Here is a 169,937-nt window from a genome sequence, read left to right on the forward strand (position 1 = left end):
CATTTCCTTGACCAGGTCGACCACTGCGGGCATGCGGGTGGAACCGCCGACCAGGACGATGTGGTCAATGTCGGAAACTTTGATGCCGGCTTCCTTGATGACGTCGTGGAACGGCTTCTTGGTCCGGTCCAGCAGGTCCTTGGTCAGTTCCTGGAACTTGGCACGGCTGAGGTGCTCGTCCAGGTGGACCGGGCCCTCCGGGGTCACCGAGAGGTACTGCAGCGAGATATTGGTGGAGGAAGCCGAGGACAGTTCCTTCTTGGCCTGCTCGGCAGCTTCCTTCAGACGCTGCAGGGCAATCTTGTCCTTGGACAGGTCCGCACCCTTGGACTTGGCCTGCTGGAGCAGGAAGTCCACAACGCGCTGGTCCCAGTCGTCGCCGCCGAGGCGGTTGTCGCCCGACGTGGAACGGACCTGGATGGTGGAGAAATCATCTTCATCCTTGCCAACTTCGAGCAGCGAGACGTCGAAGGTGCCGCCGCCGAGGTCGAAGACCAGGATGAGTTCGTCTTCCTTGCCCTTGTCGAGGCCGTAGGCCAGTGCGGCAGCAGTCGGCTCGTTGACAATACGCAGGACGTTCAGGCCGGCAATTTCGCCGGCTTCCTTGGTGGACTGGCGCTCAGCATCGTTGAAGTATGCCGGCACGGTGATCACAGCGTCGGTGACCTTCTCGCCCAGGTAAGACTCGGCGTCGTGCTTGAGCTTCTGCAGCACGCGTGCGGAGATTTCCTGCGCGGTGTAGTTCTTGCCGTCGACCTCGACCTTCCAGTCGGTGCCCATGTGGCGCTTGACCGATGCGATGGTGCGCTCGATGTTGTTGACGGCCTGGCGCTTGGCGATTTCGCCGACGAGGACCTCGCCGGACTTGGAGAATGCCACGACCGATGGGGTGGTGCGGCCACCCTCGGCGTTGGCGATGACGGTGGGCTCGCCACCTTCCAGTACGGAAACCACGGAGTTGGTGGTACCGAGGTCAATACCTACTGCACGAGACATACGCTTGTCCTTTCATGATGAACCGAAGACCGGCCCGAAATAGTGGTCCCGCCGCCGCCCGCGGCCCTTGAGGACCGGACCGGCGGAGCCCTGGCATTGCAGGGCCTGAACCATATTGAGCGTTCTGCACTCAAGTTTACTCAGACACGAAACGATGTCAATTCAACTTGAGCCAGGCCGACTCAAGTTTGGCTCGAAGGGTCAGCATCACCGTTCAGGCGGAAGACCGCCAGCGCGCGGTTTCGGGCTTGAACCTCAGGCCTTCGCCTCCACCTTGTGTGCGGCGGATTCAGCGCTCGGCGAAGTCCGCGAGAGCTTGCTTGGCCACCAGATGCGTCGGCCCAGATCGTACGACAGCGCGGGAACCAGCAGCGAGCGCACCAGCACAGTATCCAGCAGGACCCCGAAGGCCACGATGAAGGCCAGCTGCCCCAGGAACAGGATGGGGATGACACCCAGAGCCGCGAAAGTGGCCGCCAAGACGATACCGGCCGAGGTGATGACACCTCCGGTGGCCCCCAGTCCGCGCAGGATCCCCGGGCGGGTGCCGATTTTCAGGGATTCTTCCCGCACCCGGGTCATGAGGAAAATGTTGTAATCCACGCCGAGAGCCACCAGGAAGACAAAACCGTAGAGGGGCACGGAAGCATCGGCGCCGGGGAAGCCGAAGATGTGGTTGAACACCAGCGCGGAAACGCCGAGTGCCGTCAGGTATGACAGGGCAACACTCAGGATCAGCAGCACCGGCGCCACCACGGCCCGCAGGAGCAGCATCAGGATGACCAGGATGACCAGCAGCACGATGGGCGTGATCTTGAGCAGGTCGGCCTGGGCCGTCACGTTGGTATCGAGTGCGACGGCGGAGACCCCGCCTACCAGCGCGGTTTCATCCACGGCGTCCAGATCGGCTCGGAGATCGGCGACATCGTTCTCCGCGCCTTCCGAATCGGCGGCCTTCTCCAGCGTGGCCTTGATCATCACGCGCCCGTCCAGTTCAACCACTTCGCCGTCTTTGCTGAAGAAGTCGGCTGCGGCAACGCCATCATGTCCGCGTACGGCGGTGAGCACATCGTCCCGCACCGAGCCGTCGGCCACGATCACGGCCGGAGACCCTGTTCCGGCGTCGAAATGCCGGGCCAGCGCCTCCTGCCCGTCCTCCGAGTCCGTTTGCACCATCACCAGTTCGGACTGCGGAACGCCGTGCGCCTGCAGCTGCAAGACGCCAAGGGACCCCGCCACGAGGACCAGCAGCGAGACGAGCCAGGTGGCGCGCGGACGTTTGGCAATCAGTCTGGCTACCAGGCGCCAGGTACCGCGCAAGTCCTCGGCACCAGCTGGCGCCGTTCCGGTTTCCGCCCGGTGCGCGTGGTGTTCGGGACGCGGAACAATCGGCCAAAAGGCAGCGCGGCCGAAGATCAGCAGCAGGGCCGGCAGCAGGGAGAGTGCGGCAAGGACGGAGAAAACAATGCCGATGGCGGCGATGGGACCGAGGCTGCGGTTGGAGTTGAGGTCCGAGAACAACAGGCACAGCAGCGCCAGGACCACCGTGGCGCCGGAAGCCGCAATCGGCTCCAGCGATCCCCGGTAGGCCGTCTTCATCGCAGCCCACTTAAACTCCTGCTCCCCCAGCGCCTCACGGAAACGGGAAACCAGCAGGAGCGCATAATCCGTTGCGGCGCCAATCACCAAGATGAACAGGATGCCCTGGCTCTGCCCGCTCAACTGGATCCAGCCCACCAGCGCGAACCAATAAATCACCAGGATGGCGGCACAAAGGGCGAAGACTGACGTCAGCAGGACCAGGAAAGGCAGCAGCAGCGCCCGGTAGACGATCAGGAGAATGACGAAGACCGCCAGCAGCGCCACTCCGAGCAGCAGGCCGTCGATCCCGGCGAAGGCCTCAACCAGATCGGCGATGAACCCTGCCGGTCCGGTGACGTAAGCGGTGGCCTCCGCAGGCGATTCGGTCTGGAGCACCGTCCGCAGTTCCTCAACTGCATCCCCCGCGTCCCCCGCGATTGGGACGACGAACTCGATCGCTTCGAAATTTTCTGCCGGAATCGGGCCGGCAACCTGGCTCTCCGACCCCGCGGTCACGCCTGCCGCCTCGGCAAGCTTGTCAGCCAGCGGGACATAGGTCCGCAGCTCCTGAGGCTCGATCGCCTCGTCGAACTCAATAACGACGACGGCGGGCACGGCGTCAGAATCGAGGAACTTTTCCTGCCACTCGCCGGCCTCTGTGGACTCCGCGCTTTGCGGCAGGAACCCGGCCTGGTCATTGGTTGAGACGTCCGAAAGCTTGCCGAAAGTAGGCCCGCCAGCGCCCGCCGCAGCGAGCCACACGAGGACGATCAACACAGGGAACAAGGTTCTAAGCCAGCGCTTCATGCGTTCCTTTGAGGGGAGACAAAGTCCTCTCCACTATAAACTATTTCCATAATCGAGATAATTCCCTGAGATCCTACTATTCGGAGCTTTGATAGAAAGGACAGCATGGAACTCAACGACCTCCTTGAGGCACTGAATGCGGGCCAGACCATCACCGGGAATTCGCCGTTCCATCAGGTGATGCACCAGACCAGCCAGGATGCCCTGCGCATCACCGGTGAACTCAACGGCAGCTACCAGGAGCCGGAACACGTGCGGGAACTGTTGGCCCAGCTGACCGGCAAGCCAGTTCACGAGTCTGTGACGGTTTTCCCTCCCCTCTACTCCGACTTCGGGAAGAACATCACCCTCGGGGAGCGGATCTTCATCAATTCCGGGTGTAAGTTCCAGGACCAGGGCGGTGTGGTCATCGGGGACGACTGCCTGATCGGGCACAACACGGTGTTTGCCACGCTCAACCACGACCTCGCGCCGAGCCACCGCGCAGACATGCACCCGGCCCCCATTGTCATCGGCCGCAATGTTTGGATCGGCTCCAACGCCACCATTCTGCCGGGCGTCACCATCGGTGATGATGCCGTCGTAGCGGCCGCATCCGTGGTTACGAAAGACGTACCGGCAAAGTCCATTGTTGTGGGCTCGCCTGCGCGCGTGGTGCGCTCAGTTCCCGGCAGAACCGCGGGACCGGCGACACCTTGCGCAACAGAACGGGCACGTCGCTGTCTCGAGGAGGCCGATTCAGAGTAGTCTGCCCACTATGAAGGATGAGGTGTACTCCCACGGCCACCACCAGAGCGTTGTCAACGCACACGCAGTCCGCACTGCCGAGGACTGCGCAGCCTACCTGCTCCCCCATCTCAAGCCCGGCCTGAAACTGCTCGACGTCGGCTGCGGCCCGGGCAGTATCACCGCGGACCTGGCCGAGCTGGTGGCCCCGGGCGAGGTCATCGGGCTTGACCGCTCGGATGATGTACTCACGCAGGCTGCCGAGCTGGCGGCGCTGCGGGGACTGGAGAACGTCACCTTCGTCAGCGGCAACATCTACGACCTTGATTACGACGACGACACGTTCGATGTGGTCCACGCCCATCAAGTCCTCCAGCACCTGACGGATCCGGTTGCCGCGCTGTACGAGATGCGCCGCGTCACCAAACCCGGCGGCCTCGTGGCCGTGCGGGACGCGGACTTCCATGGCATGAGCTGGTTCCCGCAGCTGCCGGAGCTGGATGACTGGATGGACACCTATCAGCAGATCGCCCGCGGCAACCACGCGGAGCCGAACGCCGGCAGGCACCTGATTTCCTGGGCCATGGCCGCCGGGTTCCGCGACATCACGCCGTCCTCGTCCAACTGGCTCTACGCTACGGACGAGCAGCGCGCCTGGCAGGGCAACGTCTGGTCGGAGCGAGTGCTGCATTCGGCTTACGCGGAACAAGCGCTCGAACGCGGTATCACCGACCAGGCCGGCTTGGACCGCATTGCACAGGGCTGGCGGGAGTGGGCGATGGCCGCGGACGGTTGGTTCCTAATTCCCAACGGCGAAATCCTGGCCCGCAAACCGTAAGGGGGCTGCCACATGGCCGGAAAGTCCCTGCAACACGAGCATTTCGACGTCGTGATCGTCGGCGGCGGGCACAACGGTCTGGTCGCCGCAGCCTATCTGGCTAAGGCAGGCCGGTCTGTGCTGGTCCTTGAGCGCCAGGACCATCTGGGCGGCGCGGCCGTTTCCAAGGAGGTTTTCCCTGGCACCGGCGCCCTGCTCTCGCGCTATTCCTATCTGGTCAGCCTGTTTCCGCGGCAGATCATCCAGGATCTGGGCCTGGACCTGCAGCTGATCCGCCGCCGCTACTCCTCCTACACCCCCGTGCAGGATACGGACCGCGGACTACTGGTGGACAACCAGAACGGTCAGGCCACACGGGAGTCTTTTGAGTCCGTAGGGGCCGCTGTGGATTTTTCCGCTTTCGGCAACTTCTACCGCCGCACCGGGCAGTTGGCACGGACTTTGTGGCCCACGGTGACGCAACCGCTGCGCCGCCGGAGCGAGATACGGCGGCTTGTTGCGGACAACCAGCTCTGGTCGGATGTCTTTGAACGTCCCATCGGGGAGGTTATCGAACGCACTTTTTCTTCCGACCTGGTACGCGGCACTGTACTGACCGACGCGCTGATCAGCACCTTCGCCGGCGCGCATGACGCGAACCTGCAGCAAAACAAGTGCTTCCTCTACCACGTCATCGGCGGCGGCACCGGCGACTGGGACGTTCCGCGCGGAGGTATGGGAGCGGTCTCCGGAGCCTTGGAGCAAGCGGCGCGTGCGGCCGGCGCTCAGTTCCGCACGTCGTGCGAAGTCACGTCCGTCAGTCCCGAGGCAGTGGTGAGGTACGACGGCGGCGGGCGGACCGGCGTCGTCGTCTCCGGTAACTTTGTGCTCGCCAACGTTGCACCGGCGGTGCTGCACCGGCTGCTGGGCGAAGAGCCGGACGCTCCGGGCCCCGTACCTGAAGGTGCGCAGGCCAAGGTCAACCTGCTGCTGGCCCGGCTGCCAAAGCTGCTCGACCCGCAGCTTGCACCGGAGGCGGCGTTCGGCGGGACCTTCCACATCAATGAGCTGTATTCGCAGCTCGAGGCTGCCCGCGCGGCGGCCGCCGCAGGTAGCGTCCCCGACCCGCTGCCGGCCGAAATCTACTGCCACACGCTCTCGGATCCGTCCATCCTGCCGGAGCAGCTGCGCGCTTCCGGCGCACACACCCTGACCGTGTTCACTCTGCAGACCCCGCACCGGCTGCTTACCGCGGGGAACAGCAGAATGCGCCAGCAGTTACAGGACGCGGTGCTGGCCTCGCTCAACTCCGTCCTCGCCGAACCGATCGAGGACTGCCTGCTCCGCGACGCCGACGGCCGGCTGTGCATCGAAACCAAGACCACCATGGATCTGGAAGCCACCTTGAACATGCCCGGTGGCAACATCTTCCACGGGCCCTTATCCTGGCCTTTCGCCGAAGACGATGACCCGCTGGACACCCCTGCCCGCCGCTGGGGCGTGGGCACTGCTCATTCCCGCATTCTGCTCTGCGGTGCCGGCGCCCGCAGGGGCGGCGGCGTCAGCGGGCTCGGCGGCCACAACGCGGCCATGGCTGTACTCGACGAGCGCTAGGGTCCAGCTACTACCGCAGACACCTTCTTGAACTGGTGAGCGAGGAAAATCCGCTCAGCGGCGTGTATGCGTTGGAAGCAGCACAGCTCGAATGGCCTCATCGTGACCCCCGCGACCGGATGATCGCGGCACAGGCCATCGTGGAGGGATTCACGGTCATCACCGCGGATACGGCGTTGCACGATTTCGAGCTGCCTCAGACAGTATGGTGAAGCGGGGCCTGCGGCGCGTAATATCATCTGGTGCAGATTTCCCTGTGGCTGGCGCTGGTAGGCGCGGGCACCGTCATCAGTTTCACCCCGGGCGCGGGTGCCATCAACACCATGAGCAATGCCCTCAACGCGGGCTTCCGCCGTTCCCTGTGGGGCATCCTCGGGCAGCAGGCGGCACTGATCATCCACATCCTCATTGTGGCCCTCGGCGTTGGCCTGCTGGTGGCCAGTTCCCCAACAGCTTTCTACGTCATCAAGTATGCGGGCGCGGCCTACCTCGTCTACCTGGGCATCCGGCAGCTGCTGGCCAAACCCTCGGCCGACCAGGAACTCATCCAGGCCCAACGAAACGAGCCCGCATGGTCGATGTTCCGGCGTGGCCTGTGGGTCAATCTGCTCAATCCGAAGGCCATCGTGTTCTTTCTGGCCTTCATGCCCGGCTTCATCCGTCCCGAGCAGCCGCTGGCCCCGCAGTACGTTGTCCTGGCCGGCACCATTGTCATCATCGACATCCTGGTCATGTGGTTCTTCTTTGCCGCAGCGGCGCGCTCCTTCCACCGGTTCACCAGAACCGAACGCGGCCAGCGGATGCTCGGTTACGTTTTTGGTGTCCTGTTCATCGGTGTCGGCCTGCTGCTGGCGTTCTTCTAGTTAGACTCTTGGCTATGTACCGGATAATTACTGTCTGCACAGGCAATATCTGCCGCTCCCCTATGGCCCAGTACATCCTGACCAAGGCCTTCGAAGATGCCGGCCTGTCCGACGAGGTGTCCGTCGACTCGGCAGGCACTACCGGGTGGGAGACCGGCCGTCCCATCGATGAACGCGCCGCCGCCCGTCTCAAACAAGCCGACCTGCTCACCGCCGACCATCGTGCCCGGCAGTTCGAGCCTGCCTGGTACGCAGACCGGGACCTAATCCTGGCCCTGGACGTGGACCACTATGAACAGCTGCATGGCGACGCTCCGGACGATGGGGCCCGGAACAAGGTCCGCATGCTCCGATCCTTTGATCCCAAAGTCGCGGACCACGGTCCCGCCGAACAGGGCATCTACGACCCCTGGTACGGCGATGAGGCCGACTTCGATGTCAGCTGGAACCTGATCAGTGCAGCGGTGCCGGGCATTGTGGAACATGTCAGGGCGCAGCTTGCCACCCACTGACAAACCGGTCATCATCGCCGTGGACGGACGCTCCGGGGCGGGGAAGACCACCTTGGCGGTGGAACTGGCCGCCCTCCTGCGGGAGCACCACACCGTTTCGCTGTTCCATCTGGAAGACATCTATCCGGGCTGGCACGGCCTGGCCGACGGGCAGCAGCGCTACCTGGAAACGGTGCTGCAGCCGCTTGCCCGTGGCGAGCGCGCAACCTGGACGGCATGGGACTGGGAGCAGAACGACGACGGCGAGCGCCGCTCCACGGAACCTGCCGAGATCGTGGTGGTGGAAGGAGTTGGTGCCGCCCACGCCACCGCACGCGAATTCACCGACGTCGTTATCTGGATCCAGGCCGAAGCGGTGGACCGCCGGGTCCGGGCTATTGCCCGCGACGGTGCCGGCTACGAGCCGTTCTGGGATGTGTGGGCGGCGCAGGAAGAAGCCTGGCTCGACGGCGACGACGTTCCCCGCGCCGCGGACCTGCTGGTCCACGGGCAAACCGGTGCCACGGTGGCCGCCGGTGTGCTGAAGGCCCTGGCCTCGCTCCCGCAACTGGACGCGCTGCTCTCGGTGGAGCGTTCCCATGGTGTTGCCCCGCAACTGCTGACCGAGCGGATTGATGCCCTGCCCGACGGGGCCGCGCTCTTCCGCGCCCTCTATGCCGCTTCGGACCGCGCGGTCTGGCTGGACAGCTCCAATGCCGGGGCCACTGCGGTGCCGGACCGCAACGAATACAGCATCATGGCCGACGACGCCGGGACCTTCGGCCGCTCTGCCGAACATCGCTCGGGCATCACTTCGGTTGCCGACGGGGCTGTCACCACCCGGATCCGCTCGCCCTTCTTCCGCTGGCTGGATGGAGTGTGGGGCACTCCCGCTGTTACCGGCCCGGTGGAGGTTCCCGGCGGATTCGCCTTGGGCTGGCTGGGGTACCTGGGCTATGAGCTCAAGCGCGAATGCGGTGGCAGCGACGTAGCGGCCGCCACTCCCGATGCGGCCTTGATCTTTGCCGGCCGCGGCATCGTGCTCGACCACGCCCGCCGGTGCACCTATCTTCTGGCCTTGGCCAGCGACGCATCCAGAGACGAAGTCCGTGAGTGGTTGGTCCGGACCCGGACCGTCATCGAATCTGTGGCCCTGACCGCGGACGATTCCGCCACGGCGGCGACCGCCGGCCCGGAAAACGGCCCGGCCTTCAAAGTGCGGGACAGCAAGGACCAGTACCTGCTCAAGGTCCGCCAGGCGCAGGCGGAAATCCACGACGGCAACTCGTACGAAATCTGCCTGACCACGGAGCTGTCCGCCACCGCTGCCGCAGGGGCGGATCCGCTGGAAACATACCTGTCCCTGCGCCGTCGTAATCCCGCGCCGTTCGCCAACTACCTGCGCTTCGGCAGTTTGACCGTCGCAAGTACCTCGCCGGAGAGGTTCATGAGTTTGGCCGCCGATGGTGCCCTGCGCGCCGAACCGATCAAGGGTACTCGGCGTCGAGTCGCGGATCCGGCGGCGGACGCGGCCCTGAAGGCCGAGCTGGCAACCAGCATCAAGGACCGTGCCGAAAACATCATGATCGTGGATCTGCTGCGCAATGACCTAAGCCATTTTGCTGTGCCCGGTTCGCTGCGGGTCAGCCGCTTATGCGCGATTGAAAGCTACGCCACGGTGCATCAGATGGTTTCCACGATTGATGCGAGTCTGCGTCCGGACGCCTCCCGCACAGAGGCCATTGCTGCGGCCTTCCCCGCCGGTTCAATGACCGGAGCCCCGAAAATCAGCACGATGGACATCCTGGACCGGTTGGAGTCCGGCGCACGCGGCGTCTATTCGGGGGCGGTGGGGTACTTCTCGCTCAACGGTGCCGCTGACCTGTCCGTGGTGATTCGGACCTTGGTCCGGCAGGGAGACCAGCTGACGCTGGGCGTCGGCGGTGCTATCACGGCCGATTCCGACCCGGAGGCCGAATGGGACGAGGTCCGGGCCAAGGCCTTCGGCGTGCTCTCGGCACTCGGCAGCATTTTTCCCGACTAAAGCCGGCACACCGCTCCTCCGCTCAAGTCGTCCGTTCCCTGCTGCAAGTAAAAACCTCCTGCAGGGCTGTTTTTTGGACAGGGGTGCGTGGTAGACCGGAAATCGAAGGATTTGGACGGACGTCCAAAAGATTCGAGGTCACTGCTATGATAACCCACCATGCGAAAACGGCCAAGGGCGCCCGGACCCGGGACCGGATGCTGGAGTCCGCCGTCGTTTTGATCCCGCAGCTGGGCTGGTCCGCGGTCACGGCCCGGACTCTCGCCGGGCACGCCGGCGTGCGGCCCGGCATTATCCACTACCATTTCGATTCCCTGGAAGCCCTGCTCGCCGAAGCGGCCGTGGGCGCCGTTCGTGAGGCGCTTGAATATCCGAGCCGCCAGCTGGAGTCCGGCATCGGTCTTGACGAAGGACTGCGCATGTTCCTCGCCGCGCTGGACGAGTTCGCGCCGGACGAACCCGTCAATCTGCTGTTCGTCGAAACATTCCTGGCGGCAGCGCGCGGCGGGGTGCTGCGGGGCGAGCTGGCGCACGTGCTCCTGGATTTCCGCACCCGCACGGCCCGCTGGCTGGAGCGAGTGGGTTTCGACGGCGATGCCGACGCAACGGCCGCCGTTCTGGCCGCTGCGGTCGATGGGCTGATGCTGCACCGGGCGCTTGACCCCGGGCTCACTGCCGGCGTCGCGTTCCCGGTACTGCGCAGGACCTTGGGCCCCACTGCCGCAAAAGAAGGAACTACACGATGAAAGCCATTATCTGCGGTGCCGGCATCACCGGTTTGTCCGCCGCCAATTTCCTCAGCGCCAAAGGCTGGGATGTCACCCTCGTGGAACGGTCGGCCGAGCCGCGGCCAGAAGGCTACATGATCGATTTCTTCGGCTCCGGATGGCAGGCGGCAACCCACATGGGCGTTATCGGCAGAATCCGTGAACTGGGATACGACGTCAACCGGATCGACTACGTGGACGCCCGCGGCCGAAGCACGGCCCATCTGGGCTATGAGAGCTTCACCAAGGTGGTCGGCGACCGGCTGCGCAGCATACTGCGCCCCGATCTGGAACAGGCCATCCGCGAAGTGCTGCCGGACTCGGTGGAACTGCTCTATTCCACCACGATCAGCTCGATCCATGACCCGTCCGCCGCAGCGGCCGTGTCCGGCGGGAAGGTGGACGTGGAACTCTCGGACGGCCGGCGACTCACCGCCGACCTGCTGATCGGGGCCGATGGGATCCACTCGGACATCCGCGGCATGGTCTTCGGGCCCGAGTCCGACTACTTCAAACTCCTGGGGTTCCACGTCGGCGCATATTCCTTCCGCGACAACCGGGTAAAGGACATTCTGGCCAACCGGTACGTCATTACGGACACCTGCAGTGAGGCCATGTTCTTCTACCGGCTGCGGGACGGCAGTATTTCGGCGCTGGGCGTCCACCGCACCGACAAGCAACAGCGCCCGTGCGATATCCAGCAGGAATTCCGCGAGCGCTACAGGTCCCTGGGCTGGCTGTGTCCGCTGGCGTTGGAGCATTGTCCCGAATCCTTCTACTACGACCAGGTGGCGCAGATCCGGATGCCCCGCTGGCACCGCGGCAGGGTAGTCCTGCTGGGAGATGCCGCCGCGGCAGTCTCGCTGCTGGCCGGCCAAGGCGCGTCGTTGGGCATGGCCGGCGCCTACGTGCTCGCCGACGAACTGGCCAAACATGACCAGGTGCCGGATGCCCTCGCCGCCTTCGAGGCACGGTGGCGCCCGCACGTCGCCGAGCAGCAGAAGGCCGGGGTGTCCGCCGCCAAGTGGTTCATTCCAGCAGACCGCCGCGCCCTGCTGATGCGGCGGCTCTCGATGCGGCTGATCAAGGTACCGGGCGTCAGCAGGCTGGTCAGCGGCGCCGTCGTCGGTAAAATCGGGGCCGCGATCTGAGCATCTCGTCCGGCTACAGCATGATGGGAGCTATTGGAGGGTCGCGGTCAGGCGGGCAACGTTGTCGACGTAGCGTTCCCACCGGGTGCGCTGGCCCCACTCGTCCAGGGTGATCTCCCGGGAAACCTCGCGGTAGCTTTGCTGGATTTCGCGCATCTTGCCGACGATGTCGCCGCCGAGATGCATGACCGACACTTCCAGGTTCAACGAGAAGGAGCGCATGTCCATATTGCTGGAACCCAGGACGCCGACCTCGTCGTCCACGGTGAAGTGCTTCGCGTGCAGCACCAGCGGCTTCGGATACAGGTAGATGCGCACACCGGCTTCCAGCAGGGCCTGGTAATAGGAACGCTGGGCATGGTGGACCAGGAACTGATCCCCCTGTTCCGAGACGAAAAGTTCGACGTCGACACCGCGCTGCGCCGCCGTCGTAATCGCATAGAGCAGCGAATCATCCGGCACGAAGTACGGGCTGCAGATGGACAACCGCTCCACTGCCGCATAGATCAACGTGTTGAACAAGCGCAGGTTGTTCTCGGTGGCGAAGCCCGGGCCGCTGGGAACCACCTGGCACGTCGTGGGGCCCGGCTCGCGGACCGGTGCCGGCGTGAACAGCTCGCTGCCGAGGGTGTCGTCCGTTTCGCTGGACCAGTCGGTAGCGAACACCACGTTGAGCGCGGTGACGATGGGACCTTCATAGCGGGCCATCAGCTCCACCCACTGCCGTCCAGTCCGCTCGCTGGAGGCGCGGTGGTAGCCGGGCTCGATCAGGTTCTGCGACCCGGTGAAGGCCACCCGTCCGTCCACCACGAGGATTTTGCGGTGGTTGCGCAGATCGATACGGCGCCATTGGCCCCGCACGGGCAGCAGCGGGAGCATGCGTTGCCACTCGATCCCGCTGACCTGCAGCCAGCGCCGGAACTTCCGGTAGCCCTTGATCCGCATGGTGCCGAGGTGGTCGAAGAGCAGGCGGACCCGGACACCGCGGGCCGCGGCCTCCTGCAGGGCCACGAAGAGCTCGTCGGTGACCTCGTCCTTGGCCATGATGTAGAACTGGATGTTGACGAATTCCTCCGCCTTGCGGACGGCGGCGGCCATCGCGGCGATGGAACCCTCGTAGTCCGGATAGAGCTCCACGTGGTTGCTGTCCACCATCGGGAAAGAGCCGAGCGAGCGGTTCAGTTCGGCGGCCGAATGGACCCAGGCGGGGGCATCGCGTTCGCTGCGCGGTTCTTCCATGTCCTGCGTGGCTGCCCAGACCTTCCGGTTAATCTCGGTCTGTTTGGCGATCCGGCGGTCCGAAAGCCGGAAACTGCCGAACATGAAGAACAGGGCCAGGCCGACCAGCGGAATGAAGAAGATGGCCAGCAGCCAGGCCATGGCGGTGGTGGGGCGGCGGTTGCCCGGCACAATGCCCAGCGCAGCGATCCGGATTCCCATGTCCAGTATCGAAGCCACCACGACAACCCAGTCCGGGAACGTGCCCAGACCCGCAAGCGACCACAACACGGCAGCGAACTCCTCCCTTTCCCGCCGGTCCACGGCGCTGTCCTTGTACAGCCTAATGTGCCCGCGCGGCAATCTATGCTGATCCCATGACTGTTTTGGTGTTTCTCGACCCTGCCCTGGAGAACGGGCGCATCGCCGACGCCACAAAGCCGCAGCTGATGGCGACCGATCTGGGCGCCACCCGCGGCGACGGCATTTTCGAATCCCTCCTGGCGGTGGACGGTGTTCCCCGCAAGGTGCAGGCGCACCTGGACCGGCTCGCGTCCTCGGCCCGCATCATGGACCTGGACATCCCGCCGGCCGATGCCTGGGAGCGGGCCATCGCCACCGCCGTCGCCGAACATGCTCCCGTCGAAGAACTGGTGCTCAAACTGCTGGTCACGCGCGGCGAGGAGGGCGCGGGCCGCCCCACCGCGTGGGTGCAGGCCTCGCTTCCCGGCTCCACCGGCAGGGACCAGCGGCAGGAGGGCCTCGACGTGCTGCTGCTGGACCGCGGCTACGACAGCAACATCGCCGAGCGCGCGCCGTGGCTGTTGCTGGGCGCCAAGACCCTCTCCTACGCCGTGAACATGGCCGCCCTGCGCTATGCCAAGGCCAACGGCGCGGACGACGTCATCTTCACCTCCACCGACGGCCTGGTGCTGGAGGGCCCCACCTCTACCGTGCTGATGGCGACCGTGCGCGACGGCGTCCGGAAGCTCACCACGCCGCTGCTCGAAAACGGCATCCTGCCCGGCACCTCCCAGGGCGCCCTGTTCAACGCGGCCGCGGATGCCGGCTGGCAGCTGGGCTATGGGCCGCTGGAACCGCACCATCTGCTGGCGGCCGACGCGGTGTGGCTGGTCTCCAGCATCCGGCTGCTGGCACCGGTCAAGTCCATCGACGGCCAGGCCATCCCGGTGTCGCACGAGATGACGGAGGAACTGACGGCGCTGCTGGCCAAGGGCAGCCGGGAGTAGCCCAGCGCTTCCTGCGGCGGCGAGGGCTGCGGCCTTCCGTCGTCGTAAACCTACGTAACGGTTACCAATGATGACGACGGCGGCGCCCCGGCTTGGGTGCCGGGGACGGCGCCGTGCTACTTTCTTGAGCAGAGTAACGAGGTCCAGCGTCAAGCCCTGACTGTGCTGGCCGGCAACCCTCTTCACGGCGGGGTGCCTCAGGTGACTACTCGGCAGTGTTCATTAGGTTCATTTGCAAGCGTGATCAGGAGTACCCCATGCCCCCGTTGGAACAACCCGTCCAGTCCCCCGTTGACAATGCGGCGGGCAGCCCCCTGCCCTACCGGTTGCTGACCGGGCCGGACGACAGGTCCTTCTGCGCCCGGGTCAGCGCGGCGTTGGCGGAGGGCTACGAACTCTACGGCAACCCCTCGATTGCCTTCGACGGCGAACGCGTCATCGCCGCCCAGGCCGTGGTGCTGAAGGGACACAGCGCATGAGCTACGCCGGAGACCTCACCGTGGAAGAAGCCGTGGAGAAGCTGCGCGGCGGTGCCGTCCTCGTGGACGTCCGCACCGAGACCGAATGGCAGCAGGTGGGTGTGCCCGTGACGAACGACGACGGTGCTCCCGCGCGCTTCATCGAGTGGAACCGGATTGACGGCAGCCGCAATGCCGCGTTCCTCAACGAACTGCAGTCGCTGCGCGGCAAGGAGCTGTTGCTGATCTGCCGTTCGGGGCGGCGCTCCATCGATGCCGCTATCAGCGCCACCGCCGCCGGGCATACCGCGTACAACGTGCTGGGCGGCTTCGAGGCCGCCGGCGGCTGGCAGCAGAGCGATCTGCCCTGGAAGAGGGGCTAGCCGGTGGCGCCCCCGCAGTCTGCCGGCCCGGGGCCGGACCTGGCGGAACTGCGCGCCGGCTGGGACCCGCAGACGAGGGCGGTCCGCGGCGGCCTTGACCGCACGGGCTTCCAGGAAACCTCAGAAGCCTTGTTCCTGACGTCCGGCTACGTTTTTGATTCCGCCGAGGCAGCCGAAGCCTCCTTCAACGGCGAGGTGGAGCGCTTCGTCTACTCCCGCTACGGCAACCCCACGGTCGCCGCCTTCCAGGAACGGCTCCGGCTGCTCGAGGGCGCCGAGGCCTGCTTCGCCACGGCCAGCGGCATGAGCGCCGTCTTCACCGCCTTGGGCGCCCTGCTCGCCGCCGGTGACCGGGTGGTTGCGGCGCGGAGCCTGTTCGGTTCCTGCTTTGTCATTCTCAACGAGATCCTGCCGCGCTGGGGCGTGGAGACGGTCTTCGTCGACGGGCATGACCTCGCCCAGTGGGAGCAGGCCCTCGCCACCCCTGCCGCTGCGGTCTTCTTCGAGTCGCCGTCCAACCCGCTGCAGGAGCTGGTGGACATCCGTGCGGTGGTGGACCTGGCGCACGCCGCCGGGGCGCAGGTGGTGGTGGACAATGTCTTCGCCACCCCGCTGCTGCAGCAGGCAACGGAACTTGGTGCCGACGTCGTTGTTTATTCGGGTACCAAACACATGGACGGGCAGGGCCGCGTTCTTGGCGGCGCCGTGCTGGGCTGCGCGGATTTCATCAACGGCCCGGTCAAGCAGCTGATGCGCCACACCGGTCCCGCGCTGAGCCCGTTCAACGCCTGGACGCTGCTCAAGGGGCTGGAGACGATGTCCCTGCGCGTAAACTATGCCACCGCATCCGCCCTGGAGATCGCCCGCTGGCTGCAGACACAGCCGGCGGTGCGGCGCGTGGTCTACCCGTTCCTCGAGTCGCATCCGCAGTACGAACTGGCGCGCCGCCAGATGAGCGGCGGCGGAACCGTGGTCACGTTTGAACTTGAGCCGGGCGCTGCGAACGGTTCGGATGCCAAGGCCGCCGCGTTCCGGCTGCTGAACTCGCTGACCACCGTGGATATCTCGAACAACCTCGGTGACGCCAAGTCCCTGATCACCCATCCGGCCACCACCACGCACCGCGCGATGGGACCGGACGGACGGGCCGCGATCGGGCTCGGCGACGGTTTTGTCCGGCTGTCCGTGGGGCTGGAAGCCACCGAGGACCTGCTCAAGGACCTGGACCGGGCACTGACTGGCCCGTAGATCCAGGGAGTCGACGAAGGCCCGCGCCTTGTTGCGCCCAGCCGCAATCGAGGAGACAGCTGCGGCCCTTCCCAGAGCTGAAAAGGGCCGCAGCTGACCAGTGGATCGCGGAGGAGCCCGGGTTAGCCGAAGATGAAGTTCCAGGTCCCGGCGGAGACGGCGGCGGTAACGGCCGCCGCCGAGACCAGGGCACCGCCCAGGAAGACCCAGATATCCACCCTGCTGAACGTCGATTCCCGCGCCCAGGTGCGTTGCGCCCCGCCGAAACCGCGGGCCTCCATCGCCACCGCCAGGCGGGTGGCGCGCCGGATGGCCTGGACGATGAGGCCGAAGGCTTGGCCGAGGAACGCCGCGAATTTGGCCAGCGGTTTGTTCTCGGCGCCGACTCCGCGGGCACGGCGGGCCAGTCCCAGGGTCCGCCATTCCTCGACCAGGAGACCCACCAGCCGGAGGCCGGCCAGGGCCCCGAGCACAAACCGGTGCGGCATCTTCAGCTTCTGCGCCAGCGCATCGGCCAGATCCGTGGGGTCGGTGGTCAGCAGCAGGAAGATTCCGGGCAGTGCCACCGCCAGGGACCGCAGCCCGATGGCGACGCCGGAGTTGATGGAATCCTCGGTGAACAGCAGCGGGCCCGCTTCGAAGACCACCGCGCCGGTTTTCTCCGCCAGCAGCGCCGTTCCGTAGGCGCCGACCGCGGCCGCCACCACCAGCGGCCAGCCACGCCTGAATAACGCCCAGGCGCTGATGCCCAGCACGGGCAGCAGCAGCAGTTCCGCAGCCAGCACCACGCCGGCGCTCACCCAGTCCACGCTGAGCATCACCACCACGGTGACCATGGCAACGGCGGCAAGCTTCGAGAGCGGATTTGCACGGGTGAAGGGCGAGGCAGTCAGCCGCGGGGTCATGATGTCCAGGCTCATGCCGCCCTCCCGCCCGCGGCCCGCGCCTGCAGCTGCGCCGTTCCCTCGGCCACGCGCAGGACGTGGCCGTCGAGCGCAGCGGTGAAGTCGCCGTCGTGGGTCACGGACACCACCGCGTGGCCTTCGGCGATCAGGCCGCCGAGCAGCGAGACCAGCTCGGCCCAGGTGTTCGCGTCCTGCCCGAACGTCGGTTCGTCCAGCACCAGGATGTCAGGGCTGGTGGCCAGCATAGTCGCCACGGACAGCCTGCGCTTCTCCCCGCCCGAAAGGGTAAAGGGATTGGCCTGCAGGAGTTTGGTCAGCCGCAGCCGCTCCGCAATGGCATCAACGCGGCGTCGCACCTCGTCCTCCGGTAGCCGGGCGACCCGCCGGGGACCGAATTCGAGTTCGTCGATCACCCGGTGGGTCAGGAACTGGTGTTCGGGTTCCTGGAAGACGGTGCCGATCCGGGTGACCAGCTCGGCAGATTTCCACTTGTGCACGGTGCCGGACGCACCCCGCCGGAGCTCCGGTGCGGCCTCAAGCCTGCCGCCCGCGGGGGTCAGCAGCCCGGCCAGGGTCAGCGCCAAGGTCGACTTACCGGCGCCGTTGGGGCCCGTAATGCTCAACGCCTCGCCCGCCGCCAGTTCCAGCGAGACCTTATTGACTACCGGCCCGGCCCGCCGGGTCCGGGCAACGGACAGCTCCGCTGCCCGGAGCAGGCCCGTACCCTGCGTGTTGTGGCCGCCGCCGCTGCCGTGGCCACCGCTGGTGGCCCCGGGCGTGCGCAGTTGAGGAGTATAACCGGGAACCCAGACACCGGCTTCGATCAGGCGTTCCCTGGTACCTGCGGCATTGAGTACCTCCCCCGGCGGACCGTCGGCGAGAACTCCGCCGCCGGCAGCCAGTACGATGACCCGGTCCACCACGTCCGCCCAGACGGCCACGCGGTGTTCCACCACAATCAGGGTGGCGCCGGTGCGCTCAAGCACCCCGACCACCGCGTCCCGGACCTCCAGCACCCCGTCCGGGTCAAGGTTCGCCGTGGGCTCGTCCAGCAACAGGACACCGGGCCGCATGGCCAGGACCGACGCCAGCGCAAGCCGCTGTTTCTGCCCGCCGGAGAGCGCCGTAGTGGCATGGTCCAGCGGGACCTCGAGGCCCACATCGGCGAGGCTTTCGCGCACTCGCGCCCAGATTTCGTCCCGTGGCAGGGCCATGTTCTCTGCGCCGAAGGCGACCTCGTCCCCCACGCGCGCCATGACCACCTGGGACTCCGGGTCCTGGAGCACCAGTCCCGTCCGGCCGCGGGACTGGACCGGGTGCATGCCGTCGACGGTCAGGCGGCCCGCTTCGTCGCCTTCGCCGTCGTCGCCCAGTACCCCGGCAATGGCATGCAGCAGCGTGGATTTGCCGGCACCGGAGGCGCCGAGCAGAAGCACGCGCTCCCCCGGTTCAATCCCGAAGCTCACGTCGCTGACCGCCGGATTCTTGCGGCCGGCATGGCGCCAGCCGTATCTTTCGGCGGTGACAGCGGCCGGGCGGCCGCGCTCCGCCGTCGTACTTTGAGTGTTTGCCATGGCCTATACGTCAGCAGTCCGGCCGGCGGCAAAGGACGAGAGCGCGCCCGTCTTGGCCAGTCCTCTCATCGCCAGCCAGGGCAGCAGTCCGGCGATGACCACGCCGGAAACGGCGGCGAACAGCGTGTACCAGAGCTTCCAGTCGGTTGCCCATTCCACGTTCCACATAAAGTTCTCGCCGATGGCCAGCGCCAGGCCGGCGCTCAACCCGGCCAGCAGCGACACGCCGAGGTTGAACTTTTTGTAGAGGAAGAGCAGGAAGACCAGTTCCGCCCCCACGCCCTGGATCAGGCCGGACAGAAGCACTGTGAGGCCGAACTGCGTGCCCAGCAGGCTCGACACCGCGGCCGCGAGGACCTCGCAGTAGATCGCCGCGCCGGGCTTGCGGATGAGCAGCCCGCCCAGGACCCCGGCCGTGAGCCAGCCGCCGGCGTAGAGCCCGCCGGCCGGCGGGAAGGCCGCGGTCAGCACCGCAATGCCGGAATAGCCGGCGGACCAGGCCCAGAAGATGACCCCGATGGCCACGCCGATCACGGACGCGACCACAATATCGACAACGCGCCAGGTGTAACGGGGTTTGCGCGCAGATGCGTGCGCGGAAGGTGTAACGGTGTTCATGGAAAATCCTCCTGGGGTTCAGGAGGGGAGGGCAACCCGGCTTTTCCGGGCACACCCTGAGATCTCGACTCCCTTCGCCGGTACTAACCGGAGCAGGTTCGAGGGTCTGCGGCTGTCCGCACTCTCAGCGTCCCGACCCGGTACGGCTGCTTGCCGTGGTTACCGTGACGGACGCTCCCCTGTCGTCATGTGTGCTTTTTCAAGCGTCTTCCAGTGTACTACTGACGACGGCGGGTGGCAGCCGACCCGGAAAACGCTAGGCTGGGTGGCAGATGACGTTCTCCAAAGAAGGGCAGTGGCAAATGAGTACGGTTTTGAAACTTCTGGGTACGTTGGTGAGCATTGCGGCTGGCCTGGCCGGCGCAAAGCTCATCGACATCCTGTGGAAGGCCGTTACCGGGGAGGACTCCCCTAAGCATGACGACGACATGGAAAACAGCCTGCGCGCCACCCTCGCTTTTGCCGCGATTTCCGGTACGGTCAGCGCCATCATCCGCGTGCTGTCCCAGCGCGGAACCATGCAGGCAGTCAACCGCTTCAACCGGACCCGGGACATGGTCTAGCCCTTGGGCAAGTTTCAGGATTCGCGGCGGCGTTTGGCGGAAGCCTTCGCCGCCGCTTCCTTTGGCTCCTTGATACGCAGCGCGCCCTTCAGCTTTCCTACAGACTTTTCCTCAATGTTCCCGCCGACGTCCAGTTCTGCCGCCAACTCGGGATCGGCAGCCAGGGCCGCCTCTTCCGCGGCATCCGCCTTCCGGCGTTCGGCTTCTTCCGCCGCGGCTTTCTGGACCACGGCATCCAGGTCGTCCACGCTCAGCGTTTCCCGGTGCAGGTGCTTGGTGCGGTAGCCGGCACGGCCTACCATATGCGCCGAGACCGGAACCGTCAGCAGCTGGAACAGCCAGGCGATAATCAGCACAGGCACCGCTGCCCAGCTGCGGAGCTGGAGGGCCAGACCGATGAGCAGCAGCAGCAGCCCGAAAACCTGGGGCTTGGTGCCTGCGTGCATCCGCGAGAGCAGGTCCGGAAACCGGAGCAGCCCGATAGCGGCGGCCAGGGACATCAGCGCCCCGAGGACCAGGCAGAGTCCGGCAACAATTTCCAGCACAAGATCAGTGTTCATGGGTCCGCCTATCGATGACGAAGCGGGCTACCGTGACCGAACCGATGAAGCCGATCAGAGAAATGATGATCACCAAGGTCAGGTTGGCCTGATGCTTCCGGACGGCCATGTCCGCTATCAAGCCCGCGCATACGATGGCCAGCAAAACGTCGATAGCGATCACACGGTCCAGGATGGAGGGGCCTTTGACAATGCGGGAGATTGCGACGGCGGCGGAGAAGGCCAGGACGACAGTGACGATCACCAGCACAACTTCCATGAATGGACTGTTCAACTGGTTCCTCCGTTCCGTCGGTTTGCTGCCTCTGCTTTGACCATCGCGAGTTCCTCTTTACTGCCGATGGCCCGGATCAGCCCGGCCTCGATCCTGCGGACCTGTTCGCGGAACCGGTCCGCCTTGTCCGGGTCCGGAATGTCCAGCACGTGCAGGTACAGCGTCGACGTGGACCGGTCCACGTCCACCACGAGGCTCCCGGGAATCAGCGAAATTGTATGGCCGGTGGCGGTGACCAGCAGGTCCGAATGGCTGCGCAGTTGGACGGCCACCACCCCGTTCATCGTGCGCGGGCCACGGGTGAGAGCAATCCAGAAGACCTCGAAGCTGGCCTTGGCCACGTTCACCAGGAACGATGCCACGAACAGGGCCGCCGCCCACAGATTCAGCCGTCCGGCCAGTTCTACCGGCGGCAGGTAGAAGATATTGACGACGGCGAGGGCGATGAGCAGTCCGAAAATCAGGTTGCCGGCGCTGAAGTCCTGCCAGAGGGCTCCCCAGAGGATGACCAGCCAGACCAGCAGCGGTATTTCGACGAGCAGCGGAATCCGGGAACGGGTCATTGCTCAACCCCCTGCGCCGCGCCGGGGCCAAGAACGGCCTCGATGTAGGGGGTGCGCTCAAGCATCGCCCGGGCGCCCTGGTCGCTCAGCTGGAACAGCGGGCCGGCGAAGACGGTCAGTGCCACCCCGAGTGCCACCAGGCCCATGGTGGCCCCGACCATGCTCTTGGGCAGCAGGTGGATGGTCCCCCTGCCGGAGAACCGGCCGGTGGGCTTGTCCGTCACGTACTTGGAAGTGCGCAGCGTGGAACCGTCCGGCTTGCTGGCCAGCAGCACTGGGTCCGGGTGCTCGGCGTCCTCCGGAGTCCGCCAGAAGGCCCTGTTCCAGACGCGGGCCATGGCCATCAGGGTCAGCAGGGAGGTGACGACACTGCCGATGACCAGCGTGTACGACACCGGGGTGGCCAGATCGACGCCGCCCTGCAGCAGGCCGAGCTTGCCCAGGAAGCCAGAGAAGGGCGGTATGCCCGCCAGGTTCATGGCCGGCACAAAGTACAGGATCGCCAGCAGCGGCGAGAGTTTCGCCATCCCGCCCAGCCGGTCCATGTTGGAGGTGCCGCCGCGGCGTTCGATCAGACCCGCCACCAGGAACAGGCTGGTCTGGACGGTAATGTGGTGGGCCACGTAGTACATCGTCGATCCCAGACCCACCACGGAACTCATCGCCAGGCCGAAAACCATGTAGCCGATGTGGCTGACCAGCGTGAATGAGAGCATACGTTTGATGTCGATCTGGGCCAGTGCGCCGAGGATGCCGACCACCATGGTCAGCAGCGCAACGATCATCAGGAAGGTGTTGATGCGGTCCCCCGGGAAGAGCAGCGTCTCGGTCCGGATCAAGGCGTAGACACCCACCTTGGTCAGCAGGCCGGCGAACACTGCGGTGACCGGGGCGGGCGCGGTGGGATAGGAGTCGGGCAGCCAGAAGGACAGCGGGAACACTGCGGCCTTGATGCCGAACGCGACCACCAGCATTAGGTGCAGAATCATTTGCGTGGAATCATCCAGTTCGCCCAGCTTCACGGCCAGGTCGGCCATGTTGATGGTGCCGGTCGCCGCGTAGATCATCGCAATGGATAGCAGGAACAACATCGAGGAAATAACGCTGACCACCACATACGTCACGCCGGCCCGGACACGCGGCCCTGTCCCACCCATGGTCATCAGGACATAACTGGCCGTCAGCAGAATCTCGAAACCTACGTAGAGGTTGAACAGGTCCCCGGTGAGGAAAGCGTTGGACACCCCCGCCACGAGGATCAGATAGGTGGGATGGAAAATCGAGATGGGACCGTCCTCGTCCCCGTCTGCCATGCCCTGGCCGGACGCGTAGACCAGCACCGCCAGGCTCACGGCCGAGGAGATCACGAGCATCAGGGATGAAAGCTCGTCCACCACCAGGGAAATCCCGAACGGAGGCACCCAGCCGCCAAGGAACACGGCCTGTACGCCTTGGGTCCAGGCCGACCACAGCATGAGCAGTTCGACGGACAGGGTCAGGGCGAGTGTGCCAATGGCCACGGTCCGCTGTGCAACCGGCCGGCGGATCAGGATGAACGCAAAAGCGGCGCCCAGGAAGGGAAGGACAACGGCCAGCGGGGCCAGGCTAGCGGCGTTCATTCTTGTCCCCGAACTCTGGTCTTCGGTGCTGCCGGCCGTTCATCGGCGTCTGCCGTCATGACGAATTCGGTCGTCTCTACGGGAATGGCGGTATCGTCTTCGGCGTCGAAGCTGGGCTGGTTGGCCACGCGACGGTCTTCAATATCGTCCTGCACTTCGTCCTGCCGGCCCAGCACCCAGGACCGGTAGATGATGCCCAGCATGAACGCGGTCACCGCGAAGGAAATCACGATGGAGGTCAGGATCAGGGCCTGCGGCAGCGGGTCATTGTATTCCCCGGCAGGAATATTGGCGTCGTATAGCGGCGCGAGGCCAGCGGCCCCACCCGTGGTCAGCAGCAGGATGTTGGCCCCGTTGGCCAGCATCATCAGGCCGAGCATGACCCGGGTCAGGCTCCGTTCAAGGATCAGATAGACGCCCACCGCCACGAGAACTCCCATGACTACGAGCAGCGTGATGTTCACCGTCATCGTGCTACTCCTTCCTCGATGGAGTCCGGTGCCGGCTGCGGCACGCCCTCATCCGGTTTTGGTGCCTTCTCCTGGCTGCGCTCGTCGACTTCCGCACCGAAACTGCGCAGAACATCGAGCACCAGACCCACCACCACCAGGTAGACCCCGATATCGAAAAGCGTTGACGTCACGAACTTATGGTCACCGAACACCGGCAGGCTGAAATGGATAATGGCGCTTTGTAAAACCTCGCCACCCAGGAACAGCGGCGCCATGGCTGTCAAGGAAGCGATCCCCAGCCCGGCGCCTAGCAGGAAGCCGGCGCTGACAGGCGTGGCCTCGGCCAGTTCCACGCGGCCGCCCGCCAAGTACCTGACCGCCAAGGCGATGCCCGCCAGCAGTCCGCCGGCGAAGCCCCCGCCGGGCAGATTGTGTCCCGCCAGCAGCAGATAGATGGAGAAGATCACCAACGAATGGAACAGCAGTCTGGTGACGACCTCGAAGATAATGGAGCGCCGCTCAGGGGCGAGAGTCCGTCCGGCAACCAGCCAGGCATCTCTGGCCGAGGTGGCGAATCGCCGGGCAGTGACCAGCGCGGCGGCATCCCGGCCGGTGTGCTCGGGCAGTTCTGTGAGACGGTCCACGGATCCCGTGGCGACGGTTGAGGCGCGCATACGCTTGTCTCCGCGGCTGCGGACGAAGATCAGGCTGGCCACACCCGTTGCAGCGACTGCCAGCACCGAGAGCTCACCGTAAGTGTCCCACGCGCGGATATCCACCAAGGTGACGTTGACAACGTTGGCTCCGCCGCCGCCGTCGTACGCTAACTGCGGGTATTCCAACGAGACCGGCAGTTGGGTGCGCGCAGCCATGGACGTCATGGCTATGATCACCATGGCCAGGCCGAACGCTGCGCCGATCGCAGCCCGCAGCCATTTGAAACTGCTGGGGGTGCGCAGCCAGAGGCGTGCCGGGAGGGAGCGCAGGGCCAGCACAATGGCGACCAGCACAATGGTCTCCACGAGCATCTGCGTCAGCGCCAGGTCCGGCGCGCCCTGCAGCGCGAAGATCAGCGCGATGCCGTAACCGGCGACAGCGACCATCAGCACGGCCATGAACCTCTTGTTGGCCCTGATGGCGAGAATGGCCGCCACGATGATGCCCAGCCCCGCGATCAGCTGCGCGGGAGAGTCGAAGGCGATCCAGCTGTCAGGCCAGGGCGCGTCCATCAGGAACACGGCACTCAGCGGAGTGATCACCGAAACGCTGAGGATGACCACGAGGTAGAAAATCAGCGAACCGCGCTGGGTGCGGCCGGTGACCCAGACGGCCACCTCATCCAGCACGCCGATGATCCCACGGTAGGCGCGTTCACCGGTCAGCCCACCGGAGAAACGATCCTGGAATGCGGTGACCCGGTTCCGGAACAGGAACAACAGTGTGCCCACGGCCAGCGTCAGTACCGTCAGTCCGAGCGCCGGGGTCACGCCGTGCCACAGAGCCAGGTGCCCGTCGGGCTCGCCGTCCGAGGGGAACAGCGAAACATAGGGGGCGATGATCGAGTCGAGCGGGGCAGGCCAGAGACCGAACACCACGGTGGCCGCCGTCAGCAGCATCGGGGATGCGATAAAAGCTCCCGGAATGCGCTTGAACGGCGTCTTCTTCACGTTGCGTTTGTAGGCAAATCCGCCCCAGACAAACCGTGCGCTGTAGGCAAAGGTCAGCATGGAACCGACGACGACGCCGGCCAGCAGGACGGGGCCGGTCCAGCCGCCTTCGGAAGCGTGGTGGACGAACGTTTCGTAAACCGATTCCTTGGCCACGAAGCCCAGCAGCGGCGGTAACCCTGCCATCGAGGCCGCACCGATCAGCGAGACGGTAAAAAGGACCGGCGCCGCGCGGTAGATGCCCGAAAGCTGGCGGATGTCGCGGGTACCGGACTGATGGTCAATGATGCCGACGACCAGGAAGAGCGTCGCCTTGAAGAAGCCGTGGGCCAGCAGCAGTCCCAGTCCTGCCAGCGCGCCGTCGCGGCTGCCCAGCCCCACCACCATGATGAGGAAGCCCAGCTGGCTGACCGTGCCGTAGGCCAGGATGAGTTTCAGGTCGAACTGCTTGAGCGCCAGCCAGCCGCTGATCAGCATGGTCGCCAGGCCCAGGACCATCACGGTCCCTTCCCAGTACCGGGTATCCGAGAAGCCCGGCGCGAAGCGTGCCACCAGGTAAATGCCGGCCTTGACCATGGCTGCGGCATGGAGATAGGCACTGACCGGTGTGGGTGCGGCCATGGCGGCGGGCAGCCAGAAGTGGAACGGCACCAGGGCCGACTTGCTGATAGCGCCCACCAGGATCAGCAGGATGGCGATGTCGATCAACATGCCGTGCTGGATCAGTTCCGGGGCTGCGGCCATGATTTCCGAAATGCGGTAAGTGCCCGCCGTCTGCCCCACCACAATCAGGCCGACGAGCATGGTCAGGCCGCCGAAGGTCGTCACAATCAGGGCCTGCAGGGCGGAACGCCGCGCCGCCAACCTGTGCCGCGCGTACCCGATCAACAGGTAGGACAGAATGGTGGTCAGTTCCCAGAAGACGTAGAGCATGAGCAGGTCATCGGTGATGACCAGGCCGAACATGGCGCCGGCGAAGGCAAGCAGCTGCGCACCGAACGGACCGATGTTGGGATCATCGGCTTTAAAGTAGCGTGCGCAGTAGAAGAGGACCAGGGCGCCGACACCGAGAATAAGGATCGCCAGCACGGCGGACAAGGTGTCCATCCGGAAGGCCAGCTCGAGCCTTAGCTCGGGAATCCACGGGATGATTACCGACGGCGGCGCATTGGGCCCGCCGGAGAGTACAGTTTGGTCCGAGCCCGTGTACCGGTCGAAAGTGGCCAGCAGCCAGATGAAGCAACCGGCCGGCACGGCGGCCAGAATGTAGAAGGTTGAACGACCGAGTTTCCTGAAGATCCAAGGCGCGATGAAGGCCACCACGAAGAGCAGGGTGAGCACAACAAGCACTATATTCTCCGGGGCTTCCTTCTGGGATTGGCGGTAAAAAAGGCGCAAAAGCCTGATTCCATTCTACCCATGGCATACGTCCGGCCCCGACGGCGCCCGTCACAATCGCCCTCAGGAACGCCCTTCCATTCGTTGATTTACGGCGGATTCATCCACTGGTCAGCGGCTTAAGCTGTTCACGAAGGGCGAAGAAGCTAGCATTCGGTTATGAGCCACTGGTCAGGAAAGCCAGCACCATCCGCGAACGCCGGCGTTCCCATGGAAGAGAGAATCAACAAGAAGCACGTGCTCGCGTGGGCCTCTTGGGACTGGGGCTCCGCCGCCATCAACGCGGTCATGACGACGTTCGTCTTCACGGTCTATCTGGTGAGCGACCCCTTCGGCGGCGAAGACTATGCCTCGCAGATCCTCGGGTACGGCCTGGCCGTGTCCGGCGTTGCCATCGCGCTCCTGGCCCCGATCACCGGCCAGCGCTCGGACTCCGGCGGACGGCGGAGGTACTGGCTGGGCGTCAACACCATGGCCGTCGTAGCACTGACGGCGCTGTGCTTCTTCGTCTACCCCTCCCCCGGGTTCCTCTTCGTCGGCGTCGCGCTGATCGCGCTGGCCAACATTTTCTTCGAGTTCGCCAACGTCAACTACTACGCGATGCTCGGGCAGATCTCCACGCCGTCCACCGTCGGCAAGGTCAGTGGCTTCGGCTGGGCCATGGGCTATGTCGGCGGCATCGTGGCCCTGGCGCTGGTGCTGATGGGCTTCGTCCTCCCCGAGACCGGCTGGTTCGGAGCCACCGCCGAAAACGGGCTGAACATCCGGCTGGTCGCGGTGTTCTCGGCCGTCTGGTTCCTGATCTTTGCGCTGCCGGTGCTTTTTACCGTGCCGGAAATTCCCCGCCAGCCCAAGGCCGCCCGGCTGGGCTTCTTCGCCTCCTACGGTCTGTTGTTCCGCCGGATCAAGGCCATCTACCGGACCAGTCCGCACACCATCTTTTTCCTGCTGGCCAGCGCGATCTTCCGGGACGGGCTGGCAGCCGTCTTCACCTTCGGCGGTGTGATTGCCGCCGGCACCTTTGGCTTCACCCTGACCGAAGTCATCTTCTTTGCCATCGCGGGGAACGTCGTCGCCGCCCTTGGCGCAGTTGTCGGCGGGATCCTCGATGACCGGATTGGACCGAAGAAGATCATCGTCGGTTCCCTGGTCGGACTGATCGTCGCCGGCGCTGCTGTCCTTGTGCTCGGTGCCAACACGTACAGCATCTTCGGCGCAGCTCTAACCGGAGATACCACTTTCTGGATCTTCGGGCTGATGCTGTGCCTCTTTGTCGGCCCCGCCCAGTCCTCCAGCCGCGCCTATCTGGCACGGCTGGCGCCCAGAGGCGAGGAGGGAGAGTTCTTCGGTCTGTACGCGACCACCGGCCGGGCCGTCAGTTTCCTGGCACCCACGCTCTTCGGCCTGAGCATCACCATCTTCGGGTCCCAGCGCTTCGGCATCCTGGGCATCCTCATCGTGCTGCTGGCGGGCCTGCTGGCACTTCTGCCGGTCAAGGAGCCGCGCGAGGTCCCGACGGCCCAAACGCCGTCGGCCTGACTAGCGCTCTATGGTGGTGCGGTGGAAGTTGAGGTAGCTGCGCGAAGCCGTCGGGCCCCGCTGGCCCTGGTACCGGTTACCGTACTGGCCCGACCCATAGGCGTGTTCGGCCGGTGAGGTCAGGCGGAAGAAGCACAGCTGGCCGATCTTCGAGCCCGGCCAGAGCTTGATCGGCAACGTGGCCATGTTGGACAGCTCCAGCGTCACGTGGCCGGAGAAACCCGGATCGATGAAGCCCGCCGTGGAGTGTGTGAGCAGGCCCAGCCGGCCCAGCGACGATTTGCCTTCCAGCCGGGCGGCGATGTCCTCCGGCAGGGTGACCGTTTCATAAGTGGATCCCAGCACGAACTCGCCGGGGTGCAAAATGAACGGCTCATCGGGGTCCACCTCAACAAGGCGCGTCAGATCCGGCTGCTCCAACTGCGGGTCGATGTGCGCATATTTGTGGTTGTCGAACAGCCGGAAGAACCGGTCAATCCGCACGTCCACGCTGGAGGGCTGGATCATTTCAGGCAGAAACGGGTCCAGGACAATACGCTCGGCATCGAGTTCGGCTCGGATATCGCGGTCTGAGATCAGCACCATCTAAAAATAACGCATGGCCCGCAGCAGCCTTCAATTCCCGACGGCGGATCCACCGGCCGCTCCTCTGTTCCCCGAGGCGGCGCAGTGGAAACATAGAGGGTACGGCCGCGCTGGGCGCCAGTTCATTGACAGGGGAATCATGGAAACCGGAAGCACTTCGCAACGCCCACGGCTCGCGCTGCTGGTCGTCATGGCCACCGCCGCGGCACTGCTTTTCACGCTCGTGACGGCCGCTCCCGCCTCAGCCGCCGAACCTGTCCGGGACCCGGCCAACATCAAGGTTCTGGTCAACAAGGCCCACCCGTTGAGCCCCCTCAAGTACACCCCGAAGCTGGCGCGGTGGAAGAGTACTGGCTACCGGATGCGGCCGGATGTCAGCACCAAGCTCACCAGCCTTTTTGCCGGCGCCGACAGCGCAGGCCATGCGATCGCCGTCGTCAGTGCCTACCGTTCCTATGCTGAACAGCGTGACCTCTACAACTACTACGTGAGAATCTACGGCAAGACCTACGCGGACCGGATTTCCGCCCGCCCCGGCTATAGCGAACACCAGACGGGACTGGCAGTGGACATTGGCTTGGCCAGCGGATCCTGCGGACTGGAAGCATGTTTCGGCGATACCGCCGCGGGCAAGTGGGTGGCCGCCAACGCGTACAAATACGGATTCATCATCCGCTACCCGAAGGGCCACGAAGCCACCACCGGCTACACCTATGAGCCTTGGCATCTGCGCTATGTCGGAGTCACTTTGGCCACCGAAATGCGGACCAAGAAGATCCCAACCATGGAGCACTACTACGTGCTGGGCAAGCCGAGTATCCGCAGCTACGCGGACGTGATGGCGGCCGATTCCGCCGGTGACCTCTGGCGTTACCCGGGCAGCGGCGGCAGGATGCACCTCCGGGTGAAAATCGACTATGCCTACGGCGGCGTCAAGACCGGCACGTCGGTCGACTGGAACCAGGACGGGACCATCGACCTGCTGCTCCAGATGAAGGACGGCCGGCTGCTGGTGAACTTCGGCCGGTCCGGCGGCGGCTTCCAGGCACCCCGCGAGATCGGCCGCGGCTTCGCCAAGTACGATCTCACTGTTGGACGCTGGACCGATGCAGACACCTACCCGGGCGTTGTGGCCAAGCGTTGGTCGGACGGCGCCCTGCTCTACTACCGCAACGGCTCCGCGGCCTACCTGTCCGCCGGCAGGACAATCAGCAGCGGCTGGGGACGTTACCGTCCCACGATGCTGGACTGGAACCAGGACGGCAAGCAGGATCTGATAGCCATCCGGAACACCGGCGAGCTCTACTTCTACCCGGGAAACGGCTCCGGCAGCATCAGCACCTCAAACCGCAAACTGGTTGGCAAAAGCGGCTGGCACAAGGTCTCGACCGTGACCCCGCTCTACGGCTACACCGTGTCGGGATCCGCTGGCTTCATCGGGAAGTTCACGGACGGAACATTGAAGTATTACCCCTACAGCAAGGGCCGCTTCGGCTTACGTACCCAGGAGGGGACAGGCTTCACCTCTTACAACGTTTTCCGGTAGAGCTCCCCCAAACGCTGCCGGTGGTCGAGACGAACGGTGACCGCCGGCAGCCCTTCTCCGGCCGCGCGCGGGCTGGGCTACGGCTGGCCGATCTCGGTGCGGACGGCGTAGAGCTCCGGGAAGAACGTCAGTTCCAGGGCCTTTTGCAGGAAACCGACGCCGGATGAACCGCCGGTGCCGCGTTTCATGCCGATGGTGCGTTCCACCGTCTTCAGGTGGCGGAAACGCCAGAGCTGGAAATTGTCTTCAAGGTCCACAAGTTCTTCACATGCCTCGTAAACGTCCCAGTTCTCGTGGGCATTCTCGTACACGTATTTAAAGGTCTGCACCAGTTCAAGATTGAACACGTGGGCTTCGCTAACGTCCCGTTCCAGCAGTTCCCGCGGTACCGCGTAGCCCCGGCGGGACAGGAACCCCAGGAACTCGTCGTAGATACTGGTCTTCCCCAGCAGGTCCCCAAGCAGGGCCTGGGCGCTCGGATCAGACGAGAACACGTCGAGCATGCTGCGGTTCTTGTTGCCCAGCAGGAACTCAACCGCCCGGTACTGGTAGGACTGGAAGCCCGAGGACGAACCCAGCTGGCCACGGAATTCCGCGTACTCGGATGGCGTGAGGGTGGCTAGCACGGACCATTGTTCCGTCAGCGAGCGCTGGATGTGTTTGATCCGGGCAATGCCCTTCATCGCAAACCGCAGGTCATCGGCCTGCAGTTTTTCCCGCACGGCGCCTAGCTCGTGCAGGACGAGCTTGAGCCACAGCTCCGAGGTCTGGTGCTGGATGATAAAGAGAAGCTCGTCGTGGTGTTCCGGCCGGCTCACCGGCCGCTGGGCGGAGAGCAGATCGTCCAGCTGCAGGTAAGAGCCGTAACTCATCTTGTCGGAGAAATCGGTCTCGATTCCGGTTTCAAATTTCCGGGTGTTCTTGTCCACCGTCATGGCACTCCGTTGTATTGGTTTTGGTTACCTACCAGCCTACGGCCAGTGCACTCAGGGCAGGGGCTGGGAGGTCTACAGTTGTGCCATGGACGTGGAAGAAACGCCGTTGCCGGGAATCGGCCTCCGCCGGGAGATCGTGCTGGACAACGGCAGGCGTGTTGGCATAGTCATCCATCGCGACGGCGAGACCGAGTTGATCATCTCGCGCCTGGACGATCCCGACGCCTGCCTCGCCTCAGTTCCGATGAGTGTGGAGGAGGCCGCTACCTTGGGCGGGCTGCTCGGCGGCCCTACGCTGGTGGCCCAGCTATCCGAAGAACACAGCGAACTGCCCGGCGTGAGTACGCGGCAGTTCCCGGTGACCGAAGGGTCGCCTTTCTCCGGGCATGCCCTGGGCGAGGCCAGGATCCGGACCCGCAGTGGCGCGTCCGTGGTCGCCATTGTTCGCGAAGGCCAGGTGATGCCTTCCCCCGCACCGAACGACACCATGAAGCCCGGAGACCTGCTCATTGTGGTGGGCACTCCTGATGGACTCGATGCTGCCGCCAAGATCCTGCACGGGGGATAGCCGGGCGTGGGCGGCACGACTCTTGTCCTGATCGAGCTCGGCCTGGTGTTTCTTGGGCTGGGCATCCTCGGTCGTCTTGCCGCCCGGATCGGCATGTCGCCGGTTCCGTTGTATCTGCTGGGCGGACTGGCTTTCGGCAACGGCGGGTTGATCGAATTCGGCAGCATCAGCGAATTCAGCCACATCGCCAGCGAAATCGGAGTGGTCCTGCTCCTGCTTATGCTGGGGCTCGAATATACCGCCCGTGAACTCGCGACAGGCCTGCGGCAGTCCTGGCAGGCCGGAGTGGTGGACCTGCTGCTGAATTTCCTCCCCGGTGCTCTGCTGGCGCTCATCCTCGGCTGGGGCGGGATCGGAGCACTGGTACTCGGCGGCGTGACCTATATATCGTCGTCGGGCATCGCGGCCAAAGTCCTCACGGACCTGGGCCGTCTGGGAAACCGGGAAACACCGGTGGTGCTCTCCATCCTGGTCCTGGAAGATCTCGCCATGGCCGCCTATTTGCCGGTGCTCACGACGGTCCTTGCCGGGGCTTCGTTCCTGGGCGGACTGCAGGCCGTTGGCGCAGCGCTGCTGGCGGTGAGCGCAGTCCTGTTCCTGGCCATCCGGTACGGCCAGCGGATCACCGCCTGGATCCACAGTCCGGAACAAGAAACCTTCCTGCTCAAACTGATCGGCGTCGCGCTGCTGGTAGCCGGCCTGGCCTCGGCCATGCAGGTTTCGGCCGCCGTCGGAGCCTTCCTGCTGGGCATCGCGATATCGGGTGCAACGGCTGAAAGCGCCGTCCGGGTCCTGGCACCGCTGCGCGATATCTTTGCGGCCATGTTCTTCGTGGTGTTTGGACTCAACACCGATCCGGCCTCCATCCCGCCGGTGCTGGTCTGGACCATCGTATTGGGGGTGGTGACTGCGGGCACCAAAATGGCTACCGGCTGGTGGGCAGCGCGTCAGGCGGGAATCGGCCGCTGGGGACGGCTTCGGGCAGGCTCTGCACTGATTGCCCGGGGGGAATTTTCCATCGTCATCGCCGGCCTCGCGGTGGCCTCGGGCGCCATAGTCGCCGAACTGGCAGCGGTAGTGACGGCCTATGTGATGCTCATGGCGGTGACCGGGCCGATCGCCACCCGCTTTGCCGAGCCTGCCGTCCGCCGGATATCCCGACAACCCGAAGCAGAGCCGGCGAGCTGACTCAGCGTACGGAGGAATCCCAGCGCCATGCCCGGCCCCGGGTTTCCGCGGTCCGTCCGCTGGCCCGCAGCAGGTCCTGCCACGGCTCGCTGGTCCTGGCAGCGTCAGGAAACAGCCGGTCGAGCACCCTGGTGATGGTCCCGCCGTCGGCCTCATAACCAATGCCGTGGGCAGCCAGAATGTCGTAGGCGTGCAGGGCCGCTTCGGTGATCCCCATGGCGGCAAAGCCCGAAGCGTCCGAGATACCGGCCGGGTGATAGCCGCGTTTGTCCGGCGGCGCTACCGCAACCACGGCACACAACAATCCCGCGGTAGCGTCGAGGCAACTGATGATGCCGGCCGTCCCGGTGGCCGGATCCGGCCAGAACAGGATCTCCGGTGAGCCTTGCCGCCATGGAGGCGGGTCCTGCAGCACCACATAATCGTCCTGCGGCGGGCTTCGCCCCGCCAGCTGCATGGCATAGAACCCGAAATCGTCCATTAAGTGCGCCGCGGTGTCGCGGCAGTTCCACTCAAGTTCGTGCGCAGGCTGCTCCCAAGCAGGGTCCGGCAGCGCGGCCAGGTGGTCCAGAACGTCATCGGCGACGGCACGCAGATCATCCGCGGTAAGCATCATGTCTCGATCGTGCACCATTTCGCTCCAATTTGTCGCCCCTTTGTAGCGTAACCCCCACTTTGGGGCTTATGGTCAGATCGAAAGGTTGCTTAGGACCGTCTCTTCCACCGAGGATTCAGTCTGAGCGTCTACAAGGATGTGGAGGCGCAGTACCGATGCCACAGCACGAGAGGTTTGAGCCCCGGAACCGCAAGAAACCACGCGCCCTGGCCGGACTAACAATGGCTCTGGGCGCCATGCTTTTAAGCGGCTGCAGCGAAGCGGAAAGCGTGCCGACGCTGACCTGGTACATCAACCCCGACGACGGCGGCCAAGCCGCTATCGCCGAAAGATGTACCGCCGATTCCGGCGGCGCCTACCGGATAGAAACTTCACTGCTCCCCAACGACGCGGCCGCCCAGCGCGAGCAGCTGGCCCGCCGCCTCGCCGCCGGAGACTCTTCCCTTGACATCATGAGCCTGGATCCGCCGTTCATCCCCGAACTGGCCGAGCCGGGCTTCTTGGCACCGGTGCCAGATGATGTGGCCCAGCGGACCACGGAAAACGTGGTGGAGGGGGCCTTGGCCGGTGCGCAGTGGAAGGACGAACTGGTCACTGTCCCCTTCTGGGCCAACACCCAGCTGCTGTGGTACCGCAAGTCGGTGGCAGAAGCAGCCGGACTGGACATGAGCCAGCCCGTAACGTGGCAGCAGATCATGGATGCCGCGGCCAGCCAGGATAAGTTCCTGGGCGTCCAGGGCCAGCGCGGGGAGTCGATGACCGTCTGGGTCAACGCGCTGATCGAGTCCGGCGGCGGGCAAATCATCCAAAACCCGGAGGCACCCGCCGCGGAAATCGAACTCGGCCTGGTCTCCGAGGCCGGCACGGAAGCCGCGGAAATCGTTTCGACCATCGGCGACGAAGGGCTCGGCGGCCCCGGCCTGGCCACCCAGGACGAGAACTTCTCGATGATCCTGTTCCAAGGCGACAACGGCTCGTTCATGGTGAACTGGCCGTTCGTCTGGCCGGCCACCAACAGTGCTGTTGAGGCAGGTTCTCTGGATCCGGAACTGATCGAAGACATCGGCTGGACGCTGTATCCCAGGGTAAACGCAAACGAACCGGCCGCACCTCCGCTGGGCGGCATCAACCTCGGCGTCGGCGCGGCGAGCGACCACCCAGACCTGGCCTACCAAGCCATCGAGTGCATCGTCTCCCCCGAAAACCAGGCCGAGTATTTCATCACCAACGGGAACCCGCCGTCGAACACCGAAGCCTACGAAGATCCGAGGATCGAAGAGGCCTTCCCCATGGCTGACACCATCCGGGAATCCCTTGAACTCTCCGCCCCGCGGCCGCAGACCCCCTACTACAACGAGGTCTCCATCGGCCTGCAGCAGAACTGGGCACCGCCCAGATCCGTCGTTCCGGCAACCACTCCGGAGCAGACTACCGAATTCATCCTTGCAGTACTCCGAGGGGAGAGCCTGCTGTGAGTACCACGGTCAAATCAAGCAGCCCGGGTACCAAAGCTGCCAAGCGTGCAGCCCAGCCCTACAGCGAACGGGCCAAGGGCGAGCGGCGGCTGGGCTGGCTGCTGGCCGGTCCGGCGTTCGTCGTCATGCTGGCCGTGACGGCCTATCCCATCGTCCAGGCAGGCTATGACTCGCTCTTCAACTACCGCCTGACCGCGCCGTCGGAGCGGGAGTTCATCGGCCTGGGCAACTATGGCGTCATCCTGACCGATTTCGTCTGGTGGCGGGATCTGGGCGTGACGCTCCTGATTACGGTCATCACCGTCATCGTCGAGCTGATCCTGGGGTTCGCGCTGGCGCTGGTCATGCACAAAGCGCTCAAGTCCGTCCGCGGACTGCTGCGCACCGCAATCCTGGTGCCCTACGGCATCATCACGGTGGTCTCCGCCTTCGCCTGGTTCTACGCCTTCGACATCAACTCCGGCTACATCAACAACTGGTTCGACTGGGTGCCCGGCATCGATCCGGACCTGAACTGGTTCGCCGGCACCTGGACCTCGCTCTTCGTCATCATGGCCTCGGAGATCTGGAAGACCACGCCCTTCATTTCGCTGCTGCTGCTGGCCGGCCTGGCCCAGGTCCCGGATGAGCTGACGGAGGCAGCAGAGGTCGACGGCGCCACCTGGTGGGAACGGATGAGCCGGGTGATCCTGCCGAACATGAAGGCGGCCATCATGGTCGCGGTGCTCTTCCGGGCACTGGATGCCTTCCGCATTTTCGACAACGTGTTCATCATGACCAACGGCGCGTTCGGCACCGAAGTACTGTCCCTGCTCGCCTACCGCACGTCCATCAGCCGACTGGAGATCGGCATGGGTTCGGCCGTCTCCGTCCTGCTGTTTATCTGCGTTCTGCTGATCTGCTTCATAGCCATCAAGCTGTTCAAGGTCGACCTTGCCGGCGCACGAGGGAGTAAGTAATGAAGAATTCATCGACCAAGGAAAAGGTGACGTGGGCGGTCATTTCCGTGCTCGTGCTGCTGTACGCGCTGTTCCCGGTGGCTTCCATCCTCGCGACCTCCTTCAAGCAGCCCAGCGACCTGACCACGGGCAAGTTCCTGCCCACCGAATGGAGCACGGTCAACTACGAACAGATTCTGGTCGGCGAAGCCCAGGGCCTGTTCCTCAGTTCGCTGCGCAACTCGATCGGCATTGCCCTCATCGCCACCTTCATCGCCGTCGTCCTGGCCACCTTGTGTGCCTATGCGATTGCCCGCCTGGACTTCCCCGGCAAGAAGATGATCCTCACCACCGCGCTGGCAGTCTCCATCTTTCCGGTCATCTCGATCGTGACCCCGCTGTTCAACCTCTGGCGGACCATCGGCCTCTATGACACCTGGCCCGGACTGATCATCCCCTACCTGTCGCTGACGCTGCCGATCTCCATCTGGACACTGGCGGCATTCTTCCGGCAGATTCCGTGGGAGCTGGAGCAGGCTGCCCAAGTCGACGGCGCCACCACGTGGCAGGCGTTCCGCAAGGCGATCGTCCCGCTGGCCGCCCCGGGTGTATTTACGACGGCGATCATCGCCTTTTTCATCGCCTGGAACGATTTCGTTTACGGCATCTCCCTGACCTCGACGGAGGCCGCCCGGCCGGTACCGGCGGCGCTGGCCTTCTTCACCGGCGCCTCCCAGTTCGAGGAACCTACCGGAGCCATCTCGGCGGCGGCCATTATTGTGACCATTCCGATTGTCCTGCTGGTGCTGCTGTTCCAGCGCCAGATTGTCTCAGGCCTAACCCAGGGCGCCGTCAAAGGCTGACCCGCTGCGCATAGAAAAGGATTCGACATGGCCTCGATTACTTTGAACAACCTCGTCAAGCAGTACGGGGACGGCTTCCCTGCCGTAAACGACGTCAGCATCGATATAGCGGACGGGGAATTCATCATCCTCGTTGGCCCTTCCGGCTGCGGCAAGTCCACCCTGCTCAGGATGATTGTGGGTCTGGAGGACATTACCTCCGGGGACCTGCTGATCGATGGCAAGCGCGTGAACGAGAAGGCGCCGCGCGACCGCAATCTGGCCATGGTGTTCCAGAACTATGCCCTGTACCCGCACCTGACGGTGTTCGAAAACATCGCCTTTCCGCTCCGGCTCGCCAAGGGACGGCACAGCGAGGCCGAAGTCCAGCGGCTGGTGACCGAGGCCGCCAAGACACTGGAGCTGACGGACCATCTGCAGCGCAAGCCGGGAAACCTCTCCGGCGGGCAGCGGCAACGGGTGGCCATGGGCCGGGCCATCGTGCGGCAGGCCGATGCCTTCCTGTTCGATGAGCCGCTCTCCAACCTGGACGCGAAACTCCGCGGCCAGATGCGTTCCGAAATCTCCCAGATGCAGCGCCGGCTCGGGGTTACCTCCGTCTACGTCACCCACGACCAGACCGAAGCCATGACCTTGGGCGACCGGGTTGCCGTGCTGAAGAAGGGCGAACTGCAGCAGATCGCCTCGCCGCGCGAGCTGTACGAGCAGCCGGTCAACCTGTTTGTCGCCGGCTTCATCGGCTCGCCGTCGATGAATTTCCTGCCCGCGACGCTGGAAGGCAACAAGCTCAAGACTCCGGTTGGGGACATCGAGGTCTCGGAGGAGAAAGTCCGGGTAGCAGAGGGCAAGCGCGTGGTCCTGGTGGGCATCCGCCCGGAATACTTCGAAGATGCCAGCATGGTGGACGAAAGCAAGCGCCAGCAAGGCTCCACCTTCACCGCGGAGCTGACGCACACCGAGTGGCTGGGCAACGAACAGTACGGCTACATCAAGTTCGATCCTGATCCCGAGGTCCGGGACCTCCTGGACAACCTCGCCCGCGAGATGGACGCCGATGAGCTCAGGCCGCAGATCGTGGTCACCCTCGACGCTGCCAGCCGGATCCGCGGTGGCCGTCCGGCCGAGCTGTGGCTGGACACCCGCAAGATCCACCTGTTCGATCCGGGAACCGGCGAAAACCTGACCCGGGACGCTGCGGCAGGAGCCGCGCTGACCGATGAAGCAAACGCTGCGCGAGCCGAGGAAATCGCGGACGCCCGGGAGCGGGACGCGGCGACAAAGCAACAGGCGTCCTAAGCCGCTGCGCCGCCTGCATGTCGCAGTTCCGCAGTTGGCCAAGGCTGGGGTAAGCTGATCCTCGTTGTTTCAACCGGGATCATTGTCCAGTTTGTTGGACGGTCCCCGTGCGGGCGTAGCTCAATGGTAGAGCGCTAGCTTCCCAAGCTTGATACGCGGGTTCGATTCCCGTCGCCCGCTCCAATTTCCCCTGTCTGCCCCTTTGGGCATGGCCGGAATCGCGGCCGGGGCTCCGGTTATGGCCCCGGCGCGACCGGACTGCTCAGTACTCCTTGTCGGGACCGAAGCCGGCCCGGTCCACCCGGCGGTGGAAGCGCATTCCTGCCATCCCGCCCAGCAAAGCTCCACCCAGCGTCAGCACCAGCACGACGCCCAAGGCGATCAGCCCCGGAACCGTCAGATCCTGAAGCGCTGCCGACACGGCAGAATTTCCGGTAGCCGAATTGATCAGATCCATGCCGCCGGTTGCCAGGCCGACAACGCTGGCCACAACGGCCATCACGATTCCCCAGAGCCATACCGCCAGTCCCTGGCGGACCCCGTCAAAGCGTGCCATCCGTCCGGCGACGTAACCACCGGCGAAATAGGACAGCAGCAGAATGACGCCCAGGACGATGGCGGCGGGGATACCCGCGGCCCCACCACCGGAGGCAATCGCCTCCGGATTCTGGACATCGTTGAGGGCAGAGAAGCCAAAGGCTACGGCAACACCTGTGGCAATGGACAGCAGCAGGACGATCATGCCGCTGGCACTGAGCCACCCGAAGAACGCGGAGCCCAGCTTCACTCCGCCGAACGCGTCGCGCTGCCGCACGAACACGGCCTCGCGGTCCAGCGGCGTCACCGGCCGGTAGGCGTCGGTATCCCGCGCCGGGTATTCATCGCCGGCCTGTTCATCGACGCCGGCTTGGTCACCGGGATAAGCCCGTTCTGCGCTGATGCGCCGGCGAGTCGGAGCGGCTGCGGCCGCGCCGGAGGTATTCAGGACGGTCGTGTCGTTGCTGCCGGAGCTGCCTGAGCTGCCGGAGGCACCAAGGACGGTCGTGTCGTTGCTACCTGTTGTCCCGGAAGTGCCGGAGCCGGCCGCCGGTGCGGCTGACCGGTCAATCGGCCTGGTGTCCGTGCTTTCGGTTCCGGCGGCCCCGGCAGCGGTCCGGTCACTTTCACCGGTGGTATTCAACACGGTGGTGTGCTCGGCCGTGTCCGCCTCGTTCACGGGCGGCCGTCCGGATTCCGCTACTTGCTCCTGCCACAGGGGGTTTTCGCTCCCCCGGTGAGTGCCGTCGTCGTTCTTGTCCCGGGCCTTGTCTTCGCTCATCTTGCGGGCCTCCTGCTTCGATGGCCACCATCGCCGCTTGGCTACGGCAGGCTTGTGCTCCTGTTGCGTCTACCCTAGTCCGGGCCCCGGACGCAGGCCAGCAAGTGGGGCCGGTGTGCCGGACCGGCCGCAACGCAACGTAGGTTTTCGCCCCGCTACCGGTAAACTTAAAGGCGATGAACCGCAAAATGTTTAAGTCCAAGATCCACCGCGCCACGGTCACGCATGCCGATCTGCACTATGTCGGCTCCGTCACCGTTGACCTCGACCTGCTCGATGCCGCGGACATCCTCCCGGGCGAGCTGGTTTCCATTGTGGACGTCACCAACGGCGCCCGGCTGGAGACCTATACCATTGCTGGCGAACGCGGCTCCGGGGTCATGGGCATCAACGGCCCCGCCGCGCACCTGGTGCATGAGGGCGATACGGTCATCCTCATCACCTACGCGGACATGACCACCGAAGAAGCCGAGGCTTATGTGCCCACCGTGGTCCATGTCGATGCCTCCAACAAGATCCTCGAGCTGGGTACGGATCCGGCCGAGGCTCTTACCGAAGGCCTGATGCGCCCGCCGTTCGCCATTAAGTAAGGGCGCGGAACCGCCGCCGTGCTGGGGGTCATCGCCGGCTTTTCCGTTGTCTGGGTGGTGATCCTGACCGGCTTCGCGGTCGGGCGTGCCAACGTGCTCGGCCCCGAAGGCAGCCGCGCGCTGAGCCGGCTGGCCTTCTTTGTGGCCAGCCCCTGCCTGCTGCTGGAGACCCTGAGCCGCGCCGATCTGGCAGTCATTTTTTCCGACACGCTGATCGTCGCAGCGGTCAGCGCCGTCGTCACGGCCATCGTGTTCCTGCTGTTCGCCAGGCTATGGCTGAAACGGGACCTCTCCGATGCGCTGATCGGCTCCATGTCTTCCTCGCTGGTCAATTCGGCCAATCTTGGCCTGCCCGTTGCCGCCTACGTGCTCGGCGATGCCACCCTGGTGGCGCCGGTCCTGATCTTCCAGCTGGCGTTCTTCTCGCCGGTTTTCCTGATGCTGCTGGATTCGAATACCAGCCGGCACCGGACCACTGTCTTCAGCTTCCTGTTCCAGATTGTCCGCAACCCGATGATTATCGGCACCGGGATAGGCCTGCTGCTTGCGGTCACCGGTTGGCAGCCGCCCGAACTGGTCATGGAACCCATCCGGCTGATCGGCGGAGCGGCGGTGCCGGCGATGCTGATCGCCTTCGGCATTTCCCTCAACGGATCCAAACCCCTGCAGGCCGGCGGCGGGCGGAGGGTCGACGTGGTGCTCGGATCGGCTTTCAAGCTGGTGCTGCAACCGGCCATCGCGTATCTAGTCGCGCGTTTCGCGTTGGGAATGGAGGGGCACCTGCTGTTTTCCGCCGTCGTGCTTGCCGCTTTGCCCACCGCCCAGAACGTCTTTGTTACGGCACAGCGTTATGAGCGCGGCATCGTCATTGCCAAAGACACCGTCCTGCTGACCACGATCGTTGCAGTGCCGGCGATGATGGGACTGGCGGCGCTGCTGGCCTGACCGGCCGAGGGTGTCATGGGTCTGCAGCGGCATGCCGCCTACCGGCGCAGGCTGTGTAGGCTGGCGTTCATGGTGATGACTCCCGCTGACGGACATCTGGACAAGATCCGCAAGGGCTACTCCTCCGACGGCCCGGCCGTGCATTTGGGCGCCGCAATGCTCGACGGCGAAATCCATCCGGACGCGCCTGTGCGGCTGCCGATCGCGATGATGAACCGGCATGGGCTGGTCTCGGGCGCCACGGGAACCGGCAAGACCGTCACCCTGCAGGTCATGGCCGAGCAGCTGTCCGCCCACGGCGTTCCGGTCTTCCTCGCCGATATCAAAGGGGACCTGACCGGGCTCTCCACTCCGGCCGCCGGCAGCGACAGGCTGCGTCAGCGCACGCAAAGCGTCGGCCAGGACTGGAGCGCCAAGGCCTTTCCGGTGGAGTACTTCTCCCTGGGCGGCGATGGCAAGGGCGTGCCCGTGCGGGCCAGGATTTCCGATTTCGGGCCGCTGCTGCTGGCCCGGGTGATGGGCCTGAACGAAACGCAGGAGTCCAGCCTCCAGCTGGTCTTCTACTATGCGGACAAGAACGACCTGGAACTCTACAATCTGGCGGATCTGCGGGCCGTGATCTCGTTCCTCACCTCGGACAAGGGCAAGGACGCCCTGGAGTCTCTGGGCGGCCTGTCCAGGTCCACCGCCGGCGTCATCCTGCGCGAACTCGTCACGCTCGAAGCGCAGGGCATGGACAAGTTCTTCGGCGAAACCGAGTTCGACACCGCGGAGTTCCTCCGGCTCGCCGAGGACGGCCGCGGCGTCATCTCCTGCCTGGAACTGCCGACCCTGCTGGCGCGACCCGCGCTTTTCTCCACGTTCCTGATGTGGCTGATCGCGGACCTCTTCGCTGAGCTGCCCGAGGTCGGCGACGTCGAGAAGCCCAAGCTCGTGTTCTTCCTTGACGAGGCGCACCTGCTCTTCCGCAATGCCTCGGACGCGTTCCTCGAATCCATCATGACCACCGTCCGGCTGATCCGGTCCAAGGGGGTAGGCATCTTCTTCGTTACCCAGACGCCCAAGGATGTGCCGTCCGAGGTGCTCGGTCAGCTGGCAAACCGGATCCAACATGCCCTGCGCGCGTTTACGCCCGACGACGCTAAAGCCCTCAGGGCGACGGTGTCCACGTTCCCGACCAGCGCCTACGACCTGGAGGAAGTGCTGACCAATGCCGGCACCGGGGAGGCCGTGGTCACGGTGATGACCGAGCGAGGCGCTCCGTCGCCCGTCGCCTGGACCAGGATCTGTGCGCCCGAATCCACCATCGGCCCCTCCCCTGCCGCCATAGTGGAGCGGATCGTGCAGGAATCGCCGCTGCTGCCCGTCTACGCGCCGGCCGTGGACAGCCACTCCGCCTTCGAAAAGCTCAGCGGAATTCCTGCTCCTACCCACGACGGCGGACCCGACAGCTCCGGAATGGCCACCGGCACCAAAGCCGGGGGAATCGGCGACGATGGCTCTGGCACTAACGGCGGCACGCGCACCGATACTACCGGCGCCTCCGTCCCGCGGACGCAGGCCGATATCGATGCCGAGGCGCGGCGGATTGAGGAGGCCATCCTCGGCCGGCCGTCCAGCCGCACGGCAACCAGAACACAGGTCCCGCTGCCGGACCTGCGGCCCATGCCCGGAGCGGGACAGCAGCGGCAGCCTGCGCAGCGCGAATCCCGCCAGGCCGGACCGGAGCAGTCTGCCCCTGAGTGGCGCAGTGGGAAGCAGCATAGCCCGGAGCGGCAAACTCCTGAACGCAGCACCCCGGAACGGCAGAACCCGGGACAGTCCGGGAAGCCGGGCAAGAAGGACGATACCGCGGATCTGATCAAGGACGTGGCCGTCCAGGCGGCTACGGTTCTGGGACGCGAACTGGTCCGCGGGCTCTTCGGCACGCGGCGCCGCCGTCGTCGTTGGTAGTTGCCTCGCCTTGACGGGGCGTAACGTAGCTAACAGCGGTCAAGGTTCCTGCCCCGGCAACAGGTAACGTAAGAGCGTGGGAAATTCGACGGTGCTCAAGACGGTGGCTGCATGGCTGCTCTGTTTAATGCTTGCCATTGCCGCCGCCGTGCTGACCGTGGTGCTGGTTAACGCCAACGTCTACAGTCCTCAGCATCAGGTCCGCGCGTACATCGACGCCCTGCGGGACGGCGACGGGTCCAAGGCCTTGGGGCTGCTGAACGCCACCGTTCCGGATGCCAACGCGGCTTTGCTGGACGGCCCGGCCCTCAAGCAGTCCGTTGCCGAGCTGGAGAATCTCGAGATTGGCGATCCCGTGGAGATCGACAGCAACCGGGTGGAACTGCCCGTCCATTACACGATCGACGGAACCGAGCACAGCACGTCCTTCGAGCTGGAGAAGTCCGGAACCAGCTGGCTGTTCTTCAACCAGTGGGCCTTTGTGCCCACCACGCTGCCCACGCTCGACATCAGCGTGGTCAACGAGGACGAGGCCTCGCTCAACGGCACCCGCGTTGCCCTGCCGGAAGGCAAAGGCGAGTTCTCGGTCTTTGTACCCGGCACCTTCGAGGCGCACTACACCAGCCAGTTCTTTGCCGCTCCCGCCGTGGAATCCGTGGTGACCGAACCGGCAGAGGCAGCCGAGGCCCGGCTGTCCCTGTCCACGCAGGCGACCCCCAAACTGGTGGAAGAAGTCACGGCGCAGGTCCGCGGCTTCCTTGACGGCTGCGCCGAGCAGAAGGTGCTGCAGCCGGCCGGCTGCCCCTTCAGCCAGGCCATGAACCGTGTCCAGGACGACAGCATCAACTGGGACATCGTGGACTACCCCGAGGTGACGATCGAGCCGAGCAACGGCACCTGGATCATGAAGCCGTTGACCGGGACCGCGAAGCTCAATGTGGTGGAGATCGATCTCTTCACCGGCCAGGCCGTCCCCCGCGAGCTGGAGCAGGACTTCACCTTCACCGGCAGCCTCGCCGTCAATGACGGTAACGTCACGCTCACCCCCGTTGTGGAGTACTGAGCCGCTAACCGCAGCCGGCCCCGCCCCAATGCGCAGGCCAGCGTGGGACCATCTGACTGCTGCAACCTGCTAACGACGACGGCGCCCGGGTACCGCCGTAGGCAGTCCCCGCGCGCCGCTCGGGTTCTCTTTAGTCCAGTCCGCGCAGGTCCAGCGTCAGCTCGCCGCTGCCGCTGCCCAGCACTACCGGGATGCCCCAGTCCTGCTGGTACAGGTGGCAGGCCGCATGGTCGGGAATTTCGCCCCCGGGCTCGCCGTCGCAAGCCGCGGCGCGGGCAGTGATGTGCAGGACGCCTTCGGGAACGTCCTCGGCCAGCACCAGTTCGCGGACCAGGCCTACGGAGGTGCCGCCGCCGGACACCAGCAGGTTCTCCGGCGAGGAGGAGATCTTCAGCTGGGTGGGATCGCCCCAGCGGTCATCGAGCTTCTGGCCCTTGGGGGCGGCAAACCGCACGGTCAGCGCCAGCGGACCCGCCGAGACCTCGGTCTTCGGGCGCTGCGTCTGCGAGGCACCCTCGTCCACGGTCAGCGCCTCCTTGGGAAGAGGAATCCGGACCAGCTGGTGCTTGTTGGCTTCAACCACGATCAGCAGCGGCTCGCCCCCGTCCGCCACCGCGGAGGTATCCATCAGCACGTCGGAGGGTTCGGCGAACCCTCGCGCCAGCGTGGACACGGTCTTGGTGGCGGGGTCGTAGCGCCGAACCGCGCCGTTGTAGGTGTCCGCCACGGCGACGGAACCGTCCGGAAGCACGGTCACGCCCAGCGGATGCTGCAGCCGTGCCTCGTCGGCGTCGCCGTCCCGGAAACCGAAGTCGAACAGGCCGGTACCGATGGCGGTCTGCACCTGTACCCGCTCGCTGCCCTTGACCTCCGGGAAGGAGATGACGCGCAGGGCGGAGGTCTCGGAGTCGGCGATCCAGATGCTGCCGTTGGCGTCCTGGGCCAGCCCGGAGGACTGGGCGAACCAGGCGGCAGTGGCTTCGCCGTCCTGCAAGCCTTCCAATCCGGTGCCGGCCAGCACGGCCACCTGCCCGTTGGCCGGATCAAAGGAGAAGATCTGGTGCACTCCGGCCATGGCTACCACGACCTTGTTCAGCGCGGTGGACCACAACACGTCCCAGGGCGAACTGAGCGAGACGGCCAGCGGGTCATCCCCCAGCGAGGAGGAAGCTGTGGCCAGCGCCTCCGCGAGCTCCTCACCGAGGTCTTCGCCCGAGGCAGCCTCGTCCGCCACGGAGCCCGGGCCTGCCTCGGCCAGGGACGCGGCGGCGCGCTGGTTCTCGGCATCCAGCAGGCGCTGGACACCGTTGCCGGCAATGGTGACCACGGCGCCGGTCGCCAGCGTGAGTCCCCGCAAGCGGTGGTTTACAGAGTCGGCGATAACGACGTCGTACCCGGCCTTTGTGCGTACGTCTTCGGGAAGCAGCGCCAAGCCTTGGGGCTCGTTGAAGCGCGCGGCATCTGCGGAGCCGTCCTGCCAGCCCTTCTCCCCCGAACCGTAGACATTGAGCACGGTCTCCAGGTCCGCCGCCAGTTCCACCAGCCGGTGGTGTCCGGTGTCCGAAACCAGGAAGGTTTCGCCCGCTGAGCCAACACCGTCCGGCAGGGGAACCAGCTTGCCCGGGAAGCGCAAGGCGCCGGCCGTAGTTTCGGCCGGTACGTACGGGCCGTCGCCGCGGTGCAGGGTGCCCTTGGCCTCATGTTCGGCGATCAGTTCTTCGACCAGCGACTCGAGCCCGCCGGCATGGCCTTCGCCGGACAGATGGGCCACAATGTAGCCTTCCGGGTCGACGACCACCAGGGTGGGCCAGGCGCGGGCGGCGTAGGCCTGCCAGGTGTCCAGCTCGGGGTCGTCCAGCACCGGGTGGTGGATCTCGTAGCGTTCGACGGCGGCGGCCAGCGCCACCGGATCCGCCTCGTGTTCAAACTTGGGCGAGTGCACGCCCACCGTGACCAGCACGTCCCGGTACTTCTCCTCCAGCGGCCGCAGTTCATCCAGCACGTGCAGGCAGTTGATGCAGCAGAAGGTCCAAAAGTCGAGCAGCACAATCTTGCCGCGCAGATCCTCCAGTCCCAGTTGCTTGCCGCCGGTGTTGAGCCAGTTGCGGCCCACCAGTTCGGACGCCCGCACGCGGTAATTGGTGCGGATGGACGTCTCGGCTGCCTCTGTCATGCGGTATCTCCTTGGTTCCGGCTGGAATCTGTGGGGGCCTGGGACGGGGTACGTGTTACCTGCTCGTCCCGCTGTGCCAGTCTGGCAAACATATCGTTATAAGCGGCCAGCTCCGCATCCTTATTCCTGTCAGCCGCCCGATCTTTACGCTTTGTTTCCCGTGCGTCCGTTCGTGACCACATCAGGGCCACGCCAATGGCCACGCAGAGCGTCGGTATTTCGCCGACTCCCCACATGATGGCGCCGCCGAGGCGCTGGTCATCCATGGCCGAAAGTCCCCAGTCCCGGCCCATGCTGCCGAACCACGAGGCCTGCAGCAGCGATGTCGAGCTTGTCAGCGCAACGCCGAAGAACGCGTGGAAGGCCATGGTCGCGAAGAGCAGGACCAGCCGCAGCGGGAACGGCGCGCGGTACGGCACCGGGTCCTGGCCGATCATCGAAAGCACGAAAAGGTAGCCGGTGAGCAGGAAGTGGACGTTCATCAGCTCGTGCCCCACATGCTCGTGCAGGGCGAAGCCGAAGGCCGGCGAGTAGTAGAAGATGATGATCGAGCCGGCGAAGTTGGCGGCGGCAAAGAGCGGATGCGTGATGACCTTGGAGAAGGTCGAGTGGACCAGCCACAGAATCCATTCGCGCGGCCCCCGGCTGCCGTCCTGCCGCGGTGGCAGGGCCTTGAGCGCCAGCGTCACGGGCGCGCCCAGCACCAGGAACAGCGGCACCACCATGGTCAGCGCCATGTGGTCCAGCATGTGGGCGCTGAACAGCACCATGCCATAGACCGCCGGCGCACCGGAGGTAACGTAGGTCAGCGCCAGCAGTCCCACAATCCAGCTGGCCGCGCGCGCAATCGGCCAGGAGTCCCCACGCCGGCGGACCCGCATCACGCCGATCAGGTAGGCAATGCCCACAATCAAGGTGAACGCCACCCAGAGCCAGTCCCAGCGCCAGGTGGTGATCCACGCGGAGCCGGTGAGTTCGGGCGGAAGGTCGTAGCCGGTCAGGATGCGGGCCGGCGAAGCGTCCGGCGGCAGTTCCTCCGGGGTCGGCGGCGCGGTCCGGGCCAGCGCGACGGCCACGCCGGAGATGGCGCCCATGATCAGCAGTTCGACGGCGATCAGCTGCCACAGCACGCGGGCCGCTGATTTGGTACCCAACTGGGGCACGATCCACTGCCGGTGCATAAAGCCGATGGCACCCAGCAGCAGCGTTGCCAGCGTCTTGAAGACCACGAGGGCCCCGTACTCGCTGGCGATCTGGTCCAGCGACGTGATGCGGATGCCCGCGTTAATCAGGCCGGAAAAGAAGACCAGGAAGAAACTGATCAGTGCCAGCGCCGAATAGCGTTTGAGCACGTGCTTGGTGATGTCCTTGGAGCCAAGGGTGCCGGACAGGAAGGCGAGGGCAATCAGCCCGCCCACCCAGAGGCAGACTCCCAGCAGGTGCAGGCCGATGGAGTTGACCGCACCGTAGTGGTCGTCGCCGCCGGCGGAGTGGCCGGTCAGTGCCATGGGCAGGAGGCCGCCCACGGTGGCCAGCACCAGCGTAAATGCCAGCGCGGTCAGCGAGCGGACGCCGAAGATCAGGGTGGCCACGATCGCGGCGACGATCGTAATGGCGAGCCAGGCCTGCCCGGTGGCGATGTCCGTCATGTAGCCGACCAGGGCGGAAGTATACCCGGCGTCGCCGCTCAGCGGCAGCCCGGAAATATCGGAGAAGGACAGCACCAGGACAGCGACGGCGGCCAGCGTCCACACAATCGCCGCTCCGGCGGCAAGGGCCAGCACACGGGTGAACGCGGGGTGCTCGGGACTGTCGTCCTGCTGATCGGGTTTTCGCGAGCGGTGCAGGCGCTTGGGCACGATGGCCACGGCGAACACCAGGGAGCCGATCACGGCCGCCAGTGCGAGGTTGTGGACCGCTTTCGCCGCAGGCAGTCCCCAGCGCGTAAGCGCTCCGGGGTCCGAGAGCTGGCGGGTAGCTGCGGCCCCGGAGTAGATCAGTGCGGCCACGAGGGCAAGAACGACGACGGCGGCTGCAGCCAGGAGCCACAGCTTGCCGATGCCCTCGGCCGTAATCGCGGCAGGACGCAGCGGATCCCCGGCGGTTGGCTGCTGGGAAGACTGCTTTGCTGATGGTGCTGACACGGTATCCATTCTCTACCCCCAGTAGAATTTCGGCCAATCTGCGCGCAGCAGCACCCTACCCTCCGGTCCTTGGATTTAAATGACAAGGCCGCCGCCGGGAACCGGCAGCGGCCTTGCAAGAAGTCTGTTGGTCTACTTCTTGTTGGAGACAGCAGCCTTCAGCTTGGAACCCGCGGTCAGCTTGACGCTGTGGCCTGCGGCGATCTGGATGGTTTCGCCGGTCTGCGGGTTGCGGCCGGTGCGGGCTGCACGGTCGGTGCGCTCAACTGCGAGCCAACCGGGGATGGTGATCTTCTCACCCTTGGCAACGGAAGTCGCGAAAATGTCGAAGACAGCGTCCAGAACGCCGTTCACTGCAGTCTGGCTGGTGCCAGCCTTCTCTGCTACTGCTGCGACCAGTTCACTACGGTTGATAGCCAATTTATGTCCTCCTGGACTACTTCGGTTATTAGAGCCTTGCACGGTCGTGAAAAGCTTCTGTCCGAAAACTTACCAGTTACGCCGCCAAGTTCCGGCAAATTCCGCGTGATCTGGCGTTTTTTCCCCGAAATTGTGGGGAATCTGCCAGTTTTGGGTACGTTTACCCCGTTCAGCCCGATAATCGCCCGTCGAAACGGGGCGGAATGCGCGAAAAAGGCGGCGGTCCGAAGACCGCCGCCTTTTTCATGAGGCTATTGCCTGCCGGTTTTTACCAGCTGGACTTCTTGATGCCCGGCAGTTCGCCGGCATGCGCCATGTTGCGGAAGCGAACACGGGAGATGCCGAACTTCTGGAGGGTGCCGCGGGGACGACCGTCGATCTGGTCGCGGTTGCGCAGGCGGACCGGAGAAGCGTTGCGGGGCAGCTTCTGCAGGCCCAGGCGGGCTGCTTCGCGTGCCTCGTCGGTTGCGTTTTCGTCAACCAGGGTCTTCTTCAGTTCGAGGCGCTTTTCGGCGTAGCGCTCGACGATGACCTTGCGCTGCTCGTTGCGAGCAATCTTGGACTTCTTTGCCATGTCTTAGCGCTCCTCTCGGAATTCGACGTGCTTGCGGATCTTCGGGTCGTACTTCTTCAGGACCAGACGGTCCGGGTCGTTACGACGGTTCTTACGCGTGACGTAAGTGAAGCCGGTGCCCGCGGTGGACTTCAGCTTGATGATGGGACGTACGTCCTTGTCCTTTGCCACTAGAGCTTCACACCCTTCGCGATCAGTTCGCCGACGACAGCGTCAATACCGCGGACGTCGATGGTCTTGATGCCGCGGGCAGAAAGCTGCAGCGTGACGTTACGGCGCAGGGACGGAACCCAGTAGCGCTTCTTCTGAATATTCGGATCGAACCGGCGCTTGTTGCGGCGGTGCGAGTGCGAAATGCTGTGGCCAAAGCCGGGTACGGCTCCGGTCACCTGGCAATGAGCTGCCATGATCTCTCCTCCAAGTTTTAGTAAATATTGACGGACCTGCACAGATACAGCGGTGTAGCTGCCTCTGAATCTGCGTGTAAGAGCGCCCGTCACCAGTTTTGACACCGTTATTACTGCGACTTTCCGGAGGTGAACCAGGCGGGGTGAGATCCAGCCGAAGTGCCTCGCCGCGGGGAAGACGGTGAAGTCCAGGCGCTGCCTACCGCTGATCCCCGAAGGGACCGGCTCAGCAACAGCCTTAAATTCTAGGTTGACACGGGAATTCACGCAACTCACCGGCTGACCTGGACCAACTGCGCATTCCTGCCCAGCCGACACGGACAACCCGCAGGTTGCGTGACTTAACGCCTCTCCATCTTAGGGCCCGGCGGCGTTTCAGCCAAACCGGGAATCCTTCCGGCGATAAGGGTCCGGCGAGTGAGGGCTCAGCTGTTGATGCGCGGCTCGCGCAGTACCCAGCTGCTCGGTTCCAGCCGCTGGACGATCTTCTTGCCCAACCGCTCCAGATCGGCAACGTCCTTGTGGTCCAGCCCGTCAAAAACCGCATCACGCACGGACTCGACGTGCGCCGGCGCAAGCTGCTCGATGGCCGAGTAGCCGTCTTCGGTCAGGGTGGCCATGGTCACCCGAGCATCCTCGGCGCAGGGGCTGCGCTTGACCCAACCGCGCAGTTCCAGCTTCTTGACCACGTGGGAGAGCCGGGACAGGGACGAGTAGGTGCGTGAAGCCAGTTCGCTCATCGGCAATGAACGGTCCCCCGCTTCGGAGAGCATGGCCAGGACGTTGTAGTCGAAGAGCGTGACTCTGGCCTCACGTTGCAAAGCGCCGTCCAGGTTGCCGGGCAGCAGGGTAGTTACAGCCAGCAAGGCAAGCCAAGCCTGGCGTTCTTCGGGATCAAGCCAGCGTGCAGAAGTCATACCTCTATTCTGCCACATACTTGATGATTCAACTTTTCACGCCCTCCGCGGGGGCGGCCGCGTCAGATCCAAAGACCCGGCCGGAGCAGTACTGCTACACCCGCACATCCAGCCTGGCCAGCTGCGGGTATTTCGGTGCCAGGCTGTCTCCGGAGGAAACGCCGCGCAGGCGGCGGGCAATCCAGGGCCCAAAGTACTCCCGGGCCCAGCGGGCGTTGGCCACCAGCGATTCACGCCGCGTCAGCGTGCTCAAGGCCGGCAGTTCCGGAAGCTCGACAAGGTCATCGGCCTGCAGCGTCTCCAGCACCCGCTTGGCCATGAGGGTGTGGCCGGCGGCGGACATATGGAGCCGGTCTTCGTCCCAATACCGCCAGTCCTGGAACTCCCGCATCCGCCAGTAATCCACAATCCGCGCGCCGTGCTTCTCGGCGATTTCGCGCACCCACTCGTTGTAGATGGCAGTGCGGCCCCGGGTCTTGCCGAAAACGGCCGATCCGGCGGAGTCAAAACCGGTGAACATCACGACGTCGGCGCCGGACTGCGTAAGTCTGGCGATGCCGCCGTCGTACGCTTTCATCATTTCGTCGATGTCCACACTTGGCCGCAGGATGTCATTGGCGCCGGCGTAAATGGTCACGAGCGTGGGCTCCAGTGCCAACGCCGGTTCGATCTGTTCGGCGAGCACCTGCCGGATCTTCTTCCCGCGGATCGCCAGGTTGGCATAACCCCAGCCCTGGTCCGCCAGCATCAGCTGCTCGGCCACCCTGTCCGCCCAGCCGCGCACCCCGTTGGGCAGTTGCGGGTCCTTATCACCGACGCCCTCCGTGAAGGAGTCCCCGAGCGCCACAAACCGTTGAGTAAAAGTCACCCTGACAGATTAACAAACGTTTCGGTGCGACGGTTAGGGTCCAGCTTCAGACGGGCTGTTCCGCGAGGTGCCGGCATTTGGATAGTCAATGGCTCAGCTGCATCCGTTGGAGGATTGTGGCAGAGATTTCCTCGACCGACATGGAGGCGGAGTTCATGTAGGGCACCCCGTTGGACCTGTACATCTCCTCGGCGTTGCGCAGTTCGTAGCTGCATTGGGCCAGCGAGGCGTAGGTAGTGTCTGGGCGGCGTTCCTGGCGTATCTGGCTCAGCCTGACCGGCAGGGAGGTCAGCCCAAAGCATTTGTGGATATGGGGCAGCAGCGGATCCGGGAGCGACTGCCGGGAAAAATCCTCCTCGATCAGAGGGAAGTTCGCAGCCGAAATCCCGTGCTGCAGCGCCAGGTACATTGCTGTCGGAGTCTTGCCGCACCGCGATGGGGCGATAAGGATCAGTGCAGCGCGTCCGAGGGCGCGGATGGACTGGCCGTCATCGTGTTCCATGGCGTACTCGACGGCGGTCATGCGGGACTGATAGCGGATGGCGTCGCCAACGCCGTGGGCCCTACCCGATTCTCCGCTGGCTGTTGCCTGCAGGGCGCTCTCCAACTGTGCGATGTGGGCATCGTAGAGGTCCACAAAGTGACCCTTGCTCTGCGAGAGGATCGCGCGGATGTCCCGATTGACCGCCGTCGAGAAGACGATCGGCCGCGGGCCCGCCGCCGCGAGGCGGTCAATCGTGCCGACGACACGTCTTGCCTCCTCCGTGGTGGTGATAAAGGGAATGGTGCGGCGTTCGAACCGACGGCCGGGAAACTGGGTCAGCAAAGTGTTGCCCAGGGTCTCGGCGGTGATGCCGGTGCTGTTCGAGAGGAAGAAAACCACGGGAGCGGGTGCGCGCTCCGCCCCCGTGGTTTTGAGTTCGCTGGTGTTGGTCAACGGGTCTGTCCCGGATCTGCACTCGAGACCGCGGAGCGGTTACCGGCCCGGGCCAGGCGCAGCCAAGTGTCCGTCACTGCGTCGGGGTTGAGCGAGATGGAGCTGATGCCTTGCTCCAGCAGCCATTCGGCGAAGTCCGGGTGGTCGCTGGGGCCCTGGCCGCAAATGCCGACGTACTTCCCGCGGGCACGGCAGGCTGCGATCGCCATCTCCAGGAGCTTCTTCACCGCGGGGTTGCGTTCGTCGAAGCCGCCGGCGACGAGCGCAGAGTCCCGGTCCAGGCCGAGGGTGAGCTGGGTCAGGTCATTGGAGCCGATGGAAAAGCCGTCGAAGTAGTCCAGGAATTCATCGGCCAGCAGGGCGTTGGCCGGCAGTTCGCACATCATGACGATCTGAAGCCCGTCCTCACCGCGGCGCAGGCCGTTGGCGGCGAGCAACTCGGTCACCCCCTGCGCTTCCTCAAGGGTGCGCACGAACGGGACCATGAGCTTGATGTTGGACAGGCCCATCTCGTTGCGCGCGAACTTCAAGGCCTCGCACTCGAGCTCGAACGCCTTGCGGAACGACGGCGAGAGGTACCGGGAGGCGCCGCGGTAGCCGATCATCGGGTTCTCTTCGATTGGCTCGAAGGCGGGGCCGCCGAGCAGGTTGGCGTACTCGTTGGACTTGAAGTCCGAGAGCCGGATGATCACCGGTTCCGGCGCGAAGGCGGCGGCGATGGTCGCGATGCCCTCGGCCAACCGGCGGACGTAGTAGTCCCGGGGCCCGTCGTAGGCGGCGGTCTTTTCCCGTATCTGCTGCACCGTGTAGTCGGACAGCGCGGCGGGGCGCTCGATCTCGCCTTCCAATGCCAGCAGGGCGTTGGGGTGGATGCCGATCTGCCGGTTGATGATGAATTCCAGGCGGGCCAGGCCGACGCCGCTGTGCGGGAGCCGGGAGAAGCCGAAGGCCTGTTCGGGGGTGCCGACGTTCATCATGATCTGAACCGGCGCCGGCGGCATCGTGTCCACCGTGGTTTCGTGCAGCGTGTAATCGAGCAGTCCCTCGTAGACCAGTCCGGCCTCGCCTTCGGCGCAGGAGACGGTCACCTGTGCTCCGTCGGTCAGGATCCGGGATGCGTTTCCGGTGCCGACCACAGCCGGGATGCCCAGTTCCCGGGCAATGATCGCCGCGTGGCAGGTGCGACCCCCGCGGTCGGTCACGATCGCCGCAGCCTTCTTCATGATCGGTTCCCAGTCCGGGTCCGTCATGTTCGCCACCAGGACGTCGCCGGGCTGGAACGAGGCCATCTGGTCGATGGAGGTCAGCACGCGCACCTGGCCGGCGCCGATCCGCTGGCCGATGGCCCGGCCTTCGGCCAGGACCTTGGAGTGCTCGTTGAGCTTGTAGCGGGAAATGGTACCGCTGGCCTGGCGGGACTGGACGGTCTCGGGGCGGGCCTGCAGGATGTACAGTTCCCCGTCCACGCCGTCCTTGCCCCACTCAATGTCCATGGGGCGGCCATAATGGGCTTCGATCGCCACCGCGTGCCGGGCGAGCTGCTCGACTTCGGCGTCACTGAGGCTGAACCTGCCGCGCTGCTCTCGGGGCACGGGTCCGAAATCGACCGTCCGGCCGACCTCCCGGGAATCGGTGTAGGTCATCTGGACGGCTTTTTCGCCGAGTCCGCGCTTGAGGACCGCCGGACGGCCCGCGGCCAGCGCAGGTTTGTACACATAGAACTCGTCAGGATTCACCGCTCCCTGGACCACTGCTTCGCCCAGGCCGTAGGAGGAGGTGATGAACACGGCGTCGTCGAAGCCGGACTCGGTATCCATCGTGAACATCACGCCGGAGGTGCCGATGTCGGAGCGGACCATGCGCTGGATACCGGCTGAGAGGGCAACCTCCGAGTGGGTGAAACCGTGATGGACCCGGTAGGCAATGGCCCGGTCATTGTAGAGCGAGGCAAAAACGTCCTTGATCGCGTGGAGGACGTTCTCCACGCCACGGATGTTCAGGAAAGTCTCCTGCTGGCCGGCGAAGGAAGCATCCGGCAGGTCCTCGGCCGTGGCGCTGGAGCGCACTGCCCAGGACACCTCCCCATCCCCACCGTGGCTTTCAACCAGCTGCCCGTATGCGGCCCGGATCTGCTCCTCGAAACCGGCCGGGAACGGAGTCTGGCGGATCAGGTCCCGGATCTGGGTGCCGGCCTGCCCCAGTGCGGTCACGTTGTCGCTGTCCAAGTCGTGGAGGACCGCGGCGATCCGATCGTCAAGGCCGGACTCGCGCAGGAAACGCCGGTAGGCGTCCGCCGTCGTGGCGAAACCGTCAGGAACCCTGACCCCGGCCGTGGCCAGGCCGCGGATCATCTCCCCAAGGGAGGCGTTTTTGCCTCCGACCTTCTCAAGGTCGGACAGGCCAAGTTCGGAAAACCAAAGAACGTCGGTCATGGGTTGTGCTCCTATGCTTGAACGCGCTGATCAGCGCTACGAACGAAATCGGTAATGCCCAGGGATGTCCGGGCGGAGTCCGGCGGTACGGGCGGCTGCGGTGCTGCGGAAACCTGCCCGAGCAGGATTCTGTGGTTTCCGCTGCAATGGAGTTATCTTGGACTTCGGCCTCGCGCCGGACTTCGGGTATACCCGGAGATCACGGAAGGACCGGCCGCGGAGATCGTCTTGCTGGAGGTCATCAACAGGCCCGTGCCGATCGCCCCGCGGACGGCGACCAGCTCGATACGGCGGTTGGAGAGCTGGCGCTCAAGGTGGGGGGCTTCACCCATCGCGGTGGAGGCAGGTGGAATGGTCATGAGGAACTCCATCGTTCAAGTGCCACAACGGCAGCACTTTGATTCGGGTTCCTCCCCGCTCTGTCGTGGACCTGAGAGATTCCGCGTCCCCTGCTATCGCAGGCGCCGCTTGCACCGTCGGTGAGCCAGACTGCTGCCTGACTGCTTTCCAGAGTTGCCTAACCGCGGCGGTACGTGGGCCTGAGAGATTCCCGGGGAGGGTTTGCTCCTACGGCGCCTGCTGAACGTACCGGCAGGACTCTCCCGCCGCAGATCATAAGCACTGCCCACCTCCAGGTGAGCAGGATCACACACTAGCGCCCCGAGGTGGCACCACGCAAGCAAACTGCGTCAATCGCTTAAATTTTCGCAACGCAGGGCAATTGTGACAAAGGCTTGGGAAGCGATAAACGGTCTCACACCAAAATCCCGACCGCGGGTGCGCGGAAAAGACTTCAGCAGGTTAACTGCCCGTTCCCGCCGAAGAGTCCGCGGCGTACGCTGGAGGGTACTTCTGCTAGGTCCGGGCGGGGCGGATCCGGACAGCTTCCTTCGGGGAACAGACATGGCGCATGCACAGGCCCGCGGCGGCCAGCATCGGCTGGCCGGAATTGTCTGCGTGCTGTGCCTGTTTGTGCCGCAGCCGGTTTTGGAAGCCGGCAGGCTGCCCTCGCACTCTGCCAGTACCCCCACCGCCGCCGCCGTTCCCGCCGTCGGGCTGGTGCCGCGGGACATCGAAATTGTCTCGCCGCCGGTGATTGCGGGCGAGCCCGTGGTGGGCGGGGAGCTGTCTTTGGAAGGCTTCGAATTCTCCGCACCGGGCTCCGTCCTCACCTACGACTACAGCTGGCGGGACACATTGGACGGGCACCCCGACGGCTACCACCGGGTCTTGTCCCTGACGCCGGACTGGCGCGGCGTGACCCTCACCGGCAATGTCGAGGCTTCGGCAGACGACTATGAAACGACGCCGGCGCAGGCCCGGCCGGTCCGGATCTACTCACGCACCTTCTCTCCGGAGAACCGGAGCGAATTCTTTGCCCGCACGCGGGACGGATCCCTATGGTACGTTCCGTCATCCCCGACAGGCCGGTTGGGAACGGCAAGTACCAGCGCCGAAAAGTGGCCCAAGGCCAGGGCAATGGACTCGGCAGGCGATTTCGACGGCGACGGCCGCCATGACATGCTCACCCTGCACCGGAACGGCGTACTGTTGCTGCACCCCGGCGACGGCTACGGCGGGACCAAGCAGCCCCGGGTACTCGGCTCGGGCCGGACCGGCGTGCGCGATTTCTTTCTGCCCGGCGATTTCGACGGCGATTCCAGACCCGACGTCATTATCGGCGACGACAGCGGGGCGCTGTGGCTGCATCGGGGAGGCGCGTCCGGCCTGCGGCCGCGGACGCTGATCCTGCACGGCAGCCGCACGCCGGCCCGCGTATTCTCCCCCGGCGACTTCGACGGCGATGGAACGGCCGACATCATGGCTCTGGACGCTGCCGGCAGATTCTGGCTGCTGGCCGGGACCGGCAGCGGGCAGGTCGAGGACCTCGTGCCGACGGGAAGAGTCCGGGCCAGGGTGATGTCCGTTGCCACGCCCGGCGACTTCAATGCGGACGGAACCCCGGACCTGATTGTCCTCAACGCGGCCGGGATGCTGCTGCTTCTGCCGGGCACGGGCGACGGCACAATAGGTTTGCCGGTGCCGCTGGGCCTTGCCGGGCGGGGTGTGGTGGAGCTGTTCTGAGCAGACCGAGTCCGGCCTGGGTCAGGCGCTGTCGCGCGGGGCATACATGAGCACGGCCACGCCGGCCAGGGCAATCGCCGCTCCGATATAGTCCCAGCGGTCCGGCCGGAAACCGTCCATCACCATGCCCCAGGCCAGCGAGCCGGCAATAAAGATCCCGCCGTAGCCGGCCAGGACCCGGCCGAAGTTGGCATCAGGCTGGAAAGCGGCAATGAAGCCATAGGCGCCCAAGGCCATGACTCCCAGCCCGGCAAACCACCAGGCCCGGTCTTCACGCACCGCCTGCCAGATCAGCCAAGCGCCGCCGATCTCTGCGAGGGCGGCCAGGGCGAAGAGCAGGACGGATTTGGCGATGGTCATGCTTCAATTCTCGCCCACCCCGGGCAGCGCAGGCCCAACCCGTGTGGTCCTCAGGCTTCGGCCTTGCCCTGCCGCCAGTAACCCATGAAGGCCACCTGCTTGCGGTCAATACCGACGTCCCGCACCAGGTAACGGCGCAGTTCCCGGATGACCGCGGCCTCGCCGGCGATCCAGGCGTAGAACGGCCGGGTGGATTCCACCGTGGTTTCCCACAGAATGACGTTGTCAATGTCCACGTCCTCGGGCTCGTCGCCCTCGCCTTGCCGCAGGCCGGCGCCGGGAACAACGACGGCGTTCCGCACCGCAGCATCGAGCAGCTCGCCATGTGGGCGGTCACCGCGCGCAAGCCAGCTGATTTCCATGTTGGCCGCGGTCACCAGCTCCTGGAAGTCCGCGGCGTCGGGCACTTCGAGGATGGCATTGCCGGTCATGTCCGCCGGCAGCGCGGCCAGGATGGCGGCGATCGCCGGGACAGCGGTTTCATCACCGGCCAGAAGCACGTGCGATGCCAGGCCGGGACGCCACTCGATGCCGCCGTAGTTCTTCGCCGTGGTGCAGTTGACGGCGCCGGCGTTGGGCCCGATGATCGTGACCCGGTCCCCGGCCACCGCCCGGTCCGCCCACATCGAGGCCGGCCCGCCCTTGCCGTCGGCGTCGAAATGCATCACGAAGTCGACGTCGAGCTCCGGGATCCCGCCGTAGCGGAAGTCCCGGACCGTGTAGGTACGCATGGAGCCGCGCGTGCGCTCGTCGAGGGACAGCCAGTGCTGGTACCAGCCTCCGGTCAGCGCGGTGGCGCCCGGGCCGGATTCCGGCGCACGGGGGTCGCCGAAAGTCGGCAGCGGGATCTCGCGACCGTCGGCGTCCAGGGCGGGAACCACCACCTTGATACGCAGGTCCAGCGTGGGGCCGTCAACGCCGAAAAGCCTGAGCCCTTCTCCGGTGAAGGTGATCCGGCGGAAGTTCGGCGACAGTTCCCGCACGGCTGCGACGTCGACGTCGAAAGCCAGGACGGGGGTGACTGCTGTTTCGGTGGCGAGTGCCGTCATCGTGATTCTCCGTTCGAAGGGGCGGGCTTGGCGGCGGTCATGCTGCGGACGGCATGCTGCCGCCGTTGCTGTGGTGGCGTCCTACCGGGACGACCATCGGCGTTCCGGACACCGGATCGGGAATCACTCGGGATTCCAGCCCGAAAACGTCGCACACCAGTTGCTCGGTCACGACGCCCGACGGCGGCCCCTCGGCCACCACCTCGCCGGCTTTCATGGCGATCAGATGGTCGGCGTAGCGCGCGGCCAGGTTCAGGTCGTGCAGCACAATGGCCACGGTGGTGCCCTTGCGCCGGTTCAGGTCGGTGACCAGGTCCAGCACCTCGATCTGGTGCGTCACGTCCAGGAAGGTGGTGGGCTCGTCCAGCAGCAGGATGTCCGTTTCCTGTGCCAGGGCCATCGCGATCCAGACCCGCTGGCGCTGGCCGCCGGAGAGCTCGTCCACATCCCGCCCGGCCAACTCTTCGGTGTCCGTTGCCACCATGGCCGCGTTCACGGCGTCGTCGTCCTTGGCAGTCCACTGGCGGAACCAGCCCTGGTGCGGATAGCGGCCGCGGCCCACCAGTTCCGCGACGCTGATACCGTCCGGCGCCGTGGGCGTCTGCGGGAGCAGGCCGAGGACCCGGGCCACCTCGCGGGTGGAACGGGCGTGGATGTCCTTGCCGTCCAGCATCACCGTGCCTGTGGTGGGCTTGAGCAGCCGGGCGAGCCCGCGTAGCAGGGTGGATTTCCCGCAGGCATTGGCGCCCACAATGATGGACACCTGCCCCGCCGGCAGTTCCACTGTGAGGTCCTGCACCACGGTGCGCTGGTCATAGCCCAGCGTGAGGTTCCGGGACTGGAGAGTGCGCATTTAGCCTCCTCGGCCGACGCGGTTGGTAGTGACCAGCAGCCAGAGCAGGAACGGCGCGCCGAGGGCGCCGGTCACCACTCCCACCGGCAAAGCCGTGCCGTTGGTCAGGAACATGGGAATCAGGTTGGCGGCGGCGAAGTCCGCAGCGAGCACGATCACCGCGCCGACGCCGGCCGCGGCCACCAGCGAACCGGCGCCGCCCAGCAGCCGGCGGGCAATGGGCCCGGCCAGGAACGCCACGAAAGCCACCGGGCCGGCTGCCGCCGTAGCGACGGCGGCCAGCAGCACCGCGGTGACCACGAGTCCCAGCCGAGCAGGTCCCACCCGCACGCCCAGGCCGGCGGCGGCGTCGTCGCCCATTTCCAGGCCGCGGAGGCTGCGCGAGAGCATCGCCACGGCCGGAAGCAGCAGCACCAGGCTGGCGGCGAGCACGGCCACGCGGTCCCAGTTGCTGGAGTTCAGCGAGCCGTTGAGCCAGACCAGCGCGCCCTGCGCCGTGCGGATGTCCGTGCGCGTCATCAGGTAACCGACCACGGCCTGCATGATCGCGGCGAACCCGATGCCGATCAGGATCAGCCGCGCGCTGGCCCCGCCGGACGCGCCGGAGCGGTGCGACACCAGATAGATCAGCAACGCGATCGCCAGCGCGCCGATCATCGCGGCGGCCGAGACGGCCACGCCGGTCAGCCCGAAGATCACCATGGCGGCCACGGCCGAGGCACTGGCGCCGTAGCTGATCCCGATGATGTCCGGACTCGCCAGCGGGTTGCGCAGCATGGTCTGGAAAATCGTGCCGGCCAGGCCAAACGCCATGCCGATCAACGTGCCCGTGACCGCCCGCGGCACCTTGTTCTCCATCACGATGAAGCTCGCGCCCGGGATGTCCGCGCCGCCGAGCAGCCGGAAAAAGTCGGGAATGGTCACGGTGTAGCTGCCCAGCAGGACATTGACAAAGAAGAGAACGACGACGGCGGCGCCCAACGCTGCGACCACAACGCGGCGCCGGCGCTGGCGCGCGGAATGGTGGTTACGGCCGGAAGGGCGCTTGCGGCCGGCGGGACGCTTTAGTCCGAGGGCGCGCTTGCCGGTGGAACCGGTGCCGGCCTTCCCTGCGCCAGATCGGTGGTGGTCTGCGAGAACGGTGCTGGTCTGCACCGTTTCCGCAGCCGGGAACCGTTTTGCGCCATCCAATGCTGCCCCTGCACCAGTGGTTTGGGCTTCCGCCGAACAGGATCGTTCTTCGCGGTCCGGGATGTCTTGCGCGAGGGACGATCTCGTAGCCAAGGAACGATCTCGCGTCCCCTCCGCCGTCCCATCACCCGTTCCGGCAGGGGAACTTCCATCCCTCTGCGTCCCCGCCTTCACGGTATCGGCCGCATCCACATCGTGCAGAACCTTGCTCACAGTCCCGCCGCCTTCCGCCGGCGGACCAGCCAGATGAAGACGGGCGCCCCGATGATGGCGGTCATGATGCCGGCCTGGACCTCACCGGGCAGCGCGATCAGCCGGCCCACGATGTCCGCACCCAGCAGCAGCACCGGCGCCAGCACCAGCGAGAACGGCAGGATCCAGCGGTAGTCCGGCCCGGTGAACGCGCGGACCATGTGCGGAATGACCAGCCCCACGAAGGCAATCGGCCCGGCCAGCGCCGTCGCCGCGCCGCACAGAATGACCACTCCAAGAGCGGTGATGGCGCGGGAGAGGCCTACTTTCTGCCCGAGGCCGCGCGCCACATCGTCGCCCAGAGACAGATTGTTCAGGATCCGGCCGGTGAGCAGCGTAATCAGCAGGCCGACCGCCACAAACGGAATGACCGGCAGGATAACGTCCCAGCCGCGCCCGCTGACGTTGCCGACCTGCCAGAACCGGAAGGCGTCCAGCGTGTCCTGGCTGCTAACCAGAATGGCGTTCATGAGCGAACTGAGTCCGGCGGTGAGCGCTGCGCCGGCGAGCGCCAGTTTGATCGGCGTCGCGCCTTCGCGACCCAAACTGGCAATGCCATAAACAACGACGGCGGCCACCGCCGCGCCGACGAAGGCGAACCAGATGTAGCCGGTCAGATTGCTGATGCCGAAGACGTAGATGCCGGTAACCACGGCCAGAGCCGCGCCGGCATTCACCCCGAGGATGCCCGGGTCGGCCAGCGGGTTCCGGGCCACGCCCTGCATCGCGGCGCCGGCAACGCCCAGGGCCGCACCGACCAGCAGGGCCGTCACGGTCCGCGGAATGCGCGAGTGCACCACGGCATGGTCGCCGTTGGCCGGATCGAAATCGGTCAGGGCCGCGATGAGCGTTTCGAAGCTGATGGGCCGGGCCCCGAAGGAAAGCGAGGCGAAACAGACCACGGTCAGGATCGCCAGGACCACGGGGATGCCCGCGAGCGCACGGCGGTTTCCGGACTTCGCCGGAGGCCCGGGCACTGCGGCGAGGTGTTCGGAACCAGCGGAAGCGCCCTCGGGCACGGGGCCGCGGGGGCGCTGATCGGTGTGGGCTGGCACGGACACCTCTGCTCCCACAGTCCACCTCCTGACCTACCGAAAAAGACTTAAGTAAGGCTAGCCTACTGTGGCGCAGATTAAGAAACGATTTGCTGCCCTAATTGGCGGCCGATGTTTGACTGGACCAGGCTTCCCGCCACGCCGGCCTGCCGCCACTCCCCCGGAAAAAGGCCACCGGATACCCGGCTCAGGCATACTCGAATCATGTCCGCACCGATCGTCCTGCTGCACGGCTGGGCATGCCCCGCCAGCTACTGGAATCCGCTCGCCGGCTACCTGCGCGGCGCCGGGCACGAAGTGCTGAACCTGGACTTGCCGGGCTACCGCGGGCCGCTGGAGCCGGATTTTGAGTGGACGGTGGAAAACGTCGCCGCTGACTTCGCACTCAAATTCGCCGCCGCCGGACCGGTGCACTGGGTGGGCCATTCGCTTGGCGGCAGCATCGCGGCCACCATCGCCGCCCGTTTTCCGCGCACGACGGCGACGCTCACCTTGGTAGGGATGGTCCCGGTCAAGCCCTCGCAGGCAACCGTGGAGCGACTCACCCGCCTGTTTGGCGGACCGGAGCAGCCCGGCGACGAAGCCGCGGAAGAAATGATCGCGGCTTGGTTCCGCGGCGGAAACGGTCCGCAAGGTGCGGACCGCGAAAGGTTCCTGGCCCCCTTCAGGCTGCCGGCCGCCGTCGTACGTTCGAGCATGCTGGCCGGCCTGACCGGCGCGGCAGAGGATGTGCCGGACAAAATCACAGCCCCGACCCTCGTGGTCACCGGAGTCCGGGATGCCACGCGCCCGCCGGACATAGTGCAGGATTTCCTGGCCGCCCACCCCGCGTGGCGGCAGTCGCTCATCCCCGACGCCGGCCACCTGGTCCATTGGGAACAGCCGGAGGCCTGCGCCGCGGCCATCCTGGACGTCATGGCAGCGGCTGAGGGCTGAGCGTCCGAGGACTGAGCGGCAGGGGCTGAAGCGCCGGCCCGGCCGCCGGTTACGGCTGCTTGGCGGGGTGCGTTTCCTTTTGCACCACCGGCATCACTTCGGTGGCGAGCAGCTCGATGGACCGGGCGGTGTCCGCGAACGGCAGCCCGCCCAGGCCAACCTGCGCCATGTAGCGGTCGTGGCCGAAGACCTCGTACTGCGCCATGATCTTGTCGATGACCTCCTGCGGGCTGCCGGCGAGCAAGCCACCGCCGGGACCGGCCCAGGCCTCGAACGTTTCGCGCGGAAAGTGCCCCATCTTCCGCGGCATATTCTGCTCGAAGTACGCGCGGTAGTACGGATAGAACGTGTCGCGATTCCCTGTGTCCGAACCGCCGCCGCTTCGACCCCTTCGGCCGCCTTGCCCACAGCCGCGTACCAGGCAGTAACAAAAACGCCTACCCGGGAGTAACATTGAAGGACAGCTAAAGGGTCTCCGGCCTGCGGCAGACCCTGGTCAAAGGGGACTGCCATGAGTACCGGAACTGAACAGCACCTGCCCACCGGCCAGAGCGCCGCCGTCACGGAACAGGACGCACGCGCTGTGGCCGAGGCCGCCCGCGAGGCGGAATGGACGCGGCCGAGTTTTGCCAAGAGCCTCTATCTGGGCCGCTTCGAGATGGACCTCATCCACCCGCACCCGGTTCCCGCGCCCGAGGATGCGGCAGCCGGCGACGCGTTCCTGGCACGGCTGGAAGAGTACGCGCGGACCATGGATGGCGCCCGGATCGAACGCGATGCGAAGATCCCGGACGAGTATCTGGCGGAGCTGGCTGAACTCGGCGCCTTCGGCATGAAAATCCCAGTGGAGTACGGCGGTCTGGGCCTGTCCCTGACATACTACGGCCGCGCGCTGATGCTGCTGGGATCCGTGCATCCTAGCCTCGGCGCCCTGTTCTCGGCGCACCTGTCCATCGGCGTGCCGGAGCCCGTCAAGGTCTTCGGCAGCGAGGACCAGAAACAGCGTTTCCTGCCCAGGTGCGCCGCGGGAGCTGTCTCGGCGTTCCTTCTCACCGAGCCCGACGTTGGCTCCGACCCGGCGCGGCTCGGCACCACGGCAACCCCGACCGACGACGGCGAATCGTACGTGATCAACGGCAGCAAGCTCTGGACCACCAACGGGGTCATCGCCGAACTAGTTGTGGTCATGGCCAAAGTTCCGGCGCACGACGGCGGACCGGGCGGCATTTCCGCCTTCGTCGTCGAAGCCGACGCGGCCGGCATCACGGTGGAAAACCGCAATGCCTTCATGGGGTTGCGGGGCATCGAAAACGGACTGACCCGCTTCGACAATGTCACAGTGCCGGCGGCCAACCGGCTGGGCGGCGAAGGCAAGGGGCTGAAGATCGCGCTGACCACGCTGAACACCGGGCGCCTGGCCCTGCCGGCACTCTGCGCCGCGTCAGGGAAGTGGTCGCTGAAGATCGCCCGCGAATGGTCCAACGCGAGGGTCCAGTGGGGCCGACCGGTGGGCCGCCACGAGGCCGTGGGAAAGAAGGTTGCCTTCATCGCCGCCACCGCGTTTGCCCTGGAGTCGGTCTTCGAACTGTCGGCTGCGCTGGCCGACGCCGGCATGAAAGACGTGCGGATCGAGGCGGCGCTGGCCAAGCTCTGGTCCAGCGAAATGGCCTACACGGTTGCGGACGAACTGGTACAGATCCGCGGCGGACGAGGCTTTGAGACCGCCGCTTCCCTGGCCGCCCGCGGCGAACGGGCTGTGCCGGCCGAGCAGCAACTGCGGGACCTGCGGATCAACCGCATCTTCGAGGGCTCCACCGAGATCATGCACCTGCTCATCGCGCGGGAGGCCGTGGACGCCCACCTTGCCGCCGCCGGTGACCTTGCCTCGGCAGATGCGGATCTGGCTGCCAAGGCGCGGGCCGCCATCGGAGCCAGCGGCTTCTACGCCCGCTGGCTGCCGCAGTTGCTGGCCGGGCAGGGAATGAACCCCAAGTCGTACGGCGGATTCGGCCGGTTGGCTGGGCATCTGCGGTTCGTCGAGCGGTCCTCGCGGAAGCTCGCCCGGCACACCTTCGCAGGCATGGGCCGCTGGCAGGCCAAGCTGGAACACCGGCAGGTTTTCTTGGGTCGGATCGTGGATATCGGCGCCGAACTCTTTGCCATGGCCGCAGTCTGCAGCAGGGCTGAGCTGTTGCGCAGCCAGAATCCCGCCGAGGGCAAGAGCGCCTACGAACTGGCGGATGCCTTCTGCCTGCAGTCCCGCGAGCGCGTCCGGCAGCTGTTCACCGAACTCTGGCGGAACTCGGACACTCCGGACCGGCGGCTGGCCGGCAAGGTGCTGGACGGAGACTACGTCTGGCTTGAGCGCGGTGTCATCGATCCCTCCGAAGGGACCGGACCGTGGATCTCCGAGCCAGCTGAAGGGCCCTCCACGAAGGAGGACCAGCACCGCAAGTACCGGTAGGCGCCGGAGGACTTGGTAGGTTGTTCGTGGTGCAGCACCCTGCACTGACGCACGCCCGAGGGAGCCGATCATGGGAACGCATTGGGACCGGCTGGATGATGAGCTGCGCCCGGCCGTTATAGCCAGCACCAAACAGTTCGAACGTGTACGCCCTGAGCTCGAAGCCGTCACCCGCGAGATGCAGACAACCATCCGTGACATCTTCCAGGAGACGGAACTGAAGCCGCTGTTCGTCACGGCACGGACCAAGACCGTCGCCTCGTTCCGGGAAAAGGCTTCCCGCACTCTGCCGCCTGCCGTCGCCGGTGATACACCGACTCTCGAATACCCCGATCCGCTGCGCGATATGCACGATATGGTCGGTGTCCGGGTGATCGTCAGCCTGCCGCACGAGATCCGCGAAACGGCCAGCCTGATCAAACGCCAGCGCAGCGAATTCGATATCCGCGCAGACCGGGAGAAGGACATCGGCTCCATCGAGTCCGGCACGTACGGCTACTCCAGCAGGCATCTGCTCATCCGCACCATCCAGAACCCGGCGGTCAAGCGCTTCCAGGAGGCGCTCGGCGAACCGGCCAGGCCCAATGGCAGCCATGTGTTCGAGGTCCAGATCCGCACCATCCTGGCCCATGCGTGGTCCGAGATCGAGCACGACATCCGGTTCAAAGCCTCCAACCCGAGGGCGTGGAGTCCCTACTTCGACCGGCAGTTCACCGCCACGGCCGCGATGCTCGAGGCAGTGGAATCCACCTTCTCGGAACTGCATGAGCGCTACGAGACGGTAACCGGTTACTGGGACGAGGAAGGTGAAGGCGCAGCGCCGCTGACACCTCGGCGGATCCGCGAGGTCTGGCAGACGCTACTGCCCCACGTGGACCGCAAGTCCGACGACGACTGGGGCTGGGCGGCCGAGCTCCTGGCCGCCCACGGTCTGAAGACCACCACAGATCTCGTTGACCTGCTCCAGGCGGAGGTGATTACCAGGGTCCGCGAGGCGTTGGAACACCGCTACTCCCCCGGTCCGGACCGGCTGCTCGACGACGTGCTGCTGTGGCGGTTTGGCAAACGCCACATTGAGCTGACCGCCGGCGACGACAACCACCGGCGTGAAAGCCTGCTGCGCCGCCACCGGCAGATGGAAACGTTCCGGTCAGCCAGCTAGCCACGCTACTAGCCGAAGCTGCTCCGCTAACCGCCTGCCCGCCCTTTTCCGCGCCACGGCCGGGAGGCGATGAGCAGCGCCAACGAGGTCAGTACGATGCCGGCGATGGTTGCTCCGCCAACGAGGCTTCCGGCCGTAGGCCAGAGGATGTCCAGGACCAGCGAGCCCACCAGTTGGCCGCCGATCATGCCCAGGCTGGTGAGCAGAACGCCGGTGTTCGCCACGCTGAGTGTGGCGGCGCCGAGCACCAGCGTCCCCAGCGGCCCACCGGTATACAGCCACCACTGCGGGGTGAGAAGTCCGGCCTGCCCGCTGATCGCAGCCTGGGCTGTCCAGACCGCCAGCAGGGCCAACGTGCCGGCGCCGAAGTTGAACAGGGTGGAGATGACCGGGCTGCCGTGCACCGTTGCGATCTGCCCCAGCATGCCCTGCTGAACGCTTTGCATCAGCCCGGCCGCCAACGGCAGCAGCATGAGCAGTACCAGCAAGCCAGTGTTAAGGGAGTTTCCGAAATGCGGCAGTGCCGCCGTCACCGCGGCCGCCAGGGCCAGCACGGCGCCGGCGATACGGACACCGTTGACCGGGATCTTCGTGCCCGAGCCAAGTCCCAGCCGGTCGACAACCAGGCCGGAGGCCAGCTGGCCGGTAACCACGGCGATCGTGAACAGCGACAGGCCGATGGGACCAACGGCCACGGTCTGTGTGAAAACGTAAAACGCCCCGATCAGTCCGGCCAGCAAGTACCACGGCGGGTACCTCCGTTGCCGGAACAGGCTGGGTACCCGGCGCAGGCGGGCCCGCGCGGACGGAAGAACCATGGAGAACACCAGCACGGCGATGAAGCCGGTGCCGAAGCTGATCAACGCGGCACCGACCCGGTCCTGCAGCTGCACGCCCAGCTCACTGTTGAGCCGTCCCTGCACGGCCAGTCCCATCCCGCCGAACACAGCCAACACCAAGGCCAGCGCTGCGGGCACCCGGATGTCAGCGCGGGAGGGGCCGGAACCATGAGGCGCCGCGGCATCAGCTGCGGCACTGCTGTCACGGTGTCTGGTCACGCTGTCGATCGTATCGCCATGCCTCTCCGCCAGAGCCAGCGCGCGGAAATCCGACTGAATTTCCGAAGGGCGGCTGAGCTACCGGAGGGCTTGACCTTGACGCTACGTCAACACGCATAGTGAAGGACATGAAGAAGGCAGAAGGGAGGCCGCCGCATGGAATGGTCCATTCAGGAGGTAGCCAGGGCCGCCGGCACCACCAGCAGAACCTTGCGCCACTACCAGGACATCGGCCTGCTGGCACCCAGCCGTATCGGCCACAACGGGTACCGCTATTACGACGACGGCTCCTTGCTGACGCTGCAGCGCATCCTGCTGCTGCGCCAGTTGGGGCTGGGTCTGCCGGAGATTGCCAAGGTAGTGCACGGCCGCACCGAAACGACTGCCGCACTGCGCGGTCACCTGGAAATCCTGCTTCAGCAACGGGACCGGATCGAACGCCAGATCGCGTCGGTCCAGTCAACAATCAACAAGAGGGAAAGAGGCGAGCAGCTGATGGCTGACGAAATGTTCAATGGTTTCGAGCACACGAAGTACAAAGAGGAGGTCGAAGAACGCTGGGGCGCGGAGGCCTATGCCAAGGGGGACCAGTGGTGGCGCAATTTGAGTTCGGGCGAACGTACGGCCTGGATGGACCGGACGAAGGACCTCATGGCGGCCTGGACCGCCGCGGCAGCGTCGGGCATCCCGGCCGACAGCGCTGAAGCCCAGACCTTGGCCCAGCGGCAGTTCGACTGGCTCGCCAGTGCGAACGGCGGCCAGGAGATCTCCTACCGGTACCTCACCGGACTGGGCGAAATGTATGTGGCGGACCCGCGTTTCGGCGCGAACTACGGTGGCGAGGCCGGCGCCGGATTCGTGCGGGACGCCCTGAAAATCTACGCGGACCGCCATCTGGCCACGTAGGCCGGGGCCAGCAGGGACTCAGCTCAGGCGAGTCCGGGTGGTTCGATCCGTTCCCGGCAGGCGGTGACGAAGGCCTTTAACAGGGCCGCAAGCTGCCCGTCAGGAGTGCCCGCGGCCTCAGGATGCCACTGCACGGCGAGCAGCCAGCCCTCGTCACGGCGTGCCAGCTCCACCGCTTCCACCACGCCGTCGGGGGCGGCCGCCACTACCCGGAGCCGGTCGCCGAGCCTGCGGACGGCCTGATGGTGTCCGGACCGGACCATCGTTTCGCCCGGGCCGAGCGCTCCGGCCAGCAAGGTTCCGCGGCCGATCGCCACCGGATGGGTGGCCATCGGCGGCCGTTCCTGGTGGATTTTGTGGAGCGACTCCGGTCCCAGGTCTTCGGTCAGGGAACCGGCGAAGGCCACGTTGATGAGCTGCAGTCCGCGGCAGATTCCAAGGACCGGCCGGCCGTTCTCGACCGCGCCGATGACCAGGTCGATCTCGGTCTCGTCCGCGGTCGTGTCGACGCAATGCACCGTGGGCTCATCGGTATTGCCGCCGTACCGCGCCGGGTCCACGTCTCCCCCGCCGAGAATGAGCACGCCGTCGTAATCCTTGGCGGTGAACACGTGTCCGGAGGAGGCGTTGATAACGACGGCGTTGGCCCCGGCCGCGTCCAGGCCTGCCACCGCCCGGCGGGCCAGATCCGCGAGCACCTCGGAGAACCACGCCGGATGGGAGGCCGCGTCTTGCGCATAGCTGACCGCAATCCTCGGCCGCAGCTGCGTCTGGGCGGAGATGCCGCCGTCGTTGTTCATGCCGGGTAGAGGGGGTTGTGCCCTGCGCTCACCCGCTCCGAGTCGCGGACCGGTCCGGGCGCGGTGCCGTTGCCGAAGGGACTGCCGCCGAGGGCTTCGCGGCCGTGGTCGCTCAGCCAGTTCGACAGCTCCGGACCCTGCGGGACGATCTGCGTGGGGTTAATGTCCTCGTGCACGATGTAGTAGTGCTGCTTGATCTGCTCGAAGTCGATGGTGTCGCCGAAGCCGGGCGTCTGGAACAGGTCGCGGGCGTAGCCCCAGAGCGCGGGCATCTCCGTGAGCTTGTTCCGGTTGCATTTGAAGTGGCCGTGGTAGACCGGGTCGAAGCGCACCAGCGTAGTGAAAAGACGCACGTCCGCTTCGGTGATGGTTTCCCCCATCAGGAAACGGCGGGTGCTGAGGCGTTCCTCGAGCCAGTCCATCGCCGTCCACAGCCGCTCGTAGGCCTTGTTGTAGGCCTCCTGCGAACCGGCGAAACCGCAGCGATAGACGCCGTTGTTGACCTCGGTGAACACCCGCTTATTCACCTCTGCCATCTCCTCGCGCAGGTGCTCCGGGTAGAGGTCCGGTGCGCCCTCGCGGTGGAACTCGGTCCATTCGGTGGCGAAGTCCAGCGTGATCTGCGGGTAGTTGTTGGTCACCACGGCGCCGGAGGCGACATCGACGACGGCGGGAACCGTAATTCCCCGCGGGTAGTCCGGGAAGCGAGTGAAGTAGGCCTGCTGCAGGCGCTCGATGCCCAGGACCGGGTCCTTGCCGCCGTCGTCCAGGTCGAAGGTCCAGCTGCGCGCATCATGGGTGGGGCCGGGCATGCCGATGGAAAGCACGTCCTCAAGTCCGAGCAGGCGGCGGACAATGATGGTCCGGTTGGCCCAGGGGCAGGCGCGCGCGGCAACCAGACGGTAGCGTCCGGGCTCCACCGGCCAGCGCCCTTCGTTGGGGTTGTCCCCGCCGCGGACAATCCTGTCCTCGATGTAATGGGTGTCCCGGGTGAACTCTTCGCCGGTGTGGACGTAGGCACCCTTGGTGCTGTACTCGCTGGCGGGGGCTGAGTTTTCGGTGCGCGCGCTCGTCTGGCTCATGGTTTCACCCTATCCCGCAACCGGCGCGGGCTTCCATGGCGACGGGAATTTGCGGCAGCCGGACGGCCTATCGCATCCGGGCAGGCCTCAAGATCCCGCGGAGATGTGACACTCATCGCTAGGGTAAGGGTCTAAGGCAACAAATTGGCGCCCTACGCGCCGACAACGACGTCGCTACGCAGGAGGTTTCCATGTCATCTGTAAGCAACAAGGGAAGAAACCCGGTCTCCGCTTTCATGCGCCCGGTCAATTCGCTGGTGGAGCGGTACATCCCCAGTGCGCTGGTTTTCGCGATCGTGCTGAGCGTGGTGGTGGCGATCATGGCCCTGATCCTCACCGATGCCGGACCGGTCGAGGTCATCAAGGGCTGGGGTGACGGGCTGTCCGGCCTGCTCGCCTTCATGACGCAGATGGCGTTGATCCTGCTGCTCGGCCACACCCTGGCCAATACGCGGCCGGTCAGGAAACTGCTGTCGTTCCTGGGCGGCCTGCCGCGGGGCCCCATCCAAGCCTACGTCTTCGTCTTCGTCATCGCCGCGGTCGCTTCCCTGATCACCTGGGGGCTGGGCCTGGTGGTCGGCGCCCTGCTGGCCAAGGAGGTTGCCGCCCAACTGCGGGCCAAGGGCGTGCGGCTGCACTTCCCGATGCTGGTGGCCGCCGCCTTCTCCGGCTTCGTCGTCTGGCACATGGGCTACTCCGGCTCCGGGCCGTTGACCGCCGCCACCGAGGGGTCTTTCCTGGCGGAGCAGATCGGCCGCACCATCCCGGTCAGCGAAACCACGTTCTCGCTCTGGAACATCCTCGCCGCCGTGGCCACGGTCATCGTGGTCGGGGGCGCACTGGCCCTGGTGGCGCCGCGCGGCGATGACAAAATCGTGGAACTCGCGGTGGATGCCCGTGAAGGCGAAGCGGATCTGGACGACGAGGTGGTCACCCCGGCCGACCGTGTGGACGCCAGCCGCATCCTGACCCTGGTGGTCGGACTGGCGCTGGTGGCCTACCTGGTGATCCACTTCAGCCAAGGCGGCACGCTGACCCTGGACATTGTGAACTGGTCCTTCCTGACGCTGATCTTCCTGCTGGTGCGCAATCCGTTCGAGCTGATCGCGCTGATCAAGAATGCCGCGTCCAACGTCGGTGACATCCTGCTCCAGTTCCCGCTCTACGCCGGCATCATGGGCATCATGACCGCCACCGGGCTGATCACCGTGATATCCGATTTCTTCGTGAACGTTTCCACCCCGCAGACCTTCGGCTTCCTCGCCCTGCTCTCCGCCGGGCTGGTGAACTTCTTCGTCCCTTCCGGCGGCGGCCAGTTCGCGGTCCAGGGACCCATCATGCTCGACGCCGCTGCCCGGCTGGACGTGGATCCTGCGGTAGCCATCATGGCGGTGTCCTATGGCGACCAGTGGACCAACATGATCCAGCCGTTCTGGGCGCTGCCGCTGCTGGCCATTGCCGGGCTGAAAATGCGGGACATCCTCGGCTACACCGTCATCACGCTGATCGCTTCCGGACTGGTGTTCTCCGCGACCCTGCTGATTGTCGGGGCCGGCTGAGCAGCCTGCACCGGGTCCCGGTAGGCTGACCGGCCGCCGGGGCCCCACCGGGGTCCCGGCGCCGGATTCAGCCGGCGAAGGCGAATCTGTCCCTGCCGGCAAACAGCCCGGTCACGGCCTGCGCGGCGGAAACCACGCACAGCAGGATCAGCGAAGCCTCCCACCGGCCGGTGGCTGCGAACAGGCCGCCGAACAGCGGCGGCCCGGCGGCCGCCAGCAGGTAGCCGATCGACTGGGCCATCCCGGAGAGTGCGCTGGCTTCCCGGTGCGTTCGGGTACGCAGTCCGAACAGTGCCAATGCCGTCACCAGCGAGCTGCCGCAGCCGAACCCGGCCACCAGCACCCACAGCAGCATGGCGCCGGGCAGGAGCAGGATTCCCAGCACGCCGGCAACAATCAGCAGCGGGGGCAACGCGGCCGGGAACCGCTGGTTTTTCCCCTTCAGGATCAGCGGGGTCAGCAGGCTGGAGACGATGCCGATCAGCTGAAACATCATCAGGTCCCAGCCGGAGGCCACGTCCCCGCGTCCGTGCGAGCGTTCCAGCGTGGGCAGCCAGGTGATCAGAATGTAGAACGCCATGGATTGCAGCCCCATATACAAGGTGACCTGCCAGGCGACGCCGGATTTCCACACCGATCCGCGGACGGGCGCCGGCACGGCGGCATTGAGCTGGGCCTGGGCCGAGCTGGCACGGATCCGCAGCCGCGGCACCCAGGCCAGCACGGCCGGAATCGCCAGCACCACGTAGATGACGAGGGCAAAGCGCCAGCCGGCCGGTTCGCCGTCGTTGATTGGAAGCAGCGACAGCGGCACCGAGAGCCCCGCGCCGAGCGAGGCAATGCCGCCGAGCACAGCGGAATAAGCGCCGGTGAGCGTGGCCATCTTGTCCGGGAAGTCCCGCTTGAGGATCGCGGGCAGCAGCACATTGCCGACGGCGATGGCCGCGCCGATAATGAACGTTCCCAGCCAGAGATTGACGATACTGCCCGGAGCCGGTCGCAGGAAGGTGCCTGCGATGAGCAGCAGGAGCGCGGCGAAGACGGTACGCTCCACCCCGAACTTCTCGCTTATCCCGTGGGCCAGCGGGGAGATGACGCCGAAGGCCAGCAGCGGGACGGCAGCCAGCAGCCCCAGCGCCGCAGCGCCCAGGCCGGTGTCGGCCCCGATCTGGTCCAGCAGCGGTCCGACGCTGGTGAGGACCGGCCGCAGGTTGGCGGCCACCAGCAGCACGCCGGTTATGAGCATGCCGCCCGACAACGCCCGCCGCGCTCCGCTGACCGTATCCACCACTGCCCCACCCCGCTGGTCGCGCTTATGCCTTACAGATGCCTCCGCCCGCGTGCGGGCACAACAAGACTATGTGATGGGAAGCATAAGGGCGCCCGGTCAGACCGGGCGCCCTTATGTTGCTGCGGGTAGCGGGATTATTTGGCGTTCGCGGCTTCCGCTGCGTCGGCTGCTTCGCCGAGCATCGGCAGGAACTGATCCAGTGCCCACGGCAGGCTCAGCGGGGATGCGGCGGAGATGGACAGCGTCAGGGTGTTGTCCGAATCGGCAACCAGAGCGTCATTTTCGACGGCGGGAATCTGGCTCAGCAGCGGATCCTCGATGACCTGCTGCTTGGTCTTGGCATCGGGTACCCAGGTGACGAAAACGTCGGATTCGAGCTCGTTGGCCTTTTCGGCGGACCACGGGATAAAGAACTCGCCGGAGTCGCTGGTGCCTTCCGTGACGACGTCGGCCTGCTTCATGCCGATGCTGGTGAGGAACTTCGGACGGTTGTCGTTCATCGTGTAGACGTTGACGCCGTCGCCCTTGGCGGGCTCCAGATTGCCGTAGATAAACGACTTACCGGCCAGCTGCGGGTACTCGGAGGCCTTGGCATCGATCGTCTGCTCGGTCTCGGCGACCAGCTTCTTGGCTTCTTCGGTCTTGCCCAGTGCCTCGCCGATCATCATCGTGGAGTCCTGCCAGTCCGTGCCGTAGGCCAGTTCCGGATAAGCCACCACGGGAGCGATCTTGCTCAAGGTGTCGTAGTCTTCCTGGGTCAGGCCGGAATAGGCGGCAAGAATGACATCCGGGGTCAGCGCGGCAATCTCATCAAACGCGATGCCATCGGCCTCGGAGTACTGCTCCGGAGCCTTCTCGGAACCAATGGGAGCCCCGAGCTCCTCAAGCTTGGCATCCTTCCACGGCGTGGATTTGTTCTCGTTTCCGCCCCACTCGACTGCAGGCATTCCGACCGGCACGACGCCGAGCGACAGCGCTACGTCGTCGTTCACCCAGGAAACCGTGGCCACGCGTTCGGGCTGCTCTTCGATGACGGTCTCGCCAAAGGCATGCTCAATGGTCACCGGGAAGGCATCCGAAGACCCTGCGGCGGTTTCACCACCTGTGGAACCGCCGGCAGGACCGGTGGAACAGGCGGATACGGACAGAAGAACGACGGCGGCTGCGGCAAGCATGCCGCGGACACGGGAAAGGGCCACGATGGGACTCCTCGGCTCAGAGATAACGAACAAAAGTAAGGGTAGCCTATGCTTCGATCTAATAAGAAACAATCGCGTTACGTATTTATTGCAGTCGTTCCTGGACCTCACACAATCGTCTGCCCGCACGTTTACGTATCGGAGATAATGGCGTTGTGGAAGGAGCGCTCCCATGCCTGCAGTGCATTCCGTAATCGACACTCCCATCGGCGAGCTCACCCTCGTGGCGGTCGACGGCTCCCTGACCGGTGCATATTTTCCTGCCCATAAACGAATGCCGGATGCCGAAGCCTTTGGTCCCCGCGTGGACGCAGGGTTTACCGAAGCCAAACGCCAGCTGTCGGAGTATTTTGCCGGCGAACGCACCGAGTTCGACCTGCCGCTGAGCCCCAAGGGCGACGCGTTCCAGCAGAAAGTGTGGGATTTGCTGCGGCGGATTCCGTACGGCCAGACCCGCTCGTACGGCCAGCTAGCCCGGGAACTCGGTGACGCTCATCTTGCCCAGGCCGTCGGCAACGCCAATGGCCGCAACCCGATCTCCATTATCGTGCCGTGCCACCGGGTTGTAGGAGCAGACGGCCGGCTGGTGGGTTATGCCGGCGGACTCGAGCGCAAAAGGTTCCTGCTTGAGCTGGAGGAGCCTGTGGAAATCAAGGCCGCCAAACTTTTCTAGGACGTAACCTCACATCATGAACTCCGGCAGCGTCTACACAGCATGAAACCCTTCGAGCAGCTCGTCACCGAGCACGGCGCGATGGTCCTGCGGGTCTGCCGCGCCGTACTGGGACCGGACGAGGCCGAGGATGCCTGGTCCGAAACGTTCCTGTCCGCCCTCAAGGCCTACCCCGAACTGCCCGAATCGGCCAATACGGAGGCATGGCTGGTAACCATCGCACACCGCAAAGCCATTGACGTCACCCGGAAACGGGCGCGTAATCCGCTGCCGGTGGAAGAGCTGCCCGAACGTCCGTCCGCAGATCCGCCGGAAGAGACCCAGGATTTGTGGGATGCGGTGAAGGCGCTTCCGGACCGGCAGCGTGAGGCGATCGCGTACCACTATCTGGCCGGCCTGCCCCACCGAGAGGTTGCCGCCATTACCGGTTCGACACCGGAAGCGGTCCGGCGCGCGGCCTCGGACGGCATCAAGAACCTGCGGCGGACCTATCTGGTTCCTGCCGCAGTGTCCGTGGCTCCAGTTCCCGTTCCGGTCGGCTCCGTGCCGGCCTCCACCAGCATTTCCGTTCCGAAAGGAGAGGCCCGATGAGCACCGTTGAACCGGAGTCCTCCACCCTGCCGGCCCCGTTGCGGGCCGTTGATCCTGCCGCGCTCCGCGCACTGCAGTCACGGCTGGCGGTCGCTGCCGCCGAAGCCGGTTTGCTGGACTTGTCCTACACAACTCTGGACACTCCCATCGGCAAACTGCTGCTGGCCGCCACGGACCAGGGCCTGGTCCGTGTCGCCTTCGACCGGGAAAACCACGACGCCGTGCTGGAGCAGCTGGCAGACAAAATCAGCCCCCGCATCCTGCACTCCCCGGCCCGGCTGGAGACAGCTGTGCGCCAACTGGACGAGTACTTCGCGGGACACCGCCGGGAGTTCGAGCTGCCGCTGGACTGGCGGTTGGCCAAAGGCTTCCGCCGTGAGGTGCTCGCCCACCTGCCGCAGATCGCCTATGGCCGGACCGAAAGCTACGCCCAGGTCGCCGCGGCTGCTGGCAGCCCCAAGGCCGTCCGCGCGGTCGGCACCGCCTGCGGCACCAATCCCCTGCCGGTCGTGGTTCCCTGCCATCGGGTGGTCCGCTCCGACGGCAGCTTCGGGGGCTATCTGGGCGGCACTGAAGCCAAGCAGATCCTTCTCACCCTGGAGGCAGCGGCTTGAACGCGCTCTTCGACCCCGTCCCGGCGGAACCGGTGGAGGTCGCTCCCGGCGCCGTCCATGTGCCCGGTTGGCTCAACCTGGAACAGCAGGCCCAACTGGTGGAAGCCTGCCGCATGTGGGGACGCGGGCCGGTCCCCTTCCGCGCGGCCAAGCTGCCAGGCGGGCATGAGATGAGCGTTCAAACCGTGTGCCTGGGGTGGCACTGGCAGCCCTACAAGTATTCCCGCGTGGCGGAGGATGCCGGCGGCGGCCGGGTGATTGAGTTCCCCGAGTGGCTGGCCGAGTGGGGACGCAAGGCGCTGGCGGACGCCTACGGCCCTGCGGCGGAGTCCGCAGGCGCTGCCTATAACCCCGACATTGCGCTCATCAACTTCTACGACGACACGGCCAAAATGGGCATGCACCAGGACAAGGATGAGAAAACGGACCTGCCCGTGGTCTCCCTCAGCGTCGGAGACGACTGCCTCTTCCGCTTCGGCAACACGCAGACCCGCACCAAACCGTACACAGATCTCAGGCTCCGCTCCGGGGACCTGTTTGTCTTCGGCGGTCCCAGCCGCTTCGCGTACCACGGTGTACCCAAGATTTACCCCGGTACCGCCGATCCGGCCTGCGGACTGGCATCGGGCCGGCTGAACCTCACCATGCGCGTCACCGGCCTGGCCTGACGCACCCGGACCGGCAGGAGATAATCGAACCCATGGAAAAACTCGCTTCCGGCGTCGTGCTCTGCGAGGACGGGCTGGCCCGACCGGCGTGGGCCGCGGTGGACCCGATGCTGCGCGAGTATTACGACACCGAATGGGGCATGCCCGTCCACGGCGAGCAGGCCATCTACGAACGGATCAGTCTGGAAGGATTCCAGGCCGGGCTGTCCTGGGCCACCATCCTGCGCAAGCGTCCGGCCTTCCGTGAGGCCTTCAAGGACTTCCATCCGGACACGGTTGCTGCTTTCAGCGACGCCGATGTCGAGCGCCTGATGCAGAACGCCGGGATTGTGCGTAACCGTGCGAAGATCACCGCCGCGATCACCAATGCCAAGGCGACCATCGCCCTGCGCGAGGACGGCGGGCTGGATGAGTTCGTTTGGTCCTTCAAACCGGATGCTACTCCGGCGCCCAAAAGCATAGAGCAGGTCCCGACCACATCCGCGGAGTCCATCGCCTTGTCCAAGGCCTTGCGCAAGCGAGGGTTCGCCTTCGTCGGCCCCACCACCATGTTCGCGCTGATGGAAGCCATCGGCATGATCGACACCCACCTGGTGGACAGCCACCGGCGCGGCAGCTCCGGAATCTGGGGCTGAAAAGCCGAACCGAGCTTCCGCACCAGCCGATCCGGATTGCGGAACCGTCACAATTTCCGGCCGAATCACGGACCTGACAGCCGCGTGCCACAATGATTGCAGATGCCGGTGTCCGCGCCAGCATCTGCCGGCCGGCAACGATGCCGCCCGGGCAAGACGTTGACACGTGCTGTTCGAAGGAGAAGTCGTGACCATACTTGTCGCCTACGCGCCGCGCCCGGAAGGCCGTGCCGCTCTGTCCAAAGGTATCCAGATGGCCACCGCCCAGAACGAGAAGCTGGTCGTTGTCAACGCCAGCCCCGGGGGCCCGCATAAAGACTCCTCGCTGGCAGATACGCACGACGCCGAATGGGTCACCCGCGAGCTGAACAATTCCGGCCTGGACGCAGAATTCAAGCAGTTTGTCCGCGGCAAGGACGCTGTGGAGGAGATCCAGGAACTGGCCGAGAGCCTGCCGGCATCGCTGCTGGTCATCGGCCTGCGCAAGCGCACTCCGGTCGGCAAACTCATCATGGGCAGCACCGCCCAGGAAATCCTGCTCACCGTCGACTGCCCCGTGCTGGCGGTCAAAGCCCGCTAAGTGGAGGTTGCACTGGAGGTCCTGCCTCCGTACGACGCCGGTGCGGCGCTGGCGGCCCTGGCCGCCCATGCCGTGCCGGGCCTCGAAACAACGGACCTCGACGCCGGCACCCATACACGGATCTTCGCCACATCGTCGGGCCCGGTCGCCGGGACTGTGCGCTTCGGCCCCGGCGACCCGTCGCTGGCGGTGGAAACCGGTGATCCCACCACCATCGCCGAAATAACGACGGCGGTGCGGCGCTGGCTTGATCTGGACACGGACCCGGAAACGGTCCGCGGCGTACTGGGGCAGGATCCGCTGGTCGGTCCGCTCCTCGCGGCGCGTCCGGGCCTTCGGATTCCCGGTTACCTGGACGGCTTCGAAGGAGCCGTCTGCACGGTCCTCGGCCAGCAGGTCTCGCTTGCGGCCGCACGGACCTTTGCCGGCAGGCTCCTCAGCGCTTTCGGCAGTCCCGGACTCGCCGGCCTGCACCTGTTCCCGGCCCCATCCGCCCTCGCAGGTGCCGGAGCCGAACGGATCCAGCAGGCAGTCGGGCTCACCGGAGCCCGCTCGCGCACAGTCCATGCCCTGGCAGTAGCCTGTGCCGACGGCCTGGCCATTGATCCGGCCGGCGACCATGCCGGGATCCGCCGGCGCCTGCTGGCGTTGCCCGGCATCGGCCCCTGGACCGTGGACTATCTGGCCATGCGTGCACTCGGAGACCGCAATGCCTATCCGGAGGGCGATCTGGTACTCAAACGTGCCCTCGGTGCCAGCTCAGTCCAAGAGGTCCGCGCCCATGGCGAAGCCTGGCGTCCCTTGCGTGCCTACGCTGTCTTCCAGCTCTGGACTGCCGCTGCCTATATTGCCTGACGGCGTCCACATTAGGCGCCGGTGGAGCCAGCACGAACTCCTCGCGATCCGGCCTCCTCGATGCGCCGCAGCAGTTCCTTCGGGAGTTCGAGTTCCGCCGCGCCGAGATTGATCTTCAGGTGCTCGGGCCTGACTGTGCCCACGACGGCGCTGGTAACGTTCTTGTTGTTGAGCACGAAGGCCAGTGCTATCTCGCTGGCTTGGAGCCCTTCGACGTCGTTGATAAACCGGAACTTCCGACCATGGATGAACTTTGGCCGATGGTTTTTCAGGGCACGGGCCAAATACCACACGTCGCTGGGCTTCGAGAGCCTAAAGATGTTCCTCGAGTATAAAGTCTGGGCCAGCGGGGACTTGACTATGATCCCCATGCCTGCCGCCCCTGCCCTGGTGATGAGCGGCTCCAGAGAACGGTCAAGCAGGTTGTATTCAAGCATCAGGGCGTCGAAGATGCCGAGCTTCAGCGCCCGTTTCGCGCCACCCGCTCCCGTCGATACGCCCAGCGCACCGATCATGCCCCTGTCCTTGAGCTTGAGAACTGTTTCGATGGCTGGATCGGCAGGGTGGGGATAGCCGTGGAAGTGCAGCAGCGGCAGGTGCTCCAGTTGCAGCCGCCTCAGACTCTCCTGCAGGCTCCGCTCAAGGACGCGCGGCGAAAAGTCCTTCACGTTGCGCCCGCCGGACCACAGGGAGCCGACCTTGGTGGAAATGATGAGGTCCCGTCCCCGGCCCTTGAGAATGCGGCCCAGGCGCTCCTCAGCGTTGCCGCGGCTGTAGTTGGGGCCGGTATCGAAAAGGTTGACGCCGCCATCGAGGGCTTGCTCCACCAGACGCGCCGCCTGCCGTTCGCTGAAAGCCTTCATGCCCCAGTAGCCGCCGGCGCCAAAGCTGATTTCTGACACTGACAGTCCGGATTTGCCAAGCTCCCGTTGTTTCATTGCTCCTCTTCATGTGCGCCGGTGTGGCGGCATCAGCCCTTGTTGCCGGTGGTGGCGATGCCTTTTATAAAAGTGCTATGGCCCAGTAAGAACAGCATCATCGGCACCGTGAACGTGGACGAGTCGCGCAGGTAAATCAGCGGCCGCGCGATCCTACCGACCATATGCCAGTTGTCGGCGCTCCCTCCTTTGAGCAGTGATGCTGGAGGCGCTGCGTCGCGGAGTTAGAGGCCGTAGTAGCGGTTCAGCTTCGCCTCGTCATCGGGAGAGAGACCCTTTTCCGGTTCGATGTCGATTTCCGGAGAATCCTTGATGGTGTCATGGTCGTACGCGACGTGGACGTTTGTGCCTTCAACTCTTGCCCCGGCGAGCGGGATGAAGTGTTCGCGCGTTTCCAGCAGTCCCAGCGCCACCGTAATCCATGCCAGCCGGCCCGTGTCCTTGTCGCGGTGGACCTGTCCCACCAAACCCAGCTTGTGGTCTTTGCTGTCCCACGCCGTAGCGTCCTGCAGCTCGTGGATATCCTGCCGTTGCGTCATCGGATGCTCCTTTATGATGGACAGCATGCTTTCCAAATCCGAAAGTAAACTTATCCAAGAACTTAGCAGCGACGTTTGACTTGTCAATTACCTTCCGACCGGCGGCCCGGCGGGACTGCAGGAGTGTTACCGCGCCGTTACTTCGGGACGCCGTGCCGATTGCCGTGGCGTCGCAGCACCATGGCCAGCAGGACGCAAAGCACGTAGCCGGCTCCGACCAGAATCCAGCCCGGGCGGAAAGTGCCGCTGGCTTCCAGCAGCAGACCCATCAGCAGCGGGCCTGCGGCAAACCCGGCATACATTCCCATCGAGACCACGCCCGAAGCAGAACCTACGCGCGGCGCGGGCACCACCTTCATGACGCCGGCCATCACCACCACGTTGGTCCCCAGCACCGTGGCCCCGTGCAGGGCGACGCCAAGCCAGAGCAACAGCGGGCTGCCCAATTCGCCAGCCCCCAGCAGCGCTGCCGCACCGAGCAGCGCGCCGAGCCCCAGCAGGATCAGCAGGGTTGATGCCCGCCTGCCCCTGGCCATCTCGCGGCCCCACAGAATGCGCGATGTCACCCCAACCACGCCGGAGACGCCTGCGGCCACGCCGCCAAGGAGCAGCGAAAAGTCCAGCTCGCGAACGGTGAACAGCGGCAGGTACACGTTGGTGGCCTGCATGCCGAGCCCGGTCAGCAACGCGTAGCCGGCAAACAGCCAGACGGCCAGCGGATATCCCTTGGCTTCCGCCCCGGCCGGCGGAGCAGCTGCGCGGCCGGGAGTCGCCGTCGTTATTGGTTTTTCCTCCGGCAGGTGCCGCAGACCGTACAGCAACAGCCCGACGGCGACGACTGCGGCAAGTGCGGTGGCTCCTTGCCAGCCCAGCCAGAGCGCGACCGGAGGGAAGAACAGGCCGGCGAAAAGCTGGCTGCCCTGCACGCCTGACTGTTTCACGCCGATCCAGCCGGGACGTTTGGTCGCCGCCACATGGTGGATGATGATGCGGTTGGTGGTGGGGTTCGAGATGGCCTGGGCAGGACCGGCGAGCAGCGCGGCGACAAGCAGGACGAGGTAGTGGTGCGCCAGCGAGGCTATCACCAGGGCTACCGCGGTACCGGCGAAGATCAGAATCAACTGCGCGCGGTTGGAAATGCGGTCGCTGAGCCGGCCCAGCCACATGCTGCAGACAGCGGCGCTGGCGAAGATTGCCGTCGCGAGCAGGCCGAACTGTGACTCGCTGATGCCCAGATCAGTGATGATCAGCGGGCTCGTGGCGCTCAGCCCGTAATTCAGCAACGGGCCCACGCCCATGGCGCAGCTGAGGACAAACAGTAAGGCGCCGGTGGGCTGCTTGGTCATAGGTACTTGGTCTCCTGCTCGACTGGAGCCTTGCCGCTCCCTCTGCAGGTTATCGCGCCCGCTGCATGCCCTCTCCCGCAGCGGCATGACTGACGCTTAGGTCCGGCTCGCAGGTGCCGAGACCTCTTGCCCGGCCGTGAGTGCGGGCCTGCAGATCGCCTCGATCTGGCGGTGGATGTCCTGCACTGGCCTGTCGGCCTGCACCAGGCGGAAGCTGCCGAAGTCCGTCAAGCTACGGTAAGCCGCGTCCAGGTCCCGCAGGTCCTCCAGCGTTTCGGTATCGGTGCCACGGACCTCGATGCGCTCCAGTGCGCGGGCGGGAGAAATCTCGAAATAAAGCACAAAGTCGGGCCGGGGAACGAACTTCCGGAGCAGGCGCAGCAAGAGTCCGGGTGCGACGCCACGTTTCGCGTTCGCTGCCAACTGGCAGTACAGGTACCGGTCGTGGATTTCGACGTCGGCAGGAGCCATTGAGGCAAGGCTGCCGAGCAGGGCGAAGGCCCGGACCACCGTTTCATAGCGGCTGAGCAACCTGGCGCCGAGCATCTTTTCCGCGCTGCTACCAAGCCGGCGGGCAAAAGTGTCCAGTGTCCTGCGCCCGCCCGGGTTCCGGCACAGCCGCACCTGCGCCCCACCCAAGGCGAGCTGGTCCGCCAGGTAACGTGCCGCCGTCGTTTTTCCGGCGCCGTCGATACCAATCAACGCGATTCGCAACGGCGCTGATTGGCGATGGCGTGCGGGCATTGGCGGTGACTCCTTTCCGGGGCGGAGCATCTACTTTAGCTGGTTTCCATAGGCAGAGTCTGTGTGGTTCCTGAGTGGTTGCCGATGATTCCTTCCAGCGCCGCGTAGCAGAAACAGTCCAGACGGGGACGTACGACACACCGGGGCGCGACTGCGATTCTGCCGCGGTTATCGCGCTGGCCCAACTATGATCAACCTGGGCGGCCTCGATAAGAGGCCTGAGTTGGGGGAAGGTTGCGTGGAGGCTGACGAATCGTGGCGCGCCCGCGAGGCGCTGCGGCAGTTCAGACGTGCCGGCATAGCGCTGCTTGCCGTCGGGGCATTCTGGCTCTGGCTCCTGCTCGGCAGTGCCGAGTTCATCGCCGCTATCTTCCAGTCACCAAAAGCAATCGTCGTCGCATTCTATGGCGGCGCCGTGCTCGTCCTGGTGTCCCTGCTCGTTGCCCTGACCGCCATCATGGTCCTCCTGGCCAACTGGCCGGACAAGTCCCAGCGCGCGGCCGCCTACAACACCACACAGGAGCGCACGAGCGAGGCCGTCGCCTTTGTACTGCGGCAGGTCCGCAGCAAGACCGGCATGCTTCGCTCCGGCGGCCCGCCCTGGCCAGGTGGTTTATCGTTGCACGCCATCCGCGGCCATCTTTCAGGGCGATTGCCAGGTCTTCGCGTCCGACTGCTTGCTGCCGCCGGACGGCTTGCCGGATGGGCGGCCCGGTCCGCTGCCGGCTTGATGCGACAGGCGGCCGGCATGGGGCGGAGTTTCGCCGGACGCAAGATCGCACGCAAGATACTGGGCCTCCAACGCAAGGACGCTCCCGTGGCAGGCGTCGGCCCGCTCCCCCGCGCAGAAGCTGCCCGTCAGTCTCCCGTCGCCAGGCCGGCAGGACCTGCATCCCCACGCATGTCCCTCCCGGTGCGGCGGCCTCCGATGCCTAGCAGGCCGCCGGCTTCCGCCGCGGTTCCACAGCCTCCCCAAGACCGGCGGGACATCGCGTCCTAAGAAACCGGCGGGGACCCTGGCGGCCGCATCTGGTGAGCGGCACGCCAAAAACTGTCGTTCCCCTTGCACTTGATGGCCGAGGTCACGGTCCCATGAGGCCAACTTCACCCGCTGTGGTGGCCGGATTCACCTCGTTTTGGTCAGTTGTGTCAGGCCGCCTTAACTAAAATTGAATCAGGGCCACAGATCGTGTACGCCCGCCTACTTCACACTTCATTTCACGCCTTTTTCAGGCACCCTATTTTCCCGGAGGAAATATGCTTCGCACTCGTCAGCGCGTCGGTCACGATATCCTGCTGGCCCGGCACGGCCGCAGCATTGCGTCCATGCGGCTGGACCGCCACTCGAACTCGGTGGTCGCCGTTCTGGATGACGGCACCGTGGACCGGGCCCCGAACCTCATCGCCGCGGATCTGGCTTTGCCGGCGGATCGGACGGGCCTGACCTCGGAGGACCGCAAGGTCCTAGGCATCATGACCGCGGCATGCGCCGGACTCGGCGCCCTCATGGTTGGCGCTGTACTGGCCATGGTGCAGTTCGGCGAACAGCTCGGGCTGACCGAAGCCGCCCAGTACCTCAGCACCTACTAGCCCGCACGCCGCCGGTCACGGCGAGGGCGAGCCGCCATTGACGTTCAGCGTCTCGCCCATGACGTAGCTGGATTCCGACGATGCCAGGAACACATAGGCCGGAGCGAGCTCGGTAGGCTGCCCTGCCCTGCCGATCGGCGTGGACTTGCCGAACTTCGGCAGGGCTTCCTTCGGCTGTCCGTCACTGACCTGCAGCGGAGTCCAGAACGGCCCCGGGGCAACGGCATTCACCCGGATGCCACGCGGCGCCAACTGCTGGGCCAGGCCCTTGGTGAAGTTATTGATCGCTCCCTTGGTGGCCGCATAGTCGATCAGCGTCGGCGAGGGCTGGTAGGCCTGGATCGACGTCGTATTGATAATGCTGGAGCCGGGCTGCAGGTGCGGCAGGGCCGCCTTCGTGATCCAGAAGAATGCATAGATGTTGGTCTTGAAGGTCTTGTCGAACTGCTCGTCGCTGAGGTCTTCAAGCTTCTCAACGGCGATCTGCCGCCCGGCGTTATTCACCAGGATATCCAGGCCGCCGAGGCCCTCCACTGCGTTCTTGACCTGTTCGCGGCAGGTGTTTGAATCGGTCAGGTCGCCCGGCAGCTGGACCGCTTTCTGGCCAGCCTCTTCGATCACCCTGGTCACGACCTTGGCGTCTTCCTCCTCTTCCGGCAGGTAGGACAAGGCGACGTCGGCCCCTTCACGAGCGAAGGCGATCGCCACCGCCGCACCGATACCGGAATCCGAGCCCGTAATCAGTGCCTTACGGCCCTTCAGCCTGCCCGTTCCTCGGTAGGTGTCTTCGCCGCGATCGGTCTGGGGCTCCAGCTCCTTGTCCAGCCCGGGTTCCGGCTGGTCCTGCTTGGGCGGCTCGATGCTGGGGTAGCGCTTGACGGGATCTTGGAAGGTGTACTGGTCCTGGCCCATTACTGCTCCAATCGGTAGTCAAAAACTAAGCCTGCTTGCCAGCCTATTGGTCACAGTTCGGGTGTCAATCCCGAAGCGCCCCACAGAGAGAAAGACGCCGGGGCCGCCAGCAGAAAGCACCGCCGGCGCCGGTTTACTACTCCATTGACCCCGCGCGGACGGCAGGTCTACCGTTTGGGCCATGAAGATCTCCGTCATCGGCACCGGGGCCGTTGGTCGCAGACTCTCTGCAGCCTTGGAGCGGGCCGGCCATGAGGTGCTGCTCGGCAGCCGCGACCCGGCGCAGACCCTTGCCCGGACGGAAGCATCCGCCACGGGCGCGCCCCCGATCCGCGCGTGGCACGAAGACCATTCCGGCATCCCGTTGGTTCCGCTGGCAGAAGCGGGTAACCACGCGGAGGTCATCGTGAATGCGACCCAGGGCGCAGCATCGCTTGCGGCTTTGGAAGCAGTCGGCCCTCGGGAGGGCCAGACCATCGTGGATGTCTCCAATCCGTTGGACCCTTCCTCCGGGTTTCCGCCGTCGCTCTCCATCTGCAACACCGACAGCCTGGCCGAGCAACTGCAGCGCCGTTTCCCCGCGGCCAAGGTAGTCAAGACATTGAACACGGTCAACAACATGCTGATGGTGGACCCGGCCCGGCTGCCGGAACCGCACAACGTGTTTGTCGCCGGAGACGACGCCGACGCGAAGGCACTGGTCACCGGGCTCCTGCGCCAGCTGGGCTGGCCCGCCGAGGACATCCTGGATCTGGGCGGCTTGGAGTCCGCGCGCGGCATGGAGATGTACCTGCCGCTGTGGCTGCGGCTGATGGGTGCGCTGGGCCACGCGGACTTCAACATCAAGATCGTCAGGAAAGAGTGAACGGCCGCGGCAAATGCCGCGACCGTCCAATCCATCTAAAGCGCTACCTGTGGTCTCTTAGCACTCCACCACGTTGACGGCCAGGCCGCCCATCGCGGTTTCCTTGTACTTGGAGCTCATATCCTTGCCCGTTTCGCGCATGGTGATGATGACCTCGTCCAGCGAAACACGGTGCGTGCCATCGCCCCACAGCGCCATCTTGGCCGCGTTCACGGCCTTGGCGGCCCCAATAGCGTTGCGCTCGATGCACGGTACCTGCACTAAGCCGCCGATCGGATCGCAGGTCAACCCCAGATTGTGCTCCATGGCAATCTCGGCCGCGTTTTCCACCTGCGCGGGGCTGCCGCCCATGACCTCGGCCAGGCCTGCGGCGGCCATGGAGGAAGCGGAACCCACTTCGCCCTGGCAGCCCACCTCGGCGCCGGAGATGGACGCCTGCTCCTTGTAAAGCACGCCGACGGCCGCGGCCGCCAGCAGGAACTTCACGATGACGTCTTCCTTGTCAGCCTGCGTCGCCTTCTCCATGCCTGGCGCGTAGTGCGTGGCATAGAACATGACTGCGGGAATGATGCCCGCGGCGCCGTTGGTCGGTGCCGTGACAACCCGCCCGCCGGAAGCGTTCTCCTCGTTCACGGCCAGCGCCACGAGGTTCACCCATTCCTGCCAGTACTTGTGGTCCCGGTCCTTGTCTTCCTTGCGCAGCCGGTCATGCCAGTCAGGCGCACGACGGCGGACGTTCAGTCCCCCGGGCAAGACACCTTCGCGCTTGATGGCGGAGTCCTTGCATTCCTCCATCACCTGCCAGATGTGGATCAGGCCTGCGCGGATGTCCGCCTCGGAGCGCGAGGCCTTCTCGTTGAGCATCATGATGTCGCTGATGCCCAGGCCGGTGTTGCGGCAGTGTTCCAGCAGTTCCGCCGCGGTCCGGAAGGGGTACGGCAGCTCCTGCTTGGAGGCATCCAGCTCCCGCGCGGCCTCGTCTTCCTCGCCGTCGCGGACAATGAAGCCGCCGCCCACGGAAAAGAACGTTGCCTCGTGAAGGACCGCACCGGCGTCGTCGGTCACCTGGAATTTCATCCCGTTGGTGTGCCGGGGCAGCACGGTGAGCGGATGCTGCACCATGTCCTCGACCTTGTAGTCCAGGACCACGCCGGCCGAGCCCTCAACCTGCGAGCACAACTGCAACTCGCCGGTTGAAGCCATGTCTGCGAGACGGGATTCAACTTCATCCGGCAGGATCTGTTCTGGCTGGAAACCCTCCAGCCCCAGCATCACTGCCGTGAAGGTGCCGTGGCCGCGGCCGGTAGCCGCGAGCGATCCGTACAGGTCCACCCGCAGTCCGGCCACGCGGTCCAGCAAGCCAGTTGAAACCAGCTCCTCGGCAAAAACGGCAGCCGCCCGCATCGGACCGACGGTGTGCGAACTGGAGGGGCCGATGCCCACGGTAAAGAGGTCGAATACGCCTACAGCCATGATGGCTCCTTAATGCCCTTCGGCGGCTTGTTGCCGCTTCCGGTTAGAGACGATGAATAACGACGGCGGTACCAGCGGCTGTTAGGACAGCTCGCCGCCGTTCTTGGAACTGTAATCCTCGGCCGATAGCAGGGGGCCCTCTTCCGAAACGTTGACGGTGAACAGCCAGCCCTTGCCATACGGATCCGAGTTCAGCAGGGCCGGATCGTCGATGGCGGCCTGGTTGACCTCGGTGATCTCGCCGGAAACCGGTGCGTAGATGTCGGAGACGGACTTGGTGGACTCCACCTCGCCGCAGGTTTCGCCGGCGGTGATCGTGGAGCCGACCTCGGGCAGGTCAATGTAGACCACGTCGCCGAGGGCGTCGGTGGCGACCTGCGAGAGGCCGACCTTGACCGGGCTGGAAGCATCCACCCACTCGTGCTCTTCGGAGTAACGGAGGTTGGAAAGAACTGTGCTCATGGATAGAACCTTTCGAAAGAGGGGAAAATCAGGAAGAACAGCGGCCGCCGGCAATAATCCGTCAGCGCACCGCCGCCATGAATTAGCGGCAGTGTCTTACGAATGGATTATTGCCGGCAGCTTCGTGGCAGGTTTGCTTACTTGTCGCGCTTGTAGAAGGGCAGTGCGACGACCTCGAACGGCTCGGGCTTGCCGCGCAGGTCAACGTCGAGCCGGGTGCCGGGTTCGATGTGCTCGATATCGACATAAGCCAGCGCAACAGGGTAACCGAGCGTGGGGCTTGGCTGGCCCGAGGTCACTTCGCCAACAACCTGGCCGTCCTTGGAGACCGGGTAGTGCGAGCGGGCGGCACGGCGGCCAAGGCCCTTCAGACCGACCAGCTTGCGCTTGGAGCCGCGTTCCTTCTGGGCTTCGAGCGCGGCACGGCCGACGAATTCGCCTTCCTTCTTCAGAGCGACGATGGGGCCAAGTCCAGCGTCGTACGGGCTGACTTCCAGGGACAGTTCGTTGCCGTAGAGCGGCATACCGGCTTCCAACCGCAGCGAATCGCGGGCGGCGAGGCCGGCGGGCACCAGATCGAAGTCCTTGCCTGCCGACAGCAGGGCTGACCACAGCGAAGCGGCGTTTTCGTTCGGGACGTAGATCTCGAACCCGTCTTCGCCGGTGTAGCCGGTGCGGGCCAGCAGCAGCTTGAGCGGAGCACCGCTCACAGTGAAGTGGACCTCGTCCGCAGCGTAGTACTTCATCTCGGTCACGGTGGCGTGGTCGGCCGCGGCCACCAGCTGCTTCAGGATGTCCACGGAGTTTGGCCCCTGGACAGCCACCAGCGAGACGGACGCGGTGGCGTCCTCCACCGTCACGTCGAAGTCCTGCGCACGGTCGGCTAGGGCCTCGGCTACGGCCTTGGCGTTGCCCGCGTTCGGCACCACCAGGAACTTGTCCTCCGCGCGGCGGTAGCTGATCAGGTCATCGATGATGCCGCCGTCTTCGTTGCAGATCAGCGAATACTTGGCCTTGCCAACGGCGACCGCGGAGAGCCGGCTCACCAGCGCATAGTCGAGGAACTTCCCGGCGTCGGGTCCGGTAACCCAGACCTCGCCCATGTGGGAGAGGTCGAACAGGCCGGCAGCCTTGCGCACGGCGTGGTGCTCGGCCAGTTCGCTCTGGTATTTCAGCGGCATCTGCCAGCCGCCGAAGTCCGTGAAGGAGGCGCCCAGCTTCTGGTGCTCTTCATACAGGGCGGTGTACTGCTTCGTAGCGGTTTCAGCGCTCATGGTCTGGAACCTTCCTCTAGTTAGCGAACTCTTCGATGGGCGGGCAGGAGCAGACCAGGTTACGGTCGCCGGCGGCGCCGTCGATGCGTCCCACCGGCGCGAAGTACTTGTCCTGCTTCAGGCTCGACACCGGGAAGACGCCCTGTTCGCGGGAGTATTTGCGGTCCCAGTCACTGCTGATGGCAGCAGCTGCGGTGTGGGGTGCCAGCCGCAGCGGGCTCTCCTCGACGCTGAAGTCGCCCTTGATGACCTGGTCGATCTCGCCGCGGATGGTGATCATCGCTTCAATGAAGCGCTCGATCTCGGCGAGGTTTTCGGACTCGGTCGGCTCCACCATCAACGTACCTGCCACCGGGAAGGACAGCGTGGGGGCGTGGAAACCGAAGTCGATCAGACGCTTGGCAACATCCTCGGCAGTAACGCCGGACTTGGCGGTCAGTTCGCGCAGATCCAGGATGCACTCGTGCGCCACCAGACCGTCGTTGCCCGTGTACAGCACCGGGAAGTACTCGTTCAGCCGGGAGGCGATGTAGTTGCCTGCCAGCAGCGCGGTCTTGGTCGCGTTGGTCAGCCCTTCGCCGCCCATCATGGCCACGTAGGCCCAGGAGATCGGCAGCACGCCGGCGGAACCGTACTCGGAAGCCGAGACCGGCACGCCCTTGCCTTCGTGCGCGGCCAGCGCGGCATTGCCGGGCAGGAACGGCACCAGGTGCTCGGCTACTGCGACCGGACCGACGCCGGGGCCGCCGCCGCCGTGCGGGATGCAGAAGGTCTTGTGCAGGTTCAGGTGTGACACGTCGCCACCGAACTTGCCCGGCTGTGCCAGTCCGACGAGGGCGTTGAGGTTGGCGCCGTCGATGTAGACCTGGCCGCCAGCCGCATGGACAGCGTCGCAGACCTGGCGGACATCGGCGTCGTACACCCCGTGCGTGGACGGGTAGGTGATCATGATGGCGGACAGGCTGTCCTTGTGCTGCTCGATCTTGGCGTCCAGATCGGCGTGGTCGATGGTGCCGTCCTGGGCGGTAGCCACAACGACAACCTTCATGCCTGCGAGCACGGCCGAGGCGGCGTTGGTGCCGTGGGCCGATGCAGGAATCAGGCAGACGTTGCGCTGCTCATCGCCGCGGGACAGGTGGTAGCGACGGATGGCCAGCAGGCCGGCGTACTCACCCTGGGATCCGGCGTTCGGCTGGATGGAGACGCCCGCGTAACCGGTGATGGTCGACAGTCGCGCTTCCAGATCCTCGATCAGTTCGCGCCAGCCCTTCGTCTGGTGCGCCGGAGCGAAGGGATGGATGGAGGCGAACTCCGGCCAGGTCATGGATTCCATCTCGGCCGTGGCGTTGAGCTTCATGGTGCAGGAGCCCAGCGGGATCATGGTCCGGTCCAGGGCCAGGTCGCGGTCCGAGAGCCGGCGCAGGTAGCGCAGCATCTGGGTTTCGGAGCGGTGGCTGTGGAAGACGGGGTGCTGCATGTAGGAAGAGGTGCGCTGCATGCCCTGCTCCAGGCCGAAGCCTTCTGGCGTAGCCGACAGGCCCGCCGCGATGTCCTCGGCTGCACCGTCCACGCCGAATGCCTCGGCCACAGCAGACAGGTGCTCCGCCGTCGTCGATTCGCCGGTGGAGATGCCCACGTGATCGGCATCGATGACGCGCAGGTTAATGCCCTTGGCCTCGGCGGCCTTGATGACGTCGGCAGCCTTGCCCGGGACCTTGACCGTCAGCGTGTCGAAGAAGTGCTCGCTGGTCAGTTCCAGTCCGGCGCCCTTGAGGACGGAGGCGAGGGCACGCGCCTGGTTGTTGGCGTGCTGCGCAATGGCCTTCAGGCCTTCCGGTCCGTGGTAAACCCCATACATGCCGGCGACGATGGCCAGCAGTGCCTGCGCGGTGCAGATGTTGGACGTGGCCTTCTCGCGGCGGATGTGCTGTTCGCGCGTCTGCAGTGCTAGGCGGTAGGCAGGCATGCCGGCGTTGTCCTTGGACACTCCGACGAGGCGGCCGGGCAGCTGGCGCTCTACGCCCTTGTGCACAGCCATGTAGGCGGCGTGCGGTCCGCCGAAGAACAGCGGAACACCGAAACGCTGGGTATTTCCGACGGCGATATCCGCGCCCTGCTCGCCGGGAGGCGTGATCAGGGTCAGAGCCAGCAGATCCGCGGCCACGGTGACCATGGCTCCGCGTTCCTTCGCATCCGCGATCACCTTGCTGTGGTCGGCCACATGGCCGGACACGCCCGGCTGCTGCAGCACAATGCCGGAGATCTCGCCCTCGGGAAGACCAACGGAGAGGTCGGCCACCTCGATCTCGAAGTCCAGCGCTTCGGCGCGGCCCTTGACGATGGCGATGGTCTGCGGCAGCAGGTCTGCGTCCAGTACGGTCTTGCCGTCGGCATGCTTCTTGTTGGCACGGCGCATCAGCAGCACGGCTTCAGCCACGGCGGTAGCTTCGTCCAGCAGGGAGGCGTTGGCGATTTCCAAACCGGTCAGGTCGGAAACCATGGTCTGGAAGTTCAGCAGCGCCTCGAGCCGGCCCTGGGAGATTTCCGGCTGGTAGGGCGTGTAGGCCGTGTACCAGGCCGGGGATTCCACCACATTGCGGCGGATCACCGGCGGCGTGATGGTGTCGTAGTAGCCCTGCCCGATCATCTGCACAGCAGTGATGTTCTTGGCGGCGAGGGCGCGCAGATCTGCGAGGACCTCGGCTTCGCTGCGGGCAGCCGGCAACTCAAGCGGCGCGCTCTGGCGGATGTCCGCCGGAACGGCCGTGTCGACCAGGTCTTCGAGGCTGGTGTAGCCGAGCTGCTTGAGCATGGTCTCGGCGTCGCTGTTGCGCGGGCCGATGTGGCGCTCGGCAAATGTAGCAATGGTGGGTTGAACCGTCATGAAGGAACTCCAGTTATTGGCCGGCACGGTTGTACCAGATGGATCGGGTTCCTCCCCGCTCTGTATTGGACCTGAGAGATTCCGCGGAAACCTTTCCAAGTTCCGCTTGCACCGTCGGTGAGCCGCGCCGTCATGGTCGACTACTTTCCAGAGTTGCCTGTCTGCGGCGGTACAGGGGCCTGAGAGATTCCTGGGGAGGTATTGCTCCTACGGCGCCCGCTGACATTCATCCAGCAGGACTCTCCCGCCGCAATTCGAAGGCAAATATGCAGTTATGACACTTTTGAAGTGCGTTCTATCTTCTTGAATGGTAGCCGGTGAGGGCGAACACAAACAAGGCGGCCGGCATTAGCCGCGCGCTTCGCCGTGCTGGACCAGTCCTTTAACGTAGGCGGCCTGCCCGGCGTGTTCCAAACAGTCATCGATGACGCTGACAAGTCGGACTCCGAGGGTAACGTGCGGGTCCCAGCGTGTATCCACAATCCGGTCCAGTTCGTCTTCGGTCAGCGAGCCGATGAACTCGAGGCTTTGGCGATGCACGGCGTCGAAATACTCTGCCAGCAGGCTTCCAGATTCCACCGTGACGGCGCTGACTTGGTCCGAGGTGTGGCCGTAGCCGGTTTCATGTGTGTCCAGCGGAAGATCGAACAGTTCTGACCAACCGCCTGAGGTCCAGCGCTGCTCCACACCCGCGACATCGGCAATGTGATCGTCTTGGACCCGGGTCAAATGCCAGATCAGCCACGCGATAGAGTTGCCGTTTCCTCCGGGCCGTTCGGCCAGTTGGTTCGGGTCCAGTCCATCAAGCACTTCGTGGACCCGTTCCTGGATCCGGCCGAAAGCGTCTGCCAGCAGATCGTTGAATTTCATCTTCGCTCCTCGTAGATCCGGGATTGGCGGCAACGAACCCAGCCTATGCCTTACGCCCCCGGATGGTCCTCCAGATAGCGCGGTTTGCTGACAATGAAAGCACCGACGACGAGGACGACGAGCGATACGGCGAGCAGGTCGAACGATGTTGCCCATGTACCAGTGATGTCTTTCAGCAGCCCGAAAGTCAGCGGCCCAAGGCAGGCAACCGAATAGCCGATGCCTTGCGCGAAACCGGAAAGCGCACCCGAACCGGCGGTAGTCCGGGTCCGCAGGTTGACCAGCAGCAAGGCCATGGCGAATGTTCCCTGTCCCAGGCCAGCCAACGTGATCCAGAGGATCGTGCCCGATGAGGGTGACAACAGCAGGCCCGCATATCCGCCGGCGTAGCAGAGCACGAACAGGGCTGCTAGTGGGAAGGGATTGCGCATTCTGGCCGCCAAGTAGGGAACCAGCAGGCTGGTCGGCAGGCCAAGGATGGCGTAATAGGAAAGCATGGTGCCGCCCTGGGCCGCGTCCATTCCCGCGTCGAGCAGCAGCGGAGGCAGCCAGGTGAACATCGAGAAGGTGTTGGTGGACGTCCCGGCAAACACCATGGCCAGCCCCCACGCGACAGGAGAGGACCAGACACGGACCTTCGCGTGGGGCTTTGCGGCCGACGGGTTTTGAACGGCTTCGGCTCGCCGCGTTGCCCGCTCCCCCAGTAAGGTGGCTATCCATGGCACCAACGCCGCCATACTCACACCGGCCCAGATGCCGATCGACCAGCGCCAGCCGGACGTGTTGGCTAGCGGCACCGCCATCAGCGGGCTGAAAGCGGTACTCACCGCCAGCAGGGTCACGTACAGGGAAGTCACCAGGCCGATACGGTCCGGGAAGTACCGCTTGACCAGCGGTGGCATGACGATGTTGCCCAGCCCGTAACCCACCATGGTCACGGCGGAGAAGCCCAGGAACAGCGCCACGTCGGAGGCCAGCGCCCGTCCGATCTGGCCTGACGCGGCCAGCACCAGCGAACCGAGCAGGACCGCGGGTATGCCCAGTGCTCTGATCAGTGCCGGCGTCGTGAATCCTGCCACGGCGAAGGCAGCGGTCGGGAGCATGCCGAGAACGCCGATGGATGCAGGACCAAACGGCAGATCGTTGGAGATCTCCGCCAGCACGGGTGAAACACCCGAGACCGCGAGACGTAGGCTCAGAGCCATGATCAGGATGCCGGCGAGGACGATCAGGCGGCGGCGGAGAAGTCCAGGAACGGACGCGGTGTCCTTCGCTACAGGCTGATCCGTGATCTGGGGTTGGTTTGTTCTAGGCACTCTGATTTCCGTTTGCAGGCAGGCTGTGGCCGGCGGATGTGCCAGCTTCTTCACCATAGCTGTCGCGATGGCTGCCGCCGTCCCCACCTGAAGTCGATTAAGGCTCTCCGGAATTCTCGTCCCGGAAAAAACCTTCCGGGCCCTGGGGCCGGCGTTCCGCGCGACGGCCCTCTTCCTGCCGAGCACTTTCCAAGGTGCGATCCACCAGTTGCCGCCAGGGGCCGGTTACGTCTTGCTCCGGGAGGGAGGCCTCACGTTCGCCGGCGCTGATCCAGTACATATAACGGTCCGGCTGGTTCTGCGTCTGCGGGACATCGTCCCAAGGGCAGGATTCAATAATGGGCAGCCACTCGTCACGCAGTTCGGGCTGACCCACTTCAACTGCCCAGCGCCTCGTCAGACCCGCGAATCCGCCGGTGCGCTTGACGCTGATCCTCATCCCAAGACGCCCACCTCAGTCCAGGCCGCCGTTACGGCCTTGAGTTCCTCTGAGTCCTTACCGTAGCGGCTTTCCGCCGCACTTTCAGTAGCTGCCGCGAAACCTGCAAAGTCCGTATCCGCCACGACTTCCGTACCGGTGATCGTGTCGTACCAAATCAGGCCGGCTCGTTCCCAGGCGTTCCCGCCCAGGATCGAGGCCAGCCGGTAGAAGGCATGGTTGGGAATGCCTGAGTTCAGGTGCACTCCCCCGTTGTCGTCCGTGGTGTCGATGTAGTCCGCCATGGTGGCAGGCTGTGGATCCTTGCCGAGCACGTCGTCGTCGTAAGCAGTGCCCGGCGCCTTCAGCGAGCGCAGGCCGTCGCCGCTGACTTGGTCGGTGAACAGGCCTTCGCCGATCAGCCAGCTAGCGTGGTCCGCACTGTGCCCGAGCTTGTACTGCTCCACCAAGGCAGCGAAGACGTCCGAAATCGACTCGTTCAGTGCGCCGGGCTGGCCCTGGTAGACCAGGTTGGTGGTGTGTTGCGTGATGCCGTGGGTCAGCTCATGCCCGATGACGGACAGCGATTTGGTGAAGCGCTGGAAGACGCGCCCGTCGCCGTCGCCGAAAACCATCCGCGTGCCGTTCCAGAACGCGTTGTCATAGTCCTCGCCATAGTGGACGGTGGCGTGCAGGATTCCGCCCCGGCCATCGAGTGCATTGCGTTGGTAGGCGTCAGAGAAAAGCTCGAAGGTGGACCCCAGCCCGTCGTAGGCTTCGTTGACCGCGACGTCTTCAACCGGGCCGTCTCCCTCGCTGCGCACGCGGATACCGGGCAGCCGTTCCATGTTCTGGGCGTCATTGATCTGCCGGGTGGGATTCAGCCCTGTAGCCCGGATGCGTTGCGACGGCAGGAGGGTGGGCAGGGCCGGCATCTGCGCACGTTTGACGTTACGGTTCCGGCGCATGGCTGCATCCCGGACCAGGGCACGCTGGGCAGCTTCCGCCACAGGCAGCAGGGACCGGTCATCCAACCGGGCGAGCCGTCGGAGCAGGTACGGCGGAACAATAGAACAGAACATGAGGACCTCCTTGCGTTGCCCCAAGCCTATGGTCCGGGTGTGACAACCTGTGGCAGCCACGGCATACGGGTATTCGTGCTCCATGACCCCCGCTACGCTGGCAGTATTTAGCCGAAACGATTAAGTGCGAGGGAACCGATGAAATCGAGCAAAATTGCCGTAACTTCTTTCCTGGCCCTGGTGGCCTTGACCGGTTGCACGACCGCGGGCCCGTCCGGCGATGGCAGTTCCGCTTCGGCCTCGCAGTCGGACGAACCATCACGTTTGGAGACCGTTGCAGACAGCGGCGTGCTCAAAGTGTGCACCACAGGGGACTATCGACCGTTCACGTATCTGGATCCGGAGACGGGGGAATACACCGGGATCGACATCGATATGGTTGAGGACTTGGCCCAGCGACTGGAAGTGGAAGTTGAGTTCGTCCCGACCACCTGGGCAACCTTGATGCCGGACTTTCTGGGCAAATGCGATATCGGCGTTGGCGGCATTTCCATCTCCTTGGAACGGGCTGCCCAGGCGTTCTACACTGAGCCGACTCTGGACGAAGGGAAGACGCCGATCACGCTGTGCGAAAACGTTGAGAAGTACGACACTGTGGAGGAGATCAACCAGCCTGGTGTCCGTTCGATCACACCAATCGGCGGGACCAACGAGAAGTTCGCCGACGAACATTACCCCGATGGCGAGATCATCCGCTACGAAGACAACAACACCATTTTCGACGAAATCATCGCTGGTCGCGCGGACGTCATGACAACGGACGCATCGGAAACAATGTGGGTGGCGAACGAGCATCCGGAGCTCTGCGCCGTCCATCCTGAGGAGCCATTCAACTTCTCGCAGAAGGCCTACCTACTTCCGCAGGGTGACGTCGAATTTCGCGAATACGTGGACCAGTGGCTGAACATGGCCAAGAACGACGGCACCTACGATGCAGCCAAGGCCCCCTGGTTCGGCTAGGGCTACCCGCCGGATACGCTAAGGAAATGCCTGAGTCTGCCGCCGCGCGCAAAAGAATGCCAACTTGGGCGATCATCGCCGTCCTGTGCCTGTCCGGTACAACCGTCTCGCTCCAACAGACAATGGTCATCCCGCTGCTGCCCGAGTTCGCGCAACTGCTCAATGTCTCCATCGACGATGTTTCCTGGCTGGTCACCGCCACTCTGCTGACCTCTGCCGTCGCGACACCGATCGTGGCCAGGCTGGCGGATATGTTCGGCAAGCGGCTGATGATGCTGGTCTGCATCATCCTGATGACAGCCGGTTCCGTGGTAGCCGCGCTCGGCGGCGACTTTGCCACCATAATTGTTGGCCGCGCCCTGCAGGGGTTCTCCTCGGCGTTGATCCCGGTAGGCATCAGCATCATGCGCGACGAGCTCCCGCGGGAAAAGGTCGGCAGCGCGATTGCCCTCATGAGCGCCACGCTGGGCATCGGCGGCGCCCTCGGCCTGCCCTTGGGCGGTACCCTTTACCAGCAGGCCGGCTGGGAATCAGTGTTCTGGCTTTCCGCCGTCGTTGGTGTGGCCATTCTCGCCGCGGTCTACCTGGTGGTCTCGGAATCCGAGGTGCGGACCCGCGGCCGGTTCGATTACCTCGGCGCCAGCATGCTCTCCATCGCGCTGACCTCGCTTCTGCTGGCCATCTCCAAGGGTGGCACCTGGGGCTGGGGCGACGAACTGACCATAGCGCTGTTCATCCTGACGATTGTGATCCTGGCGGCCTGGATTCCGTATTCGCTGAAGGTCAGCCAGCCGTTGGTCGACCTGCGCACTTCGTCCCGGCGGCCGGTGTTGTTGACCAACATTGCCTCCGTCCTGGTGGGCTTTGCCCTGTTCGCGAACATGCTGCTGAGCACCCAGCAACTGCAGCTGCCCGCTTCGGTGCCGCACGGGTTCGGGCTCGACCCTGTCACGGCAGGCCTGGCGATGGTTCCGTCCGGACTAGCCATGGTCGCCTTCTCCCCCGTATCCGGCGCCATGATCAACCGCTTCGGTGGCAAAACCACGCTGATTGCCGGTTCGGCGATCATGGCCGTGGGGTATGTGGGCCGTGTCTTCGTCAGCGACTCGGTGGCCGCGATCATTATTGGCTCCACCGTTGTCAGCGTCGGCTCCGCGGTGGCCTATGCCGCGATGCCGAGCCTGATCATGGCCAATGTGCCGATCACCGAGACGGCCTCCGCCAATGGCCTCAACGCGCTGCTGCGTGCCATTGGCACCTCGACCTCGAGCGCCGCCGTCGCAGCCGTCTTGGCGTCGGTTACGGTCAGCGTCAACGGGGGCGAGCTGCCTGCCATGGAGGCTTTCCAGGACGTGTTCTGGATTGCGGCCGTGGCCTCGCTCGTGGCCTGTGCCGTGGTGTGGTTCGTGCCCAGGTACGAGGCGGTGCCTGCGGCCGAAGGCGTTCCGGTCGAGACCGCCGCCCTCGCCGTCACCCAGGCCGGCAACAGCGCGGAAACCGTGGTGCACGGGCGCGTGCTGCACACCGACGACCAGGCCATTCCACACGCCGTCGTCACGGTCATGAAGACCTCCGGCGAGCCCGTGGACTGGAGCAGGGCAGCGAACGACGGCGGGTTCTCCCTTGCGCTGCCAGGGCCCGGCGAGTATCTGGTCGTGGCTAATGCGGACGGCTGGGTTCCCACTTCCAAGGTGGTCAGGTTCACCGGTTCCGAACGCGATGAGCAGATCCGGCTGACGCAGCGGCTGACCATCACGGGCTGGGTGCTTCGGGGCGGGGCCGCGCTGCCCGGCGCACTGGTCGCGCTCAGCGCACACACGGGCGAGTACATCGCCTCCACCAAAACCAACGACGCCGGCCGCTACGAACTGCGGCTTCCGCCCACGGGAAGATACGTGGTCACTGTTGTCGAACCCGACACGCAGTACACCCAGTCCCGGAAGCTGGTGATGACGGCCGAGTCCTCCGTGGTGAATTTCGATCTGGTCGGCAAGGCTAGGGAAACCACGCTCTAGCCGGAAGTTCTTTCGCCCTAGCTTGCCGGCCTACATGTCCCCGGTTCGCAGCTCCTCCGTCAAAATCCAGAAGACCTGCCGCAACCGTTGGACGGCGGCGTCAGGTTCCTGCCGGCGCAGCAGCGCAACTGCCTCCTTCCACCCGTCCGTCCAGATGTAATAAAGTTCCTCCCGCTGGTAGAGGAACAGCCGGCCCAGGGAACGGGCCAGCACATGCTCATTCACGGCGCGCAGCTCATCGTGGTCGGCGGCATCAAGGATTATTTCGATCAATCCCCTCAGCGTGGTGTGGGCGGCCAGCATGTCGCCGGTTTGGAGCGCGCCTTCCAGGTGCTCGGCGGCTGCCGCCATGGCCTCGACATCGTCCTCGCCCAGCCGCGCAGCCGAGCGTTCGAAGACCGCAACCAGGACAACCCCGAGAACATCCAGCAGCTGGACCGCATGGAGCTCGTTGAGCACGGCCACCCGGCGCCGTTTGTTCGGCAGGCTTTCGATCAGGCCCTCGGTGATCAGCTCCGTCACCGCTTCCCGGACCGGCGTAATACTCACTCCCAGCCGCTCGGCCAGCTCGGCATCCTTAACCGGGGCTCCCGGCGGAAGCTCACCGGCCAGGATTTCGTCTCGCAGTTGCCGGGAGATTGCCGCCCGTCGCGTCGCGGGAACGTCACTGCCCATGATGGCCTCCTCGTCATCGCCGGCTGCCAGTGAAAACGTCACATATAGGTAATATGGCGCATTTGTTGGCATCAATGCATTCTTCATCCTAACCTTATGAGACCTGCATCACAGCGTCGTGGGGCAGGGTCAAACTTCATTTCAGATGGGTGTTCGGCCCGGGGCGGGGTTGGATGGACTTTTGCCCCTGATGCTCCGGACGGGACCAGCATGAACAAAAAATACTCGGCGTCGGCCGAAGCCAATAGCCGACACCCTCAGGACTGGGGCCGCGCGATGGCTGCGGCCATGACGGATCTGGTGGAACAACGCCGCGAAGACGGCGGGCGGGTGGACCACGAGGACCTGTATGGCGAAGACCTGCATTTAGTAATAGGCGCCGTCCGCGGTGGCGTCGAAATCACGCTTACCTGGCAGCCCGAAGGCGAGCCGGAGGACGACGGCCGCCGCTACAACGGCTAGCTGCCCAGCGGCCGCCGCGCAATCCTGCCCAACGCATGGGGCGTCCGCACCACCAGGGAAGGCTTGAGCACCTGGTGCTGCTGCGGCCCCTCGTCCGCCGGCTGGCCGGCCAGCACATGGGACAGTACCGCGATGATGCGCCGGGCCGCATCGGCAACGGGCGGGGCCACGCTGCTCAGGCCCACGGCCGCAGCAACCGGAGTGTCATCAAAACCGACGACGGCGGGTTCCTGCTCCGGCGGCAACACCGCCCGCAGCTGGGCGAAGGCACCCAAAGCCAGCGAATCGCTGGCACAGACCAGAGCGGTGACTCCATTCGCCAGCAAGCCGTCAACCGCCGAGGCTCCGGCCGCTACGTCGTCGTCCGTTGCCGTACTCAGCTCGTGCAGGCTTCCGCCCTTGCCGGCTGCTTCCATGGCACGGTGCCAGCCGGCCCGCCGGTCGTCCCCCAGGCCTTCGTCCGGCCGCCAGCCCAGGAAGCCGATCCGCCGGTGGCCCTGCTCGAGCAGGAACCCGGTGGCACTCTCGGTGCCAGCTGCGCCGTCAATATCCACCCACGGATGGGCCGACGCAAACGGATCCTCCGTGCGGCTCCAAGGCCGGCCGAAGGCGGCGAAGGGAACGGCATGCTCCTGCAGCCAGGCTGTCCGCGGATCCCCGGCATGGGTGCCAGTCAGCACAAAGCCATCCAGGTCCGCCACGTGCAGCAGCTCGTCGATGTGGCGGATTTCTTCCTCGTCATCGCGCGCGCTGTACAGGGTCAGGCGGTAGCCCGCGTCCTGGGCGGCTTCCGTCAGCGCGTGGAGAAAGCGGTCCTGCACCGCGCCGTTGATCCCGTCGGTAACAGGCGTCAGCCGCAGGCCCAGATCCATCGACCGGCGCGTTCGCAGCTGGCGGGCAGCCGCACTGGGACGGTATCCGCTCTCCCGGACGGCCTTGAGGACCCGTTCACGGGTGGCCGGCTTCACCCGCTGCGGTGCGTTGAGCACGTTGGACACTGTCTGGCGGGAGACCCCGATAGACTCGGCAAGACTGACCAGAGTGGGTTTCTTCTGTGTCATCGGGTCCCTTTTCTGTGGACTTCCGCGCTGGCTAACGCCGGTGTCCGTGCTGGCCGCTACGTAACCAACGAAGACGGGGTGTTGCATCGGAGGGGGTATCTGCCAAGATGTAAACACCACAGTATGAACGTTCAAATGAGGTGTCAATGACCGACGGGGACTGAACGGCAGCTCCCTGAAGGAGCCCTCCCTCCACCTCAGCACCACCGGCACGAGGCCGGCAAGTACACGCTAAACCCAAGGAGCAGCCATGGCTTTCCAGCAGCCCTACCTGCACGATCTCACCGGCGTTTTCACCGCGCCTATCCAGGTCTGGAGCGACCACCACGGCCAGATCCGCGGCGAGGGTGCCCAGGGTGCCTACTGCGGGGACGACAGGGTTCTGGCGCGGGCCGTCCTCACTGTCAATGGCCACGAGCCCGAATGGGTCTCCACCCAGCTGAACTCCACCGAACACGTGGACTTCATCCATTTCATCCGGGTTCCCGCCAACGTCGCCGACCCTCTGGTGTCCATCATCCGGGGCCGCTCGGTTGATACGGGACGGCTGGCCGAGACCCTGACGTTCAAGTCCGTACTGGACGAATCTGTGACGCTGGACGTGAAGATGGAACTGGTCGCCGATGCCCTGCCGATGGACCAGATCAAAGCAGGCCTGGCCTTGGCCGCAGGATCCGTGGCGCCGGAAGACCGCCGCTGGCGCTGGCGGGGCCAGGACACCAGCGCGGAGCTGACCGCGGAGGGGGCCGAGCTGGCCTTCATGGGTAGCCAGGTTGTGCTCAGCTGGCGTATCACACTCCAGCCGGGAGACGCCGTCGAGCTTGGCTGGTCGCTGGCCGTGTCCGACAAAGGCGCGCCGATGATTGCCGCCGGCGGTCAGTCGCTGCGGACTCCGTCCGTGGCAGGCGACCCGCGACTCATGCGGCTGATGACGCGCTCGATCAGCGACCTCAACAGTCTGCGGATCGCGGACCGGGAGCGTCCGGCACACGCGTTCCTTGCCGCGGGCGCGCCGTGGCACCTGACCATGTTCGGCCGGGACGCCCTGATGGCCGCCCGTATGCTGTTGCCCATCGATGCCACGACAGCCGCGGGAACGCTGCGGGCTTTGGCGGGACGGCAGGGTACTGATGTGGTGCCGGAAACGGGTGAGGAACCGGGCAAGATCCTGCGCGAAGTCCGCCGCAGCACCTTCGTCATGGGTCCCGGTGGGACAGTTATCGCGGTGCCCCCGGTTCAGTATGGCAATATCGACGCCACCCCGCTGTGGATCATCCTGCTCCATGATGCCTGGCACTCGGGGATGCCGGAGGCCGAGGTCAAGGCACTGCTGCCGCACCTCGAGGACGCCCTCGGCTGGATGCAGCACTACGGCGATTCCGACGGCGATGGTTTCCTTGAGTGCGCCGGTGCTCCCAGCAGCGAGCTGGCGGACCAGGGCTGGAAAGATACCGCTGGCTCGATCCGCTGGCATGACGGCACACCGGCGGCAGGGCCGGTCGCGCTGGCTGAGGTGCAGGGTTATGCGCATGAAGCTGCTACCGTTGGGGCCGAGATGCTGGACCACTTCGGCCGGCCGGGCTCGGGCGAATGGCGGGCCTTTGCCTCCGATCTCGCGGATCGTTTCCGGGAGAAGTTCTGGTGCACCGACGACGCCGGCCTCTATCCCGCAATCGCCCTCGACGCTGACAAGAAACCAGTGGACTCCATCGCTTCCAACATGGGTCACTTGCTCGGTACCGGTCTGCTGAACGCGGAGGAAAAGGCCGCCGTCGTGACCCGGTTAATGGATCCTTCGATGTTCTCCGGCTACGGCATCCGGACCCTGTCCACCACCAATGGCGGCTACTGGCCCACCCGGTACCACGCCGGCTCCGTATGGACCCACGACAGCGCCTGGACTCTGCTGGGCATGCTCAAAGACGGTTTCGAAGACGAGGCGGCAAGACTCGCCGGCGGCATGCTGGACGCGGCCGAAGGTTTTGACTGGCGCCTGCCGGAACTGTTTTCCGGCGATCCGGCCGACCGGAGGTGGCCGCCCGTGCCGTACCCGGCGGCGTGCCGTCCGCAGGCCTGGGCCGCGGCATCAGCGGTGCCGATCGCACAGGCACTGCGTGGCTTCAACGTCCTTGGCTAGCCGGCTGACGGGCGAGTGCGACGTTTCGCTGCTCTGCCGCGCAGTCCACGCTGAGGTGCCGGCGGACTTTGCCGCCGGCACCTCAGTTTGTGGATAGGTTATTCAGGATGCACTGGGACCGGTAGGCCAGCGCAGCAGCGCGGCCACCTTGGTTCCTTCCGACAACACACCGGATGGAACGAGGGAAACCTTCGCGTCCGTCAGGGCTGCGGCCCGCACCATGGCTGCCGGCGCCGAAATGGTTCCGAGCACCTGGCCATCCAGCGCGTTGGCCTTCTCCGTGGCGATCCACGGTTCCTTGTCCAGGGCCAACGCTTCATGGTCTGCGAGCGCGGCGTCCTCAAGGATCAGTCGTTCCACCTGGGCCTGTTGCAGCGCCGTCACCACATTGCCGTAGCCGGTTGTGGACTCCGGGTTGTCCTGGCCCTGCTGCATTTCCAACCGGCTCAGAATTTCCTGCTGCTGCTGTGCCCAGACCTCTGCCACCAGCCGGGAGACTTCCTCCTGGAAAACTTTCTGGTCTGCGCCGCCGGTGCGGGTATGCGACTCCACCGTTGCTTCGATGGACCGGCTCGCTTCGGAGAGCTGGTTGACTACAAGTTCGCGCGCCCGGATGTCGCCGGCGACGACAAGCAGCCGTGGCCGGCAGGTACTGACAACGCGGTCAATGGCACCGGCGATCTCGTCCGCGTTCTTGCGCCAGATCTCTTCCGTCCGGTGCTGGCGCCTGCCTTGCTCCCAACCGCCGGTCGGGACTTTCTTCAGGTTTTCCTTCGAACCTTCAACGGCATGTTCCTCGGCCACCCCGTTGCGGCGGGCATACTGCAGCCGGATCTCGCCGCCGTCACGTCCCACTTCGGCCACTATGTAGGGAAAGTCATCCCCGCGCTGCTTCATCAGCGGAACCAAATCCGGCACGCTGTCCACGGAAATCTTCTCCGGTCCGGCCAGCGGCCCGGGCAGGATCTCATTGACTTCAATGTTGCCGTCGCGGACCAGCACAAAGCGGCTGACCGGGGAGGGCACGCCCGTTGCCGGGGAAATCGCCTCCTCGACGGCCTTCAGGTCCTGCTTGGAAATGCCTTGGCCCGAGAGGACTTCGCGGACCCGGTCCGGCAGGACGTCCCCGGCTCTCAAGGTGTCCACGGTGCCGGTACTGGCGTCAACGTAAACGGTGGTCCACGGTCCGCTCTTTTTGAACAGTTCCGCGTAGGTATTGAGCTGCTCGGCCATTAGCGGTCTCCACCATCCTTTTCTGCCCTGTCAGCTTTGCCCTGCTGGGCATTCCTGATGGCTGAATCGTTCCGTATGGCATCGAGCACTTCGGGACTGTCCGTCTCGTCCGGGAAGGGTTCTGTCTCGCGGAATTCTTCTGCGTGTCCTGGTTTGCTGCCCTGGATCAGACTCTGGTCTTCATGTTTCATCTGGTCGTCCAGCTCGGAACCGTGTTTGTTACTGCCCCGCTCTACCATGGTGATCTCCTTCCCACGCGGCGTACCGCGCGCTGTATCGATCGGTAATCCTCACCGTAGCACCGGCTCCAACCCCGTGGAAGGGCCCGTCCCACAACCGTAGGACCGTAGGCAGAATCGGCAGAAAACGTCCGCGGCATGCCAAGTTCCGGGCGGAAATGTGCGCCTGTGGAGGGACACTGCCGGGGCCGCCAGCGGCTGTTCTGAGGCAGGACAACGACGGCGGTAAGTTGCGCCGTCGTTGTTTGGCATGCGGTGTTAAGCGCCGCTGCCCCAGGCCTCGACCAGCAGCCGGTAGGAGTTTTCGCGCACCTGCCGGTCGTAGGCGTAGGTGACGACCATCAGCTCATTGACGCCGGTGGCCTCGATGAGTTCGCGGAGCTCGGCGCTGACCGTTTCCGCGGTTCCGACCGCCCCCGCGGAAAGCCGCGCCTGCACCATTGCGGCTTCACGCGGATCCCAGTCCGCCATGGCGTCCGCCCGCGGCGGCTGGACCGGACGGCGTCCTCCGGTGATGATGTCCCGGACAACCTGCTGATGCGAGGAGAACTGGAATGCGGCTTCCTCGGCGGACTCCGCCACCAGCACGTTCACTCCGGCGATCACGTACGGCTGGTCGAGCTGGGCGGTTCCGGCGTCGGGATCGAAGTACTGCTTGTAGACGGCGATGGCCTCATGCAGCGATTCCGGCGCGAAGTGCGAAGCCGCGGCAAAGGGCAGGCCCAGCTGACCGGCGACGGCCGCCCCGGAGGTTGAGGAGCCCAGCACGCACATGGGCACCTGGGCGTCCCGGGCGGTGAGGGCGCGCACGGCCAGGCCTTCCTGCGAGCCGAAGAAGGCCTGCAGCTCTACGATTTCACCGGCGAAGGCCTGGCCGGAAGAGTCGCCGCGGCGGAGCATGGCGGCCGTGCGCGGATCGGTCCCCGGAGCCCGGCCCAGTCCGAGGTCGATCCGGTCCGGATACATCCTCGCGAGGGTGCCGAACTGCTCGGCGACCACGAGCGGCGCGTGGTTGGGCAGCATGACGCCGCCGGAACCGACGCGGATGCGGGACGTGCGGGAGGCGGCGAGGCTGATCAGCAGGGCGGTTGCGTTGCTGACTACGCCTTCATTGTTGTGGTGTTCGGCAAACCAGTAGCGCCGGTAGCCGGCGGCGTCGGCAACCTCGGCCAGCCGGGCGCTGGCCTCGATGGCCTCCGCCACGCTCTGGCCTTGGGAGACCGGGGCCAGGTCCAGCACGGAGAGAGGGACAGCGGAACGGAGGGCAAAGGCGTCAGTCACCCGGCCGATCTTACCGGCGGAACCAATCGGCCGGGTGCTGCCCGCCGCTGCTGTTACAGCGGATTACCGCGCTTACGTTCTGCAGTTACCGGATTGAGCGGGTTTACCTGGCTTACCGGGCAAGGTACTCCTTGTGCTGCTTGTGGGCCTCGGCCACCTGGGCACGGATCCGGTCCACGTCCTTGGCCTTGTTTCGGTACTTCGGCTCCATGTGTTCGATCTGCCGCTCTTCCTCGCGCAGCGCGTTGTAGATGCGCTCGCGCTCCACCGGGTCCGCGGTGTAGCTGAGATCCAGGTAGTTGACCGCATGCCGGCGGGCGTTGTTGATGGCTGTCTGGGCCTTGCCGGCCTTGCTCAGCAGCGACGCCACGATGGTCACGACCAGCACACCGATGATGACGGTAAGGGACAGGCTAGTGGAGATCTCGACGACCGGAACCGGCTGGCCGCCGTTGACGAACGGCAGGTTGTTTTCGTGCAGGGCGTGCAGGATCAGCTTGACCCCGATGAAGGCGAGAATCGCGGCCAGGCCGTAGGACAGGTAGATCAACCGGTCCAGCAGGCCGTCGATCAGGAAGTACAGCTGGCGCAGGCCCATCAGCGAGAACGCCGTGGCGGTGAAGACGATGTAGACGTTCTGCGTCAGGCCGAAGATCGCCGGAATCGAGTCCAGCGCGAACAGGATGTCCGTACCGCCGATGGCCACCATGACCAGCAGCATGGGGGTCAGGACTTTCTTGCCGTTCTCCACGGTGAACAGCTTGTCGCCGTCGTAATCCTCGGAAGTGTGGAAGAACTTGCGGGCCAGCCGGATCATGAAGTTGTCGGCTTGGCCGCCGCCGTGGTCCGGCTTGATCAGGTTGCCCGCGGTGATCAGCAGGATCAGGCCGAAGGCGTAGAACACCCAGGCGAAGGAGTTGATCAGCGCGGCGCCGAGGAAGATGAAGCCGGTGCGGGCGATCAGCGAGAACACGATGCCGAACAGCAGCACCTTCTGCTGGTCCTCGCGCGGGACCCGGAAGCTGGCGATGATGATCAGGAAGACAAACAGGTTGTCCACCGAGAGCGCCTTCTCCGTGATGTACCCGGCGAAATACTCCGAGCCCATCGCGGTGCCGCCGTAGATCAGGACGAGAATGCCGAAGATGATGGCGATGCCCACGTAGATGGTGGACCAGATGGCCGCTTCCTTCAGCTGCGGAACGTGCGCTTTGCGGATGTGGAAGAAGTAGTCGAAGGCCAGCAGGGCCAGGATGACCACTATGGTGATGCCCCAGATCAGGGGAGTAACAGTCAAGGTATTCCTGCTTTCGTAAGGTGGGTAGCAGTGAGCCGAGTAAGTCTCTCCGCCCGCCGTCCGGCTGGCCGCTGCACCCGGCAAGGCATCGGTGCCTGACGTGTTGACGTGTGCAACGCTTGGAATACTCCCTTACGCATTTTTCATTCTAACGTCGGTTCCAACAAGAGACGAATCTGTGGCCGGTGCCGGTGGGTGGATTCTTGTTGGATGTCCTCTGCGCCGCCCGGTCGTTGCGCAGATCAGGGCCAGTGTGTCACGGCAATAGGCGCGCGGCCTGCACTATCGATCCACAGGGAAAGTAGTTGGGGACACGGAAAGTGCTTGGGGGCGCTTTAGCACCAGGTGATGGGGTTGCTTGACCAAGTGCTGGCCCGGTTTTGCGCGGCTACAGGTGACTGCGCGACTCTGCGGCGGAGTCAGGTGCCGTCGCTATTGCGGCCGCGCTTCTTCTTGTCCGCGCTGAGTCTGCCGGCGCCGATGGCAGCACCGACGGCAACTCCGACGACGATCCACCACCACTGGCCGGCTATCGTCGACAGCACAACACCGAGCAAAATCCCGAAGATCAGCCCCATAATCAGCGGGTCGGTTCCGGGTTTGCGGCCTCTGGATCCCTCAGCCATTGTCCCAAGGTAGCAGTGCCGCAGGTTGCTGTCAGCAGGTCCGGGTCTCGCGGGCAGCCCCTATGCACGCTGTGCCGCCTGTGAAACGCTAGGGGCATGGACAGAGCCGACTTGGAACAAGCCGTGCGGCTTGCCACCGACACCGAACGGGCGGCGGCTGCGGAGTACCGGCAAGAAATTCTGGCAAGCGAGGCGGACGGCAGTGCCACGCTCACGCCGAAGGGTCGCGAGTGGGTTATTACCTACGACGAACTGGCCGCGGCACAGGATGCCTTGGAAGCCGACCAGCGCTGACCGGCCGTTTGACACCGACCGTTAGCGACGAGGAAAGGCATCAATGTCTTACTTTCTGGAATACGTGATCCCAACAGGCCAGGGCGATGGGGACTATGAGTTCCCGGTCAGCGAAGAGCACCGCGGGTACACCGTCCCGCTGACCGAGGTTGACGCGGAGGTCGTCCACACCGACCGGTTGCCCGTCCGCACCGAGGTTTTCGGCGCAAGCCTGGACGAAGCCAAGACCGCAGCGGAAGAAATCCTCAGCAACAGCAAGGCCAGCCAAGCATCCCTCTATGACGATCCGACCGAATCCATGCAGACCGGTGCCGGCACCCTGATCGCCAGCTATGCGCAGGGCAGCGGCTGGCAGGAGCAAACCCAGTAGCAAGTCGGGCTAAAGCTACTCGTCGAGAATGACCTCGGATGCTTCGGTGGACCGATCCGTCACGGTCGTCGGCGCCTCCAGATGCACCGCGCCGGAGGGCAGGATTCCCGCTCCGCCGTAGCGCTCCATGACCCGCAACTGCGCGACCACGTCCTCACCGGCATGGGCGGCTGGCAGCTCCTTCCAGAACTCGAAGCCGCCGCACTCAACGAGCTTGGCTCGGTCGTAAAGCACGCAGCCGCCAACCCAGGCCACCTTGTACAACCGCCACTCGCCGTCGGGAATCTCCAAGGACCGGGCGATGTGGGTCAAGTTCGCCGCGTTGTGCAGCGTCCAGCGGGCGAACCGTTCATCCGTCCGGCGCACCCGCTCCGGCTCAACGGTCCCCTCCCATAGTTCAAAGGGCTCCTGCTCCTGAGGCCGCTCGTCGTCCAGGTAGGAGAGCCCCTGGACGGCGGCGCCGATGAACCCGCAGCCCGCCTCGCGGATGGCGACGTGCATCCGTGCCAGCATGCCCGGCTCCAGCCAGATGTCATTGTCCACGAACAGCACCAGCGGCGCGTTGGCGAGGCCCAGCAGGAAATCCCGCTGCTCCGCCATGCCCTGCCGGGGCAGATGCCGCTCCAGCCTGACCGACCGGCCCTGGGCCCGGAGTACCCGGACCATTGCGGCGACCGCCGGATGGACCCAGGTGGGATCGCCGTCGGTCTGGTCGCTGATGGTCACCGAGAACGCGGGCCCGTCCTGGGCGGCAAGTCCGGACAGCGTCACGGCCAGTTCCGCCTCGCGCCCGTAGGTAGGGATCAGTACGTCGATCTCGGCCTGGGGCTCCTCGGGCACCGGGAGCGCCCACTGCCCCGAGTGCCTGCGCGTCATGCCCGTTCCGCTTCTTCGGCCACGGGTCCGGCCGCGGCTGCGCCAGTAGCCCCGTCTGTGACTGTGGCTTTGGCCGGGGCTTGGGCTGCGCCCGCACCCGTGTCCGTGCCGGTGCCGCGGATGCGCCGCACTACCGCCGTCGTCGAATGTTCGGAGACGTAGTCCAGGATGCTCACCTGTCCCCCGTACGCTTCCACCGCGGGCGTTTCCTCAAGCATCTGCGGCGAATAGTCCCCGCCCTTGGCATAGATGTCCGGTTTGACGGCCTCGATCAGCGGGATGGGCGTGTCCGTGTCGAACACGGTCACGTAGTCCACGCAGCTGAGCGCCGCGATGATGCCCGCGCGGTCCCCCACCGGATTGATCGGCCGGTCCGGGCCCTTGAGCCTGCGCGCGGATTCATCGCTGTTCAGCGCGACCACGAGCACATCGCCGAGTTGTTTGGCCTGGTTCAGGTAGCGCGTGTGCCCGCGGTGCAGCACATCGAAACAGCCGTTGGTCAGCACGATCCGCCGTCCCGCTGCCCGCTCGTCCCCAAGCCGCCGGGCCAGTTCCGCCGCGTCCAGCGCGGTGTCGCTGAAGCTGCCCAAGTGTCCGGCCAGGTCCGCCGTGCTGCATACCGAGGTGCCGGGGCGGTGGACGACGACGTCGGCAGCGGCCTGCGCAAGATCCAGGCAGGTGGTCAGCTGCAGCCCGGCAGCCCGCGCGAGCGTCAGGCAGGCCACAAAGGTGTCCCCCGCGCCGGATGCCTGCTTCTCGGTAACGGGACGGGCCCACGTCCGGTGCGTGCCGCCGTCGTTGTTGAGCAAAATGGTGCCGTCCCGGTCCAGGGTAACGACGGCGGAGCGGGCGCCCGCCGCTTCGAGCAGCTGCCCGCCGCTCGCGGCGACCAGGCCCGCCCGGTCCGAGTCCGGTTCGAAGGCGATGCCGAGGAGCCCGGCGGCTTCGCCGGCATTGGGCGTGACCAGATCCGGCTGCACCTGCGCCCAGGCCCGCGGATCGTGCGCGTCCACCACCGTCAGCCGGTCGCCCCGGTGGGCCGCCAGGGTTTCGCGCACGGCACCGCCGAGGGCGCCGGAGCCGTAGTCGCAGACCACCACGGCGGCACTGGCCAGCAGCGACTGCGGCACCGCGGCGGCCAGCTGCTCCACCGCGTCCGCCGGCATCCGCTGGGTCTGTTCGTCCATCCGCAGCATGATCTGGTCCCCGCCGATCACGCGGTACTTCGTGGTGGTGACGACCTCAGGATGTTCGATGAGACCGGCGACGTCCACGCCGGCACCGGCCAGCAGCTCCCGCAGCCGGCGTCCGGCCTCGTCGCTGCCGGTCAGCCCGACAATCCGTACCTGCGCGCCGAGCGCGGCAAGGTTCATGGCAGTGTTGGCGGCGCCGCCGGGGGCATACTCGCGCCGGAACATGTCCACTACCGGGGCCGGCGCCTCGCGGCAGAAGCGCTCGATCCGGCCGGCGAACCAGCCGTCCAGCATCACGTCGCCGAGCACGGTGATCTGCGGGGCCGCCTCAGCCAGGCGCTGCGGCAGCCAGTCAGCAAGTCCGGAAATGCCTTCCAGCGAGCTCATCGCTTCACCCCGCCGGGCAGGCCGACATGGACCACCTTGACCTGGGTGAATTCGTCCAGCAGCTCCGGGCCGTAGCCGAAACCGTGGCCGCTGTCCTTGCGCGGCTGGGCCGAACCGCCCGGCGCGCCGCCGAAGACGGCATTGATCTTGACCGTGCCGACCGGCAGCGCTGCCACCGACTGCTGGGCATGCGCCATGTCTGCCGTCAGCACGGTGGCGGCCAGGCCGTACCGTCCGGCGGCCGCACGCTGCAGCCCCTCGTCGAAGCTGTCTACCACGGACACCGGTGCCACCGGCCCGAAGGTCTCCTCGGTCATGATGGTCATGTCCTCGCTGCAGCCGAGCAGCACGGTGGCCGGATAGTGCGCGCCCGGCCCCTCGGGCAGCCCGCCGCCTTCCGTGGCCTTCGCGCCGGCGGCCAGCGCCAGGGCAACCTGGGCGTGGACTTCATCGCGCAACCTGGTATCCACCAGCGGCGAGAGCTGCTGTCCGGTATTGCGCTTGCGGGCCTCCTCGGCGAGGGCGTTGCAGAAGGCATCGGCGATGTCGCGGTGCACGTAGATCCGTTCCACGGAGGTGCAGATCTGGCCGCTGTTGGCGAAGGCCCCGATGGCCGCCTGTTCCGCCGCCCACACCGGGTCCACGCCGGCGTCCACCAACAGCGGATCGTTGCCGCCGTTTTCGCGGATCACATGCGCGCCGCTCAGCGCCGCCGCCTGCGCGATCCTCGTCCCGGTGGCGCTGGAGCCGACATGGGCGAAAACGTCGACGCCGGGATGGCTGGTCAGCGCCGAGCCCACCTGCGGTCCACCGTTGAGCGTGATCAGGACGTCCGGCGGCAGCACGGCCGCCAGTACCTCCCCGAGGAGGGCGCCCAGGTGCGGGCAGCGCTCACTCGGCTTGTGCACCACGGTGTTGCCGGTGACCAGGGCAGCGCCCAGCAGACCCGCGGCGACCGCGACCGGATCGTTCCACGGGGTCAGCAGGACCGCGACGCCGCGCGGCTCGGCCACGGTGTAGTCGGCGGCCATTCTGGAACCGCGCAGGCTCAGCCCGCGGTGTACCGGGGCCAGTTCCGCGTACTGCCGCAGCGTTGCTGCCCCGGCTTTGACGCCTGCCAGGGCCTCGGCCTCCGGCCGGCCGGTTTCGCGCGCGTTCAGCTGCGCCAGCCGTTCGGCGTTGTCGTTCAGCGCAGCGGCCGCCGCGTGCAGCAGTTCGCCGCGGGCGGCCGGGTCCATGGCCGCCCAGCCCGGCTGCGCGGCGCGGGCTGCGGCAACCGCCTGGTCCACTTCCTCGGGGCGGGCCTCCGGCACGCTGCCCACGAGGCTGCCGTCCCGGGGATCGTGAATGGTGATGGCGGCCTCGGCTGACGCGTTTTCCTGCCGCAGGACTGTCTCGGAACCGGTTGTCATATCGCTCCTTTTCCAGATTGGCTCGGCCGCACCCGAAGTGCCGGCCGAACAAAGCGTTCTGCTTCACTCCGTACCCCGTTGCCTGCCCATTCAGACACGGAGGATCCAACCTCTTTGAAGCACTGGTCAGCGGCGCGGAAGCGCTTTAGGGTGAAGCTCAGAACAGATACTGCCGCTGCCCGCCGGCGAAGATGGAGGTACACATGGATCAGGAAATCGACGTCGACGAAGTGGCTACCGGCGGAGCGGACTTCGGCGGCGAGCGGCTCGACGCAACGGCGGGGCAGGGCCTCGTCGGCCCGCTGCTGGGACGGTTCGACGATGTCAAGAAGATTGCGGTGCTGCGCGGCGGCGGACTCGGCGACCTGATGTTTGCCGTGCCGGCCATGCAGTCGCTGGCCGCCGCCTATCCGGAGGCGACCATCACGCTGCTCGGGGCTCCGCTGCATGCCGCGCTGCTGGGCGGCAGGCCGGGGGCTGTGGACCGGGTCGAAGTGCTGCCCTATGCGGAGGGCGTGCGGCCGGGGCCCGAGGATCCGGTGGCGGTGGAAGAGTTCCTGGCCCGGATGCGGGCGGAGCGTTTCGACCTGGCCGTCCAGCTGCATGGCGGCGGGCGCTTTTCCAACCCGTTCCTGCTCCAGCTTGAAGCCCGGCACACCGTGGGCACCCGGACCGAGGATGCCGCGGCGCTGGAACGGACCGTCCCGTACCTCTATTACCAGCACGAGGTGCTCCGCGCGCTCGAAGTGGTCGGCCTCGCCGGTGCCGCGCCGGTGGCCCTGCAGCCCCAGCTGGCGGTGCTGCCCGAGGAGGAGACGGCAGCTGCCGGCCTGCTGGATGCTGGCCGGCCCTCGCTGGTGACCATTCACCCCGGCGCCTCGGACCAGCGGCGGCAATGGCCGCCGTCGTACTTTGCGCAGGTCGCCGCCTGGGCGGCGCAGGATGGCTGCCAGGTCCTTCTGGTCGGGGGCTCGGAGGACGTGGATTTGGCGGACAACGTGGTTTCCCAGGCACAGGAATTAATGCACGACGCCGGGAGCATCCGTTCCGTGGCCGGGCAGTTGGGGCTCGGGGAACTGGCCGCGTTGCTGCGCGCCAGTGACGTCATGCTCGGAAACGACAGCGGGCCGCGGCATCTGGCCCAGGCTGTGGGCACGCCTACGGTCGGGATCTACTGGGCCGGGAACTTGATTATGGCCGGTGCGCTGGGACGGACGGTGCACCGGGTCCATATGTCCTGGATGACGCACTGCCCGGTCTGCGGATCCGATGTGACGCAGGTCGGCTGGACCGCCGAGCGCTGCGAACACGAGTTTCCGCTGACCGAGCAGATACGCCCCGAAGACGTCTACTCGGACGTCCGCCAGCTTAGGGCCACGAGTCTTCTTCTTCGTGGCAAATAACCATCTCGCGCACCTCGCAGCCCTTCGGCTGTGAGAGTGCGAAGAGGATGGCCTCGGCCACCCGTTCGGGATCGTTGAGCCGGGAGTCGTCCTGCGGCTTGTACTGCTCCGTCCGGTCGTCGAAGAAGCGGGTCTTCATGCCGGCCGGAATCATGGTGGTGACGCCGATCTGCCCGCGGGTCTCCGCCGCGAGCGCGCGGCTGAAACCGACGACGCCGAATTTCGACGCGCAGTAGGCGGTGGCATCCGAGACCGCTTTGATGCCCAGCGACGAAGCCACTGTAATGACCCGCCCATGCGAGGCCATCAGGTGCGGCAGCGCGGCGCGGACCACGGAGACCGTGCCCATCAGGTTCACGCCGATCACCTTGTCCCATTCGTCCGCCGGCACGTCTTCCAGCCGGCCGCAGCGGTCGATACCTGCCGCAGTGACCACGGCATCCAGCCCGTCCAGCGTTTCCGCCGCCTGCTGCACCGCCGCGGTGACGGCCTCGCGGTCGGACACATCGACTTCCAGGCACTTCACGCCGGAGACCCGGCTGACGTCACGGTCCAGCACCACCGGGGTGCCGCCGGCTTCACGGACCGCTTCGACAACGGCGGCGCCGAGGCCGGAGCCACCGCCGGTGACCAGTACGCGGCCGGGATTGTAGGGATTCGTGATGGATTCTGCTGATTTCATCTGTTCCTCCTAGTGGACGTGGATGGTCTTGTTGCTAGCCGACCTTGGCCAGGGCCGCGGCCAGCCGGGTGGTGGAGCGCGCCGGATGGTAGGGAACTGTCACGGCCCGCCCGCCCCAGGTCTGCAGCAGCGCGGCTTCGGGCAGTTGGTCCGCCGTGTAGTCCCCGCCCTTGACCCAAAGGTCCGGCCGAAGCTGTTCGAGTGCTGCCTCCGGGGTCTGCTCGTCGAAGACCAACACCGCGTCCACGCACTCCAGCGAGAGCAGCAGTTCGGCACGGTCCTGCTGGCCCATGATGGGACGGTCTTCGCCCTTGAGCCGCGTAACCGAGGCGTCCGAGTTGAGGCAGACGATCAGGCAGTCGCCCAACCCGCGGGCCGCGGCCAGGGTCCGGGCGTGGCCGGCGTGCAGCAGGTCGAAGCAGCCACCGGTCGCCACTACGGTGCCGCCGGCTTCCCGCGTCTGCCGGGCTACGCGCAGCGCATCCACGCCGCCGCCGTGCAGTTGCTCCGGCGCGGCTTCTTCGCGCAAACTGGCCACCCCGCCGGCGGCAAGGAAGGCGGCCGCCTGTTGCACGGCGCCCTCGGCCGCGGCCGGCAGCGGCTGTCCGCCCATCAGCCCGACGGCGAGCGCACCGGCAAAGCGGTCACCGGCACCGCAGGGATCCCCCGCCTGCACCTTGGGAGCAGGGATTACCTGCGGCAGGCCGTCGTCGGCCAGGACCAATGCGCCGGCGCCGCCGAGCGTAACGATTACCGACCCGCACTGCCAAGTACGGCGCAGTTCCTCCGCTGCCAGGGCAGCCTCGCGGGCGCCGCCTTCCTGCTTTGTAGAAAGCCCGGCTGCGCGGATCGCCTCCGGCAGGTTGGGCGTGACGGCGGTGACGCCGGGTACCGGAATGCTTCCGGAAGGATGCGGGTCCCAGACCACGGGTATCCTGCCTGCCAGGTCCTGCAAAAGCTCACGCAGCCGGGTATTCGCGGCCAGGCCCCGGCCGTAATCCGCCACGACCACGGCGTCGGCCTGTTCGAGGGCGGCGAGCATTCCGTCGGTCACGTCAGGAATCTTCACCTCGCCGCAACCCTCGTCGAACCGCACAACGCACTGGCCGGCGGCACGGATCCGGGTCTTCACCGGTGTGGGCGCGCCGGAGGGGCCGGCAACGACTTCTATCCCTTCAAGGGCGCCGCGCAGCTGCCCGGAGGCGCCGTCGTCGGACAGCACGGTGATCAGCCGGACGGCGTGCCCGTCGCGCTCCAGCATCCGTGCCACCAGCCCGGCGCCGCCGGCCCGGTAGTCCGTCTCCGCCACATCCACCACCGGCACCGGCGCATCCGGGGAAAGCCTGCTGGCGTCGCCGTGCACATCGGCGTCGAGCAGCACATCGCCGACCACCACAATGTTCTTCCGGCTCATGGATGCCTCCTTCTGTCCGTACTGCGCGGACTGGCCGTGCGGCCCGGGCCGGCCGAGATTGTTCCGGCCGCGGTTTCGGCCGCGGTTTCGGCTGCCCGGCGCCGGGACACCTCGGCGTCGAACGCCCGGCAGATGGCGTGCAGGGCCATCAGGTGCCCCTCCTGCACATTGGCCGGCAGCGCATCGATGGCGATGTAGTCGTCGCAGATCCTGGTCAGCGGATTCGGGGCACTGCCGGTCAGCGCCCAGGTGGTCACGCCCAGGCTCCGGGCGGCCTCCACCGCATTGAGCAGGTTGGCACTTTTCCCGCTGGTGGTCAGCAGCACCAGCACATCCCCCTCGCGCCCGTGGCCGCGCACCTGCCGGGCGAAGAGCTGGTCGAAGCCGTAGTCGTTGCCGATCGCGGTGACCGCGGAGGTCTCCGCATGCAGCGAGATGGCCGAGAATGCCTCCCGCTCGCCGTCGAACCGGCCCACCAGCTCTGCCGTCAGGTGCTGCGCCTCCGCGGCGGATCCGCCGTTGCCGGCCGCCAGCAGCCGCTGCCCGCCGAGCAGCCGGTCCGCCAGGTCGATGCCCCAGGCCGCGAGCTGCGGGGCCTGGCTGCGCAGCGAATCAACGGCCGGGGCCACCTGCCCCAAATGCGCCAGCACTGCGTCCAGGCCCTCAACCGTTTCCTCCCCGGCGCCGTCCGGACGCCCGGGGTCGGGTACGGCGGAGGGCACGACGGCGGGACTCGGCACCGGGACCAAGGCGGGGCCCTGTGGCCGGACGTAGGTTTCCAGCTCCGTCTGCGTCCGGCCGGCGGTCTGGCTCCGTGCGGTTGCCTGCCGGCCGCCCGTCTGGGTGGTAGTGATCGATACTGGTCTCACAGTGCTTCCCCTTCCAGCTGGCGCAGTGCCCCGCTCAGGGCACCCGAGTTCAGGGCCAGGTTGTAGGCCTTTTCGGTATCGGCGGCCACGCGGTCCCAGGAGTAACGGGTGCGGACCCGTTTCCGGCCGGCGCGGCCCAGCTCCTGGGCCAGCTGCGGATCCCGCAGCAGCTCTGCCAGCGCGCAGGCCACCGCTTCAGGGTCCTTCGGCGGCACCTGCAGACCGGTCTTGCGGTCCACGACCGTGTCGATCAGACCGCCCACCGAAGCCGCGACCACCGGAACGCCGCACGCCATGGCTTCCAGCGGCACAATGCCGAACGGTTCGTACCACGGCACGCAGACAACGGCGTCGGCGCTGCGCAGCACGGTGGGGATCTTGTCCTGCGGGATCTGGCCGCGCAGCACCACCTGGTCCGCGACACCGAGTTCGCCGGCCAGTTCCATCAAACGCCGCGCTTCAGGATCCCCTCCCAGCCCGTCCGGCCCGGATGCTCCGCCGACCACCAGCAGTTCGACGTCGTCAATCCCTTGGTCTTTCAGCAGCCGCAGCGCGCGGACCACCAGGTCAACGCCCTTGCGCGGCACCAGCCGGCCCACGCTCATGATCCGGTGGCGGCGGCCCCGCGGCTCGACCTCGCCGGTGGCGCCGAACAGCTCCAGATCCACGCCGCAGGGGGCAATGGAAATGTTGCTCCGCGGCACGCCCATGGCGGTCAGTTCGAAGACCTCGTCGGAGCAGGTCGCGATGATGCGGTCCACGTTGCGTCCCACGGACGGTTCCAGCCATGCGCGCTGGGCGGGGCTGGTGTCCTGTACGCCCTGGTGCCGGCGCTTGACCGTGCCGAGGGCATGGAACGTCTGCAGTACGGGCACCGGGTAACCGGAACCGTAGTTGCGCCGGGCGGCGTCGAGGGCGGCGACGCCGGACATCCAGAAATGGCCGTGGACAATATCCGGCGGGTTGCAGTCCCAGTCCGCGGAGATTCCGTCCGCCAGCTGGCCCATGAACGGCAGCAGGTCATCCTTGGACACCGGCTCCGGCGGTCCGGCATCGACATGGACCACTTCCACGCCGGGCCGCATCCGCACGCGTGTGGGCAGGGCGCCATTGTCCCGCCGGGTATAAACGGTGACGGAGTGCCCGCGCTTGGCCAGGGAGGCAGAAAGGGCAGCGACGTGCACGTTCTGGCCGCCGGCGTCCACTCCTCCCAGTACGGCCAGCGGGCTAGCGTGTTCCGAAACCATGGAAATCCTCACAGCTCTCTCCTCTCGTTCGCTGCAATAACCCTGCCGGCGTGTGTCCTTGTTTCGGCCAGGACCGCGTCCCAGTTGTCCAGGAAGGCGGCCAGTCCGTGCCGCTGCAGCACGGTTTCGCGTGCCACTGCGCCGCGGGCCCGGGCCTCCTCGGGTTCCTGCACCAGCCTTGCCGCTTCCCGGCGCAGTTCGTCCACATTCGTGGAGATGGCGCCGGCCTCCGGCGGGACCGCACGGGCAGCTTCGGTGGTGGCCAGCGCGATGACCGGCATGCCCAGATGCATGGCTTCCAGCAGGGCCAGGCCCAGCGAGGTCCAGCGCAGCGGATGCACGTACGCGCGGCAGCGCGCCAGTTCGGCATGCAGCAGCTTGCCGGGCAGGTCGCCGCGGACGGTCAGCTGGTCAGGTCCCAGGCCGGTTGCCGAGGCGAGTTCGTCCGTGCCCATGCCGAAGACTTCCAGATGGCCGGCCAGCGCGAACTCGGGCAGCAGGTCCGTACCGGTCACCCGCCAGCGGCGGACGGGTTCGTTGACCACCACGGCCAGATGGTCCAATTCGCCGGTATAGAGGTGCCCGGGGTCCACCACGCCGTGCTCGATCACCGTGGTGGGCGCGGTGCCGCAGTCCCAGAACAGCCGGTTGAAGTGGGTCACGTGCACCACCGGAATAGCTTGCTGGTCCGCCAGCGGATGCAGCGAGTTGGGGACATCGCCCTTGGGCGTATTGTGCTCCAGGAAGACCGCGGGAATGTCGCGGCCCGGGCGCCTTCCCAGCAGCCGCTCGCATTCGGCCAGTTCCTCCGGCCGCTGCAGCACGACGACGTCGATATCCTCCTCGCGCAGGTCCTCCGGCGCGACGTCGCGGACATTTTCGGGCCAATCGCGGCCGGCCCGGCCCAGGCCCCAGGGTCCGCCGTCGGGCGTTGCGGGCAGCAAGTAGTCGTGGCGGCCGCGCACAAACGCGTCGGTCCAGCCGCCGTGGACGTGCCAAAGCAGTATTCTCATGCGTTCCTCGTCTCTCTGCGGGTGGGCAAGGACGTAACTCCGGTGGTCAGCCGCTGCACGGCCGCCACCACTTCTTCGGGTTCGACACCGGACAGGCAGGGGTGGCCGGGCACCGGGCAGACGCGGGCGCGGCTGAGCCGGCATGGCGCGTTCTGGTCCCCCAGCAGTTCCAGCGGCACTTTGTACGGCGCCCAGCGCACGGCCGGAACCACCGGGGCGAAAAGACTGACCACGGGAGTTCCGACGGCGGCCGCCAGGTGCGCCGGACCGGTATTGCCGGTGACGACGGCGGAAGCACCGGCCAGCACTCCGGCCAGGCTGTGCAGGTCGGTCTGCCCGCCCAGATCGAGGGCGTCCGGGCCCGCCACCGTCGCGGTCAGTTCCGCCTCTGCGGGACCGCCCGTGACCACCACGCGGTAGCCGGCGGCGATGAGCAGTTCCACCGCGGCCGCATGGTGCAGCGGCGGCCAGGCCCTCGCCGGGACGGCCGCTCCGGGATGGACGACGATGTACGGATCGGCGCCAACCAGCCAGCCGACATCCGGAACGTCGCGCACGCGCAGCCGTCCGTTGTCGTTAGCCGGCAGGCGGTAGCCCGCGGCCGCGGCGATCTGCAGGGCGCGCTCGGCCTCCGGCTGGTCTTCGGGAAAGTCTTCACCGGGCTTGAGCCGCGCATCCAGCAGCGAGCCGGCATAGTCGGTGGACGCCGCGGTAATCCGTTCCACCCCGGCCAGCCGCAGCAGCATGGCCAACGGCAGCGGGGACTGGTGGAACGACGTCAGGATCACGGCTTCTTCTATCTGGCGGCCGCGCACCCAATCGCACAGCTCCGCGAGGTGGTCCTCGGTGACCGGCGGCGCCGGATCCACGATCCACGGGCTGGCCCAGGTGAACACGTCGGTAACACCCGGCAGCAGCTGTGCCGCTGCGGTCCCCTGCGGTCCGCACAGCATCAGGACCTCGTTGGGCCGGCCGGCTATGCCTGCGGCGACGGCCCGGACGGCAGGACCGGCGAGCAGCACGTCCCCAGCGCTGTCCAGCCTGGCAACCAGCACCCGGCTCATAGGCTGCCCCGGACCACGTCGCCGTCCCGGACCAAGCCAGCGTCGCTGAATACACCGTCCGGCAGCAAACCGGTTCCCAGCAGCAGCTCAAGGGCCGCTGCCAGATCCGGCGCGACCAGCTCCGCCGCATTGATTTCCTCCACACGTGTCACCGGAGTCGGCACCAGCACACCGGTTGCTCCGGCTGCAGCCGCCGCCTCGACGTCGGCACCGATGTCGCCGATGAAGGCGACTTCGGACGGCTGCAGGCCGAGCTGGCGGCAGGCGCTGAGGATCATCCCCGGCGCCGGCTTCCGGCACTCGCAGCCGTCCGCCGGACCGTGCGGGCAGACTTCCCAGAGGTCGAACGGTCCCAGCAGTTCCTCGACCCGGGCGTTGACCGCGTCGACTTGCGCGCGCTGCAGCAGGCCGCGGGCAATGCCCGATTGGTTGGTCAGCACGCCGCAGCGAAGTCCGGCGCGGCGGACCGCATCAAGGACCTCGCCGGCACCGGGCATCGGCTGGACCAGTTGCGGGTCCGCGTTGTACGGAACGTCCACCACCAGCGTGCCGTCCCTGTCGAAGAGGACGGCCTGCGGCGGATCAATAACGTGGCGACTCATACCAGCACTGTTCCCGTAGAAGCAGCGGCCTAAACACTTCCGCTGCTACTTCTTTTACTTCTTCTCCCGGCTTGCCCCGCTCGCGCCGGTCCGGCCGCGGCATGTGGCACCATAAAACGAACACCGATCGAAAGGACTCTGCACCACCATGGAGCAATTGATGCGGGACGGACTGGAGCCCGACGGCAGACCGGAACTGCTGGTGCTGCGCGCCTTGAAGCTCGGCGACCTGCTGGTGGCGGTTCCTGCCCTGCATGCCCTGCGGCGGGCCTACCCGGAGCACCGCATCATTTACGCCGCCCAGGGCTGGCTCCGTCCGATGATCGAGCTGGTCGGCTCCGTGGATGACCTGCTGGATACGCACGGCCTGGACGTTCCGTTAGCGCTCTCCCCGGGACGGGTGGACATTGCCGTGAACCTGCATGGCAGCGGACCCGAGAGCCGCGGCCGGATTAGGGCCTTGCAGGCCAAACGAATCATTGGCCATCTGTCCGAGGAGTGGGACGGTCCGTGTTGGCAGGACGGCGTCCATGAACGCGAGCGCTGGGCCCGGCTGGTCCACTGGCATGGCATTGACGCCGATCCCCTCGACTACCGGCTGCAGCCACCGGCGGTAGCCAGCCCCCGACCCGGTGCTGTGGTCATCCACGTGGGCGCGGCCTACGGCAGCCGGCTCTGGCCCGTGGAACGCTTTGCCCAAGTCGCCCGTGAATTGGCCGCTGCCGGGCATGAGGTGCTCTTTACCGGTAGCAGCGGCGAGCGGCCGCGCGCCGAAAAAGTGGCAGCGGCCGCCGAACTTCCCGCCGAAACCGTGGTGGCGGGCGAGCTGGGACTGGGGCAATTCGCGGCGGCCGTCGCGGAGGCTGCACTGGTCATTTCGGCAGATACCGGAGCCGCCCATCTCGCCTCCGCGTATGGCCGTCCCTCCGTGGTGATCTTCGGGCCGGCCCCGGTAGCCGAATGGGGTCCCCCGCCCGGACCGCATATCGTGCTGACCAAAGAATCGCTTCGCGTCGGGGACACCTTTTCCGACCAGCCCGACCCGGCGCTCCTGGCGGTCAGCGTGCAGGACGTACTCTCCGCGGTGTCCCGGCTGGGCCTCTAAGAAACCTGGGCTCGGAGGAGCCCCTCCGGCCGGGTGGAACTATGCAGTGCGCACGCCCGCGCCGTTGTCGGCGTCGTGGTCTTCCAGCAGCTGGCGCTGCAGCTTCACCAGGATGCGGGCCAGCGCACGGGAAACCTGCATCTGCGTCATCCCGACCCGCTCGCCCACCTGCTGCTGGGATTCCTCCTCGAAGTACCGGTAGTACAGCAGCTGCTGCTCGCGCCGGCTGAGCTCGCGGATGGCACCGCGCAGCATGAGCCGCTCCTCCGCCTTGTCCAGCCTGTAGTCATGGCCGCCCAGCGAGTCGGCCAGGTTCCGGCCATCGGCATCCGCTTCCAGCGATTCCGGCCGCAGACTGTTCTGGCAGTTCAGGGCCTCGGCTACCGACTCCAGGCTTTCCCCCAATTCGTCCGCCAGCTCCGACAGAACGGGATCCCGCCCCAGCCGCTGGGCGAGGGCCGGCCCGGCTTTGGCCGCCGCCGTGCGCAGGTCCTGGATGTGACGTGGCGGCCGGATCACCCAGCAGCTGTCCCGCAGGTACCGCTTGAGTTCGCCGGTCACCGTGGGCATCGCATAGGCGGGAAATTCGGTCCCGCGTTCAGGATCGAAACCCCGCACTGCCTTAAGCAGTCCCATCCGGGCAACCTGCTTCAGGTCATCAAGCTCGCGTCCCGTTCCCACGTAGTTCCGTGCGGCCGTTTCCGCGATGTCCAGGTGACCCAGCACCAGTTCCTCTTCCAGCGCCAGGCGCAGCGAGCCCTTTGCCCGTCGCGCCTGGCGAAAGAGTACCTTGTTGTTGCTGGTGGCAAGCTGCATAACCGTTGACTCTCCTGATCAGGGGAACCACGCGGCGTGTCCGCGTTCCACTTCAGGGAAACATAAGCATGCTTACATATCAACGGTTCTTCAGAAAAAGGCTGCCGGAAAATCTTCTCCTACCCGGGGAGAAGAAGGTATAAGCCGAAGAAGCAGTCCAGGCGATGTGCAGGTGGAGCGGCCGGAAGGCGCCGGCATAATTGCCCGCCTGCACCCTGCCCATCCGGCAGGCAGGGGAAAGCTTCGGCAGCAGCAGCACAACGACGTTGACACCCTCCAGCACACAGCGCACTTCGGAATAGATGGCCGTCGCACTGCGGCTCGAAGGTCCGGGCAGGTAGCCGAGCATCTCGAGGGCCTCGACCTCAATGTGCCCCGCCTCGCGCAGATCCAAGGCGAGGGAGACATCCGCCGCCAGGGAGCGCGGCCGCTTCAGGACGCACAGCAAAGCCTGGCAACTAGCGGCTGTCAGGCAACCCCGGACATCGATCCGCGCGGATTTCAGGTCGGCATCAAGACCGACGACGAACTGCAGTTTGTGATCCATTGATCAGTCCCCTGATCAGTCCCCGAAAGAAAGGCAGTACGGTAGGGGGCACCCCGCCCCCAGTCAACCAGACTGTGCGGTACATCACAAAGCAGCGGTCAGCTGCCGGAGCGTTCTGCTGCCGCTTCACTCTTCGGCTGCCTGGAATCGACGACCTTCAACCCGATCACGCAACCGATGATCCCGACGAGGAAAAGAACCTTCAGCAGCCCCGCGGCCTCACCTGTAATGGCCACCGCGTAGGCGACGGTCAGCACCGCCCCCACACCTGTCCAGACGGCATAGGCCGTGCCGATCGGGATTCCCCGCATGGCATAGCCCAGACCCACCATGCTCAGGGACAGGGCGATAAAGAACAGCACTGTCGGTTCCGGCCGCGACAGCCCCTCCGACCCGCCGAGGGCCGTTGCCCAGACGGCTTCCAGTACGGCACTGATAAGCAAGACGGTCCAATACATGGGCTCAACCCACCGCCTTCAGGCCTACCACGCAACCGATTATGCCCAGCAACAGCAGCACCTTCGCCCACGAAACCGCCTCGCCGCCGAAGGCCATCGAGTAGGCGGCCGTGAGCACGGCACCCACGCCGACCCAGACTGCGTAAGCGGTGCCGACCGGGATCGCCGTCATCGCGTAGGCCAGGCCGGCCATGCTGACGATCATCGCCACGAAAAACGTGATCGTCGGCCACAGCCGGCGGAAGTTCTTTGAGAGCCCCAGTGCCGTCGCCCACACCGCTTCGAGCACACCGGACAGGATCAGTATTATCCATTCCATCGGAAATCCTTTGGCCAGTCTTGTCGCTCACCGGGTACTGATCCGTCGTCCGGAGACCTGCGGTTTCGAGGTCTTGCTACGAAGATATCAACGTACGACGGCGGCGGCTGGATTTGGTTGCCAATGTCACCACCAGAAGCGGCCAGCCGTGGCCGAAGGAGCGGCCCGCGTGGCACGATGGACAAATGGAGAACCCGGAACCGCCGGACAGTTACCGGCTCAACGCCGGTGCGCCGACGGACGCCGACATCGATCAATACCGCCTGCTCAGCGCCAATGCTGCCGCCGGCGTCGGCGTTGTCTCCACCAACTGGCGCGGGCGGGACTATGCCGCAACGGTCACCGGCCATCTGTCGGTCTCCTACGATCCGCCCACCATGCTGGTCAGTCTTTACGGTGAATCCCGCATAGCCGAGGCAGTATCCGAAAGCGGGAGGTGGGCGCTGAGTCTGCTCGCTGGCAGGCAGCAGGGTATCGCGAATTGGCTGGCCAGTCCGGGGACACCGTTGGAGGGGCTGCTGACCCAGGTCCCGTACCGGCGCGGGGCCGCCTCCGGCGCCGTCATTGTCGATAATGCCCTGGCCCATTTCGAACTACGGACCACGCAGATCCACTCAGCCGCCACGCACCTGCTGGTCGTCGGCGAAGTGCTCGCGATGGGCTCCGCCGCCTCGGGTGCGGACGAACTCGACCCGCTTGTCCATTTCGGTTCCGCCTACTACCGGCTGGAACGCTGATAACAGAGGATCAGGTGATCATGACCGCAGCCAGCAGCACAGGAAGTCCCCGGGACGGCCGCAAGTTCCCGCCGCCGGACAGCGACCGCAAGCCCGATTCCCCCACCGACCTGACCAAACCCGCCTGGGGCTACATCGTCAAGCGCACCATCCGTGAGTTCAGCTCGGACCGCTGCACGGATCTGGCCGCGGCCATGACCTACTTTGCCGTCTTGTCGGTCTTCCCCGGGCTGCTCGCCGTCGTCTCCCTTCTCGGCGTCGTCGGCCAAGGGGAAGCCACAACCCGGGCCATCATTGAGATGTTGGAAAGGCTGGGTGCACCGGAAAACGCCGTCGGACTTATCGAAGGGCCTATCAACCAACTCACCACGTCCACGGCGGCCGGGCTGACGTTGGCCGTTGGTGTCATCGGTGCCATCTGGACCGCGTCCGGCTATGTGCGCTCCTTCGGCCGGGCTATGAACAATATTTACGAAGTGCCCGAGGGCCGGCCGATCTGGAAGCTCTACCCGATCATGCTGGGTATAACGCTCTCGCTGGTCATTGCGGTGGTCCTGATGATGCTGTTCTTCCTGCTCTCCGGCCAGGTGGCCGAAACCATCGGCAGCATGATCGGGCTCGGCGAAACAGCACTCCTTACCTGGAACATTGCCAAGTGGCCGCTGATGGTGCTGCTGTTGGTGGTCATGATCGCTCTGTTGTACTACGCCACGCCGAATGTGCAGCAACCCAAATTCCGCTGGATCAGCATCGGCGCCTTCGTCGCCATCCTGGTCATGGCCGCGGCGACCGCCGGATTTGGTTTCTACGTCTCGAACTTCGGCAACTACAACGCCACCTACGGCACCATCGGCGGCGTGATCGTACTGCTGCTGTGGATCTGGATCATGAACGTGGTTCTGCTCTTCGGCGCCGAACTCGACGCCGAAATAGAACGCGGCCGCCAGTTGCAGGCTGGTATCGAAGCGGAGGAGACGCTGCGCCTGCCTCCGCGCGATACCCGCCAGACGCTGAAGCTCCGCGATAAGGAACTCGAGCTGGTCAACGACGGCCGCGAACTACGGCATATCCATTCACATACTAATTACAGGGAGGGCTGAACTTCGTCCGATACCGAGTCCTTGGCGTCACGGGCATCAAGCTCGACCCGGAGTTCTTCGCTACGGAATTCGGTTTCCGGATCCGGTAATCCCAGCTGCAGGTATTCCCGCTCCACTTGGCGCAGAATACGGCTGTTGAGGATTTCCAACTCTGTATCCGGTACTTTGCTGAGGTCCTGCGGAAAGCCTTCCTCTGGGGGAAGGAGGCGCTTCGGGGCCATGGTTCACTCCAATAATTTTCAAGAGAGCCACAGGCTGTTGCTTAACCTGAAATCTGAACGTAGCAGAAGCAGAAGAAGTCCACAATGATTCCGCCTTGGACTTGACGTACCCGTCAGAAACATTTAGGCTCTGCGCCCCATACATTGCACATTGAGGTGGGCCGCGCCCTTGAGGGCTAGAATTTCAACGAAAGCGTGCATCAACACCTCCGGCTGCTCCGGATCGCAGCCCCTATCCGGTAACGGCAGAATAACAATATTTATGCGGGTTTACGTAGAACAGGCTGAAAAGCGGCCAGAAGAGCGGTGGGGCGTCAACCTTTCCGCCATTCTCCACTGGTGATATGCGAGCCGGCCTGCGGCCCCATTTGCAGCATGCCGCCATCGACCGACCAGGATGCCCCGGTCACGTAGCTGGCTTCCTGCGAAGCCAGGAACGTGATCACGGCCGCTACTTCCCGGGCGTCCCCCGGCCTGCCCAACGGGATGCCCGGCCGGTCCTTCGCTCGGGGATCTTCGTCGGTCTGCCCAGTCATGGGTGTAGCGATTTCGCCGGGTGCAACGGCATTCGCAGTGATGCGGTGCTCGCCCAGCTCCAGCGCCATAGTTTTTATCAGCCCGCCCAGTCCGTGTTTGGCGGCGTCGTACGCAGAGGACCCCACGCGCGGCTGGTGTTCATGCACACTGGTTACGGCAATGATCCGCCCGCCATTACCAGCCGCCACCATCTGCCGCGCCGCCCGCTGCATGCAGACGAATGCGCCGTCGAGATCGGTGGCCACGACTTGGCGCCAGGTATCGTAGCTGGTGTCCAGGAACGGTTCGCTGGCTCCGGTGCCCGCGTTGTTGACGAAGACGTCAAGCCCGCCCAGCTCCTCCGCGAGCCTATCGATGATGTCGCCGCAATCAGGCAATTCGGTGGCATCCAGCCGGGCAACGGTGGCACGCCGCCCGCACGCGCGGACCTCCGCAGCGGTATCCTCGGCGCCAGCTTCGTCCAGGTGCCAGGTGACGCCGATGTCCATACCGGCTTTGCCGAGCGCGACGGCGGTTGCGCGCCCGATGCCTGAATCCGAGCCGGTCACGATTGCTGTTCTGGGTTTGAACTCGCTCATACGCCCATTGTTCCCATGCCCTCAGGACGGCACTACCCCTTGCCGGCAAATGGCCAGTGGCGCAGATCATAGGACGTTCGCGCGCGATATGAAAACATGGACTATGCGTCCAATGCAACACTCCAGTAAGCTCCAGAACGTCCGGTATGAATTGCGCGGGCCCATCCTGCATGCGGCCAAGAAGATGGAAGCCGAAGGGCAGCGTATTCTGCGCATGAACCTTGGCGACCCTGCGCCGTTCGGACTGGAAGCGCCGGAGTCGATTGTCGTGGACATGATCCATCATTTGCGCGAGGCCCAGGGATACAGCGATTCCAAGGGCATCTTTTCCGCCCGCACGGCCATTTCGCAGTACTACCAGACCAAGGGCCTGATGCAGATCGGCGTCGAGGATATCTTCATCGGCAACGGCGTCAGCGAATTGATCTCCATGACGTTGCAGGCCTTCCTGGAAAACGGGGATGAGATCCTCATTCCGGCCCCGGACTACCCGCTATGGACGGCGTCGGTCACTCTCAGCGGCGGCGAGGCCGTCCACTACCTCTGCGATGAGGACAACAACTGGTGGCCGGATATGGCGGATTTGGAAGCGAAGATCACGGAGCGCACGCGCGGCATCGTCATCATCAATCCGAACAACCCCACGGGTGCCGTCTACCCGCAGCACATCATGGAACAGTTCGTCGAGCTGGCGCGGAAGTACGACCTGGTGCTTTTCTCGGACGAGATCTACGAAAAGATCACCTACGAAGACGCGGTCCACATCCACACCGCTTCGGTGGCCGACGACGTTGCCGTCCTGACCTTCAGCGGCCTGTCCAAGGCGTACCGGATGCCTGGCTACCGTGCCGGCTGGGTGGCCATCACCGGCCCGCGCGCCGCCACTGCCGCGTACCGCGAGTCGCTCGAACTGCTGGCTTCGCTGCGGCTATGCGCCAATGTTCCCGCCCAGCACGCCATACAGACTTCACTCGGCGGCTACCAAAGCATCAACGATCTGGTGCGGACCGGCGGGCGGCTGCGTGAGCAGCGGGACCGGGCCTGCGAGCTGCTCAACGCGATACCCGGCGTGAGCTGCGTTCCCGCCGCCGGTGCGATGTATCTGTTCCCAAAACTGGATCCGGAGATCTACCCCTTCGGCAGTGATGAGCAGTTCGTCCTGGACCTGCTGCAGGAGCAGAAGATCCTGGTCTCGCACGGCACCGCCTTCCACTGGCCAACCCCGGACCATTTCCGGTTCGTCATCCTGCCGTCGGTGAATGAAATCGAAGAAGCGGTGCGTCGCATTTCCTCGTTCCTGGCCCTCTACCGCAAGAAGGCGGCAGCCGCTGCCCAGACCGCTACGGCGCAGCTGTCGCTGACAGCCATGGCCGAGGCGCAGGCCCAGGCCCAGGCGGCCGCCGCCAAACGCCCGGCGTAACAGCTGGACGCGGCGGACTTTCCAGGAGGCAACCGGGCGCCCGCACTTTCCCCAAGATGCAACTGGTAGGCTTCGGCTCACAACCAATTGTGCCTTGGGGGAAATGTGCGCAGCAGTCTTGTACAGACCCCCAACCTCTACTCCTGGAGGCAATGATGCCCGTTGTCCGTCATAATCCCGCCGCGTCCCAGTTCGACATCTATGACAACGGCGTGGTGGCTGGCTACCTCAGGTACCGCATGGAGGGCAGCGAGATCTGGTTCCTGGCGACAACGATCATGCCGCGGTACCAGGGCAAAGACTTCGAGACCGAACTTATCCGCAGTGTGCTGGACGACGCGCACCATCGACGCCTGGGCGTCCTCCCGTACTGTCCCGAAGTGCGCAAGTTCCTTGCCGGCAATCCCCAGTACCTCCCACTGGTGCCGCCGGCGCAGCTAGGCAGCTTCAAAATCGGTCCCGCAGGCGCGGCCACGGCGTAGCCTATCCGGCGACGGCCGGGAGTTCAGAGCCACTTCAAACGCTTGAACACAATATAAAGCCCGACGCCGATACCCACCATGAGCGCCAGCGCGAATGGATAGCCGAAGACCCATGCCAGTTCGGGCATGTAGTCAAAGTTCATGCCGTAGACGGCACCCACCAAGGTCGGGGCGAACAGGATGGCGGCCCAAGAGGAGATCCGCTTGACCTCCTCGTTCTGGGCGAGGCTGGTCTCGGTCAGTCGGGTCATCTCCTCGTTTTGCCGCTGCGCCACGAGCGTGGAATGAACGCTCAGGGCATTCTGGAGCAGTGCACGGAAGGCGTTGACGCGGTCCACCACGCGGATAACATGGTCATGGACATCCCGCAGCCGCTGCTGCAGTTCGAGTTCCACGTCGTATTTGTCGGATCCGCGCTCCAGCGACCCGAGCATCTGGTCCAGCGGCTGGGTGGCCCGTTGAAATTCGATGACTTCGCGGTGCAGTTCATAGATCCGCCGTGAAACATCCGGGTTTCCGCCGAAGAGGTCATCTTCGATTTCGTCGATGTCGTTTTCCAGGCCGGCAACCACCGGCGCATATTCATCCACAACCTGGTCCAGGATCGCATACAAAACTGCCTGGGTCCCTTTGGCGAGAAGTTCGGGGCTGGCTTCCATCCGCCGTCGTACTATGGCCAGTCCCGGTGATTCGGCATGGCGGACGGTGACGACAAAGTCCGGGCCCACGAAGATGTGCAGCTCGCCGAACTCCACTTTCTCCACGTCGTCGAGGTAGCGGGCCGGCCGGAGCACCATGAAGAGGGTGGTCCCGTAGCGTTCCAGCTTGGCGCGCTGATGCCCGGACAGCGCATCCTCCACGGACAGCTCGTGCAGGTCGAACTCGCGGGCAACGGTGCGGACATCCTCGGCGTTGGGCCGGTACAGGCCGATCCAGGCCATGCCCTGGTGCTCGCGCAGCAACTCGAATGTCTCGTCCAGGCTTTCCGGACTCGCCGTGCGGTGGCCGTCCACATATACCGCGTTGTCCACCAATGACATCCGCTGTCCCTTCTTCAGGTGCCTTGTCGCCGCATGCGGCTGGAACCATGCCAATCTACCGTGTCGGCGCCCGGGCCAAGACATTGGGCAATAGGTAAACTCCGGATGAATTCCTGCCCCTGCCCATGGCGCCGCGCCGGTCCGCTCAGCGATGGTTGGAACGGCAACACGTCCAACCGGCACGGAGGCAACAATGGATTCAACCCGCATTGAAGATTGGGACCTGCTCCCGGGGACCCTTGTGGAAGTCCGCCTGCGCGGCTCTACGGTCCGTATCGGCAGGGTGGACGCGGTCTCGCTCAAGGCCGAAGTCCTCTGGGTGGCAAATGACGGGGCGCATCCCAGACAGCTCTTCGAGAAGGCCGAAGGGTACGAAGTTCGGCTGTGCGGCGCGGATGAAGACGGTCCAGGTCTTCCGGAGCGCGAGCTTGCGGTCTAGCGTTGTCCCATGGACTGGAAACTTGAGCTAGTTGCCGTACCCGTCAGCGACGTTGACCGGGCAAAGAAGTTCTACGTTGACCAGGTCGGTTTCACCGCCGACCACGACCACCGGGTCAGTGATGACCTGCGTTTCGTCCAGCTCACGCCGAAGGGATCGGCCTGCTCCATCGTGATGGGAACCGGCATCACGGACATGGCCCCGGGCTCGCAGAAGGGGCTGCAGATCGTGGTCGACGACGCGGCAGCCGCCCGGGATGAACTGCGCGGACGCGGGGTCGAGACGAGCGATATAGATGTGCAGCCGTGGGGCCACTTCGTCTACTTCAGCGATCCGGACGGCAACACCTGGGCGCTGCAGCAGATGCCACCGCGGGACAGGGCGTAAGAGTACGACGGCGGGACTCGGCTAGGATTCTTGCTCCAGCTCCCGCGCCTGCCGGAGCCAGTCCGCGAACAGTTGCTCGTCCACATATTGTTCGGAGGCGAGCTTCACGGACGCCATCTGCCGGGATCCTGCCTCGAGTTTGCCTGACGGGTCCTTGACCTGCTGGCCCTTCCAGAGCCCGAAGGTCACGTACTTTGCGTAGGCCTTAAGCAGCGCGACTGGTTCACCGTCCATGAACCACACCGGGTGGCCGTGCCACATCCGGGATTCCGACTCCGGCAGGCCCGCATCGATGACCCTTCGGGCCTTGGCCGCCGCTTCCTTCAGGCCCTGGTCCAAAGCGCCGATGTACTCGTCGATGGTATCCGCCACTATGGGGTCCCCGCTGTTCTGTGCCCGGAGCGATCCGGCGTGTGCCGGCTGTTCGGATACAGACTCTTACCCGCGTCGGCAGCTGTCAAGGACACGGGCATCCAGCCGGACGAAGAAAAGGAAAAGAAAAAGTGCAGCAGCGGGAATAACACCCGCCCGGTCCTCGTTGTCAAATATTGAGACTGCAAATCGGTCCCGTGAGTACAGCCTCGTACTGGCAGAGTTTCTGCGGTGAATGTCATTCCCGCACTTTGCCGCGGCTTTCCTCGAGACCGGCCGGTTTGCCAGCTTGCTGCGCTACCCCCACTTAGCCGGGCCCGGTGTCCTTTGTGACGCTGCTGGTCTCTGCTGCTGCTGCCCTATTTACCGATCGATACAGGAGGTCTTATGACACTACCGACAATCACTGCCACCCCGACCCGGATCCGGAATCTCGGAGCGCTGCGCCGCGGCGACGCCGTTGAAGCGAGGATCGAGAACGACGTTCAGTACCGCGGCCGAGTTGTCCGCACCGCACCCGGCGTCGGCTTGGTGTGGATCCGTGAGGACGACGGCGGCGACCGCCGCACGGTCAGTCAGTCCGATTATTCAATTTGGAGGGTTCCCGAGGTCGCATAGGCGCGGCTTCTCCCCGTAGAACAAGGTCCCGGTGGCCGGCCGTTGAAGCAGCCAGCCACCGGGACCTTTGTTGTATCAGCAGTTGTATCAGCGGCAACGGCCAGTCAGCCGGCTTGGCGACGACCTGCCCGACCTCCTAGCGCGCCGGAACCGCTACCGGCTCCTCGCGCAGGTCCTTGCCCTTGGTCTCCGGAATCGTGAAGATGAACGCCACACTGACCAGCAGCAGGGTGACCGTGTAGAACGCGAAGGCGTTGGGGCCGGTGTTGGCGGTCAGCCAGCTGTTCAGGTATGGGGCGGTACCGCCGAACAGTGCCACGCAGATGGAGTACGGCACACCGACGCCGATGGTGCGGATGCTGGTGGGGAACAGCTCGGCGTAGACGGCCGGAACAATAGCCGCGCTGGCCGCGATGAAGACCAGCATGACGGACATGGACACCACGAGCTGCCACGGAGAGTCCTGCAGCAGCCAGGTCATCGGGAAATGCATGGTGGCCGCTCCGATGGAGCTGATCCACAGCACTGGTTTCCGGCCGATCTTGTCGGAGACCTTGCCCCAGATGGGCAGCGCGATCAGGAACACTATGTTGGCGATGACTCCGGACCACAAGGCTGCGCCGCGGTCCATGCCCAGGCTGGTCGAGGCGTAGGTCGGCGCCACAATGCCCCAGGTGTAGTAGACAACAGTCAACCCAACGGTCAGGCCGATGACCTGCAGCGCCTGCTTGCGGTAGCGGATGATCTGCGGCCACATGGGCTCGCGCTTTTCCTGCGTGGTCTCCTGCTCGAAGAGGTCGGTTTCCTTCATCCGGCTCCGCATGAATAGGCCGTAGAGACCGAGTGCTGCGCCCAGCAGGAACGGGATGCGCCAGCCCCAGGCGAGCATCTGCTCGCTGCTGAGGACAAGGGTCAGCACCGCACCGAGCAGGATGCCGAAGAGGGTGCCCACCGTGCCGGAGGTGTAGATCAGGGTGGCCCAGAAACCGCGCTTTTCCTTGGGCGCCATCTCGGAGAGATAGGTCTGCGAGGACGGCAGCTCACCGCCATGCGCCAGGCCCTGGATCAGCCTCGCGACCAGCAGCGTCACGGAGGCGAGGGCGCCCATCGCAGCGTACGTCGGAGCGATGCCGATCAGCAGGCTCCCCACCGATGCCAAGGCCACCGCCAGCGTCATCGAGTACTTGCGGCCGATGCGGTCTCCCAACCAGCCGAAGACGAACCCGCCGAGCGGCCGGGCGAGGAAGCCCACGGCGAAGATCGCCAGGGTCGCCAGTATGGCGGAGGCCGGGTCCTCGTTGTTGAAGAGCTGGCCGGCGAAGAACGGGGCGAAGGTCGCGTAGACGGCCCAGTCGTACCATTCGATGGCATTGCCGACGCCGGTGCCGAGGATGGTCCGGCGCGCGCTGACCACCGGCTGCGGCGGCAGGTGCTTGGCCGGGTGCCCGGGATGGGCCGGGTTGGCAGCGTTCGTTGTCATGGGTGGCTCCTGGGAAGGACGTTCGGGAAGTGTGCTTGGTTTGTCAGCGGGTCCGGCCGGTGGCTGGGTCATTCTCCTGCGTCCCGGGCAGATCCATAACGATCTCCGGTTCCTTATGCAATCGATGATGCAGTCGGACAATTTCATCCTGCAGTTCACGAGCATCCGCTGTGACGGTCATAGGTTCTGGCTCTGACGAATGGATCCAAGAAAATCATCGCGCATCAACCTGTTAGCCTCCGGCCTGCTCAGGCCACCCGGCCGAGCCGCCGCGCCACGTCCGCGGCCGGTTCCGCCGTCGCGTCCGGAAAGCCGACGCCGGCCCACAAGGACATCAGTTGCGGATCCTGCGCCTCGGCGGCCGCAGCCCGGACGGCACGCGTGAGCTGGTTGACCTGCGGGTAGACCGTCGGGGCGTACTTGCTGAACCCGCGGATGAAGTCATTCTCCAGCCCGCGGGCCAGCCGCCCGGAGAAGGCCCGGGTGAGTGCGGTTGAGCTGAAACGGGCGTCGATCAGGGCGTCCTTGTAGAACTTGGCGGCGCCGGATTCCGGCGTGCGCAGGAACGCGGTGCCGGCCTGCGCCGCCACAGCCCCCAGTTCCAGTGCCCGTCCGGCCTGGGCCGGGGAGCTGATTCCACCGGCCGCCACCAGGGGAAGGCCGACGGCGGCACGCACCTCGGGCAGCAACGTTTCCAGCGTCTGGTCATTGGGTTCGGCCCGAACGGTGAACGTCGACCGGTGTCCGCCCGCTTCCGCGGACTGGACTACCAGTATGTCGCAGCCGCGTGCCTCGGCCGCGCGGGCGTCCTCCGCGCCGGTCACCATGGCCCACACCGAAATGTCGGCACGGTGCAGTTTGTCAACGGTTTCTTCGTCCGGCAGTCCGAAGGTGAACGAGACGACCGCCGGCCGCGCTTCAACCAACAGCTCCAGTTTGCCGGTGTAGTCGTCGGTGTCCTGCCAGTCCGGCTCCGGGACAGCGGTCTCCAGGAACTCGGCGAGCCGGTGCCGGTAGGCTTCGACGGCGTCGACGTCTTCGGCGGCCGGTTCCCCTGTTGTGTTCGCGGGCACGAAGAGGTTCACGCCGAACGGCCTGTCCGTCAGCGCGCGCAGGTGCGCGATCTCCTCGGTAACCTTGCCCAGCGCCTTCAGTGCCCCGGCCAGGAAACCCAGCCCGCCGGCGTCGTTCACTGCCGCGGCCAGTGCGGGGGTGGACGGCCCTCCGGCCATCGGAGCGGCAACGACGGGCAGTTCAAGTTCAGCTGGAGTCCACATAACCGAAGACTACCTAACCACCGGCTGCCGCCACATCTTCGCGCACCAGTTCGGCGTTGACCGAGACGGCTACCCGGTAGGCATCTCCGGCGGCGGCGATGAGCTGGGCGGACGGATCGTTCGCGTTGCCCACCGCCCAGACCCCCTCGATGTCCGTCTTGCCGATTCCGTCGGTGGTAATGCAGCCATCCTCGGCGCGGCCACAGCCCAACGACGATACGATCGCGGAATCGACCTCGGCTTCCGGTTCAACGAACAGGGCCTGGCAGTCAACGCGCTGCCCGTCCGCCAATTCAAGCGCGGCCAGGGCATCGTCTTCAACGACCAGCTTCTTCACCTCGCCCGGCACAACCGCCACGTCCCGGGCAGCGAGCCGCCGTCGCTGGACGTCATCCGGCTCGCCCGAGATGTGCGTGAACAGCGTGACATACGGGGACCATTGGCGGACCAGCAGGGCCTGTTCGAAGGAGGTATCGCCGGTGGCGAGCACGCCAAGCTTGCGGTCGCGGACCTCCCACCCGTGGCAGTAGGGGCACTGCAGCAGGTCCTTGCCCCAGCGCTCTTCGGCGCCGGCCAACGCCGGGAGCACGTCGCGCAGCCCGGTGGCCAGAATGAGATGCCGCCCGCGCACCTGGCTGCCGTCGCCGAGAATCGCGGCGCGGGCTTCGGTGACGTCCACGACGGTCCCTTCGATAAGGTCAACACCATAATCACGGACCTCATCGCGCGCCAGCCGGAGCAGCTCCGCCGGGGTGGTCCCGTCCCGGGTTAGGAAACCGTGGGCGTGCGAGGCCAGTTGGTTGCGCGGAGTGCCGGAATCCACCACGGTTACCCTGCGTCGCGCCCGGCCGAGCACCAGCGCTGCACTGAGGCCGGCGACACCACCGCCGACAATAACGACGTCGTACTCCTGTTTCTGCGCAGAGGTCATGGACTAGTTTTACCTTTCCGGCCGCGGGCTTGACAGTGTTTCGAGCGAATCGGACAGCATTCTGTCCGGCCGCCGGTTCCGGTCTTCTTCGGGCCACCCCTCGACCATCCGGCTCCGGCTGGCTACGTTGGAAGCATGGCTATTGATGACGAGGTACAACGGAACCGGACTCGGCTTCTGGCCATTGTGAGCGGGCAGGTCCAAGGGGTGGGCTTCCGCTATTGGGCGCGGGAACAGGCGGAGCAGCTTGACCTGCATGGTGCCGCGATGAACCAGCCGGACGGCTCCGTCAAGATCGTCGCCGAGGGCAAGAAGGAAGCGATCGAGGATTTTCTGGCGCGGCTGGATTCGGGCAACAGCCCCGGGCAGGTCCGGAATATCGACGCCACATATTCACGGGCCACAGGAGAGTTCATGCGCTTCGGAGTCGGTTAGCCGGATGCTCTAGTACTTCGGTTGGGCGCGTGGCGCGCTGAAAGTGCTGACGCTTACGGCAGGCTCACGCAGGCCAACAGGTCGCCGTCGGCGTCCAACCCACCGATGTCCCCCAGCGTCGGGTGGTAGTACTCGAACCAGGTTTGGGCTTCGGCGTGGGTGTCGAAGTCCGAACAGTTCACGCTGCGTGCAGGCGCCGGCAGAGGGCCGGCCCCTCCCGGTACGGCATTGTCCGCTTCCGGCGCGGGTGTCCGTGCCGCTGCACCGGCGGCGGGTGCCTTGGCCGCCGGAACTTGGGGTGCAGGAGCCTCCGCCTGGGCAAGGGATTCCTCCACGAGGGTTGAACCGGCAGCAGTTTCGTCCGGGCAGTCGGCAAGGATCCGTTCCATTGCGTCGTGCTCTGCCATCGTTACCCACAGCGAGTAGGCAGCTTTGACCGAGATCTGACGGGAGACGTACGCGCACCGGAAGGTCTTGTTCAGCGGCAACCAGGTGGCGGCGTCGCCGTCGGACTTCTGGCTGTTCATCCGCTGCGTGGTCGCCAACAGGTTCAGCGGATCGTTCGCCAGCAAGGTGCGCTGCTCAAGCGTCAACTGCTGCGCGCCCTTCTGCCAGGCGTCACTAAGCGCCACCACATGGTCCACTGGGACCAGCGCGCTGGTCTCCTGGCCGCGGGTGAATTCCACCGTCCGGCCCGAATACGGGTCCTGCAGCACGCCGCTGATCACGCGGCAGGATTCGTTGCTGCGGAAGGTGGGTGAGTTCAGGTCACGAGCGAGGATGTCGTTCCGGGTGTCGCAGCCGTTGCGGTCCACGTCGGCCCAGGCCTGCCCGAATTCGTCGCGGTCATACCCGGTCTTCGGCGCGCGGCCCTTGATCGGCAGGGTTTCCAGCAGCGCGAGCGCTGCTACATCGGGCTCCTGCCGGTCCTGCGGCTCGACCGGTTCCGGTTCGGGGCTTGGCTCCGGAGGTGCCTTCGCCGGCGCGGGGTTCGGCGCTGCCGCTGATCCAGCCAGCGACGACGGCGACGGCACCGCCGCTGCCGACGTTGGGCTTGGCGCCGGGCTGCTTTGGCCCCTGCTTTCCTCAGCGTCCGCCGACGTTCCGGCGATCAGCCAAAGAACCAACAGCACAACCACAAGAAAACCGGCCGCTATAAACCGCCGACGGGGCCTCGCGGCCACCTGCTTCTCCCCCAAAGAACTCTTCCCCCAACTCAAAACGATCTTCTCCTACACAGTACCGCCCGGTCACGACAGTCTGTGGAGACTCAGTACTAGAGGCCCTTAGGTCCCGCTTTCTTAGCCGCCGGACCAGCTCGGCAAGCCGCGTCCGGGTCCAATCAGCCGCTGCCCGCCCCAGCACGGCGGACACACGACTAGACTCAGATCAAGCACTGTCAGCACAAGACCCGAGGACGCACATGACCGAGCCATTGCACACGTCCCGACGCGCCGCCGTCGTGCTTAATCCCATCAAGCCGACAACCGTGGACATCCGGGACCTGGTGTCAAAAGTCAGTGCTGACGAGGGGTGGGACGAGCCGCTCGTGCTGGAAACCACCAAGGAAGACCCGGGCCACGGCATGGCGCAGCAGGCTCTGGACAAGGCCGTGGATCTGGTGATCGCCGCCGGTGGCGACGGAACCGTGCGCTGCGTCGCCGAAGAACTGGCCGGCACCAATACGCCGCTGGGACTGCTGCCCCTGGGAACCGGAAACCTGCTGGCCCGCAACCTGGATCTCGACGTCGATAATCCCGAAGGCTCCGTCCGGGTCGCCCTGACCGGCACGGAACGCCGTCTTGACGTCGTCCATGTGACGGTCGACCGCGCCATGGAGGCACACGTTTTCCTGGTGATGGCAGGCCTGGGCTTCGATGCGGCGATGATGGGCGATACCCGGGACGATCTCAAGGACAAGGTCGGTTGGCTCGCCTATGTCGACGCCGGAATTAGGAATCTTCCCGGCAAGCCGCAGCGCACCAAGATCACCATCGACGGTGGAAAGCCGATCGGCCGCCGGCTGCGCAGCGTCATGGGCGGCAATTGCGGCAAGATCATGGGCGGCCTGGAGATCTTCCCTGGGGCCAAGATCGATGACGGTCTCTTGGAAATCATGACCGTGGCACCGCAAGGGACGTTCGGCTGGCTTGGGGTGGTCGCCGGATTGGTCCGCCGCGGCAAGGGCAAGGACCCTTCGATCGAGTATTTCCAGTGCAAGTCAGCCGTAATTGAGACGCAGGTGCCGCAGGATATTGAAATCGACGGCGACTATCTGGGCAAGGGCACGCACATCGCCATGCGCGTTGAACCCAACTCCCTGCGCGTGCGGATGCCGTACGGCAAGAAGGATCCTGCCATCCTGACCAGCCCGGAGCCCTAAGTTTCCCGGCCGGGCTCAGCCAGCGGGACGGTGCTCTTCGAGCAGCCGGAGACCCATTTTCCGCGCCCGGCTGGCTGCCTGCCGGTCCCCCTCGGCAGCCAGAATGATGGAGCCCTTCATCAACAGGTGCCATGAATTGGAAAACGCTTCCGTATCAGTCAGCCCAGCTTCATCGGCCCACCGCCGCAACTGGCTGCGGATCTTGCCCAGATACTCAACACAGGCCTGGCCCAGCGGATGGCCGGCCCCCATTTCCAACAGCACGTTGACGAAGGAACAGGCTTCAAAGTCTTCGCGCTGAAACCACTCGTCGAAGACGTCGAAAACGGCCAGCAGCCGCTGCTCGGCGGTGTCCCCTCTATGCATGGCTTCGGCCACCACGTAGCCCGTGGTCCACACCTGGTCCCTGCGTTCCAGGAACGCCAGCCCCAGGTCGTCTTTGGAGGCAAAATGGCGGTAGAAGGTCGCTTTGGCCACGCCGGATTCGCGGATCAGCTCATCAACCCCGACGTCCCGGATGCCGCGCCGCGAAAACAGTTCGTAGGCGGCCGCGAGGATACGCTCCTTCGGATCAAGGCGGACGGCGGCGACTGCAGACCCATCGGCACGACCGTCAGCTTCCATCCGTAGCGTCATGTAACACATTGTAACCGGTAGACAGACCTGTCTTTCTTTCTGCGGAGCAATATGCAAGACTATTGTTGCAGCGCGCGGCATGCCGCCCGAACCCCCAACCGGGCACCCCGCGCGTAAGCCCTCGGCAGAGACCCCCAACTTCTGCCGAGGGCTCTCTGCTTTAACCCGCGGGTAGTTCCGGGCGGCGGTGGAACCAGCATGCCCTCCGGCGCGGCCGGATGCTTGTCATGCCATGGCCGGGAAGAGGACTATGTAAGTACGGCTTCCGGGGAAAGCCCTAATCGAATCCAATCCGTTTCAGCCGGCGCTGGCGTAAGGATGCAGATCATCTGGTCCATCGGCTGCCATCTGAAACAACCGGGCTCCAACCCGCCCATTGCAATGTCGCTCGACGTAGCCAGAAAAGGCAACGTCCTCAGAAAAGGAAAGTTCTCATGCCCGAGTTCATGGATGTGCATCACAACATGGTCGGCATCACCGCAGAGGCCCTCAAGGAGGCCCATAACGCGGACCTTGCCATTCAGGATGAAGAAAAGGTGGAATTCAAAAAGGCGTGGGCCGATCCGGAGAGCGGGGTTGTCTACTGCCTCTCGGAAGCACCGTCAGCCGAAGCCGTCCAGCGTATCCACGAGCGCGCTGGCCATCCCGCCGATGAAGTGCACGCAGTACCGCTCGTCGTCTGAAGCCCGGCGCAGAAATATGCAGAGGAGCCGCTTCCCGGCAGGGAACGGCTCCTCCGCTTATTTGCCTCTCTGGCGGCAGGCGGCCCGTCCTACGCTTTGACCGCGAGTACCGGGCACTCTGCCTGCAGCAGGATCCTTTGCGCGGTGCTGCCCATGATCAGCTTGCCCACCGGAGTCCGCTTGCGCAGCCCGATCACGATCAAGTCCGCTCGATGCGTTTCCGCCGCATCGAGCACCTCGTCCGCGGCATCGTTCCCGCCCATGGGCTGAAGCAGGATGTGTTCCACCCCGGCGGCCGCCAGCCGGCTGTCCAGCGCTTGGGCAGCATCGGACTGGACAAACCGCTGGTCCACGAAGACGTCCCCGCGGGTCGAGTTCACCACAACCAGCGGCGCTTTCGCGCTGGCCGCTTCACTGATGGCCCTGTTCAGGGCGGCTTCGCCCTCCGGCGTGGGGATGTAGCCCACCACTATGCTCATGATCGCTCCCGTTCATTCTGGATTTTGTCGGAGCGGTGGCGTCCTGCGGGTACCGAGGGACCGCCGCCGCTGCCGCTCTCGCTGTCGCTGTCATGCTCCGACAGTGCCTGGCCCTTGTCCTTGCCATTGTCGCCGTTGGCTTCACCAGTGGCCACGCTGCCGTCGTCGTCGGTTGCAGCAGTTTCGCCCGGAGTCTGCGGGACGTTGCCGAGGAGGACCGAATCCGGCCGGCGCTTGCGGATGACCTTCAGTGCCAGGGGTGCGAGCAGTACCAGTGCCACGATGATGTAAACAACGACGGCGACCGGCTCACTCCACAGGCCGGAGATGTTTCCGGCGCTCAGCTGCAGCGTGGTGCGCAGCGACTCTTCGGCGCGTGGGCCGAGGATGAGGCCGATGACCAGGGGCAGTACCGGCAGGCCGTAGCGTCGCATGGCGAAGCCGAGCAGGCCGAGCAGCAGCAGGATCACCAGGTCGAACGCCTGGAGGTTGACTGCGTAGGCGCCCAGGGTGGCGAAGAACAGGATGCCGGCGTAGAGGTAGGGGCGCGGCAGCTGCAGCAGCTTGGCCCAGACCGGCGCCAGCGGCAGGTTGATCAGCAGCAGCAGCGTGTTGCCGATGAACAGGCTGGCGATCAGTGCCCACACCAGCTGCGGCTCGCTGTCGAAGAGCAGTGGTCCGGGCTGGATGCCGAACTGGATGAAGGCAGCCAGCATGACCGCCGCGGTGGCGTTGGTCGGCAGGCCCAGGGCAAGCATCGGAGTCAGGGTACCGGCGGCCGAGGCATTGTTCGCAGCCTCGGGGCCGGCAACGCCCTCGATCGCGCCGTGGCCGAATTCCTCCGGGTGCTTGGAGAGCTTTTTCTCCGTCACGTACGAGAGGAAGGTTGGAATCTCGGCACCGCCGGCCGGCAATGCGCCGAACGGGAAACCGTAAGCGGTTCCGCGCAGCCAGGGCTTCCAGGACCGCTTCCAGTCCTGTTTGCCCATCCAGGGCCGGCCCACCGGAATGGTTTGCATTGGCTTGCGGCGCAGATGCGCGGCGATCCAAAGGGCTTCGCCGACCGCGAAGATGGCGACGGCGACAACCACGATGTCCAGCCCGTCCACCAGCAGCGGCTGGCCGAAGATGAGGCGCTGCTGCCCGGTGACCGGGTCCGCCCCGACCAGCCCGATGGCCAGGCCGATTCCGAGGGCGGAAAAACCGCGCAGCTTGGAACCGCCGAGCACGGCCGTCACGGCGATGAGAGCCAGGACGATGATGGCCAGGTAGCTGGGGTCGCCGAGGCTGACGGCGAAGTCCACCACAACCGGGGCAAACGCCACGAGCAAGGCGGTGCCGATGGTGCCGGCGACGAAGGAGCCGATGGCTGCTGTCGCCAGCGCCTGCGCGGCGCGGCCCGACTTGGCCATCTTGTGGCCTTCAATCGCGGTAATGACCGTGGACGATTCGCCCGGGGTGTTCAGCAGAATGGAGGTGGTAGAGCCGCCGTACATGCCGCCGTAGTAGATGCCGGCGAACATGATGAACGCACTGGTCGGTTCCAGCGAGTAGGTGACCGGCAGCAGCAGGGCTACGGCCATGGCGGGGCCAATGCCCGGCAACACGCCGACCGCGGTACCCAGCAGCACACCGATGAAGGCGTACAGCAGGTTAATCGGCGTGGCCGCCGTCGAGAATCCCTGCATCAGCAGGTCGAATGTCTCCATTTAGAGCACTCCTTCCAAGAGCCCGGCCGGCAGTTTGATGCCCAGACCGAGGTAGAACCCGTAGAAGGTGCCCAAGGCCATGACCACGGAGATGATGCCGTCACGGATATAGCGGCGGCTGCCCAGTGCCCAGACACTGCCCCAGAAGAGGAGGGTTCCGGAGATGACCCAGCCGACGGTGTCGATCAGGAGGATGTTGAGCACGAATGCGCCCAGCAGCGGCACCACGGTACGCCAGTCGGTCGGATGCGTCAGGTCCACGTCTTCGCCGCCCTCGGCTTCGCCCTGGCCGCCGCGCAGCACATTGATGGCCAGCAACACGGCACAGACCAGCAGCAGTGCCCCGACGATGTACGGCAGGGTCTTCGGGCCAACCGGGTCGGCCTGGGAATACGGGACGTTCAGGGACAGCGCGTCGAGGATGACGATCACGCCGACCGCCCCGAGCAGGGCCGCCAGGCCCAGCTCGGAGCGGCCCTTCAGCCGTGAAACCAACTTGTTCACGCAAGCCCCAGTTCGGTCAGGACGTTGGCCACACGCTCATCCTGTTCCTTCAGGAACATGGAGAACTCCTCGCCGGTGGCGAAGGCGTCGGTCCAGCCGTTGGTTTCGAGGGCCTGCTGCCACTCGGGGGTGCCGTGCATCTTCTCCAGCGCGCCGATCCACTTCTGCTTGTCTTCTTCGCTGACTCCCGGAGGGGCCACGATGCCGCGCCAGTTGCTGAAGACCAGGTCGATGTCGGATTCCTGCAGGGTCGGCGCGTCCACGCCCTCGAGACGCTCTTCACCGCTGGTGGCCAGGACACGGATCTCGCCGCTCTTGATCTGGTCGATGTACTCGCCGGCGCCGGACGCGGCGAAGCCGAGCTTGTTGCCCAAGATGGCCGGCAGCAGGTCGCCGCCGCCGTCGTAGGACACGAAGTTCACGTCCTTCGGATCAATGCCGACGGTCTGGGCCAGCTGCATCGGCAGCAGGTGGTCGGGGCCGCCCGGCGAGGAGCCACCGCCGACGCTGACCTTCGACGGGTCTTCCTTCCAGGCCTTCACCAGGTCGTCGATGGTCTTGTAGGGAGAATCCTTGGAGACCATGATGGCGCCCGGCTCCTGGATCAGGCGGGCCAGCGGAGTGGTCTCGGTCAGCTTGGACTCGGAGTCGTTGGTGTAGCTGGCGCCCACCACGCCCAGACCCATCAGCATGGCTAGGTCGCCGTTTCCTTCTTCGTTGACGGTGCGGGCCAGACCTACGGTGCCGCCGGCACCGGCCAGGTTGAAGACCTCGATGTTGGAGGCGATGTCGGTTTCCTCCATCACCTTCGCGCCAACGCGGGCGGTGGTGTCGTAGCCGCCGCCGGGCGAGTTCGGGACCATGATCCGCAGGTCGGTGACCGGGCCTTCGGCAGCCGCCGAAGTGGCGCCGGCTTCGCCGCTGCTGGAACCAGTTACACCGCAGCCGGACGCTGCCAGGGCAATGCCTGCCGCCACGGCGGCCAGGCGGAATGCGTTGAATCGACGCATGGGAATCCTCTTCTCATCAGGAGTACGAATAAGTCCACGGTATGGGCGGCCGTGATGCCCGTCACGCTTGTGTTCTCAAAGAAAGTTGTGTTCATTGTGGTCACGCTCACATGCCGGAAATCGGCCGGATAATGGGTATAGTTCACCCGACCAACCGGGGACATGGACCGGTTCCCAGGTGGAAAGGATCCCAGTGCTCAAGCACGCCGGCAGGCAAACAAGACGACACCGACGCATCACCCTGGCCGGTCAGTACCTGGTCCTGCAGCTGCTGATTGTGCTGGCCGTGCTGGTCGGTGTCATCGCCATCTCGCTGGCTCAATCCGCGCAGGCTTTTGAACGCGTCGAAGGACGCCGGGCGCTCTCCGCCGCCGAAACCCTCGCGGCCATGCCTGCCGTGCGCTCACTCCTCCCCGGGGCCGAGCCGCGGCTGGGCTCCGCGCTGCCGGCGGTGGCCGAATCCGTCCGCACTGTCTCGGGTTCCACTTTCGCCATCCTGGCCCGGCCTGACCGCACCATCATCACCTCGCCCGACCCAGCCCAGTTGGGCGAACTCCTGCCGCTGGGCGAGAGCAGCGTCCTGTCCGGCCGAGCCTGGACCGGCGAGGTCAACATGGTCGGCAGCACCACCTCGCTGGTGGCACACGTTCCGGTACTCGACGACCGCGGGCAAACGGTGGGCATTGCCGCCGTCGGACGTGAATACCCCTCCGCGTGGGAGCGCCTGGGCGAGGCCGGCCCCAACCTGCTCACCTATCTGGGCGTCTCGCTGGCCCTCGGCACCGCCGGTTCCCTGCTGCTGGCGCGCCGCGTTAAACGACAGACCCTGGGCCTGGAGCCGGAGGAGATCGCCGGGCTGGTGGAGCACCGCGAGGCCATGCTCCACGGGGTGAAAGAGGGAGTCCTCGCACTGGACCCGCAGCAACGGATCACGCTGACCAATGACAGCGCGCGCTGGCTGCTGGGCCTGCCGCTGGACTGCGTTGGCCGCAGCCTCGACGAGCTGGACCTGGTGCCGCAGCTTCGCGAGGTGCTGACCCGCGACCAGGCGGACGCGGACCGGCTGGTCCTGGTCGGCGAGCGGGTGGTGGTCTTCAACCGCATGCCGATGCGCTCCCGCGGCAGGGTAATCGGTTCCGTCACCACCCTGCGCGACCGCACCGAGCTCTCCTCGCTGGAGAAGGAACTCGGTGCCACCCGCACCACCACTGATACCCTGCGCGCCCAGACCCACGAGTTCGCCAACCAGCTGCACACCATCTCCGGCCTGATCCAGCTCGGCGAGTATGACGAAGTGGTCAACTTTGTCGACGGGGTCAGCCTCAGCCGCACCCGGCTCTACGATGACGTCACCAGCCGCATCCAGGATCCGGCGGTGGCAGCGCTCCTGATCGCCAAGGCCAGCCTCGCGGCCGAACGCAATGTTGCGCTGGAACTGGCCGAAGGTTCCGGCCTGGGACGGGCGGACGATGAGCTGTCCCGGGACCTGACTACCGTCGTCGGCAATTTGGTGGACAACGCCCTCGACGCAGTCACCGGCACTCCCGCCGCCAGTGTCCGGATCCTCCTCGAGGACAAGGCCGATCAGGTCATCGTCACGGTGAAGGACTCCGGCCCGGGCGTGGCGGTGCAGTCGCTGGAGGACATCTTCACGCAGGGTTTCACCACCAAAACCTCACAGAACGACGGCGGACGCGGCTTCGGTCTCGCGCTCACCCGGCTAGTATGTCTGAGGCGGAACGGCGAAGTGAGCGTCCACAACGACGGCGGCGCCATGTTCACCGCCCGCCTCGGAAAGCGGAGCCCACAGTCATGATCAAGGTACTTATTGTCGACGACGACTTCATGGTCGCGAAGGTGCACGCCGGTTTTGTCCGGCAGACGCCCGGATTCGCCGTCGTTGGCGTAGCCCACACCGGCGCCCAGGCGCTTGTGGAGGCCAAACGTCTCCAGCCCGATCTGGTCCTGCTGGACATCCACCTGCCGGACATCAGCGGGCTGGACCTGCTGCAGCAGCTTCGCGAAGAGGTGCCCGAGCTGGACGTGCTGGTGATTAGCGCCGCCCGCGAGGTAGACACCGTGCGCCGGGCACTGCGTGGCGGCATTGTGCACTACCTGATGAAGCCGTTCTCCAACGAGGACCTGCGCGAGCGGCTCGAACACTACCAGCAGGCCTACCGCCCGCTCGCCTCGTCCAAGAGCACCGCCGAGCAGGCGGACGTGAACCGGGTCTTCGGCGTGAGCCGGACCGAGCGACCGCTGCCCAAGGGGTGCAGCGTCGAGACCCTGCGTCTGGTCGAGCAGCTTCTGCGGGACACCGGAACCGATCTTTCGGCCAGCGAAGCCGCAGACCGGCTGGGCACGTCCCGGGTCAGCGCCCGGCGTTATCTCGAGTATCTCAGCGACGACGGGCGCGTGGAGGTCCAGCTCCGCTACGGCGGGGTCGGCCGCCCCGAACGCCGCTACGTCTGGCGATCCTGAAGAGTACACTTTCGCCCATGACAAGTACGAACACGGTGTTCGGCTGGGCTTTCGGCGACGGCGCCCGTGCCGACGACAAGGACTATCTGGTCAGGCTCCGTCAGGATGCTCTGGAGAACGCGCGGCAGGAAGCAGCCCGAAAGGGAGTGGACGTTGTTCCGGATTCGGCCGACTTCACGCTCGTCTCGGACGAGGATTCACTGATCGATCTGGGTGAAGCCGGGCAGAACCGGATTGTCATTCGCTGCACGGTCGACGTGACGGGCCCGGGTGCCGGACAGCTGCGGGCCGAGGGGCCGATGAACGGCTAAGACGCCGTCATTCGGAGGATCCGGACGTGGATGTCCCAGATAACGGCAGAAAAAGACAGCAGTTCCCCACGCACCCGCCAGGACGGACAGCCCGACGCTGTCCACGGAGCCGGCGCTGGCAGGATAGAGAAGCCAGGTGGCTCCCAGCACCACCGAACTGATCCAGCAGCTGGTGCCGAGCAGGGTGCGGCCCGGGAACCAGAAGGTCATGACCAGAACGGCCAGCGAGAGATACAGGCCAAGCGCGGCCTGCACGGGCCAGTGGGTCAACCCCCAGGTGATGTCGTCTTCGATGCCCGGCGTTTGGGAGAGTTCCACCGCCGTTGCCGCATACGCCCACCAGAACGGAACCCCCACCAGGGCCAACAGGAGCAACGGCCCGCTGGGATCCAGCCCCGACGTCGTGCGTCGCCGCTGAGCTTGGCGGCTGGTATTGTCAGGGCTGCTGCCGGAGGTACTTCTTCTGTCGCGCCGCCCAGCGATGGAACTGATGACGGTCATCGGGATGAGAATCGCCGCCACTACCAGCGGCGACGTGTCATGTGTGAAGATCCAGGCCAGCAGCAGGGCCGCCGCCACGGTCCAGAGCTGGACCAGAGCCGGGGCCGGTTCCTGCGGCCGGGCCGCGATGGCCAAGAAGGCGCCGCTGATCACGAAGGTGAAAAGCACGCCCCAGCTGGCCTCCAGTCCCATGACGGCGGCGAAGCCTTCGTTGGCGCTGAAGACCGTGAGCAGATCGACGATCCCGAAGAACGCCACTGCCCAGAATAGTACTGCCAACCCCGCCCAGATACGGGCACCCGCGACCATAAACAAAAGTCTATCGCCGCCGGTCCCTTCGGTGGAGAGCTACTCCACGTTGGAGAGCTACTTGACGTTGGCCTTCAGGCAAGAAACCGAGCGCTCCCAGGCCAGCTTCGCTTCCTCGGGCCGGTAGTTGCCCTGCGGGTTTTCGTCATTGTGGAAGGCATGCGGGGCGTCGTAGTAGAAGAACTCGACCTTGGCCCCAGACTCGCGGCGGATCTGTTCTTCCTGCACCCGCGCCTTCTCAGCAGGGTAGGACGAATCCTGCTCCCCGTAGTGCCCCTGCACAACGGCCCGCACTCCGGTGTAGGAGTCCGGCACAGCCTGTCCCACGCCGTAGAACGGTATGGCCGCGCCAATCCGCTCGCCCTGCTGCGCGGCGAGCGCCAGGACAAAGCCCCCGCCCATGCAGAAGCCGATGGCGCCCACAGTGGAGCTGGTCACGGCGTCGCTGGCCAGCAGGTAATCCACGGCACCGGCGAGCAGACGTGCGCCCTCTTCCTCAGGCAGCTTTGACATCATCTTGGCCGCTTCCTTGCCATCGTGCGTGATCCAGCCGCCGTAGAGATCGGGGGCCAGCGCGACGAAGCCTTCGGCGGCAAGCCGGTCCGCCACGTCGCGGATGTGGTCGGCCAGGCCCCACCACTCCTGGATGACGATGACGCCCGGCCCCTGACCGGACTCGGGCAGGGCCAGATAGCCATGGGCTTCTCCGCCTGCTGATGCAAAGCTGACGTTCTGGTGCGGGGTCTTCTCAGCCAAACTTCCTCCTGGTGTCGCATTCATCGAAATGTCGGTTAGTCGATTGGTGGGTCCACGGTCCAGTGTAGATGTCACCGGATGGGGTGCCGCGGGCTCAGTTTCCGCCCACAGCCTCAAGAAACTCCTCCACCATGGGCGCTCCGGTGACGGCGCCGAGGTCGCCATCCTCCACGAACACCGCCAGCGCTAGGTCGCCCTGCCCTGCGATCACCCACGAGTGGGTCTGCAGCGGATCCTCGCTGCCGTATTCGGCCGTGCCGGTCTTGCCGATCACCGGCTCCCCCGGTAGGTCGGCAAGGTTGGCCAGATAACCATCAACGACGGCGGAGCGCATCATGCCGGTCAGCTGGTCCGCTTCCTCCTGGGTGAGTTTCGGGACGTCAGGCAGCTCCGCCTCGGCGTCGTGCCCCTTGACCAGCTGCGGGACAACAACCTCCCCCTTGACCACGGACGCCATCATAGTGGTCAGTGCCAACGGTGAGGTCTGGACGCGGCTTTGGCCGATCATCGATGCGGCATGGGCCGTTCCCTCTGTGTCCTCGCGGGGGACGTTCCCCATGAACGCTTCAAGGCCAAGGTTGGCGTTCATTCCGATGCCGAGCGCCCCGGCTGCGTCAGCCAGCTCAACCTGGGGCAGGTTCTCATACTGGGCGACGAACGCGGTGTTGCAGGAATGGGCAATGGCTTCGGTCAGCGTAATCTCGCCCAGGAAGGCTGCCGGGTAGCCGTCGGCATTTTCGAAGGTGCGCCCATCTGCAACGAATTCCTCCTCGCATGTCACGGAGGATTCCGGCGTCATGCCCTGGCGAAGCAGCCCGAGGGCCGTGGCGATCTTGAATGTGGACCCGGGGGCGTACTGGCCCAGGAAGGCGGTGTTGTAACCATTGCTGTCCGGACCGTTGGCCGCGGCGAGGATCTCCCCGGTGGACGGGCGCACGGCCACAATGGAGCTGGGCGATTCGATGTCCGCCAGCACGTCCTCCGCCGCCCGCTGCATGTCCGGCTCCAGGCTGATCTGGACGTCCTGCCCGTTCTCCGGCTCAATGCTGAACAGCTCCCGCGGCGCCGCGGCTTCCGCTTCCGTGCCGCCCTGGTCGCCGTCGTCCCCTTCAGCGGCTGCGACAGCGGAAATGGTCAGGCCCGGCGCGCCGGACAGGTCATCGTTGTAGGCGGCCTGCAGCCCGGACGTGCCCACCATCTCGCCCTGGACGATCTTGCCTTCGGACTTTTCGATGTCCTCGGCCGAAGCTTCGCGCACAGTGCCCAGCACTGCCGCCGCGAAGTCGCGCGAGGGCGCCAGCGGCAGCTCGTCCTCGAGCGCGGCCGAACCGTCAATGGATTCCAGCCGGTTTTGGTCCAGATCCTTGAAGGCAGCCTCGCGCAGGGTGATGGCATCCACGAAGGCCTCCGGCCCGTAGGCCTCGACCTTCGACTGGTAGTCGCCGGCGTCGATGTCCACCAGTTCGGCCAGCTGCTGCGCGGAGGCCTTGGCCGCGGCCTCGCTCAGCCCGGACTTGTCGATGCCGACCACCCGGACCGGCCGCTCGGTCACCAGGGGTTCGCCGGCGGCGTCGAGAATGTCGCCACGCTCAGGTTCGGCGGTGGTCTTCGCCAGCCGCTCCCCTTCCGCCAGGGACGGTTCCACGATGGCCGGTGACCACACGACCTGCCAGCTGTCGTCCGCGTGGGCGAGCTCCGCCGTCGTTGTATAGGTCCATTTCTGCTCGGAGTCCGGGATGGTCCATTCGTAGGACAGCGTGGCGGTGGTGCGGTTGTCCTGGACCTCGCCCACCTCGGCCACGGAGACCTTAGGCACCAGCGGATCCATGCCTTCCAGAACGCCGGCCATTTCCGCCTGGACATCCGCCCCGGTGGCGCCGGAGAAGGCAATGCTCTCAACATTCTTTGCGCTTAGGCCCTCCGCGAGTGCGGCGGCGGTACTCTGTGCCTCGTCCTTGCTCGGGGCGCAGGCGACCGCCGTGCCGACCAGCAATAGTGCCAAAACTGTTCCAAGTGCGCGCCGCAGCATGTTCCCCCTGTTGTCCAGTGACCTTTAGCGAACTTATAAGCGCGCGGCGGATATGTCGAGTGCGCTGGAAAGTTGTGGGGATCCTGCGGGTTATGCGCGGGGTTGGCAGTTGGTGCTGACCTTTGGGCCTGGAGTTACTAAGCTGGCTGAGTAACGCCACCGGCCGTGGCCATCCGATCGAAGGGAAACAGCCATGACTGAACAGAATCTCCCCGACCCCGACCTCAACGTCCAGGGGGAAGACCCCGTCATCCCCGACGAGGGCGTTGATGCCGTCCCGCCGGAGCTGGTGGAAGGCGGCATCGACACCGAGGAGGAGGGCATGGTGGATGAAACCGTGTCGGACGAAATGGACAGCTATGACCGGACCGGAGGCGACAAGGGCGCACCCTTGAGCGAATTCGACCCCGGCAATTCCGAGCAGTAACCGGCATAGGAAGGTCCAGCCAATGATCCGTGACGAGAAGATCGGCGGATTCCTCGACCGCCTTGCCTCCGGCGAACCCACGCCGGGGGGCGGTGCGGCCGGGGCGCTGCAGGCTGCGCAAGGGGCGGCATTGCTGTCCATGGCGGCGAACTTCACCACCGGCGCCGAGTACGCCGACCATGCCGAGCACACTTCGCGGATCCTCGCCGCTGCCCGGGATCTGATTCCGGCTGCATTGGAACTGGCGGACGCGGACGAAGAGTCCTTCCACACGGTGGCGGATGCTTACGGGCTCCCGGACGGGACCGACGAGGAATCACAGACCCGGACCCGGACTGTGCAGGAATCGTTGGCCCAGGCCGCCGAGCCACCACGCAAACTAGTCGAGCTCTCCGGGGAAATCCTTCGCCTGGGGCAGGAGCTGGCCGGCTTTTCCAATCCCAACGTGCTCAGCGACATCGGAGCAGCCGCTGAGGCCGCCCGCGCCGCCGCTTCCTCCGGCCGCGTGACGCTGGAGATCAACATCGCGGACATCAGAGACCAGCAAACCCTGGCAGCGCTGCAGCCCGCGGTGGCCGAAGCCGGGCGGATCATCAACGGCTGCGAGGAGCTCTCGGCCCGCATCCGCCACCTGATCAACGGCCGCGGCGACCGCTGACCGCTGCCGGTCTAACGGTGCGGGTACTCGGGCGACCGGTCCTGGAAGGCAAGAATGGCAGGATTGCGGATCTCGCCGTCGCGAATCTCAATGGCGCGGTTGATGACCGCGTCCTCATCCCAGCTCGAGGGACCCGCCATGACGGTGCCGAGGAACGGCAGGACTGCCTGGCTGATCTCCCACGTGGCCGAATTCCACAGATAGGAGGGGCTGTGGTCTACGCCGTAGTAGTTGATGTGGTCCCCGACCTCGAACATCGGCGAGGCGAACGTCGTCGGACGCGCCCAGCTGAACCCCATGCCCTCGTCGCAGGAGACGTCCACGATCAGGCTCCCCGGCGTGAATGCGTCCAGGTCCTCGGTCCGCAGGTAGGTCAGCGGCGCGTTGGGGTCCTGCAGGGTGCAGTTGACGACAATGTCGCTCTCGGCCAGGAACGGTGCCAGCGGCATCCGGCCCCGCGGCGTGATCACGTGGCTCAGGAACGGCGCATCCTGATCATGGTCGAACTGGACAATATCGACCGAATGGATCGGTGAGCCGACGGCGGCGACACTTCGGCTGGTAAGCACCTGCACGCCGTGCACGCCGTGGGCATTGAGGGCTGTGACGGCCCCGCGGGCCGTGGCGCCGAAACCAATAACGACGGCGCGCAGTCGGCGCCCGTAGTCGCCGGTCGACCCGATCAGCTGCAGTGCATGCAGCACTGAGCTGTAACCGGCCAACTCGTTGTTCTTATGGAAAACGTGCAGGCCGAACCCACCGTCGCTGGTCCAGTGGTTCATCGCTTCGTAGGCGATGAGCGTCAGGCGTTTGTCGATGGCAAGCTGGGTGACGGCCCGGTCCTGGACGCAGTGCGGCCAGCCCCACAGGACCTGGCCATCGCGCAATTCGGCGAGATCTTCAGGCTGGGGCTTCGGCAGCAGGACCACATCGGATGACTCAATGAGCTCCGGGCGCGAGGTGATGCGGCCTACCAGCGGCTCCAGCTGCGCATCGGAGAGTCCGAACCGCTCGCCGTAGCCGTGCTCCAAGGTGATCCGGCTCCGGAGCGCAGGGGCAATCTGCTCAAAGTGGCGCGGGTGGATGGGCAGGCGCCGTTCGTCGGGCTTGCGCGTGGTGGACGGAATTCCCAGGCTCAGCTGGCTCACCGGGCTCAGTTTTTCTTGGCCTTCGTGAGCTTTTCCATTTCGGAGGCCGCGGCGGCGCCGGCCTTCTTATCGGTCCGCTTCTGCTTGATCGATTTGCCGGGCTTTTTGGACATGGACTGTCGCGGGGACTTGTCTGCCATTAGGGGTTTCCTTAATTGGAGCCGCAATGGCTCCGAGGGTTCTGAGACTACACCACGCTTTTCGGCTTGATTCATTGATCGATTCACTGCGGAGCGGAAGACTTCGACCATTCGATGGCAGCTATGAACTCCGCCGTAGAGCCCCGTTTCCGTCGTAATCGGCCGTGACCGGCCGTTGCGAAACGGCTACAACAGGGCCCTCGCGGAGGCCTCCAACCGGGCTTGCGCGCCCGATTTGAAGCACTTCTGAAATATCCCGTGACGGTTCGAAATCAGTATTGACAGGCAGGGATTAAACCTCTGGATCGCGTCATATTCTGGGAGCATCATTCGTGCAATTTGAAAGGCTTTCAGCCATGAAAAAACTGCATGCGTGGCTCGCGGTCATCATGTTGATCGTTGGACTGGGACTTGTCGCTCCCAGCGCAGCCACTGCAGCACCTTACTGCGGCATTACTTGGGGATCACTCGCTAAAACGTCTTCGGCCACGACCTACGGTCACCTGGCCAACGTCCGGGCAGGCAAGCACGCCTGCTTCGACCGTCTGGTGTTCGACATCAAGGGCAAGCGCGCCGGATACGACGTCCGCTACGCCTCGGTCTACACCGAAGGCAAGGGCGACTATGTTCCACTCCGCGGGACCGACCTGCGCGTTATTGTCAAGGCCCCGGCATACGCCAACGGCAAGGCAACCTACCTTCCGCGCAACAAGGCCAACATCGTCAACGTCAAAGACTTCCGGACCTTCCGCCAGGTAGCGTGGGCCGGCAGCTTCGAGGGCCAGACGACCATCGGACTTGGTGTCCGGGCACGGTTGCCGTTCCGGGCCTTCACTCTCAACGGCCCGGGCTCGCAGACAAGGCTGGTGATCGACGTCGCCCACCGTTGGTAGGCACTAAAGCAACTATTCAATCCCGGCTATAACAACGGCGGTGTCCCCGCAGGTGGCTATGCAAGCGCACGGTCCACCTGATGGGGACACCGTCGTTCCTGCTGTTGGCCAGCCATGACACATTTCGGAATATTGGCTCTACCCGCCGACGTTGTACGTGCTACCGTTCAGCGTTCCCGGCCATTCGCCGGCAGCGCAACCGACATCTTCTCAAAGGGGTCCCACCATGATTCGTCGCCGCCTCTCCTTGCTTGGCGCCTCCGCCGCGATCGCCCTCGCCGTTGTCGGTTGCGGATCTTCCACGCCCGCCGAACCCGGTGCAACGTCGGCGGACGCCGGCCCCACTACCCTGCAGGAAATCCAGAATGCCGGCGTCATCACGGTCGGCACCGAGGGAACCTACAAGCCGTTCTCCTTCCACGAGAACGGTGCCGGAGAACTCACCGGTTTCGACGTCGAAATCATCACCGCCGTGGCCGACAAGCTCGGCGTGGAAGCCCAGTTCGAAGAGACCCAGTGGGACGCAATCTTCGCGGGTCTGGAAGCCGGCCGGTTCGATGTGATCGCCAACCAGGTGTCCATCAACGAGGAACGCCAGGCCAAGTACGACTTCTCCGACCCCTACACGGTGAGCACGGGCGTGCTCGTGACTAAGGCGGACAACTCCGAGATCACCTCCTTCGAGGACCTCGAGGGCAAGACCACGGCGCAGTCCCTCACCAGCAACTGGTACACGCTGGCACAGGAATCCGGCGCGAATGTGGAGGCCGTTGAAGGCTGGGCTCAGTCCGTGACACTGCTCGAGCAGGGCCGGGTGGACGCGACCATCAATGACAAGCTGACCTATCTGGACTACCAGAACACCAGCAACAACGAGAACATCAAGATCGCCGCCGAAACCGAGGAAGAGTCCCTGAGCGCGCTGGCGTTCAAGAAGGGCAGCACCGAGTTGGTCGACGCGGTGAACACAGCCCTCGAGGAACTGCGCGCAGAGGGCAAGCTGGCGGAAATCTCCGAGAAGTACTTCGGCGAGGACGTTACGCAATAACGACGGCGGCACCGGTCCAGGCGTTAGCCTAACCGTATGGACATTGATTGGGACCTCGTTGCCAGTTCGTTCTGGCCGATGGTCCAAGGCGGCATCCGGGGCACCATTCCGCTCTCCCTGACGTCCTTCTTCCTGGGCCTGGCCCTCGCACTGATCGTCGCCCTGATGCGGCTGAGCGGCAACAAGATCATTTCGGCTATCGCCCGCGGCTACGTGTCCGTTATCCGCGGCACGCCCTTGCTGGTCCAGCTGTTCGTGATCTTCTACGGCCTGCCCTCCATCGGCGTGGTCATTGATCCGTGGCCCAGCGCCATCATCGCGTTCTCGCTCAATGTCGGCGGCTACGCGGCGGAGATCATCCGGGCGGCCATTCTGTCCGTGCCGAAAGGCCAGTGGGAGGCCGGGCATACCATCGGCATGTCACCGGTTACCACGCTGCGCCGGATCATCCTGCCGCAGGCCGCGCGGGTGTCCGTGCCGCCGCTGTCCAACACCTTCATCTCGCTAGTCAAGGACACCTCTCTGGCCTCGCTGATCCTGGTGACCGAGCTCTTCCGCCAGGCGCAGGAAATTGCCGCGTTCAGCCAGGAATTCATGGTGCTCTACGTCGAAGCCGCCGTGATCTATTGGGTTTTCTGCCTGATCCTCTCCAGCGGGCAGTCACAATTGGAAAAGAGGCTGGACCGCTATGTCGCCCACTGATCCGCTGGCCCCGCGCGGGTCAGTACCTGCGCACGAGCCGGTACTGACCGTATCCGGCCTGCGCAAGTCCTTCGGCGCAAACCACGTGCTCAAGTCCATCGATCTATCCGTGCGGCAGGGTGAGGTGCTGGCTCTCATTGGGCCCTCCGGTTCCGGCAAGACCACGGTGCTGCGCTGCCTCAACGGCCTGGAAGCGCCCGACGGCGGAGTGGTCGCCTTCCGCGGTATCCGCCCGGTGGATTTCGCCTCACCGGTATCCAAGAAGCAGCTTTCCTCCCTGCGGGACCAAAGCGCGATGGTCTTCCAGCACTACAATCTGTTTCCGCATAAAACGGTGCTGGAAAATGTGATCGAAGGTCCCGTCCAAGTGCAGAAGCGGCGCAAGTCCGAGGCCGCCAGCGAGGCGTCAAACCTGCTGGAACGCGTGGGGCTGGCGGACAAGAAGGACCAGTACCCGCACGAACTCTCCGGCGGCCAGCAGCAGCGTGTCGGCATTGTACGCGCGCTGGCGCTGAAACCCTCACTCCTGCTCTTCGACGAGCCGACCTCGGCGCTGGACCCCGAACTGGTCGGCGACGTACTCCATGTGATCAAGGAACTGGCCGATGAAGGCTGGACCATGGCTCTGGTCACGCACGAACTCGCTTTTGCCCGCGAGGTGGCCAGCGAAGTGGTCTTCATGGACGGTGGCGTAGTCGTGGAACGCGGCCACCCGGACCAGGTGCTGCGCGACCCGCAGGAAGAGCGCACCCAACAGTTCGTGCACCGACTGCTCAACCCGTTCTAGGTCAGCCAGCTATCTCCCGAGGCCCTCTTTGTCCACATTCCGGTGGAACCGCATGCCGGCAAGGCCGCCGAGGATCGCCCCGGCCAGAGTAACTGCCAGGATCACCAGCAGCGTGATCAGGGCGCCTGTGGTCATCTGGTCCCCTCCCACCGGGATGTTCGGGAAGGCGTTCATGTTGGCAAGGACATTGGCCTGGCTTCCCGCCACGGCCCCGACCACGGCGACGATGATCGCGATGACCACGGCCCAGATCCAGACCGCGACGCCCTGCTTCATCCCGTTGAAGCGCGCCATCCTGCCGGCAACGTAACCTCCGCAGTAATAGGCGATGAAAAGAATCACAGCTAGCACTATGGCTCCCACGATTCCCGCCGTCGCCGCATCCTGCGTTGCCGCGCCTGCTGCCTCGTCCGCGCTCAGCCCGGTATTCGCGCCGATCGCGGCCCCGATGGCGCTGGCCAGGGCGATCAGCAGCACCGCAGCGCCGGTCGCCGTCAGCCAGCCGAAGAAGGCCGAGCCAATCTTAACGCCGCCGTATTTCTCCTTCTCCCGGCCGACCACCGTGCGGCGGTCCTCCCGCCCGTCGACGTAGGCCGATTCCGTGCCGTCCCGCGGTCCGCGGTCCGCCGGTTCACGGGATGATGGCCCGCGGTCCGGCCGGTCGTAATCAGGTCCGGTGGCTTCGTGTCTTGCATTCATGATGACGTTTCCTTCCACCCGCCGCTACTCTGCGGCGCCCGAAAAAGCACCGCGAACAACGCGAATAGTAAGTAGTCTTACTGGTTAAGTGAATCACCGCCCATACCACCGCGCAAGTGCGGTGAAAACCCCTACAGCACGCGGCGGGCTAGCCATCGTGAAAAAAACAGCTAGAATCGTTGTCGATTCCAACTAAGTAATATCTGAGCCGCATTCTGTCATCCTTCGTCTCACTGGCAGAGTGGGCCCACCTGGCTCCGGCAGTTCCCCAACGGCCCGGAACCAGGTTCCCGGAGAGTCCCGGCACCCTCGGCCCCAACCGAGGAACCGGAACTCAAAAAAGCCCCGCAGCAGCGGGGGGACGAAAGATTGACTCAGCACTATGACCTCATTGACACATAAGAAGATCACAGCCACTTCCGTGGACGAAGCAGACAACCTGCTCGAAGCGGTTGTGGACGAACTCCAGCAACTGGCCGGCCAGGACGGCGTTCACGGCATCCTGGTTACCAAGACCGGTCCCGGCCAGTTCACCGTTGAGTTGAGCGAAGAGGTGCCGTTCGGAGTCACTGAGGAAGCCATCGCTTAGTACGCTTCAACAGGAGATGGACCGCCAGCCCTGCCAGCAGTGCCCAGAAGGCTGCACCGATACCAGCGAAGCCAACACCCGAGGCGGCAATCACGAAGGTGACCAGCGCCGCCTCCCGTCCACCGGCGTCGGAAATCATTGACGACACCGAGGAGCCGAGCACGCCCAGTAAGGCCAGGGCGGCGATGGTTTCCATGATGCCGTCCGGACCGAGCACCACCAGCGCCGCCACCCCCGTGCTCAGGAGACCGAATACCAGGTAGGTGACGCCTGCAATCCGGGCTGCGCGCCAGCGCCGGGACGGGTCGGGATGCACGTCGTTATTTGCGGCCAGGGCGCCGGAGATCGCGGCGAGGTTCACGGAGTGCCCGCCGAACGGCGCCGCGAGCAAGGTCAGCACGCCGGTCAGCACCATCGAGAACCGCCACGGAACCCGGTAGCCGAAACTGCGCATAACCACCACGCCGGGCACGTTCTGCGATGCTATCGTGACAATGAACAGCGGCACGGCGAGTGCGGCGGCGGGCAGCAGTTCCAGCGACGGCGCCGCCAGGCTGACCTGGGGCAGCAGATCCTCCCAGCGCAGCTCCCGCATTCCCGGGCTGGCGGCAATAACCGCAAAACCCACCAGCACGACGGCGGGGGTGGCCCACTTGCTCCACCAGCGCATGCCCAGCACCCACACCAGCACGAGCGGCAGGAGCATCCCAGGATTCGCCCCGGCGAGCCCCACTGCATCGAGGCAGATGGACAGGATGATGCCCGCCAGCATGCCCGAGGCCACGCCCGGTGGAATCAGCTCGATCAACCTGCCCAGCGGGCGGATGACTCCGGCGAGAACCACCAGGACGCCCACCATTGCAAAAGCCGCGACCGCTGTCGGCCAGCCGCCGGGAAGGACCCCGGTCGAGGCCAGCAGCGCAGCTCCCGGCGTTGACCAGGCCAAGGTCAGCGGTATCCGGTAGCGCTGAGCCAGGATCAGCATCCCGATCCCTTGCAAAACGCACAGCGCCAACAGGCCGGAAGCCGCTTGGGCCGGCGTCGCGCCAACCCCGCGAAGCCCTGTCAGGACGACGGCGAAAGAACTGGTAAAACCGACGACGGCGGTGACGATGCCGGCGGACAACGTTGCATCATGCGCGAGCACCGGTGCTGATTGCGCGGCAACCTCTGGTTCATCTTGTTTGCTGGCCACAGCCAGAGGCTAGCATTTACGTCCGAAACAAGATCAGTCAGCAAACTTAGTTTCCCATTGTGGCGGACCACGCCCTTGTGTAGCGTGATGATGAGTGGCCACTGACTGGTCCGCGACGGCGGACATTTTGCACTCAAGGCACTCAAGCCAAAGGAGCACAATCATGGAAACGGTAGAAGAGACCATTGATGTAAACGTCCCGGTAAGCACGGCTTACAACCAATGGACACAGTTCGAGTCCTTTCCGAACTTCATGTCCGGGGTTGAGTCCGTGACTCAGTTGACCGACACCACGAACCACTGGATCACCAAGATCGGCGGCGTGGAACGCGAGTTCGACACCGAGATTGTGGAGCAGCACCCGGACCAGCGCATTGCCTGGCGCAGCCTGGACGGCAAGTCCCATGCCGGGGCCGTGACCTTCGAGCGGCTCGGAGCGGACAGCACCAAGGTCGCGGTCCGCTTCGAATGGGACCCGGAGACCTTCACCGAAAAGGCCGGCGCCAAGCTTGGGATCGACAGCCTCCAGGTGAAGTCGGACCTGAAGAAGTACAAGGAGTTCGTCGAAAACAGAGGAGCCGAAACGGGCGCCTGGCGCGGCGATGTTGATGACACTGCCGCGGGCAGCGCCGGCCAGGCTGCCGCCAACATGGACGAGGACCTGCCGCCGGGCCGCCCGGTCTAAACCGCGCGCTGAAACACGGACGCTGTGCACTCGGGCAGTTGCCAGCTTCTTCAGGGCTAATTCACAAAATAGAGTCGTAGCGTTTTAAGCACCTCATCAAAGGTGCGAGTGAACAAGACACCGGCTGGTCCTAGAGCCTCCCCCAACCTCCTGGACCAGCCGGTGTCGTTCGTTAAGGCCACCGCTGATGTGCCTTTGGATCCGAGCGCCCCAGCTTCTTCAGCTCGCGGGATACGGCATTTTCCTCAGGCTAGATGCCAGATGCACGGCACGGCGGGCGGACGTCACCGTCGTCGTTGCTGTTACCTCCGGCGTTTCCGGCAGGTCCTGGAAGTCGGTGCCGTGCATGGCTCCCCGACCCAGTACGTGGATCCCTGCGCCGGAATACTGAAGCCGACGGCGACCAAGGCCATCTTGTCGTACATGCTTGGCCGGTTTTGGCCATCCGTCTCGGACGGCTCCGCATCGAGGCGCTCCAGAACCTTAGCGCAAGACTTGCCGGATGTCCCAGCCAGATAGGCGTGGCGAGCACCAGAATGTCCGAGGCGAGAATCTGCTCCCGGATCCGGGACCACTCATCTCCGTCGCCCATGTCGGCCTGGACGCCGGGCTTGATGTCGCGGTCCACCACCCGGATCAGATCGCACTCGACGCCTTGGGAACTGAGTTGCTGGATGATTTGGCGGGCCAGCAGCTCGCTGCTCGAGGGCTTAGGCGACGGTGTCAGGGTGCAGACCAGGGCAAGGGCTTTGAGCTTCGCATCATCCATGGGGCCATTCTCACGACGAGGCCGGTGGGCTGCCACCCTAGACGGCACTTTCGCTTTCAGGTTATTCACAGGCTGCTCTGGGTTTGCATTCATGTAAAGGCTCTAGTGTTGAAAACACCTCATAGGTGCGAGTGATTACGGCACCGGCGGTCGGAGTTTCCCCCAACCTCCCGATCCGCCGGTGCCTTCTCTTTTGTCACGTGTGTTAAGCACCGGTGCCGGAGCGGAAGCATCCACCGGAGCCGGCGATGCGATAATTCAGCCATGACTGATGCAATCGCCTACCAGGGCGAACCCGGCTCCAACTCCCATATAGCGTGCACCGAAGTTCGCCCCGACTGGGAGGCTGTGCCGTGCGCCAGCTTTGAGGATGCCTTTGCTCAAGTCACCAGTGGCCAGGCAAAGCTGGCCATGATTCCCATCGACAACTCGATCGCCGGGCGCGTCGCCGACATCCATGCAATGCTGCCCAACACCACGCTGCAGATTATCGAGGAACACTTCCTGCGCATTAGGTTCAGCCTGCTGGGAATCCCCGGCACCAGCATCGACCAGGCCAAGGAAGTGCACAGCCACATTCATGCACTGGGGCAGTGCCGAAAGCTTATCCGCGAGCTCGGCCTCAAACCCGTCATCGCCGGCGACACCGCCGGGTCCGCCCGGGAAGTCAGCGAATGGCAGGATCCGGCCAAGGTTTCCCTCGCGCCGCCGATGGCAGCCGAGCTCTATGGACTCGATGTGCTCGCACATGATGCCGAAGACGACCCCACGAACACCACGCGCTTCGTGGTGCTGGCGGACAAGCAGCCCATCCCCAGCCGCGAAGAGCTCGCAGGCCCGGCGGTGACGAGCTTTGTCTTCCGCGTCCGGAACGTTCCGTCGGCGCTCTACAAGGCGCTGGGCGGCTTCGCCACCAACGGGATCAACATGACCCGGCTGGAAAGCTACATGGTCGGCGGCGAGTTCGCGGCCACAATGTTCATGGTGGATGTGGAAGGCCACCCCGAAGACATGGCGATGATCCACGCGTTTGAGGAACTGGACTTCTTCACCACCGAGATCCGGATCCTCGGGGTCTATCCGGCACATCCATTCCGGTTCAAGCAAGCTTAGGAAAAACCGTCCCGGCCGTTACCGGAGGCCGCCGAACAGGTCAGCCGCTGCCGGGATTCAGCACTTCGTCGAGGTTGAACTTCACCGGTTCTTCCAGCTGTTCGTATGTGCAGGACTGCGGATCCCGGTCCGGCCGCCAGCGGGCAAACTGCGTGGTGTGGCGGAACCGTTCGCCCTCCATATGGTCATACTTCACTTCGATCACACGCTCGGGGCGCAGCGGCGTGAAGGACAGGTCCTTGCCCCCGCTCCACCGGCTGCCCTCGGAATTGCGCGGGGTTCGGGTGCCCCCTTCCTGCTTCGCCCACGCCCACGGGTGGTCATCGAAGGTTGTGACCAGCGGCTGCAGCTCCTCGAACAGCTCTTGGCGCCGCTGCATCGAAAACGAACCGGCCACGCCCACGTTGGCCAGCTCGCCGTCGTCGCTATAAAGGCCGAGCAGCAGGGAGCCGATCCGGTCCGGACCGCTTTTGTGCACCCGGTAGCCGGCGAGCACGCAGTCCACCGTGCGCTCGTGTTTGATCTTGAACATTGCCCGCTTGTTCGGCTGGTACAGGCCGTCCAGCGGTTTGGCGATCACGCCGTCGAGCCCGGCGCCCTCAAACTCATGGAACCAGCGCGTCGCCACGCCGTGGTCCGCCGTGGCATTCGTCAGGTGGATCGGCGGCTGCGCGTGGGCGAGGGCCTTTTCCAGGCGGGCACGCCGCTCGGCAAAGGGCTCGCCGGTCAGGTCCTCGTCGCCCAGGGCCAGCAGGTCGAAGGCGACGAACTTGGCCGGCGTCTGTTCGGCGAGAAGCTTCACCCGGCTTGCCGCGGGATGGATCCGTTGCTGCAGGGCCTCGAAGTCCAGCCTGTCCCCCGAGGCTCCGACCAGGACGATTTCACCGTCGACCACGCACCGTTCGGGCAGGTTCGCCTTGACCGCTTCGATGATTTCGGGAAAGTAGCGGTTCATCGGCTTTTCGTTGCGGCTGCCGATTTCGACGTCGTCCCCGTCGCGGAAGATGATCGACCTGAACCCGTCCCATTTGGGTTCGAAGCTTAGGTCGCCGTCGGGAATCTCGCTGAGGGGCTTCGCCAGCATCGGGGCGACCGGGGGCATTACCGGAAGTTTCATGCGTCTCTCCTACCGGACGGTATAGCGGACAGCGACACCGCCGGGTTCCATGACCTCGGCGCTGTGCGGGACAAACTTTTCCCCTGCGGCCGACGGCGGATACGCCGGCAGTCCTTCGCCGAGCACGGTGGGCAGCATGTGCAGGTACAACTCGTCCACCAGTTCCTTGCGGAACAGCAGCCGTGTCAGCGTCAGCGAGCCCCAGACAATAACGTCGCCGCTCTCGGTGTCTTTGAGTTCGTGGATCCGGGCCGGAATGTTGTCGCCGATGACCCGTGCCTCACCGTCGCCCCACGGAGCCCGGTCCAAAGTTCTGGACACCACGTGCTTGGGCAGCCGGTTGATCGGCTCCGCGATAGGTTCCTCCCGCGGATCAGCGCCGGGCCAGTAAGCGGCGAACATCGAGTAGGTCACCCGGCCGAGCAGAATGGCGGAGCAGCCTTCGAGCAACCGGGTGTTGGCATCCATAATGGACGTCCAGCCGCGGATCTGATTCATAAACCGCAGGCCGCCGTCCGGTTCGGCCGCGTAGCCGTCCATCGTGGTGAACTGCTGGATGATGAGCCTGCCCATGATGGTCCTTTCTACGCAGCCAGGCCACCGGCGTCCGCTGGCCGAATTGAGCGTCCCTCCATCACGTTAGTGTCCGCCGTCCGATTTGGACAGGGTCTTATAGCCAGGCATTCTTCCCGCCCGGCCCCTCGCACCTCGGGGAAGAGCGGGCTGCCGGCGGCGCGTGCTAAGAAAGTAAGGACAGTTCCGGACGGGACAGCCCCAATCGACAGGACTCAACAGTGCAATCACGCCGCATCGGTACCCGGGAAGTTGGCAGCATCGGTCTGGGCTGCATGAATCTCAGCCACGCCTACGGGACTCCGCCGCCACGGGAAGCTGCCGCAGAATTGCTCCGGCATGCCCTGGACAGCGGAGTGGTCCACTTTGATACGGCGGCACTGTACGGGGCCACGGCCAACGAGACGCTGGTCGGCGAGGTACTCGGTGCGCGGCGCGATGAGTTCTTCCTGGCCAGCAAATGCGGCATGACCAGTGTTGACGGCAAACGTGTGATCGACGGCCGTCCGGAAACGCTCAAAGCCACCTGCGAGGACGCGTTGCGCCGGCTCCGCACGGACCACATCGACCTCTACTACTTGCACCGCTGGGACCAGGACATTCCGATCGAAGACAGTGTCGGCGCCCTGGCCGAACTGGTTCAGGAAGGCAAGATTGGCGGGATCGGCTTGTCCGAGGTTTCGGCGGCAACGCTGCGGCGGGCCCACGCAGTCCATCCGATTTCCGCGCTCCAGACCGAGTACTCGCTCTGGAGCCGCAATCCCGAGCTCGGCACACTGGCCGCCTGCGCGGAACTCGGCACGGCCTTCGTCGCGTTCAGCCCGCTGGGCCGCGGCTTCCTGACCGGCAAGATCCGCGACGTCGACGCGCTGCCCGAATCGGATATCCGCCGGGCGATGCCGCGCTTCTCCGCCGCGAACTACCCGCGGAACCTTGAGCTCCTGGATCAGTTCGCGGGCCTGGCCGGGGAAGCCGGCTGCTCTCCCGCCCAGCTGGCCATCGCGTGGCTGCTGCATCAGGGCGAGCACGTCATCGCGCTGCCAGGGACGACCAGCATTGCCCATCTTGACGAGGATCTGGCGGCCGACGCCGTCGTCGTTAGTGAAGAGGTGCTCAAGCGGGCGGACGCACTGATTAACGAGCAGACCGTCCACGGCCCGCGCTACAGCCCCGCCATGCAGGCGGACGTCGACACCGAAGAGTTCTAGACCGCACAGACCGGGTTAGAACCGGTACAGCTCGAACCCGACCCGACGGGTTGCTGTGTCGGAGCCACCGGTGGTCAGCTCGATCTGGCGCCGGGCCTGGGCTTCAACGGGCTCCAGACTCAGCGCCTGCAGGTAGCGCCGGTGTTCGCTCAGGGACCGGACGGCCCGTTCAATACTGTCCTCGTCGACCTCCAGCCAGTGCGTGGGGTGCATGGAACACACGCCCACCCAGCGCACGCCGGCGTGCGGCGGCAGCCCTTCGGCGGCGAGCTCGGGGAAGATCCACTCGTTGGCCGCGTCCGCCACCGCATCCATAACGGCAGTTCCCAGGTTGCGGTGGTCGGGCGAATTCCAGCTGCCCGGGCCCCAGGTCTGGCCGAAGTTCAGGGTGATGATGCCGTCCGGCCGGTGCCGGCGGATCGCCCGGGCGATATCCAGCCGCAGACCGGGAGTGTTCTCGATCCGGCCGTCCGCATAGTCCAGGAACTCCAGGTCCTCGACTCCGACGTGCCCGCACGCCCGGCGCTGCTCCTCGGCCCGGATCACCGCGGCTTCCTGGGGATCCAGCCCGGCAATGCCCGCTTCACCCCGCGTCGCCAACACGTAGCCGATGCTCTTGCCCGCCGTGGTCCACTGGGCCACGGCCGCAGCGGCTCCGTACTCCGGATCGTCCGGGTGCGCCATAACCACCAGCGACCGCTGCCAATCGGCCGGCATTTCCGACGACGTTTCCATAGCTGCCTCCCCCGTCCACAGGCCCTGCACTGGCCCAATGACTGTTGTTTCACCCAGCGTAGCCGCGACGGCACGGCCGGCCACTTGGTAACGGCGCCATGTCGGGCCAACGGCGAGAATCTCTTTCCCATTACGGTCATTGTCGTCAGGGAGCCGCGTCCCTACCATGGAAGAACCTCAATACCTGTCCCTGCGGGACTCAGCCAACCACAGCTTGCCCTTCATCCGCGCACTTCTCCCGCCCCAAGGATCTGCCGTGAAAAATCTGCCCCGCCGACTGGCCATGCGAACCCTGGCCGCCCTTGACCTGCACTGCGCCCGCTGCGATGCGGTGGGCGAGCACCGCCTGGACAAGCACCTGGGCAGAGCCGGAACCCAGGTCTCCCCAATCGTCCGGGCGCGGCAGTACGTGCTGGTCTGCGCCGCCTGCGGCGTAGCCCAGGAACTGACGGAGCAGCAGAAAAGATCAGTCCTGCACTACACAGCGCACCCCGCGACGGCCTGACCGCGCGTTACGTCCTATTGCCTTGGCTTGACCCGCGGCCCGTCAAGCTCTTAGCGTGATAGCTGAATCATGAGCGCCAACATCAAGCCCTGGCTGGTTGGCCGGCAACCCTCTCGTGCGTAGCGGGGTGCTCCAGGTGATGATTCGGCCGTACCGAAGGACAGCGGTTCGGCAAGTACCGCGTATCCGCCCCACGTCTTGAACCGGGCCAGCGGATCCGCCTGATGGCAAAGGACAGCCCGCGATGCCCCTGACTGACGACCTGCAGCCCGACACCCTCCGCAATGCCTTCGGCCGCTTCCCCTCCGGCGTCGCCGCGCTGTGCGCTCTGGTCGACGGCGAGCCGCAGGGAATCGTGGCGTCTTCCTTCACCGTCGGCGTTTCCATGGACCCGCCGCTGGTGATGTTCGCAGTGCAGAACACCTCCCGCACCTGGCCGGTAGTCCGCCAGGCCGGCCGCATCGGCGTGTCCATCCTCGGCTCGGGGCACGACAGCGTCTGCCGCCAGATCGCCGCAAAGACCGGGGACCGCTTCGCCGGCCTGCCCCTGCACTCCACCGACGAAGGCGCCCTCTTCCTCGAGGAAGCCGCGCTGTGGCTGGACTGCTCCGTGGAGCAGGAAGTCCCCGCCGGCGACCACCACGTGGTGCTGCTGCGCGTCCATGGCCTGTCCACCCACGACGGCGCCCACGAGCCTTTGGTCTTCCACGGCTCCGCGTTCCGCCGGCTCGAACAGCCCGCCTACATCTGAGGAACCCCGGCAAAATAACGACGGCGGCTGCCTCGGTTTCAGGGACCGGCTGCGGACCCTGCCAAGCAGCAACGTTGCCAGGTGGGCTATGCGGCGTCGTCGGCGGACGGGTCGTCCAGGTTCCCGTCCAGCAGGCTCAGAAGCTTCAGAACCGCCGGGTTGGTATTGTTCTCGTTCCACGCCACTTCAAGGTCCACGCGGTTCAACGCCTGAGTACCGTGGGAGCCCTCGATCTCGCGGAACCGCACCCCCGGCGGCGAAAACGCCCGCGTCGACGCCGGAACCAGTGTCACGCCCAAGCCCGCTTCCACGAAGGCCAACAGCGCCGGGACCTGGCTGGCGTACTGGGTGATCCGGGGCTCCGCGCCGGCGCTGGCAAACAGCCGCAGCACCAGGTCGTGGAAGTAGCGGGCCTCGCTGGTCGAGTACATCATCAGAGGCTCACCGCTCAGGACCTGTAGCGGCAAGGACTCCCCCTTCTCCAGCAGCGGGCTCTCCGCGGGCAAGGCAATCACCAGACGGTCCTGCATCACCGCCCGGTATTTGATGCCCGGCCGGGCAACGATGGGCCGCAGGAGCCCAATGTCTACCGTGCCTTTGACCAGCCCGTCCATCTGGTCCGTGGAAACCAGTTCGCGCAGCAGCAGGGAGACGCCTGGCTGTTCCTTAGCGGAGCGTCTCAGAAGCCTGGGCAGAGCGCTCTGGCCTGCGATGGCGGTGTAGCCGATAGTCACGGCGCCGGCGTCTCCTGTTGCCACGCGCTGAACGTCCAGCTGGGTTTTGATGGACATGTCAAGGATCTGGCGGGCGCTGGGCAGCAGCGTCCGTCCCGCAGCTGTCAGCTCGACTCTGCGGCTGGTGCGGTCGAAGAGCTGGGCATGCAGTTCCTTTTCCAATAGCTGGATCTGCCGGCTCAGCGGCGGCTGCGTCATGTTGAGCCGCTCGGCTGCCGCACCAAAGTGAAGCTCTTCAGCTACCGCGATAAAGGACTCCAGTTGGATCAGCGTAAACATCAATGCGCTCCTTGTATTGTTCCGTGCCTATTTTAGCTTGGACGCGCATCGACGACGGCACTTATCGTCAGAGTAGTGCAGGCGACAACGAAGCGCCGGTCCTTTAGCTACCAAGGAGATTAAATAATGCTTGACGGTGTGCTGTTCTTTCCCATTACTCCGTTCGCCAGCGATGATTCCGTGGATCACGGCGCACTCAAAGAACATCTGGAGCATGGGCTGCAGTTCAAGCCAGGCGGCATCTTCGTCGCGTGCGGGACCGGCGAATTCCATGCCCTTTCCCTGGTCGAACTCTCCGATGTGGTCACCACCGCCGTCGCTACGACCGCGGGCCGCGTGCCGGTCTATGCGGGAGCCGGCGGTGCGCTGGCGCTCGCCAAGGAACAGGTCCGTCTGGCGGAATCGGCTGGAGCCGACGGCATCCTGCTCTTCCCGCCTTACCTTGTCAACAGCCCGCAAGCGGGTCTGGTGGCATACGTCAGGGCCATCGCCGGGGCGACTTCGCTGCCCGTCATCGTCTACCACCGTGCCAACGCCCGCTTCACAGAGGCCTCCGCCGTGGAGATTGCCCGTATCGATAATGTGGCCGGCCTGAAGGACGGCGCCGGAGATCTGGACTTGATGGCGCGCATTGTCCGCGCCGTCAAGGATGAGCTGGCGGGAACAGGCAAGGACTTCCAGTTCTTCAACGGCCTGCCCACAGCCGAGGCATCCCAACAGGCTTACCGCGCCATCGGCGTGACGCTGTATTCATCCGCCACCTTCGCGTTTGCACCCGAACTGGCGGTCGCCTTCTACCAAGCGCTCGAGGCCGGCGACGAGGAGCGTCTCGGCCAACTGAGCCGCGAATTCTTCCATCCCCTGGTGCGGCTGCGCGATTCGGTGCCGGGTTACGCCGTCGCCCTGGTCAAGGCAGGCGCCGAACTCGGCGGAATCCAGAGCGGGCATGTGCGGCCACCTCTGACGGACGCCTCGGAACACGACCGCGAAGAGCTCAAGCGTCTGCTGGCCGCTGGCCGCGCCCTGCTGGGCTGAGGGGCCGAACCGTGAGCGAATCGATAATGGATCAGACCCCTGTGCTGGCCAACCTCGGTCAAGCCGCTATAACCGGCGTAACCATCACTCCCGTCGCCTTCAAAGACCCACCCCTGCTCAACACCGTGGGCGTCCACGAGCCGTTTGCCTTGCGGGCGATCGTCGAGGTCCACACGGATGCCGGAGTCAGCGGCGTCGGCGAAACCTACGGCGACGAGGCGCACCTGGCACGGCTCCAAGCGGCCGCCCGGTCCATCCCGGGCACGGACATCTTCAACATCAACCAACTGCGGGCAAAAGTTGCCGCAGTGCTGGCCGCAGACACCAGCCAGGGCGGCCACGGGATGAGCGGGATGGTCACCGGGTCCAGCACCACGGATCGTGTCCTGTCCCCCTTCGACGTCGCGGCCTTGGACATCCAAGGCAAGCTGCTGGGCCGTCCCGTCAGTGATCTGCTCGGCGGCGCCGTCCGGGAAACCGTCGACTTCAGCGGATACCTCTTCTATAAGTGGGCCGGGCATCCGGACGCCGAGGCGGATTCCTGGGGTGAAGCACTGGACCCGCAGGGCATCGTCGAGCAGGCCCGCCGGATGGTGCGGGACTACGGTTTCACCGCCCTCAAGCTCAAAGGCGGTGTGTTCCAACCCGATGAGGAAATCGCCGCCATCAAGGCACTGCGTGCGGAATTCCCTGGCCTGCCGCTGCGGCTGGACCCGAATGCGGCTTGGACAGTCGAGACGTCCATCCGAGTGGGCCGGGAGCTCGACGGCGTGCTGGAGTACCTCGAAGATCCCACTCCTGGCATCGATGGCATGGCCCAGGTCCGCCGCGAGGTGCCAATGCCGTTGGCCACCAACATGTGTGTGGTGAGCTTTGCCGATGTCGCGCCTGCGGTAGCGGCCGGAGCCGTGGACGTCATCCTCTCGGACCATCATTTCTGGGGCGGTCTGCGCCGCTCGCAGGCGCTGGCGGGAATCACCGACACCTTCGGCATGGGGCTGTCCATGCATTCGAACTCGCATCTTGGGATCAGCCTGGCGGCCATGGTTCATCTGGCCGCCGCTACCCCGAATCTGGACTACGCCTGCGATACGCACTGGCCTTGGAAGGATCCGGAGGAAGATGTCATCCTTCCCGGTTCGCTGGAGTTCAACGAAGGCGCCGTCGCGGTTCCCACGCTGCCGGGACTGGGCGTGGAACTGGACCGGGACCGGCTGGAGAAACTACACCGCCAGTACCTCGACTCTGGGCTGCGCAGCCGCGACGATACGGGCTACATGCAGCGGATCCATCCGGCCTACGAACTCAAGTGCCCGCGATGGTAACGATCCAGAAAGACACCGCAGTGGAGCGGCCGCTGAACATCGTGGTCACCGACCCGATCATCAGCCGTTTCGAAACGCAGCTAAAGCACGACGGCGGTCCGCACCATTGGCAGATGGCTGCGGCTTGGGATGCAAACCGGCAATGCAAAGCCATTGCCGACGCAGACGTGGTGGTCTGTTCCGCCCTTCCCGCCGAGCAGGCCGCCGCAGCCTCCCGGCTGCAACTGGTCCACGTTACCGGGGCAGGTTTCGACAAAATTGCGATGGGTTCGCTGGCCCCGTCTGTGGCCGTGGCGAACACGTTCCACCATGCCCGTCCCATTGCCGAACACGTCCTGATGGTCACGCTGATGCTCTCGCGCCGCGTCCTGACGGCGGACCGCGAGCTTCGCGCCGGGAACTGGCAGACCATCGCCACCAGCTCCGACGTGCCGTTCCACCCGACACTGGATTCCATGGTGCTGGGACTGGTGGGCCTGGGCTCGATCGGCACGGAAGTCGCCCTGCTCGCCCAAGCCATGGGCATGACGGTGCAGGCCATCCGCAGCAATCCGGCCGCAGAACTGCCGGAAGGCCTGCATCCGTCGTGGGTGGGTGGCCATGACGAACTGCCCAAGCTGCTGGAATCTTCCGACGTGGTGGTCGTGACCGTCCCGCTGGACGCGGCCACCCATGGACTGATCGGGGCTGCCGAAATAGCCCGGATGAAAAGCTCAGCCGTCCTGATCAATGTGGCCCGCGGTCCGGTAGTGGACCAAGCCGCGCTGTACGACGCCCTGGCGGGCAACCGCATCGCGGGAGCCGGGATCGACGTCTGGTGGGGGCCACCTGCGAAGGGCAACATCCCGCCCTCGGACTTTGCGTTCGAGACGCTACCCAACGTCGTCGTAACGCCGCATTACTCCGGCCATGCACGAGTGACCTTCGAGCGTCGCGCCGCCGATATTGCGGCCAACATCGCCAATCTGGCCGCGGGACGGCCGCTGTTCAACATAGTGCGCGCCGCGAAATAGAACGACGACGGCGAAGGAGAGGCCTGGTTCCGGCAGTCGCTTGCCGGAACCAGGCCTCTCCTTCGTGATCAGCCCAGCAGCAGCCGGCCCACCAAAAGGACCGCGCCGAATCCAGCTGCGGCGAGGGCTATGAGACGCAGCCGGCGGCGGTCCAGGAAACGGTTGGTGAAGCGGGAGACGATGTATCCGGCGAGTGCGGCGGGGACCATCCAGGCCGTCAGGATAAGGACTTCGGAGGTCACTTGACCAGCCGCTGCAAGTGCCACCAGTGAAACCGCTGAGCCGACCATGAAGAAGGCGCTCATGGTGCCGCGCAGCCGTGCTCCCTGCTGTCCTTGCCATACCAGCGCCATGGGAGCCCCGCCGATGGACGTCGAAG

At 65.3% G+C, this 169,937-nt stretch carries 174 protein-coding genes, 1 tRNA gene, 2 pseudogenes and 7 riboswitches (1 of these 184 running past the window's edge); of the genes and pseudogenes, 78 read left to right on the forward strand and 99 right to left on the reverse strand.

The window, feature by feature from the left end; all coding sequences use genetic code 11:
• Positions 1-996: the 5' portion of a molecular chaperone DnaK gene (dnaK, locus tag AC5RWO_RS14460; RefSeq protein WP_498732117.1), read on the reverse strand. 882 nt of this gene lie to the left of the window's left edge; 996 of the gene's 1,878 nt are visible here — the first part of the coding sequence; it begins with the start codon at positions 994-996; its stop codon lies beyond the left edge, outside the window.
• 255 nt (positions 997-1,251) lie between these two features.
• The gene (locus tag AC5RWO_RS14465) at positions 1,252-3,384 is read right to left on the reverse strand and encodes an MMPL family transporter (RefSeq protein WP_498732118.1); all 2,133 of its coding nucleotides are present in this window, start codon (positions 3,382-3,384) and stop codon (positions 1,252-1,254) included.
• Positions 3,385-3,489: 105 nt separating this feature from the next.
• On the opposite strand from AC5RWO_RS14465, the gene AC5RWO_RS14470 reads away from it, so the two are divergent.
• The 9 genes from AC5RWO_RS14470 (at position 3,490) to AC5RWO_RS14510 (ending at position 11,857) form a co-directional block, all read left to right on the forward strand.
• The gene (locus tag AC5RWO_RS14470; RefSeq protein ID WP_498732119.1) at positions 3,490-4,131 is read left to right on the forward strand and encodes a DapH/DapD/GlmU-related protein; all 642 of its coding nucleotides are present in this window, start codon (positions 3,490-3,492) and stop codon (positions 4,129-4,131) included.
• A 10-nt stretch (positions 4,132-4,141) separates the two neighbouring features.
• A complete protein-coding gene (locus AC5RWO_RS14475) occupies positions 4,142-4,948 on the forward strand; it encodes a class I SAM-dependent methyltransferase (protein ID WP_498732121.1) in 807 nt (268 codons plus the stop codon).
• Positions 4,949-4,960: 12 nt separating this feature from the next.
• Positions 4,961-6,541, forward strand: a complete 1,581-nt coding sequence (locus AC5RWO_RS14480; RefSeq protein ID WP_498732122.1) for a phytoene desaturase family protein — start codon at positions 4,961-4,963, stop codon at positions 6,539-6,541.
• A 35-nt stretch (positions 6,542-6,576) separates the two neighbouring features.
• Positions 6,577-6,753 carry a PIN domain-containing protein gene (locus AC5RWO_RS14485; protein ID WP_498732123.1) on the forward strand — a complete coding sequence of 59 codons (177 nt, stop codon included), beginning with the start codon at positions 6,577-6,579 and terminating at the stop codon, positions 6,751-6,753.
• 30 nt (positions 6,754-6,783) lie between these two features.
• Positions 6,784-7,404: a LysE family transporter gene (locus AC5RWO_RS14490; RefSeq protein ID WP_074701061.1), complete on the forward strand. Its 621-nt coding sequence runs from the start codon at positions 6,784-6,786 to the stop codon at positions 7,402-7,404.
• 62 nt (positions 7,405-7,466) lie between these two features.
• On the forward strand, positions 7,467-7,916 hold the full coding sequence (locus AC5RWO_RS14495) for a low molecular weight protein-tyrosine-phosphatase (RefSeq protein ID WP_498732124.1): 450 nt from the start codon (positions 7,467-7,469) through the stop codon (positions 7,914-7,916).
• Positions 7,888-9,939, forward strand: a complete 2,052-nt coding sequence (gene pabB / locus AC5RWO_RS14500) for an aminodeoxychorismate synthase component I (RefSeq protein WP_498732126.1) — start codon at positions 7,888-7,890, stop codon at positions 9,937-9,939. The genes AC5RWO_RS14495 and pabB overlap by 29 nt, the downstream gene beginning before the upstream one ends.
• 146 nt (positions 9,940-10,085) lie before the next feature.
• On the forward strand, positions 10,086-10,685 hold the full coding sequence (locus AC5RWO_RS14505; RefSeq protein ID WP_498732127.1) for a TetR/AcrR family transcriptional regulator: 600 nt from the start codon (positions 10,086-10,088) through the stop codon (positions 10,683-10,685).
• Entirely contained in the window at positions 10,682-11,857 is a 1,176-nt protein-coding gene (locus tag AC5RWO_RS14510; protein ID WP_498732128.1) for an FAD-dependent oxidoreductase, read from the forward strand. Before AC5RWO_RS14505 ends, AC5RWO_RS14510 begins: the two co-directional genes overlap by 4 nt.
• Before the next feature lie 30 nt (positions 11,858-11,887).
• Here the strand turns inward: AC5RWO_RS14510 and cls are convergent, their stop codons facing one another.
• On the reverse strand, positions 11,888-13,297 hold the full coding sequence (gene cls / locus AC5RWO_RS14515) for a cardiolipin synthase (RefSeq protein WP_498732333.1): 1,410 nt from the start codon (positions 13,295-13,297) through the stop codon (positions 11,888-11,890).
• Positions 13,298-13,452: 155 nt separating this feature from the next.
• Here cls and AC5RWO_RS14520 point away from each other — a divergent pair, with 155 nt between their 5' ends.
• The 4 genes from AC5RWO_RS14520 (at position 13,453) to AC5RWO_RS14535 (ending at position 16,414) form a co-directional block, all read left to right on the forward strand.
• A complete protein-coding gene (locus tag AC5RWO_RS14520) occupies positions 13,453-14,325 on the forward strand; it encodes an aminodeoxychorismate lyase (RefSeq protein ID WP_498732130.1) in 873 nt (290 codons plus the stop codon).
• Between the two features lie 132 nt (positions 14,326-14,457).
• A riboswitch (SAM riboswitch) is annotated at positions 14,458-14,572 on the forward strand.
• 10 nt (positions 14,573-14,582) lie between these two features.
• Positions 14,583-14,804 (forward strand): DUF1737 domain-containing protein, encoded by a 222-nt coding sequence (locus tag AC5RWO_RS14525; RefSeq protein ID WP_498732131.1) that lies wholly within the window; start codon positions 14,583-14,585, stop codon positions 14,802-14,804.
• Positions 14,801-15,166 carry a rhodanese-like domain-containing protein gene (locus AC5RWO_RS14530; RefSeq protein WP_498732133.1) on the forward strand — a complete coding sequence of 122 codons (366 nt, stop codon included), beginning with the start codon at positions 14,801-14,803 and terminating at the stop codon, positions 15,164-15,166. The genes AC5RWO_RS14525 and AC5RWO_RS14530 overlap by 4 nt, the downstream gene beginning before the upstream one ends.
• A 3-nt stretch (positions 15,167-15,169) precedes the next feature.
• On the forward strand, positions 15,170-16,414 hold the full coding sequence (locus AC5RWO_RS14535; protein WP_498732134.1) for an O-succinylhomoserine sulfhydrylase: 1,245 nt from the start codon (positions 15,170-15,172) through the stop codon (positions 16,412-16,414).
• A 122-nt stretch (positions 16,415-16,536) separates the two neighbouring features.
• On the opposite strand, the gene AC5RWO_RS14540 is transcribed toward AC5RWO_RS14535, so the two are convergent.
• The 3 genes from AC5RWO_RS14540 to AC5RWO_RS14550 are packed head-to-tail and all read right to left on the reverse strand — an operon-like array spanning position 16,537 to position 19,511.
• The gene (locus tag AC5RWO_RS14540; protein WP_498732136.1) at positions 16,537-17,334 is read right to left on the reverse strand and encodes an energy-coupling factor transporter transmembrane component T family protein; all 798 of its coding nucleotides are present in this window, start codon (positions 17,332-17,334) and stop codon (positions 16,537-16,539) included.
• Positions 17,331-18,893: an ABC transporter ATP-binding protein gene (locus tag AC5RWO_RS14545; protein ID WP_498732137.1), complete on the reverse strand. Its 1,563-nt coding sequence runs from the start codon at positions 18,891-18,893 to the stop codon at positions 17,331-17,333. Before AC5RWO_RS14545 ends, AC5RWO_RS14540 begins: the two co-directional genes overlap by 4 nt.
• A 3-nt stretch (positions 18,894-18,896) precedes the next feature.
• Positions 18,897-19,511 (reverse strand): ECF transporter S component, encoded by a 615-nt coding sequence (locus AC5RWO_RS14550; RefSeq protein ID WP_498732138.1) that lies wholly within the window; start codon positions 19,509-19,511, stop codon positions 18,897-18,899.
• A 52-nt stretch (positions 19,512-19,563) separates the two neighbouring features.
• Positions 19,564-19,702, reverse strand: a riboswitch (TPP riboswitch).
• 111 nt (positions 19,703-19,813) lie between these two features.
• Here AC5RWO_RS14550 and AC5RWO_RS14555 point away from each other — a divergent pair.
• Complete coding sequence (locus tag AC5RWO_RS14555) at positions 19,814-20,074, forward strand: DUF4235 domain-containing protein (RefSeq protein ID WP_139004505.1); 261 nt, start codon at positions 19,814-19,816, stop codon at positions 20,072-20,074.
• Positions 20,075-20,256: 182 nt separating this feature from the next.
• On the opposite strand, the pseudogene mnhG reads toward AC5RWO_RS14555, so the two are convergent.
• The 6 genes and pseudogenes from mnhG to AC5RWO_RS14585 all read right to left on the reverse strand — a co-directional run.
• Positions 20,257-20,634 (reverse strand): annotated as a pseudogene (mnhG, locus tag AC5RWO_RS14560) (monovalent cation/H(+) antiporter subunit G); the annotation flags it as partial.
• Positions 20,624-20,893, reverse strand: coding sequence for an MrpF/PhaF family protein (locus AC5RWO_RS14565; protein WP_074703262.1), 270 nt, complete (start codon positions 20,891-20,893; stop codon positions 20,624-20,626). The gene AC5RWO_RS14565 and the pseudogene mnhG, both read right to left, overlap by 11 nt.
• 11 nt (positions 20,894-20,904) lie before the next feature.
• On the reverse strand, positions 20,905-21,471 hold the full coding sequence (locus tag AC5RWO_RS14570) for a Na+/H+ antiporter subunit E (RefSeq protein ID WP_498732139.1): 567 nt from the start codon (positions 21,469-21,471) through the stop codon (positions 20,905-20,907).
• Complete coding sequence (locus AC5RWO_RS14575) at positions 21,468-23,090, reverse strand: Na+/H+ antiporter subunit D (RefSeq protein WP_498732141.1); 1,623 nt, start codon at positions 23,088-23,090, stop codon at positions 21,468-21,470. The genes AC5RWO_RS14570 and AC5RWO_RS14575 overlap by 4 nt, the downstream gene beginning before the upstream one ends.
• Positions 23,087-23,560, reverse strand: a complete 474-nt coding sequence (locus AC5RWO_RS14580; protein WP_498732143.1) for a Na(+)/H(+) antiporter subunit C — start codon at positions 23,558-23,560, stop codon at positions 23,087-23,089. Before AC5RWO_RS14580 ends, AC5RWO_RS14575 begins: the two co-directional genes overlap by 4 nt.
• Entirely contained in the window at positions 23,557-26,559 is a 3,003-nt protein-coding gene (locus tag AC5RWO_RS14585; protein ID WP_498732144.1) for a Na+/H+ antiporter subunit A, read from the reverse strand. Before AC5RWO_RS14585 ends, AC5RWO_RS14580 begins: the two co-directional genes overlap by 4 nt.
• A 258-nt stretch (positions 26,560-26,817) precedes the next feature.
• On the opposite strand from AC5RWO_RS14585, the gene AC5RWO_RS14590 reads away from it, so the two are divergent.
• Complete coding sequence (locus AC5RWO_RS14590; protein ID WP_498732334.1) at positions 26,818-28,146, forward strand: MFS transporter; 1,329 nt, start codon at positions 26,818-26,820, stop codon at positions 28,144-28,146.
• On the opposite strand, the gene dcd is transcribed toward AC5RWO_RS14590, so the two are convergent.
• A complete protein-coding gene (gene dcd / locus AC5RWO_RS14595) occupies positions 28,147-28,728 on the reverse strand; it encodes a dCTP deaminase (protein WP_498634585.1) in 582 nt (193 codons plus the stop codon).
• Positions 28,729-28,870: 142 nt separating this feature from the next.
• Here dcd and AC5RWO_RS14600 point away from each other — a divergent pair, with 142 nt between their 5' ends.
• Positions 28,871-30,277, forward strand: a complete 1,407-nt coding sequence (locus AC5RWO_RS14600; protein ID WP_498732146.1) for a M15 family metallopeptidase — start codon at positions 28,871-28,873, stop codon at positions 30,275-30,277.
• A 77-nt stretch (positions 30,278-30,354) separates the two neighbouring features.
• Here AC5RWO_RS14600 and AC5RWO_RS14605 read toward each other — a convergent pair whose 3' ends face one another.
• Positions 30,355-31,212: a tryptophan 2,3-dioxygenase gene (locus tag AC5RWO_RS14605; protein ID WP_498732148.1), complete on the reverse strand. Its 858-nt coding sequence runs from the start codon at positions 31,210-31,212 to the stop codon at positions 30,355-30,357.
• A gap of 85 nt (positions 31,213-31,297) precedes the next feature.
• On the opposite strand from AC5RWO_RS14605, the gene AC5RWO_RS14610 reads away from it, so the two are divergent.
• Together AC5RWO_RS14610 and AC5RWO_RS14615 are read left to right on the forward strand one after the other, a co-directional pair.
• Complete coding sequence (locus tag AC5RWO_RS14610) at positions 31,298-31,780, forward strand: cation:proton antiporter regulatory subunit (protein WP_498732150.1); 483 nt, start codon at positions 31,298-31,300, stop codon at positions 31,778-31,780.
• Positions 31,781-31,786: 6 nt separating this feature from the next.
• Positions 31,787-32,968, forward strand: a complete 1,182-nt coding sequence (locus AC5RWO_RS14615; protein ID WP_498732152.1) for a cation:proton antiporter — start codon at positions 31,787-31,789, stop codon at positions 32,966-32,968.
• Position 32,969: 1 nt separating this feature from the next.
• Here the strand turns inward: AC5RWO_RS14615 and AC5RWO_RS14620 are convergent, their stop codons facing one another.
• Positions 32,970-33,602 carry a DinB family protein gene (locus AC5RWO_RS14620; protein WP_498732153.1) on the reverse strand — a complete coding sequence of 211 codons (633 nt, stop codon included), beginning with the start codon at positions 33,600-33,602 and terminating at the stop codon, positions 32,970-32,972.
• Positions 33,603-33,739: 137 nt separating this feature from the next.
• Here AC5RWO_RS14620 and AC5RWO_RS14625 point away from each other — a divergent pair, with 137 nt between their 5' ends.
• The 5 genes from AC5RWO_RS14625 to AC5RWO_RS14645 all read left to right on the forward strand — a co-directional run bounded on the left by AC5RWO_RS14625 (position 33,740) and on the right by AC5RWO_RS14645 (position 38,339).
• Entirely contained in the window at positions 33,740-35,059 is a 1,320-nt protein-coding gene (locus tag AC5RWO_RS14625) for a sugar ABC transporter substrate-binding protein (protein WP_498732155.1), read from the forward strand.
• A complete protein-coding gene (locus AC5RWO_RS14630) occupies positions 35,056-36,018 on the forward strand; it encodes a carbohydrate ABC transporter permease (RefSeq protein WP_498732156.1) in 963 nt (320 codons plus the stop codon). Before AC5RWO_RS14625 ends, AC5RWO_RS14630 begins: the two co-directional genes overlap by 4 nt.
• Positions 36,018-36,860, forward strand: coding sequence for a carbohydrate ABC transporter permease (locus tag AC5RWO_RS14635; protein ID WP_074701040.1), 843 nt, complete (start codon positions 36,018-36,020; stop codon positions 36,858-36,860). Before AC5RWO_RS14630 ends, AC5RWO_RS14635 begins: the two co-directional genes overlap by 1 nt.
• Positions 36,861-36,887: 27 nt before the next feature.
• Positions 36,888-38,156: an ABC transporter ATP-binding protein gene (locus AC5RWO_RS14640; RefSeq protein ID WP_169995670.1), complete on the forward strand. Its 1,269-nt coding sequence runs from the start codon at positions 36,888-36,890 to the stop codon at positions 38,154-38,156.
• Positions 38,157-38,265: 109 nt separating this feature from the next.
• Positions 38,266-38,339 (forward strand) — tRNA-Gly (locus AC5RWO_RS14645).
• A gap of 79 nt (positions 38,340-38,418) precedes the next feature.
• On the opposite strand, the gene AC5RWO_RS14650 is transcribed toward AC5RWO_RS14645, so the two are convergent.
• Entirely contained in the window at positions 38,419-39,474 is a 1,056-nt protein-coding gene (locus tag AC5RWO_RS14650; RefSeq protein ID WP_498732159.1) for a YrzE family protein, read from the reverse strand.
• Positions 39,475-39,650: 176 nt separating this feature from the next.
• On the opposite strand from AC5RWO_RS14650, the gene panD reads away from it, so the two are divergent.
• The 4 genes from panD (at position 39,651) to AC5RWO_RS14670 (ending at position 44,025) form a co-directional block, all read left to right on the forward strand.
• A complete protein-coding gene (gene panD, locus AC5RWO_RS14655; RefSeq protein ID WP_498732160.1) occupies positions 39,651-40,064 on the forward strand; it encodes an aspartate 1-decarboxylase in 414 nt (137 codons plus the stop codon).
• Positions 40,065-40,082: 18 nt separating this feature from the next.
• Complete coding sequence (locus tag AC5RWO_RS14660) at positions 40,083-41,009, forward strand: AEC family transporter (RefSeq protein WP_498732161.1); 927 nt, start codon at positions 40,083-40,085, stop codon at positions 41,007-41,009.
• Positions 41,010-41,078: 69 nt separating this feature from the next.
• Complete coding sequence (locus AC5RWO_RS14665; protein WP_498732335.1) at positions 41,079-42,962, forward strand: helicase HerA-like domain-containing protein; 1,884 nt, start codon at positions 41,079-41,081, stop codon at positions 42,960-42,962.
• 76 nt (positions 42,963-43,038) lie between these two features.
• The gene (locus AC5RWO_RS14670) at positions 43,039-44,025 is read left to right on the forward strand and encodes a zinc ribbon domain-containing protein (RefSeq protein ID WP_498732162.1); all 987 of its coding nucleotides are present in this window, start codon (positions 43,039-43,041) and stop codon (positions 44,023-44,025) included.
• A gap of 130 nt (positions 44,026-44,155) precedes the next feature.
• On the opposite strand, the gene AC5RWO_RS14675 is transcribed toward AC5RWO_RS14670, so the two are convergent.
• The 11 genes and pseudogenes from AC5RWO_RS14675 to AC5RWO_RS14725 all read right to left on the reverse strand — a co-directional run.
• Positions 44,156-46,198 (reverse strand): NHL domain-containing thioredoxin family protein, encoded by a 2,043-nt coding sequence (locus AC5RWO_RS14675; RefSeq protein WP_498732164.1) that lies wholly within the window; start codon positions 46,196-46,198, stop codon positions 44,156-44,158.
• Positions 46,195-48,351 (reverse strand): bifunctional copper resistance protein CopD/cytochrome c oxidase assembly protein, encoded by a 2,157-nt coding sequence (locus AC5RWO_RS14680; RefSeq protein ID WP_498732165.1) that lies wholly within the window; start codon positions 48,349-48,351, stop codon positions 46,195-46,197. The genes AC5RWO_RS14675 and AC5RWO_RS14680 overlap by 4 nt, the downstream gene beginning before the upstream one ends.
• Before the next feature lie 123 nt (positions 48,352-48,474).
• Positions 48,475-48,762, reverse strand: a complete 288-nt coding sequence (locus AC5RWO_RS14685; RefSeq protein ID WP_074701034.1) for an HU family DNA-binding protein — start codon at positions 48,760-48,762, stop codon at positions 48,475-48,477.
• A gap of 268 nt (positions 48,763-49,030) precedes the next feature.
• Positions 49,031-49,336, reverse strand: coding sequence for a 30S ribosomal protein S14 (gene rpsN, locus AC5RWO_RS14690; protein ID WP_074701033.1), 306 nt, complete (start codon positions 49,334-49,336; stop codon positions 49,031-49,033).
• Positions 49,337-49,339: 3 nt separating this feature from the next.
• A complete protein-coding gene (gene rpmG / locus AC5RWO_RS14695) occupies positions 49,340-49,507 on the reverse strand; it encodes a 50S ribosomal protein L33 (protein ID WP_005266311.1) in 168 nt (55 codons plus the stop codon).
• Positions 49,507-49,743 carry a 50S ribosomal protein L28 gene (gene rpmB / locus AC5RWO_RS14700; RefSeq protein ID WP_074701032.1) on the reverse strand — a complete coding sequence of 79 codons (237 nt, stop codon included), beginning with the start codon at positions 49,741-49,743 and terminating at the stop codon, positions 49,507-49,509. The genes rpmG and rpmB overlap by 1 nt, the downstream gene beginning before the upstream one ends.
• Positions 49,744-50,168: 425 nt before the next feature.
• A complete protein-coding gene (locus AC5RWO_RS14705) occupies positions 50,169-50,660 on the reverse strand; it encodes a MarR family winged helix-turn-helix transcriptional regulator (protein ID WP_498732167.1) in 492 nt (163 codons plus the stop codon).
• Positions 50,661-50,754: 94 nt separating this feature from the next.
• Positions 50,755-51,528, reverse strand: coding sequence for an SGNH/GDSL hydrolase family protein (locus AC5RWO_RS14710; protein ID WP_498732168.1), 774 nt, complete (start codon positions 51,526-51,528; stop codon positions 50,755-50,757).
• Positions 51,529-51,613: 85 nt separating this feature from the next.
• Positions 51,614-52,465 carry a pyruvate, water dikinase regulatory protein gene (locus AC5RWO_RS14715; protein ID WP_498732169.1) on the reverse strand — a complete coding sequence of 284 codons (852 nt, stop codon included), beginning with the start codon at positions 52,463-52,465 and terminating at the stop codon, positions 51,614-51,616.
• Positions 52,462-54,897, reverse strand: coding sequence for a phosphoenolpyruvate synthase (gene ppsA / locus AC5RWO_RS14720; RefSeq protein ID WP_498732170.1), 2,436 nt, complete (start codon positions 54,895-54,897; stop codon positions 52,462-52,464). The genes AC5RWO_RS14715 and ppsA overlap by 4 nt, the downstream gene beginning before the upstream one ends.
• Positions 54,898-55,085: 188 nt before the next feature.
• Positions 55,086-55,256, reverse strand: a pseudogene (locus AC5RWO_RS14725) (D-serine/D-alanine/glycine transporter); the annotation flags it as partial.
• Between the two features lie 158 nt (positions 55,257-55,414).
• A riboswitch (glycine riboswitch) is annotated at positions 55,415-55,512 on the reverse strand.
• A gap of 288 nt (positions 55,513-55,800) precedes the next feature.
• Between AC5RWO_RS14725 and AC5RWO_RS14730 the strand changes: the two are divergent.
• Positions 55,801-56,982 (forward strand): FG-GAP repeat domain-containing protein, encoded by a 1,182-nt coding sequence (locus AC5RWO_RS14730; RefSeq protein WP_498732172.1) that lies wholly within the window; start codon positions 55,801-55,803, stop codon positions 56,980-56,982.
• A gap of 21 nt (positions 56,983-57,003) precedes the next feature.
• Here AC5RWO_RS14730 and AC5RWO_RS14735 read toward each other — a convergent pair whose 3' ends face one another.
• From AC5RWO_RS14735 to AC5RWO_RS14755, 5 genes are all read right to left on the reverse strand, one after another.
• Positions 57,004-57,342, reverse strand: coding sequence for a YnfA family protein (locus AC5RWO_RS14735; RefSeq protein WP_498732173.1), 339 nt, complete (start codon positions 57,340-57,342; stop codon positions 57,004-57,006).
• Positions 57,343-57,392: 50 nt separating this feature from the next.
• Entirely contained in the window at positions 57,393-58,391 is a 999-nt protein-coding gene (locus AC5RWO_RS14740) for a siderophore-interacting protein (protein ID WP_498732174.1), read from the reverse strand.
• A gap of 37 nt (positions 58,392-58,428) precedes the next feature.
• Complete coding sequence (locus tag AC5RWO_RS14745) at positions 58,429-59,244, reverse strand: ABC transporter ATP-binding protein (RefSeq protein ID WP_498732176.1); 816 nt, start codon at positions 59,242-59,244, stop codon at positions 58,429-58,431.
• Positions 59,245-60,237: a FecCD family ABC transporter permease gene (locus AC5RWO_RS14750; protein WP_498732337.1), complete on the reverse strand. Its 993-nt coding sequence runs from the start codon at positions 60,235-60,237 to the stop codon at positions 59,245-59,247.
• A 407-nt stretch (positions 60,238-60,644) separates the two neighbouring features.
• The gene (locus tag AC5RWO_RS14755; protein ID WP_498732339.1) at positions 60,645-61,616 is read right to left on the reverse strand and encodes a FecCD family ABC transporter permease; all 972 of its coding nucleotides are present in this window, start codon (positions 61,614-61,616) and stop codon (positions 60,645-60,647) included.
• 330 nt (positions 61,617-61,946) lie between these two features.
• On the opposite strand from AC5RWO_RS14755, the gene AC5RWO_RS14760 reads away from it, so the two are divergent.
• Positions 61,947-62,678 (forward strand): alpha/beta fold hydrolase, encoded by a 732-nt coding sequence (locus tag AC5RWO_RS14760; protein WP_498732177.1) that lies wholly within the window; start codon positions 61,947-61,949, stop codon positions 62,676-62,678.
• 49 nt (positions 62,679-62,727) lie between these two features.
• Here AC5RWO_RS14760 and AC5RWO_RS14765 read toward each other — a convergent pair whose 3' ends face one another.
• On the reverse strand, positions 62,728-62,988 hold the full coding sequence (locus AC5RWO_RS14765) for a hypothetical protein (RefSeq protein WP_498732178.1): 261 nt from the start codon (positions 62,986-62,988) through the stop codon (positions 62,728-62,730).
• 201 nt (positions 62,989-63,189) lie between these two features.
• On the opposite strand from AC5RWO_RS14765, the gene AC5RWO_RS14770 reads away from it, so the two are divergent.
• Together AC5RWO_RS14770 and AC5RWO_RS14775 are read left to right on the forward strand one after the other, a co-directional pair.
• On the forward strand, positions 63,190-65,142 hold the full coding sequence (locus AC5RWO_RS14770) for an acyl-CoA dehydrogenase family protein (protein WP_498732179.1): 1,953 nt from the start codon (positions 63,190-63,192) through the stop codon (positions 65,140-65,142).
• 70 nt (positions 65,143-65,212) lie between these two features.
• Complete coding sequence (locus AC5RWO_RS14775) at positions 65,213-66,304, forward strand: GTP pyrophosphokinase (RefSeq protein WP_498732180.1); 1,092 nt, start codon at positions 65,213-65,215, stop codon at positions 66,302-66,304.
• Positions 66,305-66,330: 26 nt separating this feature from the next.
• On the opposite strand, the gene AC5RWO_RS14780 is transcribed toward AC5RWO_RS14775, so the two are convergent.
• Positions 66,331-67,362: a DMT family transporter gene (locus AC5RWO_RS14780; RefSeq protein ID WP_498732181.1), complete on the reverse strand. Its 1,032-nt coding sequence runs from the start codon at positions 67,360-67,362 to the stop codon at positions 66,331-66,333.
• 156 nt (positions 67,363-67,518) lie between these two features.
• Here AC5RWO_RS14780 and AC5RWO_RS14785 point away from each other — a divergent pair, with 156 nt between their 5' ends.
• Entirely contained in the window at positions 67,519-68,268 is a 750-nt protein-coding gene (locus AC5RWO_RS14785) for a MerR family transcriptional regulator (protein ID WP_498732182.1), read from the forward strand.
• A 23-nt stretch (positions 68,269-68,291) separates the two neighbouring features.
• Here AC5RWO_RS14785 and AC5RWO_RS14790 read toward each other — a convergent pair whose 3' ends face one another.
• Positions 68,292-69,068, reverse strand: a complete 777-nt coding sequence (locus tag AC5RWO_RS14790; protein ID WP_498732183.1) for a gamma-glutamyl-gamma-aminobutyrate hydrolase family protein — start codon at positions 69,066-69,068, stop codon at positions 68,292-68,294.
• On the reverse strand, positions 69,065-70,150 hold the full coding sequence (locus AC5RWO_RS14795) for a glutathione S-transferase family protein (protein ID WP_498732184.1): 1,086 nt from the start codon (positions 70,148-70,150) through the stop codon (positions 69,065-69,067). Before AC5RWO_RS14795 ends, AC5RWO_RS14790 begins: the two co-directional genes overlap by 4 nt.
• A 191-nt stretch (positions 70,151-70,341) precedes the next feature.
• Here AC5RWO_RS14795 and AC5RWO_RS14800 point away from each other — a divergent pair, with 191 nt between their 5' ends.
• Entirely contained in the window at positions 70,342-71,709 is a 1,368-nt protein-coding gene (locus AC5RWO_RS14800) for a short-chain fatty acid transporter (protein WP_498732186.1), read from the forward strand.
• A gap of 67 nt (positions 71,710-71,776) precedes the next feature.
• Here the strand turns inward: AC5RWO_RS14800 and AC5RWO_RS14805 are convergent, their stop codons facing one another.
• Together AC5RWO_RS14805 and AC5RWO_RS14810 are read right to left on the reverse strand one after the other, a co-directional pair.
• Positions 71,777-72,997, reverse strand: a complete 1,221-nt coding sequence (locus AC5RWO_RS14805; RefSeq protein ID WP_498732187.1) for a CynX/NimT family MFS transporter — start codon at positions 72,995-72,997, stop codon at positions 71,777-71,779.
• Positions 72,998-73,134: 137 nt separating this feature from the next.
• The gene (locus tag AC5RWO_RS14810; RefSeq protein ID WP_498732340.1) at positions 73,135-74,175 is read right to left on the reverse strand and encodes an iron-siderophore ABC transporter substrate-binding protein; all 1,041 of its coding nucleotides are present in this window, start codon (positions 74,173-74,175) and stop codon (positions 73,135-73,137) included.
• A 196-nt stretch (positions 74,176-74,371) separates the two neighbouring features.
• Here AC5RWO_RS14810 and AC5RWO_RS14815 point away from each other — a divergent pair, with 196 nt between their 5' ends.
• The 7 genes from AC5RWO_RS14815 (at position 74,372) to AC5RWO_RS14845 (ending at position 78,815) form a co-directional block, all read left to right on the forward strand.
• Positions 74,372-74,872, forward strand: a complete 501-nt coding sequence (locus tag AC5RWO_RS14815) for a methylated-DNA--[protein]-cysteine S-methyltransferase (RefSeq protein WP_498732188.1) — start codon at positions 74,372-74,374, stop codon at positions 74,870-74,872.
• 42 nt (positions 74,873-74,914) lie between these two features.
• Entirely contained in the window at positions 74,915-75,463 is a 549-nt protein-coding gene (locus AC5RWO_RS14820; protein WP_498732189.1) for an RNA polymerase sigma factor, read from the forward strand.
• Positions 75,460-76,077: a methylated-DNA--[protein]-cysteine S-methyltransferase gene (locus AC5RWO_RS14825; protein WP_498732190.1), complete on the forward strand. Its 618-nt coding sequence runs from the start codon at positions 75,460-75,462 to the stop codon at positions 76,075-76,077. The genes AC5RWO_RS14820 and AC5RWO_RS14825 overlap by 4 nt, the downstream gene beginning before the upstream one ends.
• Complete coding sequence (locus AC5RWO_RS14830) at positions 76,074-76,745, forward strand: alpha-ketoglutarate-dependent dioxygenase AlkB family protein (protein ID WP_498732192.1); 672 nt, start codon at positions 76,074-76,076, stop codon at positions 76,743-76,745. The genes AC5RWO_RS14825 and AC5RWO_RS14830 overlap by 4 nt, the downstream gene beginning before the upstream one ends.
• A gap of 32 nt (positions 76,746-76,777) precedes the next feature.
• On the forward strand, positions 76,778-77,380 hold the full coding sequence (locus AC5RWO_RS14835; protein ID WP_498732193.1) for a DNA-3-methyladenine glycosylase I: 603 nt from the start codon (positions 76,778-76,780) through the stop codon (positions 77,378-77,380).
• A gap of 187 nt (positions 77,381-77,567) precedes the next feature.
• Positions 77,568-77,960: a universal stress protein gene (locus tag AC5RWO_RS14840; protein WP_074701012.1), complete on the forward strand. Its 393-nt coding sequence runs from the start codon at positions 77,568-77,570 to the stop codon at positions 77,958-77,960.
• The gene (locus AC5RWO_RS14845) at positions 77,961-78,815 is read left to right on the forward strand and encodes a DNA-3-methyladenine glycosylase family protein (protein ID WP_498732195.1); all 855 of its coding nucleotides are present in this window, start codon (positions 77,961-77,963) and stop codon (positions 78,813-78,815) included.
• Positions 78,816-78,826: 11 nt separating this feature from the next.
• Here the strand turns inward: AC5RWO_RS14845 and AC5RWO_RS14850 are convergent, their stop codons facing one another.
• The 4 genes from AC5RWO_RS14850 to AC5RWO_RS14865 all read right to left on the reverse strand — a co-directional run bounded on the left by AC5RWO_RS14850 (position 78,827) and on the right by AC5RWO_RS14865 (position 82,382).
• Complete coding sequence (locus tag AC5RWO_RS14850) at positions 78,827-79,753, reverse strand: aldo/keto reductase (RefSeq protein ID WP_498732196.1); 927 nt, start codon at positions 79,751-79,753, stop codon at positions 78,827-78,829.
• Positions 79,754-79,977: 224 nt separating this feature from the next.
• Positions 79,978-80,292, reverse strand: coding sequence for a PRC-barrel domain-containing protein (locus AC5RWO_RS14855; RefSeq protein ID WP_498732197.1), 315 nt, complete (start codon positions 80,290-80,292; stop codon positions 79,978-79,980).
• A gap of 137 nt (positions 80,293-80,429) precedes the next feature.
• A complete protein-coding gene (locus AC5RWO_RS14860) occupies positions 80,430-81,638 on the reverse strand; it encodes an MFS transporter (RefSeq protein ID WP_498732198.1) in 1,209 nt (402 codons plus the stop codon).
• Between the two features lie 96 nt (positions 81,639-81,734).
• A complete protein-coding gene (locus AC5RWO_RS14865) occupies positions 81,735-82,382 on the reverse strand; it encodes a dTMP kinase (RefSeq protein WP_498732200.1) in 648 nt (215 codons plus the stop codon).
• A 238-nt stretch (positions 82,383-82,620) separates the two neighbouring features.
• On the opposite strand from AC5RWO_RS14865, the gene AC5RWO_RS14870 reads away from it, so the two are divergent.
• Both AC5RWO_RS14870 and AC5RWO_RS14875 read left to right on the forward strand, forming a co-directional pair.
• A complete protein-coding gene (locus tag AC5RWO_RS14870; RefSeq protein WP_498732201.1) occupies positions 82,621-83,382 on the forward strand; it encodes a hypothetical protein in 762 nt (253 codons plus the stop codon).
• A 257-nt stretch (positions 83,383-83,639) separates the two neighbouring features.
• Entirely contained in the window at positions 83,640-83,972 is a 333-nt protein-coding gene (locus AC5RWO_RS14875) for a hypothetical protein (protein WP_498732202.1), read from the forward strand.
• A gap of 15 nt (positions 83,973-83,987) precedes the next feature.
• Here the strand turns inward: AC5RWO_RS14875 and AC5RWO_RS14880 are convergent, their stop codons facing one another.
• A complete protein-coding gene (locus tag AC5RWO_RS14880; RefSeq protein WP_498732204.1) occupies positions 83,988-84,884 on the reverse strand; it encodes a glucose 1-dehydrogenase in 897 nt (298 codons plus the stop codon).
• Between the two features lie 181 nt (positions 84,885-85,065).
• Here AC5RWO_RS14880 and AC5RWO_RS14885 point away from each other — a divergent pair, with 181 nt between their 5' ends.
• Positions 85,066-85,749 carry an NADPH-dependent F420 reductase gene (locus AC5RWO_RS14885; RefSeq protein WP_498732205.1) on the forward strand — a complete coding sequence of 228 codons (684 nt, stop codon included), beginning with the start codon at positions 85,066-85,068 and terminating at the stop codon, positions 85,747-85,749.
• 57 nt (positions 85,750-85,806) lie between these two features.
• Here the strand turns inward: AC5RWO_RS14885 and AC5RWO_RS14890 are convergent, their stop codons facing one another.
• The 8 genes from AC5RWO_RS14890 to AC5RWO_RS14925 all read right to left on the reverse strand — a co-directional run bounded on the left by AC5RWO_RS14890 (position 85,807) and on the right by AC5RWO_RS14925 (position 95,528).
• Positions 85,807-87,222 (reverse strand): L-serine ammonia-lyase, encoded by a 1,416-nt coding sequence (locus AC5RWO_RS14890; protein WP_498732206.1) that lies wholly within the window; start codon positions 87,220-87,222, stop codon positions 85,807-85,809.
• Positions 87,223-87,303: 81 nt separating this feature from the next.
• Entirely contained in the window at positions 87,304-87,684 is a 381-nt protein-coding gene (gcvH, locus tag AC5RWO_RS14895) for a glycine cleavage system protein GcvH (protein WP_169995757.1), read from the reverse strand.
• A gap of 137 nt (positions 87,685-87,821) precedes the next feature.
• Complete coding sequence (gcvT, locus tag AC5RWO_RS14900; protein ID WP_498732208.1) at positions 87,822-88,958, reverse strand: glycine cleavage system aminomethyltransferase GcvT; 1,137 nt, start codon at positions 88,956-88,958, stop codon at positions 87,822-87,824.
• 16 nt (positions 88,959-88,974) lie between these two features.
• Positions 88,975-91,842 (reverse strand): aminomethyl-transferring glycine dehydrogenase, encoded by a 2,868-nt coding sequence (gene gcvP, locus AC5RWO_RS14905; protein ID WP_498732210.1) that lies wholly within the window; start codon positions 91,840-91,842, stop codon positions 88,975-88,977.
• 50 nt (positions 91,843-91,892) lie between these two features.
• Positions 91,893-91,999: riboswitch (glycine riboswitch) on the reverse strand.
• Positions 92,000-92,099, reverse strand: a riboswitch (glycine riboswitch). It lies immediately after the preceding riboswitch.
• Between the two features lie 91 nt (positions 92,100-92,190).
• The gene (locus AC5RWO_RS14910; protein WP_498732212.1) at positions 92,191-92,712 is read right to left on the reverse strand and encodes a mycothiol transferase; all 522 of its coding nucleotides are present in this window, start codon (positions 92,710-92,712) and stop codon (positions 92,191-92,193) included.
• Between the two features lie 50 nt (positions 92,713-92,762).
• A complete protein-coding gene (locus tag AC5RWO_RS14915; protein WP_498732213.1) occupies positions 92,763-94,028 on the reverse strand; it encodes an MFS transporter in 1,266 nt (421 codons plus the stop codon).
• 97 nt (positions 94,029-94,125) lie between these two features.
• Positions 94,126-94,467: a protealysin inhibitor emfourin gene (locus tag AC5RWO_RS14920; protein ID WP_498732215.1), complete on the reverse strand. Its 342-nt coding sequence runs from the start codon at positions 94,465-94,467 to the stop codon at positions 94,126-94,128.
• A complete protein-coding gene (locus AC5RWO_RS14925) occupies positions 94,464-95,528 on the reverse strand; it encodes a M4 family metallopeptidase (RefSeq protein WP_498732216.1) in 1,065 nt (354 codons plus the stop codon). The genes AC5RWO_RS14920 and AC5RWO_RS14925 overlap by 4 nt, the downstream gene beginning before the upstream one ends.
• Before the next feature lie 138 nt (positions 95,529-95,666).
• Between AC5RWO_RS14925 and AC5RWO_RS14930 the strand changes: the two genes are divergently transcribed.
• Together AC5RWO_RS14930 and AC5RWO_RS14935 are read left to right on the forward strand one after the other, a co-directional pair.
• Positions 95,667-96,488 (forward strand): transporter substrate-binding domain-containing protein, encoded by an 822-nt coding sequence (locus tag AC5RWO_RS14930; RefSeq protein ID WP_498732218.1) that lies wholly within the window; start codon positions 95,667-95,669, stop codon positions 96,486-96,488.
• A 26-nt stretch (positions 96,489-96,514) separates the two neighbouring features.
• Positions 96,515-98,503 (forward strand): MFS transporter, encoded by a 1,989-nt coding sequence (locus AC5RWO_RS14935; RefSeq protein ID WP_498732220.1) that lies wholly within the window; start codon positions 96,515-96,517, stop codon positions 98,501-98,503.
• Between the two features lie 30 nt (positions 98,504-98,533).
• Here AC5RWO_RS14935 and AC5RWO_RS14940 read toward each other — a convergent pair whose 3' ends face one another.
• The gene (locus AC5RWO_RS14940; RefSeq protein ID WP_498732221.1) at positions 98,534-99,250 is read right to left on the reverse strand and encodes a GntR family transcriptional regulator; all 717 of its coding nucleotides are present in this window, start codon (positions 99,248-99,250) and stop codon (positions 98,534-98,536) included.
• A 138-nt stretch (positions 99,251-99,388) separates the two neighbouring features.
• Here AC5RWO_RS14940 and AC5RWO_RS14945 point away from each other — a divergent pair, with 138 nt between their 5' ends.
• On the forward strand, positions 99,389-99,640 hold the full coding sequence (locus AC5RWO_RS14945; protein ID WP_498732223.1) for a hypothetical protein: 252 nt from the start codon (positions 99,389-99,391) through the stop codon (positions 99,638-99,640).
• Here AC5RWO_RS14945 and AC5RWO_RS14950 read toward each other — a convergent pair.
• Positions 99,637-100,701, reverse strand: a complete 1,065-nt coding sequence (locus AC5RWO_RS14950) for a LacI family DNA-binding transcriptional regulator (protein WP_498732225.1) — start codon at positions 100,699-100,701, stop codon at positions 99,637-99,639. The genes AC5RWO_RS14945 and AC5RWO_RS14950 overlap by 4 nt on opposite strands.
• Before the next feature lie 250 nt (positions 100,702-100,951).
• Here AC5RWO_RS14950 and AC5RWO_RS14955 point away from each other — a divergent pair, with 250 nt between their 5' ends.
• Positions 100,952-102,838, forward strand: coding sequence for a glycogen debranching N-terminal domain-containing protein (locus AC5RWO_RS14955; RefSeq protein ID WP_498732227.1), 1,887 nt, complete (start codon positions 100,952-100,954; stop codon positions 102,836-102,838).
• Positions 102,839-102,940: 102 nt separating this feature from the next.
• Here the strand turns inward: AC5RWO_RS14955 and AC5RWO_RS14960 are convergent, their stop codons facing one another.
• From AC5RWO_RS14960 to AC5RWO_RS14980, 5 genes are all read right to left on the reverse strand, one after another.
• The gene (locus AC5RWO_RS14960) at positions 102,941-104,071 is read right to left on the reverse strand and encodes a baeRF2 domain-containing protein (protein WP_498732228.1); all 1,131 of its coding nucleotides are present in this window, start codon (positions 104,069-104,071) and stop codon (positions 102,941-102,943) included.
• Positions 104,071-104,310: a hypothetical protein gene (locus AC5RWO_RS14965; RefSeq protein WP_498732230.1), complete on the reverse strand. Its 240-nt coding sequence runs from the start codon at positions 104,308-104,310 to the stop codon at positions 104,071-104,073. The genes AC5RWO_RS14960 and AC5RWO_RS14965 overlap by 1 nt, the downstream gene beginning before the upstream one ends.
• A gap of 258 nt (positions 104,311-104,568) precedes the next feature.
• Entirely contained in the window at positions 104,569-105,591 is a 1,023-nt protein-coding gene (locus AC5RWO_RS14970) for an LLM class flavin-dependent oxidoreductase (protein ID WP_498732231.1), read from the reverse strand.
• A 112-nt stretch (positions 105,592-105,703) separates the two neighbouring features.
• Positions 105,704-106,888 carry a TerC family protein gene (locus tag AC5RWO_RS14975; RefSeq protein ID WP_498732233.1) on the reverse strand — a complete coding sequence of 395 codons (1,185 nt, stop codon included), beginning with the start codon at positions 106,886-106,888 and terminating at the stop codon, positions 105,704-105,706.
• Between the two features lie 419 nt (positions 106,889-107,307).
• Positions 107,308-107,514, reverse strand: coding sequence for a hypothetical protein (locus AC5RWO_RS14980; protein WP_498732234.1), 207 nt, complete (start codon positions 107,512-107,514; stop codon positions 107,308-107,310).
• 123 nt (positions 107,515-107,637) lie between these two features.
• On the opposite strand from AC5RWO_RS14980, the gene AC5RWO_RS14985 reads away from it, so the two are divergent.
• Both AC5RWO_RS14985 and AC5RWO_RS14990 read left to right on the forward strand, forming a co-directional pair.
• Positions 107,638-107,808 carry a hypothetical protein gene (locus AC5RWO_RS14985; protein ID WP_498732235.1) on the forward strand — a complete coding sequence of 57 codons (171 nt, stop codon included), beginning with the start codon at positions 107,638-107,640 and terminating at the stop codon, positions 107,806-107,808.
• A 43-nt stretch (positions 107,809-107,851) separates the two neighbouring features.
• Positions 107,852-108,178 carry a hypothetical protein gene (locus tag AC5RWO_RS14990; protein ID WP_498732237.1) on the forward strand — a complete coding sequence of 109 codons (327 nt, stop codon included), beginning with the start codon at positions 107,852-107,854 and terminating at the stop codon, positions 108,176-108,178.
• 15 nt (positions 108,179-108,193) lie between these two features.
• Here the strand turns inward: AC5RWO_RS14990 and AC5RWO_RS14995 are convergent, their stop codons facing one another.
• From AC5RWO_RS14995 to AC5RWO_RS15005, 3 genes are read right to left on the reverse strand one after another with little or no spacing between them, the layout of a single operon-like run.
• Positions 108,194-109,054, reverse strand: coding sequence for a glycosyltransferase family 2 protein (locus AC5RWO_RS14995; RefSeq protein WP_498732238.1), 861 nt, complete (start codon positions 109,052-109,054; stop codon positions 108,194-108,196).
• Positions 109,051-110,634, reverse strand: a complete 1,584-nt coding sequence (gene rfaE2, locus AC5RWO_RS15000) for a D-glycero-beta-D-manno-heptose 1-phosphate adenylyltransferase (RefSeq protein WP_498732240.1) — start codon at positions 110,632-110,634, stop codon at positions 109,051-109,053. Before rfaE2 ends, AC5RWO_RS14995 begins: the two co-directional genes overlap by 4 nt.
• The gene (locus AC5RWO_RS15005) at positions 110,631-112,046 is read right to left on the reverse strand and encodes an aldehyde dehydrogenase family protein (protein WP_498732241.1); all 1,416 of its coding nucleotides are present in this window, start codon (positions 112,044-112,046) and stop codon (positions 110,631-110,633) included. Before AC5RWO_RS15005 ends, rfaE2 begins: the two co-directional genes overlap by 4 nt.
• 203 nt (positions 112,047-112,249) lie before the next feature.
• Between AC5RWO_RS15005 and AC5RWO_RS15010 the strand changes: the two genes are divergently transcribed.
• Positions 112,250-113,449 (forward strand): glycosyltransferase family 9 protein, encoded by a 1,200-nt coding sequence (locus tag AC5RWO_RS15010; protein ID WP_498732242.1) that lies wholly within the window; start codon positions 112,250-112,252, stop codon positions 113,447-113,449.
• Here AC5RWO_RS15010 and AC5RWO_RS15015 read toward each other — a convergent pair.
• Genes AC5RWO_RS15015 through AC5RWO_RS15045 form a run of 7 tightly spaced genes read right to left on the reverse strand, consistent with a single transcriptional unit; the run spans position 113,415 to position 120,340 of the window.
• Positions 113,415-114,131 carry an SDR family oxidoreductase gene (locus AC5RWO_RS15015; RefSeq protein WP_498732244.1) on the reverse strand — a complete coding sequence of 239 codons (717 nt, stop codon included), beginning with the start codon at positions 114,129-114,131 and terminating at the stop codon, positions 113,415-113,417. The genes AC5RWO_RS15010 and AC5RWO_RS15015 overlap by 35 nt on opposite strands.
• Before the next feature lie 34 nt (positions 114,132-114,165).
• Entirely contained in the window at positions 114,166-115,545 is a 1,380-nt protein-coding gene (locus AC5RWO_RS15020; protein ID WP_498732245.1) for a PfkB family carbohydrate kinase, read from the reverse strand.
• Positions 115,542-116,414: a D-sedoheptulose-7-phosphate isomerase gene (locus AC5RWO_RS15025; RefSeq protein WP_498732247.1), complete on the reverse strand. Its 873-nt coding sequence runs from the start codon at positions 116,412-116,414 to the stop codon at positions 115,542-115,544. The genes AC5RWO_RS15020 and AC5RWO_RS15025 overlap by 4 nt, the downstream gene beginning before the upstream one ends.
• Complete coding sequence (locus tag AC5RWO_RS15030; protein WP_498732249.1) at positions 116,411-117,673, reverse strand: glycosyltransferase; 1,263 nt, start codon at positions 117,671-117,673, stop codon at positions 116,411-116,413. Before AC5RWO_RS15030 ends, AC5RWO_RS15025 begins: the two co-directional genes overlap by 4 nt.
• Positions 117,670-118,674 (reverse strand): glycosyltransferase, encoded by a 1,005-nt coding sequence (locus AC5RWO_RS15035; RefSeq protein WP_498732250.1) that lies wholly within the window; start codon positions 118,672-118,674, stop codon positions 117,670-117,672. The genes AC5RWO_RS15030 and AC5RWO_RS15035 overlap by 4 nt, the downstream gene beginning before the upstream one ends.
• Entirely contained in the window at positions 118,671-119,738 is a 1,068-nt protein-coding gene (locus AC5RWO_RS15040) for a glycosyltransferase family 9 protein (protein ID WP_498732252.1), read from the reverse strand. Before AC5RWO_RS15040 ends, AC5RWO_RS15035 begins: the two co-directional genes overlap by 4 nt.
• Entirely contained in the window at positions 119,735-120,340 is a 606-nt protein-coding gene (locus AC5RWO_RS15045; RefSeq protein WP_498732254.1) for a D-glycero-alpha-D-manno-heptose-1,7-bisphosphate 7-phosphatase, read from the reverse strand. The genes AC5RWO_RS15040 and AC5RWO_RS15045 overlap by 4 nt, the downstream gene beginning before the upstream one ends.
• 148 nt (positions 120,341-120,488) lie before the next feature.
• Between AC5RWO_RS15045 and AC5RWO_RS15050 the strand changes: the two genes are divergently transcribed.
• A complete protein-coding gene (locus AC5RWO_RS15050; RefSeq protein WP_498732255.1) occupies positions 120,489-121,445 on the forward strand; it encodes a glycosyltransferase family 9 protein in 957 nt (318 codons plus the stop codon).
• A gap of 39 nt (positions 121,446-121,484) precedes the next feature.
• Here the strand turns inward: AC5RWO_RS15050 and AC5RWO_RS15055 are convergent, their stop codons facing one another.
• The 4 genes from AC5RWO_RS15055 to AC5RWO_RS15070 form a co-directional block, all read right to left on the reverse strand.
• Entirely contained in the window at positions 121,485-122,261 is a 777-nt protein-coding gene (locus AC5RWO_RS15055) for a sigma-70 family RNA polymerase sigma factor (protein WP_498732256.1), read from the reverse strand.
• A gap of 79 nt (positions 122,262-122,340) precedes the next feature.
• On the reverse strand, positions 122,341-122,808 hold the full coding sequence (locus AC5RWO_RS15060) for a hypothetical protein (protein ID WP_498732258.1): 468 nt from the start codon (positions 122,806-122,808) through the stop codon (positions 122,341-122,343).
• Between the two features lie 98 nt (positions 122,809-122,906).
• Entirely contained in the window at positions 122,907-123,266 is a 360-nt protein-coding gene (locus AC5RWO_RS15065; protein ID WP_498732259.1) for a DMT family transporter, read from the reverse strand.
• Between the two features lie 4 nt (positions 123,267-123,270).
• Positions 123,271-123,585: a DMT family transporter gene (locus AC5RWO_RS15070; RefSeq protein WP_498732260.1), complete on the reverse strand. Its 315-nt coding sequence runs from the start codon at positions 123,583-123,585 to the stop codon at positions 123,271-123,273.
• 9 nt (positions 123,586-123,594) lie between these two features.
• Positions 123,595-123,662: riboswitch (guanidine-III (ykkC-III) riboswitch) on the reverse strand.
• A gap of 108 nt (positions 123,663-123,770) precedes the next feature.
• On the opposite strand from AC5RWO_RS15070, the gene AC5RWO_RS15075 reads away from it, so the two are divergent.
• Both AC5RWO_RS15075 and AC5RWO_RS15080 read left to right on the forward strand, forming a co-directional pair.
• Positions 123,771-124,322, forward strand: a complete 552-nt coding sequence (locus AC5RWO_RS15075) for a flavin reductase family protein (protein ID WP_498732261.1) — start codon at positions 123,771-123,773, stop codon at positions 124,320-124,322.
• 20 nt (positions 124,323-124,342) lie between these two features.
• Entirely contained in the window at positions 124,343-125,422 is a 1,080-nt protein-coding gene (locus AC5RWO_RS15080; RefSeq protein ID WP_498732262.1) for a YihY/virulence factor BrkB family protein, read from the forward strand.
• Here AC5RWO_RS15080 and AC5RWO_RS15085 read toward each other — a convergent pair.
• Positions 125,407-125,643: a hypothetical protein gene (locus tag AC5RWO_RS15085; protein WP_498732264.1), complete on the reverse strand. Its 237-nt coding sequence runs from the start codon at positions 125,641-125,643 to the stop codon at positions 125,407-125,409. The two genes, AC5RWO_RS15080 and AC5RWO_RS15085, sit on opposite strands and share 16 nt — an antisense overlap.
• 314 nt (positions 125,644-125,957) lie before the next feature.
• The gene (locus AC5RWO_RS15090) at positions 125,958-126,758 is read right to left on the reverse strand and encodes an SDR family oxidoreductase (RefSeq protein ID WP_498732265.1); all 801 of its coding nucleotides are present in this window, start codon (positions 126,756-126,758) and stop codon (positions 125,958-125,960) included.
• A 103-nt stretch (positions 126,759-126,861) separates the two neighbouring features.
• Between AC5RWO_RS15090 and AC5RWO_RS15095 the strand changes: the two genes are divergently transcribed.
• Positions 126,862-128,178 carry a pyridoxal phosphate-dependent aminotransferase gene (locus AC5RWO_RS15095; protein ID WP_498732266.1) on the forward strand — a complete coding sequence of 439 codons (1,317 nt, stop codon included), beginning with the start codon at positions 126,862-126,864 and terminating at the stop codon, positions 128,176-128,178.
• Positions 128,179-128,330: 152 nt separating this feature from the next.
• Positions 128,331-128,660 (forward strand): GNAT family N-acetyltransferase, encoded by a 330-nt coding sequence (locus tag AC5RWO_RS15100; protein ID WP_498732267.1) that lies wholly within the window; start codon positions 128,331-128,333, stop codon positions 128,658-128,660.
• A 23-nt stretch (positions 128,661-128,683) separates the two neighbouring features.
• Here AC5RWO_RS15100 and AC5RWO_RS15105 read toward each other — a convergent pair whose 3' ends face one another.
• Positions 128,684-129,700: a magnesium and cobalt transport protein CorA gene (locus AC5RWO_RS15105; RefSeq protein WP_498732269.1), complete on the reverse strand. Its 1,017-nt coding sequence runs from the start codon at positions 129,698-129,700 to the stop codon at positions 128,684-128,686.
• Between the two features lie 193 nt (positions 129,701-129,893).
• Here AC5RWO_RS15105 and AC5RWO_RS15110 point away from each other — a divergent pair, with 193 nt between their 5' ends.
• Positions 129,894-130,139: a hypothetical protein gene (locus tag AC5RWO_RS15110; RefSeq protein WP_498732271.1), complete on the forward strand. Its 246-nt coding sequence runs from the start codon at positions 129,894-129,896 to the stop codon at positions 130,137-130,139.
• A gap of 9 nt (positions 130,140-130,148) precedes the next feature.
• Complete coding sequence (locus tag AC5RWO_RS15115) at positions 130,149-130,526, forward strand: glyoxalase superfamily protein (protein ID WP_498732273.1); 378 nt, start codon at positions 130,149-130,151, stop codon at positions 130,524-130,526.
• A gap of 21 nt (positions 130,527-130,547) precedes the next feature.
• Here the strand turns inward: AC5RWO_RS15115 and AC5RWO_RS15120 are convergent, their stop codons facing one another.
• Positions 130,548-130,898, reverse strand: coding sequence for a DUF1801 domain-containing protein (locus AC5RWO_RS15120; RefSeq protein ID WP_498732274.1), 351 nt, complete (start codon positions 130,896-130,898; stop codon positions 130,548-130,550).
• Between the two features lie 387 nt (positions 130,899-131,285).
• Here AC5RWO_RS15120 and AC5RWO_RS15125 point away from each other — a divergent pair, with 387 nt between their 5' ends.
• Entirely contained in the window at positions 131,286-131,516 is a 231-nt protein-coding gene (locus AC5RWO_RS15125) for a hypothetical protein (protein WP_169995843.1), read from the forward strand.
• 136 nt (positions 131,517-131,652) lie between these two features.
• Here AC5RWO_RS15125 and AC5RWO_RS15130 read toward each other — a convergent pair whose 3' ends face one another.
• From AC5RWO_RS15130 to AC5RWO_RS15145, 4 genes are all read right to left on the reverse strand, one after another.
• Positions 131,653-132,996, reverse strand: coding sequence for an MFS transporter (locus AC5RWO_RS15130; protein ID WP_498732275.1), 1,344 nt, complete (start codon positions 132,994-132,996; stop codon positions 131,653-131,655).
• A 43-nt stretch (positions 132,997-133,039) separates the two neighbouring features.
• On the reverse strand, positions 133,040-133,177 hold the full coding sequence (locus tag AC5RWO_RS15135) for a hypothetical protein (RefSeq protein WP_498732276.1): 138 nt from the start codon (positions 133,175-133,177) through the stop codon (positions 133,040-133,042).
• 67 nt (positions 133,178-133,244) lie between these two features.
• Complete coding sequence (locus AC5RWO_RS15140; protein WP_498732277.1) at positions 133,245-134,273, reverse strand: NAD(P)H-dependent flavin oxidoreductase; 1,029 nt, start codon at positions 134,271-134,273, stop codon at positions 133,245-133,247.
• 13 nt (positions 134,274-134,286) lie between these two features.
• Positions 134,287-135,204: an NAD(P)/FAD-dependent oxidoreductase gene (locus AC5RWO_RS15145; RefSeq protein ID WP_498732278.1), complete on the reverse strand. Its 918-nt coding sequence runs from the start codon at positions 135,202-135,204 to the stop codon at positions 134,287-134,289.
• A 135-nt stretch (positions 135,205-135,339) separates the two neighbouring features.
• Here AC5RWO_RS15145 and AC5RWO_RS15150 point away from each other — a divergent pair, with 135 nt between their 5' ends.
• Entirely contained in the window at positions 135,340-135,639 is a 300-nt protein-coding gene (locus AC5RWO_RS15150) for an acylphosphatase (protein ID WP_498732279.1), read from the forward strand.
• A 53-nt stretch (positions 135,640-135,692) separates the two neighbouring features.
• On the opposite strand, the gene AC5RWO_RS15155 is transcribed toward AC5RWO_RS15150, so the two are convergent.
• Positions 135,693-136,772: an HNH endonuclease family protein gene (locus AC5RWO_RS15155; protein WP_498732280.1), complete on the reverse strand. Its 1,080-nt coding sequence runs from the start codon at positions 136,770-136,772 to the stop codon at positions 135,693-135,695.
• Positions 136,773-137,062: 290 nt separating this feature from the next.
• On the opposite strand from AC5RWO_RS15155, the gene AC5RWO_RS15160 reads away from it, so the two are divergent.
• The gene (locus AC5RWO_RS15160; protein WP_498732281.1) at positions 137,063-138,022 is read left to right on the forward strand and encodes a diacylglycerol/lipid kinase family protein; all 960 of its coding nucleotides are present in this window, start codon (positions 137,063-137,065) and stop codon (positions 138,020-138,022) included.
• A 15-nt stretch (positions 138,023-138,037) separates the two neighbouring features.
• Here AC5RWO_RS15160 and AC5RWO_RS15165 read toward each other — a convergent pair whose 3' ends face one another.
• Entirely contained in the window at positions 138,038-138,646 is a 609-nt protein-coding gene (locus tag AC5RWO_RS15165; RefSeq protein WP_498732282.1) for a TetR/AcrR family transcriptional regulator, read from the reverse strand.
• A gap of 446 nt (positions 138,647-139,092) precedes the next feature.
• Here AC5RWO_RS15165 and AC5RWO_RS15170 point away from each other — a divergent pair, with 446 nt between their 5' ends.
• Positions 139,093-139,341 (forward strand): SCO4226 family nickel-binding protein, encoded by a 249-nt coding sequence (locus AC5RWO_RS15170; protein WP_074700955.1) that lies wholly within the window; start codon positions 139,093-139,095, stop codon positions 139,339-139,341.
• Positions 139,342-139,430: 89 nt separating this feature from the next.
• On the opposite strand, the gene AC5RWO_RS15175 is transcribed toward AC5RWO_RS15170, so the two are convergent.
• Genes AC5RWO_RS15175 through AC5RWO_RS15190 form a run of 4 tightly spaced genes read right to left on the reverse strand, consistent with a single transcriptional unit; the run spans position 139,431 to position 143,043 of the window.
• A complete protein-coding gene (locus AC5RWO_RS15175) occupies positions 139,431-139,820 on the reverse strand; it encodes a universal stress protein (protein ID WP_498732284.1) in 390 nt (129 codons plus the stop codon).
• Positions 139,817-141,529 carry a tripartite tricarboxylate transporter permease gene (locus AC5RWO_RS15180; RefSeq protein WP_498732285.1) on the reverse strand — a complete coding sequence of 571 codons (1,713 nt, stop codon included), beginning with the start codon at positions 141,527-141,529 and terminating at the stop codon, positions 139,817-139,819. Before AC5RWO_RS15180 ends, AC5RWO_RS15175 begins: the two co-directional genes overlap by 4 nt.
• Positions 141,530-142,033 (reverse strand): tripartite tricarboxylate transporter TctB family protein, encoded by a 504-nt coding sequence (locus AC5RWO_RS15185; RefSeq protein WP_498732286.1) that lies wholly within the window; start codon positions 142,031-142,033, stop codon positions 141,530-141,532.
• A complete protein-coding gene (locus tag AC5RWO_RS15190) occupies positions 142,030-143,043 on the reverse strand; it encodes a Bug family tripartite tricarboxylate transporter substrate binding protein (protein ID WP_498732288.1) in 1,014 nt (337 codons plus the stop codon). Before AC5RWO_RS15190 ends, AC5RWO_RS15185 begins: the two co-directional genes overlap by 4 nt.
• 235 nt (positions 143,044-143,278) lie before the next feature.
• Between AC5RWO_RS15190 and AC5RWO_RS15195 the strand changes: the two genes are divergently transcribed.
• Both AC5RWO_RS15195 and AC5RWO_RS15200 read left to right on the forward strand, forming a co-directional pair.
• Complete coding sequence (locus tag AC5RWO_RS15195) at positions 143,279-144,859, forward strand: sensor histidine kinase (RefSeq protein WP_498732341.1); 1,581 nt, start codon at positions 143,279-143,281, stop codon at positions 144,857-144,859.
• Complete coding sequence (locus AC5RWO_RS15200; protein WP_498634319.1) at positions 144,856-145,524, forward strand: response regulator; 669 nt, start codon at positions 144,856-144,858, stop codon at positions 145,522-145,524. The genes AC5RWO_RS15195 and AC5RWO_RS15200 overlap by 4 nt, the downstream gene beginning before the upstream one ends.
• A gap of 197 nt (positions 145,525-145,721) precedes the next feature.
• Here the strand turns inward: AC5RWO_RS15200 and AC5RWO_RS15205 are convergent, their stop codons facing one another.
• The 3 genes from AC5RWO_RS15205 to AC5RWO_RS15215 all read right to left on the reverse strand — a co-directional run bounded on the left by AC5RWO_RS15205 (position 145,722) and on the right by AC5RWO_RS15215 (position 149,403).
• Positions 145,722-146,615, reverse strand: coding sequence for a hypothetical protein (locus tag AC5RWO_RS15205; protein WP_498732289.1), 894 nt, complete (start codon positions 146,613-146,615; stop codon positions 145,722-145,724).
• Between the two features lie 87 nt (positions 146,616-146,702).
• Positions 146,703-147,401, reverse strand: coding sequence for a dienelactone hydrolase family protein (locus AC5RWO_RS15210; protein ID WP_498732290.1), 699 nt, complete (start codon positions 147,399-147,401; stop codon positions 146,703-146,705).
• A gap of 94 nt (positions 147,402-147,495) precedes the next feature.
• Positions 147,496-149,403, reverse strand: coding sequence for a penicillin-binding transpeptidase domain-containing protein (locus tag AC5RWO_RS15215; RefSeq protein WP_498732292.1), 1,908 nt, complete (start codon positions 149,401-149,403; stop codon positions 147,496-147,498).
• 220 nt (positions 149,404-149,623) lie between these two features.
• On the opposite strand from AC5RWO_RS15215, the gene AC5RWO_RS15220 reads away from it, so the two are divergent.
• Together AC5RWO_RS15220 and AC5RWO_RS15225 are read left to right on the forward strand one after the other, a co-directional pair.
• Complete coding sequence (locus AC5RWO_RS15220) at positions 149,624-149,857, forward strand: hypothetical protein (RefSeq protein ID WP_498732293.1); 234 nt, start codon at positions 149,624-149,626, stop codon at positions 149,855-149,857.
• A gap of 22 nt (positions 149,858-149,879) precedes the next feature.
• Positions 149,880-150,515, forward strand: a complete 636-nt coding sequence (locus AC5RWO_RS15225) for a cyclodeaminase/cyclohydrolase family protein (RefSeq protein ID WP_498732295.1) — start codon at positions 149,880-149,882, stop codon at positions 150,513-150,515.
• A gap of 11 nt (positions 150,516-150,526) precedes the next feature.
• Here the strand turns inward: AC5RWO_RS15225 and AC5RWO_RS15230 are convergent, their stop codons facing one another.
• Positions 150,527-151,672 (reverse strand): N(5)-(carboxyethyl)ornithine synthase, encoded by a 1,146-nt coding sequence (locus AC5RWO_RS15230; RefSeq protein ID WP_498732342.1) that lies wholly within the window; start codon positions 151,670-151,672, stop codon positions 150,527-150,529.
• The gene (locus tag AC5RWO_RS15235) at positions 151,669-151,803 is read right to left on the reverse strand and encodes a hypothetical protein (RefSeq protein WP_264670884.1); all 135 of its coding nucleotides are present in this window, start codon (positions 151,801-151,803) and stop codon (positions 151,669-151,671) included. Before AC5RWO_RS15235 ends, AC5RWO_RS15230 begins: the two co-directional genes overlap by 4 nt.
• Positions 151,804-152,159: 356 nt before the next feature.
• Between AC5RWO_RS15235 and AC5RWO_RS15240 the strand changes: the two genes are divergently transcribed.
• From AC5RWO_RS15240 to AC5RWO_RS15255, 4 genes are all read left to right on the forward strand, one after another.
• Positions 152,160-152,696 (forward strand): AMIN-like domain-containing (lipo)protein, encoded by a 537-nt coding sequence (locus AC5RWO_RS15240; RefSeq protein WP_498732296.1) that lies wholly within the window; start codon positions 152,160-152,162, stop codon positions 152,694-152,696.
• 226 nt (positions 152,697-152,922) lie between these two features.
• Positions 152,923-153,744, forward strand: a complete 822-nt coding sequence (locus tag AC5RWO_RS15245) for an amino acid ABC transporter substrate-binding protein (RefSeq protein ID WP_498732297.1) — start codon at positions 152,923-152,925, stop codon at positions 153,742-153,744.
• Between the two features lie 36 nt (positions 153,745-153,780).
• Positions 153,781-154,446, forward strand: a complete 666-nt coding sequence (locus AC5RWO_RS15250; protein ID WP_498732298.1) for an amino acid ABC transporter permease — start codon at positions 153,781-153,783, stop codon at positions 154,444-154,446.
• Positions 154,433-155,233 carry an amino acid ABC transporter ATP-binding protein gene (locus AC5RWO_RS15255; RefSeq protein WP_498732299.1) on the forward strand — a complete coding sequence of 267 codons (801 nt, stop codon included), beginning with the start codon at positions 154,433-154,435 and terminating at the stop codon, positions 155,231-155,233. Before AC5RWO_RS15250 ends, AC5RWO_RS15255 begins: the two co-directional genes overlap by 14 nt.
• 9 nt (positions 155,234-155,242) lie before the next feature.
• Here AC5RWO_RS15255 and AC5RWO_RS15260 read toward each other — a convergent pair whose 3' ends face one another.
• Positions 155,243-155,932 carry a hypothetical protein gene (locus AC5RWO_RS15260; RefSeq protein ID WP_498732300.1) on the reverse strand — a complete coding sequence of 230 codons (690 nt, stop codon included), beginning with the start codon at positions 155,930-155,932 and terminating at the stop codon, positions 155,243-155,245.
• Positions 155,933-156,314: 382 nt separating this feature from the next.
• On the opposite strand from AC5RWO_RS15260, the gene AC5RWO_RS15265 reads away from it, so the two are divergent.
• On the forward strand, positions 156,315-156,521 hold the full coding sequence (locus AC5RWO_RS15265; protein ID WP_498732301.1) for a hypothetical protein: 207 nt from the start codon (positions 156,315-156,317) through the stop codon (positions 156,519-156,521).
• Here the strand turns inward: AC5RWO_RS15265 and AC5RWO_RS15270 are convergent.
• Positions 156,499-157,716, reverse strand: a complete 1,218-nt coding sequence (locus AC5RWO_RS15270; protein ID WP_498732302.1) for a benzoate/H(+) symporter BenE family transporter — start codon at positions 157,714-157,716, stop codon at positions 156,499-156,501. The two genes, AC5RWO_RS15265 and AC5RWO_RS15270, sit on opposite strands and share 23 nt — an antisense overlap.
• A 163-nt stretch (positions 157,717-157,879) precedes the next feature.
• Here AC5RWO_RS15270 and AC5RWO_RS15275 point away from each other — a divergent pair, with 163 nt between their 5' ends.
• Positions 157,880-158,401: an SRPBCC family protein gene (locus tag AC5RWO_RS15275; RefSeq protein ID WP_498732303.1), complete on the forward strand. Its 522-nt coding sequence runs from the start codon at positions 157,880-157,882 to the stop codon at positions 158,399-158,401.
• 250 nt (positions 158,402-158,651) lie between these two features.
• Here AC5RWO_RS15275 and AC5RWO_RS15280 read toward each other — a convergent pair whose 3' ends face one another.
• Positions 158,652-159,170 (reverse strand): flavodoxin family protein, encoded by a 519-nt coding sequence (locus AC5RWO_RS15280; protein WP_498732304.1) that lies wholly within the window; start codon positions 159,168-159,170, stop codon positions 158,652-158,654.
• Positions 159,171-159,434: 264 nt separating this feature from the next.
• Between AC5RWO_RS15280 and AC5RWO_RS15285 the strand changes: the two genes are divergently transcribed.
• Entirely contained in the window at positions 159,435-160,283 is an 849-nt protein-coding gene (locus tag AC5RWO_RS15285) for a prephenate dehydratase (protein ID WP_498732306.1), read from the forward strand.
• A gap of 40 nt (positions 160,284-160,323) precedes the next feature.
• On the opposite strand, the gene AC5RWO_RS15290 is transcribed toward AC5RWO_RS15285, so the two are convergent.
• Positions 160,324-161,400, reverse strand: coding sequence for an ATP-dependent DNA ligase (locus tag AC5RWO_RS15290; RefSeq protein WP_498732307.1), 1,077 nt, complete (start codon positions 161,398-161,400; stop codon positions 160,324-160,326).
• A 9-nt stretch (positions 161,401-161,409) separates the two neighbouring features.
• The gene (locus tag AC5RWO_RS15295; protein ID WP_498732309.1) at positions 161,410-161,973 is read right to left on the reverse strand and encodes a dihydrofolate reductase family protein; all 564 of its coding nucleotides are present in this window, start codon (positions 161,971-161,973) and stop codon (positions 161,410-161,412) included.
• A 221-nt stretch (positions 161,974-162,194) separates the two neighbouring features.
• On the opposite strand from AC5RWO_RS15295, the gene AC5RWO_RS15300 reads away from it, so the two are divergent.
• Entirely contained in the window at positions 162,195-163,181 is a 987-nt protein-coding gene (locus tag AC5RWO_RS15300; RefSeq protein WP_498732310.1) for an aldo/keto reductase, read from the forward strand.
• 15 nt (positions 163,182-163,196) lie between these two features.
• Here the strand turns inward: AC5RWO_RS15300 and AC5RWO_RS15305 are convergent, their stop codons facing one another.
• Entirely contained in the window at positions 163,197-163,916 is a 720-nt protein-coding gene (locus AC5RWO_RS15305; protein ID WP_498732311.1) for a PIG-L deacetylase family protein, read from the reverse strand.
• 256 nt (positions 163,917-164,172) lie between these two features.
• On the opposite strand from AC5RWO_RS15305, the gene AC5RWO_RS15310 reads away from it, so the two are divergent.
• Both AC5RWO_RS15310 and AC5RWO_RS15315 read left to right on the forward strand, forming a co-directional pair.
• On the forward strand, positions 164,173-164,421 hold the full coding sequence (locus tag AC5RWO_RS15310; protein ID WP_498732312.1) for a hypothetical protein: 249 nt from the start codon (positions 164,173-164,175) through the stop codon (positions 164,419-164,421).
• A gap of 65 nt (positions 164,422-164,486) precedes the next feature.
• A riboswitch (SAM riboswitch) is annotated at positions 164,487-164,605 on the forward strand.
• A gap of 60 nt (positions 164,606-164,665) precedes the next feature.
• Entirely contained in the window at positions 164,666-165,172 is a 507-nt protein-coding gene (locus AC5RWO_RS15315; protein WP_498732313.1) for a flavin reductase family protein, read from the forward strand.
• Positions 165,173-165,258: 86 nt separating this feature from the next.
• Here AC5RWO_RS15315 and AC5RWO_RS15320 read toward each other — a convergent pair whose 3' ends face one another.
• Positions 165,259-166,185 (reverse strand): LysR family transcriptional regulator, encoded by a 927-nt coding sequence (locus AC5RWO_RS15320; RefSeq protein WP_498732314.1) that lies wholly within the window; start codon positions 166,183-166,185, stop codon positions 165,259-165,261.
• A gap of 123 nt (positions 166,186-166,308) precedes the next feature.
• Between AC5RWO_RS15320 and AC5RWO_RS15325 the strand changes: the two genes are divergently transcribed.
• The 3 genes from AC5RWO_RS15325 to AC5RWO_RS15335 are packed head-to-tail and all read left to right on the forward strand — an operon-like array spanning position 166,309 to position 169,558.
• Positions 166,309-167,220, forward strand: coding sequence for a 5-dehydro-4-deoxyglucarate dehydratase (locus AC5RWO_RS15325; protein ID WP_498732343.1), 912 nt, complete (start codon positions 166,309-166,311; stop codon positions 167,218-167,220).
• A gap of 26 nt (positions 167,221-167,246) precedes the next feature.
• Positions 167,247-168,545, forward strand: coding sequence for a glucarate dehydratase family protein (locus AC5RWO_RS15330; protein ID WP_498732344.1), 1,299 nt, complete (start codon positions 167,247-167,249; stop codon positions 168,543-168,545).
• Positions 168,539-169,558 (forward strand): 2-hydroxyacid dehydrogenase, encoded by a 1,020-nt coding sequence (locus AC5RWO_RS15335; protein ID WP_498732315.1) that lies wholly within the window; start codon positions 168,539-168,541, stop codon positions 169,556-169,558. The genes AC5RWO_RS15330 and AC5RWO_RS15335 overlap by 7 nt, the downstream gene beginning before the upstream one ends.
• Before the next feature lie 68 nt (positions 169,559-169,626).
• On the opposite strand, the gene AC5RWO_RS15340 is transcribed toward AC5RWO_RS15335, so the two are convergent.
• Positions 169,627-169,937: TSUP family transporter (locus AC5RWO_RS15340; RefSeq protein ID WP_498732316.1), on the reverse strand; the 311-nt coding region annotated here is incomplete at its 5' end.

Source organism: Arthrobacter sp. B055-34 (assembly GCF_059090425.1).

Coding starts and splice junctions, on each gene's coding strand:
- AC5RWO_RS14465 (WP_498732118.1), bottom strand. CDS start 3,384: ATGAAGCGCTGGCTTAGAACCTTGTTCCCTGTGTTGATCGTCCTCGTG.
- AC5RWO_RS14470 (WP_498732119.1), top strand. CDS start 3,490: ATGGAACTCAACGACCTCCTTGAGGCACTGAATGCGGGCCAGACCATC.
- AC5RWO_RS14475 (WP_498732121.1), top strand. CDS start 4,142: ATGAAGGATGAGGTGTACTCCCACGGCCACCACCAGAGCGTTGTCAAC.
- AC5RWO_RS14480 (WP_498732122.1), top strand. CDS start 4,961: ATGGCCGGAAAGTCCCTGCAACACGAGCATTTCGACGTCGTGATCGTC.
- AC5RWO_RS14495 (WP_498732124.1), top strand. CDS start 7,467: ATGGCCCAGTACATCCTGACCAAGGCCTTCGAAGATGCCGGCCTGTCC.
- pabB (WP_498732126.1), top strand. CDS start 7,888: ATGTCAGGGCGCAGCTTGCCACCCACTGACAAACCGGTCATCATCGCC.
- AC5RWO_RS14505 (WP_498732127.1), top strand. CDS start 10,086: ATGATAACCCACCATGCGAAAACGGCCAAGGGCGCCCGGACCCGGGAC.
- AC5RWO_RS14510 (WP_498732128.1), top strand. CDS start 10,682: ATGAAAGCCATTATCTGCGGTGCCGGCATCACCGGTTTGTCCGCCGCC.
- cls (WP_498732333.1), bottom strand. CDS start 13,297: ATGGGAATCCGGATCGCTGCGCTGGGCATTGTGCCGGGCAACCGCCGC.
- AC5RWO_RS14520 (WP_498732130.1), top strand. CDS start 13,453: ATGACTGTTTTGGTGTTTCTCGACCCTGCCCTGGAGAACGGGCGCATC.
- AC5RWO_RS14525 (WP_498732131.1), top strand. CDS start 14,583: ATGCCCCCGTTGGAACAACCCGTCCAGTCCCCCGTTGACAATGCGGCG.
- AC5RWO_RS14530 (WP_498732133.1), top strand. CDS start 14,801: ATGAGCTACGCCGGAGACCTCACCGTGGAAGAAGCCGTGGAGAAGCTG.
- AC5RWO_RS14540 (WP_498732136.1), bottom strand. CDS start 17,334: ATGAGCCTGGACATCATGACCCCGCGGCTGACTGCCTCGCCCTTCACC.
- AC5RWO_RS14545 (WP_498732137.1), bottom strand. CDS start 18,893: ATGGCAAACACTCAAAGTACGACGGCGGAGCGCGGCCGCCCGGCCGCT.
- AC5RWO_RS14550 (WP_498732138.1), bottom strand. CDS start 19,511: ATGAACACCGTTACACCTTCCGCGCACGCATCTGCGCGCAAACCCCGT.
- AC5RWO_RS14555 (WP_139004505.1), top strand. CDS start 19,814: ATGAGTACGGTTTTGAAACTTCTGGGTACGTTGGTGAGCATTGCGGCT.
- AC5RWO_RS14565 (WP_074703262.1), bottom strand. CDS start 20,893: ATGGAAGTTGTGCTGGTGATCGTCACTGTCGTCCTGGCCTTCTCCGCC.
- AC5RWO_RS14570 (WP_498732139.1), bottom strand. CDS start 21,471: ATGACCCGTTCCCGGATTCCGCTGCTCGTCGAAATACCGCTGCTGGTC.
- AC5RWO_RS14575 (WP_498732141.1), bottom strand. CDS start 23,090: ATGAACGCCGCTAGCCTGGCCCCGCTGGCCGTTGTCCTTCCCTTCCTG.
- AC5RWO_RS14580 (WP_498732143.1), bottom strand. CDS start 23,560: ATGACGGTGAACATCACGCTGCTCGTAGTCATGGGAGTTCTCGTGGCG.
- AC5RWO_RS14590 (WP_498732334.1), top strand. CDS start 26,818: ATGGAAGAGAGAATCAACAAGAAGCACGTGCTCGCGTGGGCCTCTTGG.
- AC5RWO_RS14600 (WP_498732146.1), top strand. CDS start 28,871: ATGGAAACCGGAAGCACTTCGCAACGCCCACGGCTCGCGCTGCTGGTC.
- AC5RWO_RS14605 (WP_498732148.1), bottom strand. CDS start 31,212: ATGACGGTGGACAAGAACACCCGGAAATTTGAAACCGGAATCGAGACC.
- AC5RWO_RS14610 (WP_498732150.1), top strand. CDS start 31,298: ATGGACGTGGAAGAAACGCCGTTGCCGGGAATCGGCCTCCGCCGGGAG.
- AC5RWO_RS14620 (WP_498732153.1), bottom strand. CDS start 33,602: ATGGTGCACGATCGAGACATGATGCTTACCGCGGATGATCTGCGTGCC.
- AC5RWO_RS14625 (WP_498732155.1), top strand. CDS start 33,740: ATGCCACAGCACGAGAGGTTTGAGCCCCGGAACCGCAAGAAACCACGC.
- AC5RWO_RS14635 (WP_074701040.1), top strand. CDS start 36,018: ATGAAGAATTCATCGACCAAGGAAAAGGTGACGTGGGCGGTCATTTCC.
- AC5RWO_RS14640 (WP_169995670.1), top strand. CDS start 36,888: ATGGCCTCGATTACTTTGAACAACCTCGTCAAGCAGTACGGGGACGGC.
- AC5RWO_RS14650 (WP_498732159.1), bottom strand. CDS start 39,474: ATGAGCGAAGACAAGGCCCGGGACAAGAACGACGACGGCACTCACCGG.
- panD (WP_498732160.1), top strand. CDS start 39,651: ATGAACCGCAAAATGTTTAAGTCCAAGATCCACCGCGCCACGGTCACG.
- AC5RWO_RS14665 (WP_498732335.1), top strand. CDS start 41,079: ATGGTGATGACTCCCGCTGACGGACATCTGGACAAGATCCGCAAGGGC.
- AC5RWO_RS14675 (WP_498732164.1), bottom strand. CDS start 46,198: ATGACAGAGGCAGCCGAGACGTCCATCCGCACCAATTACCGCGTGCGG.
- AC5RWO_RS14680 (WP_498732165.1), bottom strand. CDS start 48,351: ATGGATACCGTGTCAGCACCATCAGCAAAGCAGTCTTCCCAGCAGCCA.
- rpsN (WP_074701033.1), bottom strand. CDS start 49,336: ATGGCAAAGAAGTCCAAGATTGCTCGCAACGAGCAGCGCAAGGTCATC.
- rpmB (WP_074701032.1), bottom strand. CDS start 49,743: ATGGCAGCTCATTGCCAGGTGACCGGAGCCGTACCCGGCTTTGGCCAC.
- AC5RWO_RS14705 (WP_498732167.1), bottom strand. CDS start 50,660: ATGACTTCTGCACGCTGGCTTGATCCCGAAGAACGCCAGGCTTGGCTT.
- ppsA (WP_498732170.1), bottom strand. CDS start 54,897: ATGACCGACGTTCTTTGGTTTTCCGAACTTGGCCTGTCCGACCTTGAG.
- AC5RWO_RS14730 (WP_498732172.1), top strand. CDS start 55,801: ATGGCGCATGCACAGGCCCGCGGCGGCCAGCATCGGCTGGCCGGAATT.
- AC5RWO_RS14735 (WP_498732173.1), bottom strand. CDS start 57,342: ATGACCATCGCCAAATCCGTCCTGCTCTTCGCCCTGGCCGCCCTCGCA.
- AC5RWO_RS14740 (WP_498732174.1), bottom strand. CDS start 58,391: ATGACGGCACTCGCCACCGAAACAGCAGTCACCCCCGTCCTGGCTTTC.
- AC5RWO_RS14745 (WP_498732176.1), bottom strand. CDS start 59,244: ATGCGCACTCTCCAGTCCCGGAACCTCACGCTGGGCTATGACCAGCGC.
- AC5RWO_RS14760 (WP_498732177.1), top strand. CDS start 61,947: ATGTCCGCACCGATCGTCCTGCTGCACGGCTGGGCATGCCCCGCCAGC.
- AC5RWO_RS14765 (WP_498732178.1), bottom strand. CDS start 62,988: ATGCCGCGGAAGATGGGGCACTTTCCGCGCGAAACGTTCGAGGCCTGG.
- AC5RWO_RS14770 (WP_498732179.1), top strand. CDS start 63,190: ATGAGTACCGGAACTGAACAGCACCTGCCCACCGGCCAGAGCGCCGCC.
- AC5RWO_RS14775 (WP_498732180.1), top strand. CDS start 65,213: ATGGGAACGCATTGGGACCGGCTGGATGATGAGCTGCGCCCGGCCGTT.
- AC5RWO_RS14785 (WP_498732182.1), top strand. CDS start 67,519: ATGGAATGGTCCATTCAGGAGGTAGCCAGGGCCGCCGGCACCACCAGC.
- AC5RWO_RS14790 (WP_498732183.1), bottom strand. CDS start 69,068: ATGAACAACGACGGCGGCATCTCCGCCCAGACGCAGCTGCGGCCGAGG.
- AC5RWO_RS14795 (WP_498732184.1), bottom strand. CDS start 70,150: ATGAGCCAGACGAGCGCGCGCACCGAAAACTCAGCCCCCGCCAGCGAG.
- AC5RWO_RS14800 (WP_498732186.1), top strand. CDS start 70,342: ATGTCATCTGTAAGCAACAAGGGAAGAAACCCGGTCTCCGCTTTCATG.
- AC5RWO_RS14810 (WP_498732340.1), bottom strand. CDS start 74,175: ATGCTTGCCGCAGCCGCCGTCGTTCTTCTGTCCGTATCCGCCTGTTCC.
- AC5RWO_RS14815 (WP_498732188.1), top strand. CDS start 74,372: ATGCCTGCAGTGCATTCCGTAATCGACACTCCCATCGGCGAGCTCACC.
- AC5RWO_RS14820 (WP_498732189.1), top strand. CDS start 74,915: ATGAAACCCTTCGAGCAGCTCGTCACCGAGCACGGCGCGATGGTCCTG.
- AC5RWO_RS14825 (WP_498732190.1), top strand. CDS start 75,460: ATGAGCACCGTTGAACCGGAGTCCTCCACCCTGCCGGCCCCGTTGCGG.
- AC5RWO_RS14835 (WP_498732193.1), top strand. CDS start 76,778: ATGGAAAAACTCGCTTCCGGCGTCGTGCTCTGCGAGGACGGGCTGGCC.
- AC5RWO_RS14850 (WP_498732196.1), bottom strand. CDS start 79,753: ATGAAACAACGGGAGCTTGGCAAATCCGGACTGTCAGTGTCAGAAATC.
- AC5RWO_RS14855 (WP_498732197.1), bottom strand. CDS start 80,292: ATGACGCAACGGCAGGATATCCACGAGCTGCAGGACGCTACGGCGTGG.
- AC5RWO_RS14860 (WP_498732198.1), bottom strand. CDS start 81,638: ATGACCAAGCAGCCCACCGGCGCCTTACTGTTTGTCCTCAGCTGCGCC.
- AC5RWO_RS14865 (WP_498732200.1), bottom strand. CDS start 82,382: ATGCCCGCACGCCATCGCCAATCAGCGCCGTTGCGAATCGCGTTGATT.
- AC5RWO_RS14875 (WP_498732202.1), top strand. CDS start 83,640: ATGCTTCGCACTCGTCAGCGCGTCGGTCACGATATCCTGCTGGCCCGG.
- AC5RWO_RS14880 (WP_498732204.1), bottom strand. CDS start 84,884: ATGGGCCAGGACCAGTACACCTTCCAAGATCCCGTCAAGCGCTACCCC.
- AC5RWO_RS14885 (WP_498732205.1), top strand. CDS start 85,066: ATGAAGATCTCCGTCATCGGCACCGGGGCCGTTGGTCGCAGACTCTCT.
- AC5RWO_RS14890 (WP_498732206.1), bottom strand. CDS start 87,222: ATGGCTGTAGGCGTATTCGACCTCTTTACCGTGGGCATCGGCCCCTCC.
- gcvH (WP_169995757.1), bottom strand. CDS start 87,684: ATGAGCACAGTTCTTTCCAACCTCCGTTACTCCGAAGAGCACGAGTGG.
- gcvT (WP_498732208.1), bottom strand. CDS start 88,958: ATGAGCGCTGAAACCGCTACGAAGCAGTACACCGCCCTGTATGAAGAG.
- gcvP (WP_498732210.1), bottom strand. CDS start 91,842: ATGACGGTTCAACCCACCATTGCTACATTTGCCGAGCGCCACATCGGC.
- AC5RWO_RS14910 (WP_498732212.1), bottom strand. CDS start 92,712: ATGAAATTCAACGATCTGCTGGCAGACGCTTTCGGCCGGATCCAGGAA.
- AC5RWO_RS14920 (WP_498732215.1), bottom strand. CDS start 94,467: ATGAGGATCAGCGTCAAGCGCACCGGCGGATTCGCGGGTCTGACGAGG.
- AC5RWO_RS14925 (WP_498732216.1), bottom strand. CDS start 95,528: ATGTTCTGTTCTATTGTTCCGCCGTACCTGCTCCGACGGCTCGCCCGG.
- AC5RWO_RS14930 (WP_498732218.1), top strand. CDS start 95,667: ATGAAATCGAGCAAAATTGCCGTAACTTCTTTCCTGGCCCTGGTGGCC.
- AC5RWO_RS14935 (WP_498732220.1), top strand. CDS start 96,515: ATGCCTGAGTCTGCCGCCGCGCGCAAAAGAATGCCAACTTGGGCGATC.
- AC5RWO_RS14940 (WP_498732221.1), bottom strand. CDS start 99,250: ATGCCAACAAATGCGCCATATTACCTATATGTGACGTTTTCACTGGCA.
- AC5RWO_RS14945 (WP_498732223.1), top strand. CDS start 99,389: ATGAACAAAAAATACTCGGCGTCGGCCGAAGCCAATAGCCGACACCCT.
- AC5RWO_RS14950 (WP_498732225.1), bottom strand. CDS start 100,701: ATGACACAGAAGAAACCCACTCTGGTCAGTCTTGCCGAGTCTATCGGG.
- AC5RWO_RS14955 (WP_498732227.1), top strand. CDS start 100,952: ATGGCTTTCCAGCAGCCCTACCTGCACGATCTCACCGGCGTTTTCACC.
- AC5RWO_RS14960 (WP_498732228.1), bottom strand. CDS start 104,071: ATGGCCGAGCAGCTCAATACCTACGCGGAACTGTTCAAAAAGAGCGGA.
- AC5RWO_RS14965 (WP_498732230.1), bottom strand. CDS start 104,310: ATGGTAGAGCGGGGCAGTAACAAACACGGTTCCGAGCTGGACGACCAG.
- AC5RWO_RS14980 (WP_498732234.1), bottom strand. CDS start 107,514: ATGGCTGAGGGATCCAGAGGCCGCAAACCCGGAACCGACCCGCTGATT.
- AC5RWO_RS14990 (WP_498732237.1), top strand. CDS start 107,852: ATGTCTTACTTTCTGGAATACGTGATCCCAACAGGCCAGGGCGATGGG.
- AC5RWO_RS14995 (WP_498732238.1), bottom strand. CDS start 109,054: ATGACGCGCAGGCACTCGGGGCAGTGGGCGCTCCCGGTGCCCGAGGAG.
- rfaE2 (WP_498732240.1), bottom strand. CDS start 110,634: ATGAGCTCGCTGGAAGGCATTTCCGGACTTGCTGACTGGCTGCCGCAG.
- AC5RWO_RS15005 (WP_498732241.1), bottom strand. CDS start 112,046: ATGACAACCGGTTCCGAGACAGTCCTGCGGCAGGAAAACGCGTCAGCC.
- AC5RWO_RS15010 (WP_498732242.1), top strand. CDS start 112,250: ATGGATCAGGAAATCGACGTCGACGAAGTGGCTACCGGCGGAGCGGAC.
- AC5RWO_RS15015 (WP_498732244.1), bottom strand. CDS start 114,131: ATGAAATCAGCAGAATCCATCACGAATCCCTACAATCCCGGCCGCGTA.
- AC5RWO_RS15020 (WP_498732245.1), bottom strand. CDS start 115,545: ATGAGCCGGAAGAACATTGTGGTGGTCGGCGATGTGCTGCTCGACGCC.
- AC5RWO_RS15035 (WP_498732250.1), bottom strand. CDS start 118,674: ATGAGAATACTGCTTTGGCACGTCCACGGCGGCTGGACCGACGCGTTT.
- AC5RWO_RS15040 (WP_498732252.1), bottom strand. CDS start 119,738: ATGAGCCGGGTGCTGGTTGCCAGGCTGGACAGCGCTGGGGACGTGCTG.
- AC5RWO_RS15045 (WP_498732254.1), bottom strand. CDS start 120,340: ATGAGTCGCCACGTTATTGATCCGCCGCAGGCCGTCCTCTTCGACAGG.
- AC5RWO_RS15050 (WP_498732255.1), top strand. CDS start 120,489: ATGGAGCAATTGATGCGGGACGGACTGGAGCCCGACGGCAGACCGGAA.
- AC5RWO_RS15055 (WP_498732256.1), bottom strand. CDS start 122,261: ATGCAGCTTGCCACCAGCAACAACAAGGTACTCTTTCGCCAGGCGCGA.
- AC5RWO_RS15060 (WP_498732258.1), bottom strand. CDS start 122,808: ATGGATCACAAACTGCAGTTCGTCGTCGGTCTTGATGCCGACCTGAAA.
- AC5RWO_RS15065 (WP_498732259.1), bottom strand. CDS start 123,266: ATGTATTGGACCGTCTTGCTTATCAGTGCCGTACTGGAAGCCGTCTGG.
- AC5RWO_RS15070 (WP_498732260.1), bottom strand. CDS start 123,585: ATGGAATGGATAATACTGATCCTGTCCGGTGTGCTCGAAGCGGTGTGG.
- AC5RWO_RS15075 (WP_498732261.1), top strand. CDS start 123,771: ATGGAGAACCCGGAACCGCCGGACAGTTACCGGCTCAACGCCGGTGCG.
- AC5RWO_RS15080 (WP_498732262.1), top strand. CDS start 124,343: ATGACCGCAGCCAGCAGCACAGGAAGTCCCCGGGACGGCCGCAAGTTC.
- AC5RWO_RS15085 (WP_498732264.1), bottom strand. CDS start 125,643: ATGGCCCCGAAGCGCCTCCTTCCCCCAGAGGAAGGCTTTCCGCAGGAC.
- AC5RWO_RS15090 (WP_498732265.1), bottom strand. CDS start 126,758: ATGAGCGAGTTCAAACCCAGAACAGCAATCGTGACCGGCTCGGATTCA.
- AC5RWO_RS15095 (WP_498732266.1), top strand. CDS start 126,862: ATGCGTCCAATGCAACACTCCAGTAAGCTCCAGAACGTCCGGTATGAA.
- AC5RWO_RS15100 (WP_498732267.1), top strand. CDS start 128,331: ATGATGCCCGTTGTCCGTCATAATCCCGCCGCGTCCCAGTTCGACATC.
- AC5RWO_RS15105 (WP_498732269.1), bottom strand. CDS start 129,700: ATGTCATTGGTGGACAACGCGGTATATGTGGACGGCCACCGCACGGCG.
- AC5RWO_RS15110 (WP_498732271.1), top strand. CDS start 129,894: ATGGATTCAACCCGCATTGAAGATTGGGACCTGCTCCCGGGGACCCTT.
- AC5RWO_RS15115 (WP_498732273.1), top strand. CDS start 130,149: ATGGACTGGAAACTTGAGCTAGTTGCCGTACCCGTCAGCGACGTTGAC.
- AC5RWO_RS15125 (WP_169995843.1), top strand. CDS start 131,286: ATGACACTACCGACAATCACTGCCACCCCGACCCGGATCCGGAATCTC.
- AC5RWO_RS15130 (WP_498732275.1), bottom strand. CDS start 132,996: ATGACAACGAACGCTGCCAACCCGGCCCATCCCGGGCACCCGGCCAAG.
- AC5RWO_RS15135 (WP_498732276.1), bottom strand. CDS start 133,177: ATGACCGTCACAGCGGATGCTCGTGAACTGCAGGATGAAATTGTCCGA.
- AC5RWO_RS15140 (WP_498732277.1), bottom strand. CDS start 134,273: ATGTGGACTCCAGCTGAACTTGAACTGCCCGTCGTTGCCGCTCCGATG.
- AC5RWO_RS15145 (WP_498732278.1), bottom strand. CDS start 135,204: ATGACCTCTGCGCAGAAACAGGAGTACGACGTCGTTATTGTCGGCGGT.
- AC5RWO_RS15150 (WP_498732279.1), top strand. CDS start 135,340: ATGGCTATTGATGACGAGGTACAACGGAACCGGACTCGGCTTCTGGCC.
- AC5RWO_RS15160 (WP_498732281.1), top strand. CDS start 137,063: ATGACCGAGCCATTGCACACGTCCCGACGCGCCGCCGTCGTGCTTAAT.
- AC5RWO_RS15165 (WP_498732282.1), bottom strand. CDS start 138,646: ATGGAAGCTGACGGTCGTGCCGATGGGTCTGCAGTCGCCGCCGTCCGC.
- AC5RWO_RS15170 (WP_074700955.1), top strand. CDS start 139,093: ATGCCCGAGTTCATGGATGTGCATCACAACATGGTCGGCATCACCGCA.
- AC5RWO_RS15175 (WP_498732284.1), bottom strand. CDS start 139,820: ATGAGCATAGTGGTGGGCTACATCCCCACGCCGGAGGGCGAAGCCGCC.
- AC5RWO_RS15180 (WP_498732285.1), bottom strand. CDS start 141,529: ATGGAGACATTCGACCTGCTGATGCAGGGATTCTCGACGGCGGCCACG.
- AC5RWO_RS15190 (WP_498732288.1), bottom strand. CDS start 143,043: ATGCGTCGATTCAACGCATTCCGCCTGGCCGCCGTGGCGGCAGGCATT.
- AC5RWO_RS15200 (WP_498634319.1), top strand. CDS start 144,856: ATGATCAAGGTACTTATTGTCGACGACGACTTCATGGTCGCGAAGGTG.
- AC5RWO_RS15220 (WP_498732293.1), top strand. CDS start 149,624: ATGACTGAACAGAATCTCCCCGACCCCGACCTCAACGTCCAGGGGGAA.
- AC5RWO_RS15225 (WP_498732295.1), top strand. CDS start 149,880: ATGATCCGTGACGAGAAGATCGGCGGATTCCTCGACCGCCTTGCCTCC.
- AC5RWO_RS15235 (WP_264670884.1), bottom strand. CDS start 151,803: ATGGCAGACAAGTCCCCGCGACAGTCCATGTCCAAAAAGCCCGGCAAA.
- AC5RWO_RS15240 (WP_498732296.1), top strand. CDS start 152,160: ATGAAAAAACTGCATGCGTGGCTCGCGGTCATCATGTTGATCGTTGGA.
- AC5RWO_RS15245 (WP_498732297.1), top strand. CDS start 152,923: ATGATTCGTCGCCGCCTCTCCTTGCTTGGCGCCTCCGCCGCGATCGCC.
- AC5RWO_RS15250 (WP_498732298.1), top strand. CDS start 153,781: ATGGACATTGATTGGGACCTCGTTGCCAGTTCGTTCTGGCCGATGGTC.
- AC5RWO_RS15255 (WP_498732299.1), top strand. CDS start 154,433: ATGTCGCCCACTGATCCGCTGGCCCCGCGCGGGTCAGTACCTGCGCAC.
- AC5RWO_RS15260 (WP_498732300.1), bottom strand. CDS start 155,932: ATGAATGCAAGACACGAAGCCACCGGACCTGATTACGACCGGCCGGAC.
- AC5RWO_RS15265 (WP_498732301.1), top strand. CDS start 156,315: ATGACCTCATTGACACATAAGAAGATCACAGCCACTTCCGTGGACGAA.
- AC5RWO_RS15275 (WP_498732303.1), top strand. CDS start 157,880: ATGGAAACGGTAGAAGAGACCATTGATGTAAACGTCCCGGTAAGCACG.
- AC5RWO_RS15280 (WP_498732304.1), bottom strand. CDS start 159,170: ATGGATGATGCGAAGCTCAAAGCCCTTGCCCTGGTCTGCACCCTGACA.
- AC5RWO_RS15285 (WP_498732306.1), top strand. CDS start 159,435: ATGACTGATGCAATCGCCTACCAGGGCGAACCCGGCTCCAACTCCCAT.
- AC5RWO_RS15290 (WP_498732307.1), bottom strand. CDS start 161,400: ATGAAACTTCCGGTAATGCCCCCGGTCGCCCCGATGCTGGCGAAGCCC.
- AC5RWO_RS15295 (WP_498732309.1), bottom strand. CDS start 161,973: ATGGGCAGGCTCATCATCCAGCAGTTCACCACGATGGACGGCTACGCG.
- AC5RWO_RS15305 (WP_498732311.1), bottom strand. CDS start 163,916: ATGGAAACGTCGTCGGAAATGCCGGCCGATTGGCAGCGGTCGCTGGTG.
- AC5RWO_RS15315 (WP_498732313.1), top strand. CDS start 164,666: ATGCCCCTGACTGACGACCTGCAGCCCGACACCCTCCGCAATGCCTTC.
- AC5RWO_RS15320 (WP_498732314.1), bottom strand. CDS start 166,185: ATGTTTACGCTGATCCAACTGGAGTCCTTTATCGCGGTAGCTGAAGAG.
- AC5RWO_RS15330 (WP_498732344.1), top strand. CDS start 167,247: ATGGATCAGACCCCTGTGCTGGCCAACCTCGGTCAAGCCGCTATAACC.
- AC5RWO_RS15335 (WP_498732315.1), top strand. CDS start 168,539: ATGGTAACGATCCAGAAAGACACCGCAGTGGAGCGGCCGCTGAACATC.